This is a genomic window from Enterobacter sp. JBIWA003 (genome assembly GCF_019968825.1).
In the GTDB taxonomy this organism is placed as follows: Bacteria; Pseudomonadota; Gammaproteobacteria; order Enterobacterales; family Enterobacteriaceae; genus Enterobacter; species Enterobacter quasiroggenkampii.
In genome coordinates this window covers 3,142,521-3,373,206 of the sequence record NZ_CP074170.1, presented here as the reverse complement: position 1 = coordinate 3,373,206, position 230,686 = coordinate 3,142,521, and the positions used below count along the sequence as shown (strand labels likewise).

Sequence of the window (230,686 nt, the reverse complement as noted above, 5' to 3'; positions counted from 1 at the left end):
GGAACGTACGCTGTACAAAACCGGAACAATCAATACCTGTTTTCGTGCTGCCGCCAAGACGATAACGCACGCCTTTCCAGTCAGCATACTGGTCCATAATGCGGGACTTCACGTCCAGATTACGTACCATATTTTCAAATTCATCCTGAGAGGCTTGCAGTGAAGAGGAATCTTCCATTCCCACAACACGCGTCTCAGGATGCATATTCTTTGCGGTGTTCGATGTACTACATGCAGATAACAGTACCGCGACTGCTATCGCCGGGATCCCCCGTAAGATATATCTCAGAAACGGTTGAGATTTGACCATTTTGTTTATTATCCCTTGAAGTCCTTAACGACAAATATCGTTATAAAAATGCCAAACGTGACGAGACTAATTATCTGTTCACATTGAGACAATTCTTTCTGGTCACATTTATGGCGTAGCGCACAAAATTATTCACCATCGAAATAATTATCCCTATGGGGCAAAACGAGTTCGAGATTAACCGATTGCCAGGGGTATTGCGAGTAAAAAAAGCCTTTTTTTTATAAGAAAATGTGATACAGAAAGTAAAAATCCGTAATTGCTTAAAATGCGGACAGATCCGAGGCTTTATCGCGCAATTGCTTCATTTTTATCATGAATGTGATGACAGGAATATGACACTGGGAAAAGATCGTGGCGGGAAGGCTATCGGGGATCATGTCGATCCCTGATAGCTCACGTTAATTTAGGTTAGTTTTTTGTTCAATTATTGTTGCGCTTTACCGGGAAGGTAGCGATCGAACAGCGCTATTATCCTGTCGCTCAGTGGGGTCATCAAACACCACGGCAGCGCAATCAGCGCAACGGAAAGCGAACCGACGGCAATATCGGTGAACCAGTGAGCGCCAATCATTACGCGCGGGAAGGCAAAAACCACAAAAATAATCAGGGCTATGGCAAACGCTTTTCTGCCGAAATAGCGAAGCATAATTGCGGAAAAAATAAGCAGCATCATGCCGTGATCGCCAGGGAAACTGTCCTTCGACGCATCTTTTGTTGGAATATGCAGCAGCTCACTGACGCGATAAATATCGGTGAAAAAGAGCGTTGGGCTGGAACGCTTAACCGGAATAATCGCGGTGGCCAGCTGGTTAATGATGACAGCAAACAGCAGCATCACCAGACCGATAATCAGAATACGTCGGCGTCCTGCTTTATCTTCTTTCAGCCAGAAAGAGAGCATCAGGCAGCCCATCGCCAGCAGCGAGAAGCCGTCAAAGGCGCGGTTGTTGGTGATGGCCACCAGCCACAGGAACGCGTTGCTCTTCACCAGCTCCTGGTTGAAGAAGTGGAAGAGGGCAGAATCCAGTGGGAACCAGAAACCATGATTCACCGGGATATACCAGGAGAAGAAAAGCGCCAGACCGGCGACATTAAGCAGTAATATCAGGGGAAATCGAGTTGTCATAACGTTCTGCATAGAGTGAAAACTGGGGCAACGTTAGCCGCCCGAACTTAAACGAATCCTCAACAGGCTGGACTGGAGGGCATTCCAGTCGGCGTTAACCGCACTAATTAACTCTATTCGGCTGTCGGGCGGCGCCACGTTTTGCGTTTCAATAAAGAAATCGTCGCCCTGCCGGTTGATCCGCACCAGTCCGTCCGGCGTGCGCATGATCCCTTTCACGCGATCGACGGGCGCAAGGCGGGCCCACTCCAGGATCCCAATGGTGTCAAAAACGGTTTCAGCATCAAAAATCCATCCGCAGGCCTGATATCCCTGACCGCTGTTCAGATTACGACGCCAGCGCTGGTGCTCCGGCAGACTCAGGGCTGCCAGCCCCTGCTTAACCGGATGACTGTGCGCATGCTCCGCGCTGGCGGGCAGCTCGGTGAGGTTCAGACGAGGCAGGTCAAGCAGGGCGCTATCAATATTCCCCTGGGTGGCCTGCACCCGCGTGCGATTGCCGCCAAAATGCTGCCACCACGCCTCCAGCGCGGCCTGGCTTTCTGGCGTGGCGCGATCTTCCTTGTTGGCGACGATAACGTCCGCCGAGGCGAGCTGATCGCGGAAGTTCTCGTTGGCCACCGCCTTGTCATCCAGAAGCTGGCGCGGATCGAGCAGGCACAGGGTGGCGCGCAGATCGATCCACGGCTCGTAAACCGGTGCTGTCAGCAAATCAAGGATCTGCTTTGGGTGACCCAGCCCGGTGGGTTCAATCAGCAGGCGGTCAGGTTTGCCCTGACGCAGCAGGGTATTGAGCCCGACCTGCATCGGCAGGCCATTGACGCAGCACATGCACCCGCCGGGGATCTCTTTAATCATTGCGCCGCTGGATGACAGCAACGCGCCGTCAATGCCCACCTCGCCAAATTCATTGACCAGCACGGCCCACTTCTCGGCCGGATCTTTATTCGCCAGCAGATGGAGAATTGAGGTGGTTTTACCGCTGCCGAGAAAACCGGTGATGAGGTTGGTTTTGGTCACGTGCGCTCCGGATGAGAATTGTGATGCTATAACACTGTTCTCTATCCTGGCGAAAAACGGGCCCCGTGAGAAGGGGAAGGGCGAACGGAGGCCTCATCCGTTCGCATTAAGCGCAATAATCGTTAAAGATTTAACGTTTCGATAACAGCCTGACGCGCGCCGTGGCGGGTAATGCGCTCATAGGCCTGGCTGACAGCCTCCACAAAAATGCGATTACGCGCAAGATCGTGACCGAAGACCTCACTCAGCCCCAGCAGCGCGTGGACGCGGTTGGCGTCGCTGCTGGCGTTGACGATGGCGCGGATTTTATCGCTGAGGGGATCGCGAACGTCAATCGCGTTTCCACGTTCGTCGGTACCGCTGACGTAGCGTATCCAGCCGGCCACGCCCAGGGCCAGCAGCGACCACGGCGTATTTCGCTCAAGATGAACGCGGATCCCGTCCAGCATTCTCTGGGGCAGCTTCTGGCTACCGTCCATCGCGATTTGCCAGGTCCGATGCTGGAGAGCCGGGTTGGCAAAGCGTTCGATCAGACTATCGGCGTATGCCGTGAGGTCGACATCCTTGATGCGCAACGTGGGGGCCTGCTCGTCCAGCATCAGCCGACGGGCGGCTTCGCGGAACGCCGCGTCCTCCATGCATTCATTTATATGAGCGTAGCCCGCGAGGTACCCCAGATACGCCAGGAAAGAGTGGCTGCCGTTGAGCATGCGTAATTTCATCTGCTCCCAAGGCAGCACATCCTGCACCATCTGGACACCCGCCACTTCCCACTCGGGACGCCCGGCGACAAAATTATCTTCCACGACCCACTGAATGAACGGCTCGCAGCTGATGGCGCACGGATCTTCCACGCCGAGCGCGTCGGTGATTTCCGCCAGCGAGGCCTCCGTCGCGGCGGGCACAATCCTGTCGACCATCGTCCCCGGGAAACTCACGTGGCTATCAATCCATTCAGATAACCCTGCGGAACGTTTTTGCGCCATGCCCAGCACCGCGTTTTTCACCACGTGCCCGTTGTCAGGGATATTGTCGCAGGACAGCACGGTAAACGCAGGCAAGCCGCGCTCGCGGCGGCGGTGGAGGGCTTCGACCAGGATCCCAGGGGCCGAATGTGGCTCGGAGGGGTTTTCAAGGTCGTGGACAATCCGGGGGTTATTCAGATCGAGTTTTCCGGTCGCGGGATCGATGCAATAGCCTTTTTCCGTGATGGTGAGCGAGACAATCGCAACCTGAGGCTCGCAAAATTTCTCAATAATGGCGGGCAGGGAGTCCAGCTTTGCGTTCAGGCATTCATGGACGGCACCGATGATAATGGCCTCATTTCCTTCAGCCCCTTTTTCCAGCACGGTGAACAGATGATCCTGCGCGCGCAGCTGGCTCATCAGCACATCGCCGCTGAAAAGGCTAATCTCACAAATCCCCCAGTCGCCGCCTTTTTCATTCAGCACCCGATTTGTTAACAATGCCTGGTGCGCACGGTGAAACGCGCCAAAGCCAAAGTGGACGATGCGGGAGCGTAATGACTGGCGATCGTAGCGAGGTTGCTGAACCCGGGCAGGAAGGGCGGTGGAGGCAATTGTCTTCATGAGATACACACCTGATTAACCATTAATTAACAATGCCAGTGTAAAGTTATATGACAGCAAATAAAATTGGTGAGCCGTAATTATCCCCGTTATGTGAGTTTGATCAATCAATGTGTGGCGGTGTATTGACCCTTCACGGCAAACATGTATGGTAGTCGTCATTGCAGTAGCACATATTGGTATAACAACTTAAGAGGGTGAGGCAATGGAACAAACCTGGCGTTGGTACGGGCCGAACGATCCGGTTTCTCTTGATGATGTGCGTCAGGCTGGCGCAACGGGTGTCGTCACGGCGCTGCATCATATTCCTAACGGTCAGGTCTGGCCGGTAGAGGAAATACAGACGCGTCAGGCGCTGCTGGCGGAGAAGGGATTAACCTGGTCTGTGGTAGAAAGCATTCCGGTTCATGAAGATATCAAAACCCATTCAGGGGAGTACCAGACCTGGATTGCTAACTACCAGCAGAGCATCCGTAACCTTGCGGCCTGCGGCATTGATACGGTTTGCTACAACTTCATGCCTATCCTGGACTGGACGCGAACTGACCTTGAATATCAGATGCCGGACGGCTCGAAAGCGCTGCGTTTCGATCAGATTGCCTTTGCGGCATTCGAACTGCACATTCTGAAACGCCCTGGCGCCGACGCGGATTACACCGCGGAAGAGCAGCAGCAGGCGCTCGCGTGGTTTAACGCCGCCAGTGACGCAGATATCGAAAAGCTGACCCGTAATATTATTGCGGGCCTGCCGGGGGCTGAAGAAGGGTATACGCTGGATCAGTTCCGCGCCCGCCTGGCAGAATACGGCGATATTGATAAGCAGCAGCTACGTGAAAACATGGCGTATTTCCTGCGCGCTATCGTGCCGGTTGCGGAAGAGGTAGGGGTTCGCCTGGCCGTACATCCGGACGATCCACCGCGCCCAATCCTCGGCCTGCCGCGTATCGTGTCCACGATTGAAGATATGCAGTGGCTGAAAGAGACGGTCGACAGCATCTATAACGGCTTCACCATGTGTACCGGCTCCTATGGTGTGCGGGCGGATAACGACCTGGTGCGGATGATTGAAACCTTCGGCGATCGTATCCACTTCACGCATCTGCGAGCGACCTGCCGCGAAGAGAACCCAAAAACCTTCCACGAGGCGGCGCACCTGGGCGGTGATGTGAATATGGTGGCGGTGGTAGACGCCATTCTGGCGGAAGAGGCGCGTCGCAAGCAGATTGGTGATGTGCGTCCTATTCCGTTCCGTCCTGACCACGGCCACCAGATGCTGGACGATCTGCGTAAGAAAACTAACCCGGGTTATTCGGCGATTGGCCGTCTTAAAGGGATGGCGGAAGTGCGCGGCGTTGAGCTGGCGCTGAAGATGACGAAGTATCCGGAGCTGCTGTAACCGGAATTGCCGGGTGGCGGCTTCGCCTTACCCAGCCTACAAAAACACAAAAACCGGCTTCAGGGCCGGTTTTTTCGTAGGTCGGGTAAGCGTAGCGCCACCCGACAAATGCCACAATCAGTCAGCGCGGCCCATATAGCGTTTTTCTTCGATATGGATGCGGATCTTCTCGCCAGCAGAGAGGTATTCCGGTACCTGCACAACCAGGCCGGTCGTCAGGGTCGCCGGTTTGTTGCGGGCACTTGCGGATGCGCCTTTGATGCCAGGTGCCGTTTCAACGATTTCCAGATCGACCGTCTGAGGCAGTTCCAGCGCCAGCAGCACGCCGTCCCAGGTCAGAACCTGCATGTCTGGCATACCGCCTTCCGGGATGAACAGCAGCTCTTCTTCAATCTGATCTTTGGTGAAGATGTACGGGGTGTAATCTTCTTTGTCCATGAACACATATTCGTTGCCGTCGATATAGGAGAAATCAACATAGCGACGAGTCAGGGTGACGGTATCGACGATATCGTCACCTTTAAAGCGCTCTTCCACCTTCAGGCCGGTACGCACATCGGCGAAACGCATTTTGTACAGCGTAGCTGCACCACGGGCGCTTGGTGCCTGAATATCGATATCTTTCACAATCAGCAGTTTGCCGTTGTAATTCAGTACCATACCTTTCTTAATTTCGTTCGCTCTTGGCATTGCAGTAATCCTGTTTACGGGAGGTAAAAAATATCGCGCCAAATTACTCGCGCGCGGCCTTTCAGGCAAGAGGAATTCGTGGCTTTTGCTATCAATACGCAAAAGGTGTTACTGTGCGCGCGATGCCCGACTGTACGAGCATCCGCCAGCGAAAGAGAGCATTTATGGATTGCCGTCCCGATTGTGGCGCGTGCTGTACTGCACCGTCCATTTCAAGCCCCATTCCAGGAATGCCCGAGGGCAAGCCTAATTGTCAATTATTCATAGTATGCCAACTGGTAAGTATGGGGCAGACTATCTGATTGCGTGGCCTTCTGTTAATGTCATGGGAAGTATAAGGTAGCGTGAGGCATATCTAATGCAGTGTCGTATTGACTGTGGGGCTTGTTGTATTGCACCGTCTATATCAAGCCCAATTCCTGGCATGCCTGAGGGGAAACCCGCGAATGTAAGGTGTGTTCAATTATCTAATGACAACTTATGTAACATTTTCGGTTCGGAACTACGACCAAAAGTGTGCGGTAATCTTCAACCTTCTTTAGATATGTGTTCAACGGATCGTGACGCCGCTATGACTTATCTGCTTCACTTGGAGTCCAGCACAGCACCATAAGTATTTGTAGAGCATCGCTTGCTAACACATAACCTTTGGTGATGTATATTTGGTTTTTTATATCAACAGGAATGGGGGGGATTCCCCCATTCTCTTATAGGATAGCTATCACGCAGCCATTTCATCTTCAAAAATGTCTTCCAGGTCTTGTTGTTGAAATCGATCAGTGGCATCGACATTGAGGTCTAGTTTCAGTTGCTCAATATCAAATTGAACACGATAGCCTGTTTTCTCTGCGATATAGTCACTGAGTTCATCTGTATCTACAGGATTGGGGCATGTGACACCATCATGCTGAAGCAAGACAACATTATCACCAAGAAAGCTAATCATGTGCTGAAGTATCAGCGATTCTGCACCGTGGAGAAGATGAGCTAATAATTTTGATTTCTTAACCGATTCTCCGTTTTCTGTTATGGTCTTAACAATCATCCCAGCGTCGTTTTTGATTTTGTAACAGCCTCTAGTCCGCGCTGTATAATCCTCAATCACATAACGTCTCACATTGGTGACTTCCTCAGCTAGTTTGCTAATCCAGGTATCTTTGATAGCCTCGTCACTGGTATCAATGTCCAGCTTTTTTAGTACCCCACGAGGCCCTAGATTTGTGCCATAAATAAGGGCAATCAAAACTACCTTCGCTTGTTCTTCTGTGCATTGTAACGTAGTGGCTACTTCTTTACGGACCTGTTTTTTGTTACGGACATAATGGCTAATACGCGGCGTTTTTATACCGATCCGAGCGCACATCTGTTCCAGTAAGTTGTAGTGACAATTCTCGATATCCACATCAAACATGCCAGCCAATGAAGCTTTACGAATCTCTCTCTTACAATTTTGAAGATTTACAGAGCCTTCTGCATATAAACGTCCCCCATTACTTTGCACGTATGTTATCGGTAATAAACCACTTTTACTCGCTTTCGCAAGCGTTAACAGGTATTCAATTTGACTAATCATATTTCTATGGTTGTCACTCTGTTGGAGGCTCTTCAGGTATCGCCTGAGAGATAACTCATTAAGAAGAATTTCTTTAGGGACCTTGACTTCTATACTACATTTATTGCTATTTTTTAATTGGGAGCGGATGCCATTCCGAGGTGGGTTGTATGGTTTTCCTTCGTTATAGAGACCGCATTTACTAGGAACTGCCTTGCAACATGCCGAAAAAATGTTATATCCAGCACTAGTTACTCTATAGCCGTTAGGCCAATTATCTGCCCAGTAATTACAACTTTTTTTGATTAAAGGAATATCTTTTATCATGTCATCAAATCTCGAAGCTCTCGGTATATGTTTTCGTCTCTCAGAGGAATAAAGTAAGAAAGCGTACTCATCTTTGGGATGCTTTCTCCTGTTGGTGGCTCCGATCAGAAACTGGTTAAAGTAATAAGATTTCTCTTTTTTTGAATATTTATTCAATATATCAGAGGTGCAAACACCTTTATCAACTAATACATTTTCAATGACTTCATCAAAGTTGCGTGGTTTAAGGTTCATATCATATTCTCGTTTTACAAAACCGTTAAGTGGGCTGGTGGCCTTGCTGTACACGGGTTTGCGGTAATTTGTTAGTAGTATTTATGCAACATAGTATTGATGCCCTTGTCCTCTTGTCCTTCCCCCTTTTCGGGAAAAAAAACGAAAAGACGTAACAAATTCTTCAGATCAGTGATCAGAATAAAATATTGTTGTAAAGATCATTCATTCGATGATTTCAAGACGGAATAAAGGCAAAGGGTTTACCGTTAAGGTCAAGAAAACCGATCTGGAAAGGGATCAATAGAAGGGAGTTGCGGACAAACAGTAGTACATCGTGTACTACAAGAAGCAATAGGTTTGCTCCCTTGGACCAGGTCATCACTTCCTGGCATCACGGTCCAGTCTGGAGAGGTTGCTGCGCCCCGTGAAAATTACGTTGTTGGCATACAGGATATGAGTGATAAGAACCATTGTCAAATAGGAAAGTCAATATTTATTATTAACTTAGATTTGAAATTCTATCGAAAACATGTTAACCACACACATGTTTTTTGCAGAGATCTGAACGTGGCACAGTGGAGTGTGTAAATTTTTGTATGGCTTACAAATTGTCAATCGACAGCTGAAAGTATAACTTATATCCCATTAATAAAGTGATAGGTGTTTTGATATGGATATTAATGAGTTCCCGCCGGGAGTAATCGAACATCTTGGTTGGTATGTATATCGACTGATTGATCCACGAGATGGAAGTACTTTTTATGTGGGTAAGGGGAAAGGTAATCGCGTTTTTGCTCATATGCGCGGTGAAGTGGCTGCCGCTGATGATGATGAACTTCTCAGTAACAAACTCAAGCAACTTCGTGAGATTAGATTAGCTGGTCTGGAGGTCATCCATGTTATCCATCGGCATGGTATTGCCGATGAAAAGACTGCTTATGAGGTGGAGGCTGCTCTAATCGATGCTTACCCAGGTTTGACCAACATCATGAATGGTGCGGGTAGTAACGAGTATGGTGCAGCACATATCAAAGAATTAATCGCAACCTACCAGCCTGAGACAATAGAGTTTAAGCATAAGGCTTTGATGATATCTGTTAACAGAAGTTCAAAGGACGTTGATCTTTATGATGCAGTACGCTTCAGTTGGCGTGTAAGTCTCGAACGTGCAAGTAAAGCTGAAGTTATCCTAGCTACCGTAAAAGGAATTGTCAGGGGGGTATATGTAGCTGATGAGTGGTTAAAATCTACCCGTGATAACTTTCCTGAAATGCGCCAATGGGATGAAGATGATGAGTTTGAAGCTACTCAAAATGCACGCTTTGGCTTCCGTGGACGTGTGGCATCCGCTGAAGTTACACAGCTTTATCTCGGTAAAAAACTCCCTGATGACCTTAGAAAGAAAGGGGCTATGTCTCCTGTGAAGTATTCTCCGAATTTTGATTCCTAAACGGTAATGAGGTTCGTACTTAACAACTGATAAGGCGGAAGGAGGGGAGATTAATTCCACCAACATGGCGCGACTGATATCCTATCCGGCAACAGAGAGAAGTAAGGTTCAGACAGGGAAGGGAACACGAAACTACTCAACATCGAAGCTGGGTTACAAAACGCATCATTCGTAAATATCGCGTAGGAAGCTCGTAGAGCGACTTTGTGTTTTCAGCAGTAGAGTTTGGTTGTGTGATAAAAATCGCTGAGAATCGCTCTCAGGGCTTCTTGTGGTGCATTTGAGATGTGGTTTCTGCTAACCTCTGATACAATTTACTCAGCTAGATTTTAAAGCCCAAGAGATTTTCCTGATCGATACAATGCACGAAGTATGTGCAAAAGAAGCCTCCCGGTTCAGTGAGGATTTATGATATTGATTAGAAAAGAGTAAAATGCATTAGCTCAGATTTCAACATACATAGCTTTGGCACCGAACCGTGAGTTCACCGGGTAGATACAACGCTATTTTTTTATCAATAGAGAGTAGATCCAAATAGCTTCCGCTATCTCTTCCATAAGCAGAAAAAGCGGAAACAGTCATATCGTTGGAGCATTTCAATCTTCGTTACTATGAGTACGAAGTTGACATTGCACTTAATGCCGCTTTTATGCTTTTTTGAATCCAAAAAACGATAACATTACAGGTGAAAAATACAGTATATTATGGGGTGTTCTTTTCAATGGCTCCATATGTAGTTTATGTGAGGCTATTTTTGTAATTTGTACTTTGATTGTTTTGCCAGTTTTTATGGTTCTGCTGGTTTAGTCTTTTCACGTTTAACCCTCACTAGTAGGTGGTAGCTGATGGATAGAGTTGAATGAAGAGTCATGAGTATATTGTTATATGTGGCCTAAATCGTAGTCAGGTTGGCAGGCTGCTTGCTATTGTTTCTTCGATTTTGTCTGCTTTTATGATCTTTGCAATGTTGAAGGCGGCTGAGATGCTTAAGCATTTCAACTTCGACAGCCATATTCCTCCATCCCTACTATCTCTTGGTGGGGCTGGGACAATTTACTTTGTTCTCTATAAATTACTGGACAAATCACTATGGAGAGTACCGCTAATCGGGAAAGCTCTGCGTGTTCCTGATCTATCAGGTAAGTGGCAAGTTCATGGCCTGACGAAGACGGAGGGGGGGCAGGCCTGGGAAGGTGTTCTAACGATCGTACAGTCATGGGATAAGGTCCGAATCGTTCTCAAAACTGCTCATTCGCAATCTGATAGTGTTACTGCATCGATAATTTATGATGAAAGCATTGGTTATCAGTTGCTATATCACTACAAAAACCAACCGAAAATGGGCGAAGAGAATCTTCATGCGCATATAGGATTCGCGGAGTTCTGGTTTAATGAAGATTTATTAACGGCTGAAGGCCATTATTTTAACGCTCAAGGCCGCGCTACCTATGGCACCATGACAATTGAGAGGATTCGATAATGTCTAGTTCAACTTTCAGTGACCGCATTCAGCGGATGAAAAAACGCCGCAAGGGCTCTCCGGAACAAGTTAAGGTTGCAATGGAGTCTTACCGTGGTATGGCAATGGATGGTCTTGAGAGTTATGACGTTTTAAAGAGTGTACTTTCCTCCCAAGAAGAATGGGAACGTCGTGGTAAGGGGGATAATGCGACACGTTACGTCATAGGCGCTATGCAACCTGTTGAATCCCAATATACTGAGGTATCAGTTAAGACAGCGAAACGTATTGAAAACCAGCTTGAAAAAAGACTGAGTGAACACCAGCTTGATTTTCGTCTGCAAGGCTCTGTTGCTTTAGATATCCACATTAAAGGTTTCAGTGATGTTGATTTGCTTGTTATTGATAAGCAAATGCTAATGTATGATCGTGGTGGGGTTAGACAGCATCTATATACACCAACAACGAAGAATGAAGATGATGTGATACTCATATTACGCAATATGGCTCGCGATGAACTCAAAAAGGCATTTCCGGAAGCCGATGTTGATGATGAGAATAATAAATCCTTAAGAATTACTGGTGGGTCATTACAACGGGAAGTAGATGTGGTACCTGCAATCTGGTGGGATAGCAGTGACTATCAGGTGACTCAGGAAGAGAGTGATCGCGGGGTAATGATTCTTCACAGAGAGAAACGTGAACGAATCTATAACTCCCCGTTTGTACATATCAAGCGAATTGAGAGTAAATGTAACCGTTCTAATGGCGGTTTGCGTAAAAGTATACGTTTATTAAAGACAGTAAAGGCTGACTGTAAAGATGAAGGTACAGAAATTGGCCTTAACAGTTATGATATAACATCAATTATGTATCACGCCGATGAAAACAATCTCCGTCATAGTGCATATTATGAACTAGCAGTTTTGGTGGAAACTCATCGATGGTTAAACTATCTTTGTGCGCATCCTGATGAAGCAAAAAAAATGGATGTTCCTAACGGAACTAGAAAAATATTCGAAGATGATGCTTCATTAAATGAGTTGTTCAAACTGACTGACGTGATTAATAATCTGGTTGCTGAAGTGATGAACGAACTCTCTGGCGATTTTGGACGCCGATTGACAGTCAACGAAAGTGAATTGCTTAAAAGCCATCGAGTGCTGTAGCTAGAAGTAAGAAGGAGGCAGTTAGCCTCCTTCCTTCAATTAGAGAAAACCTTAAAATGACAATATTCGTTCATAATGTTAAATGTCAATGTTCGATCTTACAGCAAGGTTATATCGCGTTTTTTGGCATCTTGGTACGATGATATACCTTCACAGTCTCGAGTGATGAGCCTCAAAGTTATCTCTCCATGTGTTGGTGTGTTTGTCCAATATGTACCATTCAAAGATAATTGATCTCCGGCCAACTTTAATTCACCTGCACCGCTTGTTATTGAATGTGCTCCTGAGAAAATTTTCCTTAATTCAAATACATAGCAAAGTCTTGTAACGTCTGTTTTTGAACTTCTTAAAAGAGCTTCAAGACGGGATTCTCCTTCCTGCCGCTCTGTAAAAGATTGAATAGATAGAGTTAGGTATGTCTGCCGTATTACGAAGAAGATAGGAACGACCAATGGGTTTCCATCAACAGCACCGTAATCAGACCTTAACTCTCCCACCCAAACTCCATGGACGAGTGGTCGATTCATCCACTTGGCAAGATGCCGACAGCGCCAGGCCACTTTTGTGAATATACCGAAGAATAAAACACAAAACCCAAGAGATGAGCAGAATGCCTTCCATGCGGCGGAAGGTATTGGTTGTTGGAAGAAATGCCACTGGATCAGAAAAATTAGCAAACCTAATATCCCTAGTAGCCAGCCAAATACTTTTAGTAGGCGTTCAAATTCGGCAGTAGTCAGGCTAAGGTTATTCATTGGAGTTCACCAATTTTGTTTTCAAAACCATTGTTATAAATGTGTATATATCCTTCCGCGGATATCACAGCAGCAGCTTCCACTTGCGGTAAGGTAGATATGAGTTGAGCGGTCATTTGACGGGCGCCTTGCGGCCAAACTGCAAATGGGTTGGCTAGCGCAACATCTAGAGGAGGAGATACAAATTGCGCAACATGAGTGAGATCTCCACTTTTTGCCTCAATGAGGTGAAAACCATCATGCATAATGTTTCCGCGAGTTGCCAATATAGTAAGAGCCTTTAAGACGTGATCTGTACCCGATATGGGTAATTCTGGGTCTGCACTAAGGCGTGCCCCTAAAGGAACTACAGGTAAGCTCTCAATAGTTCGATAAGCAATAATCCCTATTCCTACAAAATCGGCAGACCTTTGTGTTGCCAGCCTAGTCAGAAGTTGTTGAAGCCATAATTTGTTTATAAGTCTACCCTCGCCATTTACGCATGTTCTTCAGATGTTCAAGATCCTACCACCAAACAATTTTTTGATGAAAGGGGTTTACTGGTACGAGGGCTTTGAGGTATCAAGAGTTTCATGCTTGGATTTAACATTTTAGTCACTATACAAAATGAATGGTCAACTCTTCGTTAGACTCACTGCTCAGAACCGATTGTCAGATTAGATTTAATTCTGTCTGCGGAAACTGCCAGTGCGAGTCTGAGCCAATACAGTTATTTGAACTAACTTACCAATTCCTTCTTGATTCGGTAAAACGTGGCGCGACTGATACCCGCCGCTTTCATTATGTGAGCTGGTTTAACGTTCTGCGCCAGCATTTCGCGAACTGTCTCACGGGCTTCCAGGTCTTTTTCTTTCCCCGTGTACAAACCTGCCTGTTTTGCTTTCGCGATCCCCTGCGCCTGACGTTTACGCCGGGTCTCATAATCTTGTCGTGCCATTGTCGCGAGGATATCGATCAGCATTGCATTGACTGCACGCAGAATGCCACTGGTAAGGTCATTCCCGGATATTTCAACCATCTGCCAACTGGTTGGTAAATCCATTGATACAATAACCAGCCCTTTACTATTCAGTGTAGCTTTGAGTTCTGCCCATTCTTCATGTTTAAGACGACTGAGACGGTCAATCGCTTCGATGAGAAGCAGATCACCCGATTGGGCTTCCTCAAGGAGGCGCATTAGTTCTACGCGATCCAGTTTCGCACCGCTTGCATTCTCGATGTACTCTTCGGCAATCAGCCAGTTCTTGCTTTGCGCAAATTCGCGCAGGCTAATCAATGCACGATCGGCATGTTGGCCTTCTGTTGATGCGCGGCAATAGATACGGACATTCATGATTTTTTCTCATTAAAGTATTAAATTCACACCCATATGATACATTACATGAATTTGTAGTCAATAGAGTCAGTTTAAACCCTATTGATACTTTGTTTCATGGTCTATATCAGGTATACCCTATTGATATCTTGTGATCATGAGCAACTTCTGTTTGAATCTTGGCTAAAATAGCCAATGGGATACAACATGAGCAAGATGATTCATAAAGTCTAATCAATATTGGGATGCTGTCTTCTGTGTGTAGTAGCGGGTTTATTCTCACTAAAACCATCAAAGTGATGATCTTTACGTGCTATTGTTATAAACATAATCTAACGAGTTTAAAGTTTGATGCATGAACAGGATGAATGATTATGGATGAGATTGATTATTATACAGATAATGTCAATGAGTGTCTTACAGGGTATGTAACAATAGATGGAGGTAATTATGTTTCAGAATTGTCAATAGATGATGATGGAATAGAAATTCGATTGCTTGATTTTAATAGTAAAATGAATCGTGCATACTCAGAAGTTATGGCATTGAATTCAATTTTGTTTCAGAAAGGCACTCGCTATTATCTTTTGTTTGGTTTGGAATTACATGAAAGCTCTTTTATGAGAATGGGGGTTGATGGAAGATTCAATACTTATACATTCTCCGCTCAGGGTTTCTTATATTCAAAATCAAGGGTGAATACTAACTCTTTATTTACCAGTGTAAGCATTCATGGAGAAAACATAAAAAAATGGTCTGGCAGTACTCGTAAGTTAGATAAAATAATAGAATGTGGGCTTGGGTTTTCAAATAAATTACCTAATGATGATGATTGTGTTGAGTTTGAGAAAAATATAGACGGACTCGGAAAGATTGGATTGTATTATTCATATCGATACGGTGGCTTAAGTGGTTTGCATACAGTAGGAATGGACGTTGAACCTCATGTTACGGTTTCCTTTGAAAAGCCTGTTGGACTTGATAGGTTAATCGAAAACTATATTGATTTATATATGATATTAAGGTTCTTCATTGGTGGTTCGCTAATGATATCAAATATTAAAACTAATAGTGTTTCTAACTATGGGCGAGAAAACATTCAGATTTACATAAAAGAAAAAAAAGAAGATCATAAAACTATCAATACTGGCATGTTTTTAACCTATTCGACTATATATCAGGATGACTCAGAGAAAAATTTCCCTGATTCTGTTTGGGAGGGATATTTTAATCCTGAAAACCACGAGATCAAAGAACTCGTTAAAAAATATGTGACTTACTCCATGGTTCACAGCAATGAAGAAAAGTTTCTTGGTTTTTATAGGATGATTGAATCCATGACGATAAGAAAATCATGTTATGTCGATGAAGCGTTATTATCAAAATTGTTGAATAGATCAAGGTGTTTATTAGCCAAGAAATTTCCAGGCGCACCACTTGGTGATTTCATTCGTGCGATAAAGAGAACAAATAAGAGTAAGCACAATACTGAAAGTTGCATCCATCATTTTATAAAAAGCCTTCCTGAATCGGTTGTTATTAAGTTAGATCTTAAAAAAATAAGTATCAATGAAGTATGTAAGTCGCGAAATCAAATTATACACCAGCCATTATTTTCAGAAACACCAAGCAAAATCTATAAACATATGCAGGCTACGGAGATACTTACAAAACTGGCACTATTGATTAGGCTTGGCGTTCCTATGCAAAAGATAGAAGAAATAATTTGTTATCATCGATAAGTGGCGAATATAGCCAATGAACACATACTCACTAAAATTAAGAGTTTTGATTCTGGGATTTTCTATTTTATACTAAAATTTTACAGGGTTGGCAGAGACTTCTTTTTAGCTGTTTGCAAAACTTATCTAGGGAGGAGTATATGCCACCTTCTATGAAGGTGGATTTCTACTATTTATAATATTAAACGACAAAAATGCTACTTATGACAAATTTCCCGATCATAAATTCCGCCATTTAAAGCCAGCATTTGCCTCTTCTTCTTTGAAACCATTTTTGTCATGATTTGCGAATCATCGAAGAAAATGCCCCCAAATGTTCCTGGTCGTGCATTCCAGCCAGAAATAATCACTGTATCGCCCACGTTTAATGCTGCTACAGTATTGTTATTGTATTCCGTATTTTCGAAAAAGAACTTCAAGCCTTCACTTGAATCAGGGATGTGTAACGTTACTAACGGATTTTTACTGAAGGTGGCTGCGCTAATCTTTTTTATTTTTCCTGTAACCATCAATCGGCACTTTTTGAAGTCATTTGTTGCTCTGAACTCATGTTCCTGAAATCGTGCATAAACTTCTTCGGTTGTATAGAGTCTTGGAAGTATATCGATTATAGATGGCTTTGTTGATTGTTCGTTTTGTTGTAAAGATGCTGAACCTCCGTTCGAGAAATGTATTGATTCAGATGTTCTGGCTTGGCTGGGTGTTATTGCTATTCCGTTCAATATATAAAGTCCGAAGAAGGCAACAATTTTCGTTGACTTTTTAAATTTTGAGATCATTTTGTTTCTCCATAACTTCTATCTTAACAATACGCTCTCCATTACGATATATTTTCAGCTTGTCAGGCGGGGACTTCACTGCATTACGGATTTCGTTCATTGTATCTTTAGATAACATATCGCAGCCTTCCATATACATAACCCTTCGGGTATCGGTATCTGGTATGTTAGTGAAGCTGCTACTGACCCATAAATCGGGTATTTCAATTCCATGTATCAGCTTCATATACACAACGATGAAAGCATCTGTCAGGTGAAACCGTCCAACCGTGTATTTTCCGGTATAGTTATTACCAGAAGACGAAGCTACCCAATCGTTTTTTAAAACCAAAGACAGTGCATTATTTTCCATTTTCAGACTCCAGTTCACGAATGCGATTGTTCGTCATGTCGGTAAGACATTTCTGTTCATTATTGCAGCCGGATTTGTGCTTTATCCATTCTCTTTGAGAAGGAAGCAATCGTTTTCGGGTTTCAGGGCTAAGGCTTTTCCAGACCGAATTAAGTTTCTCATCGCTTGCTTTATAACTGTGTGTATCGACGTTTGAGGTTACTGCATTGTTTTTGGGAGCTTCGCTACCGCTGCTATAGAAAACGGGTGCACGTACTCCCTGAGCGTAGTCTTTAGCTGCTTTTTCCCACAGGCCTTTCCCATTGGCAGTCAACATTTTTCCGAACTCTGTGGTGTCGAAACTGTAATTGCGGATCTCGCCATTGAAATCCAGCTTCACGTTAACGGCTGTTGACTTCGAAATGGCAGTCAAGAAATCACTAGCTTCGGACCCGAAGGAACAAGCGACTTCTTTAGTATCACTGACATTAGGGCGTAACCCGTGCATCGTGAATCTGCCGTTATCAGTTGTAGCAGTGATATCTACCAGCGGAACGATTGATGAGGATTGCTTTGTCATCGCGAAGCATATCCCCTTCAGATTTACATCCCTGTCCATCCCGAGAAACATCAGGGCGTTTTTGTCGCTGCTTGCGACACCTGCTGATTTTGCCTCTGGCAAGAAATAGACGGTACTGGAGGCGGTGGTTATACCTGAAACGAAAACAACACCTGACGCCATGATTTTTAAGGTTTTTATAAGGATAGTCATTCTGGATGCCTTCTATCGTTCTCACTCCATCGTGGACAGAGTATTCATTCCATGAGTCTTGTTTACGAGAAACACCAACTGAAGAATCATGATCTTACATTGATCTATGAAATCTATCAATCTTGCAAAATTGATCTATAAAAACGATCAATTGACATGAGAGGAAGAGAGAGGATTGTTACTAAGTCGATTGTATTTACAGGGTTTTTGTATGGTTCATATGCTTGATGCTAATGTGGGGCGGGGCTGCGCTTAGTATTGAATACTGCGATTGAAAGACATAACCATCTACTTTGTGCGGGGTTTCCGGCAACCATAGAGGTGTTTCGATAAGAAGCGGTGCAACTCGCACAGTTCGTATACATAATGAATACGATGTAATTTGAACCCTTGCTCTAAAACGCTCGGTATCAAGTTTTACGGGGCTTTGGTATGGAATGGTATCTGGGGGACGGTTTGGTTGCTTTCCCCTTGTCAGGTAGGCAAGGGGGAGAGTGATTTAGCGTGTTATTTACTGTGAAAGTTTCTCTAAGTCTTCCAGTGAGTTAATCTCGTGCTTAATGCCGTTGACAGTTGCATATGATTTGCTCGTAATGCCATCTACCCTGATAGCTATTCCACTGTCTTCGTCTCGGGTTACGCCATCCTCGAGCTCGGTTATAAATGTCGGGTTTAGAATGCTGACTTCGTGTTTGTCTTTAATATGCTGCGCAAATTTTTCAGGTGAAATCAGTTCATCAATGAAGGAGTGCAACACAAGTCCCTGCATTTTTAGTAAGTCATGATCGTTTACTGTTTGTGCCTCTACATACGAAATACCAGGTGATCTGTTGCGATTAAACTTAATCACTATTCTCTGCTTTGTTTCGTCGGCGAAGGTCACTTCAAAATGACTGTGCCGACCATCAATGTCATAACAATCAATACGTTTGATAGCTTGCTTTACCTTCAGTCTAATCCGCTTACGCTCAGGATTCTTTGTGTCGTGAACATCGAAATGTCGGAATTGATCCCAGCCAGTAGTTTGAATTTCTGAACGGCTGATTTTGTACTGTTGAAATTCTTTCTCAAGCGTAATTTTTTTTTGTTTATTGGCATTAATCTGATCTGCCAATTCTTCGATGTTGTCTGTCAAAGTTGCTAGTTTTAGCAGCTTCTTAACAGCTTCAGATGCCTTTTCAATCTCAGATTCGTACCATGCTGTTTTATCCTCTTGGTGGTTGTTCCAGACGTGATCAGCGATTAGTTGTAAAACAGTGTGCTCAAGTTGGTATGACGTAAACCCTTTTTTACCGCAAGGTTTACCCTGAACGATTTTTGAACCACATATATATCGGTACTTGTTTTCACTTGAACCAGATTTGAACATGAAAGATCCACATTTACCGCAAAAAAGAATACCGATACCTGAGAGTAGCGGTATTTCAGGTTCAGGATTACCTCCTGGATATGTTGATGAACTACGAGTGACAGCACGATGTCGATCTAACTTCGAAAGTGTCAAGTAGTCTACTTCCGACATAAGTGCTGGATAGTAATCCGGAATAATGAATGTTTCTTTCAACGGTTCATCTGATTCGGAATCGTATATGATGGCACCTGATTCATCGCGTTTATCCAGCGTGAAGATTTTTTGTCCATGAACAGTGGGATTCAAAAAGGTTCTGATCAAATGTTTGCCCCATTGCTCCGTTTTGGGTGTCAGCGCTTGACCTGTCTTGTCTTTATAAACCCTCTTTTTAGGGGCAGTGTAGTGTTCGTTAAGATATCGTTGGATTCCAAGAAGAGTTTCACCGTTTTGTTTCAGTTCTATAATCTTCTGCGCTGCTGAAAAATACATTGGGTGTGGGGTAACGTATCCTGATTTTGTATCTACCCACCACACATTCTGACCCACTGATTCTATTGCTTTTGCTGGCGTTCCCGCTTTTCTTGTCAGGTTGTACCGTATCAGCGAACGGGCTTGGGCTTCAACCCGATTCTTTTTTGTCAACGATTCGTCGTGGGCGCGTGTGAACATCAACAATGAAATGATTAAATCGGTTGGATTATTCTTTACGTCCGCGTACTTATAGACCTTTTCATCCATACCAGTAACAACAACTATCCCCTTGCTAAGTATGCTCTTGAATATATCCAAAGCGGTCCAAGCATCATCACGGCTAATGCGGTCAAGGTTTTCGACTACGAGCCACGAACCAACAGGAACTTTAACCCCAATCTGCTTGATGAACTCCGAAAGCTTCCCTTCATGAGCATTTCTTCCTTTGAACGCGGACATGCCGAGATCATGGAAAGCCGTTGTAGCAAGTTCGAGATTATAACGGGCCGCAATTTTTAGAGCGGTATCTTGCTGACGCTCCAGGGAGTTACCTTCCCGTTGTTTCACAGATGAAAAACGCACGTACGAATACAGCTTTGGTTTCATTAAGTGTGATTCCCTTCGGATGGTCTTGATTGATCAGATGCTAACAGCAGGAATGTGAATTTTAAATAGTGAATAATTATATGTTAGGCAAGCCTGCCAATACCCGCTGCGTTCAGCTTTCGGAAACCAACCTGTGCATGATCTTTGGCTCACCGCTGCGTCCGAAGGTCTGCTCCGGGCTTCAGCCCACGGCCGAAATGTGTGGCAGCACGCGCGAGCAGGCGATGACGTACCTTCTTGAGCTTGAATCGCTCACCGCACCTTAAACGTCTTTAATCTTCGCCAGACAGCCCATCGTCAGCGTACACATCACCAGCGCAATCCAGAACACCGTGTGATAGTTCCAGATTTCGGCCACAACACCGGCCATTGAGCCGGCAATAATCCAGCCCACGCGGGTGGTATTAGTATAAAGGGTGGTGGCAGAGCCTGCCTGGCCCGGCATCAGGTCCTGGAAATAGAGCATGCCTATCCCGGCGAGAATGCCAATATAGATGGCGTTCAGCAGCTGTAACGCCAGCAATAGCCCGGGGGTATGTACCGTCAGCATGCCGAGATAGAACAGCAGACCGGCGACGGCGGCGATGCGCATTAAAAAACGTTTCCCGAAGCGCTTTGCGTAATAGCCTGCGATAAGCATGGTCGGGATCTCAAGCCCGGCCGCGGTGCCCATCATGATGCCCGCCAGCTTCTCCGACAGGTGCAGTTCATTAATAATAAACAGCGGCATATTGATGATGTACAGGCTATTGGTGCCCCACATTAGCGTGCAGATCGCGAACAGGAGCAGGGCATCGCGGCGGTTACGGCGTGGCGCTTCCAGCACGCCCGTTGCCACTTTGGGCTCTTTGCGCATGGACGGCAGGAAGAACCACACCAGCGTGCCGCACGCCACAAACGCGACCGCCGCGCTCAGGTACATCACCGTAAAGCCAAAACCCATCGCCAGCGCGTAAGCCAGCGGCGGGCCAATCACCCACGCCAGCGACACCTGTGCACGCAGGACAGAGCTGAACATCACCGCTTCACGTCCGGTATGGTCGGCGTGTTCGCGGGCAAGCGCGAACAGCTGTGGGTTCGCCGTCGAACCAAAGCTGCTCAGGAATACCCCGACGAAAAGCAGAATGAAGTAGTTGCGGTTCCAGGCAAACAGAACACAGGCCATGACCCCCAGCAGGCAGCAGAAAACGATCAGGATTTTACGATCGCCTTTTCTGTCGGATCGCCCCGCCAGGAACTGACTGACCAGGATGCCGATGATGGCGCTTCCGGTAAAAAAGAAGCCAACCAGCGCCGGACGAACATGAACCTCATTGGTCAAAAATAAGCTCAGCGTCGGCGTCTGTAACGCACCGGCAATGCCCGTGAAGAAGGCAACAATCAGGAAGGCCGCTGAGGTCAAATCAAAGGGCTTCGGCGAGGCAGCCGCAGGGATGTTATGCATGTTTTATAATTAGCGAGTAGCAGAGAGGGGCGGAGTGTACGCCGTCAGCTAAAAAATAAACAGTGGGTGTGGTCAATGATGCCACGAAAAATCAAAATGGCATTTCATCTTGCATCCACATCGGCTGACCTTAGCTGAAACTGACTTGCTGAACTTCAGCAAAATTCAGCTGAACGAAGAAGAAATGTGCTGTATCTCTAAATTCTGCAATCTGAAATACGAGTTTTCTTGCAAGGCATTGCATAAAGCGCAAGACTTTTTGAAACGTTTCAGCGCTATCTTGTTTTAACAAACGGAGCAGGCTAGCGCATTTTTTCTCATTAAAGCTGAAACGATTCAAGTTCAGCAGGAGTGGAGAACCATGTTCCAGTTATCTGTTCAGGATATCCACCCGGGCGCTCAGGCCGGGGATAAAGAAGAGGCTATTCGCCAGGTTGCCGCTGCGCTTGTGCAGGCGGGTAACGTCGCGGACGGCTATGTCAACGGCATGCTGGCGCGCGAGCAGCAGACCTCAACCTTCCTCGGTAATGGGATCGCCATTCCGCACGGCACCACCGACACCCGCGATCAGGTGTTGAAAACCGGCGTTAAGGTTTACCAGTTCCCGCAGGGCGTACTCTGGGGAGACGGTCAGGTAGCCTATGTGGCCATCGGTATCGCGGCCAGCAGCGACGAGCACTTAAGTCTGCTGCGTCAGCTGACGCATGTCCTGAGCGATGACGCGGTGGCTGAACAGCTTAAATCCGCCACCACCGCGGAAGAGCTACGCGCCTTGCTGATGGGCGAAAAACAGAGTGAAGCGCTGAAACTGGATAATGAAACGCTGACGCTGGATGTAGTTGCTTCCGATCTGGTGACGCTGCAGGCGCTGAACGCGGGCCGCCTGAAAGAAGCCGGCGCGGCGGATGCCACCTTTGTGACGCGCGTGATTAACGATAAGCCGTTGAATCTGGGTCAGGGTATCTGGCTGAACGACAGTGCTGAAGGCAACCTGCGCAGTGCGATTGCCGTGAGCCGTGCGGCCAATGCATTTGACGTAGAAGGCGAACGCGCGGCCATGCTGGTGACCGTGGCGATGGCTGATGAACAGCCGGTTTCCGTGCTGAAGCGTCTGGGCGATCTGCTGCTGAACAACAAAGCTGAAAAACTGCTGAACGCTGATGCTTCCACCGTGCTGGCACTGCTGACCAGTGATGATGCGCTGACGGATGACGTGCAAACCGCGGAGTTCGTGGTGCGTAACGAACACGGCCTGCATGCCCGTCCGGGCACCATGCTGGTGAATACCATTAAACAATTCGAGAGTGAGATTACCGTGGCGAATCTTGACGGCACGGGCAAACCGGCCAACGGCCGTAGTCTGATGAAAGTGGTCGCGCTGGGCGTGAAGAAAGGCCATCGTCTGCGTTTCACCGCGCAGGGTGCCGATGCTGAACAGGCGCTGAAAGCGATTGGCGATGCCATCGCGGCAGGTTTGGGGGAGGGCGCATAATGAGCAGACGTGTTGCGACTATTACGCTAAACCCGGCTTATGACCTGGTAGGATTTTGCCCGGAAATTGAGCGCGGCGAAGTCAACCTCGTGCGTACCACCGGCCTGCATGCTGCGGGCAAAGGGATTAACGTCGCGAAAGTGCTCAAGGATCTCGGTATTGATGTCACCGTGGGCGGATTCCTCGGTAAAGACAACCAGGACGGTTTCCAGCAGCTGTTCAGCGAGCTGGGCATTGCCAACCGTTTTCAGGTTGTTCAGGGCCGTACCCGTATCAACGTTAAGCTGACGGAGAAAGACGGTGAAGTAACCGATCTGAACTTCTCAGGCTTCGAAGTGACGCCGTCAGACTGGGAACGCTTTGTCAACGACTCGCTGACCTGGCTGGGGCAGTTTGACATGGTCTGCGTCAGCGGCAGCCTGCCGTCCGGCGTGAGCCCGGAAGCCTTTACCGACTGGATGACGCGCCTGCGCAGCCAGTGCCCATGCATCATTTTTGACAGCAGCCGTGACGCGCTGGTTGCGGGCCTGAAAGCCTCACCATGGCTGGTGAAGCCGAATCGCCGCGAGCTGGAGATCTGGGCGGGTCGTAAGCTGCCAGAATTAAAAGATGTGATTGACGCTGCCCATGCGCTGCGCGAGCAGGGTATCGCTCACGTGGTGATCTCGCTTGGTGCAGAAGGCGCGTTGTGGGTTAACGCGTCTGGCGAATGGATTGCCAAACCGCCGTCAATGGAAGTTGTGAGTACCGTTGGCGCAGGGGATTCCATGGTTGGCGGCCTGATTTATGGTCTGCTGATGCGGGAATCCAGTGAACATACCTTACGTCTTGCCACTGCCGTTGCTGCCCTGGCCGTCAGCCAGAGCAATGTCGGTATTACCGATCGTACCCAGTTAGCCGCGATGATGGCGCGCGTTGACTTAAAACCTTTTAACTAACAGCAGGAGAGGAATAATGAAAACGCTGCTGATCATTGACTCCGGTCTCGGACAGGCTCGCGCCTATATGGCGAAGACCTTGCTGGGCGCGGCGGCACAAAAAGCACATCTGGAGATTATCGATAATCCAGGCGATGCAGAACTGGCCATTGTCCTGGGCGACAAAATCCCGGCTGACAGTGCGCTGAACGGCAAAAAAGTGTGGCTGGGCGATATTAATCGCGCGGTGGCACACCCTGAACTGTTCCTGAGCGAAGCGAAAGGTCATGCGTCTGTCTACAGCGCGCCTGTCGCGACGGCACCGGCTGCGGCCACGGGCCCGAAACGCATTGTGGCGGTGACGGCCTGCCCGACGGGGGTGGCTCACACCTTTATGGCGGCTGAAGCCATTGAAACCGAAGCGAAAAAACGCGGCTGGTGGGTAAAAGTTGAAACACGCGGCTCCGTCGGTGCCGGCAACGCGATCACCCCTGAAGAAGTGGCGGAGGCCGATCTGGTGATTGTGGCGGCGGATATCGAAGTGGACCTGGCGAAATTTGCCGGTAAGCCAATGTACCGTACCTCCACCGGCCTGGCGCTGAAAAAGACCGCGCAGGAGTTTGATAAAGCGCTGGTAGAAGCGAAGCCGTATCAGGCAACCGGCGCGCGTCAGACCGCGACGGAAGGGAAAAAAGAGTCCGCAGGCGCCTATCGTCACCTGCTGACCGGCGTGTCTTACATGCTGCCGATGGTTGTCGCGGGCGGTCTGTGTATCGCGCTCTCGTTCGCGTTTGGTATCACGGCGTTTAAAGAACAAGGCACGCTGGCGGCTGCGCTGATGCAGATCGGCGGCGGCTCAGCCTTCGCCCTGATGGTGCCGGTACTGGCGGGCTTTATTGCCTTCTCCATTGCTGACCGCCCGGGTCTGACCCCGGGGCTTATCGGCGGTATGCTGGCCGTGAGCACCGGTTCCGGCTTTATCGGCGGTATCATCGCGGGCTTCCTCGCCGGCTACGTCGCGAAGCTGATTAGCTCGAAGCTGAAGCTGCCGCAGAGTATGGAAGCGCTGAAGCCGATCCTGATCATCCCGCTGATTTCCAGCCTGGTGGTCGGTCTGGCGATGATTTACCTGATTGGTAAGCCGGTTGCGGGCATCCTGGCGGGTCTGACCCACTGGCTGCAAACCATGGGTACCGCGAATGCGGTTCTGCTGGGTGCAATCCTCGGCGGCATGATGTGTACCGACATGGGTGGTCCGGTGAACAAAGCGGCGTACGCCTTTGGTGTGGGCCTGCTGAGTACCCAGACCTACGCGCCGATGGCGGCGATCATGGCGGCAGGTATGGTGCCTCCGCTGGCGCTCGGTCTGGCGACGATTATTGCCCGTCGTAAGTTCGATAAAGCGCAGCAGGAAGGCGGTAAAGCCGCGCTGGTGCTGGGTCTGTGCTTCATCACCGAAGGGGCGATTCCGTTCGCGGCGCGTGACCCAATGCGTGTGCTGCCGTGCTGTATCGTTGGCGGTGCGGTAACGGGGGCGATCTCTATGGCTGTCGGTGCGAAGCTGATGGCACCACACGGCGGTCTGTTCGTGCTGCTGATCCCTGGCGCCATCACCCCGGTACTGGGCTACCTGCTGGCGATTGTTGCCGGTACGCTGGTGGCGGGTCTCTCTTACGCGGTGCTGAAACGTCCGGAAGCGGAAGTTGTGGCAAAAGCAGCGTAAGCGATAAACAACAAAAAAGCCGGGTTGCATTACGCACCCGGCTTTTTTTATGCCGCCTGTTCAGCGGTTTGCTGTGCCTTCAGCCAGGCAATCTCTTCTGCCCAGATGTCCGGATTAATGGTTTCCAGCACCATCGGAATACCGTCGAAGCGGGCGTCCTGCATAATAAAGCGAAACGCATCGTGGCCAATGTTGCCTTCGCCCAGGCTGTGGTGGCGGTCAACGCGGCTACCAAAGGCGCTTTTCGCATCGTTTAAGTGCATTCCGCGCAGATACTTAAAGCCCACAATGCGCTCGAACTCATCAAACGTGTTTTTCGTTGCCTCGGTGGTGCGCAGGTCATAACCGGCGGCAAACGCGTGGCAGGTATCAATGCACACGCCCACGCGGGATTTATCCTCCACGCCGTCGATAATCGCCGCCAGATGTTCGAACTTAAAGCCGAGGTTGCTGCCCTGACCAGCGGTATTCTCAATCACCGCGGTAACGCCTTTGGTCTTGTCCAGGGTGATGTTGATGGATTCGGCAATGCGCGCCAGGCAGGCATCTTCGTCGATCTGCATCAGATGGCTGCCCGGATGGAAGTTCAGCAGCGTCAGCCCCAGCTGTTCGCAGCGCTGCACTTCATCAAGAAACGCCTCGCGGGATTTTTCCAGCGCCTCTTCAACCGGGTGACCGAGGTTGATCAGGTAGCTGTCGTGGGGGAGGATCTGGCCGGGCCCGTAGCGGTATTTCTCACAGGCGGCTTTGAAATCATCAATCACCTCAGCGGTGAGCGGTGCGGCGCGCCACTGGCGCTGATTTTTGGTGAACAGGGCGAAAGCGGTCGCCTCAATTTCGGCGGCACGAATGGCGGCATTCGCAAGGCCACCTGCAGCGCTGACGTGCGCTCCAACATATTTCATAAAGGGACTCCTGTTAACCCGAAATGCTTATGATAGCGGGTTAACAGGAGAAGGATGTAGTGGTTTATGCCATCAGGCTATGGACCGCGAGGTTAATCGCGCCGCCGCCAACAATCAGCCAGATGAAGAGCACCAGCGCCATCAGCAGCGGTTTCGCACCGGCTTTTTTCAGCGCGCTGACGTGTGTGGTCACCCCCAGTGCCGCCATGGCCATCGCCAGCAGTACGGTATCCAGCGTCACCAGCATATCCACCACCGCTTTCGGCAGCAGGTGGAAGGAGTTAAAAATCGCCACAACAATGAACAGGATCGCAAACCACGGAATGGTGATTTTACTTTTCTCGCTGCCGCCCGCCGGAGCCAGTTGTTTAACCCGTGCGGCCAGGAAAATCAGGAACGGGGCCAGCATCATCACGCGCAGCATTTTGGCAATCACCGCTGCGTTTTCGGCGTCCGGGTTAATGGCATGTCCTGCAGCGACCACCTGGGCCACTTCGTGCATGGTCGAACCGATATAGATGCCGTAGGTTTCCGGGCTGAACCAGTGGGCAACCAGCGGATACATGGCCGGGTAGAGGAAAATCGCCAGCGTACCGAAGATCACCACCGTCGCTACCGCCACCGTTACCTTGCTGGCTTCGGCCTTCACGACGGGTTCCGTGGCCAGCACCGCCGCTGCGCCACAGATACTGCTCCCGGCACCGATCAGCCAGCTGGTTTGCCTGTCCAGGCCAAACACTTTCTGGCCGATAAAACAGGCCAGTAAAAAGGTGCTGGTCAGGGTCAGAACGTCGATGGCGATCCCGCTCGCACCCACATCCGCAATCTGCGAAAAGGTAAGACGGAAGCCGTAAAGAATGATCCCAAGACGCAGCAGATGCTGCTTGGCAAAGATTACGCCGCCGTCGCAGGATTTCCAGATATGCGGGTAAACGGCGTTACCCACGACCATGCCGAGCAAAATGGCGAGCGTCAGCGCGCTGAAACCTGCGCCTGCGATGGCCGGGATGCTGCCGCCCCATAGCGCTACGGCGGTGACTGCAGCGCTGAGCGCAAGACCCGGCACGAAGTGCCACACTGTACGATGATGTTGTAAGGTGATTTCTGACATAACCTTCTCCTTTGTCTGGCTAAAGGTTACGGCGCTCTGGCTTAAAAATAAAATTGATTATATACTTATAATCAATCTATATAAGTGGTAAGCAACCATGCACATTACTCTGCGTCAGCTGGAAGTCTTTGCCGAGGTGCTGAAAAGCGGCTCGACGACCCAGGCGTCACAAATGCTGGCGCTCTCACAGTCTGCGGTCAGCGCGGCGTTAACCGATCTTGAAGGACAGCTGGGCGTTCAGCTTTTTGACAGGGTAGGCAAGCGTCTGGTGGTCAACGAGCACGGTCGTCTTCTTTATCCGCGCGCGCTGGCGCTGCTCGAGCAGGCAATCGAAATCGAGCAGCTGTTCCGCGAAGACAACGGTGCGATCCGCGTTTACGCCAGCAGCACCATCGGGAACTACATTCTGCCGGAAGTGATTGCCCGCTACCGCCGGGATTTCCCGAGCCTGCCGCTGGAGATGAGCGTGGGCAATAGCCAGGACGTCATCAACGCAGTGATCGATTTCCGCGTGGATATCGGCCTCATCGAAGGACCCTGCCATAACGTTGATATCATTGCCGAGCCCTGGCTGGAAGACGAGCTGGTGGTGTTTGCGTCCCCGGCCTCGTCGTTATTGCAGGGAGAGGTGACGCTGGAGAGGCTGGCGCAGGCGCAGTGGATCCTGCGCGAGCAGGGCTCCGGCACGCGTGAAATTGTCGATTATCTGCTGCTTTCCCATCTGCCGCATTTCCAGTTAGGGATGGAGCTTGGGAACTCTGAGGCCATTAAGCACGCCGTGCGCCACGGGCTGGGCATCAGCTGTCTTTCCCGGCGCGTTATTGCCGAACAGCTGGAAACCGGATCGCTGGTTGAAATCCCCATCCCGCTGCCGAAGCTGGTGCGCACGCTGTGGTGCATTCATCATCGTCAGAAACACCTTTCCAGCTCCCTGCAGCGTTTTCTGCGCTATTGCGAAATCTGACAGCATCCCTCACCCCAAAGGGGAGAGGGAAAAATTATGCTTTACTTATAATCCTGGCCGCGTCATGAAGCTCTCTTATAACTGAGTATTTCTGCCGGAAGGAACGCGGATCGTCTGCTACAATCGCGCCTCATTTATTAAATGGACAGCATTTTCATATGGTTTCAGAAATTAAAACCACAGAAGCGCCCACGCTACGTCGTGAACTCAAGGCGCGTCACCTGACGATGATCGCCATTGGCGGCTCAATCGGTACAGGTCTTTTCGTTGCCTCTGGCGCAACGATTTCGGCAGCCGGCCCGGGTGGGGCACTTTTCTCTTATATCCTGATTGGCCTGATGGTGTACTTCCTGATGACCAGTCTCGGCGAACTGGCCGCGTACATGCCGGTATCCGGTTCGTTCTCGACCTACGGTCAAAAATACGTTGAAGAAGGCTTCGGCTTCGCGCTGGGCTGGAACTACTGGTACAACTGGGCGGTCACCATCGCCGTTGACCTTGTCGCCGCACAGCTGGTGATGAACTGGTGGTTCCCGGATACGCCGGGCTGGATCTGGAGCGCCCTGTTCCTGGCCGTCATCTTCCTGCTGAACTACATCTCCGTGCGCGGTTTCGGCGAAGCGGAATACTGGTTCTCTTTGATCAAAGTGGCAACCGTCATCATCTTTATCGTCGTCGGTGTGGCGATGATCGTTGGTATTTTCAAAGGCGCAGAACCTGCGGGCTGGAGTAACTGGACAATAGGCGATGCGCCGTTTGCCGGTGGACTGTCGGCAATGATTGGCGTGGCAATGATTGTCGGCTTCTCCTTCCAGGGAACCGAGCTGATTGGCATTGCTGCCGGTGAGTCAGAAAACCCGGAGAAGAATATTCCGCGCGCGGTTCGTCAGGTCTTCTGGCGTATCCTGCTGTTCTATGTGTTCGCGATCCTGATTATCAGCCTGATTATTCCGTACACCGATCCAAGCCTGCTGCGTAATGACGTTAAAGACATTAGCGTTAGCCCGTTCACGCTGGTCTTCCAGCACGCCGGTCTGCTTTCTGCCGCGGCAGTGATGAACGCCGTTATCCTGACCGCTGTACTGTCAGCCGGTAACTCCGGGATGTACGCGTCCACCCGTATGCTCTACACGCTGGCATGCGACGGTAAAGCACCGCGTATTTTCGCGAAGCTGTCCCGTGGCGGCGTACCGCGTAACGCGCTGTACGCCACTACGGTGATCGCCGGTCTGTGCTTCCTGACCTCTATGTTTGGCAACCAGACGGTGTACCTGTGGCTGCTTAACACCTCCGGGATGACGGGCTTTATTGCCTGGCTGGGGATTGCCATTAGCCACTATCGTTTCCGCCGTGGCTACGTCAAACAGGGTTATGACGTTAACCAGCTGCCGTATCGCTCCGGCTTCTTCCCGCTGGGGCCCATTTTCGCCTTCATTCTGTGCCTGATCATTACGCTGGGACAGAACTATGAAGCGTTCCTGGCGGACACCATTGACTGGGGCGCCGTCACGGCAACCTACATTGGCATTCCGCTGTTCCTCGTCATCTGGTTTGGTTACAAGCTGACGAAAGGGACACACTTCGTTCGCTACAGTGAAATGGAATTCCCGGAACGATTTAAACAATAACCGCACTTCCTCTCTGTTAGCCCGCTCGTTTGAGCGGGCTTTTTTATTCCCGGCCCCTGAAACAAAGATATATTTCTTAACAATTTAATTGATAATAATTATCGTTTGCTTTATCGTTATCAAAAATAAGCGTATCACCGACCCACCGGAGATGTGGGCGGCCAGGAAGACGCTGTGAGCAATGATGATTTGATTGAGTTGTATTTACCTCATGGAGATATGGAATGTTTAGGTTGAATCCCTTCGTCAGGGGAGGACTTTGCGCGTCCGCAATGTCCCTGGCCCTGCCTGTTATCGCAGCGGAATCCGGCGACACAATGGTTGTCACGGCCTCCGCGACCGAGCAAAACCTGAAAGACGCACCGGCAAGCATCAGCGTCATCACCCAGGAAGATTTGCAGCGCAAACCCGTTCAGAACCTGAAAGATGTGTTACGGGATGTGCCGGGCGTGCAGCTCACGAGCGAAGGGGACAACCGTAAAGGGGTAAGTATTCGCGGACTGGACAGCAGCTACACGCTGATCCTGATCGACGGCAAGCGCGTCAATTCCCGTAACGCGGTATTCCGCCATAATGATTTCGACCTCAACTGGGTGCCGGTTGACGCCATCGAACGAATTGAAGTGGTGCGTGGGCCGATGTCTTCTCTTTACGGCTCCGATGCGCTGGGCGGCGTGGTAAACATTATCACCAAAAAAATCGGCCAGAAATGGACGGGTACTCTGAGCGCCGATTCCACAATTCAGGAACATCGCGACCGTGGAGACACCTACAACGGTCAATTCTATACCAGCGGTCCGCTGGTGGACGGTCTGCTGGGGCTGAAAGCCTACGGTAGCCTCGCAAAGCGTGAGAAAGACGGTCAGCAGAAGTCCTCTACCACGGCGAGCGGTGAAACACCGCGCATTGAAGGCTTCACCAGCCGCGATGCGAATGTGGAGTTCGCCTGGACGCCGTCTGAAAATCATGACTTTACGGCGGGCTACGGTTTCGATCGTCAGGATCGTGACTCGGATTCTCTCGACAAAAACCGCCTTGAGCGTCAGAACTACTCTCTCAGCCACAACGGCCGCTGGGGCGTCGGCAACAGCGAGCTGAAGGTGTACGGCGAGAAGGTAGATAACAAAAACCCGGGCAACAGCAATACGATCACCTCCGAGAGCAACGCGGTGGACGGGAAATACGTGCTGCCGCTGGGCGACATCAACCAGCTGATGACCTTCGGCGGCGAATGGCGTCACGATAAGCTGAAGGATCCTGTCAACCTGACGGGCGGTTCCGGCAGTAGTACGTCGACAAGCCAGTATGCCCTGTTCCTGGAGGACGAGTGGCGTATCTTTGAACCTCTGGCGCTGACCACCGGCATCCGTATGGATGACCATGATACCTACGGCGACCACTGGAGCCCGCGCGCCTATCTGGTCTACAACGCGACCGATACCGTAACGGTGAAAGGGGGCTGGGCGACCGCGTTTAAAGCGCCGTCACTGCTGCAGCTGAGCCCGGACTGGGTCACCGGCTCGTGCCGCGGTGCCTGTGAGATTGTCGGTAACCCGGATCTGAAACCGGAGACCAGCGAGAGCTTCGAGTTCGGTCTGTACTACAGCGGGGAAGAGGGCTGGTTAGAGGGCGTGCAGGCCAGCGTGACCACCTTCCAGAATAACGTCGATGACCGCATCAGCATCAGCCGTACGGCCAATGCGAAGCAGGCGCAGAGCTACCCTAACTATGTTGGCCTGAATGCGGACGGTGAACCGATATTCCGCTACTACAACGTCAACAAGGCGCGTATCCGCGGGGTGGAGACCGAGCTGAAATTCCCGCTGGCGGACGACTGGAAAGTGACGCTGAACTACACCTACAACGACGGTCGTGATATCAGCAACGGCGGCAACAAGCCGCTGTCCGATCTGCCGTTCCACACCGCCAACGGGACCGTTGACTGGAAGGCGACGCAGGACTGGTCGTTCTATGTTCAGGGCAACTACACCGGTGAGAAACGCGCGCTGACCAGCAGCGACCCAACGCCGGGTGGCTATGTTATCTGGAATACCGGCGCCGCGTGGCAGGCGACGAAAAGCGTGAAGTTGCGTGCGGGCGTGCAGAACCTGCTGGACAAAGATCTGAGCCGCGACGATTACAGCTACACGGAAGATGGCCGTCGCTACTTTGTCGGTGTGGATTATAAGTTCTGATGTAACCTTTATGCCCGGTGGCGCTTCGCTTACCGGGCCTACAAAACCCACGAATGTAGGCCGGGTAAGGCGAAGCCGCCACCCGGCAATCGGCCGCACTTACCCGAACAAATGCTCCGCATGGAAGCGGAGATGATCCTCAATGAAGGACGCAATGAAGTAATAGCTGTGATCGTAACCCGGCTGAATGCGCAGCGTCAGCGGCCAGTCTTTCTGGCGTGCCGCTTCTGCCAGCACCGCAGGCTGCAGCTGTCCGGCGAGGAACTGGTCCGCATCACCCTGATCGATAAGGGTGGGAATGGCCTCTTCAGCTTTGCTGGCCAGCATCAGCGCGCTGCTGTCCCATGCCTGCCATTTTTCCGTATCCTCACCCAGATAGTGTGTGAAGGCTTTCTGCCCCCACGGCACCTGTGTTGGGTTCACAATCGGTGCAAATGCCGACACGCTGACGTATTTCCCCGGATTTTTCAGCGCCATGATGAGCGCCCCGTGTCCGCCCATTGAGTGGCCGCTGATTGCGCAGCGCTCGCCGACCGCAAACTGCGACTGCACCAGCGCAGGAAGTTCATCGCGAAGGTAATCATACATGCGGTAGTGGCGCGCCCAGGGCTGCTCGGTCGCATTGAGATAAAACCCGGCGCCTTTGCCCAGGTCGTATCCGGCATCGTCGGCCACATCGTCGCCACGCGGGCTGGTGTCAGGCATCACCAGCGCAATGCCCAGCTCGGCGGCAATACGCTGCGCGCCCGCTTTGGCGGTGAAGTTTTCGTCGTTGCAGGTCAGGCCGGAAAGCCAGAACAGAACCGGTGGATTTTCCGTCGGCGGCAGGAAAATGCTGAACGTCATTGCACAGTTCAGGGTGGTGGAGTCGTGCCGCCAGCGCTGCTGTCGACCTTCAAAACAACGGTGCTCTTCGAGCAGTTCCATGCAGGGCTCCTTAATGAGAATGCGTATTCATAAAAACCATAATACAGCCTTTTCATTGACCTGTGAGTAACTTTCACTTTCGCCAGACGTCGAGATGCTGCATCATAAATTTACTTTTCTTTAACAATTGGAGCGGTCATGGCGCTGCGTATTGCGCTCAGTGGGTTTGTCGTGCTGGTGGTGGCGATGGGGATAGGGCGCTTTGCTTTTACGCCCCAGGTGCCGCTGATGATTGCTGCCGGACAGCTTACGCTGACCAGCGCGGGTCTGGTGGCGGCGATGAATTATCTGGGCTATCTGGTGGGCGCGTGGGATGCGATGCGTGCGCACCGCTTCGTTGAAACGCGCCTCTGGCTTGGCATCACCGGCGCGGTGGCGCTGACGCTGCTCTCCGCGGCGGCGGAGAACGCCGTCGTGCACGGCCTGCTGCGTTTTGTCATCGGCTGCATGAGCGGCTGGTCGATGGTTCTCATTGCCGCCTGGACTAACGAACGGCTGGGACAGCTGGGTAAACCGGGTCTGAGCGCTGCCGTATTTGCCGGGCCGGGGGCAGGCATTGCGCTGAGCGGCCTGCTCGCCGTCTATATTCAGGCGAAGTCCCTGTCGGCCGGGGCGGCATGGCAAATCTACGGCGTGCTGGCGCTGGTGCTGATTGCCCTGGTGGCGCGCTACCTGCCGCGATCCGGGCAGCTCCATCGACCCGGCACCGCGCCGGAGCCGCTGGTGCTGACGGCGGATTTGACGCGTCTGGTCTGGAGCTACAGCCTGGCCGGGTTTGGCTATATCCTCCCGGCGACCTTCCTGTCGCAAATGGCGGCCGTGCGTTTTCCCGGCAGCCTGTTTGCCCAGTTTGTCTGGCCGATTTTTGGTCTCGCCGCCGTGGTGGGGATTGCGCTCAGTATTCTGTTACGCCATACCTCAACGGCTAACCGCAGGCTGGCTATCGTACTGTGGTTACAGGGGGCGGGCGTGCTGGCGGCCTGGCTGCTGCCGGGGATTGGCGGGTTACTGACAGGCGGGCTGCTGGTGGGCGGCGGCTTTTTGTGTGCCGTGCAGCTCTCTCTTTTATACGGTCGTGAGCTGGCGCCAAACCACACGCGCTATATGGCGGGCCTGCTCACCACCGGGTATGCGATTGGGCAGTTGATTGGCCCCGTCACTTCGGCGTTATCAACCTGGCTTACCCACCGGCTGGAGCCGGCGCTGGGGCTGGCGGGCGTGGCGCTGTTCGTTGGTGGGGCCCTGGTCTGGAATCGTCACGCTGAAAGGCAACAGCAATTGCAATAATTATCGTCGTGAATACTGGATTATGTGCGCCGCCTCACGCACAATGAACGCATACTTTTGCCACAACGAGGGCAAAAGACGCCACACCTGCAGGAGAACAAAATGTCATCACTCAGTAAAGAAGCTGCCCTGGTCCACGAAGCCCTGGTTGCGCGCGGTCTTGAAACGCCACTGCGTCCGCCCGTACAGGACTTGGACAATGAAACCCGCAAGCGTCTGATTGCCGGTCATATGACCGACATCATGGAGCTGCTGAATCTCGATCTGAGTGACGACAGTCTGATGGAGACGCCGCACCGCATCGCGAAAATGTACGTCGACGAAATTTTCTCCGGCCTGGATTACGCCAACTTCCCGAAAATCACCGTCATTGAAAACAAGATGAAAGTGGACGAGATGGTCACGGTTCGCGATATCACGCTGACCAGCACCTGCGAACACCATTTCGTGACCATCGACGGTAAAGCGACCGTGGCGTATATCCCCAAAGATACGGTGATTGGCCTGTCGAAGATCAACCGCATCGTGCAGTTCTTCGCTCAGCGTCCGCAGGTGCAGGAGCGTCTGACCCAGCAGATCCTGACCGCGCTGCAAACGCTGCTGGGCACCAATAACGTGGCCGTCTCTATCGACGCGGTTCACTACTGCGTGAAAGCGCGCGGCGTGCGCGATGCCACCAGTGCGACCACTACAACCTCGCTGGGCGGTCTGTTTAAATCGAGCCAGAATACCCGCCAGGAGTTCCTGCGCGCCGTACGTCACCACAACTAAGTCTTACAGGGCAGGGATCATGGAGCGAAACGTCACGCTCGATTTTGTTCGCGGCGTCGCCATTCTCGGTATCCTGCTGCTTAATATCACCGCCTTCGGTTTGCCGAAGGCGGCGTATCTCAATCCCGCGTGGTATGGCGACATTACCCGCAGTGATGCCTGGACCTGGGCAATCCTCGATCTCTTTGCGCAGGTCAAATTCCTCACGCTCTTTGCCCTGCTGTTTGGCGCAGGCCTGCAGCTTCTCCTCAAACGCGGCACGCGCTGGATCCAGTCGCGCCTGACGCTGCTGGTTATCCTCGGCTTTATCCATGGCCTGTTCTTCTGGGACGGCGATATTCTTCTTGCCTATGGGTTAGTCGGGCTCATCTGCTGGCGCCTCATTCGCGATGCGCACAGCGTTAAAAGCCTGTTCAACACCGGGGTGATGCTCTATGTCATGGGGCTTGGAGTATTGTTGCTGCTGGGGATGATCTCCGGCGAGACGACAAACCGTGCCTGGATCCCGGATGCCGCTAACCTGCAGTACGAGCAGTTCTGGAAGCTGAAGGGCGGAACGGAAGCGATAAGCAACCGCGCGGATATGCTGGGGGACAACCTCCTTGCGCTGGGCGCGCAATACGGCTGGCAACTGGCGGGTATGATGCTGATGGGCGCGTCACTGATGCGCACCGGCTGGCTGAAAGGGGAATTCAGCCTGCGTCACTATCGCCGTACCGGCGCTGGTCTGGTGCTGCTCGGCGTGCTGATTAATCTCCCGGCGGTGATGGTGCAGTGGCATATCCACTGGGATTACCGCTGGTGCGCGTTCCTGCTCCAGGTGCCGCGTGAACTGAGCGCGCCGTTTCAGACCATCGGCTACGCGGCGCTGATCTACGGCTTCTGGCCCTCGCTTTCTCGTCTGTGGATGGTCAGCGCTATCGCCTGCGTGGGCCGCATGGCGTTGAGCAATTACCTCCTGCAAACGCTGATTTGCACCACGCTTTTCTATCGCTTTGGCCTGTTTATGAAATTCGACCGCCTTACGCTGCTGGCGTTTGTTATTCCGGTCTGGGCAGTAAACCTGGCGTTTTCTGTGCTCTGGCTACGCTATTTCCGCCAGGGACCGCTGGAGTGGGTATGGCGTCAGTTAACCGCACGTGCTTCAGGGATATCATTGAAAAATACATCCAGATAACGATCTGGATCACAATCATTAACAAAACGGATGTAAGCGTTTTCATGACTGTGAGCTTCTTCACGTAGTCCCCTTTCTCTCGCTGCCAAAATAGCCACCTTGCTAAACACAGGGGGTGTCTGTGAGTTGCTGCAATCCTTTGAAGGATGGTGAATATGATCACCATTCGTGACGTCGCCCGTCAGGCGGGCGTTTCTGTGGCTACCGTCTCACGCGTGCTCAACAATAGCGCGCTGGTCAGCCCTGAAACCCGTGAAACCGTAATGAAGGCCGTGACCCAGCTCGGGTACCGGCCAAATGCCAATGCCCAGGCGCTTGCGACACAGGTCAGCGACACCATCGGCGTGGTGGTAATGGATGTCTCAGATGCCTTTTTCGGCGCCCTGGTGAAAGCGGTCGATATGGTCGCCCAGCAGCATCAGAAATATGTCCTGATCGGCAATAGCTATCATGAGGCGGAAAAAGAACGTCATGCCATTGAAGTGCTGATCCGCCAGCGCTGTAACGCCTTGATTGTCCATTCAAAAGCCTTGAGCGATGAAGAGCTAACCGGATTGATGGAGCAGATCCCGGGCATGGTGCTGATCAACCGCATTGTTCCCGGCTATGCCCACCGCTGCGTCGGGCTGGATAACGTCAGCGGCGCCATGATGGCCACGAAAATGCTCATCAACAACGGACATCAGCGGATCGGTTATCTGGCCTCCAGCCATCAGATTGAAGATGACGAACTGCGGCGCGAAGGGTGGCAAAACGCCCTGAAAGAGCACGGCATTACGCCATCCGAAAGCTGGGTGGGGACCGGCACGCCGGACATGCAGGGCGGTGAAGCGGCGATGGTAGAGCTGCTGGGCCGCAATCTGCAGCTGTCTGCGGTGTTTGCCTATAACGACAGCATGGCGGCCGGCGCCCTGACGGCGCTGAAGGATAATGGGATTGCGGTGCCACAGCATTTATCACTCATTGGTTTTGATGATATCCCGATTGCCCGTTACACCGACCCGCAGCTGACAACCGTGCGTTACCCCATAGCCTCTATGGCGAAACTGGCGACTGAGCTGGCGTTACAGGGGGCTGCTGGCATGCTGGATCCGGGGGCAACACACTGTTTCATGCCGACTTTAGTGCGTCGCCACTCCGTCGCGGCCCGGCAAACTGTGGTTCCGATCACTAACTGATTACATGTGGTGATGTAACCGTTTTCAATCTGTGAGTAAATTCACAGTATCTTAACAAGGCGCTGACTATGATGTCAGCGTTTTAGGGGCTGAAACGCTATGTAACAGTGATTATTCACTTTCACTATAGCCAATGTGCCGCAAACAACGAATAAAACGCATTTCTGGAGCGTTACCGAACACGGAAGAGAGAAATTTTATAAGTGAACCTCGGCTGTCAGTAACGTTTTATTAACATCTGCCCGCCGCTCGTTATTCACAAGAACTACCCTGCATAAAAAAAACCGGAGATACCATGAATAAGAAGGTGTTGACCCTGTCTGCTGTAATGGCAAGCATGCTTTTTGGTGCAGCAGCGCACGCTGCGGATACCCGTATTGGTGTGACCATCTATAAATACGACGACAACTTCATGTCTGTTGTGCGTAAAGCGATTGAGAAAGATGCGAAAGCAGCGCCAGACGTTCAGCTGCTGATGAACGACTCCCAGAATGACCAGTCCAAACAGAACGACCAGATCGACGTTCTGCTGGCGAAAGGCGTGAAAGCCCTGGCCATCAACCTGGTTGACCCGGCTGCAGCAGGCACGGTTATTGAAAAAGCGCGCGGCCAGAACGTGCCGATCGTCTTCTTCAACAAAGAACCTTCCCGTAAGGCGCTGGATAGCTACGACAAAGCGTATTACGTCGGTACCGACTCCAAAGAGTCCGGTATTATTCAGGGCGATCTGATCGCGAAACACTGGGCGGCGAACCCGAACTGGGACCTGAACAAAGACGGTCAGATTCAGTTCGTGCTGCTGAAAGGCGAACCTGGCCACCCGGATGCTGAAGCGCGTACCACCTACGTTATCAAAGAGCTGAACGACAAGGGCCTGAAAACCCAGCAGCTGGCGTTAGATACCGCGATGTGGGATACCGCTCAGGCGAAAGATAAGATGGACGCGTGGCTGTCAGGCCCTAACGCCAACAAAATCGAAGTGGTTATCGCCAACAACGATGCGATGGCAATGGGTGCGGTAGAAGCGCTGAAAGCACACAACAAATCCTCTATCCCGGTATTCGGTGTGGATGCGCTGCCAGAAGCGCTGGCGCTGGTTAAATCCGGTGCGATGGCCGGTACCGTGCTGAACGATGCCAACAACCAGGCGAAAGCGACCTTCGATCTGGCGAAAAACCTGGCCGATGGCAAAGGTGCGGCAGATGGCACCAACTGGAAAATTGACAACAAAATCGTTCGCGTACCTTACGTGGGCGTAGACCAGTCCAACCTGGCTGAGTTTATCGGTAAATAAGTAAGCGGTACTGTCTCCACTGGGCGCAATTCGTTGCGCCCTTTTATAACGCGATATGCGAGGCCAACAAGGTATAATTATGGTCAGCACAACAACTCAGTCATCCGGTGAATACCTGTTGGAAATGAGCGGTATCAACAAGTCATTTCCCGGCGTTAAGGCACTCGATAATGTTAATTTAAAAGTGCGTCCTCACTCTATTCATGCCTTAATGGGGGAGAACGGTGCGGGTAAATCAACATTATTAAAATGCCTTTTTGGGATCTATCAAAAAGATTCTGGCAGCATTCTTTTTCAGGGGAAAGAGATCGATTTCCATTCAGCGAAAGAAGCACTGGAAAACGGTATCTCGATGGTTCACCAGGAATTAAACCTGGTGCTGCAGCGTTCAGTCATGGATAACATGTGGTTGGGGCGTTATCCCACCAAAGGTGTCTTTGTCGATCAGGACAAAATGTATCGCGACACCAAGGCGATTTTTGACGAGCTGGATATTGATATCGATCCGCGCGCCCGCGTGGGAACATTATCCGTCTCCCAGATGCAGATGATCGAAATTGCCAAAGCGTTCTCCTATGATGCGAAAATCGTCATCATGGACGAACCGACATCGTCATTAACGGAAAAAGAGGTTAACCACCTTTTTACCATTATTCGTAAGCTGAAAGATCGCGGCTGCGGCATTGTGTACATCTCCCACAAAATGGAAGAGATCTTCCAGCTGTGCGATGAGATCACCATCCTGCGCGACGGCCAGTGGATTGCCACGCAGCCGCTGGAAGGGCTGGACATGGACAAGATCATCGCCATGATGGTCGGCCGTTCCCTGAACCAGCGCTTCCCGGACAAAGAAAACAAGCCGGGTGAAGTGATTCTGGAAGTGCGCAATCTGACCTCATTGCGTCAGCCGTCTATCCGCGATGTCTCCTTCGACCTGCACAAGGGTGAAATCCTGGGGATTGCCGGACTGGTGGGGGCAAAGCGTACCGATATCGTAGAAACCCTGTTTGGCATTCGTGAGAAAGCCGAAGGCACCATTACGCTGCACGGTAAGAAAATCAATAACCACAACGCCAACGAAGCCATTAATAATGGTTTTGCGCTGGTGACGGAAGAGCGTCGTTCGACCGGTATTTATGCTTATCTGGATATTAACTTTAACTCGTTAATTTCTAACATTCGCAATTACAAAAACAAAGTCGGGCTGTTGGATAACTCCCGCATGAAGAGCGATACCCAATGGGTGATTGACTCCATGCGCGTGAAAACGCCAGGCCACCGCACCCAGATTGGTTCGCTGTCAGGCGGTAACCAGCAGAAAGTGATTATTGGCCGTTGGTTATTAACGCAGCCAGAAATTCTGATGCTGGATGAGCCGACCCGCGGTATTGACGTCGGTGCGAAGTTTGAAATTTATCAACTGATTGCCGAGCTGGCGAAAAAGAATAAAGGGATCATTATTATTTCCTCCGAAATGCCGGAATTGTTAGGGATCACGGACCGTATTCTGGTTATGAGCAATGGTCTCGTCGCCGGTATTGTTGACACCAAAACGACAACGCAAAATGAAATTTTGCGTCTTGCGTCTTTGCACCTTTAAGATCAGGGGCTCCTCATGAGTGCGTTAAATAAAAAAAGTTTTCTCACTTACCTGAAAGAAGGCGGTATTTACGTTGTTCTTTTAGTCTTGCTGGCAATCATCATTTTCCAGGACCCTACGTTCTTAAGCCTGCTGAACCTGAGTAACATTCTGACCCAGTCCTCCGTGCGTATTATCATTGCGCTGGGCGTGGCGGGCCTGATCGTGACCCAGGGGACGGACCTTTCTGCAGGTCGCCAGGTAGGTCTGGCGGCGGTTATCGCGGCAACCCTGCTGCAGTCGATGGAAAACGCCAACAAGGTCTTCCCCGAAATGGCCACCATGCCGATTTTCGTGGTGATCCTGATTGTCTGCGCCATCGGTGCGGTGATTGGTCTGATCAACGGTATTATCATCGCCTACCTGAACGTGACGCCATTCATCACCACCCTGGGTACGATGATCATCGTTTACGGTATCAACTCCCTGTACTACGACTTCGTCGGTGCTTCGCCCATCTCGGGCTTTGACAGCGGCTTCTCGACCTTTACGCAAGGGTTTATCGCGCTGGGCAGCTTCCGCCTGTCGTATATCACCTTCTATGCGCTGATTGCGGTCGCCTTCGTCTGGATCCTGTGGAACAAAACGCGCTTTGGCAAAAACATCTTCGCTATCGGCGGTAACCCGGAAGCGGCGAAAGTCTCCGGCGTAAACGTTGCCCTGAATCTGCTCATCATCTATGCCCTGTCCGGCGTGTTCTACGCCTTCGGCGGGATGCTGGAAGCGGGCCGTATCGGCTCTGCAACGAACAACCTTGGCTTCATGTACGAACTGGATGCAATTGCAGCCTGCGTGGTGGGCGGCGTCTCCTTCAGCGGCGGCGTGGGGACGGTGCTCGGCGTGGTGACCGGTGTGATCATCTTCACCGTCATCAACTACGGGTTGACCTATATCGGCGTGAACCCGTACTGGCAGTACATCATCAAGGGCGCCATCATTATCTTCGCGGTTGCGCTGGATTCACTGAAGTACGCCCGTAAGAAGTAATCGTCACTCGCCATACCCGGCCCGCTCACCGAGCGGGCTTTTTTTATGCCCTATGCCAGATGGGACTCCTCCTGCGTCACAATGCGCTCAAACCAGTCGAGTTCAGAAAGCTTGCAGGCGACCCACTGTTCGGAAAAGGCGTCGCCCAGGCTGTCGGTGAGATACTCACAGCGGGCAAAGGCCTCAATCGCCTCCTGCTGGAACAGCGGCAGTTCGGGTTGGTCGTGCTGCGGCTCAGGGAGATCCCCCTCGTCGATATGTTCCAGCCCGTAAAGCATGCCTGTCAGGATAGTGGCCGCCACCAGATACGGATTCGCATCGGCCCCGGCCAGCCGGTACTCAATGCGACGATTGCCGTCATCCGAGCAGGGAATACGCAAGGCGGCGGAGCGGGTGTTATAGCCCCAGGAGTTAAAGACGGGTTCCGTCAGGTTTTTACGCAGGCGACGAAACGCGTTGACCCCCGGCGCAAGAATGGCGACGGAGGCGGGCATCAGCGCCAGCTGGCCCGCGATGTACAAACGCATCATGCTGCTCAGCGCGTTCACCGGCGAGGCAAAAACATTTTCGCCACGGCTGTTGTTCAGGCTGAAATGGATGTGCAAACCGCTGCCGGACAGCTGGCTGAAAGGCTTAGCCATAAAGTTGGCCTGAAGACCGTGCTTTTCAGCGACATAGCGGGTCAGGCGGCGCAGGGCCAGCACGTTATCACAGACCTCAACGATGCGCTGGTTATGCTTCAGGTTTAATTCGTACTGTCCGGACTCGGCTTCCGCTACGACCCCTGACAGCGGGATGCGCTGCAGGTGCGCCAGCTGTTCCAGCTCGTCAAACAGCGCCGCATGCGCCGACGAGGTATCCATGTGAAAACAGCCCTGATTTTGCGGATCGCGTTCGCCTTGTCCCGTCAGATAGAACTCGATTTCCGGGGCAATGACCGGGAAAAGGCCGTGCTGGTGGAAGCGGGCCACGACGTTCTGCAGTATCGCGCGCGGCTCAAGCGGGCAGGGATTACCGTCGCTGTCTTTCATCGTCAGCAGGATCTGCGCGGTGTGCTCTGGATCCTGCGGACAGGGGCGCAAAGAGCCGGCGACCGGGACGCACAGCCGGTCGGGTTCATCATAAAGCGGGGCGGCGATGTTTCCCTTCTGATCCATTGAGTAGACGGAAAGCGGAAAATAACAGCCTTTTTCCAGACTCAGCATGCTCTCCACCGAGAGGCGCTTGCCGCGCATCGTGCCGTTGATATCGTTCAGGTAAACGTCAACATGTTTCGTTTGCGGGTAACGTTCCAGATAATCGGCCACTTCCACGGCAACGTTGTGCTGCAGGGAGTCAATTTTTTCATCCAGCCAGAGACCAGAATTAAGTGCGCCAGGGAGTGATAAGCCGGGAAAGTTAAAGTATGGGCGGAGACTTTTGAGGAAAAACGCATTCATTATCGAGTTCATAGTCATTCTTCAATGAAGCCGTAGCGGCAATGAACTCAGCTTAAAAGAGCCGACGTAAAGGGGAGATAAAAAGCGTCAGGCCCGGCGTAAAGAAAGTATAAAGACGGTCCCGCTATTTCTCTTTTTTCTGCATATCGAGCAGCTGCTCAGGCGTGACGGCCGGGTAACCCTGCGCGTCTTCCGGCACTTCGTGCATCGCCGGAATCGGCACCAGCGGGCCTAAAAAGCGCGGTTCGCGCTTAAAGATATACAGATCGGCCAGGGCACCAAAGCGGGCGCCGAACTCGCGGACGCGCACGCTCAGCATATCTTTTGGCGACGGCACCGCGTAGCACTGGGCCTGAATACCCATATGCAGGGCGATAAACAGCGCGCGCTCGCAGTGGAAGCGCTGGGTGATGATGATGAAGTCGTTGGTGTCGAAGACCTTGCGCGTGCGCACGATGGAGTCCAGGGTGCGGAACCCGGCGTAGTCGAGCACGATATCGGCAGGATCCACGCCCGCGGCAATCAGGTCCTTACGCATCGTCACCGGTTCATTGTAGCTTTGCAGCGCGTTATCGCCGCTCAGCAGCAGGTAGTTCACCTTGCCGCTGTTGTAGGCGTTCAGCGCGCCCTGAATGCGGTAACGGTAATACTGGTTGATGACGCCGGTGCGGTAATACTTGGCGGTGCCGAGCACCACGCCAACCTGACGATAGGGCAGGTCCTGCAGGTCATCAAAGATGTAGGGGGCGGTTTTCCAGCTCATCCAGCGGTCGAGACCGAGCACGATCAACAGCAGTATGCCGACCAGGACAGACAGGCTGTAAAAAACGCGCTTTAACATGCAGATGGCTCGTACCGAAGGTGAAATTTAACTCAGGCTACTTTACCCGCCTGGTTAGCGCAAGAAACAGCGACTCAACTGAGGGGTTTTTCAGCAAACTGGCGGGCATTTCTGCCCGCCCGGAAGGATTACGCCAGCAGTACGCGGTCAATCGTCGTACAGCCCAGCGCTTTAAGCGTTGCGGCAGTGGCATCCCACTGAATCAGCGGCGCATCGGCAATTTCAGCCAGAATGGCGCGCTGAATGTCAGGATAATCATAGCCGTTCAGGCTCAGCAGGTTGAGTGCGCCCTGCAGCGGCGGCAGCGTTGGGTTAAACGCGGCGTTTTCCGCATAGCTGCCGGTGAAGATTCGGCCATCGCGGCATTGCAGCGCCACGCCGCTCGGGGACTTGCTGTACGGCGTGTGGCTCTTGTTGGCGGCGGCAATCGCCGCCTGGCTCAGGTCATCGCCGGACAGGGCGAAACCGTGGTTCTGCTCGTCCATCAGCAGGGTTTTGATCTCCAGATCTTTCGGGCCAAACGCGTCAGGCAGGTAATCCGCCAGCGTGTGCGGCGCGCGGCCTGGCAGATTGATGCGCAGCTGCAGCCCGCTGTTCAGTTCGTTCATAAACTGACGGCAGTGGCCGCACGGAGTGTAGTTAACGGTAATGGCGCTCAGCGCTTTTTCACCGCGCAGCCAGGCGTGACTGATGGCGCTCTGCTCGGCGTGCACGGTTTGCTGCATGGTTGCGCCCAGGAACTCCATGTTGCCGCCGAAGTACCAGGTGCCGCTGACGCCGCGCGCAATGGCCCCGACGTTGAAGTGGGAGAGATCGGCCCGCGCGCAGGCGGCAGCCAGAGGAAGCAGTGCGAAAGCCAGCGCGTCTTCGTCCAGTCCCGTTGCCTGTTTCAGCATCGTGACCTGCTCCGCGGTCAGCAGGGCGGGGAAGTGCGCATCTGCCAGAACGGGAGCAAGGGCTGACTGCAAATTCTCTGCAAGCTGGGCGAAAGCAGCTTGAAAACGTGGGTGCATGGCGTTTGCCTCATAAAGGTTAATGGATCGGTAGTTTACGGAGCCGTTAGGGCTTTATGTGTGATCCACTTCTCATTATGTATGCAACTTATGAAATCAAAATGAAATTTGCGCGACGCATCGCAAATTTTAGCCCATCACCGCCAGAATAAGCGGGAAAATGAACGGGGCCAGCAGAGAGGTAATAATCCCGCAGATCACCAGCGCCAGGGAGCTAAACGCCCCTTCCTGATAATCCAGCTCCGCGCAGCGGGCCGTGCCCAGCGCGTGCGAGGCGGTGCCCATCGAGAGCCCCCGTGCCGCTTTAGTATGAATACGCATCGCGTTCAGCAGGGTGTGGCCAAACACCGCGCCGAGAATACCGACGAAAATGACGCACATCGCGCTGATGGCCGGAATACCGCCGAGGCTGCCCCCAACCGCCATCGCGATAGGCGTGGTCACCGATTTAGGCAGAATAGAGGCGGCAATTTGCGGCGAGGCTCCCATTAACAGCGCCACCGACGTACCGGTGATCATCGCCACCAGGCTACCCACAAAACAGATGGTAATGATGGATTTCCAGCGGGCGCGGATCTGGTGCAACTGCTCGTATAAAGGAAAGGCGAGCGCCACAACGGCGGGCTGCAGCAGGTCGTTTAAGATTTTGCTGCCGGCAAAGTAGCGTTCGTAAGGAATGCCGGTGAGAAGCAGGAACGGAATAATCACCACCATCGCCACCAGCAGGGGGTTCAGCAAGGGCATTTTGAAACGCGCGGCAAGTTTACGCGCGGCGAAGAACACTGCCAGGGTGAGCGGCAGAGACCACCAGAAATTGTCCATCATTTTTTTGTTTTCTCCCCAATCACGTTACGTTCGCCATGCACCAGATGTGAACTCCAGCTCACCACCAGGAAAACCACCAGCGTACTGACCGCGCAGGAGACCACAATCGGGCCGAACTGGGCTTTGAGCAAATCAAAATACTGCATGACGCCCACGCCGATAGGCACGAAAAGCAGCGCCATATAGCGAATGAGGACGAAGCAGCCGGGGTTGACCCACTTTGCGGGCAGGATTTGCAGCGCCAGCAAAACGAAGAGGATCAGCATGCCGATAATGCTGCCGGGGATGGTGATGGGCAGCAGCGACGCGATGAAAATCCCGGCATACAGGCAGGCGTAAATCAGGGCGAATGCGCGCAGATATTGCCAGATAATGTTCAATGATTTGCTCATGGTGATAGTCCTTGCTGAAACGCATTCATCATACAATTAAACCTAAAAATGTGCCATGGATCACATCATGAATTTTGAGCATACCAGACATTCCGGAATGGAACGTCCGGTATCACCTTACCGGTGCAGGCTACAGTTTAGAGGAAAGGGATTGCGCTGGCGAAACGGCGTGCCAGAGAAGGTATCAACGACAGGCGGTCAGTTTATCGAGAAAAGAAAACAGCACCTGGTTCATTTCGCGATAATCATGCGAGCGGAGTTTTTCCGCCGTTTCGACAAAACGGAATTCACCCGCGCGGCGGAGGTCACTCTGCGAATGCTCAATCAGCAACTCTACCACCTCCGGCGTCAGCTCCATATGGCACTGGAAACCGTAAACCCGTTCGCTGTATTGCACGATCTGGCGGGGACAGCCCTCGCTGTAAGCCAGAACTTTAGCCTGCGGCGTCAACCCAGGCATATCGTTATGCCAGTGACCGACGTTCAGCACGCTGCCAAAGTCCTCAAACAGCGGGTTCGCCTTACCTGCATCTGTGAGCCTGACGGGAAATTTGCCGATCTCTTTTTCCGGGCTATGACAAAACGCTGCGCCCAGCGCTTCACCGATAAGCTGCGAGCCCAGACAAACGCCTATCACCATTTTACCTGCCTCTATCGCGCGGCTGATAAGTGCTTTTTCCGCCTGCGCATCAAACCAGGGGCATTCCTCACGCGTGGTAGCGGGGGACTGCGGGCCTCCCATGATGATAAGCAGGTCTGTGTGCCCCAGCGCCTCGGGTAATGGTTCGCCCTGATACACTCTGGTGTAGCTCAGACTGCAGCCGCGACTTTTCCCCCAGATTTCATAGGCGCCTGGTGCCTCGAAATGTTCATGAATAATAAAATGGATGTGCATTGCGTCTCTCTCTGGTTACGTGTACAAGCAGCATCATAAGAGGAAGGGGGGAATGTGAAATGCCAACCGTTATCGATAAAACGCCAATTCACGACGATGCTATCGGATGGTCAAGAGGGGCGATTCGCTATACGCGCGGCGAAGTCGATCCGCCTCACCAGCATTCGCAGGGACAACTTTTGTTTGCCATCAAAGGAGTCATGCTGGTCGAAACCGGCAGCAAACGCTGGGTCATACCGCCGCAGCGCGCGCTGTGGATCCCTCCCTTTCAGGAGCATACCTACAGCGTGTTATCCGCAACGGAGCTGCGCGCGGTCTGGTTTAGCCCGGCGCTGATAGCGCAATGCGAGCCTTTTAAGCGGAAAGACGAGGTTCACGTGATTATGGCAACAGCGTTGTTCAAAGAGCTGATTGCCGGGCTGTTCAGCGCGGAATACCGGCCAGCCAGTCAGCGCAGCATGGCCGTTTTGCTGCTCGATATCCTCAGTGAAGCTCAGCAAATCTCGGCCGAATTACCGATGCCCGTGGATGAGCGCTTACATCGCATTGCCTGTGACATCATTGCCAACAATCTCTGGGATCTTTCTCTGGAAAGGCTGGCGGAACGGGCCGCGATGTCTGAACGCACGTTTTCACGCGCGTTTATCAACGATACCGGCTTTAGCTTCCGGGCCTGGCGACAGCGTGCCAGGATTTGTGCCTCGCTGGATCTGCTCGCAAACGGATACCCGGTTAAGCAGGTGGCCTGGATGCTGGGGTTTTCCGGCCCGGCGGCATTTGCGGCGGCGTTTCGCGCCATTGTTGGGGCAACGCCGGGTGACTTTCTGCCTGAACAGAAGCGCTTCCCAGCGATATAGAGAGCGGCTACTATAGCGCGTCTTTTTTCACAGGTACTGCTATGCGTGTTTTACTGGCCCCAATGGAAGGCGTGCTCGACTCCCTCGTGCGCGAGCTTCTGACCGAGGTGAACGACTACGATCTCTGCGTGACGGAGTTCCTGCGCGTGGTCGATATGCTGTTGCCGGTAAAATCCTTCTTCCGGCTTTGCCCCGAGCTGCACAACCAGAGCCGGACCTCTTCCGGCACGCTGGTGCGTATTCAACTGCTCGGCCAGTATCCGGAATGGCTGGCGGAAAACGCCGCCCGCGCGGTTGAGCTGGGCTCTTACGGGGTAGATCTCAACTGCGGCTGTCCGTCTAAGCTGGTGAACGGCAGCGGCGGCGGAGCGACGTTGCTGAAAGATCCTGAACTGATTTACCGCGGCGCGAAAGCCATGCGCGAGGCGGTACCCGCGCATTTGCCGGTGACGGTTAAGGTTCGCCTCGGGTGGGACAGCGATGCGCGGCAGTTTGAAATCGCCGATGCGGTGCAGCAGGCCGGCGCCACCGAGCTGGTGGTGCATGGCCGTACCAAAGAAGATGGCTACAAAGCCGATCGCATTAACTGGCAGGCGATCGGTGAGATCCGCAAACGCCTCACCATTCCGGTGATCGCCAACGGCGAAATCTGGGACTACGAGAGCGCGCAGGCCTGTCTGAACGCCACCGGCTGCGATGCGGTAATGATCGGCCGCGGCGCGCTGAACGTCCCTAACCTCAGCCGGGTGGTGAAATATAACGAACCGCGGATGCCGTGGGCAGATGTCGTCACGCTGCTGCAAAAATACAGCCGTCTGGAAAAGCAGGGCGACACCGGTTTGTATCACGTCGCGCGAATTAAGCAGTGGCTGAGTTATTTACGCAAAGAGTACGATGAAGCGCTGGGGTTATTTCAGGAGATTCGTACTTTACAGACGTCGGCTGATATTGCCCGGGTGATTCAGTCCAAATAATAAGCGTTAAATTGCTCACACTTTTTTAAAACAGAAAACAGTTCCGGTTTTCAACGTGGCGCGACGGTGTTAAGGTGCCACTGTTTTCAACGCAGGATTGTTACTGGTTAACAGGCAAAACCTAAGCGTTTCACAGCATTTTCGCTGTGGAGCGCTTAGGTTTTTTTTTGCCTGTCGTTTACGCAGGAGAGACATTTGGCTTAGCGCTTTTTAATGATTTTAAAAAATAAATTCTCGACAGGAAATAGAAAAATTTCCTGCGGCCGGTTACGCACTCAATACTCAATCACAGGTTGTAATTATGGCATATAAAAATAAACTCTATGCGCTCGCCTTATTGGCGATATCCCCGCTGTCGATGGCGCAAGGCTGGAACGGAACGGTATTAGGGTTTGAAGCTCCGCCGGATCCTGTTCTCGGCGAAATGCTCGGCATGCGTAAAATCCTTAACGATAACGGTTTTACCTATAATCTCGGATACCTGAATGAAATTGGCTGGAACGGCGGTGGTGGATATAACCACGACTCCCACGTGGCCTATATTGACCAGTTCGCACTGACCTTCAACCAGGATCTGGAGCGCTGGACCGGTATCCCGGACGCGCGTATTGAGGGGAACATCGTCAACCGCAACCACAATGACGATCTCACCACCAAACGCGTGCAGGATCCGCGCGTCAACTTCAACGATCTGACCCAGGAGAGCTGGGGCGGGCAGTCGATTACCCGTCTGGGCTGGCTGACCTTTGCCCGCAGCTTTGACGACCGGCGGCTGACCTGGCGCATCGGGATGATGAACAAGGTACAAACCTTCGATCAAATTATCCCCTGTGATTTCCAGCTGCTGTCCCAGTGCGGTGGGAAGTCAGCCAACTCGTTGACCTGGAACAACTGGAACGTGCACACCTGGGGCACCACGCTTGCGTATAAACTCACGCCGACGCTAACCCTGAAGGGCGGCGTGATGGAGCAGAATCCGCAGGCCGCCAGCCGCAACCATGCGTGGAGCTGGTCGACGAAGGGCAGCAAAGGGATCTTACTGCCGGTTGAAATCGAAGCGCGTCCGCTGATTAACGGCCTGCCGGGCGCGTACAACCTGGGCGTGGTGTTTACCAACGCGCCGCAAACCGATCTCTATCGCGGCAAATCCGGTGGGGCGGGGGCGACGGACCCGGACGGATTCGATACGCACAGCCGGACCTGGTTTATGTACGCCGGACTGAACCAGCAGCTAACGCAGCATCAGGGTGATCCGAATCGCGGGTTGAGTACCTCGTTCAGCATGAGCCTTGCGGATCAGCGCAGTAACTACATGCACCAGGTTTACGCCGCCTCGCTGCGCTACCGCGGGCTGTTTGATGCGCGACCGGAAGACTGGATTGGCTTTGGCTTAACCTGGATTGATATGAGCAGCCAGTACGCCCGCAACCAGCGTTACCTGAACAGCCTGAGCGGCGTAAGCGATTATGACAATCCGGCGTATCACCCGGTGCCGGGCCATTCCCTGAACGGCGAGTTTTACTACCGTTTTCGTCCGGTGTCATGGCTTGAACTGCAGCCGGGCATTCAGTACTGGCACCATCCCGGCGGGGTCAGCCGCACCCAGGATGCCTGGGTCACCGAGCTGAAAACGGTGGTGACCTTCTGATATCACCGTAGCAAGTTCGATCCGCGTCACGTTTCTGACGCGTGACGCATTGAGGCTACGAATGAAACTGTTAGAGTGCCAGAACTGGATTGTTACTGCTTAGGCAGGCAAAACCTGATTTTCTGGCATCTGCCGGAGGTCAGGTTTTTTTGTTTCTGGGGTTCAGATGAAAATCGCCAAGATACTCAATAATAACGTGGTGGTTGTTCAGGATGAGCGCGGGCGCGAACAGGTGGTGATGGGCCGTGGGCTGGCCTTTCAGAAGCGCGTCGGTGAAGCGCTGGATACCGCGTTGGTTGAAAAGGTGTTTGCGTTACAAAGCGATGAACTGGTGCGTCGGCTCGGAGAGCTGCTGAGTCAAATTCCGCTGGAGGTGATGACCACCTGCGACCGCATCATCGGGCTGGCGGCGCAGCGGCTGGGCAAGCTGCAGGAGAGCTTGTATATCACTCTCACCGATCACTGCTACTTTGCGATTGAGCGGCAGAAGAACGGGTTGGCCATCAAAAACGTGCTGCTGTGGGATATTAAACGGCTGTATCCGAAGGAGTTCGAGTTAGGGCAGGAGGCGCGGGCCATTATCGCCAGACGCCTGAACGTCGAACTGGAGGAGGATGAGGCCGGTTTTATCGCCCTGCATCTGGTCACCGCGCAGCTGAACAGCGAAATGCCGGAGGTGATGCACGTGACGCGGGTGATGCAGGAGATCCTGCAGCTGGTGAAGTATCAGCTGCAGCTTGAGTATGACGAAGAGTCGCTCAGCTATCAGCGTTTTGTCACCCACCTGAAGTTTTTTGCCCAGCGGATGCTCACCCGCACCGTGGTGGAAGATGACGATGTCTCGCTGCATACGGCAGTCAAAGACAACTACGCGAAGGCGTGGAAATGCGCCGAGAAAATCGCACAGCACCTGAACAAAAGCTATCAGCGTGAGCTGACAACCGAAGAAATTATGTTCCTCGCCATTCATATCGAGCGGGTGAGAAAAGAGGGGCGTTAAGCCTCAAACAGGATTGTTACTGCACTACGCAGGCAAAACCTGAGCGCGGCCTTCGTCAGAAGGCCGTTCTCGGGTTTTTTTATTTTTTGTACTCAGTCAACAGGTGCCTGCGGGCATCGGATGTAAGGAAATCGAGATGGAATACCAGGCTTTAGCGAAGGATATTCTCGGCCACGTTGGCGGAAAAGAGAACATCGTCAGTCTTGTGCACTGTGCAACCCGGCTTCGCTTCAAACTGAAAGACAATCAACGGGCGGATGCGGAAGGGCTCAAGAAAAATCCGGGCGTGATCATGGTGGTCGAAAGCGGCGGCCAGTTTCAGGTGGTGATTGGCAACCACGTGCATGACGTCTGGCAGGCGGTGCGCAATGAAGCAGGTCTTACCGATGACGCCCCTGTCGTGGAAGAGAAGGGTGAAAAGGGTAACCTGTTCGGCCGTCTGATTGACATCGTCTCCGGGATCTTTACCCCGTTTATCGGCATTCTGGCCGCGTCCGGTATTCTGAAAGGGCTGCTGGCGCTGGCCGTGGTGTGCGGCTGGCTCACGACCGGGAGCGGCACGTATAAAATCTGGTTTGCTGCCAGCGACGCGCTGTTCTTCTTCTTCCCGCTGGTGCTGGGCTATACCGCCGGGAAAAAGTTCGGCGGAAACCCATTCATTACCATGGTGATCGGCGGGGCGCTCACCCATCCGGTAATGATTGCGGCGTTCAACGCCAGTCAGCAGCCGGGCGCGGTGTCGGAAGCCTTTTTGGGCATTCCTGTCACCTGGTTCAACTATAGCTCGTCGGTGATCCCGATTATTCTCGCCGCGTGGGTGAGCTGCTGGCTGGAAAAGCAGAGCACCAGGCTGCTGCCTTCCTCGATGAAAAACTTCTTCGCGCCGCTGATCTGTTTGGCCGTGACCGTGCCGCTGACTTTCCTCGTTATCGGGCCGCTGGCGACCTGGCTGAGCCAGATGCTGGCGAACGGCTATCAGAGTATTTACGTTCTGGCACCGTGGCTGGCGGGCGCGGCGATGGGCGCGCTGTGGCAGGTCTGCGTCATTTTTGGCCTGCACTGGGGGCTGGTGCCGCTGATGATCAACAACCTGGCGGTGCTGGGGCATGACTCCATGCTGCCGATGCTCTTGCCTGCGGTGTTCGGCCAGGTGGGGGCGGCACTGGGTATTTTCCTGCGTACCCGCGATGCGCGTCAGAAAATGCTGGCCGGTTCATCCGTGACGGCAGGGTTTTTCGGTATCACCGAACCCGCAGTGTATGGCGTAAACCTGCCGCTGCGCCGTCCGTTTATTTTTGGCTGCGTGGCAGGCGCTATCGGCGGAGCGATTGTCGGCTTTAGTGACACCCACGTTTACTCTTTCGGCTTCGCCAATATCTTTACTGTCGCCCAGATGATTCCGCCGGGCGGCGTGGACGCCACGCTGTGGGGCGGCATTATCGGTACGGTGGTGGCGCTGGTGCTGAGCTGCGGCCTGACGCTGGTCGCCGGTATGCCAGGAAACACCGCGACAGAAGGGGTGGTCACCGCGGGCGAAAACGATGTGCTATCACCGATGACCGGTACCGTTCTTGCGCTCGACCAGGTGCCGGATACCACCTTTGCCAGCGGCCTGCTGGGCAGCGGCGCCGCGGTTATTCCCTCCGATAACAAAGTGGTTGCCCCGTTTGCTGGCGTGGTGGCCTCGCTGTTCCAGACCAAACACGCCATCGGCCTGCTCAGTAACAGCGGAATAGAAGTGTTGATCCATGTGGGTATCGACACCGTGAAGCTCGACGGCAAGCCGTTTACCGCCCATGTGAAGGTCGGTGACACGGTGCAACCCGGCGATCTGCTGCTGGAGTTTGACCGACAGGCGATTATCGATGCCGGATACGATCTGGCGACCCCGATTATTATCAGTAACAGCGATGAGTATCGCGACGTGGTGACCGTGGCGGCAACGTCCGTCAATGCTGGTGCGCCGTTACTCAGCGTAAGCCATCAATAACAGGAGAACGTGATGAAAACTTTCCCGGACGATTTTTTATGGGGCGGCGCGGTTGCCGCGAATCAGGTAGAGGGCGCGTATCTGGAGGAGGGGAAAGGGCTGTCCACCTCTGACGTTCAGCCGCAGGGGGTCTTCGGCCCGGTGGTTGAGCGCGTGGCGGGCGACAGCGGCATCAAGGATGTTGCCATCGACTTCTATCATCGCTATCCGGAAGACATCAAACTGTTCGCGGAGATGGGCTTTAGCTGCCTGCGCGTCTCCATTGCCTGGACCCGCATTTTTCCGAACGGCGACGAGCAGCAGCCGAACGAGGCGGGGCTGGCGTTTTACGACCGGCTGTTTGACGAGCTGGCCGCGCACAACATTACCCCGCTGGTGACGCTGTCGCATTACGAAATGCCGTGGGGGCTGGTGAAGCAGTACGGCGGATGGGGCAGCCGCCAGACTATTGGGTTCTTCGAGCGCTACGCCCGTACCGTGTTTGCGCGCTACAAAGAAAAGGTCAAGCTCTGGCTGACCTTCAACGAGATCAATATGTCTCTGCACGCGCCGATGACCGGCGTGGGCCTGCCGGAAACCAGCAGCAAAGGCGAAGTGTATCAGGCGATCCACCATCAGCTGGTGGCCAGCGCACTGGCGGTGAAGGCCTGCCATGAGATCGTTCCTGATGGCAGAATTGGCAATATGCTGCTGGGCGGTCTGATGTATCCGCTGACCTGCAAGCCGGAAGATGTTCTGGAAACACTGCAGGAAAACCGCGCCTGGCAATTCTTTGGTGACGTACAGTGTCGCGGTGCCTACCCGGGGTATATGCAGCGCTTCTTCCGCGACAACGGTATTCAGCTTGAGGTCACGGACGCCGACCGCGAGGCGCTGAAATCGACCGTCGATTTTATCTCCTTCAGCTACTACATGACGGGCTGCGTCACCGCGGACGACTCCCTCAACCAGCAGGCGCGCGGCAACATCCTGAGCATGGTGCCAAACCCGCATCTGGCCAGTTCCGAATGGGGCTGGCAGATTGACCCCATCGGCCTGCGTACCCTGCTAAACGTGCTCTGGGATCGCTATCAGAAGCCGCTGTTTATCGTGGAAAATGGTCTGGGAGCAAAGGATAAACCGGACGCGGACGGCACGGTGCAGGATGACTACCGCATCAGCTACCTTAACGACCATCTGGTGCAGGTGCGTGAAGCGATCGAAGACGGCGTTGAGGTGATGGGCTATACCAGCTGGGGGCCAATCGACCTGGTGAGCGCATCAAAAGCTGAACTCTCTAAGCGCTACGGCTTTATTTACGTCGATCGCGATGACAGTGGAAAAGGTACGCTGGCGCGCAGCCGCAAGAAAAGCTTCTACTGGTATAAAGAGGTTATTGCGACAAAAGGCGCTTCGCTGAAAGTTTAATAACGCGATCAACCTGACAGGGGACGTTCACGCTGTCGGGTTGATTATTTTTTATTTGCATAATTAAATTTAAATAATAATTTCGGTGAATACTTTTCCGTATATTTAAATCTATGACAATTTACGCTTTGCCACGCATTACTAAAAAAACAAACAGAATCAAGCGTAATTTGCGCCTTTATTTTTTGAGTATATGGCGTAATGAAACGTTCTTTTATTTTATCTCTGAGTGTTCCCTTTGCATTTATTCTGGCTGCCTGCGCGCCTGAACATGCCACGGTATCTCCCATTAAAACGCAAACCACGGCGGCGTCGGTAAAGACGGTTCTGGCTCATCAGGACTGGCCGAAAAATGAGTGGTGGAAAGCATATAACGATCCCGAACTTAATTCGCTGATTGCGAAAGCATTAAGCGATGCGCCGGATATGCAGATTGCCCGTCAGCGCATTACGCTCGCTGAAGCCCAGGCCAAAGCGGTTATGGCTGCCGACGGTCCGCAGATCGATTTTTCAGCGGATGCTGAACGCCAGAAAATGTCCGCCGAAGGGTTGATGGGGCCCTTTGCCATTACCGACCCGGCGGCAGGGACAACCGGGCCGTGGTACACCAACGGCACCTTTGGCCTGACTGCTGGCTGGGATCTCGATCTCTGGGGAAAAAATCGCGCGCAGGTCGAAGCCCGGATAGGCAAAGTGAATGCGCAAAAAGCGGAGCTGGAGCAGACCCGTCAGCTGCTGGCCAGCAGCGTGGCGCGGCTTTACTGGGAATGGCAAACGCAGGCCGCCGTGGGGGAGGTCCTCGCGCAGATCAAACATGAGCAGGACAATATTATCGGCGCCGACCGCGAGCTGTATCAACACGGCATCACCTCCTCCGTGGAGGGCGTCGAAACGGACATCAACGCCAGCAAAACCGAAGAGCAGCTGGCCGGGGTCAACGGGAAGATGAAAGCCATAGAGGCGCGCCTGGTCGCGCTGACCAACGCCCCCTCCGTGAAGCTGACGCGGCACGCCTTGCCGACGGTGGAAGCCTCGTTACCGTCGACGCTCGGCTATGAACTGCTGGCACGCCGCCCGGATCTTCAGGAGGCGCACTGGTATATCGACGCCTCCATGAGCGAGGTGGAGGCCGCCAGAGCAGCGTTCTATCCTGACGTGAACCTGATGGCGTTCTTACAGCAGGATGCCCTCCACCTGAGCGATCTGTTCCGTTCATCCGCGCAGCAGATGGGCGTGACCGCCGGGTTGACGCTGCCAATTTTTGTCAGTGGCAGGCTGAACGCCAGCCTGGATATCGCCCAGGCGCAGAACAATCTCTCGGTTGCCAACTACAACAAAGCGGTAGTGGAGGCCGTCAATCAGGTGGCACGCACGGCCAGCGAAGTCGAAACGCTAATGGCGAAGAACAGCCATCAGCAGCAGGTTGAAAAAGATGCGGCACGGGTCGTGGCGCTGGCTCAGGCGCGTTTCAGCGCGGGGATTATTGCGGGCTCCCGGGTCAGTGAAGCCAGAATACCGGCCCTCAAAGAGCACCTCGAAGGCGTGCTGTTGAAGGGGCAATATGTCGACGCTACCCTGCAGCTGACCTCGGCACTGGGTGGCGGCTATCATCATGGCTAAAAAAGGCCATTATCTATACTTACCTCTTTGCAGTTTTTCAGGAGGTGAGTATGACCAGAGTAGCGATTGTGACCGCATCGGATTCCGGGATTGGGAAAACCACGGCCCTGATGCTGGCTGAGCGCGGGTTTGATATTGGCGTCACCTGGCACTCGGATGAGAAAGGGGCGCTGGAAACCTGCCGCGAAGTCGAAGCGCAGGGGCAGCGTGCGGAGGCTATCCATCTTGATTTAAGCACGCTGCCGGAAGGCGCTGAGGCCATTGAAACGCTGATTGCGCGTTTTGGTCGGCTGGACGTGCTGGTTAACAATGCAGGAGCGATGACCAAAGCGCCGTTCCTCGAGATGCCGTTTGACGACTGGCGAAACATTTTCACCGTCGACGTGGACGGGGCGTTTCTCTGTTCACAGATAGCCGCAAGGCAGATGGTGAAGCAGGGGGAAGGGGGGCGGATTGTGAACATCACCTCGGTACATGAACACACCCCCCTGCCGGAGGCAAGCGCCTATACGGCGGCGAAACACGCGCTCGGCGGGTTAACCAAATCCATGGCGATGGAGCTGGTTAAGCACAATATTCTGGTGAACGCCGTCGCGCCGGGTGCCATTGCCACGCCGATGAATGACATGGACGACAGTGAAGTGAAGGAAGGCTCCATGCCGGAAATTCCGCTGGCGAGGCCGGGCCACACCAAAGAGATTGCCAGCCTGGTGGCGTGGCTGTGTGACAGTGACGCCAGCTATACAACAGGGCAATCGTTTATCGTCGACGGGGGCTTTATGCTGGCGAACCCGCAGTTTAAGCCGGAGGGATATTAACCTTTCCCCCTCTCCCTTGAGGGAGAGGGCTGGGGTGAGGGGGAACATACGACTGTAGTGGTCATTCCGTTCACTTCATGTTCTTTGCTACTCTGTAACAGCATGACCTGTGAACGTGCCAGGGCGGCTCAATCGCCGCCGCCCTGGCGACCCGGGCTCCCGGCGGTAAATCGCCGCTTCGCGGTACCCTCAGCTTATTCCTTCGGGCTATCGGGTCGGGCATGAGCCTGCATCCCTGCAGGCCACGCCCTCTCGGCGCATCCCTGCGCCTCGCCCCGGCCCTACGGAAACGCCTCGGCGATTTACAGCCGGACCAGGGCGTCGCTGTAAACCATTAATTTTCCTGAAGCAGTGTTCATCGCTTCAGATAAAAAAAATACTGGGGAACCCTCAGCCCTGTGGGTGAAGGCATCAGGCTGAACCAGGCTACTCCTCATCCCGCGTCTTTTCCCAATGCTTCAGCCACAGTCGAACCGCAATCACCGCCACGACCACCAGAATCAACCACGCCCAATGCTTCAGGTGCTGGTCGAGATTATGCAGCCAGGGCGCAATCACTTCGCCCCCTACATAACCGAGCGTCGTAAAGATCAGCGCCCAGGCAATCGCGCCCACAATATTGAGCGGCAGAAAAATTTTGGGCGGCAGGTGGCTGGCGCCAATCAGTATCGGCCCGATAATGCGAAAGCCATACATAAAGCGCGTGCCAATGACGAACAGATAGGGATGACGTTGAATGAGCCGCTGAGCACGGCGGATTTTCTTCTGATGCTTTGCGAAACGCTTTAGCAGCGTTGGTCCAAAGCGCAGCCCCAGAAAGTAGAGCAGCTGATCGCCTATCATCCCGCCCAGCGCGACCGCGGCGACGACCAGCGGGAATTTCAGTAACCCCTGATGCGCGGCGACGCCCCCTAACAGCGTGATGGTTTCACCTTCTGCCACGCTACCGATCACCAGCGCGGCATATCCATATTGCTCAATGAGTGCGTTAATATCCATTACGTAACTGTTATCTCCCTCTGCGTGCCTCGTTTAATCATATACCCCATGAATCAACAGCGGGGAAATCAACGGAAATTTCCCACTGTACATAAAATAATCTAAAGCCTGCATTATACTTAAGGTATCGCTGACGGGCCGACAACAAGGGGGCGCTATGAACCATGTCTGGGGACTTTTCTCCCATCCCGATCGTGAAATGCATGTCATTAAAAGTGAGAACGAAACGGTCTCGCATCATTACACGCACCACGTGCTGCTGATGGCTGCGGTGCCGGTAATATGCGCTTTTATCGGAACGACACAAATCGGCTGGAACTTCGGTGACGGCACCGTGGTTCAGCTTTCCTGGTTTACCGGACTCTATCTGGCCATCGTCTTTTATGGCCTGATGCTGGCGGGTGTGGCGGTCATGGGGCGGGTCATTCACTGGATGGCGCGTAACTATCCGCAACGTCCATCGCTGGCGCACTGTATGGTCTTTGCCGGGTATGTCGCAACCCCGCTGTTCTTAAGCGGTATTGTTGCGCTCTATCCACTGGTCTGGCTGTGCGCGCTGATCGGTACTATTGCCCTCTTTTACACTGGATATCTGCTGTATCTGGGGGTTCCAACCTTCCTGAATATCAATAAAGAAGAGGGCCTGAGCTTCTCCAGTTCAACGCTTGCCATCGGGGTGCTGGTGCTGGAGGCGCTACTGGCGCTGACAGTGATTCTTTGGGGTTATGGATACCGTCTCTTCTAAACGCACTGCATTGCTGGCGTAAATGCCAGCAATGCAGCATCTGTTCACGATTATCCTCTGGCGACAACGCCCGCTGACGGCTATGATGCCGAAGCCAGCCTGAGTTTATCCGTCGACCCAGGCGGTGTACGTTATGACGTGCGTGAATAATTATCAGAAGTCTCACCATGCTGAAATTCCGAGTCTCTTTACTTAGCCTGGCGCTGTTGCTGGGTGCGTCCGCTGCCGTGCCGGCCGTCGCCAAAACGCCCGCGGTGACTGCTACCGCCGCTCAGCCGCAAATTGCTTCCGGCAGCGCGATGATTGTCGATCTCAACACCAATAAGGTGATTTACGCCAGCCATCCGGATCTGGTGCGACCGATCGCCTCAATTACCAAATTAATGACCGCGATGGTGGTGCTTGATGCCCATCTGCCGCTGGACGAAAAACTGAAGGTGGATATTAGCCACACGCCGGAGATGAAGGGGATCTACTCCCGCGTGCGCCTGAACAGTGAGATCAGCCGTAAGAATATGCTGCTGCTGGCGCTGATGTCGTCTGAAAACCGCGCGGCGGCGAGCCTGGCGCACCACTATCCTGGCGGCTACGACGCGTTTATCCGCGCGATGAACGCCAAAGCCAAAGCGCTGGGGATGAACAATACGCACTATGTTGAACCGACGGGGCTGTCGATCAACAACGTCTCCACGGCGCGCGATCTGACGAAACTGCTGATTGCCAGCAAACAGTACCCGCTGATTGGTCAGCTCAGTACCACCCGTGAAGAGATGGCGACCTTTGCGAACCCTGCCTATACGCTGCCGTTCCGCAATACTAACCATCTGGTTTACCGGGATAACTGGAATATTCAGCTAACCAAAACCGGCTTTACCAACGCGGCTGGACACTGTCTGGTGATGCGCACCGTGTTTAACGGTAAGCCGGTGGCGCTGGTGGTGATGGATGCCTTCGGCAAATACACGCACTTCGCGGATGCGAGCCGCCTGCGTACCTGGATTGAAACAGGAAAAGTGCAGCCTGTCCCGGCCGCGGCATTGACGTATAAAAAGCAGAAAGCCGAGCAGATGGCGACGGCGCAGAACGATTAGGTAAAAGCAAAACGGTAACATGCGTTACCGTTTTTTATGTTTTCTCCCTCTCCCACAGGGAGAGGGCCGGGGTGAGGGCACCAGACCGCACTGCGTTTATTCCGGCAGCGTCCAGTCACCGTCGTTGAGCGGGCGCTGCATAATCACCGTATCCCGCCAGTCTCCTTTCTTATAGCCTACGCTGCGCAGCTGACCGACAATCACGAAACCATGTTTTTTATGCAGGCGTAACGAACCGGCGTTGTTATTACCATCTCCCACTACGGCAATCATCTGCCGCCACGGCCCTTGCTCGCAGCGTTCAATCAGCGCATCCATCAGTGCCGTGCCAAAACCGCGCCCGGTGATGCTGGCATCCACGTAAATCGACTCTTCCAGGGTATAGCGGTAGGCGTGTCGCGGTCGGTAAGGGGTGGCATAGCAGTAGCCCACCACAATGCCGCGGTACAGCGCGATAAGCCACGGTAAACCGTTCTCAGTCACGCTTTTCATACGTTGGCGCATTTCGTCAATGGTTGGGGGGACTTCTTCAAATGACGCGCGCCCGTGAAGTACATGCCAGGCATAGATCGCGGCAATGGCATGCACATCATCGGGAAGGGCATCGCGCACTTCCAGCTCGGTCTCGGATAAAACATCAATAGCCGACATGATGTGCCTGCTCCTCGTTATCGAATGCCGGAGAAACGTTTCTCCGGCGATGAGCCGTTACTCTATTACGATTAAGGAGCGCTTAACAATCTCTCAAATTTGGCTGTAGGAATTAATCAGACGCTTGCGTTACGTGCTGCTCCGCGTCTTCGCTCTCTTTCCAGTATTTCTTCCGCGTTGTTTTACCGATGCCGGGATTCATGCTGTTTGTAGGGTCATTCTCGCGATAAAACTGCTTAAGTGCGTCCGGGGCTTTATAAAGATGTCCGACGTTGTGTTCCGCAGGATATTGTGCGCCACGTTCACGCAAAAGGGCGAGCATCTGCTCCTTCAGTTCGTGTGCATCGACCCCTTTTTTGACGATGTAATCCTGATGGAAGACATAGCACATAAAGTGGCCGTAATAGAGCTTATGCACCAGCTTGCTGTCGATTTCCGGCGGCAGGTGTTCAAACCACTCGGTGTCGTTACGCCGCAGGGCGATATCCAGCGCCAGAATGTCTTCCACCTCTTCGGAATGCACCGCCTGATATCGGATGGCGGCACCAGCGGCGGCAAAGCGGTGCAGAAACGCTTTGCTGCCCTCTTCAGGCGTACAGGCAAAGAAATCCCCTTCGGCGGTTTTGAAGAACTCGGTCAGCCAGGCCTGCGCTTCGGCGATCCCGTCTCCGGCCATTTTCAGCAGCAGGTGATGTTCGTACTTGTCGCGCCAGGTTTTCATTCTCTCCGGCAGATGCGCCGGGAAAACGTTGCCCAGCTTCTGCATAAAGCGGTCGGTGAAGTGGGGTTTGAACAGCGACACTTTCTCCAGCATCGCGTCGGTACGGCCCTTCATGGTGAAGAAGAACGGCATTTTGTCGGTGCCGAGCTTGTCGATCATCAGGAACGTGTCTTTGCCGTAGCGCTCGGCGATGTCGTAAATGTCCCGGTGCATGTACTCGCCCGCCACCGGCAGATGGGTGAATTCGCCCAGAATATGACGGCGGATCTCCGTCAGAACCTCAGGCTGGTTGGTGCCGATGTAAAATACCTGCTGCTTTTTCTCTGCCGGGAACGTGTCGAGACGTACCGCAAAAACGGCCAGCTTGCCCGCGCAGCCGGAGGATTCAAACAGGCGATCCGGGTCGGCGTTATAGCGCGCAGGAGTGTCAGCGTTGATATCCCGCACCCGGGTCACGTAGTCATGGTCGTGCGCATGGCGGCCGTCGTGCTGGACGTCTTCGTCCTTCACGCGATCGTCGTCGAGCTTGCTGAGGATCTGCTCCGGCGTCACGCCGAGATCGATTCCCAGATGGTTCACCAGCGTCAGCTTGCCGTTTTCGTCAATACGGGCAAACAGCGACATCTCGGTGTAGGCGGGGCCGCGCTGTACCAGCGAGCCGCCGGAGTTATTGCAGATCCCGCCGACCACCGAGGCGCCAATGCAGGAGGAACCGATCACCGAATGCGGTTCGCGGCCCAGCGGCTTAAGCGCTTTCTCGAGGGAGTAGAGCGTCGTGCCGGGGAACGCGAGCACCTGCTCGCCCTTGTCCAGCAGGTGCAGCTTGTCGAGGCGCAGGGTACTGATAATCACGATGTCACGATCGTAATCATTGCCGTTCGGCGTGGAGCCTTCGGTCAGGCCGGTATTGGCCGCCTGCATTAAAATAATCTTGTCGGCGGCGACGCAGGCGCTCAGCACGCGCCACAGCTCCAGCAGCGTACCGGGGAAAACCACCGCCAGCGCCTCGCCCTGACCGGAGCGGAAGCCCTTGCGGTAGCGGGCGGTTTTAGCCGGGTCGGTAAGCAGGTGAGAGGAGCCAACCAGGCGCGACAGTTCGTTAATAAATGTTTTGTTATCGTCAGTTCGAACAGAAGACATCTTCCACTCCTTGTGGTGGGGCAAATTTCTCGCTGTAAAGCATAGCGCGATTAACTGTTAAGCGGTCGAGTATTCACGAGAAAAATCAGAGAATAACCCTGCAACGATCGGAGGGTTTGTGGCACACTGCGCTTTTCGCACGGTATGGCCGAGATCGTCCGGCGGTTATTGATGAGAGAGTAAAACGACATGAAATGGCTATGTTCTGTAGGTGTCGCCGTCAGCCTGGCGCTGCAACCTGCGCTGGCAGAGGATTTGTTTGGCAATCACCCGCTCACGCCTGAAGCGCGGGATGCGTTTGTCACGGAATTGCTCAAGAAAATGACGGTCGATGAGAAAATCGGCCAGCTGCGTCTGATCAGCGTCGGCCCGGATAACCCGAAAGAGGCCATCCGCGAGATGATCAAAGACGGGCAGGTAGGGGCCATCTTTAATACCGTCACCCGCCAGGATATCCGCAAGATGCAGGACCAGGTGATGGATCTCAGCCGCCTGAAAATTCCGCTGTTCTTTGCCTATGACGTGGTGCACGGCCAGCGTACCGTCTTCCCCATCAGCCTCGGCTTAGCCTCCTCCTTTAACCTCGACGCGGTGAAAACCGTCGGGCGCGTGTCGGCTTATGAAGCGGCGGACGACGGCCTGAACATGACCTGGGCGCCTATGGTGGACGTCTCGCGCGATCCTCGCTGGGGCCGCGGCTCGGAAGGCTTTGGTGAAGATACGTATTTAACCTCCACGATGGGTAAAACCATGGTGGAAGCGATGCAGGGCAAAAGCCCGGCGGACCGCTACTCGGTGATGACCAGCGTCAAGCACTTTGCGGCCTACGGCGCGGTGGAGGGCGGTAAAGAGTACAACACCGTCGACATGAGCCCGCAGCGCCTGTTCAACGACTATATGCCGCCGTACAAGGCCGGTCTGGATGCGGGCAGCGGCGCGGTGATGGTGGCGCTGAACTCGCTGAACGGCACGCCTGCGACCTCTGATTCCTGGCTGCTGAAAGACGTGCTGCGCGACCAGTGGGGCTTTAAGGGCATCACCGTTTCCGACCACGGCGCGATTAAAGAGCTGATCAAACACGGTACCGCCTCCGATCCGGAAGACGCGGTGCGCGTGGCGCTCAAGTCCGGCATCAACATGAGCATGAGCGACGAGTATTACAGCAAATACCTGCCGGGGCTGGTGAAGAGCGGCAAGGTGACGATGGCGGAGCTGGACGATGCCACCCGTCACGTGCTGAACGTGAAATACGACATGGGGCTGTTTAACGATCCGTACAGCCACCTGGGTCCGAAAGAGTCTGACCCGGCAGATACCAATGCTGAAAGCCGCCTGCACCGCAAAGAAGCGCGTGAAGTGGCGCGCGAAAGCCTGGTGCTGCTGAAAAACCGCCTCGACACGCTGCCGCTGAAAAAATCCGGCACCATTGCCGTGGTGGGGCCGCTGGCCGACAGCAAGCGCGACGTGATGGGCAGCTGGTCTGCCGCGGGCGTGGCTGACCAGTCCGTGACCGTGCTGACCGGTATCAAGAGTGCCGTCGGTGAAAACGCCAAAGTGGTTTACGCCAAAGGGGCGAACGTCACCAACGATAAAGACATCGTCACCTTCCTTAACCAGTATGAAGAAGCGGTGAAGGTCGATCCGCGCACGCCGAAGGAGATGATTGACGAGGCGGTGAACGCCGCGAAGCAGTCTGACGTCGTTGTCGCGGTCGTGGGGGAAGCGCAGGGTATGGCGCACGAAGCCTCCAGCCGTACCGATATCACCATTCCACAGAGCCAGCGCGATCTGATCGCCGCCCTGAAAGCCACCGGCAAGCCGCTGGTGCTGGTGCTGATGAACGGTCGTCCGCTGGCGCTGGTGAAAGAAGACCAGCAGGCTGACGCCATTCTGGAAACCTGGTTCGCCGGTACCGAAGGCGGTAACGCCATCGCCGACGTGCTGTTTGGCGATTACAACCCGTCGGGCAAGCTGCCGATGTCCTTCCCGCGCTCCGTCGGGCAGATCCCGGTCTACTACAGCCACCTGAATACCGGTCGCCCGTACAACGCCGACAAGCCGAACAAGTACACCTCTCGTTACTTCGACGAAGCTAACGGCCCGCTGTATCCGTTTGGTTACGGCCTGAGCTACACCACCTTCAAGGTTTCTGACGTCAAAATGTCGTCGCCGAGCCTGAAGCGTGACGGCAACGTCACCGCCAGCGTTGAGGTGACCAACACCGGCAAGCGCGAAGGGGCAACGGTGATTCAGATGTACGTTCAGGATGTCACCGCGTCGATGAGCCGTCCGGTGAAACAGCTGCGCGGTTTTGAGAAGGTCAACCTGAAGCCGGGGGAAACCAAAACCATCAGCTTCCCGATCGACGTGGATGCGCTGAAGTTCTGGAACCAGCAGATGAAATATGATGCGGAACCGGGCAAGTTTAACGTCTTTATCGGCGTGGACTCCGCCCGCGTGAATAAAGGCGAGTTCGAACTGCTGTAACCTTTCCCTCCTTTGCCTCCCCCCGTCCTGCGGGGGAGGCGTCTTACCTTATGCTAAAAAGGCATTTTGACGGTTAATTCCGCCGTTTTAAGCTACGCTTTTCTCTCAAGCCTCTGAAAAAGGCAGCAAAAAAATGAGGATAGCGGAATGACGATTGCAAAGGGGATGTTGGGATCTGCGGTGTTACTGGCGGCGCTGAGCCTGCCGTTACAGGCGGCGGAGCTGGTAAAGGTGGGCTCAAAGATCGATACCGAAGGCGCGCTGCTCGGCAATATTATTTTGCAGGTGCTGGAAAGTCACGGCGTGAAAACGGTCAATAAAGTCCAGCTCGGCACCACGCCCGTTGTGCGCGGCGCAATTACCTCCGGCGAGCTGGATATCTACCCGGAATACACCGGCAACGGCGCATTCTTCTTCAAAGATGAAAACGATCCGGCCTGGAAAAACGCCAAAGCCGGGTATGAGAAAGTCAAAAAACTCGACGCGGAACAGAACAAACTGGTCTGGCTGACCCCGGCGCCGGCCAACAATACCTGGACTATCGCCGTGCGCAAGGACGTGGCGGAGAAAGGGAAGCTGACTACCCTGGCGGATCTCAGCCGCTACCTGAAAGAGAAGGGCGACTTTAAGCTGGCGGCGTCCGCGGAGTTTATCGAGCGTCCTGATGCGCTCCCGGCGTTCGAAAAAGCCTACGACTTCAAGCTCGACCAGGCTCAGCTGCTCTCGCTGGCGGGCGGAGATACCGCGGTGACCATCAAAGCGGCGGCACAGCAAACCTCCGGCGTTAACGCGGCAATGGCCTACGGCACCGACGGCCCGGTGGCGGCGCTTGGCCTGCAAACCCTGACCGATCCAAAAGGCGTACAGCCGATTTACGCGCCGACCCCCGTGGTGCGCGAGGCGGTGCTAAAAGCGTACCCGGACATCGCAGAATGGCTCAAACCGGTTTTCGAAAAGCTGGATGAAAAAACGCTGCAGCAGCTGAATGCCAGCATTGCCGTCGAGGGGCTGGATGCCAAAAAAGTGGCCGCCGACTTCCTGAAGCAACAAGGGCTTGTGAAGTAACGGGAAAAGGCTGTGCCAATAAAATGTCATAACCGCGTCCTGCTGCTGCTGGCCTGTGTGGCCATCGCAGCGGTCGCGTTACCGTTTGTCAACGTTGCCCCAAACCGCCTGATGTCGGGGGAGGGCAAAGCACTCTGGCAGGTCTGGTCGTTTACGCCGGGGTGGCTTGTGGCGTCGCTGGGCGCGTGGGTGATCCTGTCGCTCTGGCAGGGACGCCCGGCGCAGTGGCTGACGCTGTTCCTCTCTGAAGGGCTGTTTATCCTCCTGTTCTGGAGCGCCGGGCTGGCGGCGACGCATATGGCCTCGGCGGAAAGTCCGCTGGCGAGAACCACTATCGGCAGCGGCCTGTGGCTGTGGCTGGCGCTGTGTCTGCTGGCCTGCAGCGATGCCATTCGTCGACTCATCGCCAGCGCCGTCTGGCGCTGGGTGCTCAATGCGCAGATATGGTGTATTCCTTTACTCCTGCTGTTCAGCGGGGAACTGAACAACCTCTCGCTGTTAAAAGAGTACGCCAACCGTCAGGAGGTGTTTGATGATGCCCTCGCGCAGCACCTGACGATCCTCTTCGGTACGCTCGTTCCGGCGCTGCTGGTTGGGATCCCCCTTGGCATGTGGTGCTATCGCCATCCTTCACGCCAGGGCGGGGTTTTTGCCGTGCTCAACGTTATCCAGACCATTCCTTCCGTTGCGCTGTTTGGCCTGCTGATTGCGCCGCTGGCCGGGCTGGTGAAGTCATTCCCGGTGCTCGGAACGCTCGGTGTTGCCGGGACGGGGCTAACGCCCGCCCTTATCGCGCTGGTGCTGTATGCCCTGCTGCCGCTGGTGCGCGGCGTGGTCGCAGGTTTAGGCCAGGTCGCACCTGACGTGCTGGAAAGCGCCCATGCGATGGGAATGAGCGCGCGGCAGTGTTTCTGGAAAATTCAGCTCCCGCTGGCGCTGCCCCTGCTGCTGCGTAGCCTGCGGGTGGTGGCGGTCCAGACCGTCGGCATGGCGGTGATTGCGGCGCTGATTGGCGCGGGTGGCTTTGGCGCACTGGTGTTCCAGGGGCTGCTGAGCAGTGCCCTGGATCTGGTGTTATTGGGCGTAGTGCCCACGATTGCGCTGGCGGTGGTCGTCGACGCACTGTTTGCCTTATGGCTCGCGCTGCTCGGGAGAAGAGCCAATGATTGAATTTCATGATGTCAGTAAAATCTTTGCCGGTCGCCCGGCGGCGAGCCACCTGAACCTGAACTTTGCCGAGGGGGCGTTTTCCGTGCTGATTGGCACCTCGGGGTCGGGCAAGTCCACCACGCTGAAGATGATCAACCGGCTGGTTGAGCATGACAGCGGGCTGATTCGCTTTGCCGGGGAAGAGATCCGCAGCCTGCCGGTGCTGGAGCTGCGTCGTCGGATGGGCTATGCCATACAGTCTATCGGCCTGTTTCCGCACTGGACGGTGGCGCAGAACATCGCCACCGTGCTGCAGCTGGAAAAATGGTCGCGGGCGAAAATCGCCGATCGTGTTGATGAGCTGATGTCTCTGCTGGGGTTAGAGCCCGCGCTGCGCGATCGCTATCCGCACCAGCTTTCCGGCGGGCAGCAGCAGCGCGTGGGCGTGGCGCGCGCGCTGGCGGCCAACCCGCAGGTGTTGCTGATGGACGAACCCTTTGGCGCGCTGGATCCGGTTACGCGCGGGGCGCTGCAGGCGGAGATGACCCGCATTCATCGCATTCTCGGACGCACGATCGTACTCGTGACGCACGATATTGATGAAGCCCTGCGCCTGGCTGACCATCTGGTGCTGATGGATCATGGCGAAGTGGTGCAGCAGGGCTCGCCGCTTGAGCTGTTAACCTGGCCGAAGAACGACTTTGTGCGCGAGTTTTTTGGCCGCAGCGAGCTGGGCGTCAGGCTGCTCTCCCTGCGAACGGTCAGCGACTATATGCGTCGGGAGGCGGTGCCGGTGAGCGGCGAACCGCTGCAGGCGCAGATGAGCCTGCGGGATGCGCTCTCCGCGTTTGTCGCGCGCCAGTGCGAGGTATTGCCCGTTTCGGATGCCCGGGGCGCACCGTGCGGTACCTTGCACTTTCGCGATCTGCTGGCCGGGGAGGTGACGCGTGAAGGCACTGCGTGATCCGCTCCTCTGGCTGGTAGCGCTCTTTGTCGCTTTACTGTTTCTGATGCCCCACAGCGCGGCGCTGTTTAACAGCCTCTTTCCCGGACTGCCGCGGCCGGTGTATCAGCAGGAGAGCTTCATTAATCTCGCCCTGGCGCATCTCTGGCTGGTGGCGCTCTCAAGCGCCATCGCGGTTGTGCTGGGCGTGGGGGCGGGCATCGCGGTCACGCGGCCTGCGGGCCGGGAGTTTCGTCCGCTGGTGGAGACGATTGCGGCCATCGGACAGACGTTTCCGCCCGTGGCGGTGCTGGCGATAGCGGTTCCGGTGATGGGTTTTGGCCAACAGCCTGCCATCATTGCGCTGATTTTATACGGCGTATTGCCGGTTCTGCAGGGCACGCTGGCGGGCATCGCGGCGGTACCTGCGTCCGTGCTGAGCGTGGCGGAAGGGATGGGGATGAGTCGCGGCCAGCGGCTGCGTAAGGTTGAACTGCCGCTTGCGGCACCGGTTATCATTGCCGGGATCCGCACGTCGGTCATCATTAACATCGGGACGGCGACCATTGCGTCGACGGTCGGTGCTAATACGCTGGGAACGCCGATCATTATCGGCTTAAGCGGGTTTAATACGGCTTATATTGTGCAGGGAGCGGTGCTGGTCGCGCTGGCGGCAATCGTCGTCGATCGCGCTTTTGAGCGGCTCGCGCTGTACCTCAGCCGACACCGCCGCGAACAATAAACGAGTACCCTGCCAGCATTACGCCGCCGATGCCGCTTACGGCCATCAGGACAAAAAGGGTAATAATGGCCAGTTTGGTTGCCTTCATCATGTGCTCCTGTTGTTAACGGAACAATTATACGGTGAAGCGCAGCTGTTAATGAACCATTAAATGCCGTTATGGCTCATCCGGGCCAAGGGAATAAACCGGGTAACCATTCTCACGCCATTCCGTCAGCAGCTGTTGCTGCGTGGCGGACGGCACTTCGCCACACCAGACCAGCAGGGTCTGGCCGTCGAAAAACTCAGGTCTGAGCTGCGCCAGCGAGTGCGCCAGGACATCCACGCGCCAGCCCTTCTGGGTGGCTATCCACGCTTCCAGCCACAGGCGGGTGGTATCGTGCACGTTCCAGCCCACCACCAGCGCATCTTTGCCGGCTTTGTTCTTCGCCGAGGCAAGGCAGACGGCAATGTAGTTGATCAGCACCCCGTCGAGCATGCTGAGCAGCGCCTGTAGGGTAGACTGCTGGCACTGCAGGCGTCGACGGAGCGGAATGAAAAGATGGGAGATCAGCGTCTGTGCCGGGTAATCGCGGCCCTGCTCTTTTATCCATGCGCGCAGGCGCTGCAGGTTGCCCGCCTGCAGGAGCCGCAGCAGGGTTTCCTGTTGTTCGCGCCAGAGATGCTGCGTATCCGGGTCGTCGTGGCTCAGAAGGGACTTCACTTTGCCGACCTGCACGCCGTTGTCGATCCAGCTCTTAATCTCGCGGATGCGGTCGATATCGGCCTCATTGAAAAGGCGATGACCACCGTCCGTTCTCTGCGGTTTGAGTAATCCATACCGTCGCTGCCACGCCCGTAGGGTAACGGGATTGATATCACAAAGGAGTGCCACTTCACCTATCGTGTAAAGCGCCATATTCGCCCCCTGGCTTACGCGTCCCCAGCTTAACTGTAGACCCACTTTTCCGAACCAGGAAGGATTGGTTGATTTTTGAACAAACAATGCGAAGCATGCGCGATATTCAGAAAAAGGTGTGATAACGGACACGATTTTGCGCTTTTATGGGATGCTTCAAAGAAAGTTAAGCCGCATCCGTGTATGTTACGCGTTTTTAGCGTGTGCGGTTTTGAGTATGTACGAGTTTAATCTGGTGCTGCTGTTGCTTCAGCAGATGTGCGTGTTTCTGGTCATTGCCTGGCTGATGAGTAAAACGCGCCTGTTTATTCCGCTGATGCAGGTCACCGTACGTCTGCCGCATAAGCTGCTCTGCTACGTCACCTTCTCTATTTTCTGCATCATGGGGACTTATTTTGGTCTCCATATCGAAGACTCTATTGCCAACACGCGCGCGATTGGCGCGGTGATGGGCGGGCTGCTGGGCGGTCCCGTCGTCGGTGGCCTTGTCGGTTTAACCGGGGGGCTGCATCGCTATTCCATGGGCGGGATGACGGCCCTGAGTTGTATGATCTCCACGATTGTGGAAGGTCTGCTTGGCGGCCTGGTTCACAGCTACATGATTAAACGCGGCCGCCCGGATAAAGTCTTCAGCCCGCTCACCGCCGGTGCCATTACCTTTGTGGCCGAAATGGCGCAGATGGCGATCATTCTGCTGATTGCCCGTCCGTTTGAGGATGCGCTGCACCTGGTCAGCAGCATAGCCGCTCCGATGATGGTGACCAACACCGTGGGCGCGGCGCTGTTTATGCGCATTCTGCTCGACAAGCGCGCCATGTTTGAGAAGTACACCTCGGCCTTTTCCGCCACGGCGCTGAAGGTTGCCGCCTCGACCGAAGGGATCCTGCGCCAGGGCTTTAACGAAGAGAACAGCATGAAGGTGGCGCAGGTGCTCTACAAGGAGCTGGATATCGGCGCGGTGGCCATCACCGACCGCGAGCGGTTGCTGGCCTTTACCGGCACCGGTGACGATCACCATCTGCCGGGCAAACCGATCTCCTCAGCCTACACGCTGCGCGCCATTGAAACCGGCGAGGTGGTGTATGCCGACGGTAACGAAGTGCCTTACCGCTGTTCGCTGCATCCGCAGTGCAAGCTGGGCTCCACGCTGGTGATTCCGCTGCGCGGCGAGAATCAGCGGGTGATGGGCACTATCAAGCTGTATGAGGCGAAAAACCGTCTGTTCAGCTCGATCAACCGCACGCTGGGGGAGGGGATCGCCCAGCTGCTGTCCGCGCAAATCCTCGCCGGACAGTATGAGCGGCAGAAAGCCCTGCTGACGCAGTCTGAGATCAAACTGCTGCATGCCCAGGTCAATCCGCATTTCCTGTTCAACGCCCTCAATACGCTTAAAGCGGTGATCCGCCGCGACAGCGATCAGGCCGCCCAACTGGTGCAGTTTCTGTCGACCTTTTTCCGTAAAAATCTGAAACGTCCGTCTGAGATCGTCACCCTCGCCGATGAGATTGAGCACGTGAATGCCTATCTGCAGATTGAACAGGCGCGTTTCCAGTCGCGTCTGCAGGTGTCGCTCTCCGTACCGGATGAGCTGGCGTATCAGCATCTTCCGGCCTTTACCCTGCAGCCGATTGTGGAAAACGCCATCAAACACGGTACGTCACAGCTGCTGGGAACAGGGGAGATAACCATTGCCGCCAGCCGTTTCAACCATCACCTGGTGCTGGATATTGAAGATAATGCCGGGCTTTATCAGCCTTCCGCCTCCGGCGGTTTAGGGATGAGCCTGGTGGATAAACGCCTGCGTGCCCATTTTGGCGATGACTGTGGCATTACCGTCGCCTGCGAGCCCGACCGATTTACCCGTATTACCGTACGACTGCCGCTGGAGGAAAACGCATGTTAAGAGTGCTGATTGTGGATGACGAGCCGCTGGCACGGGAAAACCTGCGCGTTCTGCTGCAGGAGCAGCCGGATATTGAGATTGTGGGAGAGTGCGCGAACGCCATTGAGGCCATCGGCGCGGTGCACAAACTGCGCCCGGACGTGCTGTTCCTCGATATTCAGATGCCCCGCATCAGCGGGCTGGAGATGGTCGGCATGCTCGATCCGGAACATCGTCCCTACATCGTATTTCTGACGGCGTTTGATGAATATGCCGTTAAGGCTTTTGAGGAGCACGCGTTTGACTATCTGCTCAAGCCGATTGAAGAGAAGCGCCTTGAAAAAACGCTCACCCGTTTACGCCAGGAGCGCACGGCCCAGGACGTCACGCTGCTGCCGGAAAACCAGCAGCCGCTGAAGTTTATCCCCTGCACCGGGCACAGCCGGATTTATCTTCTGCAGATGGATGATGTGGCCTTTGTCAGCAGCCGTCTGAGCGGGGTGTTTGTCACCAGCGCGGAAGGGAACGAAGGGTTTACCGAGCTGACCCTGCGCACGCTGGAGAGCCGCACGCCGCTGATTCGCTGTCACCGTCAGTACCTGGTGAATATGGCGCATCTGAAGGAGATCCGCCTGGAAGATAACGGCCAGGCCGAGCTGGTGCTGCGTGCCGGACAAACGGTACCCGTCAGCCGTCGCTACCTGAAGAGTTTGAAAGAGGCGATTGGGCTGTAAAGCTGGTACACTGCGCGCCATTGCATCATCGACATTCGAAGGCTCTATGCTAAGTAACGATATTCTTCGTAGCCTGCGCTACACCCTGAAAGCGAACAATAACGACATGGTGCGCATTCTTGCGCTGTCCGATATGGAATCCACGTCTGCGAGTTTTGAGACGTGGATGACCAAAGAAGACGAAGAGGGCTTTGTCCGCTGCCCTGACATCATTCTGTCGGGTTTCCTGAACGGCCTGATTTACGATAAGCGTGGCAAAGATCCGGCCGCACCAGAGCTGGCGCTGGAGCGTCGCGTGAACAACAACACGGTGCTGAAAAAGCTGCGTATCGCGTTCTCGCTGAAAACGGACGATATCGTGGCGATCATGACCGAGCAAAAATTTCGCGTATCCGTGCCGGAAGTGACCGCCATGATGCGCGCGCCGGATCATAAAAACTACCGCGAGTGCGGCGACCAGTTTCTGCGTAATTTCCTGCGCGGGCTGACCCACCGGGTGCATCACCCGAAGGCGTGATATTTAGCCGGGTGGCGGCTTCACCTTACCCGGCCTACAAAACCCGTAGGCCCGTGCAGGCGTAGCGCCGCCGGGCAAAAAAAAGCCGGAGATAATCTCCGGCTTTTTTGTTATTTCACCTGCTGACCCGGCTTCGCGCCTTCGTCAGGGCTTAACAGGAAGATATCTTTCCCGCCAGGGCCTGCAGCCATCACCATCCCCTCAGAGATGCCGAAGCGCATTTTACGCGGCGCCAGGTTGGCGACCATCACGGTCTGACGGCCGATCAGCACCTGCGGATCCGGGTAAGCAGAGCGGATCCCGGAGAAGACGTTGCGCTTCTCGCCGCCCAGATCCAGCGTCAGGCGCAGCAGCTTGTCAGAGCCTTCCACGAACTCCGCGTTTTCAATCAGCGCCACGCGCAGGTCGACTTTGGCGAAATCATCGAAGGTAATGGTTTCCTGAATCGGGTCGTCTGCCAGCGGGCCGGTGACCGGTGCCGCTGCTGCCTTCACCTCTTCTTTAGAGGCTTCCACCAGGGCTTCAACCTGCTTCATCTCGATGCGGTTGTACAGCGCTTTGAAGGTGTTGACCTTGTGGCCGAGCAGCGGCTGCTGGATAGCATCCCAGGTCAGTTCCGTGTTCAGGAACGCTTCAGCACGGGCTGCCAGCTGCGGCAGAACCGGCTTCAGCCAGGTCATCAGCACGCGGAACATGTTCAGACCCATGGTGCAGATCGCCTGCAGGTCGGCGTCACGGCCTTCCTGTTTCGCGACCACCCACGGGGCCTGCTCGTCCACATAGCGGTTGGCAACATCGGCCAGCGCCATGATTTCGCGAATCGCTTTACCGAATTCACGGCTTTCCCAGGCTTCGCCAACCGCAGCGGCGGCATCGGTGAAGGTTTTATACAGCGCCGGATCGGCCAGTTCGGCAGAAAGCACGCCATCAAAACGCTTGGCGATGAAGCCCGCGTTACGTGACGCCAGGTTCACCACCTTGTTGACGATGTCCGCGTTCACGCGCTGCACGAAATCTTCCAGGTTCAGGTCGATATCGTCGATGCGGGAAGAGAGCTTCGCGGTGTAGTAGTAGCGCAGGCTGTCCGCGTCGAAGTGGTTCAGCCAGGTGCTGGCCTTGATGAACGTCCCGCGGGACTTGGACATCTTGGCGCCGTTCACCGTCACGTAGCCGTGAACAAACAGGTTGGTTGGCTTGCGGAAGTTGCTGCCTTCCAGCATGGCCGGCCAGAACAGGCTGTGGAAGTAAACGATGTCTTTACCGATGAAGTGGTACAGCTCGGTAGTGGAATCTTTCTTCCAGTAATCGTCGAAGCTTACGGTATCGCCACGCTTGTCGCACAGGTTCTTAAAGGAGCCCATGTAGCCGATTGGCGCGTCCAGCCAGACGTAGAAGTATTTACCCGGTGCGTTCGGGATTTCGAAGCCGAAATACGGCGCATCGCGGGAGATATCCCACTGCTGCAGACCGGATTCGAACCACTCCTGCATCTTGTTCGCCACCTGCTCCTGCAGCGCGCCGCTGCGGGTCCACGCCTGCAGCATTTCGCTGAAGGACGGCAGGTCGAAGAAGAAGTGCTCGGAGTCACGCATCACAGGCGTGGCGCCGGAAACCACGGATTTCGGCTCGATAAGCTCGGTCGGGCTGTAGGTTGCGCCGCACACTTCGCAGTTATCGCCGTACTGATCCGGGGATTTACATTTCGGACAGGTGCCTTTGACGAAGCGGTCCGGCAGGAACATGCCTTTTTCCGGATCGTACAGCTGAGAGATGGTGCGGTTTTTAATAAAACCGTTCTCTTTCAGACGGGTGTAGATCAGCTCCGACAGCTCGCGGTTTTCGTCGCTGTGCGTGGAGTGATAGTTGTCATAGCTGATGTCAAAGCCAGCAAAATCGGTCTGATGCTCCTGACTCATTTCGGCAATCATCTGCTCCGGGGAGATCCCCAGCTGCTGCGCTTTCAGCATGATCGGCGTGCCGTGGGCATCGTCCGCACAGATGAAGTTAACCTCGTGGCCGCGCATTCGCTGGTAACGGACCCAGACATCAGCCTGGATATGCTCCAGCATGTGGCCGAGGTGGATTGAGCCGTTGGCGTACGGCAGTGCGCACGTTACCAGAATTTTCTTCGCGACTTGAGTCATAGTAGGCATTACTTCTTTTAACTGTGAAAAGGGTTTTTGATATTACCAAAAGGGGCATTATTAAGTAAGCACAAACCACGGCCTTTCAGGTAAACTTGTTCATCTAAGGTCTTATTCACAAGAACAAAGGAGTCGGGATGAGTTCTCAATCCCAGGCCAAATCACCGGAAGCCTTACGAGCAATGGTCGCCGGGACGCTGGCTAACTTTCAGCATCCAACCCTGAAGCATAATCTCACTACGCTGAAAGCGTTACACCACGTTGCCTGGCTGGATGATACGCTGCACATTGAGCTGCAGATGCCGTTCGTCTGGACCAGCGCCTTTGACGCGCTGAAAGAGCAGACCAGCTCTGAGCTGCTGCGCATGACCGGCGCGAAGGCGATCGACTGGAAGCTGAGCCACAGCATTGCCACGCTGAAACGCGTGAAAAACCAGCCTGGCGTGAACGGCGTGAAAAACATCATTGCCGTGAGCTCGGGCAAAGGCGGGGTGGGAAAATCCTCTACCGCCGTAAACCTGGCGCTGGCGCTGGCAGCGGAAGGGGCAAAGGTCGGTATTCTGGATGCCGACATCTACGGTCCGTCTATTCCAAATATGCTGGGCGCGGAAAACCAGCGTCCAACCTCACCGGACGGCACCCACATGGCGCCAATCATGGCGCACGGTCTGGCGACCAACTCCATCGGTTACCTGGTGACTGACGATAACGCCATGGTCTGGCGCGGCCCGATGGCCAGCAAAGCGCTGCTGCAGATGCTGCAGGAGACGATGTGGCCGGATCTGGATTATCTGGTTCTGGACATGCCGCCGGGCACCGGTGATATTCAGCTCACGCTGGCGCAAAACATTCCGGTGACGGGAGCCGTTGTGGTGACCACGCCGCAGGATATCGCGCTGATCGACGCCAAAAAAGGCATCGTGATGTTCGAGAAGGTGGAAGTGCCGGTGCTCGGTATCGTGGAGAACATGAGCATGCACATCTGCAGCAACTGCGGTCACCACGAACCTATCTTTGGTACGGGTGGCGCAGAAAAACTGGCCGCGAAGTATCACACCCAACTGCTGGGACAGATGCCGCTGCACATTACCCTGCGCGAAGATCTGGATAGCGGCAAGCCGACGGTGGTCAGCCGTCCGGACAGCGAATTTGCAGAGATGTATCGTCAGCTGGCGGGTCGCATTGCGGCGCAGCTTTACTGGCAGGGCGAAGTGATCCCGGGCGAAATCGCGTTCCGCGCGGTGTAACGCCTTCGCGTTGAATTGCCGGGTGGCGCTTCGCTTACCCGGCCTACAAGTGGCACTATCACGTAGGTCGGGTAAGGCGAAGCAGCCACCCGACTTTAACCCAACCGATAGTGCATCAAATAATACTCTCCCTCCGGAGAATCACCCGTCGCCTCAATGTGCCAGCCGTGCCGCTGGTAAAACGCGACAGCCCGCGCATTCTTCACCAGACACTTAAGCGAACCCGTACTGGTAAACGTCTTCTGCACCTGTTCCAGGAGCATTTTCCCGACGCCGTGGCTTTGATACTGCGGGTCAACAAAGAGGTTGTGCAGAAAATTATCGTTCGTCCAGACGGAAGCAAAACCCAGTCGATGGCCGTTCTGCGTGGCAACCCAAATCACTTCGTCACGGGTGGCCGCGTCAAAGTCTTCAAGCTGCCAGTCTGAACTGTCCAGCCATGGCCAGGCTTCACGCCGGGCGTGGAGGAAGAGCGTGCGCAGGAAAGGGCGATCGCTTTCCTGCCAGGGGCGGATCAGGATGGTATTAGCGGTGATAGAAAATATCTCCATTATAGGCTTTGTAGATTTTGCCATCCGCATCGCCAATCAGCACGTAATTCTCGCCCATGTAGGTCCAGTGGGTTCCGGCATCCGGCGCCGGCAGATTACGCAGCTGGTACTGTTTGATGGTGTACTCCGGCGTTTGATACTGCGCCGGCGCCGTGTCGCCAATCTTGAATTTCGTGAAGTCAGCGATGAACTCTTGTTCTTCATAGGCCTTGATGCCGGAGGGTGCAGCGGCCGTTTGCGGGGCAGAGAATGCAGATCCCGCCAGAGACAGTAATACACCCAGAAGCAGCAGTTTACGCTTAGCCATTTTTTCTCCAGTGATATCGTTACAGATACTTTTCGTCTGCGGGTCGTGCAAAGCGAAGCAGACAGTCCATTTTAAGTATCAACGCAGGGTATGTTTGAAAAAAAATGTAACAAAAGTGGACGGTTTTGTGTAGCCCAATTGCGTGATGTTTATCAGTGTCGGGAATATTGCCAGTGTCTTATATTTTTAATATTTATCATTTCATTTATTAATTCTGAAAATAACTTTTCATATCAAAGTTAGAAAGCGATGCGAATGCTTTCCGCCTGAAGAGCATTTAATATCGCCTTCGAGTGCAGCGTGCTTACCGCCATTTTTTTAACAAGACCAGGCAAAGGCTCTGCTTTTTAGAAAGCGGGTGAAGTGCGTTTTATAATGCCAGCAATTTCACTCCGGGAAAGAGTAATCAATTAAATTTCATGATGTTAGCTTAAGTCTTTTTACAGGCTTGACGATAAACGCAACGTTGAAAAGAAATATTTATATTAATGAAAAGTACAACTGCATTTTCGCTCTTATTTCTGAGTATGAGTCAGTTAACGGGGTGTATGTTTTCACCAGGCCTGGACTTAACTGTGTCCGGGAAGAACGTTATTTCGCCGGAAGAGGCAAATTATCAGCTCGAAAAGCGCGTGGAAATATTTCCCCTGACGCCGGAACTGATTGAAAAACTGCGTCCGCCCGTGTCGAAATCTCAGGCAAATCCTAATCTGGATGCGCAGGTCAAACGCTGGGAATACCGTATTGGTACGGGTGACATCCTGACGGTCACCGTCTGGGATCACCCTGAATTAACGACGCCGGCAGGACAATATCGTAGCGCGAGCGATGCCGGCAACTGGGTTAACGCCGACGGCACGCTCTTTTATCCCTATGTCGGTAAACTGCGGGTAGCAGGAAAAACGGTTTCACAGGTACGCGACGAGATTACGGCTCGACTGGATAACGTTATTGAGAGCCCGCAGGTGGACGTCAGCATTGCCGCCTTCCGTTCACAAAAAGCCTACGTCACCGGTGAGGTGGAAAAATCAGGGCAACAACCGATAACCAATATTCCGCTGACGGTAATGGACGCGGTTAACGCTGCGGGTGGACTCTCGGCGGATGCCGACTGGCGGAACGTCGTGCTCACACATAATGGACAGGACGCGCACCTTTCCCTCTATGCCCTGATGCAGCATGGCGATTTGACCCAAAATAAGCTGCTTTATCCTGGCGATATCCTGTTTGTGCCCCGGAACGACGCGCTGAAGGTATTCGTGATGGGGGAAGTGATTAAACAGAGCACGCTTAAGATGGATCGTAGCGGCATGACGCTGGCCGAAGCCCTGGGGAATGCCGGGGGGCTTAACCAAAATATGGCCGATGCAACCGGCATTTTTGTTATTCGGCAGGTATCGAAAAAAGGCGACACCAACAAAATTGCCAATATCTATCAGCTGAATGCGGAAGATGCGTCAGCCATGGTGCTGGGTACGGAATTTCAGCTTGAGCCGTATGACATTGTCTATGTCACCACGGCACCGCTATCACGCTGGAATCGCGTGATCTCCCAACTGGTACCCACCATCAGCGGCGTACATGACCTGACCGAAACCGTTCGTAACATCAGAGCGTGGCCGCAGTAATGTTCCCTTCAATCTTAGTGGTCTGCACCGGCAATATGTGCCGCTCACCGATTGGTGAGCGGCCATTTTCGGGCAATCAGGAAAAGCCCGTCAGGAATGGGCCTGCCGTTTAAGTTAACAAGGAATGAAGCCGTAATGTCGTCTTCTCAATCAGACAAATATCGTGCTGCGACGCCGCAGAATAACGAAATGGATCTTATTCAGCTGCTTGCTGAGATGTTCGATCACCGGGTAACGATCGCGTGTGTGACACTTCTGTTTACGGTGTGTGCGGGGATCTACGCATTCAGCGCCACGCCAGTTTATCAGGCTGATGCCCTGGTGCAGGTCGAAGCGAAGCAGGGCAACGCGCTGCTCAAGAACCTGACGTCGTTCAGGCCCGATCTTTCACCCGATGTCGCCCCAGAACTTTTACTCCTCAAGTCACGGATGGTCCTCGGCGAGACCGTTGATCAATTAGGGTTGACCTACGAGGTTAGCCAGCGCATGTTCCCCGTTATCGGGGCGCTTTGGCAGCACGTGCAGGGCCGCAAACCGGCGGAAATAACGATTGGCTCGCTGAATATTCCTCTTGTGGAAGGTGAGCCCCAAACGCTTTTACTCACCGTTCAGGAGCAGGGGCGATATCGTCTTGAGGGGAAAACACTTGAAGCAGAGGGCGTTGTCGGAAAAGCGCTGGTTAAAGAGGGCGTATCGCTTCTGGTGACATCCATCAGTGCGGTACCGGGAACGCAATTTACCCTCAACACCGTGACCAGGCTTGACGCGATCAACGCCCTTCAGAGCAGACTTACGATTGCCGAGTCGGCGAAACAGAGCGGTATGATCGCCTTAACGCTAACGGGCGACGATCCCGACAAGACCGCCACGATACTTAATTCGATTGCTGAACATTTTCTCAGCCAGAACATTGCGCGCCAGGAGGCTAAAGATTCCCGCAGCCTCGCGTTCTTACAGGATCAGTTACCTAAAATCAGTCTCGAACTGAATGAAGCCGAGGCACGACTGAATGCTTACCGAGAGCAGCGCGATTCGGTCGATTTATCTCTTGAGGCAAAGTCGGTGCTTGATCAGGTGGTTAACGTGGAAAATCAGCTTAACGAGCTTATATTTCGCGAAGCAGAAGTCTCTCAGCTGTTCAAAAAAGATCATCCGACCTACCGTGCTTTACGGGAGAAGAAACAAACCCTTGAACGGGAGCGCGCACGCCTGAATAGCCGCGTGTCATCCATGCCTTCCACGCAGCAGGAAATATTACGTTTGAGTCGTGACGTTGAATCCGGGCGTACCGTGTACATGCAGTTGCTGACGCGTCAGCAAGAGCTGAGCATCTCGCGCTCCAGCGCGATCGGGAACGTGCGGATCATTGACCCGGCCATGACGCAGCCTGCTCCGGTTGAACCGCGCATAGCACTCATTATCGTGTTTGGTATGCTGATGGGGTTGATACTTTCTGCCGGAACGGTTTTAGTGCGTTCAGCCTTTAAGCGGGGCATTACGTCGTCAGAACAACTGGATGAGCTCGGAATGCCGCTGCTGGTGACGCTTCCGCGCTCGGCATGGTTATGGAAAAAAACGCACCTGCGCAGGAGAAACCTGTTTACTTCCCACTGGAAGCACAAGATAGCCAACGTGCCTTTTCTGCCCATCGATCGTCCGGCTGATTCGTTTGTCGAGGCGATACGCGGGCTGCGCACCAGTTTGCATTTTACCATGATGGATGCCACAAACCGGATTGTCGTGGTGTCTGGCCCCACGCAGGACTGCGGAAAGACGCTGGTCAGTTCTTCGCTGGCGTCGATTCTGGCGCAGGCCGGACAGCGGGTGCTGTTTATTGATGCGGATATGCGCAAGGGCTATGTCCACAACGTGTTCAGGCTGAATAATCAGCGGGGATTGTCCAGCGTGCTCGACGGAACGGTCGAGTGGCAGGAGGCGGTTCAACGCTTCGAAAAAGGCGGTTTTGATGTACTGACCTGCGGACCTCAACCTGCCCATCCCGTCGATCTGCTCATGAGTGAATGCCTTCAGGGGATAATGTCGCAGATTGAAAAGCGATATGACATGGTGATTATCGACACTCCGCCTGTGCTTGCCGTCACGGATGCTTTGCTGATAGCCAGAGCCGCCGCCACCACGCTGCTGGTCGCCCGCTTTGGTAAAACCAGCGTTAAAGAGATCGAGACCAGCCTTAAGCGTATGGAACGGATGGGCGTGCAGGTGAGTGGCACGATCCTCAATGACATAGTGAAATCTGCCGCGCTCTATTACAACTCGGGGTACAGCTATTACGATTACGGCTATAGCCCGGAGTAACCCTGGCGCGACACTTCTTTACAGCGTGATGGCGTATTGCCCGCTAAGATGACCTCCGTTAAAACATGAGGTCACAATGGATAACCGCAAAATCAATCGACTGCGCCGCTGGGCGCGGGAAGGGATAATACTCGTTCTGCTGACGCTGGCCGTGGTGTGGGGTGTGGATCAATACCGAAAACCGACACTCCCCGCCAGTTTTAGTGCAACGCCGATGACGAGTATTGACGGCAACATTCACGATATTGCGGCGCTCAGCCAGGATCGCCCGCTGCTGATCTACGTCTGGGCGACCTGGTGCAGCATTTGCCGCTACACGACGCCTGCGGTTAATCAACTGGCAGAAGAGGGCGGGAACGTGGTGAGTATCGCCATGCGTTCCGGTGACAACGCAAAGCTTGAGCGCTGGGTTGATAAGAAACAGCTGAAAATGCCGGTGATTAACGATGCAAACGGTGCTTTGTCGCAGCAGTGGCAGGTGAGCGTCACGCCAACGCTGGTGGTTGTGTCGAAGGGGAACGTGGTCAGTACCACAACGGGCTGGACGAGCTACTGGGGATTAAAATTAAGGATGTGGTGGGCAGGCGTATAAAAATAACCCCTCTCCCGGCGGAAGAGGGGTTTTGTATTACTTGGCCAGAACTTCCTGCGCGGTACGCTCAACCAGAGACAGCAGGATTTTAATATCTTCCAGCGTCACGGTTGGGTTCAGCAGCGTCAGCTTCAGGCAGGTCACGCCGTTATGCTCGGTCACACCGACGTTTGCACGGCCGGATTCCAGCAGTGCGTCACCAATTTTCTGGTTCAGCAGGGCGATACCTGCTTCATCCGTCTGCACCTGTCCGCGGAAGCGGAACAGCACGCTTGCCAGCTGCGGCTGCATAACCAGTTCCAGCGCAGGCTGCGATTTCACGTAGGCCGCAACCTGCTGTGCCAGGGTCACGCCGTGATCGATGATCGCCGCGTATTGCTCCTGACCCAGCGCTTCCAGGCTCATCCACAGCTTCAGCGCGTCGAAACGACGGGTGGTCTGCAGAGATTTGGAGACCAGGTTAGGCACGCCTGCTTCTTCGTCGAACTCAGAGTTCAGGTAAGCCGCCTGGTAGCGCATCAGCTCATAGTGGCGCGCTTCTTTCAGCAGGAACGCGCCGCAGCTGATGGTCTGGAAGAACTGTTTGTGGAAGTCCAGGGTCACGGAATCCACCAGCTCAATGCCGTCCAGGTAGTGACGATACTGCTCAGACATCAGCAGCGCGCCGCCCCAGGCCGCATCAACGTGTACCCAGATGTTCTGCTTCGCCGCCAGCTCTGCAATCGCACGCAGCGGGTCGATAGCACCGGCATCGGTGGTACCTGCCGTCGCGACGATCGCCAGAATCTGCTCGCCGTTCGCATTGCACTGCTCAATTTTCGCCGCCAGATCGGTCAGATCCATGCGGGAGAATTCGTCCGTTTTCACCTGCACTACGGACTGGTAGCCCAGGCCCATCAGCGCCATGTTTTTCTGCACGGAGAAGTGCGCGTTTTCGGAGCACAGTACGCGGATCTTACGCAGATCGCCCACAAGGCCGTCCTGCTGAACGGAGTGACCCTGACGCGCAAAGAACGCATCGCGCGCCAGCATCAGGCCCATCAGGTTGCTCTGGGTTCCGCCGCTGGTGAAGACACCGGCGTCGCCAGCCTGATAACCCACGCGGGTACGCAGCCACTCGATCAGTTTGATCTCAATGATGGTTGCGGACGGGCTTTGATCCCAGGAGTCCATACTCTGGTTAGTGGCGTTGATCAGCACTTCCGCCGCCTGGCTTACGACCAGGCTTGGGCAGTGCAGGTGCGCCACACACTGCGGGTGATGAACGGACAGGCTGTCTTTCAGGAAGAACTCGACGGCGCGTTCAATCGCCGCTTCGTTGCCCAGCCCTTTCGGGTTGAAATCCAGCTTAATACGGTCGCGCAGTTCCGCGACCGTTTTGCCCTGGTACATCTCAGGCTGTTTCAGCCACTGCATCACAGCCTGAGTGCTTTGTTCAATCGCCTGCTGGTAAGCTTCAATGCTCTGCGCAGAGGAGAACAAAATTGGGTTTGAATCAGACATCGTAATCAACAACTCCGGTTACGCCGGGCGAACGCCCGCAGCAAGCAGTGCCTGCTCGAATTTATCCAGGAAGATCTTCAGCTCTTCATCGCTGATCAGCAGAGAAGGCAGCAGACGCAGAACGATACCGTTACGACCACCGCGCTCCAGAATCAGACCGGCTTCGAAGCACTTCTTCTGAATCAGTGCAGACAGGTCGCCGTCGCCCGGGAAGCAGCCCATGTGGTCAGCGGCTTCGTGTGGCTTAACGATCTCAATACCGATCATCATGCCCAGACCGCGCACATGGCCGATGACCGGATAACGTTTCGCCATCTCTTTCAGCTGGCCTTTCAGCCATTCGCCCTGTGCAGCCACTTTGCCTGCGATGTTCTGATCTTTCAGGATTTTCAGCGTCGTCAGACCGGTGGCCATCGCCAGCTGGTTGCCGCGGAAGGTACCGGTGTGGTGACCTGGCGCCCACGCATCGAACTGTTTTTTGATACCGAGCACGGCCAGCGGCAGACCGCCACCCACTGCTTTAGACATCACGATGATGTCTGGCTCAATGCCTGCGTGTTCGAAGGCGAAGAATTTACCGGTACGGGCAAAGCCAGCCTGAACTTCGTCGAGGATCAGCAGAATGCCGTGTTCCTGAGTTACTTTACGGATGCGCTGCAGCCACTCAGCCGGAGCCGGGTTCACGCCGCCTTCGCCCTGAACCGCTTCCAGGATCACCGCAGCAGGCTTACGCACGCCGCTTTCAACGTCGTTGATCAGGTTATCGAAGTAGTAAGTCAGCGCTTTCACGCCCGCTTCACCACCGATACCCAGCGGGCAGCGGTATTCGTGCGGGTAAGGCATGAACTGGACTTCTGGCATCATACCGTCAACCGCTTCTTTCGGAGACAGGTTGCCGGTCACGGACAGTGCGCCGTGGGTCATGCCGTGGTAACCACCAGAGAAGCTGATGATACCGCTACGGCCGGTCACTTTTTTCGCCAGCTTCAGCGCCGCTTCAACGGCGTCAGCACCGGATGGACCGGTGAACTGCAGGCAGTACTCTTTGCCCTGACCAGGCAGCAGAGAGAGCAGGTATTCGGAAAACGCGTCTTTCAGAGGCGTCGTCAGATCCAGAGTATGTAACGGCAAGCCGCTGGTAATGACATTTTGGATGCTTTTCAGCACATCAGGATGGTTATGGCCAAGCGCAAGGGTCCCTGCGCCTGCTAAACAGTCAAGGTATTCTTTATTATCTGCATCGGTGATCCACACGCCTTCTGCTTTAGTGATGGCTAAAGGCAGTTTACGCGGATAACTCCTGACGTTAGATTCAAACTCGGCCTGACGGGCCAGATAGGTTTCGTTGCTTTTGTGGGCATCTACGGTGTCAATACGGACTTTATCCGTCATCATATCACTCCTACAACCGCCGCTTCGTTATGAGCCACGATTGAATAAAAAGTTAAAAAACAGATGGGGGCCTGAAAAAAACGCCGCCAATATAGAGCCTTTTGCCACGGGGCTCAATGGTTAATTTGTTTACTGTTTTGTGACACGGGGCTGTAACGAGGAAATATCCCCATTTTTAAAATGAAAATTGCATTTTATGCCAAATAAAAACAGCGCGTTACAGGCTGTTTACCCGGTGTGTAAAGTCACAGAAAAGAGTGTGACAAATCGTGCCATCGAACGGCATAAAAGGAGGGTGACGCTTCCTGTTTCTGCGTCCTGGGCAAAAAACGGCGGTTACGTTGCATGCGCAACGGAATCACGCGGTAAAAAAGGACTTTCTACGCGCGTGGTTTCCTGATGTTCTTCACCGTTAATAATATGCAGGGCGCTCAGGCGACCAATTTCATAGTGCGGCAGTTGAACCGTCGTGAGAGGCGGCAGGAACAACTCCCCAATGCCCACCATATTGTCATAGCCGATAACGGCGATATCTTCCGGTATGCGAAGCCCTTGCCCCAGTAGCGTCTGATAGACCATAAACGCGATACGATCGTTGCCGCAGATAACCGCGTCGAACCGGGGAATGCCATTCTGCATATGCGCCAGCAATACTGACGGAATGTCACGATAGTGCTCATCACCGAGTGCCATATAGCTGTGCGCCAGGCCGTCCGGATCGAGCCCCGCTTCACGGCATGCACGTTCCAGCCCCTGACGACGTCGGGTTGTGGCCAGATGCCCCTCAGGCAAATGCAGGCAGAGAGGGCGTCGATAACCCTCCGCGAGTAACGCCCGCACGGCGGTATATTGCCCCTGTTCATCATCGGGAATATAGCTGGCGACCTTTTCGCCGTCACTTTCGCAGTTGGCCAGCACGCAGGGAAGAGTGAGTAATTTGGCCGGGAGAGGAACCTGACGTAACCCCATGGTGGTGTAGATAATTCCGTCAGGCCGATGAGAAAGGAGAAGGTCGACAATGGCGTCCGGGTTGTCATCGGTAAACATATTCATCACGAAGCTGTTCCAGCCGTGCATTCTGGCCGTCTCTTCAATCGACAGCGTGATCTCCACCGAGAAAGGCGTCGTCACCGTATCGAGCGCCAGTACGCCTATGGTTTTAGGCGAGGCATGCGCGCCGCGAATTTTCTTGGCGGACAGATCGGGCACGTAGCTGGTTTGCTCGATAGCCCGCTGAACGCGCGCCAGCGTTTCCGGCTTAAGGCGCTCCGGGCTGTTCAGCGCACGGGAGACCGTCATCAGCGATACGTTAGCCAGCTTTGCGACGTCCTTCAGGGAAGCCATTTTCTTACTCCGTTAATGCTCTGTGTGAAAGGGTATACAACTAAGTCGCTGATGTAAAAGGAAGGCTGATGCACAGGCCAGGTCAGGCTTACCTCAGTGATGAATATTTGATCGCGATCTCACTCTCTTAATGTTAACGTTAACTTTCGTGATTAACATCTTAAATTTTTACCAAACAGCATGAGAAAGGATAAATGTTAACGTTACCATTGCGTCATTACTCCAACATGAGAATGTCATGATGAAAACGCATCACTCTCACAGCTACCCTTTATTAAGCGCACTACTCTTTTTCTTTTTTGTCACATGGTCATCTTCCGGCTCGTTGCTCTCTATCTGGCTCCATCAGGAGGTGGGGTTAAAGGCAGGGGATACGGGCGTCATCTATGCCGTGCTGTCCGTCTCCGCGCTGTGCGCGCAAATCTGCTACGGCTTCATTCAGGACAAGCTCGGCCTGCGAAAAAACCTGCTCTGGTTTCTGACCAGCCTGCTCATTCTTTCCGGTCCGGCCTTCCTGCTGTTTGGTTATCTGCTGCAAATTAACGTGTTACTCGGCAGTATTTTCGGCGGGGTTTATATCGGGCTGACGTTTAACGGTGGAATAGGGGTCCTGGAGTCCTATACCGAGCGCGTGGCCCGCCAGAGCCAGTTTGAGTTTGGCAGGGCGAGGATGTGGGGATCGCTGGGCTGGGCGGTGGCAACTTTTTTTGCAGGACTCCTGTTCAACATTAATCCGAAGCTGAACTTCGCGGTAGCGAGCTGCGCCGGGCTGGTGTTTTTTGTGTTGCTGGCACGACTCCGGGTCTCTTCCGCGCCGCACGCCATGCAGGAGGCGGTATCCGGCGGTAAGGTCACGCTGGAGGATGCATTGCGCCTGCTGACGCTGCCGCGCTTCTGGGCGCTGGTATTTTTTGTTATCGGCACCTGTATTTATGGCGTCTATGACCAGCAGTTCCCGGTCTATTTCTCCTCACAGTTCCCGACGCTGCAGGAAGGAAACGCCATGTATGGCTATCTCAACTCCTTCCAGGTCTTCCTGGAGGCGGCGGGCATGTTTTGCGCCCCGTGGCTGGTGAATCGCCTCGGTGCGAAAAACGGCCTGATTTTCGCCGGAATGGTGATGGCGATGCGTATGGTGGCATCGGGTCTGGTTGAGGGGCCGGTATTGATCTCCATTACCAAGCTATTGCACGCGGTTGAGCTGCCCGTTTTGCTGGTCTCCATCTTCAAATACAACAGCCTGCATTTTGATAAGCGACTCTCTTCCACCCTCTATCTGGTGGGCTTTGCCTGTACAAGCTCGGTGATTGCCTCGGTGCTGTCGCCGCTGGCAGGTTACAGCTATGAGAAATACGGCTTTGCCCAGTCCTATCTCATCATGGGGTTACTGGTCTTCAGCACCACGTTTATCTCCATCTTCCTGTTGCGCTCGGGTAAGTCCTCTTCTGACCCGCTCATGCCGCAACCTTCCACCATCTGATCAAAGAGTAGAGAAATGACGTATTCCATTACGAAAGCAGAACAGGAAATTCAGTCCAGACGCGAAGGGCTTAACCTGCGCTGGTATCCCCGTTACCACCTCGCTGCGCGTGCTGGCTGGATGAACGACCCGAATGGCCTGGTCTGGTTTGACGGCTGGTATCACGCCTTTTATCAACATCATCCTTATTCGACCCAGTGGGGTTCGATGCACTGGGGCCATGCGCGCAGCAAAGATTTAGTACACTGGGAGCACCTCCCGGTTGCGCTGGCACCGGAAGGACCAGACGACAAGGACGGCTGTTTTTCTGGCTCAGCCGTGGTGGATGGCGACACGCTGGCGCTGATCTACACCGGCCACAAATTCCACGGCGATCCCGGCGATGAGGCTAATCTCTACCAGGTTCAGTGCCTGGCAACCAGCCGTGACGGCATCCACTTTGTGCGGCACGGGACCGTCATTGACACACCGCCTGGACTGCATCACTTCCGCGATCCGAAAGTATGGCGTGAAGGGGAGTGGTGGTACATGGTCGTTGGCGCGCGCGAGGGTGATACGGGCCAGGTGCGTGCGTACCGGTCTGCGGATCTGCGCGAGTGGCAGGACAGGGGCGTGCTCGCGGTGGCTGAAAAAGAGATGGGCTATATGTGGGAATGCCCGGACTTCTTCACTCTCGGTGGGAAACGCGTGCTGATGTTTTCGCCTCAGGGACTCACCGCAGACGGATTTAAACATCGCAATCTTTTCCAGAGTGGCTATCTGGTAGGTGAATGGCAGCCAGGTCAGCCCTTTGTGCGTGAAGGTGAATTTGTGGAGATGGATTACGGGCATGATTTCTATGCGCCGCAAAGTTTCCTGACACCGGATGGCCGACGCATCGTCATCGGCTGGCTGGACATGTGGGGATCTCCGCTGCCGGAACAGGAGGATGGCTGGGCGGGTATGCTTTCTTTACCGCGCGAGCTGACGCTGAGTGCGGATAACCATCTGCAAATGCGGCCGGCCAGAGAAGTTGAAACCCTGCGCGGGGCGTGGTTTCCCTGGCCGATAAGTACGCTTAATAACCAGCAGATGACGCTGGTGGAACACTGCGATACGATGGAGGTCATTCTGCAATGGGATTGCACGAACAGCAGCGCGGAGCAATACGGCATTCGTCTCGGCGACGGGCTGCGCCTCTATGTTGATGCCCAGATGCAGCGCCTGGTGCTGGAGAGACACTATCCACAGTATGGCCTGTGCGGTTCCCGAAGCGTCGCGCTTAACCTGAACGACGCGCTCAGCCTGCGCCTGTTCTTTGACTGCTCTTCCGTGGAGGTGTTTGTTAACGAGGGGGAAGCGTGCCTCAGCAGCCGTATTTATCCTGATGAAGACGGCCGCGAGCTGGCGTTATTTGCCTGGGCGGGGGGAGCGTCGCTTATTCATGGCGGGGCGTGGCAGTTAGAATAAAAGGGCTTATGGCATTCCTGACTTTTGCATGGAGAAAATCCGGCAAATAAAAAAAGGCGACCGCAGTCGCCTGATTTATTTTATCAAGTCTTCAACCTGATCCGCTACCCACTTAGCCCCATGATATGCGCCATAGCCGATTACACCCACGGCTACAACACCGCCAACCATCCCAAAGCCGAGTCCTAATGCAGCAAGCCCCGACGTGATACCCGCAGCGCTAAGACCTTCTACAGCACCTAAAGAAGCGATAGCAAGTACTGGAGAACCCGCACCCACTATTTTAGCGAACCATTCTTTTACTGCTTCATTTGCATCATCCATCATATAATCCTCAAGAATGATTAAAAAAAACGCCCATCTGTTAAGGGCAGCTTTAGCAATACACTAAAGACTTACAACACGGGTCTCACTTACACTTTGTGTTAACCGTATAACTACATGGCTTGCATTAAGCTATTTCTAATTGGCTGCTATATAGCCCCCTAATGAAAGGGGCTAGTTTTAGATTAATGCACTGTACCAAAAATAGGGCAAACGTAAGGGGTCATCTTAACCTCAATGAGTTAGAACAAAATCAATAACACTCTCACCTTTTAATTTCAGCTTGAGAGTGTAGCCTTGTTTCTTCCATACGCCGTTATTAGGCTTCCAGCCTTTCGAAAGGAGGGTTTCAGCAGCATCAGAGATAGGTTTATCAACCACACTATAAGCATCAGCTTCAAAAGCTATCCGATCTTGTTGGCTCGTAATTGCTTTTTTGTTTTGTGCTTTGGTTTTGTGAATATCGCAACCATGGCCATCAGTTACTTGAGTACATCCAGAGCGCTCTAATTGCTCCCGATAGTGCGCATTAATAGCATGAGCAGGAAGAGATGCAATAACCAGAACTGCTAATAATAGTTTTTTCATAATTCTAAATTCTGCCTTTCGTATATCACTGCAATAATAAGGATATAAGTAGCATTGTAGTAACAATGCATCGCCAAAATAATAGTCCTATCCCAGCCTCCTGTTTAAGAAAAGCATTAGAAGGAACAATCCACCATATACAAACACTCGGTAGGCAGGAACGTGCACAACCCAAATTAATGACTGTTTAGCTGTTATCACAGCTATAAGCTATGTTTAATATGGTACGGTTGTAAGTAATACCTATAAATACGCCAGTAGCTACTAAAGCTAACGAAACTAAAGCAGAGTATATAATTAGTTTAATCATGGCTATCATCACTATTTTACCCTAAGGAACCATTCTGGTAGTTCTTTCTCAGGAAATTAAACCCCTTCACTATAAAAACTATCAATGAATCATGGTGTATATTAGCACTCCTTTATTGTTGGGTTGGCCCTATATTTGATAAACAAACGAGATAAATTTAAAACTGTCAAACACATAGTTAGTTAGGTTAACGGTTTTCAATTCGCCGTAAGATCCTTTAATGCAACAGCTTGTAGAAACACCTTTAAAGGGGGAGGTATATTGAGTACATTCGAAGGACTTTATCGTTTACTTAAAAGCCGATCCCAACGCCAACAGAAGCACCCATGTTATTAGCGGTATCATCTGAGAAACTTACTTTAGCGATGACATTATCATTGAAATTCACGCTTGCGCCTACAGCAAGGGCGCTTTCTCCTTCATACGTGGCTGCGCCAGCGCTAAACATAACTTTCTTATTGACTTGCACTTGAGGCAAGCCAGCCATAGCCATTGCACCACTAATACCAGCGTTAGCCTGTTTTTTGTTGTCGTCAACTTCACTTTTGAGGCTCTTGAATTGGCTGTTAATTTGCTGATTCATTGCATTGATAGCAGAGCGGTTAGCATTGATTGCTGAACGGTTAACCGCTACGTTATTTTTAGTAATCTGATCTACTTCATGCTTAGTGATGATGGTTGTAACACCGTTAGCGCCACTACTCCCATTCAAACCATTTTTACCAGCAGCACCTACAGCCCCGGTAGCACCCATAGCGCCACGTTTACCTGCAATGCTAGACCCGTTCTTACCATCTTTACCATCAACACCATTAATCACTACAACACCCGCAGGAGCGGTTACAGGGGTATTAGTAATCGTTGTAGTAGGGAACGTTTGAACCGCTACCAATGGCGAGTTGACAGGCGTATTTGTCTGTGGGAACTGCTTCAACGGTACATTCATAACCAAATGTTGAGGTGGTATAGCTTGAGGCTGTTTAGTTGGCTGTGGTAACGGCTGAGGAATCAACTGTTGAGGTTGTGGGATCGCCTGTGGTTGTTTTGTTGGTGTAGCCTGTGGTTTAGAGGGTACAGCATACGGCTTAGGCTGAATTGGATTAGGCGCTAAAATTGTATTATTAGTCAGATCCTGAATATCTGCTTTCAGCTTAGGTAAATCGTGCAAATAACGTTGTGTAGCGTCATCTAACGCTTGTGCTTCTGGTGTGCCACTATTGGAACCCTGTGCAGTATAAGCGCGCAGAGCATTGTTATAGTCATTAGCGATGTCAGAAGCCAAAGAACGAGCCAGATTAAGACGGTTGTTATATTGATCAACAGTCAGCGTTGCAGCATGTGCCTTGACCATAATACCAGCGAACAAACAACCAAATACAACTACGGCAGATTTATTGATAGGTTTCATTTGAAAGCTCTCATCATCAATGCAAGAAATAAATTAAAGTAAGGGTGCTATCCTGGCGGAAAGATACAACCTCTTGTTATATCTTGATTAAATTATGGCGTGTTTCGAAATTTAAGTTTGGCAACTTATTTCGTAACGTGCAGCAACTATCTATGAATGTGTAATTATGATTATTGATCTAAATCATAAATCGCATTAATAGCTAATTTAGTTCGTTGTAATAGAAAAGGTATTACCTTTTAAATATCAATGATATAAGTTTTTAGTTGGTTTGATTTTATGATGTGTAAGAAATAAAAACTCATTAATATTTTTTAAGTTTCTTGGCGAGAAAAGATGAAAAATAGGCGAAATAGTTAATGTCAGTTAATGGATCTCTCTCTGTGTTTTATTATTGAATCCTCCTTATGTTTTGAATGAAAGCAATGCTGAGCCTAACAGTAATCCTGCAGTTTTTTGCTAAAAATATTGTTGTTGAAAACTCAAGCGAAATGTATCTGGATATAAATTTATATGACTTAGTAACAGAATTGTTATACAAAATGGAGAGTCTGAAGGAGGGGCAGGATAGCCCCATGTTTAAAGCTTTTTTTGCTATGCTTGTTTCTTTTCGTTCCACGCATCGGAATGCAAGATATTGCCATCTTTATAAAGGTGAGTGATTTTCTCGTAGGCTAAAGAAATATCTTCCATATGGCCTGTACCCGTAGCCGTTCGGGTATCGTGCATCACAGGGCTAAAGCTAACTACTTTCACACGTTCTAATGTAATGGTGTAGTAAATTTCCTCTTGCCCGCTGTAGTTGATACGGTAGAAATTAAACTCAGCGCTTTTAAGAGTCTGCCCCGTTGCAACAGCTTTAAACAGATAGGGTGATGAACTGTCAATCTCTTTAGTGAAATTGAATGAGCAATGTTGTCGGCTTCCTGTCACTTTACCTGTTAAATTATCTGTAGGAATGATCACGCTATGCTGTAAGCTACGTAGTTCTATGCTTCCATCACGTCCATGAACGTCACAAGATCCCATGATCTGAGATCCACCATCATCTTTTAAAATCAAATGTACTGGTACAGCCATTTTTAACGCTCCTTGCTGTTAATCATATAACCAGCGCTTTGCTTTTGCTGATTCAATTAACATCCCTATTGTGAAATGAGGAACAGGGATAGATTCTTTTTTCCTAAAAGGATTAAATGATATCGGTGTATCAGGATAATAAGTTTTAATACAAAATTTTCCACGATCAACATGGAATTGAGCAAAGAATTTTTCTAATAACTCTTCTGCTTCATATTCATCAAAATTTAGATCGGTATCTAAATCCGTTTCAGGTGTTAATTCCTTATGTTTATTTTTTAAAATATAAACACCATCATGTTTACGTACTAAATCATAAATTTTTGATTCAAGATCATCTACCATAATTTATCATCACCTCTAGCAATCGTATTATATTCTCGAATTGTGTTATAACTAATTTGAGATGCATCCGAAGCGAAAATAATCCATCCTAAAACTGGTATGGCTCTTCCTGTAAAAGCGGCAATATTCGCTACGGATCTAATTCTTATCGTTGAAGGAGGATAACCACCAATCACAGAAGGGAGTTTAATTCCAAATGGAAACTTTGCTTTTTTGAATACCTTACGTGCTGCTTTAGAAGCGTAAGAGGTTCCCTTTTCTGCACCTGTAGGTTTTGCCATTGTGGGAAGAGAATTACGCCCAGATACAATAGCTACGACTGCAGTGAAGTCAGCAACACCTAGCCCTAGTTGCTCTACAACCTTTTCACAGAAAATCATGAAAAACAGTTCAGACGCAGTAAGATTAGATTTCCCTGCATAGAAATATGTTCCATTTAATTCTTCTACTGTATCCATCAGTAACCCTTTAGTTTCAGGCAACATGTTTATTAATCGTACTGCGTGCAAGTACAAAGGGGAAGCTGTTTTTATGAAAAAGCACTTAAATCAAAGTGCTGTTGGCTAAATAATTCATTAGCTACTGCTCAATACCATCTCTTACAATGTTAATTATTTTCTTTTCTGTGAAGGACCTTTTAGTTGTTTAACTAAAAAGACAGTGAGTAATAGAATGTCGTTGTTCTTTCTGAGCACTCGAAGTCTTTCGCTCCTGCCTTGCGTGAAGAATCATTATCCGAAAGAGTGGGCTTGCTTGAGCAAGCAACTTCCCCTAATCTGGCAAAAAGTAAGCTAATGCTTACCAAATGACTCGGGGTGCCCTTCTTTGTGAAGGCTGAGAAATACCCGTATTACCTGATCTGGATAATGCCAGCGTAGGGAAGTCAGATGCCTTCCCGGTCATCGCTTCTTCACGCAAGGCAGGAGCGAACCCATGCAGCCTGACCTGCTCGATTTACACGTTTTACATCACTTTCGCACCCGTTCTCCGCTGACCCATTGTATGACCAATGACGTCGTACAGACCTTTACGGCCAACGTTTTGCTGGCGCTTGGCGCATCCCCGGCGATGGTGATCGAGGCCGAAGAGGCCGAGCAGTTTGCCGCGATAGCCGATGCGCTGCTGGTTAACGTTGGCACGCTGACCGCGCCGCGCGCCCAGTCGATGCGTCGGGCAATTGAAAGCGCGATGGCGGCAGGCAAGCCCTGGACGCTGGACCCGGTTGCCGTGGGCGCCCTGGCGTTCCGCACTCGTTTTTGCCATCAAATTCTTGCCCTGAAACCGGCGGCCATTCGCGGCAATGCCTCTGAAATCCTTGCTCTTGCCGGGATGAGCGCCGGCGGGCGCGGCGTCGATACGACCGATACCGCCGCCAGCGCGGTGCCTGCAGCCCAGGCGCTGGCCCGGCAGATCAATACGATTGTGGTAATCACCGGCGAGGTGGACTACATCACGGACGGGCAACGTACCCGAACGGTTACCGGCGGTGACCAGCTGATGACGCGCGTGGTGGGCACCGGATGCGCGCTTTCTGCCGTTGTGGCGGCGAGCTGTTCGCTGCCGGGTGACCGGCTGGATAACATCGCTGCCGCCTGCGGATGGATGAAACGAGCCGGAACGGTCGCCGTTTCGCAGTCGCGTGGCCCGGGCAGTTTTGCCAGCGCGTTCCTGGATGCGCTCTACACGCTGGAGGAGCAGGCATGAAGCGAATTAACGCCCTGACCATTGCCGGCACCGATCCCAGCGGCGGCGCGGGTATCCAGGCTGACCTGAAAACTTTCTCAGCCCTTGGCGCGTACGGCTGCTCGGTCATCACCGCGCTGGTGGCGCAAAACACGCGCGGCGTGCAGTCGGTCTACCGTATCGAGCCGGATTTTGTTGCCGCACAGCTGGATTCGGTTTTCAGCGACGTGCGCATCGATACCACCAAAATCGGCATGCTGGCCGAAACGGATATCGTTGAAGCGGTGGCCGAGCGGCTTAAACGCTATCAGGTGCAAAACGTAGTGCTGGATACGGTGATGCTGGCGAAAAGCGGCGATCCGCTGCTCTCCGCCTCTGCCGTGGAGACGCTACGCAAAAAGCTGCTGCCACAGGTAGCACTCATCACGCCCAACCTGCCGGAAGCCGCCGCGCTGTTGGGCACATCGCACGCGCAAACGGAACGCGAGATGAAAGCGCAGGGGAACGCGCTGCTGGCGATGGGCTGCGGGGCGGTGCTGATGAAGGGTGGGCATCTGGATGACGCGGAAAGCCCGGACTGGCTCTTCACCCGCGACGGCGAAGTGCGTTTTACCGCGCCGCGCGTGCAGACCAAAAATACCCACGGCACGGGCTGTACGCTCTCGGCCGCGCTGGCGGCGCTGCGTCCCCGGCATGAAGGCTGGGTCGACACGGTGCGCGAAGCGAAAGCCTGGCTCTCGGCGGCGCTGGCAAAAGCCGATACTCTGGAAGTCGGTCACGGTATTGGGCCGGTACACCATTTTCATGCATGGTGGTAAGCCAGTATACTGGCAGGAAACACCACGCCTGAGAAAACAGAGATGGAACAAGCGCATACCCGGTTAATCGCTCAACTGAATGAACGGATCGCCGCGCCCGATAACACGCCGCTGTACCTGAAGTTTGCCGAAACGGTAAAAAATGCGGTGCGCAGCGGGGTGCTGGAGCACGGGAATATTTTGCCCGGCGAGCGCGATCTGAGCCAGTTGACCGGGGTGTCGCGCATTACCGTGCGTAAAGCGATGCAGGCGCTGGAGGAAGAGGGCGTGGTGACGCGCGCCCGAGGCTACGGGACGCAAATCAACAATATCTTCGAATATTCGCTGAAAGAGGCGCGCGGCTTCTCACAGCAGGTGGTGCTGCGCGGCCAAACGCCAAATACGCTCTGGGTTAACAAGCGGGTGGTGAAATGCCCGGAAGAGGTGGCGAACCACCTGTCGATCTCCCCGGACAGCGAGGTCTTTTTGCTCAAGCGCATTCGCTATGTGGATGACGATGCGGTGTCCATTGAAGAGTCCTGGGTCCCGGTCGGGTTAATTCCCGACCCGGATGCGATTGGCATTTCGCTCTACGACTACTTCCGCAGCCAGAATATCTTCCCGCAGCGCACCCGCTCAAGGGTGAGCGCCCGCATGCCGGACAGCGAGTTTCAGGCGCACATTAAGATGGATGAAAAAATACCGGTGCTGGTGATCAAGCAGGTCGCGCTTGACCAGCAGCACCGGCCGATTGAGTACAGCATCAGCTACTGTCGCAGCGACCTATACGTCTTTGTGTGCGAGGAGTAATTCCTCGCGAGTCGGTGCGCAATCGCCGCCGCGTTGGCTGACCACCCGGGACGCCACGGCATTCCCTAGCAGAACCGCGTCTGCCAGTGACCATCCTCCCGCCAGTCCGGCAAGCGTGCCGCCCGCGTGGCTGTCGCCTGCGCCAATGGTGTCCACGACCGTCGCCGGGAACGCCGGAACAACGCCCGAGCTCCCGGCGTCATACCAGGCCGCACCGTCTTTATCGTGGCGCACAATCAGGGCGGCCCGGAAACGCTGCTGCCACTCCGTACCCAGGTTTTCAGCCACGACACCCAGCCGCCCGGCTGCGATCTCCGCTTCCTGACGATTAAGGGACACGATTGGCCTGCAGGCCATAATCCGCGTCATCAGCGCGTCGGGGATATCCGCAATACGGGGGCCGAAATCGATGAATGCCGTCACCTCCTGCAACCCCTCCAGCCAGCGTGTCAGCAGTTCACCGCACGGCGAGGCCAACTGATAGCCGGACAAATACACCAGGCTGTTTTGCGCGACGTGAAGCGCATCCAGCCAGCGTTGCTGCCACTGGTTCTCCACGCCGCTAAAGGACATAAAGGTGCGTTCGCCGTCAGGCTCAACCAGCGCCAGGCACCAGCCGTTATCGCCCGTATCGGCCTCCACGGCGCTGTGCAGATCCTGCTTCGCCATGGCGTTGCGGATAATATCCGCCCACACGCCGTGCCCGACGGGCAGAGCGTTTTGCGCCGTAATGCCGAGCCGCTTCAGGGCAATGGCGATATTCAGCGCGCAGCCGCCAATATTCACGCCCTGCTGCTTAAGTTCGATATCGCACCCGCGCCAGGGCAGGGCGTAGGCGTCGGCGATGACGTCAATCACCGCTGCGCCCAGCACCGTCACCGGGCGCGTGGCGTGCAGATTTTCGAGACGTTGGGCAAATGCATTCATACGCCCTCCCTTTGCTCCCTGAAGTGCAGCAGTTTCTCGCAATAATGGCCGAAGTTGAGCTGGTTGACGGCATCGAGTTCGGCTTTGAGCGCCGGGTCAATCGCCTGCACACCGTGGAGCGCACCGCAGATGGCCGTCGCCATGGCGCCAATGGTGTCCGTATCACCGCCCAGATTGGCACATAAAATGGCGCAGCGGTTCGGGTCGGTTCCCGCCAGTTCCACCATCGCAATGGCCGCCGGAACGGACTCGATTGTGCTGGTGCCCGCGCCAATCAGCTGATAAACCTGCTCGCTGGCGGAGTCAATACCGTTGGCTTCCCGCACGGTCTTAACCGCCAGCTCAATACGCGCCGCCAGCGACGCGCTGAAGGTGGTGGTTTTCATCTCCTGCGCATAGCGGGCGATCCCCGGCAGGGCATCAACGATGTTCTGCCAGCTTTCGCCGTCGATGGCGCGGGAAACCGCCCAGGCAATCACCACCGCGCCGGCAATGGCGAGGTCCGATTTATGGGTCGGGCTGGAGGCCAGCGCCACCTGTTCAACAAAGTGTTCCAGCCGCGTCGCCGGGAGCAGGCAGCCCAGCGGGGAGGCGCGCATCGCCGCCCCGTTCGTCACGCCGTTGTTTTCCAGTTCGCTGACCGGTTTCCCGTCACGAATCGCATTAAGCGCGATTTTTGAGGTCGGGCCGAGCACATTCTTGTTGAACGCGTCGAAATCGAGCGCCCAGTTCAGGATATGCTTGCCGATAACATCCGCATTAATCTCCCCGTCGCACTCAATGATCGCATCGGCGAGGCACAGCGCCATCGAGGTATCGTCGGTGAACTCTGCCTGCCTGAAATAGCAGGCCGCGTTATTTTCTGCCGGGCCGGGTAAAAAGCGGTCGATCCAGCCAAAGTGGGCCTTGACGCGCTTTCTCGGCCACAGCTCCGACGGCATGCCCATCGCATCCCCTAACGCCTGCCCGTAAAGGGCACCGAGAACACGTTCTTGTTTCATTTAACTTCCCCTTGTGTCAGCGCGGTATCGCCATCAACCACCTCAATAGCAGTGATCTCTTTGTCCGATTCGCGGAAAAACAGCATAAACAGCACCGCAATCACGGCAATCATGATTGCACCAAATGCCCACATTCCGGCCCAGTTGAAGGTCAGCCCATTCACCGGCTCTTTATATGCGAACATTTTTTCCATCATCACGCCGCCCAGGCGGTAACCCAGCAGGCTACCAAAGCCCTGGCAGCACAGCGTAATCAGGCCTTGCGCGGCGGTACGCATGTGCACCGGCGCTTTTTTATCCACGTAGATGTACGCGGTAACGTAGTAGAAGTCGTAGCTCACGCCGTGCAGCAGAATGCCGAGGAACAGCAGGGCGTAGGTGAAGTACTGTTCCGCACCGCCGTAAACGAAGAACCCGTAGCGGATGGCGGCCGTGATCAGACCCAGCAGTAAGACCTTCTTAATACCAAAGCGTTTGGTAAAGAACGGCAGCGCCAGCATAAAGAAGATTTCAGAGAACTGGCCGAGCGTCATCCAGCCGGTGGCGTTTTTCATTCCCACTTCGGTGAGATAGCCGTTGGCGAAGATGTAATAGAAGGCCAGTGGCATGGCGAACAGAAACGAGCAGAAGAAGAACACGAGGAAGTTTTTGTCGCGCAGCAGGATCAGCGCGTCCAGCCCCAGCATTACTTTGAAGTCCAGCTTGCCGGTACTTTTCGGCGGCGTGTTCGGCAGGAAGAGGGCAAACACGCCGAGCAGGGCGGAGCTGGCTGCCGTCATCAGCAGAGGAATATTGGTATCGGAAATATCGCTATAGCCCAGCATCTGCGGCAGGAAGCCGCACGCCAGCCCGGAGGCGATCCAGCCGATAGTGCCCATTACGCGGATACGCGGGAAATCGGCCTCGACGTCATCCACGTTCGCGAAGGCAATACTGTTGGTCAGCGCGATGGTGGGCATATAGGTCAGGGAGTAAACCAGCAGCAGCGGGAAGAAGGTGCTGAACTGGGTTTGTTGTGCGGCGAAGTACATCAAAATCGCGCCGGCAAACATCAGCACCGCCAGTACTTTCTGCGCGGCGAAGAAGCGGTCCGTCAGCGATCCGACCAGAATTGGGGAGAGGATTGCGGCAATGGCGGTACAGGCATAAGACCAGCCGATTTCCCCGGCGGTAAAACCGCTTTTGCTCAGCCACAGCCACAGCGGCACAAACCACGCGCCCCAGATAAACCATTCAACAAACATCATGAATGACAGTTGGACTTTCGTTTTCATTTTTTAATCCTGCATGTCAGAGAGGGTACGCCTTTAACATACCATTCTATAATACCTTTTAAATACCTTTGTGGTGATTGTTTGATCAATGTAACAGTTTTGTTGTACACGAATCGAGCCAGCAGATTGTGCTGAAAAAAAATGCAAAAGGTGGAAAATCTGTTAAGTCGGTACCAGGCTTAGTCTGCCCATAAATAATGGGACTGGATAAACACACACCGACACGACGTCGGACTTACGGGAGTATCACATGACTGATATTGCGCAGTTGCTTGGCAAAGACGCCGACAGCCTTTTACAGCATCGTTGTATGACCATTCCAGCCGACCAGCTCTATCTGCCGGGTCATGACTACGTCGACCGCGTGATGGTCGATAACAACCGTCCGCCTGCGGTTCTGCGAAACATGCAGACGCTCTACAACACCGGGCGGCTCGGTGGCACCGGATATCTCTCCATTCTGCCGGTAGACCAGGGCGTTGAGCACTCGGCGGGCGCCTCTTTCGCGGCGAATCCGCTCTATTTCGATCCGAAGAACATTGTTGAGCTGGCGATTGAAGCGGGCTGTAACTGCGTGGCCTCCACCTACGGCGTGCTGGCCTCCGTCTCGCGTCGCTATGCCCACCGCATTCCGTTCCTCGTGAAGCTGAACCACAATGAAACCCTGAGCTATCCCACCGAATATGACCAGACGCTCTACGCCAGCGTCGAGCAGGCGTTCAATATGGGGGCGGTTGCCGTTGGGGCGACGATTTACTTTGGCTCTGAACAGTCCCGTCGTCAGATTGAAGAGATCTCTGCGGCGTTTGAGCGCGCGCACGAGCTGGGTATGGTGACCGTGCTGTGGGCGTACCTGCGTAACTCGGCGTTCAAAAAAGACGGCGTGGATTACCACGTGTCGGCTGACCTGACCGGCCAGGCGAACCATCTGGCGGCGACCATTGGCGCAGACATCGTGAAGCAGAAAATGGCCGAGAATAACGGCGGCTATAAGGCGGTGAACTTCGGTTACACCGATGACCGCGTTTACAGCAAGCTGACCAGCGATAACCCGATCGACCTGGTGCGCTACCAGCTGGCGAACTGCTATATGGGCCGTGCAGGGCTGATTAACTCCGGCGGCGCGGCGGGCGGCGATACTGACCTGTCAGACGCGGTACGTACGGCGGTTATTAACAAACGCGCGGGCGGCATGGGGCTGATCCTGGGTCGTAAGGCGTTTAAGAAATCGATGGCCGACGGCGTGAAGCTGATCAATGCGGTGCAGGACGTCTATCTGGACAGCAAAGTCACGATTGCCTGACCTGAGGGCGAAGCGTAGGCCGGGTAAGGCGTAGCCGCCACCCGGCAATACCATCAGCGCAAAAGCACACAGTCCGGCGGCAACCGACACTGCAGCGCGCCGGGCAACACCTCAATGCGGAACTGTGTTCCGCTTAGCGGCTCTCCGTCGAGGTTAAACGTCATCCCGTGCGGGGCATTGACCTCAAACCATGCGGATTTCCCATCAATGATATTCGGACTCTCTTCCGGCTGCGTCAGCGTGGTAAACAGCGCGGGCAGCAGACCGTCGCCCGTGAAAATCCGCAGCTGTAGCTGACCGTCATTGATCAGCGCCTCCGGGCACAGCTGCTGACCGCCGCCAGCCTGTCGACCATTGCCAATGCCAATGACCAGCGCGTCACCCTGCCACTGAAAATCCTCGCCGCGAATTTCGCAGCGGTCAGGCTTGAGGGTATCCATGCGCATCAGACCATGGATCAGATACGACACGCCGCCCAGCGCCGCCTTCAGTTTTTCCGGCGTTTCGCTGGTGATGCGCGTGCCGAACCCGCCGGTGGCCATATTGATAAAGCAGGTTTTGTCATTCACCTGCGCAATATCTACCGCGGTGGCTTTACCGAGGATCGCCAGCTGGAGCGCTTTTTCTAACGCCTCCGGGATCCCTGCGCTGGTGGCAAAGTCATTGGCGGTGCCGAGCGGTAAAATACCCATCACCGGGCGGTTTGCCGGGGGCAGGTCGATCAGCGCTGACGCGATTTCATTGATGGTGCCATCGCCGCCGCCGGAAATGATGGTGTTGACGCCAAGCCCGAGGGCTTCATTGATATAGCGTGCCGCGTCGCCTTTTTCCCAGGTTACCCTGACGTGGATGCGCGCGCCGTCGTCACGCAAATCCTGAATTGCCTGACGCAGGAGATCGTTGCCCGCACTTTTGCCATTGAGAATCAATAAACTGTCTGGATAGGTTGCCATCCGCGCTGCTCCCTTTTTTAGCGTTAGTAAGAGTGTATAGCAGAGAGGAAAAAAGCGGGTAAGAACAGGATGAAAGGAACAAAATAAGCCCGAAAGCGCGTTACACTCCAGCGATGATATTAACGTAATCACAGGAAAGTGATGATGAATAAAATTTTGGTAAGCGCGTGCCTGATGGGCTTCAGGGTTCGTTATAACGGAAGTGAAAAAGCGAGAATGAACGCGCAACTCGCTCGCTGGCAACAGGAACAACGTCTGGTTATCCACTGCCCTGAACTGGCTGCCGGGCTGCCTGTACCGCGTCCTCCGGCAGAGATTATGTCTGCTGATGGCAAAGACGTAATGCGCGGGCAAGCCAGAATTATTGAAAATACCGGGCAGGACGTGACCGCACATTATCAGCTTGCAGCCTGGCTTGCGCTACGCGCTGCTCAGGAATCGGGGTGTAGCGCTGCATTGTTAACCGATGGCAGCCCAACGTGCGGCAGTAAGTTTATTTATGACGGATCGTTTCGCGGCATACATAAAGCGGGGAGGGGGGTTGCGGCATCGTTGCTCGCAGAGCATGGGATCGCCGTGTTCTCAGAGAAGCAAATTGACGAACTCATTGCCTGGATTGAGGAGAGAGAAGGCAAAAAATAAGCCCGCGTAAGGGAGATTACGCAGGCTAAGGAGGTGGTTCCTGGTACAGCTAGCATTTATGGGTTATGTTTTTCAGCGGGGGGATAATACCCGTATTGAACGAAGCGGTATGTGATCCGATTCTAAGAATTATCCCAGCGCGAAAAAATTTCCCTGATTGACTATTTGCCGTGTGGGTTACGGGTGCTTTCACCGTTGAAGTTACGCATCAGCAGCGCGAACTTCAGCTCCACCTCTTCCGGAACCGGCAGCCAGACGGTATGCCCGTCACCCGGCGCGACCTCAATCGCTTCGCCTTTGCCGTTTTCCAGATGCTCCAGCGTGAAGTTCATGTTGCCCTGCGGGGTCATCAGCTCCAGGCTGTCGCCTTTGGTGAACTTGTTTTTCACCGCGACGGCCGCCAGCGCGCCTTTGCGCTCGCCGGTGAAGTCACCGACAAACTGCTGGCGCTCGGATACGGAGTAGCCGTGCTCGTAGTTCTGGTAGTCGTCGTGGGTATGACGGCGCAGGAAGCCTTCGGTATAGCCGCGATGCGCCAGGCCTTCCAGAGTTTCCAGCAGGCTGGTATCGAACGGTTTACCGGCGGCCGCATCGTCGATGGCTTTGCGGTACACCTGCGCGGTACGCGCGCAGTAGTAATAGGATTTGGTGCGACCTTCAATCTTCAGGGAGTGCACGCCCATCTGGGTCAGGCGCTCGACGTGGGCGATGGCACGCAGATCTTTCGAGTTCATGATGTAGGTGCCGTGCTCGTCTTCAAAGGCGGTCATGTACTCGCCCGGACGTTTGGCTTCTTCAATCATAAACACGCTGTCGGTTGGCGCGCCGATGCCCAGCGTTGGCTCAACGTTGGTCACCGGGATCGGCTCATGCTTGTGGACGATGTTGCCGATGTCATCCTCTTTGCCTTCCTGAACGTTATATTCCCAGCGGCAGGCGTTGGTGCAGGTGCCCTGGTTCGGGTCGCGTTTGTTGATGTAGCCAGAAAGCAGGCAGCGACCGGAATAGGCCATGCACAGCGCGCCGTGAACGAAGATTTCGATTTCCATATCCGGCACCTGGGTGCGGATCTCTTCGATCTCTTCCAGCGAAAGCTCGCGAGACAGGATGACGCGGGTCAGCCCCATCTGCTTCCAGAACTTCACCGTTGCCCAGTTGACGGCGTTAGCCTGTACGGAGAGGTGGATATCCATCTCCGGGAAGTTCTCCCGAACCAGCATGATTAAACCCGGGTCCGACATGATCAGCGCGTCCGGCCCCATATCCACCACCGGCTTCAGGTCACGGATGAACGTTTTCAGCTTGGCGTTGTGCGGCGCGATGTTGACTACGACGTAGAATTTTTTACCCAGAGCGTGCGCCTCGTTGATGCCGAGCTGCAGGTTCTCGTGGTTGAATTCGTTGTTACGCACGCGCAGCGAGTAGCGTGGCTGGCCCGCATACACGGCGTCGGCGCCATAGGCGAAAGCGTAACGCATATTTTGCAGCGTTCCCGCCGGGGAAAGGAGTTCCGGTTTAAACATGTTTGTTCTCGTTCTGATGACAGGTCAGATCCGCGTGCACCAGGTGCAGCGGTAAGGGGAGATCCCCCACTTTAAGGGCGGGCATTGTAGCGCTGCGGGGCAGGGAGGTAAAGTTATTGTGCCGGGCGGCGGCTTCGCCTTACCCGGCCTGGATTGACCCTCTGCTGGCTAGGCAATCCTGCATGCATCCGCTTCCCAGCGATACCCCACACCATACACCGCGCGAATAAACGACTGCTCGGCGTCCAGCGCCTCCAGCTTGCGGCGCAGGTTTTTGATATGGCTGTCGATGGTGCGGTCGGTCACCACGCGGTAATCGTCATACAGGTGGTTCAGCAGCTGTTCGCGGGAGAAGACTTTGCCCGGCTCGTGGGAGAGGGTTTTCAGCAGGCGGAACTCCGCAGGCGTCAGGTCCAGCAGCTTGCTGCGCCAGCTCGCCTGGAAGCGGCTTTCGTCGACAATCAGCGGGCTTTCGGCGTCCAGCACCTGAAGCTCGCGCTGCGGCCTGCAGCGGCGCAGAATGGTTTTTACGCGGGCGACCACCTCGCGCGGGCTGTAGGGCTTGCAGATGTAGTCGTCCGCGCCGATTTCGAGCCCCAGCAGGCGGTCAATCTCTTCAATTTTGGCGGTGACCATGACGATCGGCACGTCGGAGAAGCGGCGAATTTCCCGGCACAGGGTCAGACCATCGGTCCCGGGAAGCATCAGATCCAGCAGGATCAGGTCCGGCGGGGTCTGGCGCACATAAGGCAGCACCTGGTCGCCGTGGCTGATCAGTGACGGGGCATAGCTGGCCGCGCGTAAATAGTCGATCAGCAGCTGTCCCAGCTTGGGTTCGTCTTCGACGATCAAAATGCGCGGCGTGTTTTCGTCAATCGGTAACTCGGTCATACTTCTCTCGATAAATCCCGTTCCAGAGGTAACTCTACTGTAATGCTAACCCCGCCAAAAGGCGAATGGGCGGCGCGGATCGTGCCATTATGCGCCTCGACGATGTTAACGCAAATCGCCAGCCCCAGACCGGATCCGCCGCTGGCGCGATTGCGGGAGCCTTCGGTACGGTAAAAACGTTCAAACAGTTTTTCCAGCTGCGCGTCCTGCACGCCGGGTGCGGAATCCGCGAAGGTAAGGGCAAAGCGCCCGTTTTCCTGTCTGCCGGAAATCAGCAGCCCGCCGCCGCTGTCGGTGTAGCGCAGGCTGTTTTCCAGCAGGTTGTTGAACAGCTGCATCAGCCGGTCTTTGTCGCCAAACACCACCGCGCTGTCCGGCAGGGAGAGGTCGATTTTCAGGTTGCGACTGGCAAAGCGTTCGCGGAAGGCGCCGCTCGCTACTTCCAGCACGTTAATGACGTCTACGGGTGCCTTCTGGTAGGCCAGCGCGCCTTCGTCGGACATGGAGAGCTGGTGGAGATCGTCCACCAGCTTGGTGAGCGTGCCCACCTCCGCCTGGAGGGAAGCCACCGATTCGGGCGTAAACTGGCGCACGCCATCCTGAATGGCCTCCAGCTCGCCGCGCAGTACCGCCAGCGGCGTACGCAGCTCGTGTGAAATATCGGCCATAAAGTCGCGGCGCATCTGCTGGTTTTTCTCAAGCGTGCTGGCGAGCTGGTTAAAGTCCTGCGCCAGCTTGCCCAGTTCGTCCTGGCTGCGGGTATCGACGCGGGTGGTGAAATCCCCGGCGGCGAGCTTGTGCGTGCCTTCCACCAGGCGTTTCACCGGGGCGAGCAGACCGCGCGCCAGCGGGAAGGTGGCGAGCGCGGCGAGCAGCGTGGAGAGCGCGACAATCAGCCAGCTTGTGCGACGCTGCTGGCGGTCAAAGTTGATGTCGGTGTTGCGCGTCAGGCGCTCCACCGGGGAGGCGATAACCCAGCCAACGGTGGCGTTATTCACTTTAATCGCCCGCCGGGTACCGTCCGGCGGTATCGGCGCGCGCGGCCCAACCAGGGGGCGCATATCCTGGTCGATTACCCAGAACTGGGTGCGCCAGCCGTGCGGCGGCATGCCCGGGCCCGGACGATCGTCGCCGGTATCGTGCTCCAGCGAGCGCAGGATCTGGAAAATAAAGCGATCATTGTTGCGCAGAAAACGCCAGTTGCCGTGCTGGGCGTACTGTTCACTCAGCGCATCGCTCAGTCCCTGCAAACGCTGCTCATTGCCATGCTTGATGTAATCAATAAAGCCGCGCTCGAAACTGACCCGCACCGCCCAGTGCATGGTGATCAGCAGGACGATACAGGTGGCGAAGATCGCTACAAAGAGCTTGCCGGTAATACCCGGACGCCAGAATTTCATGAGCCACTCCTTTTGCCGCGCCTAATCACGACGTTCTTGCTGGTATCATCCGGCACTCTGGCGAAGATGAAAGCGGGCAGGGCGATGATGATCGCCATGCTGAGGTAGGTATACATAAAGACCTGATGCGCCACCGGCGTGTCGACGCTGAGGTGGTGCTGACCGTACATGCCGAGCAGTAACCCCGCAATAGTCACGCCCACGCTCATGGAGAGCTGCATCACCATCGACAGCAGGCTGTTGCCGCTGCTCGCCAGATCGTCCGGCAGGTCTTTCAGGGTCAGGGTATTCATCGACGAGAAGCGCATGGAGTTGATGATCCCCTGGCAGAACAGCACCAGCGGCAGGACGTAGTACCAGCCCATCAGCGCCACGGCCATAAACAGCAGACTGACCAGCGCCAGCCCCAGCGTGGCGGCCACCAGCACGTGTCGATAGCCAAAGCGGTTCACCACCTGCACCACAATGCGCTTCATTCCCATGCTGCCGAGCACCATCGGGATCATCATCAGGCCCGCGTGGAACGGCGAAAAACCCATGCCAATTTGCAGAAAAACGGGCGTCATAAACGGCAGCATCCCGCTGCCGATGCGTCCGGCGAAGCTGCCAGACAGGCCCAGACGGTAAGTGGGGTTTTTAAACAACGCAAGGCTGAACAGCGCCTTGTCGTTTCCTCTGGCGTGCCACAGATACCACAGTATGGCGGTAACACCGAGCGCGATCAGGAGCCCGAGCGTCAGGGGCGAAATCCCCAATCCTTTTTGCCCGTCGAGCGCCAGGGTAAGCGTTGCCATGCCCGCCGCCAGCAGGATAAAACCGAAGAAATCAAAGCGCCGGGTCTGCATTTTGTAGTTCGGCATCAGCGCCAGGGTGGCCATCGCGCCGATGATGCCTACCGGGAGGTTGATTAAGAAGATCCAGTGCCAGGAGGCGTACTCCACCAGCATGCCGCCCAGCGCCGGGCCCAGCAGCGGCCCCACCTGACCGGGCAGGGTGACAAAGGTCATCGCCGCCATGTACTGCTCGCGCGGCACAATCTTCATCACCGTTAACCGCCCGACGGGCACCATCATCGCCCCGCCGATGCCCTGCAGAACGCGCGCCATGACCAGCTGGTCGAGGGTATTGGCCTGCGCGCAAAACAGCGAGCCGGTGGTAAACAGCACGATGGCGGTAAAGAAGATATTCCGCACGCCGACCTTATCGGCCAGCCAGCCGCTGGCGGGCAGCATCACGGCAACGGTCAGCACGTAGGAGACAATCACCATGTGCATATGCAGCGGGCTCTCCCCCAGGCTTTTCGCCATGGAGGGGAGGGCGGTGTTGACGATGGTCGTATCCAGCGACTGCATAAAGAAGCCGAAGGCGACTATCCATAATTGCCAGCGAACGTTGCTGGGAAGCTCAGTCATTTACCCGTTTACCGTTTCTCTGTTTTTACGCGAAAAGCGCAGCCGCAGGCGGTCGAAGAACAGATAGACCACCGGCGTGGTGTACAGCGTCAGCAGTTGGCTCATCACCAGGCCGCCGACAATGGTGATCCCCAGCGGCTGGCGCAGCTCTGAGCCGTCTCCGCCCGAGATCACCAGCGGCAGCGCGCCAAACATCGCCGCCAGGGTGGTCATCATGATCGGACGAAAGCGCAGCAGGCAGGCCTGGAAGATGGCCTCTTCCGGCGAGAGGTTGCCGTTGCGCTGGGCGTCCAGCGCGAAGTCCACCATCATGATGGCGTTTTTCTTCACGATGCCGATCAATAGCATGATCCCGATAAGCGCGATAAGGCTGAACGGCGCGCCGAACAGCTCCAGCGCCAGCAGCGCCCCCACGCCCGCCGACGGCAGCGTCGAGAGGATGGTCAGCGGGTGCACGTAGCTCTCATACAGCACGCCCAGCACAATATAGACCGTGGCGATGGCGGCCAGAATCAAAATCACCTGCGAGTTCATCGTCTCCTGGAATACCTGCGCGGTCCCGGCGAAGCTGCCGCGGACGGTGGACGGCACGCCAAGCTGGGTCATCGTGCGGTTGATTGCATCGCTGGCCTCAGACAGTGACGAACCGGCGGGCAGGTTAAAGGAGATGGTCGACGCCGCCGACAGCCCCTGATGGTTCACCGACAGCGGCGCGTTGGCTGGCTGCCAGCTGGCAAAGTACGAGAGCGGAATCGCCTTGCCGTCGTTGTTAATGACAAACATTTTGTCCAGGGCGCTGATGTCCTGGGTGTAGCGCGGGTCAACTTCCATCACCACTTTATACTGGTTCATCGGCTGGTAGATGGTGGAGATCTCGCGCTGGCCGAAGGCGTTGTTCAGCAGGCTGTTGGCGGCTTCAACGTTGATGCCCAGCCGTGACATGGTTTCACGGTCGTAGGTCAGGGCCATCTCGGCGCCGTTGTCCTGCTGATCGGAGTTTACGTCCGCCAGTTGGGGAAGGGCGGCCAGCGCCTTGCGGATCTTCGGCTCCCACTCGCGCAGGGCGGCCAAATCGTCCGAGAGTAATGTGTACTGATAGCTGGCGTTCGCCTGTCGCCCGCCGACGCGGATATCCTGAACGGCCATCAAAAACAGGTTTGCCCCCGGCTCTTTGGCGAGCTTCACCCGCAGGCGGTCAATCACCTGCTGGGCGGTTTCGTTGCGCTCGCCGCGCGGTTTCAGGGTAATAAACATCATCCCGCTGTTGACGCGCGACCCGCCGGTAAAGCCGGTCACGTTATCCACGGCTTTGTCTTCACGAATGATCTTCATAAAGTCCTGCAGCTTGCCGCGCATGGCCTGGAACGAAATGCTCTGGTCCGCCTGAATGCCGCCCATTAGCACACCGGTGTCCTGCTCCGGGAAGAAAGTTTTCGGGATGGTGATATACATCCACACGTTGAGCACGATGGTGCCTATCAGCACCAGGCCGACCAGACGCGTATGGTTCAGCACCCACTTCAGCGATTTACCGTAGCCTTCCTGCATTGCCATCAGGAAACGGCCAAAGCCTTTGCGGCGCGGCTGCGAGTGCGGTTTGCTGCGCTTGAGCATCCAGCCGCACATCATTGGCGTCAGCGTTAGGGAGATCGCCAGCGAAATGCCGATCGCGACGGAGAGGGTGACGGCAAACTCGCGCAGCAACCGGCCCGGCAGCCCGCCCATCAGCAGCAGCGGCAGGAACACCGCCACCAGCGACAGGCTCATGGAGAGCACCGTAAACCCCACCTCGCGCGTGCCCTGCAACGCAGCCTGCAGCGGCTTCACGCCCGCTTCCAGATGGCGGGAGATGTTCTCCAGCACCACGATGGCGTCATCCACCACGAAGCCCGTCGCAATCGTCAGGGCCATCAGCGACAGGTTGTTGAGGCTAAACCCGCAAAGATACATGGCGGCAAAGGTACCGATCAGCGAGACCGGCACGGCCACCGCCGGGATCAGCGTCGCGCGGCCAGAGCGCAGGAACAGGAAGACCACCAGGATCACCAGCGCGACGGAGATCACCAGCGTTTGCTCGACCTCTTCCAGCGAGGCGCGAATGGTCGGGGAGCGATCCTGGGCAATTTGCAGATCGATTGCTGCCGGGATGGTCTCCTGCAGGTCCGGAAGACGGGCGCGAATGCTGTTCACCGTCTCAATAATGTTGGCCTCCGGCAGCTTGCGGATCATCAGCAAAATCGCCGGTTTGGCGTTGGTCATCCCGGCGTTGCGCACGTCCTGCACCGAGTCGGTGACGCTGGCCACGTCGCTTAATCGCACCGCCGCGCCGTTGTTATAGTGGATGATGAGCGGTTGATATTCCGCCGCGGTTTTCAGCTCGTCGTTGGTATGGATCTGCCAGCGGTGGCTGTTATCCTCAATCGCCCCCTGCGGTTTACGCACGTTGGCGTTGCTGATGGCGGAGCGCACGTCATCCAGCGACACGCCCTGGTTAAACAGCGCCTGCGGGTTTAACCCCACGCGCACGGCGGGCAGGGAACTCCCACCGACGCTCACGTCGCCGACGCCGTTAATTTGTGAGATTGTCTGCGCCAGCTGGGTAGACGCAAAGTCGTACAGCTGCCCCTGTGAGTACGTATCCGAGGTCAGCGTCAGGATCATGATCGGCGCGTCGGACGGGTTGGCCTTGCGGTAGGTCGGACGGCTCGGCATCCCGCTCGGCAGCAGGCTCTGTGCGGCGTTGATGGCCGCCTGCACGTCGCGCGCCGCGCCGTTGATATCCCGGTCGAAGCTGAACTCCAGAATGATGCGCGTGCTGCCCAGCGAGCTGCTGGAGGTCATCTCGTTGACCCCCGCAATCCGCCCAAGCGAACGCTCCAGCGGCGTGGCAACGGACGAGGCCATGGTTTCCGGCGAGGCGCCCGGCAGCGAGGCGCTGACCATGATCACCGGGAAATCTACCTGCGGCAGGGGCGCCACCGGCAGCAGCCGGAAGCCCAGCACGCCGCAGAGGGTAATGGCGAGCGAGATTAATATCGTCGCCACCGGGCGATAAATGAAGAGGGCGAAAAACTTCACTTATGCCTCCTCTTCACGTTTCGGGAAGCGGCTTTTGGTCCACAGCGCCAGGCGGTCAAACAGCAGGTAGATCACCGGTGTGGTGAACAGCGTCAGCACCTGGCTCACCAGCAGACCGCCGACCATGCCGATACCCAGCGGTCGGCGCAGCTCCGCGCCGACGCCGGTGCTCAGCATCAGCGGCAGCGCGCCCAGCAGGGCGGCCAGCGTGGTCATCAGGATCGGACGAAAACGCAGCAGGCAGGCCTGGAAAATCGCATCGCGCGGCGACATGCCCTGCTCGCGCTCGGCGGCCAGGGCAAAGTCGATCATCATGATGGCGTTTTTCTTCACGATCCCGATAAGCAGGATGATGCCGATGATGGCAATCACGTCCAGCTCGCTGCCCGCCAGCATTAATGCCAGCAGCGCCCCCACGCCCGCCGTCGGCAGGGTAGAAAGGATGGTGATCGGGTGGATAAAGCTTTCGTACAGCACGCCGAGCACGATGTACATCGCCACGACCGCCGCCACGATCAGCCAGATGGTGTTGCCCAGCGCGGCCTGAAACGCCAGGGTGCTGCCCTGGAACTGGGTCTGAATGTCGGACGGGAAGCTGAGATCTTTCTCAGCCGCCTGAATGGCCTCCACGGCTTCGCCGAGTGAATAATTGTCCGGCACGTTAAAGGAGATGGTGGTGGACGGGAACTGATCCAGATGGTTAATCGACAGCGGGGTATAGCGTTCTTCCACCGTGGCGATAGCGTTCAGCGGCACAATGCCGCCGTCTTTGCTGGTCAGGCGCACCGAGTCCAGCCCCGCCAGGCCCGGCGTATTTTCGGTGTTGTGCTCCAGCACCACGCGGTACTGGTTCGCCTGGGTGTAGATGGTGGAGATCAGGCGCTGACCGAAGGCGTTGTACAGGGCGTTATCCACGTCCGCCATGGTAATACCCAGACGGCTGGCGGCGTCGCGGTTGACGTTCACATACGCCGCCAGGCCCTTGTCCTGCCAGTCGCTGCTGACGTCCGAGAGCTGCGGCAGGGTTTTGAGTTTATCCACCAGCTGCGGCACCCAGGTGCTGAGCGCGTCCAGCGAGGTGGCCTGCAGCGTGAACTGGTACTGCGTGCGGCTGACCTGGGTATCGATGGTCAAATCCTGAATCGGCTGCAGGTAAAGCTCAACGCCCGGCACGCGGGCCACGGCGTTTTGCAGCCGCTCAATGACGGCGTTGACGCGATCGTCGCGCTCATCCAGCGGCTTAAGGTTGATCTGCAGACGCGCGCTGTTGAGCGACGGGTTGGTGCCGTCGACGCCCACGTAGGAGGTCAGGCTCTCGACCGCCGGATCTTTCATAACAATCTCAGACACCTGCTGCTGGCGCTGGGCCATATTGGCGAAGGAGACCGACTGCGGAGCCTGAAGCGTGCCCTGAATAATGCCGTTGTCCTGGATCGGGAAGAAACCTTTCGGAATGAAAATCCACAGCATCACGCTGAGCGCCAGCGTGCCGAGCGCCACGCCGAGCGTCGCCCACGGGTGGTTGAGGACTTTCGCAAGCACGCGACCGTAGCCGGCAATAATGCGCTCGAACATGCGCTCGGAGGCGCGCGAGAAGCGGTTTTGTTTGCGCAGCGACTCGTGGCTCAGCATGCGGGCGCACATCATCGGCGTCAGGGTCAGCGATACCACCGCGGAGATCAGAATGGCGACCGCCAGCGTCACGGCAAACTCGCGGAAAAGACGCCCGACGATATCGCCCATAAACAGCAGCGGGATCAGCACCGCAATCAGCGAGAAGGTCAGCGAGATAATGGTAAAGCCGATTTCCCCTGCGCCTTTCAGCGCGGCGGCCAGCGGCTTTTCGCCTTTCTCGATATAGCGCGAGATGTTCTCGATGACGACGATAGCGTCATCCACCACGAACCCGGTGGCGATGGTGAGCGCCATCAGCGTCAGGTTGTTGATCGAAAAATCGAGGAACACCATGACGGCAAACGTGCCGACCAGCGAGAGCGGTACGGCGACGGCGGGGATGATGGTCGCCGGGACGTTACGCAGGAACAGATAGATAATCATCACCACCAGTGCAATCGCCAGCATCAGCTCGAACTGGGTGTCGGTGACCGACGCGCGAATGTTGGTGGTACGGTCGGAAAGCACCTTCACGCTGACCGATTTCGGCAGGCTTTCGATCAACTGCGGCAGCATGGTGCGGATGCTGTCGGCGGTTTCGATGATGTTGGCACCCGGCTGGCGCTGCACGTTCATCACGATCGCCTGCTGCTTGTTGGCCCATGCCCCCAGCCAGCTGTTCTCCGCGCCTTGTTCTACGGTCGCCACGTCGCCCAGACGCACTGGCGCGCCGTTCTGGTAGGCGATAATTAGCTGACGATATTCGTCGGCGGACTGCATCTGGTCGTTGGCGGAGAGCGTCACGGCGCGGGTTGGGCCGTCCAGCGAGCCCTTCGCCGAGTTGACGTTCGCGTTGCTGATGGCGCTGCGGATGGTTTCGCTGGTGAGCCCCAGCGCGGCGATGGCCTGCGCGTTCAGCTTGACGCGCACCGCCGGGCGCTGGCCGCCCGCGAGGGTGACGAGGCCAACGCCGGACACCTGAGAAATTTTCTGCGCCACGCGCGTTTCGACCATGTCTTCGACCTGGGTCATCGGCATCGCGGAGGAGGTGACGGCAAGCGTCATGATCGGCGGATCCGCCGGGTTCACCTTGCTGTAGACCGGTGGGTTAGGCAGGTCTGACGGCAGCAGGTTGGTAGCGGCGTTGATGGCGGCCTGCACCTCCTGCTCGGCGACGTCCAGCGACAGCGTCAGCTGGAACTGCAGCATCACCACGGATGCCCCGCCAGAACTCTGGGAGGACATCTGTTTTAGCCCCGACATCTGGCCGAACTGGCGCTCCAGCGGGGCGGTAATGGCGGACGTCACCACGTCCGGGCTGGCCCCGGGATAGAGAGTGACAACCTGAATGGTTGGGTAATCCACCTCCGGCAGCGCCGAGACGGGCAGGAAGCGATAGCCGATAATCCCGGCGAGCAGGATCGCCACCATCAGCAGCGTGGTGGCGACAGGACGGAGGATAAACAGGCGTGACGGCCCACCTGTAGAGCCCGGCGGCAGCACCTGCATCAGGAGGTCGCTCCCTGTTTCGCCGGTTCAACCACTTCCACTTTGGCCCCTTCGGTCAGACGGTCAATGCCGTCGGTGACCACGCGGTCACCTGCGGAAAGCCCGGCGCTGATGACCACCGTCTGGCTGTCCTGAATTCCGGTTTTAACCAGGTGCTTGCTGACTTTATTGTCGCTGTTAAGCACCCAGACAAAGTTACCTTCATTACCCATCTGCAGTGCAGCGGTGGGGATCACCACCGCGTTCTCTTCGGTCGCGACCAGCATGCGCGCATTGACGAACTGGTTCGGGAAGAGGGCATCGTCCTGGTTATTAAAGCGCGCCTTCAGCTTGATGGTGCCGGTGGTGGTGTCGATCTGGTTATCCAGACTGAGCAGAGACCCTTCACTCAATTTCTGCTTGTTGGTGCGGTCCCAGGCTTCCACTACCAGGCCTTTACCGGCTTTTTGCGCCTGCATGACGGTCGCGATATCGCTTTCCGGCAGGGTAAAGACTAAATCAATCGGGTGGGTCTGGGTGATCACCACGATGCCCGTGGTGTCGCCGCTGGAGATTTGGTTGCCGATATCGACCTGCTTCAGGCCGACGCGTCCGTCAATCGGCGCGGTGATGCGGCTCCAGTCCAGCTGCAACTGGGCGCTGGCCACGGCGGCTTCGTCCGCTTTGATCGTGCCCTGCGTTTCACTGACCAGCGACTGCTGGGTATCCAGCTCCTGACGGGACACCAGATTCGTTTTCACCAGTTGCTGGTAGCGGGCTAAATCGCGCCGGGCGTTGGCGAGGGTCGCGTTGTCTTTCGCGAGCTGTCCCTGCGCCTGGGCGAGGGCGACCTTAAACTGGCTCGGGTCGATTTCCGCCAGCAGGTCACCAGCCTTAACCTGCTGACCTTCCTGGAAGTGGATCGCGATGAGCTGGCCGTCGACGCGGCTGCGCACCGTGGCGGTGTTGGCGGCGGTAATGGTCCCGAGACCGGTGAGATAGCGAGGAACGGCTTTATTCACCGCCGTCGCCGCCTGAACCGGCGCCAGGGCGCCGCCGCGCATTCCATGACGCCCTCCGCCCGTGGGGCGCTGAGCCTGGCTGGTGGCACCGGCAGGTGCGGCGGAGTTCGCGGATTGGCTGTGCCAGTACCAGGCGGCGGCAAGGGCCACCACAATGATGCCAGCGGCGATTGCCCAGCGGGATTTGTTACTGCCTTTCATCGTTATACGTTCTCATCCTGAATACTTCGGGGAATGATACTAGTTTAGTCAGGCAACACAGCGGAAAAATGGAGGAAATATGGAAGACTGTCGGGAATTGTCTGAGTGTTGCCGGGTGACGCTTAGCTTACCCGGCCTACAAGGTAAATGCGAACGGCAACGGAAGTTGCCGTTTTTGGTGTTTTGTGGGAGAGGGCACCAGACCGCACCACAACAACACACGTTTTGAAGGCCGGGTAAGGCGAAGCCGCCACCCGGCACAAACGCACTAGCTAAACATCACCTGCGCCCAGCGTGCCAGACCGGCGGTAACGGAGCCAAAGTCATCACCACCCGCAATCGGAATACCCGGCAGCTGTTCGGCCAGCGCTTTCTTGATTAGCGGCGAACGGGCGCTACCGCCGGTCAGGTAAATCACGTCCGGCTTCTCTTTGCCGTTCTCCAGTGCGAGCTGCACCTGTTCCAGAATTCGCTGTAGCGGCTGGGCAAGCGCCGTCTCCAGCCCGTCCTGCGAAATGGCGGTGGCCAGTTCGTCACTGATAAACGGCAGGGAGACTGCATGTTCAGCGCGGTCGGAAAGGGCGATTTTGCTCTCTTCAGCCGTACGCACCACGCGGTAGCTCAGACGCTGGCGCCACACTTTATAGAGCAGGGCGACTTTTTCGCCATCCTGGGCATCACGCACCAGATCGTTAAGGAAGCGGCCGTTGGCGGTGCTGTAAAAATCACTCTGTGCCGGCACGTCGTTGATGGCAATCGCGTTCCACCACGGCAGGATCGGCAGCGCGATGCCTTTTTCCGTTTGCCCGCCCATGCCGAGCAGCGGCATCAGGCTCTTGAATGCCAGGGCGATGTCAAGATCGTTCCCGCCTACGCGGCAGCCGCTGTGTCCCAGCAGGCTGTTTTCACGATCGCGACGGTTATGCCACTGGGGGCCCATCAGCAGCAGCGAGCAGTCCGTCGTGCCCCCGCCGATGTCCACGACTAATACGCGCTTCTCTTCCGTCAGCGTGGCTTCGAAGTCCAGCCCTGCGGCAACGGGTTCATACTGGAATACCACGTCGCGGAAGCCTGCGCGGTGCGCCGCGCGTTCCAGGATCCCCTGCGCCTGCTGGTTGGCCTCGTCGCCGCCCAGCCCCTGGAAGTTGATCGGACGGCCAATCACCGCCTGGGTAATCGCCTCTGGGACCTGCGTCTGCGCCTGGTTGCGGATGTGCAGCATCATCGCACACACCAGGTCTTCGAACAGCGCGACCTGCTGCGGCTTCAGGCCGCTGGCGCCGAGGAAGGATTTTGGCGACTTAACGAAATAGACCTCTTCGGGGTCTTCAATGTAGTGTCCGAGCGAGGAGAGGCCGAACTGCACGCTGGACGGCGTAACGTCGATATCTTCCTCGCGGTTGAAGCTGACGGCACGGCGTAACAGCGCCTGGGTTTCCGCCGCCGAAGCCGGAACCTGATGGTGGCGGAACAGCCATTCGCTCACCGCTTCACGCGTCGGTGCGCAGAGCATTGACGGCAGCAGCGTGCTCTCTTTTTCCATTTTCAGGAGCCGTGGCTGCCCGTTTTGCATAATCGCAACCGAGCAGTTTGCCGTTCCGTAGTCAAATCCAATAAACACGATGAATCCCCATGCCGGTGAGAAGGGGCGAGACTTTAACGAAATGTCCGCATGGCGACAACAGGAATATGAAAGCAAGGCGAAACAGGACCTTTCCGTTTATGCTGTGAAGAACCCAAAAGGAGAGATGATGTACACCCTGAACTGGCTTCCCCCTTACGACTGGCAGTGGATGTTTGGCTTTCTTGGCGCGCGTGCGGTGACGGGCATTGAAACCGTCACGCACGACTACTACGAGCGCAGTTTTGCCTACGAGGGACATCAGGGGATTTTCCGCGTGACGCCGGATATCGCAACACACACGCTGACCGTGACCCTCAGCCCGGGGTTAATGCCGGTTGCGCAGCCGTGCCTTGAGCGCATCGAACGCCTGTTCGATCTTGCCTGCAATCCGCAGCATATCGCGGAGACGCTGGGCGATCTCGGTGCTGCAAGGCCGGGCTTACGTTTGCCGGGAGCGATGGATGCTTACGAGCAGGGCGTCCGGGCGATTCTCGGGCAGCTGGTGAGCGTGGCGATGGCGGCGAAGCTGGCGTCACGCGTGGTGGCGTTATGCGGTGAACCCGTGGCGGATTGCCCAGGCTATCTCTGCTTCCCCACGCCGCAGGCGCTGGCGGCAGTGGACCCGCTGGCGCTGAAAGCGTTGGGCATGCCGGTAAAGCGCGCGGAGTCGCTGATTCATCTGGCGCAGTCGGTTATCGACGGAACATTTCCGCTTTTCCCGCCCGCGAATATAGAAGAGGGGATGAAGGCGCTACAGCTGCGGCCGGGGATAGGGCGCTGGACGGCAAATTATCTGGCCCTGCGCGGCTGGCAGGCGAAAGATGTGTTTCTGCCGGATGATTACCTGATTAAACAACGCTTCGCCGGAATGACGCCCGCGCAAATTCGTCGTTATGCCGAACGCTGGACGCCGTGGCGCTCCTACGCGCTGTTGCATATCTGGTATACCGACGGCTGGGCACCGTCAGTTGATCGCGAAATAACTGGTGTTGAGCAGAAGATCTAATGGCTGCGGCTCGGCGATGGTGTCACCAAAGATAAAATCGATGCCGATACCGGAGAGCGTATCCATCATGATGGGCTGGTTACAGGGGCCTGCAATGGTTTTCATTCCCAGACGCTGGGCGTGGCCCTGAACAATGGTCACCATCATCTCATCCATTAGATTGCCGTACACGTTGGTTACCACCTCCGCATCCAGCATCAGATAGTCGGCCATGTTCGCGGTCAGGTGGGTAAAGACGTTCATATCGCGTCCCACCTGGCTAAAGATCACGCGGCAGCCCGCCTGGCGGAGCTTTTGCAGACCCCGATGCAGGTTCTTATCCGGATTGCACACCACATCGGCAGAGATAACCAGATGCAGCAGACGGCCCGGCATCGGGCTTTTATCCAGCAGGTCAAGCAATTCATCCACCAGCGTCACGCTGGCTAAACCGGCCTCCGAGAGCGGCAGCGCCACACCCATGCCTTTACTGGCGATCTGGGCGGCTGAGGTGCGGAAAAACTCGCTAAAGATTCGCCTGTCGAGGGCGTGCAGAAGCTCTGGCTCCGCCAGGCCCGAGCGGAAGGCATGCTCTTCCTGAACTTCGCCCTGGCTGGTCCACAGGCGTAACGACAGCAGCCAGAAATTACTGCTCTCAGGGATGCGCGGTGAGGCGACGCTGCGGGCAATCATCATCAGATGATTGTCTTTAATCATGTGCCACTGTTCATCAAGCGACATCATGCTGCGCGTGTGGTGATCCCGCTCCTGCTGGGGTTCATACACTGTCACCATGCCACGTCCGCTGTTTTTTGAGGCGTAACAGGCAATGTCCGCCTGCGACATGATCTCCGACGCCTGATGATTATTTTCATCAATCAGCGTGATGCCGGCGCTGGCGCCGATCCGGTGCAGGCGGCCTTCCCACATAAAGTGATAGTCGTTGATGGCATGAATCAGACGACCGGCGATATAGCGCGCGCTTTCCAGGTTGCAGTCCGGTAACAGTAACCCGAACTCGTCCCCGCCCAGGCGCGCCAGCACGTCGCTGGAGCGGAGCATGGTCAACATCAGGGAAGCCAGTTCCCGCAGCAGGGCATCGCCCGCTGCGTGGCCAGCCGTGTCATTGACGGCTTTGAAGCGATCGAGGTCGATAAACACCAGGGCATGACGCTGGCGCGTTTCACGAACGGTCTGCAGGAGGCGTTTAAGATGATTTTCGAAGCTGACCCGGTTAGCCAGATGGGTCAGGGCATCGTGGGAGGCGCTGTAGCTGAGCTGGCGCAGCATTTTGCGCGACTCGGTCACGTCCTGAATCACGATCACCGAGCCGATATTCTGTCCATCCAGCGTGCTGAGCGGCGTAATGCTGTAGTGGATATCAAAATTGCCGCCGGTACGGCAGTTCAGCACCACGTCCTGATCGATATCGGAACGGGACATATCGCCGCTGTGAATATTCTCCATCAGCGGCCCTTTTTCACCAAAGGTGATGTGCAACACCTTCAGGATCGGCTGACCAATAGCTTCGGTCTGCAGCCAGCCGCTCATTTTCTCGGCGACCGGGTTCATAAAGGTGACGTTCATGTTGATATCGGTGCACAGCACCGCTTCACCGATGGAGTCAAGGGTAATGTGCAGACGCTCTTTTTCCTGGAAAAGCGCCTCGTTAAGCTGCTTAACCTCGGTCATGTCCATGTTGATACCGAGCAGCCGTTCGACTTCCCCCTGCTTATTGAGCACCCGGTTCGCCAGGGAGCGAATATGACGCACGCCTTCCTTCACGCGAATGCGGAATTCCAGCTTAAACGGCAGGCGGGAAATCAGAGAGTCCCGCAGTACCTTCTCTGCGTGGGCGCGATCTTCCGGCAGCATCGTGTCGTGCCAGAGCTGCCAGGTGGGCTTGATGTGCGGCGGAATTTCATACAGCTCAAACATCCGCTTATCCCAGCTGATAACGTCGGGTTCCAGATCCCACTCCCAGATGCCGATGCCCCCTGCTTCGTTTGCCAGGGTGATGCGCTCCATCAGGCGTTTATTGACCCACTCGGTCTGCTTCAGGTCGTTAATGTCTTCAATCTGGGCGATAAAATAGAGCGGCGAGCCGTCGGCATGGCGCACCACGGAGACGGCAAGAAGCGCCCAGACCACTTCCCCGTCGCGCGTGTAATAGCGCTTCTCGAGGGTATAGGTATTGATGTCGCCGTTAATGAGCTGTTCGAGCTGCTCCAGGTCGGTATTCAGATCTTCCGGCCAGGTGAGCTGCTGGAAGGTCAGCGACTGGAGCTCCGTCTGGCTGTAGCCGAGGAAATTGCACAGCGCCTTGTTCGCCTGAAGCCATTTTCCTTCGATGCTGACCAGCGCCATACCGATGGCAGAATATTCCATTGCGTTACGAAAACGCTCTTCGCTTTCGGTGATGTGTTTGCGCTCGGCGCGGAAGGCGTACATCACCATGGTCATGACGTTAGCGGGCAGGAGCAGCATCAGGAACGGCAGCCAGGGGGCGTTTATCATCGGCCCGGCGTGCTGGGTGGTCAGCGCCAGTGGGTTCTGGGCAATCATCAGCGACACAACCATTACGGTGACCAGAAACACCATGAACGCTTCCATCCGCGGCAGGCGCACGGCGCTCCACATCAGCAGAACGATCACGCAGGTGAAGGGCCACGGCAGCCAGGTGATGGCTGCCCAACTGAGGGCTAATGTCACGGCCAGCGTGGTCAGCGTTTCCAGCAGCAACCGCGGATCGCGGTGGCGCAGCAGATAATGCGGCTTAAACAACAGCCCTAGCGGCACCAGAGCCAGCGCGCCAATCGCTTCTGACAATACCCAGACGAAGAAATTACGCAGGGGCTCTGGGCCGGGGGCCAGCAGGGTCACCAGAATACCGCCTACCAGCGGCGGCACCAGCGCGCTGCCGATGGCCACGCGGATCCAGTCGTTCAGATTCTGCAGCGGGTTGTACCATGGGAGCCATTTGCGCAGAAACAGCGCACCGATAGCGGCCTCAATGACGTTGATCGAAGGATAGATGAGGCTGACCGATCCCCAGGAGAACAGCATCCACGAGGCCAGAACATTACCGAACGAGCAGGCCAGGGCAATGCCCGGCCACATTTTTCCGGCATGGCGGTAAAACGCCACCATCATAATGGCGGTGGGGAACCAGAGCGGAGCCAGCAGGGTGCCGAAACGGGTGAGTTCCAGCGAAAATAAGGTAAAGATAAAGGTGACCAGGCCCAGACAGACAAGTCGTGTTAAAGGATGTGGGGTAGTCACCAAAACCCGCTGGTATTGTTTATTCATTACCGCTTTATCCAGAGACGCCATGCCGTCAGGGAAGATGTCCGAACGCGTGAATTTGATAATTTGGTTTATGCTAGTACAAACAATTTACAATTCATATGGTGACCGCTCAGAATTTGACACCACAGACTTATTAAATACTTACTCCGTTAAAAAAAACGGTGAAACGGTGAAAAAATGGTCATTTAAATTTCATTCAGGGAATAAGTTGTCACTTTTCGGCCAGTCTCGCAGAACCTGTGCATTCGACTGGTATCACGCCCGCGAAATCCCTATAATTGCCGCGTTTGACGCTCCGGCGTCGTCCTTCCTTAACATCCAGGTTAATCAGGTCGCTAAATTTATGACTGATAAGTCTCATCAGTGCGTCATTATAGGCATCGCCGGCGCATCGGCTTCAGGTAAAAGTCTAATTGCCAGTACGCTTTATCGCGAACTGCGTGAACAAGTAGGTGATGAGCATATCGGCGTCATTCCCGAAGACAGCTATTACAAAGATCAATCCCATCTGTCGATGGAAGAGCGCGTTAAAACGAACTATGACCACCCAAATGCAATGGATCACAGCCTGCTGTTCCAGCATTTAGAAGCGCTTAAGAGCGGCCAGGCGATTGAACTGCCCGTTTACAGTTATGTCGAACATACCCGCACCCAAGAAACGATCCGCATCGAGCCGAAAAAGGTCATTATCCTTGAAGGCATCCTGCTGCTGACCGATGCCCGCCTGCGTGAATCCATGAACTTCTCGATTTTCGTCGATACCCCGCTGGATATCTGCCTGATGCGCCGCATCAAGCGTGACGTTAATGAACGCGGCCGTTCAATGGACTCCGTGATGGCGCAATACCAGAAAACGGTCCGCCCAATGTTCCTGCAGTTTATTGAACCCTCCAAACAATACGCCGATATTATCGTGCCGCGCGGGGGTAAAAACCGCATTGCGATTGATATCTTAAAAGCGAAAATCAGCCAGTTTTTTGAATAAGCCGCGTGAATTGTGTACCGTTCAGAGATAACCTGGTTTTACCCTGAGCGCTTACCGACTCAGGGTACGTTGCATGAAAGGAGAAAGAGGCGTGCGTCTTTGTGATCGCGATATAGAAGCCTGGCTGGATGAAGGCCGTTTGTCTATTACCCCGCGTCCACCTGTTGAGCGTATCAATGGGGTTACCGTTGATGTCCGGTTGGGGAATAAATTCCGCACCTTTAGCGGCCATACCGCACCGTTCATCGACCTCAGCGGTCCGAAGGACGAAGTCAGCGCCGCGCTCGATCGCGTGATGAGTGATGAAATCGTTATCGACGACGGCGAAGCCTTTTATCTGCATCCGGGAGAACTGGCGCTGGCGGTTACATTTGAATCCGTCACCCTGCCTGCGGACCTCGTCGGCTGGCTTGATGGCCGCTCTTCGCTGGCGCGACTGGGGCTGATGGTACACGTGACCGCGCACCGTATCGATCCAGGCTGGTCAGGACGTATCGTGCTGGAATTCTTCAATGCCGGTAAATTGCCGCTGGCGCTTCGTCCGGGCATGATGATCGGCGCGTTGAGTTTTGAACCGCTGTCAGGCCCGGCAGACAGGCCGTATAACCGCCGCCAGGACGCAAAATATCGCGACCAGCAGGGTGCGGTTGCCAGTCGTATTGATAAAGACTGATCGTTAGTCCATTGAGGATGCCATGAGAAGAGTTCTGACAACGCTGATGATTTTGCTGGTGGTGCTGGTGGCTGGCCTTTCGGCGTTGGTTCTGCTGGTTAACCCCAATGACTTCCGCGCTTACATGGTGCGGCAGGTCGAGGCACGCAGTGGTTATCAACTGAAGCTTGATGGGCCGCTGCGCTGGCACGTCTGGCCGCAGCTCAGTATTCTCTCTGGCCGCATGTCGCTCACGGCGCCGGGGGCATCCCAGCCGCTGGTTTCCGCAGACAACATGCGCCTTGATGTGGCGCTGATTCCGCTCATTTCCCATCAGCTGCAGGTGAATCAGGTGATGCTGAAAGGCGCGGTGATTCAGCTCACCCCGCAAACCGAGGCCGTGCGTGCTGCTAACGCGCCGGTGGCACCGCGCGAAAACACCCTGCCTAATGAGCCGTCTGATACAGGCTGGTCCTTTGATATTGGCAAACTGAAAGTGGCCGATAGCGTACTGGTTTTCCAGCATGAGCACGAAGAGCAGGTCACCGTTCGCAACATTAACCTGCAGATGGAACAGGATGCACACCATATTGCGTCGGTGGAATTCAGCGGGCGCGTGAACCGCGATCAGCGCGATCTGACCCTGTCGCTGAATGCCAGCGTTAACGCGTCAGACTATCCGCACCAGCTCACCGCCGACATTCAGCAGCTTGACTGGCAGCTGACGGGGGCCGATCTTCCTACCCAGGGGATCTCCGGGCAGGGGACGCTGCAGGCCGTGTGGCGCGAGGAACAAAAACAGCTGGAGCTGGATAACCTCAACCTGCAGGCAAATGACAGTAGTCTGAAAGGGCAGGCCAGCGTCACGCTCGAAGAAAAGCCGAAGTGGGTGCTGAATCTGCAGTTTGACAAGCTCAACCTGGAAAATCTGTTGCCGCCTCTGCCAGCCAGCGCCACGGACAGCAATGCGGCGCAGACGGGGCAAAGCCAGGCAGCGGTATCACGCCCGGTTATTTCGTCGAATCTCGATCAGTCTGACTATAACGCCCTGCGCGGACTCACGGCGGATATTCTGCTGAAAGCCACTAGCCTGCGCTGGCGCGGCATGGACTTTACCGACGTGAGCAGCCAGATGTTTAACCATAACGGTTTGCTGGTGATCTCCGAACTGAGTGGCAAGATGGGCGCAGGGCACCTCTCGCTGCCCGGCACGCTGGATGTCCGTAAAGACGTTGCCAGCGCCGAATTCCAGCCGCGTCTCGATAACGTTGAGATAGGAACCATCCTGAACGCGTTTAACTACCCGATATCCCTGACGGGGCAGTTGACGCTGGCGGGGGACTTCTCCGGCACGAAAATTGATGCCGAGGCTTTCCGTCGCGAGTGGCAGGGACAGGCGCATCTTGATCTGAAAAACTCCCGTATGGAAGGGCTCAACTTCCAGCAGCTGGTGCAGCAGGCGGTAGAGCGCAGCAGCGATGTGAAAGCCCAGGAGAACTACGACAGCGCCACGCGACTCGACAGCTTCACCACGGACCTGACGCTGGACAAGGGGCAACTCTCTCTCGACGGAATGCAGGGTACCTCTTCACTCTTATCATTGACGGGCGAAGGTAAGCTGGATCTGGTCAAAGAGACGGCGGACACGCGCTTTAACGTGCGGGTACTTTCCGGCTGGCAGGGAGAAAGTAAGCTCATCGACTTCCTGAAAGAGACGCCGGTCCCATTGAGCGTATACGGCAAATGGCAGGCTCTGAATTATAGCCTCCAGGTGGATCAGATCCTGCGCAAGCATCTGCAGGATGAAGCGAAACGTCGACTGAGCGGCTGGGCGGATCGTAATAAAGATTCGCAGGACGGCAAGGATGTGAAGAAACTGCTGGATAAGCTGTGATGCCTGTTGCGCCGGGTGGCGGCTTCGCCTTACCCGGCCTACAAAAGCCTGACGCCGTTGCGCCACCCGGCTTTTTTACACCTCAAAATCCAGCTCTTCCTCATCCCGCAGCGGTATCAGCTGAACTTTCTGCACGCGATGGTTTTCAATTTGTAGCGTTTTAAGCAGATAGTCGCCTACCTGAACCTCTTCCCCCGGCTGCGGGATACGCTGCAGATACTCCATCAGCAGACCGGCAATGGTGTGATATTCCCGCTTTTCGTCCAGCGGCAGCGGGACATATTGCACCAGATCTTCCAGCGGCATATGGCCGTTTGCCGTCCACGAGCCGTCGGCGTTTTTCTGAATGTCGTGGCGGGCATCAATCTCATCCACCTCGTTTGGCAGATTACCGGCAATGGTTTCCATCACGTCGCTGAGCGTGACCAGTCCTTCCACCGAACCAAACTCATCCACCACAAAGGCAAAGTGGGTCCGCGCGTTACGGAACTGCTCAAGGGCGGAAAGCAACGGCAGCCCCTCCGGGAAGACCAGCGGCTGGCGAACCAGGACGCGGAGATTGAGCGGCTCGCCGTGAAGCTGCTGCTGGAGCAGGTCAATGACGTGCACCACGCCCAGCAATTCCTCTTCCGCTTCCCCGCCGGTCACCACCACGCGTGTGTGCTGGTTTTTATCCAGCAGGGCGCGAATATGCGCTTCCGGGGCCGTCAGGTCAATATGCTCTATATCATGCCGCGACGTCATAATGCTGCTGACCGTACGCTGGTTAAGATTGAGCACCCGCTCAATCATCCGTCGTTCCTGCGGGTCAAAGATCTGCCCGTCACTGTGGTCGGCCAGCATGGCGGAGGATTCGGCGTCCAGCTCTGCATCCTCTTTCTTACCGCTTAACAGGCGCATGACCGTGTCGGCCGTACGCTGACGCAGCGTCTGATTTGCGGAAAGGAAGCGGCGGCGGTTGAATATCGCAAGCTGGTTAAGCGCTTCAATCATGACGGAGAACCCGATGGCGGCATACAGGTAGCCTTTCGGAATATGGAAGCCAAAACCGTCGGCCACCAGGCTAAAGCCAATCATCAGCAGGAAGCTCAGACAGAGGATCACGATGGTGGGGTGACTGTTCACAAAACGGGTCAGTGCCTTGCTGGCCATAACCATCAGCGTGATGGCAATAATGACCGCGGCCATCATCACCACAAGATGGTCCACCATCCCGACGGCGGTGATCACCGAGTCCAGGGAGAAGACCGCATCCAGCACCACGATTTGCGCGACCACCGGCCAGAATTTTGCCCCGCGGCGCTGGGTCGGGTTCTCACTGTCTTTGCCTTCCAGCCGCTCGTTGAGCTCCACGGTGGCTTTGAACAGCAGGAACAGGCCGCCGAAGAGCATGATCAGATCGCGGGCGCTAAAGCTCAGACCGTGGATGGAGAACAGAGGCTGAGTGAGCGTGACCAGCCAGGAAATAGAGGCCAGCAGCAGTAACCGCATGACCATCGCCAGCAGCAACCCCGTTACGCGCGCGCGATCGCGCTGGGAAGGGGGCAGTTTTTCAGCGAGGATGGCGATAAAAACCAGATTATCAATCCCGAGCACCAGCTCGATGACGACCAGCGTAACCAGCCCGGCCCAGATTGAGGGATCGGCAATCCATTCCATAGTAGTAGCAATACCTTCTGTAACATGACGAATGACACAATTCGATCATGGATAAAGCTGGGGGAAATTGCAATGTCAGTATGAGATTTCTCTCAATAATCATTAAATTAATAATACCGGGAATAATAAGTCTAATTCATCAAGAAAGTCTGTATTTATCTGAAATAACAAAATTAAGAAATATCGCATTAAAAGATGTTCAATGATAACGCTGTCAATATAAAGAAATTCTTAAAAATAAACTGCTTTTCTAAACAAATTCTTAAAATTTGGTGTTCGGAAGCCGTTTTCTTGCCTGTTCTGGGATTAGCTGTTACAAGATTAATAGCCTGAAAAAGGATATCTTCTGTTACTGGTTGTTGTTTTTTTTTGAGCGACTAACGAAATAGTGCCTGCGTATTATGAATGCTCCATTTATTTCAAATGCAAAAAATCTGGCGATTTTTTGCCTGCAATTCATCGTGTTATAGCGTATTGGTAGCTGGAAGCCAAGGGCGGTAGCGTGCCTGGATGTGTGTGGATGAGCCATGATTCCGTTGTCAACAGTGACTGGCCAAATAACGTTTTTTTTAGGAATGATGCTAGTTATATTTTTATTTAATTAGCTACATTCTTAATGCATTTTAGATTCACACGTATTTAAATTGCACAGGATAATTACTCTGCCAAAGTGATAAATAATCAATGATGAACTCCAAAATGAAATTGATGCCATTATTGGTGTCTGTGACCTTGATGAGCGGTTGCACTGTCTTTCCCGGCAGCAATATGTCAACAATGGGCAAGGATGTGATCAAGCAACAGGATGCCGATTTTGATCTCGACAAAATGGTGAATGTTTATCCACTTACGCCTCGTCTGGTCGAACAATTACGCCCACGTCCAAACGTTGCCCAGCCGAATATGTCACTGGACCAGGAAATCGCGTCCTACCAGTATCGCGTAGGGCCAGGAGACGTCATTAACGTGACCGTCTGGGACCACCCCGAACTGACCACGCCAGCGGGCCAGTACCGTAGCTCAAGCGACACCGGTAACTGGGTGCAGTCAGATGGCACCATGTTCTATCCCTACATTGGTAAAGTCCATGTGGCAGGGAAAACGCTTGCCGAGATCCGTAGTGATATTACCGGCCGCTTAGCGCAGTACATCGCCGACCCGCAGGTGGACGTTAATATCGCCGCATTCCGCTCGCAAAAAGCCTACATCTCCGGCCAGGTGAACAAATCCGGTCAGCAGGCTATCACCAACGTTCCTCTGACCGTGCTGGATGCCATTAACGCCGCGGGCGGGTTAACCGACGGCGCCGACTGGCGCAACGTGGTTCTGACCCACAACGGGAAGGAGCAGCGCATTTCGCTTCAGGCGCTGATGCAAAACGGCGATCTGACCCAGAACCGCCTGCTTTACCCGGGCGACATCCTCTATGTACCACGCAATGACGATCTCAAAGTCTTCGTGATGGGTGAAGTGAAGAAACAAAGCACCCTCAAGATGGACTTCAGCGGTATGACGCTGACCGAAGCGCTGGGCAATGCTGAGGGTATCGATCTGACGACCTCTAACGCGACCGGCATCTTCGTGATCCGTCCGCTGAAAGGTGAGGGCAGCGCGAAAGGCAAGATTGCCAACATCTACCAGCTGGATATGTCCGATGCGACCTCTCTGGTGATGGCGACGGAGTTCCGTCTCCAGCCATACGATGTGGTGTATGTCACTACCGCACCGGTTGCCCGCTGGAACCGTCTGATCAACCAGTTGCTGCCAACCATCAGTGGCGTTCGCTACATGACGGATACGGCGCGCGACATTCATACCTGGTAATCCGCGATGTTTAACAAAATTCTGGTGGTATGCGTGGGGAACATTTGCCGTTCCCCTACGGCTGAACGGTTGTTGAAACACTACCAGCCCGAACTGACCGTTGATTCGGCAGGGCTGGGTGCACTGGTCGGTAAAGGTGCCGATGAGCGCGCAACGATCGTGGCGCGGGATCATCACCTCTCTCTCGACGGGCATGTTGCCCGCCAGGTCACTGGCCGCATGTGCCGCGAGTATGACCTGATTCTGGCGATGGAAAAACGCCATATTCATGCGCTGTGCGATATCGCTCCGGAGATGCGCGGTAAGGTGATGCTGTTTGGACACTGGGACAATGAACGTGAAATCCCCGATCCCTACCGCAAAAGCCATGAGGCCTTTGAGGCGGTTTACACCTTACTTGACCAGTCTGCCCAACAGTGGGCGCAGGCACTGAAAGCTCAGCAGGGATAACAATGACCGAAAAAACAAGACCTTCTGCCGCCCCGACTTCGGGCAGTGATGAAATTGATATTGGACGCCTGGTCGGCACTGTTGTCGAGGCAAAGTGGTGGGTGCTGGGCATTACTGCCGTGTTTGCCGCGGCGGCCGTCGTCTACACGCTGTTTGCCACCCCCATCTACAGCGCCGATGCGCTGGTGCAGATCGAGCAGAATACCGGCAACTCGCTGGTGCAGGACATTGGCTCTGCGCTGGCGAACAAGCCGCCGGCCTCCGATGCTGAAATTCAGCTCATCCAGTCACGTCTGGTACTGGGTAAAACGGTCCATGACCTTGGGCTTGATATCTCCGTCACCAAAAATACCTTCCCGATCTTTGGTGCGGGCTGGGATCGGTTGATGGGCAGAAACAACGACACGGTAAAGGTCACTGACTTTGTGCTGCCAAAAGGGGCGGCCGATCAGACCTTTACCCTGACGGTACTTGGCCCGAAACAGTACCAGCTGACCAGCGACGCGGGCTTTAGCGCGCGCGGTGAAGTGGGGCAGATGCTCACCAAAGATGGCGTCAGCATGATGGTCAGCGCGATCAATGCCCAGGAGGGCGGTGAATTCACCGTCACGAAATTCTCCACGCTGGGGATGATCAACAATCTGCAAAACAACCTGACCGTCACCGAAAACGGTAAGGATACCGGCGTGCTGAGCATGACCTTTACCGGTGAAGATAAGGATCAGATCCGCGACATCCTGAACAGCATTACCCGCAACTATCTTGAGCAGAACGTCGAGCGTAAGTCTGCTGAAGCGGCGAAAAGCCTGGCCTTCCTCGCGAAACAGCTCCCGGAAGTACGCGGCCGTCTGGATGATGCCGAGAACAAGCTGAACGCCTACCGTCAGGATAAAGACTCCGTTGACCTGCCGCTGGAGGCAAAATCGGTCCTCGATTCGATGGTCAATATTGATGCGCAGCTTAACGAGCTGACCTTCAAAGAGGCGGAGATTTCCAAGCTTTACACCAAACGCCACCCGGCCTACCGCACCCTGCTGGAGAAACGCCGCACGCTGGAAGAGGAGAAGGCGAAGCTCAATGACCGCGTGACCGCGATGCCGAAAACCCAGCAGGAGATCGTGCGTCTGACCCGCGACGTGGAGTCCGGACAGCAGGTTTATATGCAGCTGCTGAACAAGCAGCAGGAGCTGAAAATCACCGAGGCAAGCACCGTGGGTGACGTGCGCATCGTCGACCCGGCCATTACCCAGCCTGGCGTGCTGAAGCCGAAGAAAGCGCTGATCATTCTCGGCAGCATTATTCTCGGCCTGATGCTCTCCATCGTTGGCGTGCTGCTGCGTTCGCTGTTCAACCGCGGTATCGAAAGCCCACAGGTGCTGGAAGAAAACGGTATCAACGTCTATGCCAGCATTCCGCTGTCTGAGTGGCAAAAATCCCGTGATAGCGTCAAAACCATCAAAGGCGTTAAGCGTTACAAACAGAGCCAGCTGCTGGCGGTGGGTAACCCAACCGACCTCGCTATCGAAGCGATCCGCAGCCTGCGCACCAGTCTGCACTTCGCCATGATGCAGGCTAAAAATAACGTCCTGATGTTAACCGGCGTCAGCCCGTCAATCGGTAAAACCTTTGTCTGCGCCAACCTGGCGGCGGTGGTCAGTCAGACCAACAAGCGTGTGCTGCTTATCGACTGCGATATGCGCAAAGGCTACACCCACGAACTGCTGGGTACCAACAACGTTAACGGTCTGTCGGAAATCCTGCTTGGCAAAGGTGATATCAGCCAGAGCGCGAAGCCCACTACGGTGCCGAAATTTGACCTGATCCCTCGTGGGCAGGTGCCGCCTAACCCGTCCGAGCTGCTGATGAGCGAGCGCTTTAGCGAACTGGTGGAGTGGGCGAGCAAAAACTACGACCTGGTGCTGATCGATACGCCGCCGATTCTGGCCGTGACCGACGCGGCCGTTGTTGGCCGCCATGCGGGTACCACGTTGATGGTGGCGCGTTACGCGGTGAACACCCTGAAAGAGGTGGAAACCAGCCTGAGCCGCTTCGAGCAGAACGGGATTGAGGTAAAAGGGGTGATCCTGAACTCCATCTTCCGTCGCGCGACCGGCTATCAGGATTATGGCTATTACGAGTACGAATATAAGTCTGACAGTAAATAACAAAACACCCCCCCTCACTCTAACCCTCTCCCCTGAGGGGAGAGGGAACTGTCCGGTGCCGCCTTTCACCCTCTCCCCTTAGGGGAGAGGGGCGGGGTGAGGGGTAGGAGGAAAAAATGACCACACAACGCCCTTTGATTTCTATCTATATGCCGACATGGAATCGTCAGCAGCTGGCGATCCGCGCAATCAAGTCGGTGTTACGTCAGGATTACGATAACTGGGAGCTGATCATCGTGGATGACTGCTCTTCCTCGTATGAACAGCTGCAAAAATTTGTGACTGACCTCAACGACCCGCGGGTGGTTTATACACATAACGCCATTAACTCCGGCGCCTGTGCTGTGCGTAACCAGGCGATTATGCAGGCCAAAGGGCAGTATCTGACCGGCATCGACGACGACGACGAATGGACGCCGAACCGCCTGTCTGTCTTCCTGTCGCATAAAGAGCAGCTGGTCACGCACGCGTTCCTGTATGCCAACGACTATGTCTGTCAGGGCGAGGTGTACTCGCAGCCTGCCAGCCTGCCGCTCTATCCGAAATCACCGTACTCTCGCCGCCTGTTCTACAAGCGCAACATCATTGGTAACCAGGTCTTCACCTGGGCGTGGCGCTTCAAGGAGTGCCTGTTCGATACCGAACTGAAGGCTGCGCAGGATTACGATATCTTTCTGCGGATGGTGGTGGAATACGGCGAACCGTGGAAGGTCGAAGAGGCCACGCAGATCCTGCACATCAATCACGGGGAGATGCAAATTACCTCCTCGCCGAAAAAATTCTCGGGCTACTTCCATTTTTACCGCAAGCACAAGGACAAGTTTGACCGTGCCAGCCGTAAATATCAGCTCTTTACCCTCTATCAGATCCGCAATAAGCGCATGAACTGGCGCACGCTGCTGACGCTGTTGTCCGTTCGTAACGGCAAGCGCCTGGCTGATGGACTTCGGGGGAAATAATGTTTCTGGAAGATTGCCGCGCTAACAGCTGGAGCCTGCGTCCGTGCTGCATGGTTCTGGCGTACCGCATCGCGCACTTTTGCTCGGTGTGGCGTAAGAAAAATGTCCTGAACAACATCTGGGCGGCACCCGTGCTGGTGCTGTATCGCATCATCACCGAATGCTTTTTTGGCTATGAAATTCAGGCCGCGGCCACCATTGGCCGCCGCTTTACCATCCATCATGGCTATGCGGTGGTGATCAACAAGTTCGTGGTCGCCGGGGATGATTTCACCATCCGCCATGGGGTGACCATTGGCAACCGTGGGCCAGACAGCCTGGCCTGCCCGGTCATTGGCAATAACGTCGAGCTGGGCGCGAACGTGGTGATCATTGGTGACATTACGATTGGTAACAACGTCACGATTGGTGCGGGCAGCGTGGTGCTGGACACCATTCCGGATAACGCGCTGGTGGTGGGAGAAAAAGCCCGCGTGAAGGTGATTAAATGAATATTCTGCAATTTAACGTACGCCTCGCAGAAGGCGGAGCGGCAGGGGTAGCGCTGGATCTTCACCAGCGCGCGCTGCAAAAAGGACTTCAGTCTCGTTTTATTTACGGCTATGGCAAGGGCGGCAAGAAAAGCGTCAGTCACGATAACTTCCCGCAGGTGCATAAGCACACGCCGCGCCTGACCTCAATTGCCAATATCGCGTTATTCCGTCTGTTTAACCGCGATCTGTTTGGCAACCTGAATACGCTTTATCGCACGGTGACCCGCACTACCGGCCCAGTTGTGCTGCATTTTCACGTGCTGCACAGCTACTGGCTGAATCTGGAAGAGGTGGTGGCGTTCTGTCAGAAGGTGCAGGCCCACAAGCCCGACACCCGCTTCGTCTGGACGCTCCACGATCACTGGAGCGTAACCGGCCGTTGCGCGTTTACCGACGGCTGCGAAGGCTGGAAAAACAATTGCCAGAAATGCCCGACGCTGAGCAACTATCCGCCGGTGAAGGTGGATCGCGCGCACACGCTGGTGGCCGGCAAGCGCCAGCTTTTCCGCGACATGCTCTCGCTCGGCTGCACGTTTATCTCCCCGAGCCAGCACGTGGCCGATGCCTTCAACAGCCTGTACGGGGCAGGGCGCTGCCAGATTATTAACAACGGCATCGACGTGGCGACGGAAGCCATTCTCGCCGAGCTGACGCCGGTGGCAGAAACCGCGGGCAAACCGAAAATCGCTATCGTAGCGCATGACCTGCGCTACGACGGGAAAACCAACCAGCAGCTGGTGCGCGACATGATGGCGCTGGGTGACAAAATTGAGCTCCATACCTTCGGCAAATTTTCACCGTTCGAAGGGGCTAACGTGGTGAACCACGGGTTTGAAACCGATAAGCGCAAGCTGATGAGCGCGCTGAATGAAATGGATGCGCTGGTATTCAGCTCCCGCGTGGATAACTACCCGCTGATCCTCTGTGAAGCGCTCTCCATCGGCGTGCCGGTGATTGCCACCCACAGCGATGCGGCACGCGAAGTGCTGGAAAAATCGGGTGGGAAAACTTTTGCCGAGCTGGAGGTCCTGCCGCTGGTGCAGTTGCCAAAGGCGCAGATCGCTCAGGCTGTTTTTGGCACTGACCTGGAATCGTTCCGCAACCGCAGCCGCAAGGCCTACAGTGGACAACAGATGCTGGAGGAGTATGTCTCGTTCTATCAGAATCTGTAGTTATCTGCTGCTGCCGCTGATCTATCTGCTGGTCAACGTCAAAATTGCCCAGCTCGGCGAAAGCTTTCCGATAACCATCGTCACCTTCTTGCCCGTTCTGCTTCTGCTGTATGTCGATAAAATCAACCTGAAGAAGCTGATGATTGCCTTAGGGTTGGGCACGGGCCTGACGCTGTTCAACTACATCTTTGGCCAGTCGCTGGATGCCAGTAAATACGTCACCTCGACCATGCTGTTTGTTTATATCGTTATTATTATCGGAATGGTCTGGAGTATTCGCTTCAAAACGATTTCTCCGCACAATTATCGGAAAATCCTCAGGTTCTTTTATATTGCCGTTGCGTTAATTGTTATGCTTGCTGCCATGGAGATGGCGCAAATTATTCTTACCGGCGGCAGTAGCCTGATGGAGATAATTTCGAAATATCTCATTTACAGCAACAGCTATGTTTTGAACTTCATCAAGTTCGGCGGGAAGCGTACCACGGCCCTCTATTTTGAACCGGCGTTTTTCGCTTTGGCGTTAATCTCAATTTGGCTCAGCATCAAACAGTTTGGTATCAAAACGCCTAAGACCGATGCTATGATTCTTGCAGGAATCGTTCTGTCTGGATCGTTCTCAGGGGTAATGACATTTATCCTGTTTTACCTGCTGGAATGGGCGTTTCAGTACCTGAACAAAGATGCGATTAAGAAAAAACTGCCGCTGGCGATTATCTCCCTGACGGTATTTATGGTGGGCGTGATATTTGCCTTCCCATACATCTCAGAACGACTGGGTGATTTGGGAACGGAAGGCTCATCGTCCTATTATCGCATCATTGGACCGCTGGTGATGGTGGGTTATTCCTTAACCCATATAGATGGTGTAGTAAGATTCGGCTCACTTTACGAATATGTTGCATCATTCGGAATCTTTAACGGTGCGGATGTCGGTAAAACCATAGACAATGGTCTGTATCTGTTAATTATTTATTTTTCGTGGTTCGCCGTACTGTTGACGCTGTGGTATCTGTTTAAAGTTTTCAAAATGATGATTAACGCGTTCGGGGATAACCAGAACTTTCGCGTGCAGCTTTATCTGTTTACGCCGGTGTCGCTGTTTTTTACCGGGTCAATATTTAGTCCGGAATATGCTTTCTTGATTGTCTGTCCGTTTATTCTGCGCAAAGCGCTTAATATTACGAACGTATGACGAAATGAGGTGATTTATGTTTCTTAGCGTCATTACTGTCGCTTTTCGTAATTACGAAGGGGTGGTAAAAACCTGGCGCTCGCTGCGCAACCTGGCGCGCGATCCAAGCCTCACCTTTGAGTGGATTGTGGTCGACGGCGGCTCGAACGATGGCACGGCGGAGTTTCTGGAAAAACTCAACGGTGAGTTCAACTTACGTTACATCAGCGAGAAAGATAAAGGCATTTACGATGCGATGAACAAAGGCATCAATATGGCGCAGGGCCGTTATGCCATCTTTCTGAATTCGGGTGATATTTTCCATGATGACGTGGCGCTGTTTGCCCGTCAACTGGCGCGCCAGAAAGAGGACGCCATGTATATTGGCGATGCGCTGCTCGATTTTGGCGACGGACATAAAGTGTGCCGCAGCGCGAAGCCGGGCTGGTATATCTATCACAGTTTACCCGCCAGCCATCAGGCCATTTTCTTTCCGGTAAAAGGTCTGAAAAAACAGCCTTACGATTTGCAGTATAAAGTGTCTTCCGATTATGCGCTGGCCGCCAGTCTCTATAAGTCAGGTTACCCGTTCCGCCGAATTAAAGGGCTGGTATCTGAATTTTCAATGGGTGGCGTGTCAACCTCGAATAATCTGGAATTGTGCCAGGATGCCAAAAACGTGCAGCGTAAAATATTACGCGTGCCGGGGTTCTGGGCGGAATTATCTTATTTTTTACGCGTGCGCACCACGAGTAAAACGAAAGCCTTATATAACAAAGCCTGAATATAAGGAAACGTAATGCAGGATCTGAAGGGTTTCTCCGTACCGAAAGGTTTTCGGGGGGCGGGCGGTATTAAAGTGCAGTTATGGTGGGCCGTTCAGGCCACCTTATTTGCCTGGTCACCACAAATACTGTACCGCTGGCGAGCATTTTTATTGCGTCTGTTTGGCGCAAAAATAGGAAAAAACGTAGTCATTCGGCCCTCGGTGAAAATTACCTACCCCTGGAAATTAACGCTTGGGGATTACGCCTGGGTAGGGGATGACGCGGTGTTATATACCTTGGGCGAGATTACGATTGGCGCAAATTCGGTGGTTTCACAGAAATGTTATTTGTGCACCGGCAGCCATGACTTTATGAGTCAGCATTTTGATATTACCGCTTCGCCTATTGTGATTGGCGAAAAATGCTGGCTGGCAACGGATGTTTTTGTTGCACCGGGTGTTTCTGTTGGCGATGGCACGGTCGTTGGTGCCCGCAGCAGCGTTTTTAAATCGCTACCGGCAAATAAAGTTTGCCGTGGCAACCCCGCAGTGGTGATACGCGAACGCGTTGAAACTGATTAAATTCATAAGTAGAGGAATATAAACATGTCTAAAGTCGCTCTCATCACCGGCGTTACCGGGCAGGATGGTTCTTACCTGGCAGAGTTACTGCTGGAAAAAGGTTATGAAGTACACGGTATTAAACGTCGTGCGTCTTCTTTCAACACCGAACGTGTCGATCATATTTATCAGGATCCTCACGCGGCGAACCCGAAATTCCACCTGCACTACGGCGACCTGACCGATACCTCCAACCTGACCCGTATCCTGCAGGAAGTGCAGCCGGATGAAGTCTACAACCTGGGCGCGATGAGCCACGTTGCGGTCTCCTTCGAGTCTCCGGAATACACCGCTGACGTGGACGCCATGGGTACGCTGCGTCTGCTGGAAGCGATTCGCTTCCTCGGCCTTGAGAAGAAAACCCGTTTCTACCAGGCATCCACCTCTGAGCTGTACGGTCTGGTGCAGGAAATTCCACAGAAAGAGACCACGCCGTTCTATCCGCGCTCTCCGTACGCGGTAGCTAAACTGTACGCTTACTGGATCACCGTGAACTACCGTGAATCCTACGGCATGTACGCCTGTAACGGCATTCTGTTCAACCACGAATCTCCACGTCGCGGCGAAACCTTCGTGACCCGCAAAATCACCCGCGCTATCGCCAACATTGCGCAGGGTCTGGAATCGTGCCTGCACCTCGGCAACATGGACTCCCTGCGTGACTGGGGCCATGCCAAAGACTACGTGAAAATGCAGTGGATGATGCTGCAGCAGGAACAGCCAGAAGACTTCGTGATCGCCACAGGCGTGCAGTACTCCGTTCGTCAGTTCGTTGAAATGGCTGCTGCGCAGCTGGGCATCAAGCTGCGCTTCGAAGGCACCGGCGTGGAAGAGAAGGGCATCGTGGTTTCCGTGACCGGCCATGACGCACCGGGCGTGAAGCCAGGCGACGTGATTGTACAGGTTGACCCGCGCTACTTCCGTCCTGCTGAAGTGGAAACCCTGCTGGGCGACCCAACCAAAGCGCACGAGAAGCTGGGCTGGAAACCAGAAACCACTCTGCAGGAGATGGTTTCCGAGATGGTAGCCAAAGATCTTGAAGCAGCGAAAAAACACTCCCTGCTTAAGTCTCATGGCTACGAGGTTGCTATCGCGCTGGAGTCCTGAGAATGACAAAACAACGTATTTTTGTCGCCGGTCATCGCGGAATGGTGGGTTCCGCGATTGTTCGCCAGCTCGAACAGCGCGGTGACGTCGAAGTGGTTGTCCGCACGCGCGACGAGCTTAACCTGCTCGACAGCCGTGCGGTACAGGACTTCTTTGCTAACGAACGCATTGACCAGGTGTATCTGGCGGCGGCGAAGGTGGGCGGCATTGTTGCCAACAACACCTACCCGGCGGATTTCATCTACGAAAACATGATGATTGAGAGCAACATCATTCACGCGGCGCATCTGCACAACGTGAACAAGCTGCTGTTCCTCGGCTCATCCTGTATTTACCCGAAAATGGCGAAACAGCCGATCGCCGAAAGCGAGCTGCTGCAGGGTACCCTGGAAGCCACCAACGAGCCGTACGCGATTGCCAAAATTGCCGGGATCAAGCTGTGCGAGTCCTACAACCGTCAGTACAACCGAGACTATCGCTCGGTGATGCCGACCAACCTGTACGGACCGCACGACAACTTCCACCCGAGCAATTCGCACGTGATCCCGGCGCTGCTGCGTCGTTTCCACGAGGCAACCGCCGAGAACGCGCCGGATGTGGTGGTGTGGGGCAGCGGTACGCCGATGCGTGAATTCCTGCACGTGGACGACATGGCTGCGGCCAGCATTCACGTGATGGAGCTGGATCGCGAAGTGTGGCAGGAGAACACCGAGCCGATGCTGTCGCACATCAACGTGGGCACCGGCGTGGACTGCACCATTCGCGAGCTGGCGCAGACCATCGCGCAGGTGGTGGGCTACAAAGGCCGCGTGGTGTTTGATGCCACGAAACCGGACGGCACGCCGCGCAAACTGCTGGACGTGACCCGTCTGCATCAGCTGGGCTGGTATCACGAGGTGTCACTGGAGCAGGGGCTGGCAAGCACCTATCAGTGGTTCCTGGAAAACCAGCACCGCTTCCGGGGGTAATGATGTTTTTAAGTCAGGAAGATTTTGCCACGGTAGTGCGTTCCACTCCGCTCATCTCGATTGATTTGATCGTGGAGAACGAACGCGGCGAGTTCTTGCTGGGGAAACGAACCAACCGTCCTGCGCAGGGCTTCTGGTTCGTGCCCGGTGGGCGCGTGCAAAAGGATGAGACGCTTACCGATGCGTTTGAGCGTCTCACTCTGGCGGAACTGGGTCTGCAGCTGCCGATGGCAGCGGGCCAGTTTTACGGGGTCTGGCAGCACTTCTATGACGATAACTTTTCAGGCACCGGGTTCACCACGCACTACATCGTGCTGGGGTTCCGCCTGAAGGTGAGTGAGGCAGACCTGCGTCTGCCTGATTCTCAGCACGACGACTACCGCTGGCAGACGCCAGAGGCGCTGCTGGCGAGCGACAATGTGCATGACAACAGTCGCGCCTATTTCCTCGCTGAACGTCAGTCCGGGGTGCCGGGCTTATGAAGATCCTCGTATACGGAATCAACTACTCGCCGGAGCTAACCGGTATCGGGAAATACACCGGCGAGATGGTCGAGTGGATGGCGAGCCAGGGACATGACGTGCGGGTCATTACCGCGCCGCCGTACTACCCGGAATGGAAAGTGGGGGAGCGCTACTCAAGCTGGCGCTACCGTCGCGAAGAGGGTGTAGCGACCGTCTGGCGCTGTCCGCTGTATGTGCCTAAGCAGCCCTCAACGCTTAAACGATTGATTCATCTCGGCAGCTTTGCCCTGAGCAGTTTCTTCCCGCTGATGGCGCAGCGTCGCTGGAAGCCGGATCGCATCATCGGCGTGGTGCCGACGCTGTTTTGCACGCCGGGCATGCGTCTGCTGGGCAAACTCTCCGGGGCGCGCACCCTGCTGCACATTCAGGATTATGAAGTTGACGCCATGCTGGGCCTGGGGATGGCAGGCAAAAGCAAAGGCGGCAAGGTGGCGAAGCTCGCCAGCGCGTTTGAGCGCAGTGGCTTACACAACGTGGATTACGTCTCAACGATCTCGCGCTCGATGATGAACAAGGCGCAGGAGAAAGGCGTCCCGGCGGAGAAGGTGATTTTCTTCCCGAACTGGTCCGAAGTGGCGCGTTTTCGCGACGTGACTGAGCAAGACGCTCAGGCGCTGCGCGCGCAGCTCGGTTTGCCTGAAGATCAAAAAATCATTCTTTACTCAGGCAACATCGGCGAAAAGCAGGGGCTGGAGAGCGTGATCGAGGCGGCTCAACTGCTGAACGAACATCCATGGATGTTTGTGATTGTCGGGCAGGGTGGTGGAAAAGCGCGGCTGGAAAAAATGGTCAGCGAACGCGGCCTGACCAACGTGAAATTCTTCCCGCTTCAGTCTTACGAGGCATTGCCTGCGCTGCTGAAGATGGGCGACTGCCATCTGGTGGTGCAAAAACGCGGCGCGGCGGATGCGGTGCTGCCGTCCAAGCTGACCAACATTCTGGCAGTGGGCGGTAACGCGGTGATTACGGCCGAAGCCGAAACTGAATTAGGCCAGCTGTGTGACAGCTATCCGGGGATTGCCGTGTGCGTAGAGCCGGAATCGGTCCCGGCGCTGGTCACCGGCATTGAACAGGCACTTGCCATGCCAAAAATGAACACGGTGGCACGTGAATATGCCGAACGCACGCTCGAGAAAGAGAACGTGCTGAGCCAATTTATTGCAGATATACGGGGATAAATCATGAGTCAAACCACTTTGTATCCGGTTGTGATGGCTGGTGGCTCTGGTAGCCGGTTGTGGCCGCTGTCCCGCGTGCTCTATCCAAAACAGTTCCTCTGCCTGAAAGGGGATCTCACCATGCTGCAGACGACGGTAAACCGTCTCCACGGCGTGGAGTGTGAAAGCCCGGTGGTGATCTGTAACGAACAGCACCGCTTTATCGTTGCCGAGCAGCTGCGCCAGCTGAACAAACTCACAGAAAATATCATCCTGGAGCCTGCCGGACGCAATACCGCACCGGCTATCGCCCTGGCGGCGCTGGCAGCAAAACGCAGCAGCCCGGACTGTGACCCGTTGATGCTGGTGCTGGCGGCAGACCATGTGATCCAGCAGGAAGAGGCCTTCCGCGACGCGGTGCGTGCGGCCATTCCTTACGCTGAGAGCGGCAAGCTGGTGACATTCGGTATCGTGCCGGATCTGCCGGAAACCGGCTACGGCTACATCCGTCGCGGCAACGTGACGCCGGGTGAAGGCGACAGCGTGGCGTTTGACGTGGCGCAGTTCGTTGAAAAACCGAATCTGGAAACCGCGCAGGCGTATGTCGCCAGCGGGGAATATTACTGGAACAGTGGGATGTTCCTGTTCCGCGCCGGACGCTATCTGGAAGAGCTGAGCAAATATCGTCCGGATATTCTGCAAGCCTGCGAGAAAGCGATGGCGGTGGTGGACCCGGATCTCGACTTTATCCGCGTGGATGAAGAAGCCTTCCTCGCCTGTCCGGAAGAGTCCATTGACTATGCGGTGATGGAGCGTACGGCAGATGCCGTTGTGGTGCCGATGGATGCGGGCTGGAGCGATGTCGGCTCCTGGTCCTCCCTGTGGGAGATCAGCGCCCATACCCCGGAGGGTAACGTCCATCACGGTGATGTCATTAGCCACAAAACGGAAAACAGCTACGTCTACGCCGAGTCTGGCCTGGTCACCACGGTCGGGGTGAAAGATCTGGTGGTGGTCCAGACCAAAGACGCCGTGCTGATTGCCGACCGTAACGCCGTGCAGGACGTTAAAAAAGTGGTGGAGAAGATCAAGGCGGATGGCCGTCACGAGCACCACATTCATCGCGAAGTCTACCGTCCGTGGGGGAAATATGACTCCATTGACGCAGGCGACCGTTATCAGGTGAAACGCATCACCGTGAAGCCGGGCGAGGGGCTGTCGGTGCAGATGCACCATCACCGCGCCGAGCACTGGGTGGTGGTCGCGGGTACCGCCAAAGTCACGATCGACGGTGAAGTCAAACTGCTGGGTGAAAACGAGTCCATTTATATTCCGCTGGGGGCGACGCACTGTCTGGAAAACCCGGGGAAAATTCCTCTCGACTTAATTGAGGTGCGCTCCGGTTCGTATCTGGAAGAGGACGATATCGTGCGCTTCCAGGACCGCTACGGACGGGTGTAGCCCTCAGTATCATGCCCGGTGGCGCTGCGCTTACCGGGCCTACGAATGACAAAAAAATCAATTTGGCCATTGAGTGGTCAGGACCGACTGTTGCCTGAAAAAGGGGTCATCATGGAAAAATTAACCTGTTTTAAAGCCTACGATATTCGCGGCAAGCTGGGCGAAGAGCTGAATGAAGACATTGCGTGGCGCATTGGTCGTGCGTACGGCGAATATTTAAAACCGCAGACCATCGTGCTGGGCGGCGACGTGCGTCTGACCAGCGAATCCCTGAAGCTGGCTCTGGCGAAAGGGCTGCAGGATGCGGGCGTGGACGTGCTGGACATCGGTCTTGCCGGAACCGAAGAGATTTACTTTGCCACCTTCCACCTGGGGGTGGACGGCGGTATTGAAGTGACGGCCAGCCACAACCCGATGGACTACAACGGCATGAAGCTGGTACGCAAGGGCGTCCGCCCGATCAGCGGCGACACCGGCCTGCGCGACGTGCAGCGCCTGGCGGAAGCCAACGATTTCCCGCCGGTGAACGAGGCGAAGCGCGGCAGCTACAAAAAAATCAACCTGCAGAAAGAGTACATCGACCACCTGCTGGGCTACATCAACGTGGCGAACCTGAAGCCGCTGAAGCTGGTGATTAACTCCGGTAACGGCGCGGCCGGCCCGGTTGTCGATGCCCTTGAAGCGCGCTTTAAGGCACTGAACGTGCCGGTGACCTTCGTGAAAGTGCATAACACCCCGGACGGCAACTTCCCGAACGGTATTCCTAACCCGCTGTTGCCGGAGTGCCGCGACGACACGCGTAACGCGGTGATTGAGCACGGCGCGGACATGGGTATCGCCTTTGACGGTGATTTCGACCGCTGCTTCCTGTTCGACGAGAAAGGGCAGTTCATCGAGGGCTACTACATTGTCGGCCTGCTGGCAGAAGCGTTCCTCGAGAAAAACCCGGGCGCGAAAATCATTCATGACCCGCGCCTGTCCTGGAACACCGTCGACGTGGTGTCTGCCGCAGGCGGCACGCCGGTGATGTCCAAAACCGGCCACGCCTTCATCAAGGAGCGCATGCGCGAAGAAGACGCCATCTACGGCGGCGAGATGAGCGCCCACCACTACTTCCGGGACTTTGCCTACTGCGACAGCGGAATGATCCCGTGGCTGCTGGTCACCGAGCTGCTGTGCCTGAAGGGGCAGACCCTGGGCGAGCTGGTGCGCGACCGTATGGCGGCGTTCCCGGCGAGCGGGGAGATCAACAGCAAGCTGGCGCAGCCTGCCGAGGCGATTGCCCGCGTGGAGCAGCACTTTGCGATTCACGCGCTGGAAATTGATCGTACCGACGGCATCAGCATGGCGTTCCCGCAGTGGCGCTTTAACCTGCGCTCGTCCAACACCGAGCCGGTGGTGCGCCTGAACGTGGAGTCCCGTGCGGACACCGCGCTGATGGAAGCCCGAACGAAGGACATTCTGGCGCTGTTGAATCAGTAATAACTGCCCCTCCCGGTGGGAGGGGGAACCGAATACAGGAACAACGATGACGAATCTAAAAAAACGCGAACGAGCGAGAACGAATGCATCGTTAATCTCTATGGTGCAGCGTTTTTCTGATATCACCATCATGGTCGGTGGATTGTGGGCGGTGTGTCGGATCAGCGGGCTGCCGTTCTTATATATGCATCTTCTGATGGCCCTGATTGCGCTGGTCGTGTTTCAGATGATCGGCGGAATGACCGATTTCTACCGCTCGTGGCGCGGCGTCAAAATGACCACCGAACTGATGCTGTTGCTGCAGAACTGGACCCTGAGCCTGATCTTCAGCGCAGGCCTGGTGGCGTTCAGCCATGATTTTGATAATCGCCTCGTGACCTATCTCTGCTGGTATCTGTTGAGCAGCGTCGGCATGGTAGTGTGCCGCTCCCTGATCCGCTTTGGCGCAGGCTGGCTGCGCAACCGTGGCTATAATCGTCGCTTTGTGGCGGTAGCAGGCGATCTGCCCGTCGGCAGGGTGCTGCTCGACAGCTTCCGCAAAGAGCCGTGGTTAGGCTTTGAAGTGGTCGGGATTTATCACGACGCGAAGCCTGGCGGCGTGCCTGCCGACTGGGCGGGCAACTACGACCAGCTGATTGACGATGCGAAGGCCGGCAAAATTCACAACGTCTACATCGCCATGCAGATGAAAGACGACTCCCGCATTAAGCAGCTGATGCGCGAGCTGGCGGATACGACCTGTTCAGTGCTCCTGATCCCGGACGTGTTTACCTTTAACATCCTTCATTCGCGTATTGAAGAGGTGAACGGCGTGCCGGTCGTACCGCTGTACGACACGCCGCTGTCCGGTATTAACCGCGTGCTGAAGCGTCTGGAAGATATCGTGCTCTCTTCGCTGATTCTTCTGCTCATCTCTCCGGTGCTGTGCTGCATTGCCCTCGCGGTGAAGCTGAGCTCTCCTGGACCGGTTATCTTCCGTCAGACCCGCTACGGCATGGACGGTAAGCCGATTATGGTGTGGAAATTCCGCTCCATGAAGGTGATGGAGAACGACAAGGTCGTGACCCAGGCCACGCAGAACGATCCGCGCGTCACCCGCGTCGGGAACTTCCTGCGCCGCACCTCGCTGGATGAACTGCCACAGTTTATCAACGTCTTTACCGGCGGGATGTCGATTGTTGGCCCGCGTCCGCACGCGGTGGCGCATAACGAGCAGTACCGCTCGCTGATTGAAGGCTACATGTTGCGCCATAAGGTGAAGCCGGGCATCACCGGTTGGGCGCAAATCAACGGCTGGCGCGGCGAAACCGACACGCTGGAAAAAATGGAAAAACGCATCGAGTTCGATCTGGAGTACATCCGCGAGTGGAGCCTATGGTTCGATATCAAGATTGTTTTTCTGACTATCTTCAAAGGTTTCGTGAACAAAGCGGCGTACTAAGATGAGCTTACGTGAAAAAACCATCAGCGGCGCCAAGTGGTCAGCGATGGCGACCATCGTCATCATTGGCCTCGGCCTGGTGCAGATGACGGTGCTGGCGCGCATTATCGATAATCACCAGTTCGGCCTGCTGACCGTCTCGCTGGTGATCATCGCGCTGGCCGATACGCTGTCTGACTTTGGTATCGCCAACTCGATTATCCAGCGCAAAGAGATCAGCCATCTTGAGCTGACCACGCTCTACTGGCTGAACGTGGGGCTGGGGATTTTCGTGTTTGTGCTGGTGTTCCTGCTGAGCGACACCATCGCCAGCGTGCTGCACAACCCGGATCTCGCCCCGCTGATGCGCACGCTGTCGTTTGCGTTCGTGGTGATCCCGCACGGGCAGCAGTTCCGCGCGCTGATGCAGAAAGAGCTGGAGTTCAATAAGATCGGCATGATCGAGACCAGCGCCGTGCTGGCGGGCTTTACCTTTACCGTCGTGAGCGCCCATTTCTGGCCGCTGGCGATGACCGCCATCCTCGGTTACCTGGTGAACTCTGCCGTGCGTACGCTGCTGTTCGGCTACTTTGGACGTAAAATTTACCGTCCGGGACTGCATTTCTCTCTTGCGTCCGTCTCGTCCAACCTGCGCTTTGGCGCGTGGCTGACGGCGGACAGCATTATCAACTATGTGAATACCAACCTCTCGACGCTGGTGCTGGCACGTATTCTCGGTGCGAGCGTGGCGGGGGGCTACAACCTGGCCTACAACGTCGCGGTGGTGCCGCCGATGAAGCTGAACCCAATAATCACCCGCGTGCTGTTCCCGGCGTTTGCCAAGATTCAGGACGACACCGAAAAGCTGCGCGTTAACTTTTACAAGCTGCTTTCGGTGGTGGGGATTATCAACTTCCCGGTGCTGCTGGGGCTGATGGTGGTGTCCAGCAACTTCGTGCCGCTGGTGTTTGGCGAGAAGTGGAACGGTATTATCCCGATCCTTCAGCTGCTGTGCGTGGTGGGGCTGCTGCGCTCCGTGGGGAACCCGATTGGGTCCCTGCTGATGGCAAAAGCGCGCGTGGACATCAGCTTTAAATTCAACGTGTTCAAAACCTTCCTGTTTATTCCGGCAATTATCGTCGGCGGGCACATGGCGGGCGCCATTGGCGTGACGCTGGGCTTCCTGCTGGTGCAGATCGTCAATACCGTTCTGAGCTACTTCATCATGATTAAACCGGTGCTGGGCTCCAGCTACCGTCAGTACATCCTGAGCCTGTGGCTGCCGTTCTATCTCTCATTGCCGACCCTGGCGGTGAGCTACGGTCTGGGCGCGATCCTCAGCGGCCATCTGCCGCTGGCCGCTCTGCTGGCGGTGCAGGTTGCCGCGGGGGCGCTGGCCTTCGTCGTGATGATCGTACTTTCTCGCAATGCGCTGGTCGTTGAGATGAAGCGCCAGTTTTGCCGTAACGAAAAAATGAAAACGCTGCTTCGCGCAGGCTAGTTCTTTAAGAGGCCATTATGAAATTATTAATTCTTGGCAACCATACCTGCGGCAACCGTGGCGACAGCGCCATCCTGCGCGGTTTACTGGATGCGATTAACACCCTTAAGCCTGAGACCGAAGTGGACGTGATGAGCCGTTATCCGGTCAGCTCATCCTGGTTACTGAACCGCCCGGTGATGGGCGACCCGCTTTACAGCCAGATGAAACAGCACAACAACGCCGCGGGCGTGATGGGCCGCGTGAAAAAAGTGCTGCGTCGTCGCTACCAGCATCAGGTGCTGCTTTCCCGGGTGACCGATACCGGCAAGCTGCGCAACATCGCCATCGCGCAGGGCTTCACTGACTTTGTTCGTCTGCTGTCCGGCTATGACGCCATTATCCAGGTCGGCGGTTCATTCTTCGTCGATCTCTACGGCGTGCCGCAGTTTGAGCATGCGCTCTGCACGTTCATGGCCAAAAAGCCGCTATTTATGATTGGCCACAGCGTGGGGCCTTTCCAGGATCCGCAGTTTAACCAACTCGCAAACTATGTCTTCGGCCACTGCGACGCGCTGATCCTGCGCGAGTCGGTCAGCCTTGAGATGATGAAGCGCAGCGAGATTGACACGTCAAAAGTTGAGCACGGCGTGGATACCGCCTGGCTGGTGGATCACCAGGACGACAGCTTCCAGCCGAGCTACGCGGTGCAGCACTGGCTCGACGTGGCGGCGAAACAGAAAACCGTCGCCATTACCCTGCGCGAGCTGGCGCCCTTCGATAAACGTTTAGGCACGACGCAGGCGGCGTATGAGCAAGCGTTCGCCGACGTGGTGAACCGCGTGCTGGACAGCGGGTACCAGGTGCTGGCGCTGTCCACCTGTACCGGCATCGACAGCTACAACAAAGATGACCGCATGGTGGCGCTGAACCTGCGCAACCTGGTCAATGACCCGTCACGTTATCACGTGGTGATGGATGAACTGAACGACCTGGAGATGGGCAAGCTGCTCTCCGCCTGCGATCTGACGGTGGGCACCCGTCTGCACTCGGCCATTATCTCCATGAACTTTGGCACGCCGGCCATTGCCATTAACTATGAGCACAAGTCCGCCGGGATTATGCAGCAGCTCGGTATGCCGGAAATGGCGGTGGATATTCGTCATCTGCTGGACGGATCGCTCGGTGCCATGGTGGGTGACACGCTTGGCCAACTGCCTGCTATCAATGAACGTCTGGCGGTGGCGGTGAAAGCCGAGCGCGAGAAGGGCATTGGAATGGTGAAATCGGTACTCGATCGCGTACGGGAGGGGAAATGAAGGTTGGTTTCTTCTTACTGAAATTTCCACTGTCGTCCGAAACGTTTGTTCTGAACCAAATCACCGCGTTTATCGATATGGGATATGACGTGGAGATTATCGCCCTGCAAAAGGGCGATACCCAAAATACCCATGCGGCGTATACCCAGTATGGGCTGGAGGCAAAAACCCGCTGGCTGCAGGATGAGCCGTCCGGGAAGCTGAGTAAGTTGCGCTACCGCGCCAGTCAGACCTTACGTGGGATCCATCGCGCGTCGACGTGGCGGGCGCTGAATGTCTCCCGCTATGGATCAGAATCACGCAATCTGATCCTGTCGGCCATCTGCGGGCAAACGGCGCAGCCGTATCGTGCCGACGTGTTTATCGCCCACTTTGGCCCGGCAGGCGTCACCGCCGCGAAGCTGCGCGAACTGGGCGTAATTGACGGTAAAATTGCGACCATTTTCCACGGCATCGACATCTCCAGCCGCGAAGTGCTGAACCACTACACGCCGGAATACCAGCAGCTTTTCCGGCGTGGCGACATGATGCTGCCGATCAGTGAACTGTGGGCCGGACGCCTGAAAAACATGGGCTGCCCGGGAGAGAAAATTGCCGTTTCGCGCATGGGCGTGGATTTAACGCGCTTTACCCGCCGTCCGGTGAAAGTGCCGGGTAAACCGCTGCAGATCATCTCCGTCGCGCGACTGACCGAGAAGAAAGGGCTGCATGTGGCGATTGAAGCCTGCCGCCAGCTGAAAGCGCGCGGAGTGGATTTCCACTACCGCATTCTCGGGATTGGGCCGTGGGAGCGTCGTCTGCGCACGCTGATCGAACAGTATCAACTGGAAGATGTCGTAGAGATGCCGGGCTTCAAGCCGAGCCACGAGGTCAAGGCCATGCTCGATGAGGCAGATGTATTTCTGCTGCCTTCCGTCACGGGGGCCGATGGCGATATGGAAGGCATTCCGGTGGCGCTGATGGAGGCAATGGCCGTGGGTATTCCGGTGGTCTCGACCCTGCACAGCGGGATCCCGGAGCTGATTAAGTCTGACCATTCCGGCTGGCTGGTGCCCGAGAATAACGCCATGGCGCTCGCCGATCGGTTAGCTGCTTTCAGCGGCATCGACCAGCAGGCGCTGGAGCCCGTGCTGCACAATGCCCGACAAAAAGTTGAAGCCGATTTTAACCAGCAGGTGATTAACCGTCAGTTAGCCAGCCTGCTGCAAACGTTGTAATGCCGAGGATGTATGCTGAAAAAGATTACCCGACGCACCTTTGTCTCGTCTCTGTCCGTTCTGGCGGCCACGCCGCTGCTGTCGTCCCGCATTGCGCGGGCGGCGAGCGGAAGAACGGTCTCTGTTAAACAGTACAATAACAACGACTGGATTGCGGCCTTTAAGCAGGCGTTTAATGACGGGGACACCGTCGTTGTCCCTGCCGGGCTGACCTGTGAAAACATCAACACGGGTATTTTCATTCCCGACGGTAAAACGCTGCTGATCCGCGGGGCGTTAACCGGCAATGGCCGCGGCCGCTTTGTTCTGCAGGAAGGCAGCAAAGTTATAGGGGAAGGCGAGGGACGGACAGAGAATATCACTCTCGATGTACGTGGCTCCGACTGCGTAATTAAAGGGCTGGCCATGAGCGGTTTTGGCCCTGTAACGCAGATCTACATCGGCGGTAAGAAACCCAGCGTGATGCGCAATTTGCTGATTGATAACATCAGCGTGAGTCAGGCCAACTACGCCATCCTGCGCCAGGGTTTCCACAACCAGGTGGACGGCGCCCGCATCACCAACAGCAAATTTAGCCATCTGCAGGGCGATGCGATCGAGTGGAACGTCGCTATCAACGATCGCAATATCCTGATTTCCGACCATGTCATCGATAACATCAACTGCACCAACGGCAAGATCAACTGGGGCATCGGCATTGGCCTCGCCGGCAGCACCTACGACAACGACTATCCGGAAAAGCAAACCGTTAAGAACTTCGTGGTGGCCAACATCACCGGCAGTAACTGTCGTCAGCTGGTGCACGTGGAAAACGGGAAACACTTTGTTATCCGCAATATTAAGGCCAAAAATATCACCCCTGACTTTAGTAAAAAGGCAGGAATAGACAACGCCACGGTAGCGATTTATGGCTGTGATAATTTCATTATTGATAATGTCGACATGGTCAATAGTGCGGGAATGTTAATCGGCTATGGGGTGATAAAAGGCGATTATTTGTCCATCCCGCAGAACTTTAAGCTCAATAATATTCACCTCGATAACCGCCAGCTTGCGTATAAATTGCGCGGAATACAGATTTCATCCGGTAACGCGACCTCGTTTGTGGCGATAACCAACGTGGATATGCAGCGTGCTACGCTTGAATTACACAACAAGCCGCAGCATCTTTTTTTACGCAATATCAATGTCATGCAGGAAGCTGCCGTGGGGCCTGCCCTGAAGATTAACTTCGACCTGCGCAAGGATGTGCGAGGAAAATTCATGGCGAAAGACGAGACGCTGCTGTCGCTGGCGAACATAAAAGCCGTTAATGAGAAGGGGCAAAGCTCGGTGGATATTGACCGTGTCGACCAGCAGGTGGTGAATGTGGAAAGGCTGAACTTTGCGCTTCCGCACAGATAATCGACAATAATCTGTTTTGAGACTATTCCTGGCATAAAAGCGCGATCGAATCAGATTACAACTACAGAAATATGTGATGCTAAGGCGTAACATTGCTTAAGGGTTACGGCAAATCATGCTGGCGAAAACAGGTTTAAGAGCTATAATTCGTCAACCATTTTAAGGTGGAAGAAATAATGATTAATTTGAAAGCAGTCATTCCGGTAGCAGGCCTGGGCATGCATATGCTGCCAGCCACAAAAGCCATTCCTAAAGAGATGCTGCCGATCGTCGATAAGCCAATGATTCAGTACATTGTCGACGAGATTGTTGCTGCAGGGATCAAAGAAATCGTCCTGGTTACCCACTCGTCCAAAAATGCGGTAGAAAACCACTTCGACACCTCTTACGAACTCGAAGCGTTGCTTGAGCAGCGCGTTAAGCGTCAGCTGCTGGCGGAAGTGCAGTCTATTTGTCCGCCGGGCGTGACCATCATGAACGTGCGTCAGGCGCAGCCGCTGGGTCTGGGACACTCTATTCTTTGTGCCCGTCCGGTTGTGGGTGACAACCCCTTCATCGTTGTGCTGCCGGATATCATTATTGATAATGCGTCTGCCGATCCGCTGCGATACAACCTGGCGGCAATGGTGGCACGTTTCAACGAAACGGGCCGTAGCCAGGTGCTGGCGAAGCGCATGAAAGGCGATCTCTCCGAGTACTCCGTAATTCAGACGAAAGAAGCGCTGGAGACGGAAGGGCAGGTGAGCCGCATCGTTGAGTTCATCGAAAAACCGGATCAGCCGCAGACGCTGGATTCTGACCTGATGGCGGTGGGCCGTTATGTTCTGAACGCCGATATCTGGGCCGAGCTGGAAAAAACTGAGCCAGGCGCCTGGGACCGTATTCAGCTCACCGACGCGATTGCTGAGCTGGCGAAGAAGCAGTCTGTCGATGCGATGCTGATGACTGGTGAGAGCTATGACTGCGGTAAGAAGATGGGCTATATGCAGGCGTTTGTGAACTATGGACTGCGCAACCTGAAGGAAGGGGCGAAGTTCCGCAAGAGAATTGAGAAATTACTGACAGAATAAGTCGCAATATTGTTTAACATAAATGGGTGGCAATGAGCGTATGTGGGCTGTTTACAGCTTAAGCAATCGCTCTTGCTACCTTTTTTTTTGTAAGAATATCAATAGGTAAAATGAGTCTATCCGGACTGTTGCTTCCTGGTTTAGACAGAGATTTTTCCTTGTTTTCATGACTGTTTAAGGGGAGAATAGCGGATTAGCATTTTGTGCCTACCTCGGTAAAATCAGGCCTCTGTTCTCACCTCGGGAACAGTTAACATTGTTATTGTTTTCAGTACACTGGTAGCTGGAGAGCCAGGGGCGGTAGCGTGTTCAGAATTCAGCATGCCTTTGCTGACTCCTCAGAAGTGAAGTTTGAAATTTAACATTGCGAAGCAATACGGAATAGTCTTGTGAAAATACTCGTCACTGGTGGTGCAGGTTTTATTGGATCTGCTGTTGTACGTCATATTATTAATAACACCAACGATTCAGTGGTTAACGTTGATAAATTAACCTACGCAGGTAATCTGGAATCGCTGGCAGAAATCGAAAAAAATCCCCGTTATGCCTTTGAGCGAGCAGACATCTGTGACGGTAGCGCCATGGCGCGCATTTTCGCGCAACATCAGCCGGATGCGGTAATGCATCTTGCAGCTGAAAGCCATGTTGACCGTTCCATCACGGGGCCTGCGGCCTTTATCGAAACCAACATTATCGGCACCTATGTGCTGCTCGAAGCGGCGCGTCAGTACTGGTCGCAACTGGAAGACGCGCGCAAGTCGGCGTTTCGTTTCCATCATATTTCTACGGATGAAGTGTACGGCGATCTGCCGCATCCCGATGAACTGCCGGCCGGTAGCGATCTGCCGCTCTTCACCGAGACTACGCCATATTCCCCAAGCAGCCCCTATTCCTCTTCTAAAGCATCCAGCGATCATTTAGTGCGTGCGTGGCGCCGTACCTACGGCCTGCCGACGCTTGTGACCAACTGCTCAAATAACTATGGCCCGTATCATTTCCCGGAAAAACTAATCCCGCTCATTATCCTTAACGCTCTGGCAGGTAAACCACTTCCGGTCTATGGCAATGGCGAGCAAATTCGCGACTGGTTGTTCGTGGAAGATCATGCTCGCGCGCTTTACAAAGTGGTGACTGAAGGAACGATTGGCGAAACCTATAATATCGGTGGTCATAACGAGCGTAAAAACATCGACGTCGTGAAAACAATCTGCGCCATTCTGGACGAAATCATTACCGATAAACCGGCAGGCATTACCCATTACGCCGATCTGATTACCTATGTAACCGACCGCCCGGGACACGACCTGCGCTACGCCATTGATGCCAGCAAAATTAAAAACGATCTGGGATGGGTGCCTCAGGAAACCTTTGAGTCAGGTATCCGTAAAACGGTTGAGTGGTATTTGAAAAACGAAAGCTGGTGGAAGCGTGTAATGGATGGCTCCTATGCGGGCGAACGTCTGGGACTGGCAGAATAAAAAGGAAATTATGATGAAAGGTATTGTGCTCGCTGGCGGTTCCGGAACCCGTCTCTATCCGATTACCCAGGGCGTGTCTAAGCAGTTATTGCCTGTTTATGATAAGCCAATGATTTTCTATCCCATTTCTGTGCTGATGCTGGCTGGCATCCGTGAGATTTTGGTGATTACCACTCCCGAGGATATGCCCGCGTTCAAACGTTTGCTGGGGGATGGCTCGCAGTTTGGCATTAGCTTATCTTACGCAGTACAGCCCTCTCCGGATGGTCTGGCACAGGCATTTATCATTGGAGAAGAGTTCATCAACAATGAGCCTTGCGCCCTGGTGCTGGGAGATAACATCTATTTCGGTCAGAGCTTCGGTAAGAAACTGGAAGCGGCATCGCAAATGACAAGCGGAGCGATGGTCTTTGGTTATCAGGTGCAGGATCCTGAACGCTTTGGCGTCGTGGAATTTGATGCGAACTATAAAGCGCTGTCTATCGAAGAGAAACCGTTAAAACCCAAATCAAACTGGGCGGTCACCGGGCTCTATTTCTATGATAAGCATGTCGTAGAGATGGCAAAACAGGTAAAACCCTCAGCACGCGGCGAGCTTGAAATTACCACGCTTAACCAGATGTATCTTGAGCAGGGGAATCTGCAGGTTGAGCTATTAGGCCGCGGATTTGCCTGGCTGGATACCGGTACCCATGACAGCCTGGTGGAAGCGTCACAGTTTATTCATACCATTGAAAAGCGTCAGGGTATGAAGGTGGCCTGCCTGGAAGAGATTGCGTTCCGCAAGGGATGGTTGAATGTAGAGCAGGTAACTGCCCAAGCTAAAATGTTAGCTAAAACCGATTATGGGCGCTATCTGCAAATGCTGATCGGCGAGAAAAAATAAGTTTAAGGCGCTGACGAGATAAAATGAAAATCTTATTAATTGGCAAAAATGGCCAAGTTGGTTGGGAATTGCAACGATCTCTTGTGACATTAGGGGATGTGGTTGCAGTTGATTATTTTGATAACACGCTATGCGGAGACTTATCAAATCCCCAAGGAATTGCACAAACTATTCAAACAGTAAAACCGGATGTAATCGTCAATGCAGCGGCACATACTGCCGTAGATAAAGCAGAGACAGAACAAGAACTATCTCGTTTATTGAATGCAGATAGTGTAGAAGTAATTGCTAAAGAGTCAGCAAAACTAGGGGCGTTACTGATTCACTACTCTACTGATTACGTATTCAATGGCGAAGGTACGCATTATCGTAACGAAGATGAACAGACTGGTCCGTTAAATGTTTATGGCGAAACTAAGCTTGCAGGGGAACTCGCGGTAGCTAAACATAATGCACGCCATTTTATTTTTCGAACTAGCTGGGTTTATGCAACGCGTGGTGCGAATTTCGCTAAGACCATGCTGCGTTTAGCAAAAGAGAAAGAAAAATTATCTATTATTAACGATCAATTTGGTGCTCCGACAGGAGCCGAACTACTTGCTGACGCTACAGCAATTGCAATTCGCACGGCAGTGCACAATCAAAAACTCTTTGGAACTTATCATTTGGTCGCCAGCGGTGAAACGACCTGGTTTGATTATGCGCAATATGTTTTCTCCATAGCTAAAGAGTTGGGAGAGACACTTTCGATAAAAGAAGTAATAGGTGTTGATACATCCGCTTATCCAACGCCAGCAAAAAGACCTCACAATTCGCGTTTGTCAAATAAGAAATTCCAGACTGCATTTGAGGTAAAATTACCAGACTGGAAAGTTGGTGTTAAACGTGTCGTTACTGAAATACTCGGTAAGTAATGTAGAGATGTGACAATGAATGTAATTAATACAGCAATTCCAGATGTGTTTATTTTTGAACCAAAAGTATTTGGTGATGCACGTGGATTTTTCTTTGAAAGTTTTAATCAGAAAATTTTCGAAGAGATAGTAGGTCGAAAAGTTGAATTTGTTCAGGATAACCACTCGCAATCCCAGAGAGGAGTGCTTCGTGGACTACATTACCAGTTGACTCCCCATTCTCAGGGAAAGTTAGTTCGTTGTGTTGAAGGTGCCGTATTTGATGTCGCTGTCGATATCCGTAAAAACTCAGCTACATTTGGCAAGTGGGTTGGAGCAGTTTTAAGTGCTGAGAATAAGCATCAATTATGGATTCCAGAAGGTTTTGCACATGGTTTTCTGACACTTAGTGAGACTGCACAGTTTCTTTATAAAGCGACAAACTTTTATGCCCCACAATCAGAGCGTAGTATTATCTGGAACGATCCAGATATTGCAATTGAGTGGCCAACAGTCGAAGCTATAATTCTCTCTGCAAAAGATGAGCAGGGTTTGCCTTTATCTAAAGCAGAGTTGTATCTCTAACTGTATGATATCCGATAACAATATTGCCGTCTTAATATGTACGTTTAATGGCAGCAAATTCCTTCGTAAGCAACTTGATTCGATTATTTCTCAAACGTATACATCTTGGGAAATTTTTGCTTCAGATGATGGTTCTACTGATGACACTCTCGATATTCTTAAGGAATATCAGGCTCGTCTGGGAAAGAACAAATTGCATATTATTAAAGGGCCAGGCAAGGGATTTGCCTGGAATTTTCTCACGCTACTACAGAAATGTGGTGGGGCGTATGATTATTATGCTTTCAGCGATCAAGATGATGAATGGCTAAGTGATAAGCTGGAACGGAGTTTAGGAAAAATAAGCTCTTTAGAAATAGACAATACAAAGGTCCCAGCATTACATTGCGGTAGGACAATGCTTGTTAATGAAAAAGATGAATGCATCGGATACTCCCCATTATTTTGTAAAAAGCCTTCTTTCCGTAATGCGCTGATACAAAGTATAGCTGGCGGTAATACGATGTTATTTAATCAGGCTGCACGTAATATTATAAACTTAACTCCTCAGGATTTTAAGATTGTTTCGCACGATTGGTGGGTTTATATTTTAATTTCGGGCTGCAATGGTATTATTCTTTATGATGAAGTACCAACAATAAAATATCGTCAACATACTAATAATATAATAGGCTCTAATCTCGGATGGCGTGCACGCTTGCGAAGAATCAATGGATTATTCGATGGCCATTTTCGTGACTGGATACAATGCAATTTAAATGCGTTAAATGCAATGCCGCTGCAATTATCAAAAGAAAGTCGTTGGGTATTAGAAAATTTCATTGAAGCCAGATCATCACATCTCATTACTCGCATAATAAAATTCAGTAAAATTAAACTATATAGACAAACTTCTTTCGGTACAATTGCATTCTTAATAGCGGTTCTTTTCAAGAAGATTTGATTCTTCAGCAAAATTACTATGAGGTATAATAGTGCTGCAACATGAAAATCATAGTTCTTCACTATGGTCATTAATAAGTTGTCTTTACAGAAACAAAAATGTTATTTTTGAAATGAGCAAAAGGGATATTGTTAGTCGTTATAAAGGATCATTTATTGGTATATTCTGGTCTCTGATAAATCCTATATTTATGCTAACAGTCTATACATTTGTATTTTCCGTTGTTTTTAAGGCTGGATGGGGACATGGTGCGGCAGATGAACCTAAGACCCAATTTGCATTAATACTATTTGTTGGAATGATCATTCATGGCTTTCTGGCTGAGAATTTGATGCGTGCGCCTAGTCTAATTTTACAACATGCAAATTACGTTAAAAAAGTAATCTTTCCATTAGAAATATTGCCGGTCGTAACTTTATTGTCTGTACTTTTTCATACTTTCATTAGTTTCGCCGTATTGATTTTGGCCTTTACGATCTTTAACGGTATACCACATTGGACTGTATTACTGGCACCACTTATTTTCCTTCCTATGATTATCTTTACTGTTGCTGCTTCATGGTTCTTATCAGCACTTGGTGTTTATCTTCGCGATATAGGTCAAATTATTGGCATTATCACTACGTTACTGCTATTCCTTGCTCCTGTGTTTTATCCGTTGTCTGCTTTACCACCGGTGTTCCAACATATTGTAATGATTAACCCACTAACTTTTATTATTGAGGAATCACGGAAGGTAATTATTTGGGGAGGGACGCCAGACTTTAAAGGTTTAGCTATTTATACTGTAGCATCAATAGTTTGCCTATGGTTAAGTTATATCTGGTTCCAGAAAACAAGAAAAGGATTCGCAGATGTCATCTGATAATTATGCGATTGAAGTCAAAAATATTAGCAAATGTTATCAGGTATACAATAAACCTGTACAAAGACTAAAACAAATCCTCTTCGGGAAGCAAAAAGAACACACGGAACGTGTCCAACGCGTAAATTATGATGAGTTCTGGGCATTACAGGATATTAACTTTGTTTTACCAAGAGGAGAGACCCTGGGGGTAGTGGGAAAAAATGGCTCTGGCAAATCAACGCTATTACAGATAATTGCGGGGACACTAACACCTACTTCAGGCTCTGTTACTATTAATGGTCGCGTAGCGGCACTACTAGAGCTCGGTGCAGGTTTTAATAATGAATTCACAGGACGAGAAAACGTTTATCTTAATGCCTCTCTATTAGGTTTAAGCAAGGAACAGGTTGATAATAAACTGGATGATATTTTAGCTTTCGCTGATATTGGCCATTTTATTGACTCCGCGGTTCGCTCATACTCCAGTGGGATGTTGGTTCGTCTCGCTTTTGCTATCCAGGCACAGCTAGATCCTGAAATCTTAATTGTGGATGAGGCACTTGCCGTTGGGGATGCAAAATTTCAGGCAAAATGCTTTAATCGACTTAAAAAATTAAAAGAAAACGGAACTTCAATACTTTTTGTTTCACATGCGACAGAGCAGATTGTAACGCATTGCGATAGAGCTATTTTACTTAATGATGGCTTGCTGTTAGCACAGGATCGACCAAAAGTTGTAGTGAATCAGTATCTAGATCTACTATTTGGAAAAAATAGCAAAGCCAAGCAAGCAGAAAAAAATGTTGTAGAAAATAATAGCAATATTTCACTTTCAGATAACTCTCCCAATATTAATTGGGAAGATAACCAAGGATATGAAAAACGCTTAAATTATAATCCTTCTGAATATCGTTGGGGGGATAAATGTGCCGAAATCACAGATTTTATACTGGCGCAAGGTAAAGAAACATATCCAGTAATACTTAATAACAATCAAAATATTAGTTTTAAATTTAGGATAAAATTTTTCCAAGAAATAGTACGTCCTATCTTTGGGTTTGCAGTAAAAACCAAAGATGGTGTAACTATTTATAATACTAACACTGAGTTGCAAAGTATTATTATTGCTGATATTACAAAGTCCGGGCAAGAACTTAATATAAATGTCTTGATGCCCCAACAACTCTATCAAGGTGATTATTTCATTTCTGTTGGAATAGCAAGCTGTGATGCCAATGGTGAGGTTATTCCGCACGATCGGCGCTACGATTCAATACATATTACTGTTGAACCGACAGAAGAATTCATCGGTCTGGTTGACTTAAGGGCTAAGATAAGCTGTGATGAAAAATAATTTAACGACGAAATTAAATGACTCTTCGTTTATCTTTAACGATGACATCAAAGTTTGGACGAAAGAGAAAGTAGCTCCCTTCATGTATAGTGATGGCGATGAAGCGGAAAATTACCTTATTTCTGTACTCGAACAGACCCAAGACCATAGTGTTTTTTCAGACGAACTAAAGCCATGGATTAAAGATTGGCCTTCATTATATCATTTATCTTCACGTCGTTCTAATCTCTTACAACCCTTTAAAAGTTGGTTCAATGGTAAACGAGTCTTGGAAATTGGTTGTGGCTGTGGAGCAATCACTCGTTTCCTTGCCGAAGCTGGTGCGACGGTAATTTCCGTAGAAGGTAGTATTCGTCGTGCACGGATTGCCAGCAAGCGATGCGCTGACTTAGAAAATGTCACTATAATTTGTTGTCCTAGTGACCAGCTACCCGATTTAGGAGAGTTTGACGCTGTCATGCTTATTGGGGTGCTGGAATATGCATCGATGTTTCTCGGAACTGACGGTGATACAACGTTATTACAGAATTGCCGTGAACGACTAAATAACAACGGATGCTTATTTGTCGCTATCGAGAATAAAATTGGCGCAAAATATCTTGCTGGTGCAAATGAAGATCATCTCGCGGTACCAATGGTGGGGGTTAATGACGCATATAAAGATAAATCTGTCAGAACCTATGCGCGACAAGAATTGATTAACAAACTTACTGGTGCAGGATTCCCTCAGACGCAAGAGTTTGTACCTTTGCCTGATTATAAACTCCCTGTCACCGTTGTATCACCAATAGGTACGACAAAATATTCCCCACAACTTTCATCGCTCGCTGTAGAATCTGTTGCTGCAGATATGCAAGGCGTAGCAGATTATCATTTTTCTCTTGAACAATTTAATCATGTTGTTTGGCAAAATTCTTTGGCGCCAGAATTAAGCAACTCTTTTTTAATTGTTGCTGGAAACAATGTTTCAGAAATTTGTAATCAGAGCATTTTAGCTTGGCACTACTCTGATGCCAGGTCGCAAGAAAATAACAAAGAAACCATTTTTAAACTTGATGATAATGAACAAATAAATGTAATTAGCAAATCGCTATCTATTGAAAATGACGAAGTATCTATTAATGAACCTTTTTATCAAGGTGAAAGTTTATGGCGTGAAGTTGTTCGTATTGTTAACCTGCGTGATTGGACAGTGTCTGAGTTGACAGATGTATTTATAAAATGGCTAAAAGTTATTTCTTCACCAAGTGATGATGTAATTCCATCCTTTGAGGATACTATCTCAAACGATTATTTTGATGCACTTCCATTTAATATTATTAACGACGGAAATGGTGGCTACACTATTTTTGATAGGGAATGGGATAACGGTAAAACTAGCAAGTTTGGACTGATAGCCTGGCGTGGAGTATTCCACTCGCTCTTTCGAATTAAATCATACGAATCATCTTCTTCAGTATTTGCCAAAACTTATTTCGATCTGGCTTCCCAGGTATTGCAGCATATTTGGCCTGACATTCCTTCTACCGCTTTTCTTGAATGGGCCGAAGAAGAAGCACGTTTTTCTGTGGAAGTAACGGGGAGAGATAATTATCAATCGCTTCTTGATGTAGCCTTAAACTCAACGATAAGCTATCGAGTTAATGTAACCACGCTGAAGCAGCAGATTACTATACAAGAAAATGAGCTTCTGGCGACAAAGGTTCATGTCGATAATTTAACAACACAACTTGAATCTCAGCATAACGAGTATGCTTCTTACCTGAACAATTATGAGTTGCTCTGTCATCAACTTGATAGGCAAGCCAATGAACTAGATAGATTGCAAAATGAATTATCACTTCAGGCAAAATCTGCAACGGAATTAGCAGAATCTTTGAAAAAAATTGAGGAAGAAAAAGCATTAATGTTTAATTCCTTAAGTTGGAAGTTAACTAAGCCGTTACGTTTTACAAAGCGTGTTGCTTTGGCACTTTCTCGGCGTGGAACACCTAAAAATATGCATTTAAAAAGTAAACTATCACGTCTGAACCAGGTTCTTAACTTGAAAAAGAATCAGCTAGGAGGCTATACACAGTTAGCGCTTTGGTCATATCAACGTTATCGTTCGTATGGTTATACCGGTTTTATAAGCAAGCTCAAACGTGCAATGAATCCAGTTCCTGTATCATCCAATGCGGTACCGATTTACGGATATGAACAATGGATCGAGAAGCATGAAAATATTGACAGCGTAAAGTTGACGGCCTTTTCCTCCCGGCTAGCTTCATTTGAGCATTTGCCAACGATAAGTATTGTTATGCCATGCTATAACGCACCTGTAAAATATTTATGCGAAGCTATAGAATCAGTTCGCAATCAAATTTATAGCCGCTGGGAACTTTGTATTGCCGACGATGCTTCAACTTCGGAAGAAACCGTATTAAAGTTAAAAGAATATGCTGCACTTGATCCTCGAATTAAAATTACTTTCCGCTCGAAAAATGGGCACATATCGAATGCAAGCAATTCTGCTATTGAATTAGTGACAGGTGAATATGTTGCTTTGATGGATCAGGATGATTTACTGCCTCGACACGCGCTTTATAAAGTGGTTGAAGCGATTAATAACCAACCTGATGTGCAGCTAATTTATTCAGATGAAGATAAAATTTCAGCCGATGGAGTACGTTGCGAACCCTATTTTAAGGCAGACTGGAATCGTGATCTTTTTCTGTCGCAGAATATGTTCTCCCACTTAGGGGTATTCAGCAAATCCCTCATTGATAAAGTTGGTGGTTTCCGACCTGGTTTGGAAGGCAGCCAGGATTATGATCTTGTTTTACGTTGCCTCGATCACGTAACGGCAAATAAAATAGTTCATATCCCAGAGATTCTTTACCATTGGCGCATTATTCCTGGTAGTACAGCCTCAGGGGGCGAACAAAAACCATATGCTTTCCTGGCCGGTATTCGTGCAGTTCAAGAATATCTTGAGCGGAATAATATTGCCGCACAGGTAGAAGAGGCTAAACAAGGTATGTTGATGCTGCGGGTAAAATATAAATTACCTAAACAACTGCCTTTGGTTAGTATAATTATTCCAACAAGAAATGCGAAAGCATTAGTTAAACAGTGTATAGACAGCATATTTGAAAAAACAACGTATTCGAACTTTGAGATCATTTTAGTTGATAATGGTAGTGATGACCCTTCTTCGTTAGATTATTTTGCTGAATTAAATGAGCGGGATAATATCCGTGTTGTTCGCGATGATGGTAACTTTAACTTTTCGCGCTTGAATAATGAGGCAGTTAAAGTAGCGAAGGGTGAGTTGTTATGTCTCATGAATAATGATATAGAGGTTATTTCACCTGACTGGCTTGACGAAATGGTTAGTCAAGCAGTACGTCCTGAAATTGGTGCAGTTGGGGCTAAATTACTTTATCCCAATGACACTGTGCAACATGCAGGCGTCATATTAGGATTAGGGGGGATTGCCGGTCATGCGCATCTGGGGATACATCGTAACGACCCAGGCTACTTTGGAAGAGCTAATCTTGTCCAAAATTTTATAGCGGTGACTGCTGCATGTCTTGTAATACGTAAAGAAATTTATGAAAACGTCGGTGGGCTGAATGAAAAAGATTTTGCTGTAGCCTTCAATGATGTTGATTTCTGTATACGTGTTCATCAGGCCGGGTATCATAATCTTTGGACACCATTTGCCGAAATGTATCATCATGAATCAGCGACTCGAGGGAGCGATCTGGCACCAGAGAAAATTGAACGATTCAAGCAAGAAATTAAATCAATGGAATTGTTATATGGTAACATTCTCTTTAATGATCCTGCTTACAACCCTAATCTTTCATTAGATCTAAGTTTTGGTTCATTTGCTCTTAAACGATAATTAGAACGTAAACTGGATAACGGGTAATCTGTTATCCAGAATTTAATATTAAATTTATTGGTGTGCTGATGAAAACTTTAAATATAAATGATTCGCGATTGTATTTGCTGATTTGTTTATTATTTGGCGTTATTTACGTTACTAATGCCTGGTCACCTTCTTCTTATAGCTTGGCTTTAGACGGGATCGGCATTGATGCACACCCAGATTTTGGCAAAGCTAGAGCAATCCGTTCAGATGAATGGGTTGTACAAACACCTCTTACTCAGGCTTTAGTAAATAATGGCTTTGAGCGTTTTAATCATACGTCAATTTATAAAGAAGATTTGCGAATTAATTATGGTTTACCTATTTTTGACTGGGGTCTGATCTTTAAACCGGCGCAATGGGGTTATCTTATTCTGCCGCCTGCATATGCTTTTTCTCTTTATTATTTTACATTGTTTGCTTTTTTTGTGATTGGTTTTCAGAAAATTATTAAAATCATGGGTGCAGATGAACTTTCTGCTTTCCTGCTTAGTGTTGCTTTTTATTTTACCGGAAGCGTACAGTTCTGGTGGACAGTAAATGCTTCAACATTTGCTTTTTTTCCTTGGGTGCTTTATTCCTTATATAATATAAAGTCTTCTTCGATTTACGCCATTCTTTTATTCTGGTTCTTGGCCTGCTGGCAAATTGGTAACCTTTATCCTCCTTTTACGTACGCTTTATTATTAGTCGCTATAGTATGGATTTGGAATGTAGTTGATCTACGTACTGTGAAGTTGCGGGAGCTTATTCTGGCTATTGCCGCTGGTATTGCTGCTGTAGTAGTTGTTTATTTATACTTCCATGACTATATTGAACTCATGAAAAACACCGTTTATCCCGGTGTTAGGAGTGAGAATGGTGGTAGTATTATTTCCTGGGCGATGTTCCAATCGCTTTTCTTTCCATCGCTTTGGTTTGATAAAAACTACGAATTGCTGAAGTGGAAAGACATTAGTAATATTTGTCAAATTTCAACTTGGGCTACACTTTTACCTGTTCTTATCTTGTTTTATACAAATTATAAAAAAGTACGATTAACACTTTCATTTAATCTGCTTGATAAATTCTTAATTCCAGCGCTGTGCGTTATGATTATGTTGTTATGGACGATGTTCCCAGTCCCAGCAGCGTTAGGGAAATACCTTTTCCTTGATAAAGTGCCTGCTGTGCGAATGATGCTAGGTCTTGGATTGGTTGTTAATATACTAGCTGTGATAGCGCTTATTCGTATTCCTTTAAATGTTACTGCGCGTCGCATTGGAATTTTTACAATTATTTATGCCGGATTGTTTATCATTTTTAAAGGTGGAATAAAACCTGCACAAGTAGAACTGATTGCTCTTTTGATAGGCGCGTTGGTTAGTTTAGTCCTCATTCGTTTCAAGAATAATGCCATGCTGGCTCTATCAAGCCTTACTGTAATATATTCATTAGCTGTGTTCTTTGCTTTCAATCCATTGCAGGATTCAAGATTTATTTTCCAGAAAAATTATCAAACACCAGCAACTGAAATATATAAGCAGCAAGTTAGTCAATATGGAGTTGCTTTGGCTGCAATGTCCGGTTCGATTATTAATGGTTTAGGATATCCTTCAGGAAATCATGTGCTCACAACTCCACAGTTAGCATTCTGGTATAAAAAATTTCCAAATCTTAATAAAGAGGAAATGAACAAAATATTCAACCGTTATGCACATATTCATCTTGTCCCTGAAAGCAATGTAATTGAACTCAGTGCAACAGATGTAATTTCCGTTCCTCAGCGTTGTTTTATGTCCGGTATTGATACCCCATGTAAAAATGTTTCTATTAAGAAGTAATTAAATGAATAAGTTAATTTTGTTTTTTATATGTGGCGTAATTCAATTCGGACTTGATACGATAATTTTTACCTGTTTAACAAGTGTAGGTCTCAGTGTCGTTTTAGCAAATGTTTTTTCTCGAGGTTTGGCTGCATGCGTTGGTTATTACATTAACGGCAGATATACTTTTAGAAAAAAAGTGGACAGATATGTATTCCTAAAGTTTGTTGTCTATTGGTCAGGGATGACGCTGCTAAGCACACTGCTGATATATATGATTGAATGTTTTTTATTAAGTACCTCATCAGTAAAACTCATGGCTCTTACAAAAGTAGTCGTTGAGATTTTTTTATTCTTTATTAGTTTCTTAATCGCTAAAATTTGGGTTTATAAAAAATGACGACCATGGCGAATGATTTTAAAATTGCAGTCGTAATTCCCTGCTACAAAGTAAAGGAACATATCTTAAAAGTTATTGCTGATATTGGGGACGAAGTCTCATTTATTTACGCAGTGGATGATAAATGCCCAGAGAAATCTGGAGAATATATCCTTGAGAACTGTAATGATAAACGTGTTCGCGTTTTATTCAATCAGGAAAATCAAGGTGTGGGCGGTGCGGTTATCCATGGTTATAAAGTTGGTCTCACTGAAGGCGCCGATGTTTTTGTTAAAGTAGATGGGGATGGGCAAATGGATCCAACCCTCATTAAGCTATTTGTGCGTCCCATTCAGCATGGTGAAGCAGACTATACGAAAGGTAATCGGTTTCACGAAATTGAAGGGTTGAAGCCGATGCCGAAGATCCGTCTTTTCGGCAATGCTATTTTGTCGTTTATGACTAAATTTTCCTCTGGATATTATAAAACTTTCGACCCGACCAATGGATATACTGCAATCTCAGCTATTGCTTTAAAAAAATTGCCTTTAGACAAAATTAGTAAACGATATTTTTTTGAATCTGATATTCTTTTTAGATTAAACGTCGTAAGCGCTAAAGTTTTAGATATCCCAATGGATGCTGTTTACGGTGATGAGGTATCAAACCTTAACATTAAGAAAATATTATTTCCTTTTTTAAAAGGTAATATTAAGAATCTTTGTAAGCGTATATTTTATAATTATTTCCTTCGTGGGTTTTCGATTGCCTCTATTGAATTAGTATTAGGAACATTACTCTTCATCTTCGGGACCATTTATGGTACCGGTGCCTGGTATCACTCTGTCGCAACGAATACTCCGGCAACAAGTGGTACAGTGATGCTCGCTGCGTTACCTATTATACTTGGCGTACAATTTTTATTGTCGTTTATTCAGGCAGATATAGAGAGTCAACCAACTGTTGCGCTGACACGCTTGTTAGGTCATGAGCGAAGCAATGAGCGTGGGCTATAGCGCATCAGTTGCTATATCTTTAGCTGAGTATTGAGTTAACATAATTATTACTTGCTTTTAAGCCCGCCAGGTCTTTATCTGGCTGGGTATCCACACCTGACAGGAGTATGTAATGTCTAAGCAACAAATCGGCGTTGTCGGTATGGCAGTGATGGGGCGCAACCTGGCGCTCAACATCGAAAGCCGTGGTTATACCGTTTCCGTTTTCAACCGCTCCCGTGATAAGACCGAAGAAGTGATTGCCGAGAACCCAGGCAAGAAACTGGTCCCTTTCTATACGGTTAAAGAATTCGTTGAATCTCTGGAAACCCCTCGTCGTATCCTGTTAATGGTGAAAGCGGGCGCGGGTACCGATGCAGCTATCGACTCCCTGAAGCCTTATCTCGAAAAAGGCGACATCATCATTGATGGCGGTAACACCTTCTTCCAGGACACCATTCGTCGTAATCGTGAACTGTCCGCTGAAGGCTTTAACTTCATCGGTACCGGTGTTTCCGGTGGTGAAGAGGGCGCGCTGAAAGGCCCATCCATCATGCCTGGCGGCCAGAAAGAAGCATACGAGCTGGTGGCGCCTATTCTGACAAAAATCGCAGCTGTTGCAGAAGATGGCGAGCCGTGTGTGACCTATATCGGTCCGGACGGTGCAGGGCACTATGTTAAAATGGTGCACAACGGCATTGAATACGGCGATATGCAGCTGATCGCGGAAGCATATTCCCTGCTGAAAGGCGGCCTGAACCTCTCCAATGAAGAGCTGGCTGAAACCTTCACCGAGTGGAACAAAGGCGAGCTGAACAGCTACCTGATCGACATCACCAAAGATATCTTCACGAAGAAAGATGAAGAGGGTAAATACCTGGTTGATGTGATTCTGGATGAAGCAGCGAACAAAGGCACCGGTAAATGGACCAGCCAGAGTTCTCTGGATCTGGGCGAACCGCTGTCTCTGATCACCGAATCTGTCTTTGCGCGTTACATCTCTTCTCTGAAAGAGCAGCGCGTGGCGGCATCTAAAGTGCTGTCTGGCCCGCAGGCTAAACCAGCAGGTGATAAAGCGGAGTTCGTTGAGAAAGTGCGTCGTGCACTGTACCTGGGGAAAATCGTTTCTTACGCGCAAGGCTTCTCTCAGCTGCGTGCGGCATCAGACGAGAACAACTGGGATCTGAACTACGGTGAGATCGCGAAGATTTTCCGTGCGGGCTGCATCATTCGTGCGCAGTTCCTGCAGAAAATCACCGATGCCTATGCTGAAAACGCCGGTATCGCCAACCTGCTTCTGGCACCGTACTTCAAGAAAATCGCTGACGAATACCAGCAGGCGCTGCGTGACGTGGTAGCCTACGCGGTGCAGAACGGTATCCCGGTTCCGACCTTCTCTGCTGCAGTAGCCTACTACGATAGCTATCGTGCTGCGGTACTGCCGGCTAACCTCATTCAGGCTCAGCGTGATTATTTCGGTGCGCATACCTATAAGCGTACAGATAAAGAAGGTGTGTTCCACACGGAATGGCTGGACTAATCTGATTTAGCCTCAGGTTGTTATATAAACCCGGAGATATTCTCCGGGTTTTTTTTCACCAAAATCACAACCACATATTCGAAGTAGTCTGAATGTTGTACCTGGACGGGCTATTCCTAAGGCTTCGCCTTGACACTCCCACAAGGCAGGAGGTAAAAAGCCCTACAGTTATTGATTATCGTGATGGCCCTGCGGTCATCTCTACAGCTCACTTACAGAAGTTATTCGCGAATGAAAATAACAATTTCCGGTACAGGTTATGTAGGTCTCTCCAACGGTATCTTGATTGCTCAGAACCACGAAGTGGTTGCGCTGGATATCGTGCAGGCTAAAGTGGACATGCTTAACAAGAAGCAGTCCCCGATTGTAGATAAAGAGATTGAAGAGTATCTGGCAACGAAGCCGCTAAACTTCCGCGCAACCACTGACAAGCAGGATGCTTACCGTGGGGCGGACTATGTGATTATCGCCACACCGACCGACTATGATCCTAAAACCAACTACTTCAACACCTCGAGCGTTGAGTCGGTGATCCGCGATGTTACGGAAATCAACCCGAACGCGGTGATGATCATTAAATCCACCATCCCGGTTGGTTTTACCCAGTCCGTTAAAGAAAAGTACGGCATTGATAATGTCATCTTCTCCCCGGAATTTCTCCGTGAAGGGCGTGCGCTGTATGACAACCTGAACCCATCACGCATCGTTATTGGCGAGCGTTCAGAGCGCGCCGAGCGATTCGCTGCGCTGCTGCAGGAAGGGGCGACCAAAAAAGATATTCCAACGCTGTTCACCGATTCGACCGAAGCGGAAGCCATCAAGCTTTTTGCTAACACGTATCTTGCCATGCGTGTGGCATATTTTAATGAGTTGGACAGCTATGCAGAGAGCCTGGGGTTGAATAGCCGTCAAATTATCGAAGGCGTTTGTCTGGATCCACGTATCGGCAATCATTATAACAACCCGTCGTTTGGCTATGGCGGTTACTGCCTGCCGAAAGATACTAAGCAGCTGCTGGCTAACTATCAGTCTGTTCCTAACAACATCATCTCGGCGATTGTTGATGCCAACCGGACCCGCAAAGATTTTGTAGCTGACTCAATACTTTCCCGTCAGCCGAAAGTGGTGGGCGTCTATCGCCTGATTATGAAAAGTGGCTCCGATAATTTCCGTGCATCTTCCATCCAGGGCATCATGAAGCGCATTAAGGCCAAGGGTGTACAGGTCATTATTTATGAACCGGTAATGAAGGAAGATGAGTTCTTCCATTCCCGCGTGGTGCGTGATCTGGATGCATTCAAGAAAGAGGCGGACGTGATCATCTCTAACCGCATGGCGGAAGAGCTGGCGGACGTTGCGGATAAAGTGTATACCCGCGATCTGTTCGGCAGCGACTGATTACTGCCCGTAACGCATAAAAAACCCGGCGTATTCGCCGGGTTTTGTTTTTTATACCTTGTAGAAACTGCGATACCAGTCCACAAAATTCTTCACGCCTTCCTTCACCGACGTTTTCGGCTTAAACTCAATCACGTCATAGAGCGCCGTGGTATCCGCGCTTGTTTCGAGCACGTCACCTGGCTGAACAGGCATCATATTTTTATCCGCTTCTTTGCCTAACGCTTCTTCCAGCGCGGTGATGTAATCCATCAGCTCTACTGGCGCACTGTTGCCAATATTGTAAACACGGTACGGCGCAGAGCTGGTCGCCGGGGACCCTGTTTCAACGGTCCAGTTCGCATCGGCCTGAGGGATAACATCCTGCAGGCGAATAATAGCTTCAACAATATCATCGATATAAGTGAAGTCGCGCTTCATCTTGCCATAGTTGTAAACATCAATACTTTTGCCTTCAATCATGGCCTTAGTAAATTTAAACAGCGCCATGTCCGGACGGCCCCATGGCCCATAAACGGTGAAAAAGCGCAGGCCGGTCGTCGGCAGATTGTAAAGATGAGAGTAGGTGTGCGACATCAGTTCGTTGGATTTTTTCGTCGCGGCATACAAGGAAACCGGGTGATCAACCGAGTCATCGGTGGAGAAAGGCATCTTTCGGTTCAGACCGTAAACAGAGCTGGAAGAAGCATACAGTAAATGCTGCACCTTGTTGTGTCGGCAGCCTTCCAGTACGTTGAGATGGCCGATAAGGTTTGATTGCGCGTAAGCGTGCGGATTTTCCAGAGAGTAACGTACGCCAGCCTGCGCGGCGAGGTGGATCACGCGGTCAAACTTCTCAGCTTCAAACAACGAGGCCATCCCTTCGCGATCGGCCAGATCCAGCTTATGGAAAGTGAAATTGTCGGATGTAAGCAGATCCAGTCGCGCTTGCTTCAGATTGACATCGTAATAGTCATTAAGGTTATCAATTCCTACAACCTGATGTCCTGCCTGCAGCAGGCGCTCGCTGACGTGGAAACCGATAAAGCCGGCAGCGCCGGTGACCAGAAATTTCATCTTCAACCTCAATGTTAAATGAGTAACTCTTAACGCATAAAATCGTGCGTTTACACTATCGGCTGATGATACCCGCTCACGGAAGGAATGATAACTGCTTTATTACAGGAAAAGGGGAGCGAGCGCTCCCCCGGTAGGATGTTTATTTATGTCTTTTACGTAAATTCTCAATCACCGCCGTCAAATCCAGCGCCTGATCCTGCAGGAGCACCAGCAGGTGATAGATCAAATCAGAGGCTTCATTCGTCAGCTCCTCGCGGTCATGCACGGTCGCGGCCAGCGCAGTCTCAACGCCTTCTTCACCCACCTTCTGCGCAATACGCTTGGTTCCGCTGGCGTACAGCTTCGCGGTATAAGAACTCTCAGGATCTGCCGTTTTTCGTTCTGCCAGCAGTTGCTCCAGTTGATACAGGAACAGCCACTGATGACTCGCCTCGCCGAAGCAGCTGCTGGTGCCCTTATGGCAGGTCGGGCCGATTGGGTTTGCCAGCACCAGCAGGGTATCGTTATCGCAGTCAGGTGTTATGCTGACCACGTTCAGGAAATGCCCCGAGGTTTCCCCTTTGGTCCACAGGCGCTGTTTCGTGCGGGAGTAAAACGTCACTTTGCCGCTTTCGATCGTTTTCGCCAGCGCGTCCTGGTTCATATAGCCCAGCATCAGCACCTCGCCTGAGATGGCATGCTGGACAACCACCGGCAGTAATCCATCCGTTTTTTCCCAGTCCAACTGCGCCTGTTGTTGCTCTGTTAACATACCCTGATCTCCACGCCCTGGTCGGCCAGGTACGTTTTTAACTCACCAATATTAATAATCTGTTTGTGGAACACGGAAGCGGCCAGCGCGCCGTCCACGTTAGCATCGCGGAAGGCTTCGAGGAAATGTTCCATGGTGCCCGCGCCGCCGGAGGCAATCAGCGGAACGTGGCAGACTGCACGGACTTTTTTCAGCTGCTCAAGGTCATACCCGTTACGCACGCCATCCTGGTTCATCATGTTGAGGACAATCTCGCCCGCGCCACGCTTCTGCACTTCCTGCACCCAGTCGAGCGTTTCCCACTGCGTTACGCGCGTGCGGCTTTCGTCACCCGTATATTGATTGACGTGGTACTTGCCCGTTGCGGCGTCATACCAGGTGTCGATCCCAACCACAATACACTGCACGCCAAAACGATCGGCGAGGCGAGTAATCAACTCCGGGTCGGCCAGGGCAGGGGAGTTGATGGAAATCTTGTCGGCACCAAACGAGAGAATTTGGGCCGCATCGTCAGCGGATTTAATCCCGCCCGCCACGCAGAACGGAATATCGATCACTTCCGCCACGCGCGCCACCCAGCTTTTGTCCACCACGCGTCCATCGCTGGAGGCGGTAATATCGTAGAACACCAGCTCGTCTGCGCCTTCATCGGCATAGCGTTTTGCCAGCGGGACGATGTCGCCAATGATCTCGTGGTTGCGGAACTGCACGCCTTTCACGACCTGGCCATCACGTACGTCCAGGCAAGGGATTATCCGTTTTGCCAGCATTGAATCGCCTCCGTCACCGTAAATTTACCTTCCAGCAGGGCTCGGCCCACAATCACGCCCTGTACGCCCGTTCCGCGCAGCGCGGCAATATCGTTTAAATCACCAATTCCGCCCGAAGACTGGAACGCCACCTGCGGATAACGCGCGCAGATCTCTTCATACAGCGAGACGTTGGAGCCCGCCAGCGTGCCGTCACGGGAGATATCCGTGCACAGCACGTGCTTCAGGCCAACGGGGAGATACATCTCGACCAGCGCCTCCAGCGTCACGCCGGAGTTTTCCTGCCAGCCGCTGACCGCCACCTGCTTATTACCTTGTTCATCAATGCGCACGTCCAGCGCCAGTACCAGCGCGTCGGCGCCAAAGCGGCGGAACCAGCCTTTTACGATCTCAGGCTCTTTCACCCCGGTTGAACCGACCACCACGCGCGCTACGCCCGCGTCCAGCAGTGCCGCAACGTCATCTTCTGTACGTACGCCGCCGCCCACCTGTACCGGCACATCAACACCGGCAACCAGATTTTTCAGCAGAGAAATCTGGCGTTTTGCCGGGTCTTTCGCACCCGTTAAATCGACCAGATGCAGCACCTGAGCCCCCTGGGCGGCATAATCCTGCAGACGTGGCAGCGGATCGTTTCCGTAGTCTCGCTGCTGCCCGTAATCGCCCTGATGAAGACGGACAACCGTGCCGTCAATTAAATCTAACGCGGGAATAATCATCACATCTCCAGGAAGTTTTTCAGCAGCTGCGCGCCCGCGGCGCCAGAGCGCTCCGGGTGAAACTGTACGCCGAAGAAATTGTCTTTCTGCACGGCTGCGGTAAACGCCTCGCCGTAAGTGCACTGGGCGATCGTATTCGCGTTCACCGGCATGGCGTAGCTGTGTACGAAGTAAAAATACGCGCCGTCTTCAATGCCGCGAAAAAGCCTGTCGCCCGCTTTGGCGTACACGCGGTTCCAGCCCATATGCGGCAGAGGCAGACCGTGGTCGGTCATCTTCGGCACGTCTTCGTCGATAATGCCCAGCAGGTCAACGCCGTTATTCTCCTCGCTGCGGCGGCCAAGAATCTGCATGCCCAGGCAAATCCCCAGCACCGGCTGGGTACAAGCCTTGATCAGATCGACCAGCTCGCGCGCGTGGATCTGATCCATCGCCGCCTGCGCAGTGCCCACGCCCGGCAGGAATAACTTATCGGCACGCAGCACCACGTCCGGGTCACGGCTGACCACCGGCTCGTAGCCGTGGCGCGCAATCGCCGACTTTACGGAGTTCAGGTTGGCGCATCCGGTATCCAGAATCACCACGTTCATTACAGGACTCCTTTTGATGAGGGCAGGGCGTCACCTTCCACGCGGATTGCCTGGCGCAGCGTGCGGCCGAAGGCCTTGAAGAGACTCTCTACGCGGTGGTGGTCGTTCTTGCCTTTGGTCTTCAGGTGCAGCGTCAGGCCCATGGTGTAGGACAATGAACGGAAGAAGTGCTCCACCATTTCGGTGCTCAGATCGCCCACGCGCTGGTAATTGAAGTCTGCTTTATATTCCAGGTGCGGACGTCCGGAGATATCCATCGCACAGCGCGCCAGACACTCGTCCATCGGCAGGACAAAGCCAAAACGGTTGATGCCGCGTTTATCACCGAGCGCCAGCTTGAGGGCTTCACCCAGCGCCAGGCCGGTATCTTCCACGGTGTGGTGATCGTCAATATAAAGATCGCCTTTTACCGTGATCTCCATGCGGAAACCGCCGTGGGTGGCAATCTGGTCCAGCATGTGGTCGAAGAAACCCACGCCGGTGTGGATCTTGCTGCCGCCTTCGCGGTCCAGCCAGACCTTCACATCAATCTGCGTCTCTTTGGTGTTACGTTCAACGTGCGAGTAGCGGTCACGTTTTGTCAGCTGTTCGCCAATCATCGCCCAGTTAAGGTTGTTACGGTCGTAGCGAAGCCCCGCGATGCCCATGTTTTCCGCGAGCGTAATATCAGTGATGCGATCGCCGATGACATAGCTGTTGGCCTTATCCAGCACATCCTCTGCCAGATAGCGCTCGACCAGCTTCACCTTTGGCTTACGGCAGTCACACTCATCGGCTGGCATGTGCGGACAAATCAGCACTTCATCAAACACCACGCCCTGAGAGGTCAGCACCTGCATCATTAAATTATGCGGGCCGTCAAAGTCTGCCTGCGGGAAGCTGTCGGTACCCAGACCGTCCTGGTTGGTGATCATCACCAGCTTGTATCCGGCTTTTTGCAGCTTGAGCAGCACCGGGATCACGTCAGGTTCAAACGCCAGCTTGTCGAATCGATCGACCTGAAAATCAGCTGGTGGCTCCGAAATAAGGGTGCCGTCACGATCGATGAAAAGGATCTTCTGGGTCATACTTTCTCCGCTTTCAGGGCGTCAATGACGCGCTGGCTCTCTGCGCGGGTGCCGACGGTAATGCGCAGGCATCCGCTCAGAGAAGGTTGTTTATTTTGGTCTCGTAAGATAATGCCCTGATCCCACAAAGATTTAAATACGGCGCTGGAGGCGGTAAAGCGCACCAGGATGTAGTTGGTTTCCGAGTCGAATACCTGCTCCACGCACGGGATATCCTTCAGGGCGGTCACCAGGTACTGACGTTCCTCCAGGATTTGCGCCACGCGCTCGCGCATCGCGTTAATCCCCTGAGGCGTCAGCGCCTGTGCCGCAATATCGGCAACCGGCGTCGAGAGGGGGTACGGAGCGATCACCTTCAGCAGCAGGTCGATGACCTCTTTATTTGCCAGGGTGAATCCGCAGCGCAGACCCGCGAGGGCGAAAGCCTTCGACAGCGTACGCAGCACCACCAGGTGCGGATACTCTTCCAGCCAGCCTGCCAGCGTCGCCTGCGGGCAGAACTCGATGTAGGCTTCGTCGGCCACCACCAGGGCTTTTCCGCGCGTCATCTCCAGCAGGGTTCGGATATCCTGTGGGTTAATAATCTGCCCGGTCGGGTTGTTCGGGCTACAGACAAAGACGACTTTTACGCCGTCAAGATTGTCGGCAATGCCCTGCAGATCCAGCTGCCAGTTCTCCAGGGAGAGCACGTTGCGGCACGCCACCCCAAAGGTTTCCGCGCTGACGCTGTACATGCCGTAGGTCGGCTGGCAGTACATGACGGCGTCTTTGCCCGGCTCGCAGAACGCGCGGATCAGCAGCTCAATGCCCTCATCCGCGCCGCGGCTGACCAGCACCTGCTCTGGCTTCACGCCCGCGTACTGGGCGTAGTTTTCGATTACCGCCTTCGGCTGACACTCCGGATAACGGTTCAGCGTTTGCTGCGACAGCTCAAACTGCACCGCCGTTGGATATTCGTTGGCGTTCAGCCAGACATCCCCTTTACCGCCCAGACGACGCGCAGACTGATAGGGCGTCAGGCGACGGACATTTTCGCGGGCTAATTCTTCAATGTTCATGCTTGCTCCTTCAGGGCTGCAACGCGCAGCGTAACGGCATTTTTGTGGGCGGTCAGGCGCTCGGCGGCGGCCAGAGTTTCAATGGTGGACGCCAGTGAGGCAAACCCTTCGCGGGAGAGTTCCTGCACGGTCATGCGTTTCTGGAAATCCGCCAGTCCCAGGCTGGAACAGGTTGAGGTATAGCCATACGTTGGCAGCACGTGGTTGGTGCCGGAGGCGTAATCGCCTGCGGACTCCGGGGACCAGTCGCCGAGGAACACCGAGCCCGCGCTGGTAATGCTGTCGACCAGATCGCGCGCGTTGCGGGTCTGAATAATCAGGTGCTCCGGGCCGTACTGGTTAGAAATAGCAATGCACTGCTCAAGATCGCGCGCCACAATCAGGCGGCTGGCCGCTAACGCCTGGCGTGCCGTGTCGGCGCGGGGCAGGTCGGCAAGCTGACGCTCCACGGCTTCGCCCACGCGTTTCGCCATATCGGCATCCGGCGTCAGCAGGATAACCTGCGAGTCCGGGCCATGTTCCGCCTGGGAAAGCAGGTCGGACGCGACGAAATCTGGCGTGGCGCCGCTGTCGGCAATCACCAGCACTTCAGACGGGCCGGCAGGCATATCGATGGCCGCGCCGTCCAGACGCTGGCTGACCTGACGCTTAGCCTCGGTCACATACGCATTGCCCGGGCCAAAGATTTTGTCGACCTTGGGAATGGATTCCGTGCCGAACGCCAGGGCGGATATCGCCTGCGCGCCGCCCACTTTATAGACCGCCTGCACGCCGCACAGCTTCGCCGCATACAGGATCTCGTCGGCTATCGGTGGCGGCGAGCACAGCACCACTTTCTGACACCCGGCAATGCGCGCGGGTGTCGCCAGCATCAGTACGGTGGAGAAAAGCGGGGCAGAGCCGCCAGGAATATAGAGGCCGACGGAGGCAACCGGGCGGGTCACCTGCTGGCAACGCACGCCGGGCAGGGTTTCCACATCTACGGTCTGCAGCTTTTGCGCGGTGTGGAAAGTATCAATGTTTTTCACCGCAACGGCCATCGCCTGTTTGATGTCATCACCCAGACGATTGCTGGCATCAGTCATTTCCTGCTCGGTAACCTGTAATGCGCCGACTTCCGTCTTATCAAACTTTGCACTGTATTCACGCAGCGCGTCATCGCCGCGGGCTTTGACGTTATCCAGGATCTCCGCCACGGTGCGCGAGATGCTTTCAGAGGCGGAAATCGCCGGGCGCATCAGTAGCTCGCGCTGCTGTGCGTCGCTACAGGTATTCCAGTCGATGATTGTGTTAAAGCTCATGGCCATTACTCCATCATCTTCTCAATCGGCAGCACCAGGATGGAGCTTGCGCCCAGCGCCTTCAGTTTTTCCATGGTTTCCCAGAACAGGGTTTCGCTGCTCACCATGTGCATCGCCACGCGCTGCTGATCGCCCGCCAGCGGCAGGATGGTTGGGCGCTCGGCGCCCGGCAGCAGGGCAATGACTTCATCCAGACGCTCGGTTGGGGCGTGCATCATGATGTATTTGGATTCACGCGCCTGAATGACGCCCTGAATACGGGTCAGCAGTTTGTCGATCAGTTGCTGCTTAGCGTCGGCCATCTCGCCGTCACGCTGAATCAGGCACGCTTTGGAGCGGTAGATCACCTCCACTTCGCGCAGACCGTTCGCTTCCAGCGTCGCGCCGGTAGAGACCAGGTCACAGATGGCGTCCGCGAGACCCGCACGCGGCGCCACTTCAACAGAACCGTTCAGCAGACAGGATTTAAACTGCACGCCTTTCTGATCCAGATAGCGCTTTAACAGGTGAGGGTAGGAGGTGGCGATACGTTTGCCGTTCAGCGCGGCCGGGCCGTCCCACGCTTCATCAACCGGCGTTGCCAGCGACAGGCGGCAGCCGCCGAAGTCCAGACGACGCAGGGTGAAGTAACGCGGGTCTTCGCCCTGCGCGCGGCGGGTCAGCAGCTCTTCTTCCAGTACGTTTTCGCCGATGATGCCGAGGTCAACGACGCCATCCATGACCAGGCCGGGAATATCGTCATCACGCACGCGCAGAATGTCGATGGGCATGTTTTCAGCCAGAGCAATCAGGCGCTGGGTGTGCAGGTTAATTTTAATCCCGCAGCGGGCCAGCAGTTCGCGTGAATCGTCACTTAAACGGCCTGATTTTTGAATAGCTATGCGTAAACGTGAGTTATCTAACATTCTTTATTCCTCGTTAACCTGTTTTAACCTGTCTGAAATCGGTCCAAAAAAAAGCCCCCGGAAGAAGATCTTCCGGGGGCTTTTTCATGCGTTCATGCACCACTGGAAGATCCAAACGTCTTCCAGCACACATCGCCTGAAAGACTAGTCAGGATGATGGTGATGATGGTGGTGTTTAAATTGAACGCGTGTCATATAAATTCTCGATGAATGCTTATTCATTTGATGTCTTTTAACCTAAACCAGTTGTACGACATATTGCAAGGGCTTTTTTTGATCATTAATTCATTTCATATTGATGCTATGAATTGTGTGTTCTGCCGGGCTGGCGTAGCCTTATGAAAGACGAGTAAGAGTCAGGAGAATTCGCATGAAAAAGGTCGCGATTGTCGGTTTAGGATGGCTGGGAATGCCGCTGGCGATGTCATTAGTCGCGAAAGGCTGGCAGGTGACCGGGAGCAAGACCACCCGAGATGGGGTCGAAGCAGCGCGCATGTGCGGTATTGATGGCGTTGAACTGCGTCTGGAGCCGGAACTGGTGTGTGATGCGGACGATCTGGACACCCTGATGAACGTCGATGCGCTGGTAATTACGCTACCCGCGCGGCGCAGCGGCCCGGGCGAATCATTTTACCTGCAGGCGATGCAGGAGATTGTCGACAGCGCGCTGGCACATCATGTTCCGCGCATTATTTTTACCAGCTCGACGTCGGTGTATGGTGAGGTTGAGGGCGTGGTAAAAGAGACTTCCGAGCGCCGTCCCGTTACGGCGAGCGGTCAGGTTCTGAAAGAGCTGGAAGACTGGCTGCATCATCTTCCCGGCACTCAGGTTGATATCGTACGTCTGGCGGGGCTGGTAGGCCCCGGTCGTCATCCGGGACGCTTTTTTGCCGGGAAGTCGGCGCCAGATGGCCAACATGTTGTCAATCTTGTGCATCTTGATGATGTGGTTGGCGCGATTGAGCTACTCTTACAGGCTCCGAAAGGCGGACACATCTATAATATATGTGCACCGTCTCATCCGGCGCGCAGCACGTTTTACCCGCTGATGGCACGTCAGCTGGGCCTGGCTCCGCCGGTCTTTGGTGAGGCAAAGGATGGCAGTAAAGGCAAAATTGTTGATGGCAATCGCATTTGTCATGAGCTGGGGTTTGAGTATCAGTATCCCGATCCGCTGGTGATGCCCATGGAATAAATCCCGCAGCGGAGACCGTCGCACACCGAAAGGGGGCGAGCATGAAACCGCTGCTGGATGTTCTTATTATTCTGGATGCACTGGAAAAAGAGGGGAGCTTTGCCGCTGCGTCGGCAAAGCTCTACAAAACCCCTTCGGCCCTGAGCTATACCGTCCAAAAACTGGAAAGCGACCTCAATATCCAGATCCTCGATCGCTCCGGGCATCGCGCCCGTTTTACCCGCACCGGACAGATGCTGCTGGAAAAAGGCCGTGAAGTCCTCCATACCGTTCGTGAACTCGAAAAACAGGCCGTCAAACTTCACCAGGGATGGGAAAACGAGCTGGTGATTGGCGTGGATGACACTTTCCCGTTTTCTCTCCTGACGCCGCTGATTGAGGCCTTCTATCAACACCACAGCGTGACGCGGCTGATCTTTATCAACGGCGTGCTGGGGGGCTCCTGGGATGCCCTAACCCAGGGCAGGGCGGATATTTTTGTCGGTGCACTTCACGAGCCTCCCCAGTTGAGTGAGTTTGGCTTTGCGCGTCTGGGCGTGCTGGAGCAGGTGTTCGCCGTGGCGCCCCATCATCCGCTGGCTCAGGAAGCTGAGCCGCTTAACCGCCGCGTGATTAAAGGCTACCGCGCCATCGTGGTCGGGGACAGCTCTCGCCCGGAATGTGCGGTTTCCTCGCAGCTGCTCGACGAGCAGGAGGCCATCACCGTTTTCGACTTTAAAACCAAGCTGGAGCTGCAAATCAGCGGTCTGGGCTGCGGCTATTTACCCCGCTATCTGGCACAGCGGTACATTGACAGCGGTGCGCTTGTTGAAAAACAGGTACTTGCTCAAAACAGCCATGAATCGGTATGGGTGGGCTGGAATGAGCAAACCGCCGGGCTCGCCAGCGCCTGGTGGCGGTACGAAATTTTAGCAAATAGTGCTATCGCTGCTGTATATGCTCAGGGCAGTGCCGAGAAATCAGCCAGTTAGAAAAAAGAAAATTACCCGCTGCGTTGCAAAGTATTGCCTTTTGTATCCGATGTGGGGCAAAATGCGGCCGCTGCAACCAAATGAATAATCGACGATATAAAAGGCGTCGGTTATTTTTTTTTGCATGTACGAAACGAAACTAAAAACCAAGAGGCCGGGCTTCGTACCGGATAGATATTTACTAAAATCCGACAGTTGTTGTCGCTGAGGAAGAAAGAAATGGGGCAATTTTTCGCTTACGTGGCGGTTATCACCGTAAAGGAGATTAACTATGTCGCATAACGCAACTCCAAACACCTCTCGCGTGGAATTACGTAAAACGCTTACGTTGATTCCGGTTGTTATGATGGGCCTGGCCTATATGCAACCGATGACGCTGTTCGATACATTCGGTATCGTATCGGGCCTCACCGACGGTCATGTGCCGACGGCTTACGGCTTCGCGCTGATTGCGATCCTCTTTACCGCGCTGAGCTACGGTAAGCTGGTGCGTCGCTATCCGTCTGCGGGTTCCGCCTACACCTATGCCCAGAAATCCATCAGCCCGACGGTTGGCTTTATGGTGGGCTGGTCTTCGCTGCTCGACTATCTGTTCGCGCCGATGATCAACATTCTGCTGGCAAAAATCTATTTTGAAGCGCTGGTGCCATCGATTCCCTCGTGGATGTTCGTCGTGGCGCTGGTGGCCTTTATGACGGCCTTTAACCTGCGCAGCATCAAGTCCGTTGCCAATTTTAACTCTGTTATCGTTGTGCTTCAGGTTGTGCTGATTGCGGTTATTCTTGGCATGGTTATTTACGGCGTATTCCACGGCGAAGGCGCGGGCACCCTGGCGAGCAGCAAACCGTTCTGGTCTGGTGATGCGCATGTGATCCCGATGATTACCGGGGCAACCATTCTGTGCTTCTCCTTTACCGGTTTTGACGGGATCAGCAACCTGTCTGAAGAAACGAAAGATGCAGAGCGCGTGATCCCGCGTGCCATCTTCCTGACGGCGCTGATTGGCGGTCTGATCTTTATTTTCTCAACCTATTTCCTGCAGCTGTATTTCCCGGATATCTCTCGCTTCAAGGATCCGGATGCGTCTCAGCCGGAAATCATGCTGTATGTGGCGGGTAAAGCGTTCCAGGTCGGCGCGCTGATCTTCTCCACCATCACCGTACTGGCGTCCGGTATGGCCGCGCATGCAGGCGTTGCGCGTCTGATGTACGTAATGGGCCGCGATGGCGTATTCCCGAAAAGCTTCTTCGGCTACGTGCATCCAACCTGGCGTACCCCGGCGATGAACATTATCCTGGTCGGTGCGATCGCGCTTCTGGCGATTAACTTTGACCTGGTGATGGCAACGGCGCTGATTAACTTCGGTGCGCTGGTGGCGTTCACCTTTGTTAACCTGTCGGTTATCTCTCAGTTCTGGATCCGTGAAAAGCGTAACAAGACGCTGAAAGATCACTTCCAGTATCTGTTCCTGCCGATGTGTGGTGCCCTGACCGTGGGCGCGCTGTGGGTTAACCTGGAAGAGAGCTCGATGGTGCTTGGCCTTATTTGGGCGGGTATCGGTCTGGTTTATCTGGCCTGCGTCACGAAGAGCTTCCGTAACCCGGTTCCTCAGTACGAAGACGTCGCGTAAGACTGTGTCGGGTGGCGGCTACGCCTTACCCGACCTACAAAACCCAAGCGGGCAAAAAAAGCCGGAGACATCGCCTCCGGCTTTTTTATACCCATCGATCAAACTATCTCTTGCGCGTACTGGTACAGGGATTTCAGCAGCGCCTGTTTCTCAGCATTCCCTTCATACTGGCCATAAAGCATTTCCAGCTCCTGGGCGTAGCTGTGCAGATACTCTGGCGTAAACACGTTACGACGGTGCTGCAGCCAGCGTTCCTGCTCTGCTTCATCCAGGGTTCCCGGGTAATTACGCGCGCGGTAATTAAACATCAGCTTTTCGATACGGCTATCAGCGAAGGTGATATCCAGCGCAGGTAAGTTGCGCGGCTCGGTTTGCAGAACGATATTCATGGCCGCGCGATCGGCATCACTGAAGAAACCGTTATAGAGCTGGGCGTCCACGTTTTCAGACGGCACGAACGGCTCGGCTTCGGCAAAAATGGCCACGACTTTCTCGCGCACCTGCGGATTTTCACGCAGCACTTTGAGATTATCGAGGCAGTGCTGGCGGTTAATGCCGAGTCTGTCCGCATCTTCCGGGCGCAGCGTATTCGCCTGCGCCAGGACCGGACATTTATTGATATGCACCAGTTTGACCGGCACCGCAGGCAGATCGCCGAGTTCATTCTTCGGCGTGTACAGCCGTTCACGCAGGGTATCGCTGTCGAGCTCCAGCAGCGGCGAAATATCGCCCGCCAGGTCCACCATGATGACCGCATTACGGTTGTCCGGATGCCACGCCAGCGGCGCGACCCAGCTGGTATTGCCGCGCCATGCGCCAAACATGCCGGAAATATGCACCAGGGGTTTCATCTGCGGTACGTCGATAAGGGTCATAAGCTTCTGCTTGCTGCGATGGCTGAGCAGATACTCGAACAGTCGTGGCTGCGCGCTTTTCACCAGCTTCGCCATGGCAATGGTGGCATAGACGTCCGCCATCGCGTCGTGGGCATTGCTGTGCTCAATGCCGTTGGCGCGCGTCAGGTGTTCCAGCCGGAAGCTGGTCAGCCCTTCCTCATTTTCCGGCCAGTGAATGCCCTCAGGACGCAGGGCGTAGCAGGCGCGCATGATGTCGAGCAAATCCCAGCGCGAATTGCGGTTCTGCCAGCTCCAGGCATAGGGATCGTAGAAGTTACGATAGAAGATGTTGCGCGTCACTTCGTCATCGAAGCGGATGTTGTTGTAACCGACCACGCAGGTATTGGGGACGGTAAACAAGTCGTGGATGCGTCGGGCGAATTCTGCCTCGTTAACGCCTTTTCCCCGCGCTTCCTGAGGGGTGATCCCGGTGACCATGACCGCGCCGGGCTGCGGCAGATAGTCATCCGCAGGCTTGCAGTAAAAGACCTCGGGCTCGCCAATGATGTTGAATTCGTCGTCGGTACGGATGGCGGCAAACTGCGCCGGTCGGTCCAGCGCCGGGTGCGTGCCAAAGGTTTCGTAATCGTGGAACAAAAAAGTCGGGCGAGCGGCAGAGTCAGACACCAGTAATACCATCCTGTTAAAAAATGACGTCACTATGGTAAACGATCGTGCGGGTCAGACCGAATAAAAAGCACCGCCGCGTCGCAAATTTGCGCGCCAGCTTCAGAGAAAAATCTGCGTTCTGTCACATTTTTTTGCAATTAAGCCAGGTAACGACATCAGAACTCCCGTAAAAAGGTCATCGATTTTTAATGACCTGAGGATATACCGTTGAAACGCCGTCTGTTTATTGCTGTTTCTTTACTCGCTTCGAGTGTCTCATCTGCTTTTGCGGCCGAACCACTGGATTTTTCGCCGCAGCCTCCGGCCATTCAGGCTGGCTCCTGGGTGCTGATGGATTACACGACTGGTCAGATTTTAACGGCGGGCAACGAACATCAACAACGTAATCCGGCGAGCCTGACCAAGCTGATGACGGGCTATGTAGTGGATCGGGCCATTGATAGCCACCGCATTACCCCGGATGACATCGTCACCGTAGGACGTGATGCCTGGGCAAAAGGGAACCCGGTGTTTGACGGTTCATCGCTGATGTTCCTGAAAGAGGGCGATCGCGTCTCCGTGCGCGATCTGAGCCGCGGCCTGATTGTCGATTCCGGCAACGACGCCTGCGTGGCGCTGGCCGATCACGTGGCGGGCGGGCAGCCGCAGTTTGTGAAGATGATGAACGACTACGTGCAGAAGCTGAACCTGCGCGATACGCATTTTGAAACCGTCCATGGGCTGGACGCGCCGGGCCAGCACAGCTCGGCGTATGACCTGGCCGTTCTCTCCCGGGCCATCATCCACGGCGAGCCTGAGTTTTATCATATGTACAGCGAAAAAAGCCTGACCTGGAACGGAATAACCCAGCAAAACCGTAACGGCCTGTTGTGGGATAAGACCATGAACGTGGACGGGTTGAAAACGGGGCATACCTCAGGGGCCGGTTTTAACCTGATTGCGTCTGCCGTAGACGGCCAGCGCCGGTTAATCGCGGTGGTGATGGGGGCGGATAGTCCGAAAGGGCGCGAAGACCAGGCCCGGAAACTGCTGCACTGGGGGCAGCAGAATTTCGATACGGTGCAGATCCTGCATAGCGGTAAAAAAGTGGGGACAGAGCGTATCTGGTACGGCGATAAGGAGCAGGTGAAACTGGGCACCGATCAGGACTTCTGGCTGGCCTTGCCGAAAGCGGAGGTTCCCAACATCAAAGCCAAGTACGTTCTGGATAAAAAAGAGCTGGAAGCGCCGATTGCTGCGCATCAGCGGGTTGGGGAGATTCAGCTCTATGACCGCGACAAGGTGGTAGCCCACTGGCCGCTGGTCACGCTGGAAGCCGTTGATAAAGGCGGCCTGTTCTCTCGTCTGAGCGATTATCTGCATCACACGCTTTAACTGCTGCTGAGCAGACTGGCAGGGTTGCGAGTCTGCTCACATAATAAACACTCCTCGTTTGCTGATAATGATAATCCAGTTTTATAGTGTATAAATATACAGTGATAAACGGAGGCAGCATGGACTACAGCATTACGCAGCAACAGAAACGTAAGATTGCCGGTTTTCATTTGGTCGGCCCGTGGGAACACACGGTAAAACAGGGCTTTGAACAGCTGGTCATGTGGGTCGACGGGCGTCACATTGAGCCGCTGGAGTGGGTGGCGGTCTATTACGATAACCCGGATGAAGTCCCGGCAGAAAAACTGCGCTGTGATACGGCCGTGACGGTACCGGATGATTTTGTCATCCCGGAAAACAGCGAAGGCGTCATGATGACGGAAATCGCGGCCGGGGATTATGCCGTGGCGACGGCGCGCGTGGAAAACTACGACTTCGCCACGCCGTGGTATCAGTTCTTCAATTCCCTGCTGCAGGACAATAAGTACCAGATGGCGCTCAAACCCTGCTTCGAGCGCTATCTCAATGACGGCAATGCGGACGGCTACTGGGATATCGAAATGTATATCGCCGTCGAGCACAAAACGGTTTAAGCCTGCTAAATGAAGGGTTTTTCAGCCGGGAGCGATCCACCCGGCTGAAAACACAGTACAATTGTGCTTTGCCGTGTAGCTGGAGAGCGGGTGTGCGTCCCGACAAATCATTAACCCCTTTTGAAATTCGGTTGTACAAACACTACCGCGTGGTGCACGGGTGTCGCATCGCGCTGGCGTTCGTGTTGACGTTTGTCCTGGTGCGTTTGCTGGAGGTTCCGGAAGGAACGTGGCCGCTGATCACGCTGGTGGTGGTGATGGGGCCCATCTCGTTTTGGGGCAATGTTGTCCCGCGCGCTCTGGAGCGTATTGGCGGGACCGTGTTAGGTTCGGCCTTGGGGCTTATTGCCCTGAAGCTGGAGCTGATCTCGTTCCCGGTCATGCTGGCATGGTGCGGTGCCGCCATGTTCCTGTGCGGCTGGCTGGCGTTGGGTAAAAAGCCTTATCAGGCGCTGCTGATCGGTATTACTCTCGCGGTGGTGGTCGGTGCACCCGCCGGGGATATGACCACGGCGCTTTGGCGAAGCGGGGATGTCATCCTGGGTTCACTGCTGGCGATGCTCTTCACCGGTATCTGGCCGCAGCGCGCTTTTCTGCACTGGCGTATTCAGATGGCCAGCTACGTCACCGCGTTTAACCGCGTCTATCAGGCCGGTTTTTCCCCGAATCTGGTTGAGCGCCCGCGCCTGGAAAAGCACCTGCAAACCATCCTTAACGACGTGGTCAAAATGCGCGGCTTGATCACGCCAGCCAGAAAAGAAACCCATATTCAGAAATCAATTTTCGAAGCTATTCAGACGGTGAGCCGCAATCTGGTCTGCATGCTTGAACTGCAAATCAACGCACACTGGGCCACGCGACCCAGCCATCTGTTGATGCTTAACGCGCAGACTCTCAAAGAGACCCAGCAGATGACGCAGCAAACGCTGTTGACCATCGCCCATGCGCTCTACGAAGGTAACCCGCAGCCGATCCTGGCCAACAGCGAGCGTCTGAATGAGATCGTTGCGGAAATGAAGCAGTTAATCAATGAGCGCCAGAGCGATAACGTGGCGGAAACGCCTATTCATGGCTACGTCTGGCTGAGCATGGAACTGGCGCGGCAGCTTGAGCTGTTATCGCACCTGATTTGCCGGGCGCTGCGCAAATAAAAGGCGTATGTGACGCCTGCTGCTTCGATTCAGCAGCAATTGGGGTTATGATAGCTTTAAACGATATACTCATTGTCATTCGCGGCCGCTGTCAGTAAGGTTATTGTTACAACGGTTGCTTTAACGAATCCGAATCTCACATTATCAGGGGTGTAAAAATGGAAACTACCAAGCCTTCGTTCCAGGATGTTCTGGAATTCGTCCGCCTGTTCCGCCGCAAAAACAAACTGCAGCGTGAAATCCAGGACGTTGAGAAGAAGATCCGTGACAACCAGAAACGTGTTCTGCTGCTCGACAACCTGAGCGACTACATCAAGCCAGGCATGAGCGTTGAAGCTATTCAGGGCATCATCGCCAGCATGAAGAGCGACTATGAAGACCGTGTTGATGACTACATCATTAAAAATGCTGAGCTGTCCAAAGAGCGTCGTGACATCTCTAAAAAGCTGAAAGTGATGGGCGAAATCAAAAACGGCGAAGCAAAAAGCGAGTAATCGCAGCGAATAGTGAAAAAGGCTCTCTGGTGACAGAGAGCCTTTTTTTATGGTTCAGAACGCGGCTGTAGCTGGTAAATCCAGGCTTGAACCTGCTCGCCTTCAGAGGTGGTCACCGTAACCTCAACCCGATCGTAGCCGTCTTCAAACTCATCCAGCATTGACCAGTGTGTGGCAAGGCGATCAGAGATAAACAGATAGCCTTCGACGCGGGGGCCATCGGGGTGGAGCACGATCCCCGGGAAGTCCGCCGCAGCGCCCCAGCCGCGTTCGTAAAACGTACCGGAGACGAAACCGGCCAGCCATTCACCGCCAATGTTTTCAAGAATATGCGCATTTGAGTGGCCCGGGCGCAGCGTGCCGTAGACAAACAGAGCGTTCATTTTCCCTCATCCGCAAAGCAAAAAGCCTGCTTTAAAAGCAGGCTTTTTAAATTTGGCTCCTCTGACTGGACTCGAACTTCATCTACATCTCCTGTTATTACTGCCTTTGTTAAATATAGCCATATTTTTACCAACATATTTACCATCATTATTGTTTTCTTGTGGTAAAAATGTCAATTAAAAACAATTGGTTGTTGTCATAACCATCTGACTATACGTATCTAAATTTGCTTTCATTATCAATATGATGTTGTCGTTATTTTTGTTAAAATAAATGATGAAAAACAATTGGTTATTTTTTATTAAATAAATCATGTTTAGTCAAGGTGAAAGCACTGACCTCCAAGGTCACTTACTGTGCTCACACCATTTTGAAAACCCGCTCCTCTTTTCCACTTTCTCTATCATGTTGAATGGGCTAACGTTTAGGAAACACAAAAGCAATCGGTAGAACAATGACTACACAAAAGGAAATGGAAGAAATCAGGGCAGCGTTATCTTGGTTTGATGTACGCCGATATGATGGCCTGAAAGACCTCACCTTAGAACAAATCTATGCAGAGCTTGAAAGACGGATGTTGGCTTACAAAACAAGACAACAATGGGAAACAGCAGGCAAAGATAATCAAATGCAAGCGATATACCATGATGCCACAATCCGATGTGGTGATGTGATACTTAAATCAGACTGGATTTCAGACAATCACAGACTGTCGCATAGCTATGCTGTAAGACCAATGACCAGAGTTCAATTGTTCAACTATGGGCGGGCTATGTATCGGCTGGAGACTTCAGAGCAAACAGACCCTGTTGCAGTGAGTTCCGACTACATCTCTGAGTATCTGACACAAGGAGGCATGAACCCTGCTAACAAGATGCTGATTGAAATTGACTTGGAAGAAGCCAGCAGTGACGATCTCGCAGAACATCTGAAAGTACTGATTGCTCTATGGCAAAAGCACCTGAAAACGCCTAAACCCCCGAAACGAAAATTTAGGTTTGGTCATAAGACCTTTGAAAGAATACTTGATTACAAAGTCATCCCTTTGATGGATTTGATCTCATGGGAACAGCTCTACAACGAAGGTAAGAACATACCTTTCACCATTTTAGCTGACATCCTGCATGGTAATAATGGGGTCAGAAGTAGTGAGAACATCAAAGATACTGATTATGATTACGCGAAAAATTATCTTGATAACGATGAGTACTTCAAGGTTTTAAATGATTTTTACATTAAAAATAATATGTTGAAGGATTGGGGTATCGTTGATGTGATAACACTTAACGATAAATCCTCGGATAAAAACAAAAAGTAAACACAAGGGATGTTCACAATCTGCGAACATCCCTAAAAAGCGTATCCCTCCAAAAATTTCCGCGAAACTCACGGTTGGTGAACATCCCTAGTTTAGAACTAGCCAAAATCCTAGAATTATCTCCATCGAACAACATACTAAAAAACGAAATATCCAAGATATTACGTAAAAAAAACAGGAGATAATATGGTTCAAAACAAAACAGATAAACATCCGAAACTGATTCGTTTACCAGAAGTAAAAAGAAGAACAGGGTTTGGTAAAACGTGGATATATACCTTAATAAGAGCGGGTAAATTTCCTAAGCAAGTAAAAACCGGATTGCGCTCTATAGCATTTATTGAAAGTGAGATTGATGAATGGATTTACAAAATCATTTCTGATTCTCGCAATCATATCTAAAAAAGTTTATTAAATAATGAGAGGTTAAGATGAAAAGTAAAAACGTACTGCCTTGTGTGGTGACTGTTACGAATGATGAGACAGAAGTATTTATGGAAATGGCAATAAATAACTTTAGAAAACATCTTCAGGTCATGATTGATTGTATGGGAAATGATTATGAGCGTCATTTTAAAGACCGGCTTTATATTGAAGAAGTGATTGGAAAAGTGATCGAACGAACAAAACAAGAGTTTGCTGAATCAATGAAAGATAATAAAGGGAAAGAATATCATCTGTTCTTGGATGAGGTGAGAAGGAATCTGAGAGTTATTTACTCTGCGTATCGTACTAACTATTAATGAGAGAGGGCAATATGAACGAAAAATGTTTAGGCTGGAATGAAATACCCGTTAAAATATCCGCAAGTAATGCTGAGACAGCAAACTTTGCTACTGATGTTGTAAACACCTATAACGAGTTAATACATTACTTATACTTTAATCTAAAGGATGATGCATTTCTGAAAAAAATGAAGGATGGATTTTACAGGGAGATATTCATAATGGATATTATTAATCTCACGCTACAGGAATGGTTTGAAAGTGCTGAAGAGATAAAGATTAAATACATATCAGTTCCAGAGGTTAAAACTATACTAAGTAGTTATCATGAGTTTTTGATTAAATGCTTTAATGGTGATGATTATGTTCTTTATTACAAAAGAATAGAAATCAGCGCAAATAAACAGTCTGTAATATAAATCAAAAGGTAGAGACATGAGTGAAAAACTGATAAAAGAATCTCAAAAAGTATTTATGCATATGGCAGGTTTGTTTTATGAAATGAAAATAAATACGCTTAAGGAAGTCCGACCCGATGAAGCAGAGATGTTAATGGAGGATGATGCATTCATGGATAGTATTTATAAGGATTGTATCAAAAATGCAAGCGCATCTTTTAAAAAGGTAGTCAGATGGGAGTACTTTGAACAAGGGCATTCAGTAAAAATGGTTGATAAGGAGGTGGTGTTGATAACATTACGTGTTAATCACAAACGAAGATAAAAAGGTTATTTAATAAATCATTTTTAGCCTCATTCATGAGGCAAAAAAATAAAAAAGCAAACAAATATCATTTAATAGTGAGGCGTAACCATGAGTAAAATTTTTGAAATTAAAAGTGTATCTACAGAAACGTTTTATAATATTGCAGAGCGTTCGTTTGAGGCTAGTTGGAAGGTTATGCAGGATATGGCCTCTGATAATGTCTCATACTTGGTATATGATGCGGATTTTATGTGTGTTTTCATCGGCAATGTTATTGAGCATATCAGTAAAAATTTTTACATCATTATCCAATGTGAATGTCTGGAAGGAAAGCTTGAAGAAGTAAACTTTGAAGAGGTAGCGGAACGTCTGGTCCGGCATTCATGGGAGTTTTGTAAATAATATCAAAATAAAAATAGATTAAGAAATCATGGGCAGAGTTGTTATCTACTCACTGATTTAGATTATGTGGCCCCGTAATGGGGCTGTACATCGATTACAAGAGGAATATGATATGAATGATGTGGTATTATACGAAAAAAATGAATCAATGTCTTTTGCCATTTGCACGGTCTTATCATTATATTGCGATTTCATATACGAAATAGCATATGGATTTCATAATGAAGCGGTAATGATCATTGAAAATGAAAAGTGTGTGGGACAGGCACTTAAAATACAAATAAACAATCTATTCGATGATTTCAATTACTACAAAAAAGTGAATGGAACAGGAAAAGAAAAACGGGAAGATATAGATGAAAAAGAACTCTATAACAAAGTAATGGCAGCACATAACCAAGGAGTAAAAGCGCTAATCATGAAGAATCTTGAGGCCAATCTCCGAGAGAAAGAGGAAGGTTCTGAATATTGGAAGTTAAAAATATTTAATAGGTTTAATGGGATATAGAAGTCAATGTAGGCTTCTATATATTCAGGTAAAGGAAGTAGTCATGATCTTTATCTCATCGGAGAAAGTGTTTTTCATGGCTGGATATTTAAAAAATTATTTTATTTTGTTTTTCATTATTTTTTCGATTTCTTTTTTTTGTGATATAGATAAATTCCTTTTAATCTCTTTCATTTTGTTTTTAAAATTAAGATTATCTTTTTCATCATGCAAGAACTTCATTTTATTATATGCTTCGTCACTGAAAGGATGTAAGTTATCATCTATTTTTTCATCTAAGTAAGAAGAAAGGAAGCATCTATCAAAATAATTTTTTCTAAGCGCATCGTAAATTTTAGCACTATCAATAATTGTTTCATCTTCCGGTTCTTTTTTTATATGGTCTGTCATGTTGACTCCTCTTATTTTTAGTGGATTGTGTATATATTTTATTTTAAGGGATTGGTTCAAAGTGTCAAATTTAAATGTTCTTTCAAAATAACGTTCAATGGTATTTTGAAGCTTTCAATGCTGGATTATATAAGAATGATTTACATGTTTATTTGAAAAATAGCTATCAACTTAAGTACCGGGATTCGGGACTTTAACTCCCGGAAGTCGGTACTTGTTTTTTAGCTATAACTGGCCTGAGAGCATTTTTTTCTTCATTATTCAGTTAGTGAAGATGAGAACAACTAATCATAGATGCTTTAGGAGGCAGTTTTACTTTTTATTGCATTAGTTTCCTCTCTTGCATTTATATCTAAGCTTAGTAATTGTTTGGAATAATCACTAAGCGCTGCTGCTGAAAATATAGTTTTATTATACGTTTAAGATCAAATATCATAGGTTGTAAATAACATGCTATATTTCAAGATGTGATCATTATCAATTATCATAAGGAAATGATCTATAACGAAACTAGATAATTTAAATTTACCATTTAAGTTATACGCTAAAACGAAATAATTGATTCAGTATTAGGGCATAGCCGTGTGTAAGTAGTAGATGGAATTTTCAGGAAGAATGTTTTAAAAATACATGCTCATATTATTTTAGCAGTATAAATGAATGTGATTATTGTAACCATGATGAAATAAAAAATAATAACCCTATTATAAAAAGAGGTTGACTGTCTACAAATCGAATATTATCATAATAACTATTTATGTTATTATGATATTAGTTAAAAATGGAAAGAATATGAATAAAAGACTTAATATGCTATATGTCAACAACATTAACGCATTAAATAATTACCGTGAAAAACATTCAGATAATAACTTACATGGCCCCCTCCTTTTAAAGCTAAAAAATTATTTTCATCAGCATAATAAATTGATGGTTATAGGACAGGAAACCTATGGATGGTGCAACTCTCCCGATATTAATGAACAGCTTGAAACATATGAGGAGTTCGATTTTGGCGTATCATATTATAGCAGTCCATTCTGGAATATCATAAGGAAAGTAGAGCGAGCGCTTGGTATTGAACCATATGCAATTGCATGGTCAAATCTGAATCGGTTTGATGTTGATTGCGGATCACCAGATTATACCGAGCTAGCTAGAGATATATCATCGTTTGATTATATATTAAAGGAGGAAATTAATATTCTTACTCCTGATATATGTGTTTTCTTCACAAATCATAAATATGATTATCGACTAACGTCTTTATATGAAGATTTAATGTTTGAAAACATAAATGGATTGCCAGAAAAACATTTCGTAAGATTATACCATCCAGACCTCCCAGAACATACGATTAGAGCGCCTCACCCTAAAACAATCAGAATAAAAGGATGGGAAAATGATTTCATAAAATATATAGAGGCTATTAAATGATTATGCAGATGCGATCTTATTAATATGAATAAACAAAATTGTGTTACTAATTGCATAACAGCAATATAAGTTATTCTATAGTTTATCTAGGCCACGGCGTGTAGGTGGCCTTAAACGAGGAGTATGATTTTTATCATTTATTGTTGAAACAGTCGGTATAAAATCCATGTTATTATCTGCATTGACTCGTTCGTGCTTAGGACGGCTTGGGAAACGTCGAATCTCATCAGGTGTTGGTTTGTAAGTATCACTGTTAAACTTAGCTTGTTTCTCATATTCAGCACGAGAAACATGATGACCTAATACTTCATCAAAGACAAAGTTTTCAGTAATACGTTTATCATGTTCTGTACTGACAGGATCATGCTTAACTCTGCTTGATCTAGCCCATACAAATTTTTCTTTGAAGAAATCTATGACAAGAGTTGTGAAACGTTTGAAAATATTATCCTGACGTGGAGTAGTCTTATCCTTTCTTTCATGGTCAGGGGCGCGGTTTTAATTTAATTATCTATTTTCCTTGTCATATCTCTATAATTTAGCCTTGCTGAATAACCTCGTTCAATAAACTGTGTTTTATCGTAGCTATAAAGATAATCTGCATCGATTCTTCCACAAGACTTACAAAAAGAGTATTCCCATCTCAAGTTGCATTTCTTAGAAACAGAAAACCTCTCTGTCATTTCTCTACCACATGAACATTGCATATCATACCTCTCTTATTTGTTTTTATAGCTTTCAAAAATTAGTGTTCCAGAAAGATCATAAAGTTCAACCTTGCCGACTTTACCTTCATCATTTTTGATGGACATTCTTATTAATCGGGAATCATGATATTTTTCTAATAAATCAGGTTTATTGGCTAGGTATTTTGCTATTACAGCGCCGCTTTTTATATAGTCGAAGCTGGAACATATTGTTCTTTTGAACTCTACATCAGTTAGACCGCTTTCCATGATCTTTCTTGCGATGAGTGATTTTAATGGACGCTCAAATTCCTCACGCTCTTTACGCCTTTGTTCCTCTTCTTGTTTACGTCTCAGTTGGTTGAGGAAGTAAAGTTTATCTCTTTCTAATTGTAGTTGGCTTTCTTTATCTTGAATGATGTTGCTGACTACTGATGATGGAATGACTTGAATATTGTTAGACCAATATCGATACGGATTATGTTTCTGAATACTTCCAACTGTTAAACGTATTCTATCTACATCGATATTTTTATCAAAAGAGACGATTCTTTTATTACCATCTTTTGAAATTATTTTTGCTGTGTTCTCAAGTTTCTCATTACCTTGTAAGTTAAATGAATTTACAACAGTATTATGTTCTTCATGATAAAAGGACTGTTTTTTACTATCAATATAACATTCAAGAAAAGAATAGAGTTTGAACTCTTCAATGCCAAATGTTTCCTCAAGCATAGTCATTTGTTCCGCTAAGATATCAAGAATATCGGTTTTTGATAATCTATCATGCAGTTTTATTTCGAGTGAGCCGGGTAAGTATTTCATTTCTTCACCTTATTATTACTGGGTTTATTAGAGTTACTGCTGGAAAGATAATATGTTTTCATAAATGTTAAACGGTCGCCATTAAACATATAGTCTGGATTAATGAAGTAATAGTTCTGTATCATGGTCTCTGCAATAAACTTCTTGTCAGCAAGTTCTTTCATGCCTTTGAAATATGTTGTTCTGGATATTTTAACGACATCTTGATCAACAATATCGTATGACATCAAAATAGTATCAGTATCCTTATTATCTCTGATAGCAAGATAAAGGATCTTGAAAACTTTTTTACCCGATGAAGACAGTCCTTCAATAGCAGATACTCCGTCAACATAAAGTTTCACGAACTGTGTCTTATCAACCTCCATAGCCTGATAGAAACCGCCATTACCAACTTGCTCTCCAGTATTTTCATTAATTAATGCTAATCGATCTTTTCCTGTAGTAATACGTCTGACTCCAGTTTTTGTATGTAGACTTGTATCATTAAGAAATGGGTTTTTAGTATGACGTGGGAGACCTCTTCTTGATTTCTTTACTTCAGTTTGTATCTTATTTTCTATCATGGTATTTACTCCTTTATTTTTTTAGTTATACATTTAAGTAAATACTATATTTTGCGTGCAAGTCAATACTTAAAGTTTATATTTTTTAAAATAACTAACACTTGATGTTTTTACTTATGAAACTTGTAGTGCTACATAATATATATAAATAACACTTTATCATTTTTATTTGAGAATACTTATCAACTTAAGTACCGGGATTCGGGACTTTAACTCCCGGATGTCGGTACTTGGTTTTGAGCTATAGCTGCCCTGAGAGCATTTTCCTTCTTCATTATTCAATTAGTGAAGTTGAGAACAACTATGCAGAGGTATTTCAAGGGTATAGTTTAACTATTTATTGCATTGGTTTCCTCTCTTCAATTTATATCTCAGCGAAGTGATTGTTTCAAACAATCACTAAGCGCTGCTGATATCTTATTAAAGTTGAAATTGTTTCCCATTTACCTCATAGCGACTATCGCCGCAATTATTCATGGATAAATCCATCATCAACAGGGATGAACCCTGTTCCAGCAATGTGATTGTTTTGAACAATCACGAAGTGCTGCTATTGAGGATATAGTTTTACTATGCGTTTAAGAGCAAATGCTATAACCTTGATTGATTCCTCGTTAATATATAGATAAGGGGCGGAGCCATGAGCGAAAGATCATAAGAAAAGATCTGTTTTCAATATGAGGTTTTAATTAATTTCAAGGTAAAGCTAGCGTATATAAAATCTTAAGAACTAAATCGAATATGAATTGATAAGATTAATTATACTATTATTAGGTCAGCGGCTACTGCCGCAGTTCTTTATGGATAAATCCATCATTAACAGGGGCCAGCCCTGTTCCAGCAATGTGATTGTTTTGGACAATCACTCAGTGCTGCTATTGAGGATATAGTTTTCCTTTGCGTTTAACAGCAAATGCTATAGCCTTGATGCACTTCTAGTTAATATGATGAGTAAGGGCGAAGCCTATGAGCTTTAGCTCATAAGATGAGAAAGTTTTCAAAAATAATTTATTAAATCAAAAGTAAAGGCAAAATTAAAAAGAACAAAAAAAGCCAGAAGTCAAGGTTGGCTTTAGTAATGCAATCAATATAAAGAAAGAAATTATCAATAGAAATGATTACAATAAATATATTACTATCTTAGAAGTTCAAACTTGTTAAACTAACAGATTATAAAATTAAAAGGAAAGAAGCCAGATAAACTGGCCTCTTCAGAGTATTGTAATAAATTTTTGGAGTAGTCATTTATTTACTTTTAAACAATAATCAAAAACAAAGTCATTGTCAAATTAAATTATCATTATCTTGATTAATTCTATTTTATTTAATATATATTAATAAGGCATTGTATTTTTGTTTAATCCCAAGAAGAAAATATGGTGAATAAAATGTAATAAATCAAAGGAGTATCAAATGAATAAACTTAAGAAAAATAAATGGCGAACAAATGTCTGTAACTGCATTTTCAAAATAATCCTTCCCGCAACAATATTAATTTCAGCAACTACAGCTAACGCAGCAGTCTGTAGCCCGGATGTCAGCTCATCATTAAAACAAGCGCAATACAACGCCATGAAGCAGGATGCGGCTCAGTTAGAGCCGGTAGCGAAGAATTTCATGGATAACATCAATCAGTCGCTTGAGACTATTGGCTGCACGGACGCATGGCCCGCCGGAAACCTCGGCATTAATCTTCCCTCTGTGGATTCAATAATTAAAAAAACTAAGGAAGCGGCAATAAGTAAAGCCTGTTCGATTGCGAGAGAAAAAGTCAGTCAACTGACCGGAAATATATCCGAAAGCATTTCCATTGATATGCCCGTCCTTGGGAATGTCGCAAGTGGAAGTGTGTCTACAGGAACAGGCTCTTCATCAGGATCGGGAGCAACTGTCAACGGAACCGATGTCTGGAACAGCATCAGTAACTCAATGAAGTAAACAACAAAGGAATGTGATAATGATAAATATAAAGAAAAAAGAAGTGTTGATATTATTAGCAATATTAGTTTGTTTGTTCTTAACTCAGTCAGCTCATGCTGCAGATTTGTTTACTGTCCCCGATACTGATAAGTCAAAGTTGTGGTTTCTGGATATCTTATTCCCTGACAATTTAGCCCAGAGTCCTTTAGCGAGCACAATGACAATCCTCAACAGCGCTGTTTTACTGGTTGGTGGTATTTTAGCTGCCTACACGCTGATTGCCGGAACCATGTCAACGGCACATGACGGAGAAATGCTGGGTAAGAAATGGTCTTCCATGTGGTTGCCCGTAAGAACTGCATTAGGCACGGCAATGATACTCCCGGCAGCAGGTGGTTTCTGTGCCGCTCAGGTTATGGTGCTGTGGATGATTAATCAGGGAGTCGGTCTGGCAGATACCGTCTGGAATACCTATGCATCCAACCCCTCAGATGGAGCAGTTATCACAACATCAGCGTCTTATCAGGAACTTGACCGTATAGCGAAAACTGCGTTTATCAATAACGTCTGTATGTTGAAGGCAAGTGAGTTATGGAAGAAATCAGCGGCAGCCGATCCCTTCCCGCACGTCACGCCTGCGTTTGAAATGACGCCAGAGAAAGGTGCCTATTTATACACATACAGTTATGGAGCCAGCAATGCCGGTAATGATATGAATAAAAATTTACTGGTATCCAAGGCTGCATGTGGAAGCATCACGCTTACAGACCCCAAGGCCAAAGCTTCTTATGACGAACAGGCTAAAGCTCAGGCAACCATCGCTGCTGGGGGCATGTATATGGCTTATATGCCACAGGACATAAAGACAAATATTTCAGATGTTATTGAGGCACACAATGCCGCATTCATCGCCCTCAATAACAGTATGAAAACGCTGGCTGAACAGTATGTGGCTGATAATAACATTGATATTCAGACCGGGATAAACAGCGCAACAGCCTCATATGTATCCATTATTGATACTGCAGTACGAACAGTTTTCTCCACTGGCGACCAGTGGGATGATTTCAAAGAGAATGTCCAGAAAGACGGATGGTTTATGGCTGGTGCATGGAGTATGAAACTGATCCGTGTGCAGGATGCGATTAATGGAGCAGCTCATAATCTTCCTGTAGCTGGACAAGCAACAATGGAATACGGCGATATATTTGATAACAGCCTGAACGCGATTATGGCAAAAGTCGCTCATGATATGGCGAGATCGACCACAGCTTCACGCTATGCCAATGGTATTGATGCGCAAAACCGAACAGAATCCAATACCAGTGGTAAAAGTGGCGCAGGTCCTAAAACGGATGATGCCGGGAAAATTGTTTCCTCTCTTCAGAGTGAAGCCAATAAGAGCATTTCTGGTGCAATGGCGGGTTTTCTCAGCTCCAGCGTTATCAATGGCAGAAAACAAGGGAAAATTGTTTCGTTTTCAACCGACACAACTGCTGCCAATTTACAGGCGATAAACCCGTTATTAGCCGTTAAAGGGCTTGGGGATACGATCAGTGCCGTTGGCTGGACGTTATTAGGAAGTTCTGCGGTTGTTGGCGCAGGTCTTGGTGCATGGACTTCATGGACTTCAAGCTGGGTATCGGGTGCATTTGGCGCTATGGGGATTGTTATGCCACTGGTTATCCCTTTATGGATAGCTGGTGATACCTTAGCCGTCGTTATTCCTATGTTGCCTTACGTGATGTGGTTTGGTGTTTGCGTCGGCTGGATGATCCTGTGCCTTGAAGCAATGGTCGCAGCACCATTATGGGTAATAACACATTTACATCCAGACGGTGATGGCGTAGTGGGTCGTGGTGGCGCTGGTTATGGTCTGGTTTTATCGTTAACCATGCGACCAGTGCTAATGATAACAGGATTAATAGCAGCCTATACGATGCTCCCTATCCTTGGTGGGATCGTCAATGAAACATTCTCCGGCGCGTTTGGCATGATGTCAGCCAATGCCGGGATAGGTATCATCGAGTCACTGGCTCTCATTGCTGTTTATATTGCGATGATGTTCACGGTAGTGAAGAAATCACTTTCACTGATTCACATCATCCCTGATGAAATTATGAAGTGGCTTGGTGTTCATGGTGGTCAGAGCATGTCGGGTTACGCACAGTCGGCATCAAAAGGTGTTGAAGGTGCTATGTTTACCAAAACCGTGTTGGATCAGGTTTCTCACACCTCAAATGCGATGGGTAATCAGCTCAGGAATGCGCAAATCAACAAAGACCGTGAACAGCAACGTGAGCTTCAACAACAGCAACAGGCTAAACAGGGGAAAGCACAGGCAGCTAATAAAGCCAATGATACGGGATCTGCATTCAGAACTCATATGAGTAATGCTGGCCCACTGGATCAGCAGGATGAATATCAGTCTCTTGAAAGTGCTAACTCGGCTTATAATGCGGCTGAGGCAGCAGATGCTGTTGGTGATACAGCAGGCGCTGCAGGTTATATGAATGTAGCCCAAAAGGCTGCTAACAGAGCGGTATCGTTTGGTGAACATAACAGACCGTTGCTGCCTATAAACCTTCAAGCCCAAGCTTCACCAATTGAAAGCTTTACGGCTCCAGATAAAGGGAATGGTGGTGGATCTTCCGGTGGTAGTTCATCACCCACTGAAAGTAATGACAGATAATGTGATATAAAAAGAGGGCTTTCGTCCTCTTTGGTATTTTTTATTAAATCAGCATATTTTACAAAATATTATTTTACACTACTGCGAATTTTTGACAAATGATTGTGTCTCTGCGTGAACCATGAAAATGTTTCAACTATTTCTTTTTTTCTGTTCATAAGTTATACTAAAAGATAAGTGGTCTATGGAGGGTATTATGAAAACTTTACCTAATGAAAATGTAGCAGAAATCAAGCGCATGATACAAGAATCGCGCACGGCTGGCTTTACGCGCTTGAGTGGTTCTAGTAAAGCGGAACGCAAAGCAAATTTTATGCTCAGTTTGGGGCTTGATGAGCAAGGGAACCCGATCAAGGAAGAACGAATTGTTAACCGTAAAGCACATATCGTACGTTAGTAAATCAAATCTTTTCAACGTTAATAGTCAGTTTTTTGGCTACACCCCCGCGAAAGTTGCCCCTTTCTCAGATGAATTGTTCAAATTATTAGATATGTGGGAAACGCAGGGGTTTGTTGAGATTTATGATAATGATGCTGATCGTAAATGGGGAAGGTTAAAATCATCCGCATACGATGGGCAAGGGCATCCAATCCCTGCATATGCCTATCTTTATCATGGAAGAGTGCAAGATGACTCTACAGCCACGACAGCAGAAGAACGAAAGTTGAAACAGGATCCTCTCATTGTCGTATCTTTTCAGCCGGAACCAACAGATCCTCTAGCTCCTCCCGTATTAGTTGCTGAGTTTGTTTTAAAACATGACCAATATATTGGTCGTATAGGTCTCGGTAAAGCTAAAAAAAATGTAGATGGTATTCGCAGTGGTGTTAGGAAACGTACTGATTTATCCTCTGGGAAGTTTACAAAAATATGAAGTTTATATTCATATCAAAATAATGATAGTTCGAAAACAAACATATACTCAACTCTTCTAAAAATAAAACACGTATTTTATGTTAGATGGAAATATTTATACAATATACTCAATAAGTATATTTATTGCATTTCTATCATAACAAAATACATTGCAACTATTTTTGTTTACGTTAATCAAAGGGTCTGTCTTATATTTCATAATTTAATTGACAGTTTATTGTTAATTTAATAATTAAAAGGAGTTGAACTAATTTATAAGGAGTAATGAATGAAACCAAGTATTCATGGAATTAATAAAGGGTATGTGCCTTTTAAAATCAGAAGCATAGTAGCTACATCCATCTGCTGCTTTTCGATCTTATATGCAAATAGTTCCTTTGCTGTCTGGCCCGTCACAGAAGAGGTTTTGACACCTTATCTTATGGGGGCTTCACCCCAATCTATGGGCAATGGAATAATTGAAACATTAGTTTCAATGAACGACAAGCTGGCACAAGCAACCATAACAGCAAATGAGAATCAGAAGAATGCTGTTGTCAGTAATGCCAGTCAGGCAATCCAAGAACAGCGTATGAAATATATCTTAAACAGAATACCTGATGCCAACGCCTGTGAAGAAGTCACGAGCGCAGGTGGTCGTGGTTCAGCAGGATCCAATACAAGCTCAGCGAAAGAGGCTTTATCTGAAAACAGCGTTAAGATGTTTACACAAGCAAATACCGGAATAAATGAGGCCAAGAAAAACATCATGGGCAGAGTATCAATAAATGTTTGCTCTGAAGATGATGTGAAATATAACAGAGGTGGATGCAATACTATAGGGCAGTATCCTGATAAAGATAAGTCGGCATCAAGCCTAATTACACCACCATTATCTAAATCCGATGCATTGTCTAATAAGGTTTCGAATCAGTCCTATTCTGTTGAGCAGATTGAGGTTGCTGAAGCGGCAAAAAGAAATCTTATCGGGAACTTGCCCGTTGAACCATTGAAGAACAAAGGATTAGAAGACACAAATGAAGGTCGAGAATATTTATCTGCCTTTTCGAGCTTTGTCTCCAGAAGCACTGCTGGAACAAACGCCATTGATTCCGTACTGGCAATGAAAAAAGCAAGTAATGTATCAGTGAACTCCAGAGGAGTCAAAATAGGATCCACATTAGGCTCTACGCAGGGAGCAAACCTTGCTTGGTCAGATGCTTCCGTAAAAAACAAGTATGCGACCTTATTTCCCGGCACAACATTCCCGGATAATCCTTCAGAGTGGGAAATGTTAAGATATGAGATCTATTCACGCTATGCAGATACAACAGGCGCTGACGCTTGGCAGGTAAAAATCAGTAGTGCTGATGAAAAAGAAACTGCGCATGAGCAGGCAAGAATGCAGGCACTTGATTTAAGATTACAAATGCTTCAAATCGAAAGAATAGAAGACACAAATATTTTGCTTGCGGCTCTGTTAGGACAACAACTGCAACCGGTTGATAAGCAAATGCTGAATAATTTAAAAACAAATGCGACAAGAGCGACTCAGGCAACAAAATAATTGAAGTCATTAAAAAAACCGCCAGCGCTGGGCCAGCGGATTTGGTAGACTTGGTATGAAGATTATTTGATCTCGAAATCTTCCAGCGCCTTACCGGCTTCGAGCGCAGCAGCGATAGCACGAGGAGTTCGGCCCTGACCTGTCCATGTCTTTTCAGAACCATCGGTATCGATGTATTTATACTTAGCTGGACGTGGGGCGCGTTTCGCTCCGGTCTTGGAAGAAGATGAGTTAACAGTTGAAAGCAACTCTGCCGGGTCTATGCCATCTTCCAGTAACTTCTGACGGAATGCTTCCAGCTTGGCCTGTTTCTCTTCCTGCTGCTTTAGAAATGAGGCCTCTTCTTCACGACGTTCTTCTACAACGATAGTGAGTTTTTCTAACATCTCTTCCAAGGTTTCGAGTGTCAGTTCACGAGCCTGAGCACGGAGAGTACGAATATTGTTGATGATCTTTAAAGCATCAGACATGCGATTTCCCTAATGTTTGTGGTAAAGAATACAAGCAATAACATCATAGTTTTAATCGTTCCTGTGCACAAAATCAATACATTATATGGTATAGACGTTAGTTCCATCCTGAGTTCAAATTTTTTATTTGGGTTTGTGATTATCTTTAGCCGAGCGTGTTTCTTCAGATGATATATTATCAATGCGATTTTTAAATTTTCTTGAAAATCTGTTTTTCTCAATGCATTTTTTCTCAGCCTCTTCCTGATTATTAATGTAGTATTCGATTGTATTGCCATTATCCAAGTCATAAATGACAGAAATCAAGATATTAATATTTTCATCTCTACTGTCATGTGTAATGTCAAACTTAGATATTAGCTTTGATACAACAACATAATTTGGATGCAAAATAGTTGTCATGGTGAGTATTCCATAAAATGGATGATTACTATTTAGACGTGTCTATAGGAGACACAACGAATAGTATCTTATAGGAAAAAATTATAAATCATGAAGAAGCCAAAGCTCTTTTTATGGTTTCTTTTTTAGCTCGCGTTGCGGATAAGGAAACGCCAAAACACTTTCACCTATATTGTTTTTAGATACGGCATTCCACCATTTTTCGCGATATTCTGGATGATTACAGTAGTCTCGCTGCCGTTGAATTTCATCAAGAATATGGTCTTTTTGGTCAGGCCATTCTTCTTGCAATCTGTTTATCGTTCTGTAGAAAATATTCGACTGCATCATTATTTTGAAGAAGTTAAGCCTAAACCCTTCCAGACGTTGCTCGTAATCAGCGACAACCTTCTTATGGCTATTGATTGTGTTATTCAACTGCATCTGTATTCTACTAACCCTGTCATTAGCCATAGACGCTTCAAACTGCGACTGTTGAGAATCCAGCCTTGCCTCATTTGCCTGTTGGTAAGAGTCTACAATTTCTCTATTACGTTGCGCCGCATTATAATCATAATTCCAAAACGGATTTTTTCCAGACATAAATATACCTCGATATCAATTATTCTATGTGTATATAATTAAACATTAATTTACTAAAAAGCAAATAATTCTATTAATTAATATCATTAGTCAGATATTTATTTTCCTTTTGTTTAATACTTTGTTTATGGGTCAAAGAAAATACGGTTATTAAATACTTCCATCCATTTCTCGCAAATATAATGTGCGTGAGATGGAACCCTGAACGTCCAGACTGGATTTAATACATCATCAGTCATAATACAGATCTCGGCATCATCGGATCTGCAATCAGGCAGCGAGTAGTTGATTTCCCTGATGTTGCTATATGAATATATAAATGTGCTGTTCATATTTTTACGCAATGTCGAAGACATTACGTTTTTCTTTATATTATGGTTAAAGAGAAGAACAGAGCGTTTCAGTAAGTTTATGGTGAAGCCCGTCTGTTCGTATTCGTAAGACAAAGCAGCATCGCTGAACAAGTCAACAAAAGCGATTTTTTGATCTTTTTCGAAGATTTCCATAGAGCTTCGCTCGTTGTTGTTTTCCATGCTCATCCCTCGCTGTTTTACTGCTTTATCTCAGCCCAGCATAGCCGCCAGTAGCTACATACTCAAGGAAAATGATCTGTAAAATCGATCGATAAATCCATATTGATAGTTATTGGCGATTGAAAAAGATTTATCGATCGGTTTTTTAATTGATTTAATCGATCGATATATTGTTTGTGATAGTTTATAGCTATCATTTGTTTTGTATCGATCGATTTAAACGATGTGACGAACACTAAAAATAATTCAATTCTATCAATTGATTAGACGATAACTCCTGATCTATAGGTCAGTGCGCCGGGATTGGGGTATACGAATCTGACTAAATCCTTGAGGAATAAAATGAAAGGACATAACTTCTTACCACTGGCGGTCTCTCTGGTGTTTCTTTCTGGCTGCCAGCAGCTCAACGATGGTGTGAATACAGTTAATGGAGCAATCAGTTCTTCGTTGTCTTCAGTAGGTAAAGCGCTGGGAGGCACCGCCACCACTCAAAGCCTTGGCCCGGTATCGTCTGTATCTGGCCTTGGTGCTGTCTGCAAAGACTATGAAGAAAACGCAATGGCGGCAGAGAAACAGTGGACTGGCAAAAGGATCTCTATCACCAATGCCACTGTTCTGGAAGTTACGAAGGGCAGAAGTGCCAGCGATATGATGACGGGAATGCCCAAAACAGCCCCTAACTATTACCTGCTCTTTAAAACAGCCGATACAAGCTACTGCGGTGGCATGGTATGGCTGGATTACTACTCTGGTATTGATGATGCAGTTCTTACCTATAAGAAAGGCCAGAAAATCAGCGTCACCGGAACGGTAAACAATTTCGAAGTCCGTGGATTCGCTACCGTCAACAATGCCGATATGCCAGTTCGTCTCGTTGTTCTGAGAAACGGCACAATCAACCATTAACTCTGGGATAACACTATGCGTAAATTTTTACTCGTGGCGGGTCTTGCTGCTCTTGTATCGGGATGCGGTGAAAAAGGCGACTTTGAGAAAGCGATCAACGCAAAAATATCACAATCAAAGCTGTGCTACTCCCTGCAGGACAACGATATTGTATTCAACAAAGGTTTTCCGATTAAGGTTAACCGTGGCTACCGTTCTGCCGGATACAGTGCCAGTGATGAAATCCTGAAAGGACTTGCTGAACAAGGGCTGCTCACTGTTTCACAACAGGCAAATGGGTTTAGCAGTGTCGATGTTCTGGAAGTAACAGACAAAGGCCAAGCGGTTGAGTTTTGGGATCGTAAAAATGGTGCCTGTATTGGTCATCGTGCGGTTGCTGAGATAAAGGAATGGACTGAACCGGGAAACGGTAATCAGAAAATTGTTCGCGTGTCTTATACATGGAAGTTGGCGGATGTTCCTGCATGGGTGGACAAAAAAGCGTTCTCCAGCGTCAAGGGTATGAATGAACCTGAAGACGGCATGATTAATCTTGTTAAAACCAGCAATGGCTGGAAAGCGATCTAAGGGGCTATCATGGAAAACAATACCATCAAGTGTCCATTTTGCCTGAAAGAAAGCCAAAGGGGTGTCCATGTCTGCACCGGCTGCATGGCGACGGTTCTGTATGGAACCTACCCCGGCTGGTATGCTTTCGTGGTTATATTATTGACCTTCGGCCTGTCTATACTGATCGGAATGTCTGCAGGAATGGCTGGGGCGACTATTAGCCTGCCAATAATTGCGGCTGTTGGGTTTATAGCTGGTAAGGCGATATTCTCTGATAATGTTGTGTTCAGAAGAAGGATGTAATTTAACTTATGTTATTCTTAAAGCCGCATCGTTTTATGACGATGTGGCTTCATGTACTACCAAAAATGGGGAGCCTGATGATTGTGTTGTACTATTGTAACACTTAATATAACATTATATTGCTTACAAATTTCATGAAGTTAAGGTAGACTAATGAATGATAATAATGTAGATAAAAATAGTGTTTCTTTATCATGTCGGGATGAAAAAAAGAAAATTGGTGATGTGAACCTGAAAGGCATTATTGACGGAGTTGAAATTAACTGTACTGTTGATTTGTCATTTCATAAAGCTAAGGAAAGTGAAAATGGTGAAACAAAAAAAGAAGTCCAAATATTAACGAAAGCGCAGTGGGTGATCTATTTTATTCTACCTCTCCTTGTTGTTATAGTTGGCTTTTTTATTGATTCGTTTATAGATGCAAGTCATCACCTGACTCTTTTTATATCACCACTGGCATTTGGTATTATAATACATAAGATGGTGATGAATAGTTCGAATGTGAATATCCATTATTTCAAAAAGCTTGTTGATACAACGGGATTGGTTTCTTCAACGTTAAGTGCAAGTATTCTAATATTCAAAACGATTAATGTTGAAAATCCATACATTAGTATGCTGGATTCGTTGAAAGACGCTGGAGTGTTCAGTTCAATTATATTTTATATTATAATGGCACTCGTGTATATTGTTGTCTGGATATTTGCGACATCGATAACTATTAAGTTAATGATCACATATGATGAACTAATAGCAATGAAGAATAAAGCCTAAGATAAGAGAGGCGGTGTTTTATACCGCCTATTTTTTCATAAATAATTTGTAGTTTTTGAATAGGGGGAGAAAAATAATCGTAGTAGCTAACCATAAAGCCAACGTTATGCCACATAACATCGATAGTATGGGGATGTTTTTATTTCCATTTATGAAATATATTAAAGAAGTACCTATGGTAGTTATAAGCGTCAGGCAGGATAATAAAATGTATATTGCCATTGGATAATTTATCTTTTTCATGTTTCACCTTTGGTATTGGATTTTTTTAATTTAATAACATATAAAAACAATCCGTCAAGGGAATTGCTCATAATAAACAGTACTCATTTTAAATTCCTTACAAAAATTGGGTTTAAAAATAATACCACCAGAGTAACCAAAGTTAAAGTAATTAGATTGGTTCTATTTCCAGTAGCCCGGAGGCTTTGATTTTGACACATTACTTCTTCTGGCTTGTAGGGATGGCATAGAAGGAGTTAGATCCTTGCTGTGATCGTTTTCTGGCAGTTCGTGCTTAGGACGACTTGGGAAACGGGTGATCTCGTCAGTCGTTGGCTTGTAGTCATCTTGGTTAAACTTAGCTCGTTTCTCATATTCAGCGCGAGAAATATAACGGCCTAATACTTCGTCAAAGACATAATTTTCAGTAATACGTTTATCATGTTCCTCACTGATAAGATCATTTTGGGATTTGTTTGCTTTAGCCCATACAAACTTCTGCTTGAAAAAATCTATGACAAGAGTCGTGAAACGTTTAAAAATATTATCCTGACGTGGAGTAGTCTTATGCTTTCTTGCACGGTCAGGGGCGCTTCTGGATGCCCTGTTTGGGTTTTGAGAGGTGGATGTTTTCAGAATAGTATTTGTACCAGAATCAGAAATACTGACTGATGGTTTCTTACCTGCAACGACCTTACTGACTTTTGTTTTATCACGGTAAGATTTAACGCCACGCATACGAGTATGAGGAGCTGGTGCAACCAAAACAGGTCTTTGATTCTCATCAGTAGAAGAGCCGGAGTGTGTTTCAGGTAATACGATTTGTTCTGGTTCAGCAAGATGTGTAATCGTGAAGCTTCTGACATCAACGACGATTTCAAGATCAAGTTCACTGAATGTTTTGTAGACTTCAACAGCTTCTTGTTTAGCAGCGTCACGAACAGCCTGTTCTGCGGCTCTTTGCTCCTGAGCAGCCTTACTACGCCATTTGGCACTGTGGATACGTTTCATTGCAGGGCGATTTGTTTCAGCGGCCTTGGCAAGCCATAACGCTTTTTCTTCATTATCTAAAGCTACCGCCGCTTTTTCTAATGCCTCTTCATGCTGGGCCTGAAGAGAACGATGGTCAATACGTTCTGACGAACCAGCGGCAGCAAGGTAGCTGTTAGCCATAGCTGACCATGATTCACGCCATAAAACAGACATTTTTCTGTCGTTCCAGCTTCTTTCTTTTTTACCAAAACCTTCCGGGCCTATGGTTTTTAAGGTCAACATAACGTGAGCATGAGGATTATCACTATCAAGATCATGGAAAGCGATGTCAGCAATCATACCTTTATCAACGAAATTTTTCTGACAATACTCAAGGACAAGTTTTTTCTTTTCATCATTATTTAACTCGGCAGGAATGGAAACATCGAAATAACGGGCTGTTTGACCATTGTTCTGGCGCTCAACTTTTTCCACTTCATTCCACAATGCTGTAGAATCTTTTACGATGTGTTCTGGTGCGTTAGCTGGAGCTAATATGAAGTGCCCATATAAATCAGTACGGCGACTGTAATCATACGTATCACCTGTTCTTTCATCTGTTATACGTGTACGAGCATGATAGGCAGCCTTCGCAACGGAAGACCTGCCTTCTGAACGTTTCACAATTTTAAAATCAAGATGAAAAATAGCCATACAATAAAAACAACCTCAATATAAATTTAAAAATCAAACCAAAATATAACTCTCCAATGCGACTATGCTGGTTTTAGTTTTTCGCAAGAAAAACTCTGGTGTTGACGTTGACCTTGTTTCCGAAGGAAACGGTGTTAGCCTGCGGCAGGCAACCGTCGGTAGACCCCACACACTGCGTAGCAGTGTATAGGTGGGCATTGCTTTATTTTTATATCTCCTAACGGAGCTAAAAATAACGACAATGTTTAAAGTTTTTCTATACTTAAATAATAACTCTAGTTTTACAGGCTGTGAAATTTACAGGGCTAGAATCGGATGAACGGCTGAGGTATTACACGAATCTTAATGATTGTGGTTTTAGAGAGCGCCCGTAAGGGCAAAAGTAGTTAAATTAGTCTCCCGCCGTAGGCGGGAAAGATAAAATTTATAAAAATATGATAAAAGATAACTTAGATTAGATTAATGTGTGAAATTCTTGTCAGAAATTAAGAAGTGATTTTAAAATCATGAATTAGAGAAAATAAGTAACGCGATGAGGATTAGACGTTTAAGGTTAGTGTTTGAATATATATGTGTTGTGTATTTACGTGCAGGTGGTGTTGCATTTTTGTGCAGATTCTTGTAAACACCATTTTTGGATAAATCCAATCTATAACAGGATATACCTGTTATCAGCCAGTGATTATCGTAAATAATCACAAAGTGCTGCCTTTTCAATTTCTGCTGAGGCTAATTAGTTAATTTAAATCAGACTTACCTACTTACTTTTATCTGGAGTCATACCCTGTAAGGATAGGACTCCATCTTTTTTACGTATTCATTAATCTTTCCCTAATGGAATTCAACTCTTTTTGTTTTGATTCTTCATTACCAAGCCACTGTTGTTTTTCGTAGAATAAGTGTTCTAACTCTAGGTCTCTAAAGATTTCTAGATCTTGAAGTTTTTTTATATGTGATGTTTCCCAAAAAGCATATCTCATGCCTATTATTGTTCCGCATTTGGCGCAAGTATTAGTGAGATAGCCTTTTGGAACTTTAGGTGTCTTGATAAATTTTAATGTATGTGGGGCATCATATTCGGTTCCATTATTATGAAAGAATACTGGCGTGATAGCTTTACAACGATAACATGTAATTACGTCAGCAATGTAATTATAGTCTTTATCATTAGGTATGTTTAATGGTGTATAGAGTTTTCTGTCTATTTTGTACTTATCACATACAGAAATGATTTTTTTGAAGTGTTTTATGCAATCACTACAAAAACTTAATTTAAATTTAAAGTCATCACAAATCCACAAAAAAGGATCTTCAATTACTGTTTCTGATTTTAACTCAATCCACGGTATTGATAGGTTTTTCTTTTTTTCCTCATCTATTTCATGAGTATGGAAAACCTCAATTGCTACTTTATTACCATTGTTCAGGTAAGCGACAACATCACAACGATATTTATCGATAGGAACCTCTTCTTTAGCATTTGAGAAAATACAAGGCGTTATTATTTTTTTATGTTCTTTATCACAACCATGACATTTGCTGACCATTTTTATTTGTTTATTACCTTTTGCGTTTTCAGATATAGCATAACAAATAAGAAACTTAGCCAGTTTATGATAGACAGATTCTGGATCGCATTTAGAATCATTCCTGTGTGAAAAGTGTTTTCTTTTTATATTTCCTGTTCTCAATGTTAACTTTTCGTCACAGCACGGGCAATAATAATTTTTATCTCTTATAGCATCATTCACATTGATAACTTTCCCATCTGAGGTTTTACCCCATGATATTTTTATGATCTTCTCTTTCATTCACAACCTCTTTAATTTCTAGATTTAATTTATTGCTTATTAAATGATAAAAATCAAATAAAAAATACAGTGATTTATTTTCAATGTTAATTTTGACGGGGTGTGTTTAATGTTGTATTAACTCCTTGAAAACAGATAAGGATGGTGTCAAATGATAGATGTAAAGATAATAGAAGATGAAATAGAGGATATTGAAATAGAGTTGTACTCAATGATGCAATATGATGTATGTTTCAATTTTGGAGAAGGTTTAAATGATCTTGATGATTATAAAACTACGCTTGAAGATAGATTGGTGTTCCTGAATGGAGTTTTATCGGGGATTCAGTCAGGTTATTACATGTGAAAAGGATACTTATGAATAAAAATAATAAAACACATGAAATACAGGTCCATTTCATGGAGGGGTTAATAATGTCTGAAAGACTTTTAAAAAACATGTCAAAAGATTTTAAGTTTGAAGTTTTAGCAAGATACTTCTATTATATGTCAACGTTAAATGGTTTTTCATTTGATGATATTGGTAAAGAACACAGAAGTTTCTACTATTTAATATCGTTTATATACCTTGAGGAAGGTAGGGCTGATAATTTTTTAACGTCTCTAATTTGCAGAGACGATGTTGTTTATAATAAATCGGTGGATGAGTATATTTCAAGCGTAGATCATTTATGGGAAGCACATGAATAAAAATGATATAAATACTAAAGCTATAAAAATATCCTCTTAAAATCGCATACAGAACGTTTTAAAGTAGTATGGTGAAATATAACAGAGAGAAAAAGACTATATGTTTATCTGGTCTTTTTTATTTTTTAATAAAGTTAGGTTGTTTTATTTGACAAGTAAAATATTGTGTTGTAAATAAAATAAAGATACAAAAAAAGCCAACTTATCAAAGTTGACTTTTTAAGGACTAAAAAAGTTTTGCCGACTTTTGAAGCCTTGTAATCAGTTCATCGACAACGTGATTACAAATATAATAAAGTATTAAATAATCTTTTCATATTTGTCAAATCTAAATCGCAACTTTTTTACAAGCCTTTCAAATACCATTTCCAAAAACATTTTAGTTCTCGAAAGCAATAACGTTAAAACCTGCTGTATCAGGTCTAAGAATCTTTGGACATCATGTGTTAAAAACTGTTTTGTTCTTAGGTTATTGTAGGTGGCATATAAACGGGGGGAAGTCGGTAGCCACCAACTTGAAGCGTTCATCTAAAATCTATAAAGCGGTAGTATAATTTTCTTTAGTAAAACGAGAAAATGCTTTAAATGATCATGATGTATCCGTAGGAGTCCGATGGGGTGTCCCAGTAATGGAAACGTGCTGGAACTCAATAGCTACGGTGAGAATCGCCAACCTGCGAACCTAAAAAAAATATTACAATAGTATTTTTTTACGGGGGGTTAGGGGGGTGAAGCTTGCAGAAAAACTAAGTTTTCCTGACGGAAAACTACTACGACTGAAAGTCGCTATCTAAAACCCCAGAACCTAATCTAATAAAATTCTAGTACTACTAGTACAAAAAAATAATTTTAAAAATATTAGTAGGTAGGTGCCATTTCATCAAGGCACTAACGAAAGATAAGTAGGCTTATAAATTAAATATGGTGCATGGATTAATTTGAGTTTTTTGTTTTTTAATTGTATTAATTAAAAAATATAAATAAAAAGGTAATGATATGGAAAGTAAAACAAAAAAACTAAGAATGGGATGGATACAAAATCTTACTGAGAATGAAAAAAAGATAATAGATGATTTTCTGGAAGAAGCCGCTAAGTTAAAAGGTAAAGCACTAAATAAAAAAGAAAAACAAACTGTCAAATTTATTGCTCGTGATCAAGTCCGCTCGATTAGAAAAGAGCAAAAATCAAAAAAACAAAAGAAGAGTAGAGTTGATATGGAAGAAAAAGAAGATGAAACAATTAATACCATTTCAAATAATGCGGATGAGCAAGGAAGATTAAAGATACTATCAGCTAAAGAAAGAGATTTTATCAATAATGCCATATATGAAGAAATGAAAATTAAAGGTAGAAAGCTTGTAAAATGTGAAATGAAAGAAGTTTTAAAAATTGCTCGAAAAAAGATCCTCAACAATCGTATATCTTGTCAGATCAAAAAAGAAAGAAATAAAGAAAGGTTTGAGGCAGAGTTTGAATGGAGAAAACCAGTGCCATTTCGTCGTTAAAGCATTCATTAATGATGATATTATAATTTTTTATAAGAGGTAATACATGAAAAAATTGAAAACAAAAAACTTGAAGGAAAGTGAGTTTATAAGACATATTGAAAACAATTCTGTTGTCTCAAAGGCCCTGTGTGAGAAATATGGAATCTCTACTGAAACTATTGCCTATGCTTTATATGTTCATAGCAATAGTTTCTTTCTTAAAAACGACTACGTTCAGGATGACATTCACTATGATATAGTTAAAAACAATTTAATAATAATGAAACCCACGCTTAGACAATATTACCGAAGAACAAGGCAAGTGAATTATAACGGATGTACTTTCTTATCAGGCATTAAAGAATATCAAGACTATTGTATTTTGTTGACGCTTTGCTGCTATCATTGGATAGCTGATGTATTTACTGTCTATGATCATAGTGAAAAAAGTCAATTTATCGTTGATATTGCCAATGATCTCCTGAAAAGGAGTGTAGAGCATTTTTCAGTAGAATATGAAAATGTTATCAACTGTTTTAACATTTTAAAAGAAAAGCTCCCATCGTATAAAAAGAAATAATAATCCAATTTTTCAAATATCCTCATTGACTAACATATATATAAGAAATATATATGTATCATGGAACTATAAGAGGATAGAAAATGAGTGATATTTCAGATAAAGAGCAAACCAGAAAGAAACCACGAATAAAAAAGACACTGGAGCAGCAATTAGCATCTGCTCAGATGCGTTTAAATCGTTTGCAATATAAGTCTAAGAAAGAAGCTAAACAGATAGAAACACGCCAGAAAATAATTTTAGGTGCGGAAGTTGCCAAGGCTCTTGATTGTGATGTTTTTACGGTGGATAAGGATCTTGTTTTAGGTATGCTACTAGAGATACCCCACCTACATCCAGATGATAAAGAAAGATTTAAAAGAAACGGAATGTTATTTCTGGCTAGTATGAAAGGCCGAAAAACTTAATGGAATATAGAATTCACTGCATAAATAAAGAATTTTCTGTAAAGTTTAACTTCTATTTAATTAAATTTGGCATTGCCGCATGTTATCTTGCTTTTATCATCACAGATGAATAACTCCATATTAAAATCTTGTAAGCTGTGGTGGTATTTAATAAAGTCATGGGGGTATCCTCCCGATAAAGCGACCGTAAGTGAACACGGTCTTTTTATTTTCTGTTAAGTAATCCGCTTATCGGCTACTTTGTATATAATATTTTTTAAGTGGTTGCGTTTATTTTTAAATTTATTATTTTCTTTATATCATTTTATTAAATAATGGAGATATAAAGGAAATGAAAAAAACAGTATTAATTAAAAACATAAAAAGTAAAAAAGGTTTCTCACTTTTAGAACTATTACTTGTTCTTGGTATTATCGCAGCGTTAGTGGTAGCAGCATTTATCGTATATCCTAAAGTGCAAGCATCACAACGTTCACAAGCTGAGAGTAATAACATCGCAACAATCCAAGCTGGTGTTAAAGCCCTTTATACTTCCGCTTCAAGCTTTACTGGTTTGAATAACTCAGTAGCAGTTCAAGCGAAGATCTTCCCTGACAACATGTTAAGCGGTTCAGGTAACTCTGCAACACCAATCAACGCATTCAAAGGTGCTGTAACATTAGGTGTAGCTAACACTGGTCCATCATCAGCAGCAGGTTCTTCTTTCACAATTACTTATGCTAACGTACCAGCAGCAGAATGTACTAAGATCATGACGGCAACAGCAGGTAACTTCTACATTGCTCAAGTAGGCTCTACAACTGTTAAACCAGCAGGTGGAACGCTTGACGTAGCGGCAACAGCAGGTGCTTGTTCTGACGCTAACAGTAATACATTGATCTTCACTTCTATTTAACAACAATGTTTTAATAAATTATTTTTTTTGGCTCCTTATTTAAAGGGGCCTTTTTTATCATTTATTGGTTTTTATTCTTCTATATATAGTTCTTCTTTCATCTTGATTTTTGTTTGTTATTTGATAATTAATTAATACGTGAAAATAAAAAGGACGATGAAAATGAAAAAAGGATTCTCTTTACTAGAATTAACTCTTGTTTTAGGTGTTGGGACGATGGTGGCTTTTATGAAGTTTCAGGATATGAAAAATGAACAGGAGAGTATAATGGCTTCTACTGTCGGTCAACAAATGAAACAGATCGGTGAAGCAGTTAATGGCTATATAAATATCCGTTATGATAAATTATCAACCTTATCCAATGCTGCCGGAACAGGAACCGATCCGGGTCCAAGAACCTGTTCAGGTTCAGTATGTGAAATTACTTACCAGACATTGATTAATGAAGGTTTACTACCTTCAACCTATACAGGCACTAATGCTAATAAATCCTCGTATAAAATCATATTAAAACGTGATGGAACTACACCTAACTTTGTTATTAATGGTCTTATAACGACATCGACGGCATGGATTGAAGGCGGTAAAACACGTTATGATTTATTAGGGAATGCCATGCAAACCGCTGGTATAGATAGCGGTATGACAAGAACAACATCAAATGCTTTCGGTTATGGTGGTCAATGGTCAGAAACGTCTGCTAATTTTAATAATATTACATCCGCTGGACAGTTAGCATTTAGAGTTGGTTTTAATAGTGCGTTATATTCTGTATATTTAAGGCGGGATGGAACCTTGCCAATGACAGGGGACTTAAATATGGGTGGAGGAAGTATATCTAATGCTGATAAAATATCAGCAACAGGTAATTTGACAATAGGTGGAAAAACGACATTAAATGATACCTTGCAAGTTAATAGTGATATTAATAGCACTGGAAGTATATCTTCTGGAAACTGGTTATTAGCAAGGAATGGAAATGGTAAAATTATAAGGATGGGTGGAGATAGTAATGGAGATTATGATTTTTCATTTGAGCCTACAACTTCTCCTGTTGTTGGATTTTTCCCTTCTGATAGTGCTACTAAGTTCTTATTTAATTTTAGAGGAGATTTAGGTGTAAGCACTCCAAATGGAGCAACCAGAACAGTTACCATAGATTCATCAACAGGAAATATAACATCTAATGGAAATATATCTGCTGGGAATTGGTTAGTAGCTCATAATGGTGGTGGTAATACAATGTTAATAGGTGGTGATGGTGGAGCACCTGCTGCTGACGGAACTGCTGGTAATGATTACGAAATAAAAATGGATACAGCAAAACCATTAACCATATGGAATACAGCGTTATCAAATGACAGAGCAAAAACATTATTAGATGTGTGGGGATCTCAAAGAATATTAGGAAATTTAAACGTAAGTGCTTCTAACACTGCAACCGGAGACATCGCTGCTTCTGGAAATATAACAGCGACAGGAACAATGAAGGCAGATAATTTCCAACCAACATCAACTGCTGTAGTAGGAGAAGCCTGTAATTATAATGGAGCGATATCAAGAGATGCTGCTGGTTTTACATTATCTTGTCAATCAAGTAAATGGCAAAGACAGTTTAACCCAACAGTAACGTTACGAGATGATGGGGTATGGGCAAACTCTGATTTTCAAGCTTGTAATAGTGATGAAGTAGTTGTAGGTGGTGGAGGTCAGTGCGAAGATCCAGCGCACCATTATATTCACTATTCGGCCCCATCAAACAATGGATGGCGTATAGATTGTTTTTGTACATCTCCAGAATATAAGGATTTAGGTTCTAGAACATATGCATTATGTATGAAAAAATAAGGGAAATAAATGAAAAATAAGGGATTTTCTTTACTGGAATTAATCTTGGTTCTTGGTGTGGGCACAATGGTAGCATTCATGAAGTTTCAGGATATGAGGAATGATCAAGAACAAATATTAGCTTCTGCGGTCGGACAGCAGATGAAACAGATAGGAGAAGCAGTAAACGGTTATATTAATATTCGTTATGATAAGCTTTCCACTTTGGCTAATGCTGCTGGCACAGGTACCGATCCGGGGCCAAGAACCTGCTCTGGTGCTACATGTGAAATAACCTATCAAACATTAGTTAATGAAGGATTACTACCCTCATCGTTTAATGGATACAATATTATAAAATCACCGTACAAGATTTTATTAAAACGTGATGGAACCTCCCCTAACTATGTTATTAATGGTCTTATAACGACATCGACGGCATGGATTGAAGGCGGTAAAACACGTTATGATTTATTAGGGAAAGCCATGCAAACAGCGGGTATTGACAGTGGTATGACGCAATCAGCAACGTTAGCATCAGGTTTGCAGGGTGCATGGAAAGAAACATCAACAGTTTACAGTAATATCACCAGTGCAGGTCTTATGGCCTATCGTGTTGGATATGATTCTGCGATGTATTCTGTTTACCTGCGTCGTGATGGAACATTGCCTATGACTGGCGATCTAAATCTTGACGGACACAATATCAACAATGTCGCCGCACTTAATGCCACTGGCAACATTACGACGACAGGTGACGTACAGGCAAGAAACATTAAGGCTACTGGAAAAATTGATGCGGACGGTAATATTTCAGCCGGTAATTGGATGTGGGCTAAGAATGGATATGGGGACGCTATAGGTTTTGGTGGAGATGGATATTCTGGAGGTTTAGGTCGAGATTATGAAATAAAAATGCTATCTAACCATCCACTAACGATACATTCACCAACGTCTAGTCGCGGAAATGATGTTATATTAGATATTGATGGAAATATGAGGGTTCAGACTGATATTAGCTCTCTTAGAAACATTACAGCCTCTGGAAACATAGAGGCCGCCAAAAATGTCAAAGGTGCTACATTAGAATCCACTGGACGCGCTACGGTGGGAGAATTTGTTCAATTGAACGGACAGGCTACGGTTGGGGCTACGTGTTCACCAAATGGTTTACAAGGGAGAGATGATGAAGGTTCTGCATTAAGTTGTGTTAATGGGTTATGGGCAAAATTTAAATTTAATGAAAAGATATACAGTGTTGTATTTGAATCTTCCACAACTGGAGGTGGTGATGTTAATAAAACATTAAATCTTGGAAAACACCTCCTTTGTGTTTTTTCAGGAGATCAATCTACTGACATGGCAACTAAACACTCTATTGTTTATCGTTCAGGCGACATATGGATGTTAGAAATGAGGGTTACAAGTTGGAAAGCAGGTGTTGTTACATGGGCAAGATCGTCTTGTTTTGATTGAAATATAAGGTTATAATATCATATCGAATTTTCATAAGAAATTTTCTGAGTATAGGGTTACTATAGCTGTAGCTAGCAACGGAAGACAAAATAAAACTGAATGTGTATTTTTTATGTTTTAATTTTGTAAATTATAAACTGGCCTCCTAAAAGGCCAGTTATATAATTTAAAGGCTGCTCATTATTTCTGTAATGGCTGTGGCTCGAACATATTTTGCTGCATTGATTTTTTCTGCTTTTAAAGCACTAAAATGCGCAGTTCCACAGGCTATCTTCGCATCTTCTTCATGACCAAGACCAATGTGTTTACTTTTAGTCTCGACAACAAAATAGATATGTTCTTCACCATTGTCTTCAATAACCAAAGCCCAGTCAGGATTGTAAGTTCCTAGTGGTGTGGGGATTTTAAACCATCCCGGCAGCTTCACATAAAGCTTAACTTCATCCTGTTCTTCGAGTTCCTGAGCGAAACGGCTTTCGACTTCAGAATCTTTAGGAACATATTCGTAAACTGACTTAGACGAGGTTTCGAAAAGATTGCGGGCATATCCTGTTAGCTCCTTATCCATAAAGAGACTTTGCGCATACACCTCGCCTTTTAGTGGATAATATTTAATACCATCAACAATTGACAGGCGTTTGCAGTAGTTGATTCGGCCTATAGCTTCACTGATAAACTGCTGTGGATTTTTAGCAAAATCAGCGAGTCTTCCACTCTCTTTCAGGATGGTGCTTAAACTGCGTTTTGTCAGTCCGGTTTTTTCCTGTAGAACACCAAGAATATCTGGCAATGGCTGCTCTGCAACATCAATTACAGTGCTTGTTGTCCCATTAGACAGAGCTTTAACATCAAGGCCAGATTGACTTTGTTTGATTGTTGCTTTGCTGAAACTGACCATTGCTTTTGCTACAGGCTGCATTTCAGAAAGTGATTTCGTACAGGATTTAATCAATTCTTCTTCATCAAATGCCAGTCGGTACAGCGTTTTTTGACAAATGCGCTGCCACAACGCTTCGAATTCCGGGCTGTTTAAGACTTCTTTCCGGTATTTGATTGTTTTACGCTCATCAGCATTGTTTATATTGAGTCGCCCTGCTGATTTACGCAGGATAGTTTCAATTTGTTCCTGTAGTGAGGCATACTTCTCACTAACAACAAAAGTGTCTTCGAATAACACGTTTTTCAGGGCTTTTGTGATTTTCCCCGATTTTTCCAGATATCCTTCGGTCTGTAGTTCAGCCCAAATCTCATGTGAACCTGCGATACCCACAACTTGTGAGGAATCAGAGAAGATCAGATGGGCAAACGCATCTTTTTCGATGATACCAAAACGGATGCCTGTTTCGTTCTCAATTTCGCTCTGTAGTCGTTCGGCATAGGCTTCATAATTTTCACTGGCAACGACAGTCAGAATGTTAATGCTGTCATCACGAACACGTTCACCCTCTTGGTTAACGCACAGGCGAAGACCACGGCCTAAAGTCTGGCGGCGTTCTCGTTCACTTCCCATCTCTCGAAGGCTACAGATCTGGAACACATTGGGATTATCCCAGCCTTCTTTCAAAGCAGAGTGTGAAAAAATAAACCTCACCGGATTCGAGAAACTTAAAAGCTTCTCTTTATTTTTCATGATGAGATTATAACCACGTTCCGCATTTTCGCGGCCTGCATTATTGCTTTCGCTTGTTTCAGCCCATGCACCTTTTTTATCAATGGAGAAATAACCATCATGAACGTCTTTAGCATGTTCTGGATGAGAAGGGTGTAAATCTTTATAGGCAGGACTTTTGATGGCTTTAAGGTATTCTTCCTCAAAGATACGGGCATATTCACCCGGCTCACGTTGTCCTTCTTCAGTGAACTGACGGTAGAAATCAACCTTATCGATGAAAAACAGGGTAAGAACCTTGATTTGCTGAGTATTCAGGCGAAGTTCTTTATCCAGATGTTCACGGATTGTACGTCTGATCATATGACGCTGGATGAGCATAGGGTCAATATCCCCCACGACATCACCGACTTTCATATAGTAGGTATCAGAAGGTGTTTCCAGTGTAAGATAACCCTCTTTGCCAGCTCGGATCTCGCTTATCCGGTAACCCTGATAAATATCACGTCCTGTTTCGTCATCGAGTGTCATACCGTCATATACGGTAATCTCTGAACGATTTACGTTCCCTTTTTTATCGGCTATATCAACAAGAACAGTACCGCTGATAACATTTTTCTTACTATTAATACTGACCAGTTTCACATAAGGACTGTTGCTTGCATTCTGGACTTCAAGCCCGGCAACCTCGATCTGTTTGACCAGTTTCTGATTGTAAGCATCAATGGCATCAAGGCGGTACACCATATGATGTTTATGAATATGTGTTGCTGAATAGCGTAAGGTGAACATAGGGTGCATAGCATCAAGTGCGGTTTTACCCGCACCGTTCAAGCCACCGTCAACACTTTGCGGTTCATCGACAATAATAATTGGACGTGTAGCACGGATTAAATCAATGGGCTTATCCAGATCGTCCACAGTTGTTTTTTCACTGGACTGATAGAGCTTGTTAACATCTTTTTTGTTAATCGCACCCACAGTCATTACCATGATCTGCATAACAGAACTGGTTGCAAAATTTCGAACATCCGCAGGTTTTGCCGAATCATACAGATAGTATTCGTATGGAACTCCCGCATACAGGCTTTTGAAATGTTCTTCAGTGATTTGTAGTGTTTTATAAACGCCTTCCTTGATAGCAACTGAAGGAACCACAATAATAAATTTACTCATGCCATAGCGTTTATTTAGCTCCAGCATGGTGCGAAGATAAACATACGTTTTACCTGTCCCTGTTTCCATTTCGACAGTAAAATCATGACTGTCAAGGACAGGTGAAGGTAGAAGCTGGTTTTTTAACTGAACATTGTTCAGATTTTTAAGCAGTACATCATCTTCGGGTATTTGTGGGTTAACAGGCATTGAACCCGTTGCGCCTTCAAATGAGAGTGCACCCTGAGCTGGGGCCAGCACAGTCATTTCGCTTTCCCATTTCTCTTGCCCTTCAAACAAATCACAGACCGAAGTTATGGCGTTTTGCTGATAGGTAAGGTCAGATTCAAAATGTAGTTTCATCTCATTCCCTTACAGGCTGTGCAGGTTAGTCAGGCCATGTTGTTCCAGAATGGCGCAAAGATTTGTTTTAGCAACGTTATTTTCAAATGCGTCATCAAGGAAATAGCAGACCGTATCTTTGCCAGCTTTTAAACTCTTATGCCAGTCAATGATCCCTTTGGTTAGTGCCTCAACAGAAGAGGCAGGGATTTGACGGGTAAAGCAGGTAAACAATTTTCCACCGTCAACACAAGAAACGGTTAATCCATCAAACTGACGGGTTTCAATGTTAACACTCAAGTCAATGCCACGCTTTAGCATTAACTCTGTGAGCAAATCTTCTTCACTACGGCCTTCAAGGATTGGGCTTACATAGGCATCAATCTGTTCTGAAAGGGTTTCTGCTGTGGCTTCCCACGGACGGATATTAGATGTATCGAGTTTAAACACACGAAAACCGGTATCTCCATTCCAGTCTGGATTAATTGCTTTAACCTTATTACCTGCACGGCGGAGGCGTTCTTTCGTTAATTCAGATAGATACAATGGCTTATCAAGCTCTTCGCAGAAGTAGATTGCAGAAAGATCTTCCTTATTGCTTTTAGATAGTGTTTCAGGGAGTTGAACCAGAATGAACTTTCTATCTTGTTTATCCGTCTCGTTCAATTCGTACACTGCTTGCCCTGTAGTACCACTTCCCGCAAAAAAATCCATGATAATATCATTTTCTTTGGTCGCTATTTGTACAATCCGCTGTAGCAACCTCACGGGTTTTGGATTAGGAAATGGTGAACGTGTGCTATCAAATAGTTCTGCTAACTGTTTTGTACCTTCATCTGTGTGCCCAACATGCTCAAATCCCCAAAGAGTTTGTGGAGGAATAGTGTCTCTCACCTCTGAGCGAAATCTTTTTAGTCGCGGCTTGTTATTACCATCTTCGCCAAACCATATTCTGTTATCAGAAATTAACTCTTCAATTTTATCCTTGTTAAATCTCCAACTACTACCAGCGGGAGGATAATGTTCCATCCCCGAGGGGGATGTGATACCAAAAACTGCATAATCTCTGACTTCAGTTCTGAGAAGATTATCTGAAGCCCATACACCCCTAGGGTCATTATCTAAATTCTTGTATGTTGATTCTTGTTGCTTACTTCTTGGTAAGCCGAGTATTTTTGATTGGTCTGATTTTTTGTAGCAAAGAATATAGTCATGTGACTCTGAAAAGTTTTTTGAATCTGCTTTTGTGCTATATTTTTTTTGCCAAATAACATTGGCAACAAAATTTTCTTGCCCAAAAATATCATCGCACATTAATTTCAAGTTATTGACTTCATTGTCATCAATGCTTAAAAATATAAACCCATCCTCTTTGAGAAGATTTCTTGCAAGTTTAATACGTGGATACATCATATTCAACCAGTCTGTGTGATAACGCCCACTGGTTTCTGAATTAGAACTTACACGCACGCCATCTTCTGTTTGCCCAGTAATCTCCAGATAATTTTTCATATTATCTTGGAAGTTATCAGGATAGACAAAATCTTTACCGGTATTGTAAGGAGGATCGATATAAATAAGCTTAACTTTTCCGGCATAACTTTTTTGAAGAAGTTTTAACACTTCAAGGTTATCACCCTCGATCATGAGGTTCTTGGTGTTATCCCAATCAACGCTTTCATCTTTACATGGGCGTAAGGTGCCACGGGAAGGGGTAAGAGCAAGCTGACGAGCCTGACGCTTACCATGCCAGTTCAGGCCATAGCGTTCTTCTTTGTCGTCTACATTTTCACCCAAAAGCTGCTTTAAAACCTCAAAATCAACACTGTCTTCATTAAAAGCTTCAGGAAACAATGATTTAAGTTTGGTGATGTTATCGGCAGTGATATTCATTGATTGCAGTTCGGGCATTTCAGGCGAAAGTTTGTTCATTGACCATTCCACGTATCTGTATCAGGTTACTGTGTGATGGGGGATATTTTACGGTAAATAGTGCATTTCATCAATGAACAGTGTGCTGCAGATTTCTTTTTAAATCATTATGTTAATGCATTTATTGAATGTCCTGTCCTTGTATTAGTACAATTAGCTTTTATGCGTCTACCAAACATTATCAGGATGTGATGATGGCTAAACTGAACAAGAAACAACTTGCTTTACTCAAGGAAATGCCTGCCGATCAACTCATGCAAATAATTTGTGATATTGCAGAGAGTAATGGTCAGGCAAAATCCTTTATTATTAATAAATATCTGTTAACTCCAGAAGAATCACTGAAAAAGGCTGAGGCTGAATACAAAAGGGTAATTAAAACAAAACGCTTTTATGATTATTATGAAGCAGCGGTTTTTTTTGAGGGGCTATACAGGAATGTCATATTTCCACTTGAAAAGACGGTATCAACGCTGCCTGAAAAAACCGAGGCGTTTTGCCATGATTTACTGCTCTCATTTGATAAAGTCAGCGAAATTGCTGATACATCAGATGGATCATGGATGAACTATTATAATGGTGCTGTCGAAATATGGTTAAAATCCCTGTTCCTACAAAAAGACAAAAGCATTGATGTTATAGCGGATAGAATACTTTCCGTACTTAAAGGTGATGTATATTTTAACTTTGATATTTTTGATAAGTATAAAAAAGAGCTGGGATACAATGTTATTCGTGCTTTAAGGGAAAGTCTTCTTAAGACAGGTGATGTTAATGATGCTGTTGAGTTAAGTCTGTATATCAGGGATGTTGATTTTATCAGGCAATGCTTTGAGAAAAGAAAACTGAACCAGCCAGAATACATCATTAAGTTTGCTGAGTTGCTGGTTGATGAACTGTGCACTGAGGAAGCCATTCAGGTTCTCAATAAAATCAAAGAAGATAAATCAGTTGATCAGGCAGGGCTTCGTGATAAATGGACTGAGGTGTTGGCTCTGGCGTTGATTGAAGAAGGCGAGATTCAGCAGGCAAAAACAATTTGTATAGACGGATTTAAGAACAGGTGTGATATTATTTTTTATAATATCTATAATCGGGTAGAGAAAAATAATGACTCACTGGATTTGTTCTCTGGCATAGCAAAGAACAAAGGCTTTCCGTTTGTTATTCTTTTCTTGTCCGGGACGGATAGTTATGGAAAACTTGATTCTGAAGTCATGAATGCGAGTGAAAATGAAATCGCAGAGATGATGTCTTTATTACGCGGTTCTTTTGTTCGTACTTTATCGAGTGAACTTTACAGGCATGGTTATGCATGTTCTGCAACTCTGCTCCGTAGAGTTCTGGCAGAGGACAGTATCAGTCGTTCTCAGAGTAAATACTACACCTATGCAGCATCTGATATGAAAAAAAGCATTGATTACAGTAAAGATATTACATGGACTGAAAAAATCCCTTCTACAGAAGAGTATTTAAAATCCCTGTTTATTGAGCACAAAAGAAAATACGCACTCTGGGAAATAATGCTGGAAAAAATCGCTGGTTTAGTGATAGAGAAAGATTCAGTATCATATTCAGCATAGAGTGTAATTAAGCATGAAGTTGAAAGGCCGCGAACGGCCTTTCCCTTTATTTATTTGAAGCAAACTCAAACGGCCTTACCATACCGTTTCTGCTTGCATCAAGGTAGTCAGCCCACCATTGGAGCATCAGACGGCGTTGATCAAGGTGTTTAGCCTTGTGGGTATAAGCTGCCCGGACACTGTTGCTTTCCTTATGGCTCATCTGAAGCTCTACAGCGTCTTCTGACCATAGCCCGGACTCAATTAAGGCACTACAGGCCAGTGTTCGGAAACCGTGTCCACAGATGTCCTGCTTCGTGTCATAGCCCATATTGCGGAGGGCTTTGTTGATGGTGTTTTCACTCATGGGTTTAAACGAGTCATAACAGCCAGTAAAGATTAACCCATCATCTTGACCTTCTTCATAAGTCAGTTGTCGGATCTCTTTCAATATCTTCATGGCCTGCTTACAAAGGGGAACGAAGTGCTTACGCTTCATTTTAGCCCCACGAGTTGAATGTTTGACGTTTTCAATCGCTTCACGCTGTTCGGGTATCACCCATAACTTACTTTTGAAATCAATTTCTGACCAGCGAGCGAAACGCAACTCACTGGAACGAATGAAAATCATCAGATTGAGCTGTATTGCCAGTATGGTTAACCTGCGGCCTTTGTATTCGGCAATTTTGTTCAGTAGCTGGGGTATTTCTTCCAGCTCAAGTGCAGGGCGGTGTTCAGTCTGTGGTTTCTGAACTGCACCTTCCATATCATAGGCTGGGTTATGGCGTATCAGCTTTTGCTGGACGGCATGACGCAGGATTGCCGTAATGTATTGTTGAATGCGCATGGCAACTTCAAGATAACCAAGAGCCTCAACTTTTTTCACCGGAACCAGCAGATCACCCGTATCCAGTTCGGCAACATCTTTGTCACCGATTACCGGGAAGACATAAGTTTCAAGGCGCTTCCATACGGCATCACCATAATCATCAGACCATTTTGTTTTCGTGGAGAACCACGCTTTGGCTACTGTTCTGAAGGAGCGTGTATTATCACGTTTGGCTTTAAGCTCTTTAACCTCTGCCTGTTTCTTTGCATTAGGGTCAATACCCTGAGCCAGAAGCCTTCTGGCCTCGTCACGGCGTTGTCTTGCGTCAGAAAGAGAAACTGCAGGGTAAACACCAATAGAGAAGAGTTTTTGTTTCCCTTCGAAGCGGTAAGCCATTTGCCAGTATTTCGAACCTTTAGGGGTAACACGAAGGAACATACCAAAGCCATCAGTAAGCTTGTATTCCTTCTCAAGGGGTTTTGCATTTTTTGCTTTAATATCAGTCAGTGACATGAAAACACCCCCTCATTTGTTGGTAAAAGGGAAATCGAACCAGCATTACCAGCATTTTTACCATCAAAATGATATGGCTTCGAGTGGTTTTTAATGAACGAGGGTGAACGACTGAGAGGGGATAACCAATTGATAGAAATGCAGAAAGCAGACGTTAGCGAACGTCTGCTTTCTTGAAAATGGCTCCTCTGACTGGACTCGAACCAGTGACATACGGATTAACAGTCCGCCGTTCTACCGACTGAACTACAGAGGAATCGTTGTGGAGGCTTATCTTAGCGGCGAAAAAAGTTTTGTCAAACCTGATCTTAGGGAAAAGCGACTGATTGCTGATTCTGTCGTCAGTTTGTTGTAAATCCACACATCTTTTTCCGGAAAATACTTTGCAGGATGAGCATTTCTCCCCCATTATTTGAAATGGAGTTTCAACTTTTCTCGCTAAGGTCCATTTTGAACGTCACTGCCTCCTTACGCCAGGCGATCGCGCGCACGCCATGGTATGCAAAACGTAAAAGCTATCGGGTTCTCTTCTGGCGTGAAATCACCCCTCTTGCCGTGCCTATCTTCCTGGAAAATACCTGCGTTCTGCTGATGGGCGTGCTGAGCACCTTCCTGGTGAGCTGGCTGGGAAAAGAGGCGATGGCGGGGGTTGGTCTGGCGGACAGCTTTAACATGGTGGTGATCTCGTTCTTTGCCGCGATTGACCTCGGGACGACGGTGGTGGTGGCCTTTAGCCTCGGCAAGCTGGATCCCAAACGTGCGCGCGAGGCGGCACGCCAGTCGCTGATGATCATGACTGTCTTTTCGGCCGTTCTGGCGGCGGTGATCCACTATTTCGGCAAAGAGATCATCGATTTTGTCGCCGGGGAGGCCACGAACGAGGTTAAAGACCTGGCGCTGACCTATCTGGAGATGACCGTCATCAGCTATCCTGCGGCGGCCATCGCCCTGATTGGCAGCGGCGCGCTGCGCGGGGCAGGGAACACTAAAATTCCGCTGCTGATCAACGGCGGAATGAATATCCTGAATATTATCATCAGCAGCGTGCTGATCTACGGCGTATTCTCGTGGGACGGGCTGGGCTTCGTCGGTGCAGGACTGGGGCTAACCATTTCACGCTATATCGGTGCAGCGGCGATTATCGGCGTGCTGATGGCGGGGATCACCCCCTCGCTGCGCCTCACGCTGAAGAGCTATTTCCGCCCCTTTAATTTCGCCATTATCTGGGAAGTGATGGGGATCGGCATTCCCGCAAGCATTGAGTCGGTGTTGTTTAACGGCGGGAAATTGCTGACGCAGATGTTTGTCGCCGGGATGGGCACTGACGTGATCGCCGGTAACTTCATCGCCTTCTCCATTGCCTCGCTGATTAACCTGCCGGGTAACGCGCTGGGCTCTGCATCGACCATTATCACCGGGAAACGGCTCGGGAAAGGGCAGATCGGCCAGGCGGAGCGACAGCTGCGCCACGTTTTCTGGCTGTCGACCATCGGACTGACCGTGATTGCCTGGGGAACCGCGCCGTTTGCCGGGCTGATGGCCTCGTTCTATACCCATGAAGACGACGTTAAAGAGGTTGTAAAAGTCCTCATCTGGCTCAATGCGGCCTTTATGCCTATCTGGGCGGCCTCATGGGTACTGCCTGCCGGGCTGAAGGGGGCGCGCGACGCCCGCTTTGCGATGGGGGTGTCGATGCTTGGCATGTGGGGATGTCGCGTCGTGGCGGGGTATACGCTTGGGGTAATGCTCGGATGGGGTGTGATCGGCGTCTGGCTGGGGATGTTCCTGGACTGGGCCGTGCGGGGCGGGCTGTTCTACTGGCGTATGGTCAGCGGGCGCTGGCTGTGGAAATATCCGCGACAAAATGCCTGACAATTGCGCGAAGTGGAGAATAAATCGTCAAACGATCGGAAATATGCATTCTGCCTTTGACATCCCGGGAGCGCATCGATAATATGCGCCCCGTTCACACGATTCCTCTGTAGTTCAGTCGGTAGAACGGCGGACTGTTAATCCGTATGTCACTGGTTCGAGTCCAGTCAGAGGAGCCAAATTTGAAAAGCCTGCTTTTAAAGCAGGCTTTTTGCTTTTCTGCGTCGGGTTGAATTGTCGGGTGGCGGCTTCGCCTTACCCGACCTACGGGACTGTAGGCCCGGTAAGCGCAGCGCCACCGGGCAACAAACCGCACTACTGTTTGACGCGAACCGGCGCCGTCGCCTCTACCAGCCACGGACGCGCATCGCTGTTCACCAGCGGTGACAGCGCCTCGCGTACCTGCTGGTGATACGCATCCAGCCACTGCTTTTCCTGCTCGCTCAGCAAATGCAGCTCAACCTGGCTTAAGTCAATCGGGATCAGCGTCAGCGAGGCAAACCTGCAGAACCCCGGACGGCTCTCCACAATCTCCACCTGGTTTTCAATACGAATACCGTGGCTATCGCCCAGATAGTATCCCGGTTCAATCGTCATGATATTGCCCGCCACCAGCGGCCACGGGTTGACCTTTTTGGCAATGCGATGCGGATTCTCATGGATAAGAAGCTGATGACCCACGCCATGCCCCGTGCCGTGATCGTAATCCAGTCCCATCTCCCACAGCGGACGACGCGCAAAGGCATCCAGCTGATGTCCCTGAGTCCCGGAAGGGAACTGCAGGGTAATCAGCGAGAGGAAGCCTCTCAGCACGGCGGTGTAGTGCAGGCGCTGCTGCGGGTCGACCTTACCCCATGCCAGCGTGCGCGTGGCGTCGGTGGTGCCATTCACGTACTGACCGCCGGAATCGTTAAGGTAAAAATGGTCATGACCGATGGGCTTGTTGCTGGCCTCGCTCGAATGATAGTGGCACATCGCCGCATTGCTCGAAGAGGCGGAGATGGTCGCAAAACTCTGCTCGATGAACCCGGGCTGCTGTTGACGGAACGCCAACTGCTGCGCCTGAACTTCCAGTTCTGTTAGCGGATTCCCTGCCGCCTCGCGCAGCGGCACTTCACGGCTCAGCCAGGCCAGGAAGTTGACCCAGGCGGCGCCGTCCTGGTGATGACACGCGCGATAACCGGCCAGCTCAACCGGGTTTTTGGTGGCTTTCATCAGGGTGATGGGGTCGGTCCGCCAGACAATCTCTCCCCGGGGTTCGATGGCAAAGCGCAGGGCGACCGGCGCGGAATCGGCATCAACCATCACCCGTTTTCCTGCAGCAATCTGCTGGCAGCGTTCGACAAAGGCGTCCTGCGGCGCAATGCTAAACGCATTGCGCACGTCTTCCGGCAGGGCGCCGAGCTTGCTGTCGTTAACAAACCACTCAACGTGGCCGTCACGGCGCAGAAGAGCAAAAGAGAGCGGTACCGGGCTGTAAGGGATATCCGCGCCACGGACGTTTAACAGCCAGGCGATATTATCCGGCAGGGTAACGGCGAGATAATCGGCATTGCTTGCAGCCAGCACAGCGGCGACGCGCTGACGTTTATCAGCGCTGCTTTCACCGCTGTATTCAACCGGCATTTCCCGGATAAGCCCCGCCGGTGCGGCAGGGCGGTCAGTCCATAGGGTGTCAAACGGCGAGGCTTTCAGCGGGACCAGCTCGCAAGGCGTGGCAGACAGTTGCTCAAACTCTGAATGGGTCATCAGCAGTGGGTCAAAACCGATGCGCGTCCCGGCCTCAGCGTTTTCCGCCAGCCATTCAGCCAGCGGCTCGTTGTGCAGGTGGTGGATCTCTACCTCATCCGTATTGACCTGAACGCGGGCCTGAACCTGATAGCGCCCGTCAACGAACAGCAGCGCTTTGTTTTTCAGCACCAGCGCCACACCGGCCGAACCGTCAAAGCCCGTTAGCCAGGCCAGCTTTTCGTCGTAGGGCGCGCAGTATTCGCTCTGCCACGCATCCGCACGCGGGACGATCATCCCGTCGAAATGGCTGGCCTCAAGCCAGTGGCGCAGGGCAGAGAGCGGAGATGTGCTGGACATGATTATTCCTTATCGTTATTAGCGGAACGGCGGCTCGTTGAAGGTGCGCAGCTTGCGGGAATGGAGCCGGTCACCTTCTGCCCGCAGCAGGTCAATGGCGCGAATGCCAATTTGCAGATGTTCGGATATCGCCCCTTCATAGAAACGGTTGGCCTGCCCGGGCAGCTTAATTTCGCCGTGCAGCGGCTTATCGGAGACGCACAGCAGCGTGCCGTACGGGACGCGGAAGCGATACCCCTGCGCGGCGATGGTGGCGCTCTCCATATCAATGGCCACCGCGCGGCTCAGGTTGAACCGCAGCGCGGAGGCGGAGTAACGCAGCTCCCAGTTCCGGTCATCCGTCGTGACGACCGTACCGGTGCGCAGGCGCTGCTTAACCTCTTCACCCGGCATGCCGCTGACCTCTTTGGTGGCGTCATACAGCGCACGCTGCACTTCGGCGATGCTCGGGATTGGGATATCCGGCGGCAGCACCGCATCCAGCACGTGGTCATCACGCAGATAGGCGTGGGCGAGCACGTAGTCGCCAATCAGCTGGCTTTCACGCAGGCCGCCGCAGTGGCCGATCATCAGCCACACGTCCGGACGCAGCACCGCCAGATGGTCGCAGATGGTCTTGGCATTTGACGGGCCCACGCCGATGTTAATCAGCGTAATGCCCTGACCGTCGGCGGTGATCAGGTGCCAGGCGGGCATCTGATGTTTTTTCCACGCCAGGTCGGAAATGGCCTGCTCGGGCGCTTCGGTCTCCGCAGTGATCCAGATCCCTCCCGCACAGGAGAGGGCGATATACGGGCTTTCCGGGTCGAGGATCTGGCTGCAGCCCCAGCGGACAAACTCGTCAACGTAGCGGGTGTAGTTGGTAAAGAGGACGAACGGCTGGAAATGTTCGACGGGCGTGCCGGTGTAGTGGCGCAGACGCGCCAGGGAGAAATCGACCCGGCGGGCATCAAAGTGCGACAGGGGAGAAAATTCTGCCGGGTGATAGATCCCATCGGCCGTCTCATCGCCAATCTGCGACAGTTCCGTCGTCGGGAAGTGGCGGGTTAGCCCCGCGCTCATCGAACGGTCGAGGGTTAACGCCGAACCGTCAATCACGTAGGGGTATGGAATTTCATGCTGCGAGGGCTCAACGTGAATGTGCGCGCCGTAATCCTGATACAGCAGCGTAAGTTGTTCTTCGAGGTACGGGCGGAACAGGGCCGGGCGGGTGACGGTGGTGCTGTAGCAGCCGGAGTGGGTAAAACGGGCGTAGGCACGGGTTTTCGGTGTTGTGCTGGCGCTGCCGTCCCAGGTCACAGAGAGCGATGGATAAACAAAAAGGCCCTCGGTTCTGGCCTTTTCGTCGGGAAGTTTCCCTGTTTCGATATATTCGCTGATGGCGCTGCGCAGCGCGTTGACGGACTGTTCATACAGCGCGTCGAGTTTTTCCAGCGCCTGAGCCGGGGTCAGGCTGGAGCCCTTATTATTCATCTCTGTCTCCTTGTTCCACAGGTGTGCGACTCTACCCGATAGTATGTCACACGCCTGTGAAACAAAAGTGAGATCAGCGGTGGCTCGTCTCTTTCATCAATAGCGCCGTTGCCGCCGACAGCAGGCAACCAGCCAGCAGATAAACCGCCACGCTGTGCCAGTTACCGCCGGAGAAGGTCACCAGCGCGGCGGCAATAAACGGCGTAAACCCGCCGCCGACCACGCTAGCGACCTGGTAGCCCACGCCCGCGCCGCTGTAGCGGTAGCTGGCGCCGAACAGTTCGGTAAACATCGGCTGCTGCACGCAGACCACCATATCGTGAGCGATGTTCGCGAGCATGATGGCAAAGAAGACAATCCAGAAGATCGACTGCGCCTCCAGCGCCATAAAGAATGGCCAGGCGCTGAGGCTCCCAATCAGCGCGCCGGTGATGTAGACGCGACGGCGGCCAAACCGGTCCGCCAGCCAGGCGAAGCAGGGTATTGTCAGACAGCTGATCCCGCCGACCAGCAGGCCGATATTCAGGAACAATTCACGGGGCAGGCCGAGATTCTGCGTCGAGTAGTTCAGCGCAAAGGCGGTGACGATATACATCGTCAGCAGCTCGCACAGGCGCAGGGCGATAATTTTCAGAAAAGCGCCAGGGTGCCGAATCAGGGCTTCCATCACCGGCAGCCGCTTTTTGACGGTCGGTTTTTCCTGCTGCTGCTGTTCGAATTCAGCGGACTCCTCCATGCCGTTACGGATCCACAGTGCGGCAATCACCAGCACGATGCTGAAGATGAACGGAATGCGCCAGCCCCAGCTCAGGAACTGGTCGTCGGTGGTGAGCTGGCTGATTAACGACACCAGCCCTGTAGAAAGCAACAGCCCTACGCCGTACCCGACCTGCACGCCGCTGCTGTAAAACGCTTTCTTATTTTTTGGTGCGCTCTCAACGGATAACAGCGCCGCGCCGCCCCATTCGCCGCCCACGGCGAAGCCCTGAATGGCGCGTAACGTCACCAGCAATACCGGGGCCCACCAGCCAATAGCGGAAAACGACGGGAGAATGCCAATCAGCGCGGTGGCGATCCCCATCATCCAGACGGTGAGCATCAGCATGCGTTTGCGGCCGAGGCGGTCGCCGAAGTGGCCGAAGATCACCCCGCCCAGCGGGCGAAACAGAAAGCCGACGCCGAAGGTGGCAAACGCGGCGAGCGTACCCATCGCAGGGCTGATCTGGGGGAAGAATTCACGGTTAAACACCAGCGCGGCGGTAATGCCGTAAAGCAGAAAATCATACCAGTCGACGACGGCACCCGCGAAGCTGCCGAGTGCGGCGCGGCGGGCGCGATTAAGCGAAGGTGTCTCCTCGTTGGGACGATCGGAGATGAGGGTGGAGTCCATAGTTGTCCTGTCCGTACTGATTTTTTAATTATTGGTATAAGAAAAGGTCACTCACATTGCGCCCGTCATATAAACGGAACCTATGAGACTACCGCGACAAAACGCCTGAGAAAACGTTTTTATCTTTCCGGAAGGTGCTGAATAAATAAATTTCATCCACACCTGCGGCGAGATAATTGCCTCTTCTGGCTTCGTTAAGTG

201 protein-coding genes, 2 tRNA genes, 4 pseudogenes, 1 riboswitch and 1 other annotated feature (1 of these 209 running past the window's edge) are annotated in these 230,686 nt (G+C 51.0%); of the genes and pseudogenes, 123 read left to right on the top strand and 84 right to left on the bottom strand.

The genetic code is table 11. The annotated features are described in order from the left end of the window. From mepS to KGP25_RS16175, 4 genes are all read right to left on the bottom strand, one after another. Nucleotides 1-310: the 5' portion of a bifunctional murein DD-endopeptidase/murein LD-carboxypeptidase gene (mepS, locus tag KGP25_RS16190; protein WP_008500946.1), read on the bottom strand. It extends 260 nt beyond the left edge of the window; only the first 310 of its 570 coding nucleotides appear in the window; the start codon lies at nucleotides 308-310; the stop codon falls past the left edge of the window. A gap of 427 nt (nucleotides 311-737) precedes the next feature. Further along, a complete protein-coding gene (locus tag KGP25_RS16185) occupies nucleotides 738-1,439 on the bottom strand; it encodes a phosphatase PAP2 family protein (protein ID WP_164712107.1) in 702 nt (233 codons plus the stop codon). 33 nt (nucleotides 1,440-1,472) lie between these two features. Continuing rightward, nucleotides 1,473-2,459: a GTP-binding protein gene (locus tag KGP25_RS16180; protein ID WP_111967548.1), complete on the bottom strand. Its 987-nt coding sequence runs from the start codon at nucleotides 2,457-2,459 to the stop codon at nucleotides 1,473-1,475. A gap of 122 nt (nucleotides 2,460-2,581) precedes the next feature. After that, nucleotides 2,582-4,048, bottom strand: coding sequence for a fructuronate reductase (locus KGP25_RS16175; protein ID WP_223539287.1), 1,467 nt, complete (start codon nucleotides 4,046-4,048; stop codon nucleotides 2,582-2,584). 205 nt (nucleotides 4,049-4,253) lie between these two features. Here KGP25_RS16175 and uxuA point away from each other — a divergent pair, with 205 nt between their 5' ends. Then, nucleotides 4,254-5,444, top strand: coding sequence for a mannonate dehydratase (uxuA, locus tag KGP25_RS16170; protein WP_045414639.1), 1,191 nt, complete (start codon nucleotides 4,254-4,256; stop codon nucleotides 5,442-5,444). A gap of 117 nt (nucleotides 5,445-5,561) precedes the next feature. Here the strand turns inward: uxuA and yeiP are convergent, their stop codons facing one another. Beyond that, nucleotides 5,562-6,134 (bottom strand): elongation factor P-like protein YeiP, encoded by a 573-nt coding sequence (gene yeiP / locus KGP25_RS16165; RefSeq protein WP_008500940.1) that lies wholly within the window; start codon nucleotides 6,132-6,134, stop codon nucleotides 5,562-5,564. Nucleotides 6,135-6,298: 164 nt separating this feature from the next. Between yeiP and KGP25_RS16160 the strand changes: the two are divergent. Together KGP25_RS16160 and KGP25_RS16155 are read left to right on the top strand one after the other, a co-directional pair. Then, nucleotides 6,299-6,382 (top strand): annotated as a pseudogene (locus KGP25_RS16160) (YkgJ family cysteine cluster protein); the annotation flags it as partial. A 110-nt stretch (nucleotides 6,383-6,492) separates the two neighbouring features. Then, nucleotides 6,493-6,669 (top strand): annotated as a pseudogene (locus KGP25_RS16155) (YkgJ family cysteine cluster protein); the annotation flags it as partial. A 186-nt stretch (nucleotides 6,670-6,855) separates the two neighbouring features. On the opposite strand, the gene KGP25_RS16150 reads toward KGP25_RS16155, so the two are convergent. Next, nucleotides 6,856-8,247: a hypothetical protein gene (locus KGP25_RS16150; RefSeq protein WP_181245095.1), complete on the bottom strand. Its 1,392-nt coding sequence runs from the start codon at nucleotides 8,245-8,247 to the stop codon at nucleotides 6,856-6,858. Between the two features lie 652 nt (nucleotides 8,248-8,899). Here KGP25_RS16150 and KGP25_RS16145 point away from each other — a divergent pair. From KGP25_RS16145 to KGP25_RS16135, 3 genes are all read left to right on the top strand, one after another. Then, entirely contained in the window at nucleotides 8,900-9,679 is a 780-nt protein-coding gene (locus KGP25_RS16145) for a hypothetical protein (RefSeq protein ID WP_149278286.1), read from the top strand. A gap of 859 nt (nucleotides 9,680-10,538) precedes the next feature. Beyond that, nucleotides 10,539-11,159, top strand: a complete 621-nt coding sequence (locus KGP25_RS16140) for a hypothetical protein (protein WP_149278377.1) — start codon at nucleotides 10,539-10,541, stop codon at nucleotides 11,157-11,159. Beyond that, nucleotides 11,159-12,307 (top strand): hypothetical protein, encoded by a 1,149-nt coding sequence (locus KGP25_RS16135; RefSeq protein ID WP_213192148.1) that lies wholly within the window; start codon nucleotides 11,159-11,161, stop codon nucleotides 12,305-12,307. The genes KGP25_RS16140 and KGP25_RS16135 overlap by 1 nt, the downstream gene beginning before the upstream one ends. A gap of 98 nt (nucleotides 12,308-12,405) precedes the next feature. Here KGP25_RS16135 and KGP25_RS16130 read toward each other — a convergent pair whose 3' ends face one another. From KGP25_RS16130 to KGP25_RS16120, 3 genes are all read right to left on the bottom strand, one after another. After that, nucleotides 12,406-13,062 carry a hypothetical protein gene (locus tag KGP25_RS16130; protein WP_157919247.1) on the bottom strand — a complete coding sequence of 219 codons (657 nt, stop codon included), beginning with the start codon at nucleotides 13,060-13,062 and terminating at the stop codon, nucleotides 12,406-12,408. Beyond that, a complete protein-coding gene (locus KGP25_RS16125) occupies nucleotides 13,059-13,307 on the bottom strand; it encodes a hypothetical protein (RefSeq protein ID WP_097423263.1) in 249 nt (82 codons plus the stop codon). The genes KGP25_RS16130 and KGP25_RS16125 overlap by 4 nt, the downstream gene beginning before the upstream one ends. A 473-nt stretch (nucleotides 13,308-13,780) precedes the next feature. Then, entirely contained in the window at nucleotides 13,781-14,395 is a 615-nt protein-coding gene (locus tag KGP25_RS16120; RefSeq protein WP_149278444.1) for a recombinase family protein, read from the bottom strand. Nucleotides 14,396-14,751: 356 nt separating this feature from the next. Between KGP25_RS16120 and KGP25_RS16115 the strand changes: the two genes are divergently transcribed. Then, entirely contained in the window at nucleotides 14,752-16,119 is a 1,368-nt protein-coding gene (locus tag KGP25_RS16115) for a HEPN domain-containing protein (RefSeq protein WP_223539286.1), read from the top strand. A gap of 197 nt (nucleotides 16,120-16,316) precedes the next feature. Here the strand turns inward: KGP25_RS16115 and KGP25_RS16110 are convergent, their stop codons facing one another. The 4 genes from KGP25_RS16110 to KGP25_RS16095 form a co-directional block, all read right to left on the bottom strand. Continuing rightward, nucleotides 16,317-16,898, bottom strand: a complete 582-nt coding sequence (locus tag KGP25_RS16110) for a hypothetical protein (RefSeq protein ID WP_086813121.1) — start codon at nucleotides 16,896-16,898, stop codon at nucleotides 16,317-16,319. After that, on the bottom strand, nucleotides 16,882-17,250 hold the full coding sequence (locus tag KGP25_RS16105; RefSeq protein ID WP_149278442.1) for a hypothetical protein: 369 nt from the start codon (nucleotides 17,248-17,250) through the stop codon (nucleotides 16,882-16,884). Before KGP25_RS16105 ends, KGP25_RS16110 begins: the two co-directional genes overlap by 17 nt. Beyond that, complete coding sequence (locus KGP25_RS16100) at nucleotides 17,240-18,001, bottom strand: lysozyme inhibitor LprI family protein (protein ID WP_188016623.1); 762 nt, start codon at nucleotides 17,999-18,001, stop codon at nucleotides 17,240-17,242. Before KGP25_RS16100 ends, KGP25_RS16105 begins: the two co-directional genes overlap by 11 nt. Nucleotides 18,002-18,512: 511 nt before the next feature. After that, entirely contained in the window at nucleotides 18,513-20,429 is a 1,917-nt protein-coding gene (locus KGP25_RS16095) for a recombinase family protein (RefSeq protein ID WP_149278440.1), read from the bottom strand. 80 nt (nucleotides 20,430-20,509) lie between these two features. On the opposite strand from KGP25_RS16095, the gene KGP25_RS16090 reads away from it, so the two are divergent. Beyond that, nucleotides 20,510-20,695: a Fe-S-cluster oxidoreductase gene (locus KGP25_RS16090; RefSeq protein ID WP_084832304.1), complete on the top strand. Its 186-nt coding sequence runs from the start codon at nucleotides 20,510-20,512 to the stop codon at nucleotides 20,693-20,695. Here KGP25_RS16090 and setB read toward each other — a convergent pair. Next, nucleotides 20,692-21,873 carry a sugar efflux transporter SetB gene (setB, locus tag KGP25_RS16085; protein WP_223539285.1) on the bottom strand — a complete coding sequence of 394 codons (1,182 nt, stop codon included), beginning with the start codon at nucleotides 21,871-21,873 and terminating at the stop codon, nucleotides 20,692-20,694. The two genes, KGP25_RS16090 and setB, sit on opposite strands and share 4 nt — an antisense overlap. Before the next feature lie 361 nt (nucleotides 21,874-22,234). Here setB and fruB point away from each other — a divergent pair, with 361 nt between their 5' ends. Genes fruB through fruA form a run of 3 tightly spaced genes read left to right on the top strand, consistent with a single transcriptional unit; the run spans nucleotide 22,235 to nucleotide 26,005 of the window. Further along, nucleotides 22,235-23,365 carry a fused PTS fructose transporter subunit IIA/HPr protein gene (gene fruB / locus KGP25_RS16080; RefSeq protein ID WP_223539284.1) on the top strand — a complete coding sequence of 377 codons (1,131 nt, stop codon included), beginning with the start codon at nucleotides 22,235-22,237 and terminating at the stop codon, nucleotides 23,363-23,365. Beyond that, entirely contained in the window at nucleotides 23,365-24,303 is a 939-nt protein-coding gene (gene fruK / locus KGP25_RS16075; protein ID WP_008500936.1) for a 1-phosphofructokinase, read from the top strand. The genes fruB and fruK overlap by 1 nt, the downstream gene beginning before the upstream one ends. A 16-nt stretch (nucleotides 24,304-24,319) precedes the next feature. Further along, complete coding sequence (gene fruA / locus KGP25_RS16070) at nucleotides 24,320-26,005, top strand: PTS fructose transporter subunit IIBC (protein WP_069720465.1); 1,686 nt, start codon at nucleotides 24,320-24,322, stop codon at nucleotides 26,003-26,005. Nucleotides 26,006-26,052: 47 nt separating this feature from the next. Here the strand turns inward: fruA and nfo are convergent, their stop codons facing one another. Beyond that, a complete protein-coding gene (gene nfo / locus KGP25_RS16065) occupies nucleotides 26,053-26,910 on the bottom strand; it encodes a deoxyribonuclease IV (RefSeq protein ID WP_023294038.1) in 858 nt (285 codons plus the stop codon). 64 nt (nucleotides 26,911-26,974) lie between these two features. Then, nucleotides 26,975-28,021 carry a YeiH family protein gene (locus tag KGP25_RS16060; RefSeq protein ID WP_223539283.1) on the bottom strand — a complete coding sequence of 349 codons (1,047 nt, stop codon included), beginning with the start codon at nucleotides 28,019-28,021 and terminating at the stop codon, nucleotides 26,975-26,977. Between the two features lie 97 nt (nucleotides 28,022-28,118). Between KGP25_RS16060 and yieE the strand changes: the two genes are divergently transcribed. The 3 genes from yieE to cirA all read left to right on the top strand — a co-directional run bounded on the left by yieE (nucleotide 28,119) and on the right by cirA (nucleotide 32,808). After that, nucleotides 28,119-28,985, top strand: a complete 867-nt coding sequence (yieE, locus tag KGP25_RS16055; RefSeq protein ID WP_045908684.1) for a DNA-binding transcriptional regulator YeiE — start codon at nucleotides 28,119-28,121, stop codon at nucleotides 28,983-28,985. 158 nt (nucleotides 28,986-29,143) lie between these two features. Next, nucleotides 29,144-30,613: an amino acid permease gene (locus tag KGP25_RS16050; RefSeq protein WP_008500931.1), complete on the top strand. Its 1,470-nt coding sequence runs from the start codon at nucleotides 29,144-29,146 to the stop codon at nucleotides 30,611-30,613. Nucleotides 30,614-30,837: 224 nt separating this feature from the next. Continuing rightward, the gene (cirA, locus tag KGP25_RS16045; protein ID WP_048224122.1) at nucleotides 30,838-32,808 is read left to right on the top strand and encodes a catecholate siderophore receptor CirA; all 1,971 of its coding nucleotides are present in this window, start codon (nucleotides 30,838-30,840) and stop codon (nucleotides 32,806-32,808) included. A gap of 99 nt (nucleotides 32,809-32,907) precedes the next feature. Here cirA and fghA read toward each other — a convergent pair whose 3' ends face one another. Continuing rightward, on the bottom strand, nucleotides 32,908-33,735 hold the full coding sequence (gene fghA / locus KGP25_RS16040) for an S-formylglutathione hydrolase (protein WP_223539282.1): 828 nt from the start codon (nucleotides 33,733-33,735) through the stop codon (nucleotides 32,908-32,910). A gap of 138 nt (nucleotides 33,736-33,873) precedes the next feature. Here fghA and KGP25_RS16035 point away from each other — a divergent pair, with 138 nt between their 5' ends. From KGP25_RS16035 to mglC, 7 genes are all read left to right on the top strand, one after another. Beyond that, complete coding sequence (locus tag KGP25_RS16035) at nucleotides 33,874-35,022, top strand: YbfB/YjiJ family MFS transporter (protein ID WP_045908681.1); 1,149 nt, start codon at nucleotides 33,874-33,876, stop codon at nucleotides 35,020-35,022. Nucleotides 35,023-35,124: 102 nt separating this feature from the next. After that, nucleotides 35,125-35,793, top strand: a complete 669-nt coding sequence (gene folE / locus KGP25_RS16030; protein ID WP_008500927.1) for a GTP cyclohydrolase I FolE — start codon at nucleotides 35,125-35,127, stop codon at nucleotides 35,791-35,793. A 19-nt stretch (nucleotides 35,794-35,812) separates the two neighbouring features. After that, the gene (gene yeiB / locus KGP25_RS16025; RefSeq protein WP_032675203.1) at nucleotides 35,813-36,970 is read left to right on the top strand and encodes a DUF418 domain-containing protein YeiB; all 1,158 of its coding nucleotides are present in this window, start codon (nucleotides 35,813-35,815) and stop codon (nucleotides 36,968-36,970) included. Nucleotides 36,971-37,125: 155 nt separating this feature from the next. Beyond that, complete coding sequence (gene galS / locus KGP25_RS16020; RefSeq protein ID WP_032675202.1) at nucleotides 37,126-38,148, top strand: HTH-type transcriptional regulator GalS; 1,023 nt, start codon at nucleotides 37,126-37,128, stop codon at nucleotides 38,146-38,148. Nucleotides 38,149-38,443: 295 nt separating this feature from the next. Further along, complete coding sequence (gene mglB, locus KGP25_RS16015) at nucleotides 38,444-39,442, top strand: galactose/glucose ABC transporter substrate-binding protein MglB (protein WP_008500923.1); 999 nt, start codon at nucleotides 38,444-38,446, stop codon at nucleotides 39,440-39,442. Between the two features lie 79 nt (nucleotides 39,443-39,521). Next, nucleotides 39,522-41,042: a galactose/methyl galactoside ABC transporter ATP-binding protein MglA gene (mglA, locus tag KGP25_RS16010; RefSeq protein WP_008500922.1), complete on the top strand. Its 1,521-nt coding sequence runs from the start codon at nucleotides 39,522-39,524 to the stop codon at nucleotides 41,040-41,042. Between the two features lie 15 nt (nucleotides 41,043-41,057). Continuing rightward, nucleotides 41,058-42,068 (top strand): galactose/methyl galactoside ABC transporter permease MglC, encoded by a 1,011-nt coding sequence (gene mglC, locus KGP25_RS16005; protein ID WP_008500921.1) that lies wholly within the window; start codon nucleotides 41,058-41,060, stop codon nucleotides 42,066-42,068. A gap of 50 nt (nucleotides 42,069-42,118) precedes the next feature. Here mglC and KGP25_RS16000 read toward each other — a convergent pair whose 3' ends face one another. The 6 genes from KGP25_RS16000 to KGP25_RS15975 all read right to left on the bottom strand — a co-directional run bounded on the left by KGP25_RS16000 (nucleotide 42,119) and on the right by KGP25_RS15975 (nucleotide 47,473). Then, nucleotides 42,119-43,507 carry a glutamine synthetase family protein gene (locus KGP25_RS16000; RefSeq protein WP_223539281.1) on the bottom strand — a complete coding sequence of 463 codons (1,389 nt, stop codon included), beginning with the start codon at nucleotides 43,505-43,507 and terminating at the stop codon, nucleotides 42,119-42,121. Nucleotides 43,508-43,631: 124 nt separating this feature from the next. Then, nucleotides 43,632-44,348: an outer membrane permeability protein SanA gene (sanA, locus tag KGP25_RS15995; protein WP_008500918.1), complete on the bottom strand. Its 717-nt coding sequence runs from the start codon at nucleotides 44,346-44,348 to the stop codon at nucleotides 43,632-43,634. Nucleotides 44,349-44,476: 128 nt separating this feature from the next. Beyond that, a complete protein-coding gene (gene cdd / locus KGP25_RS15990; protein ID WP_046091540.1) occupies nucleotides 44,477-45,361 on the bottom strand; it encodes a cytidine deaminase in 885 nt (294 codons plus the stop codon). Nucleotides 45,362-45,490: 129 nt separating this feature from the next. Beyond that, the gene (locus KGP25_RS15985) at nucleotides 45,491-46,186 is read right to left on the bottom strand and encodes a CidB/LrgB family autolysis modulator (RefSeq protein ID WP_223539280.1); all 696 of its coding nucleotides are present in this window, start codon (nucleotides 46,184-46,186) and stop codon (nucleotides 45,491-45,493) included. Next, nucleotides 46,183-46,578, bottom strand: coding sequence for a CidA/LrgA family protein (locus tag KGP25_RS15980; protein WP_045908676.1), 396 nt, complete (start codon nucleotides 46,576-46,578; stop codon nucleotides 46,183-46,185). The genes KGP25_RS15985 and KGP25_RS15980 overlap by 4 nt, the downstream gene beginning before the upstream one ends. A gap of 184 nt (nucleotides 46,579-46,762) precedes the next feature. After that, nucleotides 46,763-47,473, bottom strand: a complete 711-nt coding sequence (locus KGP25_RS15975) for a type 1 glutamine amidotransferase (RefSeq protein WP_223539279.1) — start codon at nucleotides 47,471-47,473, stop codon at nucleotides 46,763-46,765. Between the two features lie 59 nt (nucleotides 47,474-47,532). Here KGP25_RS15975 and KGP25_RS15970 point away from each other — a divergent pair, with 59 nt between their 5' ends. The 8 genes and pseudogenes from KGP25_RS15970 to KGP25_RS15935 all read left to right on the top strand — a co-directional run bounded on the left by KGP25_RS15970 (nucleotide 47,533) and on the right by KGP25_RS15935 (nucleotide 57,787). After that, nucleotides 47,533-48,330 (top strand): helix-turn-helix transcriptional regulator, encoded by a 798-nt coding sequence (locus tag KGP25_RS15970; protein ID WP_094943257.1) that lies wholly within the window; start codon nucleotides 47,533-47,535, stop codon nucleotides 48,328-48,330. A 41-nt stretch (nucleotides 48,331-48,371) separates the two neighbouring features. Beyond that, nucleotides 48,372-49,304: a tRNA dihydrouridine(16) synthase DusC gene (gene dusC / locus KGP25_RS15965; protein ID WP_045908673.1), complete on the top strand. Its 933-nt coding sequence runs from the start codon at nucleotides 48,372-48,374 to the stop codon at nucleotides 49,302-49,304. 358 nt (nucleotides 49,305-49,662) lie between these two features. Further along, nucleotides 49,663-50,952 carry a carbohydrate porin gene (locus KGP25_RS15960; RefSeq protein WP_223540574.1) on the top strand — a complete coding sequence of 430 codons (1,290 nt, stop codon included), beginning with the start codon at nucleotides 49,663-49,665 and terminating at the stop codon, nucleotides 50,950-50,952. 166 nt (nucleotides 50,953-51,118) lie between these two features. Further along, nucleotides 51,119-51,952, top strand: coding sequence for a transcriptional antiterminator BglG (gene bglG, locus KGP25_RS15955; protein ID WP_023616723.1), 834 nt, complete (start codon nucleotides 51,119-51,121; stop codon nucleotides 51,950-51,952). A gap of 29 nt (nucleotides 51,953-51,981) precedes the next feature. Continuing rightward, a pseudogene (gene bglF / locus KGP25_RS15950) lies at nucleotides 51,982-53,942 on the top strand (PTS beta-glucoside transporter subunit IIABC); the annotation flags it as partial. A 12-nt stretch (nucleotides 53,943-53,954) separates the two neighbouring features. Next, nucleotides 53,955-55,349, top strand: coding sequence for a 6-phospho-beta-glucosidase (gene ascB / locus KGP25_RS15945; protein WP_223539278.1), 1,395 nt, complete (start codon nucleotides 53,955-53,957; stop codon nucleotides 55,347-55,349). Between the two features lie 201 nt (nucleotides 55,350-55,550). Then, nucleotides 55,551-56,969, top strand: coding sequence for a multidrug resistance outer membrane protein MdtQ (gene mdtQ, locus KGP25_RS15940; protein WP_223539277.1), 1,419 nt, complete (start codon nucleotides 55,551-55,553; stop codon nucleotides 56,967-56,969). 50 nt (nucleotides 56,970-57,019) lie between these two features. Continuing rightward, the gene (locus KGP25_RS15935; RefSeq protein ID WP_223539276.1) at nucleotides 57,020-57,787 is read left to right on the top strand and encodes an SDR family oxidoreductase; all 768 of its coding nucleotides are present in this window, start codon (nucleotides 57,020-57,022) and stop codon (nucleotides 57,785-57,787) included. A gap of 426 nt (nucleotides 57,788-58,213) precedes the next feature. On the opposite strand, the gene KGP25_RS15930 is transcribed toward KGP25_RS15935, so the two are convergent. Further along, complete coding sequence (locus tag KGP25_RS15930; protein ID WP_223539275.1) at nucleotides 58,214-58,786, bottom strand: DedA family protein; 573 nt, start codon at nucleotides 58,784-58,786, stop codon at nucleotides 58,214-58,216. A gap of 157 nt (nucleotides 58,787-58,943) precedes the next feature. On the opposite strand from KGP25_RS15930, the gene KGP25_RS15925 reads away from it, so the two are divergent. Together KGP25_RS15925 and pbpG are read left to right on the top strand one after the other, a co-directional pair. Beyond that, nucleotides 58,944-59,531, top strand: a complete 588-nt coding sequence (locus KGP25_RS15925) for a Yip1 family protein (protein ID WP_023312454.1) — start codon at nucleotides 58,944-58,946, stop codon at nucleotides 59,529-59,531. Nucleotides 59,532-59,698: 167 nt separating this feature from the next. Next, on the top strand, nucleotides 59,699-60,622 hold the full coding sequence (pbpG, locus tag KGP25_RS15920; RefSeq protein ID WP_045908667.1) for a D-alanyl-D-alanine endopeptidase: 924 nt from the start codon (nucleotides 59,699-59,701) through the stop codon (nucleotides 60,620-60,622). A 96-nt stretch (nucleotides 60,623-60,718) separates the two neighbouring features. Here pbpG and KGP25_RS15915 read toward each other — a convergent pair whose 3' ends face one another. Together KGP25_RS15915 and dld are read right to left on the bottom strand one after the other, a co-directional pair. Further along, nucleotides 60,719-61,273 carry a GNAT family N-acetyltransferase gene (locus KGP25_RS15915; RefSeq protein WP_045908666.1) on the bottom strand — a complete coding sequence of 185 codons (555 nt, stop codon included), beginning with the start codon at nucleotides 61,271-61,273 and terminating at the stop codon, nucleotides 60,719-60,721. A 112-nt stretch (nucleotides 61,274-61,385) separates the two neighbouring features. Further along, nucleotides 61,386-63,134 (bottom strand): D-lactate dehydrogenase, encoded by a 1,749-nt coding sequence (gene dld / locus KGP25_RS15910; protein ID WP_223539274.1) that lies wholly within the window; start codon nucleotides 63,132-63,134, stop codon nucleotides 61,386-61,388. A 189-nt stretch (nucleotides 63,135-63,323) separates the two neighbouring features. Between dld and bglX the strand changes: the two genes are divergently transcribed. The 5 genes from bglX (at nucleotide 63,324) to KGP25_RS15885 (ending at nucleotide 69,520) form a co-directional block, all read left to right on the top strand. Continuing rightward, a complete protein-coding gene (gene bglX / locus KGP25_RS15905) occupies nucleotides 63,324-65,621 on the top strand; it encodes a beta-glucosidase BglX (RefSeq protein ID WP_223539273.1) in 2,298 nt (765 codons plus the stop codon). 147 nt (nucleotides 65,622-65,768) lie between these two features. Next, nucleotides 65,769-66,686, top strand: coding sequence for an ABC transporter substrate-binding protein (locus KGP25_RS15900; protein ID WP_223539272.1), 918 nt, complete (start codon nucleotides 65,769-65,771; stop codon nucleotides 66,684-66,686). 12 nt (nucleotides 66,687-66,698) lie between these two features. After that, on the top strand, nucleotides 66,699-67,856 hold the full coding sequence (locus tag KGP25_RS15895) for an ABC transporter permease (RefSeq protein WP_048028246.1): 1,158 nt from the start codon (nucleotides 66,699-66,701) through the stop codon (nucleotides 67,854-67,856). Beyond that, complete coding sequence (locus tag KGP25_RS15890; RefSeq protein ID WP_223539271.1) at nucleotides 67,849-68,799, top strand: ABC transporter ATP-binding protein; 951 nt, start codon at nucleotides 67,849-67,851, stop codon at nucleotides 68,797-68,799. Before KGP25_RS15895 ends, KGP25_RS15890 begins: the two co-directional genes overlap by 8 nt. Beyond that, the gene (locus KGP25_RS15885; protein WP_045908661.1) at nucleotides 68,783-69,520 is read left to right on the top strand and encodes an ABC transporter permease; all 738 of its coding nucleotides are present in this window, start codon (nucleotides 68,783-68,785) and stop codon (nucleotides 69,518-69,520) included. Before KGP25_RS15890 ends, KGP25_RS15885 begins: the two co-directional genes overlap by 17 nt. Here KGP25_RS15885 and KGP25_RS15880 read toward each other — a convergent pair. Next, entirely contained in the window at nucleotides 69,495-69,608 is a 114-nt protein-coding gene (locus KGP25_RS15880; RefSeq protein ID WP_008500895.1) for a protein YohO, read from the bottom strand. The two genes, KGP25_RS15885 and KGP25_RS15880, sit on opposite strands and share 26 nt — an antisense overlap. Nucleotides 69,609-69,677: 69 nt before the next feature. Then, nucleotides 69,678-70,418, bottom strand: coding sequence for an HTH-type transcriptional regulator MlrA (gene mlrA / locus KGP25_RS15875; protein WP_048224086.1), 741 nt, complete (start codon nucleotides 70,416-70,418; stop codon nucleotides 69,678-69,680). A gap of 217 nt (nucleotides 70,419-70,635) precedes the next feature. Here mlrA and KGP25_RS15870 point away from each other — a divergent pair, with 217 nt between their 5' ends. From KGP25_RS15870 to KGP25_RS15860, 3 genes are read left to right on the top strand one after another with little or no spacing between them, the layout of a single operon-like run. Further along, nucleotides 70,636-72,321, top strand: a complete 1,686-nt coding sequence (locus KGP25_RS15870; RefSeq protein WP_024908145.1) for a sensor histidine kinase — start codon at nucleotides 70,636-70,638, stop codon at nucleotides 72,319-72,321. Continuing rightward, nucleotides 72,315-73,034 (top strand): two-component system response regulator BtsR, encoded by a 720-nt coding sequence (gene btsR, locus KGP25_RS15865; RefSeq protein ID WP_045908659.1) that lies wholly within the window; start codon nucleotides 72,315-72,317, stop codon nucleotides 73,032-73,034. The genes KGP25_RS15870 and btsR overlap by 7 nt, the downstream gene beginning before the upstream one ends. A gap of 46 nt (nucleotides 73,035-73,080) precedes the next feature. After that, entirely contained in the window at nucleotides 73,081-73,551 is a 471-nt protein-coding gene (locus KGP25_RS15860; protein WP_111967531.1) for a DUF1456 family protein, read from the top strand. A 110-nt stretch (nucleotides 73,552-73,661) separates the two neighbouring features. Here the strand turns inward: KGP25_RS15860 and metG are convergent, their stop codons facing one another. Beyond that, the gene (gene metG / locus KGP25_RS15855; RefSeq protein WP_223539270.1) at nucleotides 73,662-75,695 is read right to left on the bottom strand and encodes a methionine--tRNA ligase; all 2,034 of its coding nucleotides are present in this window, start codon (nucleotides 75,693-75,695) and stop codon (nucleotides 73,662-73,664) included. 137 nt (nucleotides 75,696-75,832) lie between these two features. Here metG and apbC point away from each other — a divergent pair, with 137 nt between their 5' ends. Further along, complete coding sequence (apbC, locus tag KGP25_RS15850) at nucleotides 75,833-76,942, top strand: iron-sulfur cluster carrier protein ApbC (protein ID WP_223539269.1); 1,110 nt, start codon at nucleotides 75,833-75,835, stop codon at nucleotides 76,940-76,942. A gap of 95 nt (nucleotides 76,943-77,037) precedes the next feature. Here apbC and KGP25_RS15845 read toward each other — a convergent pair whose 3' ends face one another. Next, nucleotides 77,038-77,517 (bottom strand): GNAT family N-acetyltransferase, encoded by a 480-nt coding sequence (locus KGP25_RS15845; RefSeq protein WP_045908655.1) that lies wholly within the window; start codon nucleotides 77,515-77,517, stop codon nucleotides 77,038-77,040. Beyond that, nucleotides 77,468-77,800: an RcnB family protein gene (locus KGP25_RS15840; RefSeq protein ID WP_008500887.1), complete on the bottom strand. Its 333-nt coding sequence runs from the start codon at nucleotides 77,798-77,800 to the stop codon at nucleotides 77,468-77,470. Before KGP25_RS15840 ends, KGP25_RS15845 begins: the two co-directional genes overlap by 50 nt. Before the next feature lie 488 nt (nucleotides 77,801-78,288). On the opposite strand from KGP25_RS15840, the gene KGP25_RS15835 reads away from it, so the two are divergent. The 3 genes from KGP25_RS15835 (at nucleotide 78,289) to KGP25_RS15820 (ending at nucleotide 82,336) form a co-directional block, all read left to right on the top strand. After that, nucleotides 78,289-79,428: a polysaccharide export protein gene (locus KGP25_RS15835; RefSeq protein ID WP_223539268.1), complete on the top strand. Its 1,140-nt coding sequence runs from the start codon at nucleotides 78,289-78,291 to the stop codon at nucleotides 79,426-79,428. 135 nt (nucleotides 79,429-79,563) lie between these two features. Beyond that, nucleotides 79,564-81,744, top strand: a complete 2,181-nt coding sequence (locus KGP25_RS15825) for a polysaccharide biosynthesis tyrosine autokinase (RefSeq protein WP_223539267.1) — start codon at nucleotides 79,564-79,566, stop codon at nucleotides 81,742-81,744. A gap of 76 nt (nucleotides 81,745-81,820) precedes the next feature. After that, nucleotides 81,821-82,336: a protein disulfide oxidoreductase gene (locus KGP25_RS15820; RefSeq protein ID WP_223539266.1), complete on the top strand. Its 516-nt coding sequence runs from the start codon at nucleotides 81,821-81,823 to the stop codon at nucleotides 82,334-82,336. Between the two features lie 36 nt (nucleotides 82,337-82,372). Here KGP25_RS15820 and KGP25_RS15815 read toward each other — a convergent pair whose 3' ends face one another. From KGP25_RS15815 to KGP25_RS15805, 3 genes are all read right to left on the bottom strand, one after another. Beyond that, a complete protein-coding gene (locus KGP25_RS15815; protein WP_045908652.1) occupies nucleotides 82,373-83,839 on the bottom strand; it encodes an aspartate aminotransferase family protein in 1,467 nt (488 codons plus the stop codon). Nucleotides 83,840-83,857: 18 nt separating this feature from the next. Beyond that, a complete protein-coding gene (locus KGP25_RS15810) occupies nucleotides 83,858-85,234 on the bottom strand; it encodes a diaminobutyrate--2-oxoglutarate transaminase (protein ID WP_223539265.1) in 1,377 nt (458 codons plus the stop codon). A gap of 333 nt (nucleotides 85,235-85,567) precedes the next feature. Further along, nucleotides 85,568-86,575: a LacI family DNA-binding transcriptional regulator gene (locus tag KGP25_RS15805; RefSeq protein WP_223539264.1), complete on the bottom strand. Its 1,008-nt coding sequence runs from the start codon at nucleotides 86,573-86,575 to the stop codon at nucleotides 85,568-85,570. Nucleotides 86,576-86,813: 238 nt separating this feature from the next. Between KGP25_RS15805 and KGP25_RS15800 the strand changes: the two genes are divergently transcribed. Both KGP25_RS15800 and KGP25_RS15795 read left to right on the top strand, forming a co-directional pair. Then, the gene (locus KGP25_RS15800) at nucleotides 86,814-88,055 is read left to right on the top strand and encodes an MFS transporter (protein ID WP_045908650.1); all 1,242 of its coding nucleotides are present in this window, start codon (nucleotides 86,814-86,816) and stop codon (nucleotides 88,053-88,055) included. Nucleotides 88,056-88,070: 15 nt separating this feature from the next. Then, nucleotides 88,071-89,504, top strand: a complete 1,434-nt coding sequence (locus KGP25_RS15795) for a glycoside hydrolase family 32 protein (RefSeq protein ID WP_223539263.1) — start codon at nucleotides 88,071-88,073, stop codon at nucleotides 89,502-89,504. Between the two features lie 75 nt (nucleotides 89,505-89,579). Here KGP25_RS15795 and KGP25_RS15790 read toward each other — a convergent pair whose 3' ends face one another. The 6 genes from KGP25_RS15790 to KGP25_RS15765 form a co-directional block, all read right to left on the bottom strand. After that, entirely contained in the window at nucleotides 89,580-89,831 is a 252-nt protein-coding gene (locus KGP25_RS15790; protein ID WP_223539262.1) for a hypothetical protein, read from the bottom strand. Nucleotides 89,832-90,062: 231 nt separating this feature from the next. Next, nucleotides 90,063-90,416, bottom strand: coding sequence for a hypothetical protein (locus tag KGP25_RS15785; RefSeq protein ID WP_223539261.1), 354 nt, complete (start codon nucleotides 90,414-90,416; stop codon nucleotides 90,063-90,065). A 602-nt stretch (nucleotides 90,417-91,018) separates the two neighbouring features. Continuing rightward, the gene (locus KGP25_RS15780; RefSeq protein ID WP_223539260.1) at nucleotides 91,019-92,134 is read right to left on the bottom strand and encodes a YadA C-terminal domain-containing protein; all 1,116 of its coding nucleotides are present in this window, start codon (nucleotides 92,132-92,134) and stop codon (nucleotides 91,019-91,021) included. Nucleotides 92,135-92,728: 594 nt separating this feature from the next. Continuing rightward, on the bottom strand, nucleotides 92,729-93,214 hold the full coding sequence (gene tssD, locus KGP25_RS15775) for a type VI secretion system tube protein TssD (protein WP_045908646.1): 486 nt from the start codon (nucleotides 93,212-93,214) through the stop codon (nucleotides 92,729-92,731). A gap of 18 nt (nucleotides 93,215-93,232) precedes the next feature. After that, nucleotides 93,233-93,559: a DUF1493 family protein gene (locus KGP25_RS15770; RefSeq protein ID WP_223539259.1), complete on the bottom strand. Its 327-nt coding sequence runs from the start codon at nucleotides 93,557-93,559 to the stop codon at nucleotides 93,233-93,235. Beyond that, entirely contained in the window at nucleotides 93,553-94,017 is a 465-nt protein-coding gene (locus KGP25_RS15765) for an STM2901 family protein (protein WP_223539258.1), read from the bottom strand. The genes KGP25_RS15770 and KGP25_RS15765 overlap by 7 nt, the downstream gene beginning before the upstream one ends. A 343-nt stretch (nucleotides 94,018-94,360) precedes the next feature. Next, nucleotides 94,361-94,457: riboswitch (TPP riboswitch) on the top strand. A 35-nt stretch (nucleotides 94,458-94,492) separates the two neighbouring features. On the opposite strand from KGP25_RS15765, the gene thiM reads away from it, so the two are divergent. From thiM to KGP25_RS15750, 3 genes are read left to right on the top strand one after another with little or no spacing between them, the layout of a single operon-like run. Beyond that, entirely contained in the window at nucleotides 94,493-95,263 is a 771-nt protein-coding gene (gene thiM, locus KGP25_RS15760; protein ID WP_223539257.1) for a hydroxyethylthiazole kinase, read from the top strand. Further along, entirely contained in the window at nucleotides 95,260-96,060 is an 801-nt protein-coding gene (gene thiD, locus KGP25_RS15755; protein WP_069720625.1) for a bifunctional hydroxymethylpyrimidine kinase/phosphomethylpyrimidine kinase, read from the top strand. Before thiM ends, thiD begins: the two co-directional genes overlap by 4 nt. Nucleotides 96,061-96,102: 42 nt before the next feature. Then, entirely contained in the window at nucleotides 96,103-96,849 is a 747-nt protein-coding gene (locus KGP25_RS15750) for a GntR family transcriptional regulator (RefSeq protein WP_045908643.1), read from the top strand. Here KGP25_RS15750 and KGP25_RS15745 read toward each other — a convergent pair. From KGP25_RS15745 to KGP25_RS15735, 3 genes are read right to left on the bottom strand one after another with little or no spacing between them, the layout of a single operon-like run. After that, nucleotides 96,823-97,776, bottom strand: coding sequence for a PfkB family carbohydrate kinase (locus KGP25_RS15745; RefSeq protein ID WP_223539256.1), 954 nt, complete (start codon nucleotides 97,774-97,776; stop codon nucleotides 96,823-96,825). The genes KGP25_RS15750 and KGP25_RS15745 overlap by 27 nt on opposite strands. Next, nucleotides 97,773-98,777, bottom strand: coding sequence for an ADP-ribosylglycohydrolase family protein (locus tag KGP25_RS15740; RefSeq protein ID WP_223539255.1), 1,005 nt, complete (start codon nucleotides 98,775-98,777; stop codon nucleotides 97,773-97,775). The genes KGP25_RS15745 and KGP25_RS15740 overlap by 4 nt, the downstream gene beginning before the upstream one ends. Beyond that, the gene (locus KGP25_RS15735) at nucleotides 98,774-100,051 is read right to left on the bottom strand and encodes a nucleoside permease (RefSeq protein ID WP_045908640.1); all 1,278 of its coding nucleotides are present in this window, start codon (nucleotides 100,049-100,051) and stop codon (nucleotides 98,774-98,776) included. The genes KGP25_RS15740 and KGP25_RS15735 overlap by 4 nt, the downstream gene beginning before the upstream one ends. A 250-nt stretch (nucleotides 100,052-100,301) precedes the next feature. Between KGP25_RS15735 and fbaB the strand changes: the two genes are divergently transcribed. Continuing rightward, nucleotides 100,302-101,354, top strand: coding sequence for a class I fructose-bisphosphate aldolase (fbaB, locus tag KGP25_RS15730; protein WP_008500869.1), 1,053 nt, complete (start codon nucleotides 100,302-100,304; stop codon nucleotides 101,352-101,354). A gap of 53 nt (nucleotides 101,355-101,407) precedes the next feature. On the opposite strand, the gene yegS is transcribed toward fbaB, so the two are convergent. After that, on the bottom strand, nucleotides 101,408-102,307 hold the full coding sequence (gene yegS / locus KGP25_RS15725; protein ID WP_045908639.1) for a lipid kinase YegS: 900 nt from the start codon (nucleotides 102,305-102,307) through the stop codon (nucleotides 101,408-101,410). Between the two features lie 141 nt (nucleotides 102,308-102,448). On the opposite strand from yegS, the gene KGP25_RS15720 reads away from it, so the two are divergent. Then, nucleotides 102,449-102,949, top strand: coding sequence for a DUF523 domain-containing protein (locus KGP25_RS15720; RefSeq protein WP_223539254.1), 501 nt, complete (start codon nucleotides 102,449-102,451; stop codon nucleotides 102,947-102,949). Between the two features lie 161 nt (nucleotides 102,950-103,110). Here KGP25_RS15720 and yegQ read toward each other — a convergent pair whose 3' ends face one another. From yegQ to yegD, 8 genes are all read right to left on the bottom strand, one after another. Next, nucleotides 103,111-104,472, bottom strand: a complete 1,362-nt coding sequence (yegQ, locus tag KGP25_RS15715; RefSeq protein WP_008500866.1) for a tRNA 5-hydroxyuridine modification protein YegQ — start codon at nucleotides 104,470-104,472, stop codon at nucleotides 103,111-103,113. A gap of 168 nt (nucleotides 104,473-104,640) precedes the next feature. After that, nucleotides 104,641-105,363, bottom strand: coding sequence for a two-component system response regulator BaeR (gene baeR, locus KGP25_RS15710; protein WP_024908120.1), 723 nt, complete (start codon nucleotides 105,361-105,363; stop codon nucleotides 104,641-104,643). Further along, on the bottom strand, nucleotides 105,360-106,763 hold the full coding sequence (gene baeS / locus KGP25_RS15705; RefSeq protein ID WP_039025016.1) for a two-component system sensor histidine kinase BaeS: 1,404 nt from the start codon (nucleotides 106,761-106,763) through the stop codon (nucleotides 105,360-105,362). Before baeS ends, baeR begins: the two co-directional genes overlap by 4 nt. Continuing rightward, nucleotides 106,760-108,175 (bottom strand): MFS transporter, encoded by a 1,416-nt coding sequence (locus KGP25_RS15700; RefSeq protein WP_039025015.1) that lies wholly within the window; start codon nucleotides 108,173-108,175, stop codon nucleotides 106,760-106,762. The genes baeS and KGP25_RS15700 overlap by 4 nt, the downstream gene beginning before the upstream one ends. Beyond that, on the bottom strand, nucleotides 108,176-111,253 hold the full coding sequence (gene mdtC, locus KGP25_RS15695; protein ID WP_223539253.1) for a multidrug efflux RND transporter permease subunit MdtC: 3,078 nt from the start codon (nucleotides 111,251-111,253) through the stop codon (nucleotides 108,176-108,178). Then, on the bottom strand, nucleotides 111,254-114,376 hold the full coding sequence (locus KGP25_RS15690; RefSeq protein WP_223539252.1) for an MdtB/MuxB family multidrug efflux RND transporter permease subunit: 3,123 nt from the start codon (nucleotides 114,374-114,376) through the stop codon (nucleotides 111,254-111,256). After that, on the bottom strand, nucleotides 114,376-115,578 hold the full coding sequence (locus tag KGP25_RS15685) for an MdtA/MuxA family multidrug efflux RND transporter periplasmic adaptor subunit (RefSeq protein ID WP_048028298.1): 1,203 nt from the start codon (nucleotides 115,576-115,578) through the stop codon (nucleotides 114,376-114,378). Before KGP25_RS15685 ends, KGP25_RS15690 begins: the two co-directional genes overlap by 1 nt. Before the next feature lie 268 nt (nucleotides 115,579-115,846). Next, a complete protein-coding gene (gene yegD, locus KGP25_RS15680) occupies nucleotides 115,847-117,199 on the bottom strand; it encodes a molecular chaperone (protein WP_111968067.1) in 1,353 nt (450 codons plus the stop codon). 130 nt (nucleotides 117,200-117,329) lie between these two features. Here yegD and alkA point away from each other — a divergent pair, with 130 nt between their 5' ends. Continuing rightward, nucleotides 117,330-118,208, top strand: coding sequence for a DNA-3-methyladenine glycosylase 2 (alkA, locus tag KGP25_RS15675; RefSeq protein WP_223540573.1), 879 nt, complete (start codon nucleotides 117,330-117,332; stop codon nucleotides 118,206-118,208). Here alkA and KGP25_RS15670 read toward each other — a convergent pair. After that, nucleotides 118,167-121,496, bottom strand: a complete 3,330-nt coding sequence (locus KGP25_RS15670) for a diguanylate cyclase (protein WP_223539251.1) — start codon at nucleotides 121,494-121,496, stop codon at nucleotides 118,167-118,169. The two genes, alkA and KGP25_RS15670, sit on opposite strands and share 42 nt — an antisense overlap. Before the next feature lie 343 nt (nucleotides 121,497-121,839). Between KGP25_RS15670 and udk the strand changes: the two genes are divergently transcribed. The 3 genes from udk to asmA all read left to right on the top strand — a co-directional run bounded on the left by udk (nucleotide 121,840) and on the right by asmA (nucleotide 125,027). Beyond that, nucleotides 121,840-122,481, top strand: a complete 642-nt coding sequence (gene udk / locus KGP25_RS15665) for a uridine kinase (RefSeq protein WP_008500855.1) — start codon at nucleotides 121,840-121,842, stop codon at nucleotides 122,479-122,481. A gap of 91 nt (nucleotides 122,482-122,572) precedes the next feature. Beyond that, nucleotides 122,573-123,154, top strand: coding sequence for a dCTP deaminase (dcd, locus tag KGP25_RS15660; protein WP_024908111.1), 582 nt, complete (start codon nucleotides 122,573-122,575; stop codon nucleotides 123,152-123,154). A gap of 22 nt (nucleotides 123,155-123,176) precedes the next feature. Then, nucleotides 123,177-125,027, top strand: coding sequence for an outer membrane assembly protein AsmA (gene asmA, locus KGP25_RS15655; RefSeq protein WP_223539250.1), 1,851 nt, complete (start codon nucleotides 123,177-123,179; stop codon nucleotides 125,025-125,027). A 75-nt stretch (nucleotides 125,028-125,102) separates the two neighbouring features. Here the strand turns inward: asmA and KGP25_RS15650 are convergent, their stop codons facing one another. Beyond that, nucleotides 125,103-126,686: a TerC family protein gene (locus KGP25_RS15650; RefSeq protein WP_223539249.1), complete on the bottom strand. Its 1,584-nt coding sequence runs from the start codon at nucleotides 126,684-126,686 to the stop codon at nucleotides 125,103-125,105. Between the two features lie 684 nt (nucleotides 126,687-127,370). On the opposite strand from KGP25_RS15650, the gene KGP25_RS15645 reads away from it, so the two are divergent. The 34 genes from KGP25_RS15645 (at nucleotide 127,371) to ugd (ending at nucleotide 167,981) form a co-directional block, all read left to right on the top strand. Beyond that, nucleotides 127,371-128,510, top strand: coding sequence for a polysaccharide export protein (locus KGP25_RS15645; RefSeq protein ID WP_008499413.1), 1,140 nt, complete (start codon nucleotides 127,371-127,373; stop codon nucleotides 128,508-128,510). Nucleotides 128,511-128,516: 6 nt separating this feature from the next. Further along, entirely contained in the window at nucleotides 128,517-128,960 is a 444-nt protein-coding gene (gene wzb, locus KGP25_RS15640; RefSeq protein WP_045908628.1) for a low molecular weight protein-tyrosine-phosphatase Wzb, read from the top strand. Nucleotides 128,961-128,962: 2 nt separating this feature from the next. Further along, a complete protein-coding gene (gene wzc, locus KGP25_RS15635) occupies nucleotides 128,963-131,125 on the top strand; it encodes a tyrosine-protein kinase Wzc (protein WP_048028312.1) in 2,163 nt (720 codons plus the stop codon). Between the two features lie 116 nt (nucleotides 131,126-131,241). Next, complete coding sequence (gene wcaA / locus KGP25_RS15630; protein WP_045908626.1) at nucleotides 131,242-132,084, top strand: colanic acid biosynthesis glycosyltransferase WcaA; 843 nt, start codon at nucleotides 131,242-131,244, stop codon at nucleotides 132,082-132,084. Further along, nucleotides 132,084-132,575, top strand: coding sequence for a colanic acid biosynthesis acetyltransferase WcaB (wcaB, locus tag KGP25_RS15625; protein WP_039025009.1), 492 nt, complete (start codon nucleotides 132,084-132,086; stop codon nucleotides 132,573-132,575). The genes wcaA and wcaB overlap by 1 nt, the downstream gene beginning before the upstream one ends. Continuing rightward, nucleotides 132,572-133,789 carry a colanic acid biosynthesis glycosyltransferase WcaC gene (wcaC, locus tag KGP25_RS15620; protein ID WP_223539248.1) on the top strand — a complete coding sequence of 406 codons (1,218 nt, stop codon included), beginning with the start codon at nucleotides 132,572-132,574 and terminating at the stop codon, nucleotides 133,787-133,789. Before wcaB ends, wcaC begins: the two co-directional genes overlap by 4 nt. Further along, nucleotides 133,764-134,984 (top strand): colanic acid polymerase WcaD, encoded by a 1,221-nt coding sequence (wcaD, locus tag KGP25_RS15615; RefSeq protein WP_045908624.1) that lies wholly within the window; start codon nucleotides 133,764-133,766, stop codon nucleotides 134,982-134,984. Before wcaC ends, wcaD begins: the two co-directional genes overlap by 26 nt. A 16-nt stretch (nucleotides 134,985-135,000) precedes the next feature. Further along, entirely contained in the window at nucleotides 135,001-135,747 is a 747-nt protein-coding gene (gene wcaE / locus KGP25_RS15610) for a colanic acid biosynthesis glycosyltransferase WcaE (RefSeq protein ID WP_008499420.1), read from the top strand. Nucleotides 135,748-135,762: 15 nt separating this feature from the next. Next, on the top strand, nucleotides 135,763-136,311 hold the full coding sequence (gene wcaF / locus KGP25_RS15605) for a colanic acid biosynthesis acetyltransferase WcaF (RefSeq protein WP_048224018.1): 549 nt from the start codon (nucleotides 135,763-135,765) through the stop codon (nucleotides 136,309-136,311). A 24-nt stretch (nucleotides 136,312-136,335) separates the two neighbouring features. Continuing rightward, entirely contained in the window at nucleotides 136,336-137,457 is a 1,122-nt protein-coding gene (gene gmd, locus KGP25_RS15600; RefSeq protein ID WP_003863514.1) for a GDP-mannose 4,6-dehydratase, read from the top strand. Between the two features lie 2 nt (nucleotides 137,458-137,459). Continuing rightward, a complete protein-coding gene (locus KGP25_RS15595; protein WP_013097874.1) occupies nucleotides 137,460-138,425 on the top strand; it encodes a GDP-L-fucose synthase in 966 nt (321 codons plus the stop codon). Nucleotides 138,426-138,427: 2 nt separating this feature from the next. Next, nucleotides 138,428-138,907 (top strand): GDP-mannose mannosyl hydrolase, encoded by a 480-nt coding sequence (locus tag KGP25_RS15590; protein ID WP_045418617.1) that lies wholly within the window; start codon nucleotides 138,428-138,430, stop codon nucleotides 138,905-138,907. Continuing rightward, complete coding sequence (wcaI, locus tag KGP25_RS15585; RefSeq protein ID WP_223539247.1) at nucleotides 138,904-140,127, top strand: colanic acid biosynthesis fucosyltransferase WcaI; 1,224 nt, start codon at nucleotides 138,904-138,906, stop codon at nucleotides 140,125-140,127. The genes KGP25_RS15590 and wcaI overlap by 4 nt, the downstream gene beginning before the upstream one ends. Before the next feature lie 3 nt (nucleotides 140,128-140,130). Next, the gene (cpsB, locus tag KGP25_RS15580) at nucleotides 140,131-141,567 is read left to right on the top strand and encodes a mannose-1-phosphate guanyltransferase (RefSeq protein WP_045908620.1); all 1,437 of its coding nucleotides are present in this window, start codon (nucleotides 140,131-140,133) and stop codon (nucleotides 141,565-141,567) included. A 111-nt stretch (nucleotides 141,568-141,678) separates the two neighbouring features. Further along, complete coding sequence (gene cpsG, locus KGP25_RS15575; RefSeq protein ID WP_223539246.1) at nucleotides 141,679-143,049, top strand: colanic acid biosynthesis phosphomannomutase CpsG; 1,371 nt, start codon at nucleotides 141,679-141,681, stop codon at nucleotides 143,047-143,049. Nucleotides 143,050-143,095: 46 nt separating this feature from the next. After that, entirely contained in the window at nucleotides 143,096-144,490 is a 1,395-nt protein-coding gene (gene wcaJ / locus KGP25_RS15570) for an undecaprenyl-phosphate glucose phosphotransferase (RefSeq protein ID WP_045908619.1), read from the top strand. A 1-nt stretch (nucleotide 144,491) separates the two neighbouring features. After that, a complete protein-coding gene (wzxC, locus tag KGP25_RS15565) occupies nucleotides 144,492-145,970 on the top strand; it encodes a colanic acid undecaprenyl disphosphate flippase WzxC (RefSeq protein ID WP_032646471.1) in 1,479 nt (492 codons plus the stop codon). Between the two features lie 17 nt (nucleotides 145,971-145,987). Then, nucleotides 145,988-147,268, top strand: coding sequence for a colanic acid biosynthesis pyruvyl transferase WcaK (gene wcaK, locus KGP25_RS15560; protein ID WP_045908618.1), 1,281 nt, complete (start codon nucleotides 145,988-145,990; stop codon nucleotides 147,266-147,268). After that, nucleotides 147,265-148,485, top strand: coding sequence for a colanic acid biosynthesis glycosyltransferase WcaL (wcaL, locus tag KGP25_RS15555; RefSeq protein WP_223539245.1), 1,221 nt, complete (start codon nucleotides 147,265-147,267; stop codon nucleotides 148,483-148,485). Before wcaK ends, wcaL begins: the two co-directional genes overlap by 4 nt. Before the next feature lie 12 nt (nucleotides 148,486-148,497). Then, nucleotides 148,498-149,889: a colanic acid biosynthesis protein WcaM gene (wcaM, locus tag KGP25_RS15550; protein WP_126535007.1), complete on the top strand. Its 1,392-nt coding sequence runs from the start codon at nucleotides 148,498-148,500 to the stop codon at nucleotides 149,887-149,889. A gap of 176 nt (nucleotides 149,890-150,065) precedes the next feature. Then, entirely contained in the window at nucleotides 150,066-150,959 is an 894-nt protein-coding gene (galF, locus tag KGP25_RS15545; protein ID WP_048223999.1) for a GalU regulator GalF, read from the top strand. A gap of 389 nt (nucleotides 150,960-151,348) precedes the next feature. After that, nucleotides 151,349-152,437 carry a dTDP-glucose 4,6-dehydratase gene (rfbB, locus tag KGP25_RS15540; protein WP_223539244.1) on the top strand — a complete coding sequence of 363 codons (1,089 nt, stop codon included), beginning with the start codon at nucleotides 151,349-151,351 and terminating at the stop codon, nucleotides 152,435-152,437. Nucleotides 152,438-152,450: 13 nt separating this feature from the next. Then, nucleotides 152,451-153,323, top strand: coding sequence for a glucose-1-phosphate thymidylyltransferase RfbA (rfbA, locus tag KGP25_RS15535; RefSeq protein WP_048224508.1), 873 nt, complete (start codon nucleotides 152,451-152,453; stop codon nucleotides 153,321-153,323). A 23-nt stretch (nucleotides 153,324-153,346) separates the two neighbouring features. Then, on the top strand, nucleotides 153,347-154,237 hold the full coding sequence (rfbD, locus tag KGP25_RS15530; RefSeq protein ID WP_048223995.1) for a dTDP-4-dehydrorhamnose reductase: 891 nt from the start codon (nucleotides 153,347-153,349) through the stop codon (nucleotides 154,235-154,237). 15 nt (nucleotides 154,238-154,252) lie between these two features. Continuing rightward, nucleotides 154,253-154,801: a dTDP-4-dehydrorhamnose 3,5-epimerase gene (gene rfbC, locus KGP25_RS15525; protein ID WP_048223992.1), complete on the top strand. Its 549-nt coding sequence runs from the start codon at nucleotides 154,253-154,255 to the stop codon at nucleotides 154,799-154,801. A gap of 4 nt (nucleotides 154,802-154,805) precedes the next feature. Beyond that, a complete protein-coding gene (locus KGP25_RS15520) occupies nucleotides 154,806-155,744 on the top strand; it encodes a glycosyltransferase family 2 protein (RefSeq protein ID WP_223539243.1) in 939 nt (312 codons plus the stop codon). Between the two features lie 31 nt (nucleotides 155,745-155,775). Continuing rightward, nucleotides 155,776-156,609 carry an ABC transporter permease gene (locus KGP25_RS15515; RefSeq protein ID WP_223539242.1) on the top strand — a complete coding sequence of 278 codons (834 nt, stop codon included), beginning with the start codon at nucleotides 155,776-155,778 and terminating at the stop codon, nucleotides 156,607-156,609. After that, nucleotides 156,599-157,945, top strand: coding sequence for an ABC transporter ATP-binding protein (locus KGP25_RS15510; RefSeq protein WP_048223982.1), 1,347 nt, complete (start codon nucleotides 156,599-156,601; stop codon nucleotides 157,943-157,945). Before KGP25_RS15515 ends, KGP25_RS15510 begins: the two co-directional genes overlap by 11 nt. Then, complete coding sequence (locus tag KGP25_RS15505; protein ID WP_223539241.1) at nucleotides 157,935-161,837, top strand: glycosyltransferase; 3,903 nt, start codon at nucleotides 157,935-157,937, stop codon at nucleotides 161,835-161,837. The genes KGP25_RS15510 and KGP25_RS15505 overlap by 11 nt, the downstream gene beginning before the upstream one ends. Before the next feature lie 68 nt (nucleotides 161,838-161,905). Next, entirely contained in the window at nucleotides 161,906-163,687 is a 1,782-nt protein-coding gene (locus tag KGP25_RS15500) for a hypothetical protein (protein WP_223539240.1), read from the top strand. A 4-nt stretch (nucleotides 163,688-163,691) separates the two neighbouring features. Next, on the top strand, nucleotides 163,692-164,069 hold the full coding sequence (locus KGP25_RS15495; RefSeq protein WP_048223976.1) for a GtrA family protein: 378 nt from the start codon (nucleotides 163,692-163,694) through the stop codon (nucleotides 164,067-164,069). Then, the gene (locus tag KGP25_RS15490; protein ID WP_223539239.1) at nucleotides 164,066-165,064 is read left to right on the top strand and encodes a glycosyltransferase family 2 protein; all 999 of its coding nucleotides are present in this window, start codon (nucleotides 164,066-164,068) and stop codon (nucleotides 165,062-165,064) included. Before KGP25_RS15495 ends, KGP25_RS15490 begins: the two co-directional genes overlap by 4 nt. 112 nt (nucleotides 165,065-165,176) lie before the next feature. Then, nucleotides 165,177-166,583 (top strand): NADP-dependent phosphogluconate dehydrogenase, encoded by a 1,407-nt coding sequence (gene gndA / locus KGP25_RS15485; RefSeq protein ID WP_023325612.1) that lies wholly within the window; start codon nucleotides 165,177-165,179, stop codon nucleotides 166,581-166,583. Between the two features lie 231 nt (nucleotides 166,584-166,814). Beyond that, nucleotides 166,815-167,981 carry a UDP-glucose 6-dehydrogenase gene (gene ugd, locus KGP25_RS15480; RefSeq protein WP_021241437.1) on the top strand — a complete coding sequence of 389 codons (1,167 nt, stop codon included), beginning with the start codon at nucleotides 166,815-166,817 and terminating at the stop codon, nucleotides 167,979-167,981. A gap of 51 nt (nucleotides 167,982-168,032) precedes the next feature. On the opposite strand, the gene KGP25_RS15475 is transcribed toward ugd, so the two are convergent. The 10 genes from KGP25_RS15475 to hisL all read right to left on the bottom strand — a co-directional run bounded on the left by KGP25_RS15475 (nucleotide 168,033) and on the right by hisL (nucleotide 176,396). Further along, the gene (locus KGP25_RS15475; RefSeq protein WP_223539238.1) at nucleotides 168,033-169,037 is read right to left on the bottom strand and encodes an NAD-dependent epimerase; all 1,005 of its coding nucleotides are present in this window, start codon (nucleotides 169,035-169,037) and stop codon (nucleotides 168,033-168,035) included. A gap of 142 nt (nucleotides 169,038-169,179) precedes the next feature. After that, nucleotides 169,180-169,791 (bottom strand): bifunctional phosphoribosyl-AMP cyclohydrolase/phosphoribosyl-ATP diphosphatase HisIE, encoded by a 612-nt coding sequence (gene hisIE, locus KGP25_RS15470; RefSeq protein WP_223539237.1) that lies wholly within the window; start codon nucleotides 169,789-169,791, stop codon nucleotides 169,180-169,182. Continuing rightward, on the bottom strand, nucleotides 169,785-170,561 hold the full coding sequence (gene hisF / locus KGP25_RS15465) for an imidazole glycerol phosphate synthase subunit HisF (protein ID WP_048029350.1): 777 nt from the start codon (nucleotides 170,559-170,561) through the stop codon (nucleotides 169,785-169,787). Before hisF ends, hisIE begins: the two co-directional genes overlap by 7 nt. Then, entirely contained in the window at nucleotides 170,543-171,280 is a 738-nt protein-coding gene (gene hisA / locus KGP25_RS15460) for a 1-(5-phosphoribosyl)-5-[(5-phosphoribosylamino)methylideneamino]imidazole-4-carboxamide isomerase (protein ID WP_223539236.1), read from the bottom strand. Before hisA ends, hisF begins: the two co-directional genes overlap by 19 nt. Next, the gene (gene hisH / locus KGP25_RS15455) at nucleotides 171,280-171,870 is read right to left on the bottom strand and encodes an imidazole glycerol phosphate synthase subunit HisH (RefSeq protein WP_045908601.1); all 591 of its coding nucleotides are present in this window, start codon (nucleotides 171,868-171,870) and stop codon (nucleotides 171,280-171,282) included. The genes hisA and hisH overlap by 1 nt, the downstream gene beginning before the upstream one ends. Next, nucleotides 171,870-172,937 carry a bifunctional histidinol-phosphatase/imidazoleglycerol-phosphate dehydratase HisB gene (hisB, locus tag KGP25_RS15450; protein ID WP_111968055.1) on the bottom strand — a complete coding sequence of 356 codons (1,068 nt, stop codon included), beginning with the start codon at nucleotides 172,935-172,937 and terminating at the stop codon, nucleotides 171,870-171,872. The genes hisH and hisB overlap by 1 nt, the downstream gene beginning before the upstream one ends. Beyond that, the gene (gene hisC / locus KGP25_RS15445; RefSeq protein ID WP_021241431.1) at nucleotides 172,934-173,995 is read right to left on the bottom strand and encodes a histidinol-phosphate transaminase; all 1,062 of its coding nucleotides are present in this window, start codon (nucleotides 173,993-173,995) and stop codon (nucleotides 172,934-172,936) included. The genes hisB and hisC overlap by 4 nt, the downstream gene beginning before the upstream one ends. Then, nucleotides 173,992-175,296 (bottom strand): histidinol dehydrogenase, encoded by a 1,305-nt coding sequence (gene hisD, locus KGP25_RS15440; protein ID WP_045908762.1) that lies wholly within the window; start codon nucleotides 175,294-175,296, stop codon nucleotides 173,992-173,994. Before hisD ends, hisC begins: the two co-directional genes overlap by 4 nt. Before the next feature lie 5 nt (nucleotides 175,297-175,301). Continuing rightward, the gene (hisG, locus tag KGP25_RS15435) at nucleotides 175,302-176,201 is read right to left on the bottom strand and encodes an ATP phosphoribosyltransferase (RefSeq protein WP_000886595.1); all 900 of its coding nucleotides are present in this window, start codon (nucleotides 176,199-176,201) and stop codon (nucleotides 175,302-175,304) included. Between the two features lie 45 nt (nucleotides 176,202-176,246). Next, nucleotides 176,247-176,370 (bottom strand) — a sequence feature (His leader region). After that, nucleotides 176,346-176,396: a his operon leader peptide gene (gene hisL, locus KGP25_RS15430; RefSeq protein WP_001364200.1), complete on the bottom strand. Its 51-nt coding sequence runs from the start codon at nucleotides 176,394-176,396 to the stop codon at nucleotides 176,346-176,348. Its footprint overlaps the feature before it by 25 nt. A gap of 175 nt (nucleotides 176,397-176,571) precedes the next feature. Between hisL and KGP25_RS15425 the strand changes: the two genes are divergently transcribed. From KGP25_RS15425 to plaP, 3 genes are all read left to right on the top strand, one after another. Then, nucleotides 176,572-177,396 carry an SDR family oxidoreductase gene (locus tag KGP25_RS15425; RefSeq protein ID WP_223539235.1) on the top strand — a complete coding sequence of 275 codons (825 nt, stop codon included), beginning with the start codon at nucleotides 176,572-176,574 and terminating at the stop codon, nucleotides 177,394-177,396. Nucleotides 177,397-177,437: 41 nt separating this feature from the next. After that, nucleotides 177,438-178,367 carry a LysR substrate-binding domain-containing protein gene (locus KGP25_RS15420; RefSeq protein WP_223539234.1) on the top strand — a complete coding sequence of 310 codons (930 nt, stop codon included), beginning with the start codon at nucleotides 177,438-177,440 and terminating at the stop codon, nucleotides 178,365-178,367. A gap of 271 nt (nucleotides 178,368-178,638) precedes the next feature. Continuing rightward, the gene (gene plaP, locus KGP25_RS15410; RefSeq protein ID WP_008499462.1) at nucleotides 178,639-179,997 is read left to right on the top strand and encodes a putrescine/proton symporter PlaP; all 1,359 of its coding nucleotides are present in this window, start codon (nucleotides 178,639-178,641) and stop codon (nucleotides 179,995-179,997) included. Between the two features lie 98 nt (nucleotides 179,998-180,095). Here the strand turns inward: plaP and sbcB are convergent, their stop codons facing one another. Beyond that, nucleotides 180,096-181,523, bottom strand: coding sequence for an exodeoxyribonuclease I (gene sbcB, locus KGP25_RS15405; protein ID WP_223540572.1), 1,428 nt, complete (start codon nucleotides 181,521-181,523; stop codon nucleotides 180,096-180,098). Nucleotides 181,524-181,730: 207 nt separating this feature from the next. On the opposite strand from sbcB, the gene dacD reads away from it, so the two are divergent. The 4 genes from dacD to KGP25_RS15385 all read left to right on the top strand — a co-directional run bounded on the left by dacD (nucleotide 181,731) and on the right by KGP25_RS15385 (nucleotide 185,135). After that, on the top strand, nucleotides 181,731-182,897 hold the full coding sequence (gene dacD / locus KGP25_RS15400; RefSeq protein WP_032646438.1) for a serine-type D-Ala-D-Ala carboxypeptidase DacD: 1,167 nt from the start codon (nucleotides 181,731-181,733) through the stop codon (nucleotides 182,895-182,897). A gap of 119 nt (nucleotides 182,898-183,016) precedes the next feature. Further along, nucleotides 183,017-183,490: a DNA gyrase inhibitor SbmC gene (gene sbmC / locus KGP25_RS15395; RefSeq protein ID WP_045908596.1), complete on the top strand. Its 474-nt coding sequence runs from the start codon at nucleotides 183,017-183,019 to the stop codon at nucleotides 183,488-183,490. A 92-nt stretch (nucleotides 183,491-183,582) separates the two neighbouring features. Next, entirely contained in the window at nucleotides 183,583-184,641 is a 1,059-nt protein-coding gene (locus KGP25_RS15390) for an FUSC family protein (RefSeq protein ID WP_223539233.1), read from the top strand. A gap of 158 nt (nucleotides 184,642-184,799) precedes the next feature. Then, a complete protein-coding gene (locus KGP25_RS15385; RefSeq protein ID WP_008499467.1) occupies nucleotides 184,800-185,135 on the top strand; it encodes a DUF496 family protein in 336 nt (111 codons plus the stop codon). A 47-nt stretch (nucleotides 185,136-185,182) separates the two neighbouring features. On the opposite strand, the gene KGP25_RS15380 is transcribed toward KGP25_RS15385, so the two are convergent. Both KGP25_RS15380 and KGP25_RS15375 read right to left on the bottom strand, forming a co-directional pair. Continuing rightward, nucleotides 185,183-185,518 carry a gamma-glutamylcyclotransferase family protein gene (locus KGP25_RS15380; protein ID WP_048029357.1) on the bottom strand — a complete coding sequence of 112 codons (336 nt, stop codon included), beginning with the start codon at nucleotides 185,516-185,518 and terminating at the stop codon, nucleotides 185,183-185,185. Next, nucleotides 185,515-185,667 (bottom strand): hypothetical protein, encoded by a 153-nt coding sequence (locus KGP25_RS15375; RefSeq protein ID WP_164881495.1) that lies wholly within the window; start codon nucleotides 185,665-185,667, stop codon nucleotides 185,515-185,517. Before KGP25_RS15375 ends, KGP25_RS15380 begins: the two co-directional genes overlap by 4 nt. Before the next feature lie 306 nt (nucleotides 185,668-185,973). Here KGP25_RS15375 and KGP25_RS15370 point away from each other — a divergent pair, with 306 nt between their 5' ends. The 7 genes from KGP25_RS15370 (at nucleotide 185,974) to KGP25_RS15340 (ending at nucleotide 189,177) form a co-directional block, all read left to right on the top strand. After that, nucleotides 185,974-186,837, top strand: a complete 864-nt coding sequence (locus tag KGP25_RS15370) for a DUF6387 family protein (protein WP_061300977.1) — start codon at nucleotides 185,974-185,976, stop codon at nucleotides 186,835-186,837. 186 nt (nucleotides 186,838-187,023) lie between these two features. Beyond that, nucleotides 187,024-187,239 carry an AlpA family transcriptional regulator gene (locus KGP25_RS15365; RefSeq protein ID WP_000250489.1) on the top strand — a complete coding sequence of 72 codons (216 nt, stop codon included), beginning with the start codon at nucleotides 187,024-187,026 and terminating at the stop codon, nucleotides 187,237-187,239. Between the two features lie 29 nt (nucleotides 187,240-187,268). Continuing rightward, on the top strand, nucleotides 187,269-187,580 hold the full coding sequence (locus tag KGP25_RS15360; RefSeq protein WP_059443597.1) for a hypothetical protein: 312 nt from the start codon (nucleotides 187,269-187,271) through the stop codon (nucleotides 187,578-187,580). Between the two features lie 14 nt (nucleotides 187,581-187,594). Continuing rightward, nucleotides 187,595-187,981, top strand: coding sequence for a hypothetical protein (locus tag KGP25_RS15355; RefSeq protein ID WP_059443598.1), 387 nt, complete (start codon nucleotides 187,595-187,597; stop codon nucleotides 187,979-187,981). Nucleotides 187,982-187,997: 16 nt separating this feature from the next. Further along, on the top strand, nucleotides 187,998-188,285 hold the full coding sequence (locus KGP25_RS15350; protein ID WP_045910841.1) for a hypothetical protein: 288 nt from the start codon (nucleotides 187,998-188,000) through the stop codon (nucleotides 188,283-188,285). A 90-nt stretch (nucleotides 188,286-188,375) separates the two neighbouring features. Next, nucleotides 188,376-188,669, top strand: a complete 294-nt coding sequence (locus KGP25_RS15345) for a hypothetical protein (RefSeq protein WP_000034418.1) — start codon at nucleotides 188,376-188,378, stop codon at nucleotides 188,667-188,669. 112 nt (nucleotides 188,670-188,781) lie between these two features. After that, entirely contained in the window at nucleotides 188,782-189,177 is a 396-nt protein-coding gene (locus KGP25_RS15340) for a hypothetical protein (protein ID WP_001515484.1), read from the top strand. A 96-nt stretch (nucleotides 189,178-189,273) separates the two neighbouring features. Here the strand turns inward: KGP25_RS15340 and KGP25_RS15335 are convergent, their stop codons facing one another. Beyond that, nucleotides 189,274-189,567: a hypothetical protein gene (locus tag KGP25_RS15335; protein WP_001515485.1), complete on the bottom strand. Its 294-nt coding sequence runs from the start codon at nucleotides 189,565-189,567 to the stop codon at nucleotides 189,274-189,276. A gap of 792 nt (nucleotides 189,568-190,359) precedes the next feature. On the opposite strand from KGP25_RS15335, the gene KGP25_RS15330 reads away from it, so the two are divergent. Beyond that, the gene (locus KGP25_RS15330) at nucleotides 190,360-191,004 is read left to right on the top strand and encodes a hypothetical protein (RefSeq protein ID WP_001548723.1); all 645 of its coding nucleotides are present in this window, start codon (nucleotides 190,360-190,362) and stop codon (nucleotides 191,002-191,004) included. 75 nt (nucleotides 191,005-191,079) lie between these two features. Here KGP25_RS15330 and KGP25_RS15325 read toward each other — a convergent pair. The 3 genes and pseudogenes from KGP25_RS15325 to KGP25_RS15315 all read right to left on the bottom strand — a co-directional run. Then, a pseudogene (locus tag KGP25_RS15325) lies at nucleotides 191,080-191,496 on the bottom strand (molybdopterin-guanine dinucleotide biosynthesis protein MobA); the annotation flags it as partial. Between the two features lie 227 nt (nucleotides 191,497-191,723). Further along, the gene (locus tag KGP25_RS15320) at nucleotides 191,724-192,515 is read right to left on the bottom strand and encodes a hypothetical protein (RefSeq protein WP_223539232.1); all 792 of its coding nucleotides are present in this window, start codon (nucleotides 192,513-192,515) and stop codon (nucleotides 191,724-191,726) included. Beyond that, nucleotides 192,512-193,081, bottom strand: coding sequence for a replication/maintenance protein RepL (locus KGP25_RS15315; protein ID WP_001548721.1), 570 nt, complete (start codon nucleotides 193,079-193,081; stop codon nucleotides 192,512-192,514). Before KGP25_RS15315 ends, KGP25_RS15320 begins: the two co-directional genes overlap by 4 nt. A gap of 1,413 nt (nucleotides 193,082-194,494) precedes the next feature. Here KGP25_RS15315 and KGP25_RS15310 point away from each other — a divergent pair. The 5 genes from KGP25_RS15310 (at nucleotide 194,495) to KGP25_RS15290 (ending at nucleotide 200,116) form a co-directional block, all read left to right on the top strand. Beyond that, entirely contained in the window at nucleotides 194,495-195,019 is a 525-nt protein-coding gene (locus tag KGP25_RS15310) for a hypothetical protein (protein ID WP_049121194.1), read from the top strand. A 19-nt stretch (nucleotides 195,020-195,038) separates the two neighbouring features. After that, nucleotides 195,039-197,693, top strand: coding sequence for a DotA/TraY family protein (locus tag KGP25_RS15305; RefSeq protein WP_223539231.1), 2,655 nt, complete (start codon nucleotides 195,039-195,041; stop codon nucleotides 197,691-197,693). 196 nt (nucleotides 197,694-197,889) lie between these two features. Continuing rightward, complete coding sequence (locus tag KGP25_RS15300; RefSeq protein ID WP_038435608.1) at nucleotides 197,890-198,090, top strand: hypothetical protein; 201 nt, start codon at nucleotides 197,890-197,892, stop codon at nucleotides 198,088-198,090. Then, nucleotides 198,059-198,568 (top strand): hypothetical protein, encoded by a 510-nt coding sequence (locus KGP25_RS15295; RefSeq protein ID WP_095439806.1) that lies wholly within the window; start codon nucleotides 198,059-198,061, stop codon nucleotides 198,566-198,568. The genes KGP25_RS15300 and KGP25_RS15295 overlap by 32 nt, the downstream gene beginning before the upstream one ends. Nucleotides 198,569-198,838: 270 nt before the next feature. Beyond that, entirely contained in the window at nucleotides 198,839-200,116 is a 1,278-nt protein-coding gene (locus tag KGP25_RS15290; RefSeq protein WP_052191554.1) for a hypothetical protein, read from the top strand. Nucleotides 200,117-200,178: 62 nt separating this feature from the next. Here the strand turns inward: KGP25_RS15290 and KGP25_RS15285 are convergent, their stop codons facing one another. From KGP25_RS15285 to KGP25_RS15270, 4 genes are all read right to left on the bottom strand, one after another. Continuing rightward, nucleotides 200,179-200,586 carry an H-NS family nucleoid-associated regulatory protein gene (locus KGP25_RS15285; RefSeq protein ID WP_001278197.1) on the bottom strand — a complete coding sequence of 136 codons (408 nt, stop codon included), beginning with the start codon at nucleotides 200,584-200,586 and terminating at the stop codon, nucleotides 200,179-200,181. Between the two features lie 123 nt (nucleotides 200,587-200,709). Then, the gene (locus KGP25_RS15280; protein WP_000207639.1) at nucleotides 200,710-200,988 is read right to left on the bottom strand and encodes a hypothetical protein; all 279 of its coding nucleotides are present in this window, start codon (nucleotides 200,986-200,988) and stop codon (nucleotides 200,710-200,712) included. 111 nt (nucleotides 200,989-201,099) lie between these two features. After that, nucleotides 201,100-201,570 (bottom strand): hypothetical protein, encoded by a 471-nt coding sequence (locus tag KGP25_RS15275; RefSeq protein ID WP_000014601.1) that lies wholly within the window; start codon nucleotides 201,568-201,570, stop codon nucleotides 201,100-201,102. 125 nt (nucleotides 201,571-201,695) lie between these two features. Continuing rightward, on the bottom strand, nucleotides 201,696-202,103 hold the full coding sequence (locus tag KGP25_RS15270; protein ID WP_087775161.1) for a hypothetical protein: 408 nt from the start codon (nucleotides 202,101-202,103) through the stop codon (nucleotides 201,696-201,698). 342 nt (nucleotides 202,104-202,445) lie between these two features. Between KGP25_RS15270 and KGP25_RS15265 the strand changes: the two genes are divergently transcribed. From KGP25_RS15265 to KGP25_RS15250, 4 genes are all read left to right on the top strand, one after another. Next, nucleotides 202,446-203,012: a hypothetical protein gene (locus KGP25_RS15265; RefSeq protein WP_128350492.1), complete on the top strand. Its 567-nt coding sequence runs from the start codon at nucleotides 202,446-202,448 to the stop codon at nucleotides 203,010-203,012. 15 nt (nucleotides 203,013-203,027) lie between these two features. Then, nucleotides 203,028-203,579, top strand: coding sequence for a lipoprotein (locus KGP25_RS15260; protein WP_032730749.1), 552 nt, complete (start codon nucleotides 203,028-203,030; stop codon nucleotides 203,577-203,579). A gap of 9 nt (nucleotides 203,580-203,588) precedes the next feature. Next, nucleotides 203,589-203,864 (top strand): hypothetical protein, encoded by a 276-nt coding sequence (locus tag KGP25_RS15255; protein ID WP_047716164.1) that lies wholly within the window; start codon nucleotides 203,589-203,591, stop codon nucleotides 203,862-203,864. Between the two features lie 153 nt (nucleotides 203,865-204,017). After that, nucleotides 204,018-204,638 (top strand): hypothetical protein, encoded by a 621-nt coding sequence (locus KGP25_RS15250; protein ID WP_032260063.1) that lies wholly within the window; start codon nucleotides 204,018-204,020, stop codon nucleotides 204,636-204,638. 405 nt (nucleotides 204,639-205,043) lie between these two features. Here the strand turns inward: KGP25_RS15250 and mobQ are convergent, their stop codons facing one another. Together mobQ and KGP25_RS15240 are read right to left on the bottom strand one after the other, a co-directional pair. Further along, on the bottom strand, nucleotides 205,044-206,546 hold the full coding sequence (gene mobQ, locus KGP25_RS15245) for a MobQ family relaxase (RefSeq protein WP_223539230.1): 1,503 nt from the start codon (nucleotides 206,544-206,546) through the stop codon (nucleotides 205,044-205,046). 809 nt (nucleotides 206,547-207,355) lie between these two features. Next, complete coding sequence (locus tag KGP25_RS15240; RefSeq protein WP_063623204.1) at nucleotides 207,356-208,357, bottom strand: competence protein CoiA family protein; 1,002 nt, start codon at nucleotides 208,355-208,357, stop codon at nucleotides 207,356-207,358. A gap of 151 nt (nucleotides 208,358-208,508) precedes the next feature. Between KGP25_RS15240 and KGP25_RS15235 the strand changes: the two genes are divergently transcribed. The 8 genes from KGP25_RS15235 to pilV all read left to right on the top strand — a co-directional run bounded on the left by KGP25_RS15235 (nucleotide 208,509) and on the right by pilV (nucleotide 215,720). Further along, a complete protein-coding gene (locus KGP25_RS15235) occupies nucleotides 208,509-208,703 on the top strand; it encodes a hypothetical protein (RefSeq protein WP_063623203.1) in 195 nt (64 codons plus the stop codon). An 11-nt stretch (nucleotides 208,704-208,714) separates the two neighbouring features. Further along, nucleotides 208,715-209,047: a hypothetical protein gene (locus tag KGP25_RS15230; protein ID WP_001039060.1), complete on the top strand. Its 333-nt coding sequence runs from the start codon at nucleotides 208,715-208,717 to the stop codon at nucleotides 209,045-209,047. 996 nt (nucleotides 209,048-210,043) lie between these two features. After that, complete coding sequence (locus tag KGP25_RS15225) at nucleotides 210,044-210,553, top strand: hypothetical protein (protein WP_223539229.1); 510 nt, start codon at nucleotides 210,044-210,046, stop codon at nucleotides 210,551-210,553. Between the two features lie 46 nt (nucleotides 210,554-210,599). Further along, complete coding sequence (locus KGP25_RS15220) at nucleotides 210,600-211,115, top strand: hypothetical protein (RefSeq protein ID WP_223539228.1); 516 nt, start codon at nucleotides 210,600-210,602, stop codon at nucleotides 211,113-211,115. A gap of 83 nt (nucleotides 211,116-211,198) precedes the next feature. Next, nucleotides 211,199-211,522, top strand: coding sequence for a conjugal transfer protein TraD (locus KGP25_RS15215; protein ID WP_001548707.1), 324 nt, complete (start codon nucleotides 211,199-211,201; stop codon nucleotides 211,520-211,522). A 331-nt stretch (nucleotides 211,523-211,853) separates the two neighbouring features. Continuing rightward, nucleotides 211,854-212,417, top strand: a complete 564-nt coding sequence (locus tag KGP25_RS15210) for a type 4 pilus major pilin (RefSeq protein WP_223539227.1) — start codon at nucleotides 211,854-211,856, stop codon at nucleotides 212,415-212,417. A gap of 156 nt (nucleotides 212,418-212,573) precedes the next feature. After that, complete coding sequence (locus KGP25_RS15205; RefSeq protein WP_223539226.1) at nucleotides 212,574-214,265, top strand: prepilin cleavage protein; 1,692 nt, start codon at nucleotides 212,574-212,576, stop codon at nucleotides 214,263-214,265. A gap of 9 nt (nucleotides 214,266-214,274) precedes the next feature. Next, on the top strand, nucleotides 214,275-215,720 hold the full coding sequence (gene pilV / locus KGP25_RS15200; RefSeq protein ID WP_223539225.1) for a shufflon system plasmid conjugative transfer pilus tip adhesin PilV: 1,446 nt from the start codon (nucleotides 214,275-214,277) through the stop codon (nucleotides 215,718-215,720). A 166-nt stretch (nucleotides 215,721-215,886) separates the two neighbouring features. Here pilV and KGP25_RS15195 read toward each other — a convergent pair whose 3' ends face one another. Next, on the bottom strand, nucleotides 215,887-218,847 hold the full coding sequence (locus KGP25_RS15195) for a DEAD/DEAH box helicase family protein (protein WP_223539224.1): 2,961 nt from the start codon (nucleotides 218,845-218,847) through the stop codon (nucleotides 215,887-215,889). A gap of 9 nt (nucleotides 218,848-218,856) precedes the next feature. Next, entirely contained in the window at nucleotides 218,857-220,758 is a 1,902-nt protein-coding gene (locus KGP25_RS15190) for a site-specific DNA-methyltransferase (RefSeq protein WP_047730336.1), read from the bottom strand. A gap of 194 nt (nucleotides 220,759-220,952) precedes the next feature. Between KGP25_RS15190 and KGP25_RS15185 the strand changes: the two genes are divergently transcribed. Next, on the top strand, nucleotides 220,953-222,341 hold the full coding sequence (locus KGP25_RS15185) for a SpnT protein (protein ID WP_223539223.1): 1,389 nt from the start codon (nucleotides 220,953-220,955) through the stop codon (nucleotides 222,339-222,341). A 46-nt stretch (nucleotides 222,342-222,387) separates the two neighbouring features. On the opposite strand, the gene KGP25_RS15180 is transcribed toward KGP25_RS15185, so the two are convergent. Next, nucleotides 222,388-223,662, bottom strand: coding sequence for an integrase arm-type DNA-binding domain-containing protein (locus KGP25_RS15180; RefSeq protein ID WP_106731487.1), 1,275 nt, complete (start codon nucleotides 223,660-223,662; stop codon nucleotides 222,388-222,390). A 180-nt stretch (nucleotides 223,663-223,842) separates the two neighbouring features. Further along, nucleotides 223,843-223,918 (bottom strand) — tRNA-Asn (locus tag KGP25_RS15175). 161 nt (nucleotides 223,919-224,079) lie between these two features. Here KGP25_RS15175 and emmdR point away from each other — a divergent pair. Both emmdR and KGP25_RS15165 read left to right on the top strand, forming a co-directional pair. Next, the gene (emmdR, locus tag KGP25_RS15170; RefSeq protein ID WP_282441153.1) at nucleotides 224,080-225,534 is read left to right on the top strand and encodes a multidrug efflux MATE transporter EmmdR; all 1,455 of its coding nucleotides are present in this window, start codon (nucleotides 224,080-224,082) and stop codon (nucleotides 225,532-225,534) included. A 103-nt stretch (nucleotides 225,535-225,637) separates the two neighbouring features. Further along, nucleotides 225,638-225,713, top strand: a tRNA-Asn gene (locus tag KGP25_RS15165). A 136-nt stretch (nucleotides 225,714-225,849) separates the two neighbouring features. Here KGP25_RS15165 and KGP25_RS15160 read toward each other — a convergent pair. The 3 genes from KGP25_RS15160 to shiA all read right to left on the bottom strand — a co-directional run bounded on the left by KGP25_RS15160 (nucleotide 225,850) and on the right by shiA (nucleotide 230,485). Continuing rightward, nucleotides 225,850-227,622: an aminopeptidase P family protein gene (locus KGP25_RS15160; RefSeq protein WP_223539222.1), complete on the bottom strand. Its 1,773-nt coding sequence runs from the start codon at nucleotides 227,620-227,622 to the stop codon at nucleotides 225,850-225,852. An 18-nt stretch (nucleotides 227,623-227,640) separates the two neighbouring features. Continuing rightward, nucleotides 227,641-229,095 carry an AMP nucleosidase gene (locus tag KGP25_RS15155; RefSeq protein ID WP_045908120.1) on the bottom strand — a complete coding sequence of 485 codons (1,455 nt, stop codon included), beginning with the start codon at nucleotides 229,093-229,095 and terminating at the stop codon, nucleotides 227,641-227,643. 73 nt (nucleotides 229,096-229,168) lie between these two features. Then, entirely contained in the window at nucleotides 229,169-230,485 is a 1,317-nt protein-coding gene (shiA, locus tag KGP25_RS15150; protein WP_223539221.1) for a shikimate transporter, read from the bottom strand. Nucleotides 230,486-230,686 lie beyond the last annotated feature (201 nt).

Bases quoted from the DNA above. Each gene is read 5' to 3' on its own strand.
- KGP25_RS15315 (WP_001548721.1), bottom strand. From the start codon at position 193,081: ATGATAGAAAATAAGATACAAACTGAAGTAAAGAAATCAAGAAGAGGT.
- KGP25_RS15845 (WP_045908655.1), bottom strand. From the start codon at position 77,517: ATGGCAAAATCTACAAAGCCTATAATGGAGATATTTTCTATCACCGCT.
- rfbD (WP_048223995.1), top strand. From the start codon at position 153,347: ATGAAAATCTTATTAATTGGCAAAAATGGCCAAGTTGGTTGGGAATTG.
- hisA (WP_223539236.1), bottom strand. From the start codon at position 171,280: ATGATTATTCCCGCGTTAGATTTAATTGACGGCACGGTTGTCCGTCTT.
- KGP25_RS16095 (WP_149278440.1), bottom strand. From the start codon at position 20,429: ATGAAACCAAAGCTGTATTCGTACGTGCGTTTTTCATCTGTGAAACAA.
- KGP25_RS15880 (WP_008500895.1), bottom strand. From the start codon at position 69,608: ATGAAGGCAACCAAACTGGCCATTATTACCCTTTTTGTCCTGATGGCC.
- KGP25_RS15240 (WP_063623204.1), bottom strand. From the start codon at position 208,357: ATGAAAGAGAAGATCATAAAAATATCATGGGGTAAAACCTCAGATGGG.
- KGP25_RS15970 (WP_094943257.1), top strand. From the start codon at position 47,533: ATGCCAACCGTTATCGATAAAACGCCAATTCACGACGATGCTATCGGA.
- gmd (WP_003863514.1), top strand. From the start codon at position 136,336: ATGTCTAAAGTCGCTCTCATCACCGGCGTTACCGGGCAGGATGGTTCT.
- mglB (WP_008500923.1), top strand. From the start codon at position 38,444: ATGAATAAGAAGGTGTTGACCCTGTCTGCTGTAATGGCAAGCATGCTT.
- KGP25_RS15220 (WP_223539228.1), top strand. From the start codon at position 210,600: ATGAAAAAATTGAAAACAAAAAACTTGAAGGAAAGTGAGTTTATAAGA.
- KGP25_RS16110 (WP_086813121.1), bottom strand. From the start codon at position 16,898: ATGATCTCAAAATTTAAAAAGTCAACGAAAATTGTTGCCTTCTTCGGA.
- galS (WP_032675202.1), top strand. From the start codon at position 37,126: ATGATCACCATTCGTGACGTCGCCCGTCAGGCGGGCGTTTCTGTGGCT.
- KGP25_RS15255 (WP_047716164.1), top strand. From the start codon at position 203,589: ATGGAAAACAATACCATCAAGTGTCCATTTTGCCTGAAAGAAAGCCAA.
- KGP25_RS15890 (WP_223539271.1), top strand. From the start codon at position 67,849: ATGATTGAATTTCATGATGTCAGTAAAATCTTTGCCGGTCGCCCGGCG.
- mglC (WP_008500921.1), top strand. From the start codon at position 41,058: ATGAGTGCGTTAAATAAAAAAAGTTTTCTCACTTACCTGAAAGAAGGC.
- baeR (WP_024908120.1), bottom strand. From the start codon at position 105,363: ATGACCGAGTTACCGATTGACGAAAACACGCCGCGCATTTTGATCGTC.
- KGP25_RS15180 (WP_106731487.1), bottom strand. From the start codon at position 223,662: ATGTCACTGACTGATATTAAAGCAAAAAATGCAAAACCCCTTGAGAAG.
- wcaD (WP_045908624.1), top strand. From the start codon at position 133,764: ATGTCTCGTTCTATCAGAATCTGTAGTTATCTGCTGCTGCCGCTGATC.
- KGP25_RS15490 (WP_223539239.1), top strand. From the start codon at position 164,066: ATGACGACCATGGCGAATGATTTTAAAATTGCAGTCGTAATTCCCTGC.
- apbC (WP_223539269.1), top strand. From the start codon at position 75,833: ATGAGTTCTCAATCCCAGGCCAAATCACCGGAAGCCTTACGAGCAATG.
- yegS (WP_045908639.1), bottom strand. From the start codon at position 102,307: ATGGCAACCTATCCAGACAGTTTATTGATTCTCAATGGCAAAAGTGCG.
- thiD (WP_069720625.1), top strand. From the start codon at position 95,260: ATGAAGCGAATTAACGCCCTGACCATTGCCGGCACCGATCCCAGCGGC.
- KGP25_RS16100 (WP_188016623.1), bottom strand. From the start codon at position 18,001: ATGACTATCCTTATAAAAACCTTAAAAATCATGGCGTCAGGTGTTGTT.
- hisC (WP_021241431.1), bottom strand. From the start codon at position 173,995: ATGAACATTGAAGAATTAGCCCGCGAAAATGTCCGTCGCCTGACGCCC.
- KGP25_RS15810 (WP_223539265.1), bottom strand. From the start codon at position 85,234: ATGATGACGGATAAAGTCCGTATTGACACCGTAGATGCCCACAAAAGC.
- KGP25_RS15265 (WP_128350492.1), top strand. From the start codon at position 202,446: ATGAAAGGACATAACTTCTTACCACTGGCGGTCTCTCTGGTGTTTCTT.
- KGP25_RS15310 (WP_049121194.1), top strand. From the start codon at position 194,495: ATGAATAAACTTAAGAAAAATAAATGGCGAACAAATGTCTGTAACTGC.
- wzxC (WP_032646471.1), top strand. From the start codon at position 144,492: ATGAGCTTACGTGAAAAAACCATCAGCGGCGCCAAGTGGTCAGCGATG.
- KGP25_RS15935 (WP_223539276.1), top strand. From the start codon at position 57,020: ATGACCAGAGTAGCGATTGTGACCGCATCGGATTCCGGGATTGGGAAA.
- wcaM (WP_126535007.1), top strand. From the start codon at position 148,498: ATGCTGAAAAAGATTACCCGACGCACCTTTGTCTCGTCTCTGTCCGTT.
- KGP25_RS15870 (WP_024908145.1), top strand. From the start codon at position 70,636: ATGTACGAGTTTAATCTGGTGCTGCTGTTGCTTCAGCAGATGTGCGTG.
- KGP25_RS15740 (WP_223539255.1), bottom strand. From the start codon at position 98,777: ATGAAACAAGAACGTGTTCTCGGTGCCCTTTACGGGCAGGCGTTAGGG.
- KGP25_RS15190 (WP_047730336.1), bottom strand. From the start codon at position 220,758: ATGAACAAACTTTCGCCTGAAATGCCCGAACTGCAATCAATGAATATC.
- KGP25_RS15205 (WP_223539226.1), top strand. From the start codon at position 212,574: ATGAAAATGAAAAAAGGATTCTCTTTACTAGAATTAACTCTTGTTTTA.
- asmA (WP_223539250.1), top strand. From the start codon at position 123,177: ATGAGAAGAGTTCTGACAACGCTGATGATTTTGCTGGTGGTGCTGGTG.
- rfbA (WP_048224508.1), top strand. From the start codon at position 152,451: ATGAAAGGTATTGTGCTCGCTGGCGGTTCCGGAACCCGTCTCTATCCG.
- KGP25_RS16175 (WP_223539287.1), bottom strand. From the start codon at position 4,048: ATGAAGACAATTGCCTCCACCGCCCTTCCTGCCCGGGTTCAGCAACCT.
- wcaL (WP_223539245.1), top strand. From the start codon at position 147,265: ATGAAGGTTGGTTTCTTCTTACTGAAATTTCCACTGTCGTCCGAAACG.
- KGP25_RS16105 (WP_149278442.1), bottom strand. From the start codon at position 17,250: ATGGAAAATAATGCACTGTCTTTGGTTTTAAAAAACGATTGGGTAGCT.
- KGP25_RS15210 (WP_223539227.1), top strand. From the start codon at position 211,854: ATGAAAAAAACAGTATTAATTAAAAACATAAAAAGTAAAAAAGGTTTC.
- KGP25_RS15335 (WP_001515485.1), bottom strand. From the start codon at position 189,567: ATGACAGACCATATAAAAAAAGAACCGGAAGATGAAACAATTATTGAT.
- KGP25_RS15275 (WP_000014601.1), bottom strand. From the start codon at position 201,570: ATGTCTGGAAAAAATCCGTTTTGGAATTATGATTATAATGCGGCGCAA.
- KGP25_RS15340 (WP_001515484.1), top strand. From the start codon at position 188,782: ATGAATGATGTGGTATTATACGAAAAAAATGAATCAATGTCTTTTGCC.
- KGP25_RS15825 (WP_223539267.1), top strand. From the start codon at position 79,564: ATGTCGTCTTCTCAATCAGACAAATATCGTGCTGCGACGCCGCAGAAT.
- cdd (WP_046091540.1), bottom strand. From the start codon at position 45,361: ATGCACCCACGTTTTCAAGCTGCTTTCGCCCAGCTTGCAGAGAATTTG.
- shiA (WP_223539221.1), bottom strand. From the start codon at position 230,485: ATGGACTCCACCCTCATCTCCGATCGTCCCAACGAGGAGACACCTTCG.
- tssD (WP_045908646.1), bottom strand. From the start codon at position 93,214: ATGGCTGTACCAGTACATTTGATTTTAAAAGATGATGGTGGATCTCAG.
- KGP25_RS15280 (WP_000207639.1), bottom strand. From the start codon at position 200,988: ATGACAACTATTTTGCATCCAAATTATGTTGTTGTATCAAAGCTAATA.
- hisB (WP_111968055.1), bottom strand. From the start codon at position 172,937: ATGACCCAGAAGATCCTTTTCATCGATCGTGACGGCACCCTTATTTCG.
- KGP25_RS15260 (WP_032730749.1), top strand. From the start codon at position 203,028: ATGCGTAAATTTTTACTCGTGGCGGGTCTTGCTGCTCTTGTATCGGGA.
- dld (WP_223539274.1), bottom strand. From the start codon at position 63,134: ATGTCTTCTGTTCGAACTGACGATAACAAAACATTTATTAACGAACTG.
- KGP25_RS15425 (WP_223539235.1), top strand. From the start codon at position 176,572: ATGAAAAAGGTCGCGATTGTCGGTTTAGGATGGCTGGGAATGCCGCTG.
- hisIE (WP_223539237.1), bottom strand. From the start codon at position 169,791: ATGTTAACAGAGCAACAACAGGCGCAGTTGGACTGGGAAAAAACGGAT.
- wzb (WP_045908628.1), top strand. From the start codon at position 128,517: ATGTTTAACAAAATTCTGGTGGTATGCGTGGGGAACATTTGCCGTTCC.
- KGP25_RS15980 (WP_045908676.1), bottom strand. From the start codon at position 46,578: ATGAGCAAATCATTGAACATTATCTGGCAATATCTGCGCGCATTCGCC.
- hisG (WP_000886595.1), bottom strand. From the start codon at position 176,201: ATGTTAGATAACTCACGTTTACGCATAGCTATTCAAAAATCAGGCCGT.
- rfbC (WP_048223992.1), top strand. From the start codon at position 154,253: ATGAATGTAATTAATACAGCAATTCCAGATGTGTTTATTTTTGAACCA.
- hisH (WP_045908601.1), bottom strand. From the start codon at position 171,870: ATGAACGTGGTGATTCTGGATACCGGATGCGCCAACCTGAACTCCGTA.
- btsR (WP_045908659.1), top strand. From the start codon at position 72,315: ATGTTAAGAGTGCTGATTGTGGATGACGAGCCGCTGGCACGGGAAAAC.
- KGP25_RS15320 (WP_223539232.1), bottom strand. From the start codon at position 192,515: ATGAAATACTTACCCGGCTCACTCGAAATAAAACTGCATGATAGATTA.
- pbpG (WP_045908667.1), top strand. From the start codon at position 59,699: ATGCTGAAATTCCGAGTCTCTTTACTTAGCCTGGCGCTGTTGCTGGGT.
- KGP25_RS15375 (WP_164881495.1), bottom strand. From the start codon at position 185,667: ATGATGGTAAATATGTTGGTAAAAATATGGCTATATTTAACAAAGGCA.
- KGP25_RS15355 (WP_059443598.1), top strand. From the start codon at position 187,595: ATGAACGAAAAATGTTTAGGCTGGAATGAAATACCCGTTAAAATATCC.
- fruB (WP_223539284.1), top strand. From the start codon at position 22,235: ATGTTCCAGTTATCTGTTCAGGATATCCACCCGGGCGCTCAGGCCGGG.
- KGP25_RS15900 (WP_223539272.1), top strand. From the start codon at position 65,769: ATGACGATTGCAAAGGGGATGTTGGGATCTGCGGTGTTACTGGCGGCG.
- KGP25_RS15505 (WP_223539241.1), top strand. From the start codon at position 157,935: ATGAAAAATAATTTAACGACGAAATTAAATGACTCTTCGTTTATCTTT.
- KGP25_RS16140 (WP_149278377.1), top strand. From the start codon at position 10,539: ATGAAGAGTCATGAGTATATTGTTATATGTGGCCTAAATCGTAGTCAG.
- cirA (WP_048224122.1), top strand. From the start codon at position 30,838: ATGTTTAGGTTGAATCCCTTCGTCAGGGGAGGACTTTGCGCGTCCGCA.
- alkA (WP_223540573.1), top strand. From the start codon at position 117,330: ATGTACACCCTGAACTGGCTTCCCCCTTACGACTGGCAGTGGATGTTT.
- emmdR (WP_282441153.1), top strand. From the start codon at position 224,080: ATGGAGTTTCAACTTTTCTCGCTAAGGTCCATTTTGAACGTCACTGCC.
- KGP25_RS15770 (WP_223539259.1), bottom strand. From the start codon at position 93,559: ATGGTAGATGATCTTGAATCAAAAATTTATGATTTAGTACGTAAACAT.
- KGP25_RS15195 (WP_223539224.1), bottom strand. From the start codon at position 218,847: ATGAAACTACATTTTGAATCTGACCTTACCTATCAGCAAAACGCCATA.
- KGP25_RS15795 (WP_223539263.1), top strand. From the start codon at position 88,071: ATGACGTATTCCATTACGAAAGCAGAACAGGAAATTCAGTCCAGACGC.
- pilV (WP_223539225.1), top strand. From the start codon at position 214,275: ATGAAAAATAAGGGATTTTCTTTACTGGAATTAATCTTGGTTCTTGGT.
- thiM (WP_223539257.1), top strand. From the start codon at position 94,493: ATGCAGCCTGACCTGCTCGATTTACACGTTTTACATCACTTTCGCACC.
- fruA (WP_069720465.1), top strand. From the start codon at position 24,320: ATGAAAACGCTGCTGATCATTGACTCCGGTCTCGGACAGGCTCGCGCC.
- KGP25_RS15235 (WP_063623203.1), top strand. From the start codon at position 208,509: ATGATAGATGTAAAGATAATAGAAGATGAAATAGAGGATATTGAAATA.
- udk (WP_008500855.1), top strand. From the start codon at position 121,840: ATGACTGATAAGTCTCATCAGTGCGTCATTATAGGCATCGCCGGCGCA.
- sbmC (WP_045908596.1), top strand. From the start codon at position 183,017: ATGGACTACAGCATTACGCAGCAACAGAAACGTAAGATTGCCGGTTTT.
- KGP25_RS15780 (WP_223539260.1), bottom strand. From the start codon at position 92,134: ATGAAACCTATCAATAAATCTGCCGTAGTTGTATTTGGTTGTTTGTTC.
- KGP25_RS16115 (WP_223539286.1), top strand. From the start codon at position 14,752: ATGGATGAGATTGATTATTATACAGATAATGTCAATGAGTGTCTTACA.
- ascB (WP_223539278.1), top strand. From the start codon at position 53,955: ATGAAAACTTTCCCGGACGATTTTTTATGGGGCGGCGCGGTTGCCGCG.
- KGP25_RS15820 (WP_223539266.1), top strand. From the start codon at position 81,821: ATGGATAACCGCAAAATCAATCGACTGCGCCGCTGGGCGCGGGAAGGG.
- KGP25_RS15930 (WP_223539275.1), bottom strand. From the start codon at position 58,786: ATGGATATTAACGCACTCATTGAGCAATATGGATATGCCGCGCTGGTG.
- KGP25_RS15805 (WP_223539264.1), bottom strand. From the start codon at position 86,575: ATGGCTTCCCTGAAGGACGTCGCAAAGCTGGCTAACGTATCGCTGATG.
- sanA (WP_008500918.1), bottom strand. From the start codon at position 44,348: ATGTTAAAGCGCGTTTTTTACAGCCTGTCTGTCCTGGTCGGCATACTG.
- KGP25_RS15330 (WP_001548723.1), top strand. From the start codon at position 190,360: ATGAATAAAAGACTTAATATGCTATATGTCAACAACATTAACGCATTA.
- mobQ (WP_223539230.1), bottom strand. From the start codon at position 206,546: ATGGCTATTTTTCATCTTGATTTTAAAATTGTGAAACGTTCAGAAGGC.
- KGP25_RS15345 (WP_000034418.1), top strand. From the start codon at position 188,376: ATGAGTAAAATTTTTGAAATTAAAAGTGTATCTACAGAAACGTTTTAT.
- wcaF (WP_048224018.1), top strand. From the start codon at position 135,763: ATGCAGGATCTGAAGGGTTTCTCCGTACCGAAAGGTTTTCGGGGGGCG.
- KGP25_RS15790 (WP_223539262.1), bottom strand. From the start codon at position 89,831: ATGATGGATGATGCAAATGAAGCAGTAAAAGAATGGTTCGCTAAAATA.
- KGP25_RS15290 (WP_052191554.1), top strand. From the start codon at position 198,839: ATGAAACCAAGTATTCATGGAATTAATAAAGGGTATGTGCCTTTTAAA.
- KGP25_RS15960 (WP_223540574.1), top strand. From the start codon at position 49,663: ATGGCGCAAGGCTGGAACGGAACGGTATTAGGGTTTGAAGCTCCGCCG.
- KGP25_RS15785 (WP_223539261.1), bottom strand. From the start codon at position 90,416: ATGAAAAAACTATTATTAGCAGTTCTGGTTATTGCATCTCTTCCTGCT.
- wcaA (WP_045908626.1), top strand. From the start codon at position 131,242: ATGACCACACAACGCCCTTTGATTTCTATCTATATGCCGACATGGAAT.
- KGP25_RS15645 (WP_008499413.1), top strand. From the start codon at position 127,371: ATGATGAACTCCAAAATGAAATTGATGCCATTATTGGTGTCTGTGACC.
- KGP25_RS15185 (WP_223539223.1), top strand. From the start codon at position 220,953: ATGGCTAAACTGAACAAGAAACAACTTGCTTTACTCAAGGAAATGCCT.
- KGP25_RS16135 (WP_213192148.1), top strand. From the start codon at position 11,159: ATGTCTAGTTCAACTTTCAGTGACCGCATTCAGCGGATGAAAAAACGC.
- KGP25_RS15300 (WP_038435608.1), top strand. From the start codon at position 197,890: ATGAAAACTTTACCTAATGAAAATGTAGCAGAAATCAAGCGCATGATA.
- KGP25_RS16125 (WP_097423263.1), bottom strand. From the start codon at position 13,307: ATGCATGATGGTTTTCACCTCATTGAGGCAAAAAGTGGAGATCTCACT.
- KGP25_RS16150 (WP_181245095.1), bottom strand. From the start codon at position 8,247: ATGAACCTTAAACCACGCAACTTTGATGAAGTCATTGAAAATGTATTA.
- KGP25_RS15765 (WP_223539258.1), bottom strand. From the start codon at position 94,017: ATGGATACAGTAGAAGAATTAAATGGAACATATTTCTATGCAGGGAAA.
- KGP25_RS15225 (WP_223539229.1), top strand. From the start codon at position 210,044: ATGGAAAGTAAAACAAAAAAACTAAGAATGGGATGGATACAAAATCTT.
- metG (WP_223539270.1), bottom strand. From the start codon at position 75,695: ATGACTCAAGTCGCGAAGAAAATTCTGGTAACGTGCGCACTGCCGTAC.
- KGP25_RS15925 (WP_023312454.1), top strand. From the start codon at position 58,944: ATGAACCATGTCTGGGGACTTTTCTCCCATCCCGATCGTGAAATGCAT.
- baeS (WP_039025016.1), bottom strand. From the start codon at position 106,763: ATGAAATTCTGGCGTCCGGGTATTACCGGCAAGCTCTTTGTAGCGATC.
- KGP25_RS16185 (WP_164712107.1), bottom strand. From the start codon at position 1,439: ATGACAACTCGATTTCCCCTGATATTACTGCTTAATGTCGCCGGTCTG.
- yeiP (WP_008500940.1), bottom strand. From the start codon at position 6,134: ATGCCAAGAGCGAACGAAATTAAGAAAGGTATGGTACTGAATTACAAC.
- wzc (WP_048028312.1), top strand. From the start codon at position 128,963: ATGACCGAAAAAACAAGACCTTCTGCCGCCCCGACTTCGGGCAGTGAT.
- yieE (WP_045908684.1), top strand. From the start codon at position 28,119: ATGCACATTACTCTGCGTCAGCTGGAAGTCTTTGCCGAGGTGCTGAAA.
- KGP25_RS16000 (WP_223539281.1), bottom strand. From the start codon at position 43,507: ATGAATGCGTTTTTCCTCAAAAGTCTCCGCCCATACTTTAACTTTCCC.
- KGP25_RS15835 (WP_223539268.1), top strand. From the start codon at position 78,289: ATGAAAAGTACAACTGCATTTTCGCTCTTATTTCTGAGTATGAGTCAG.
- KGP25_RS15800 (WP_045908650.1), top strand. From the start codon at position 86,814: ATGATGAAAACGCATCACTCTCACAGCTACCCTTTATTAAGCGCACTA.
- KGP25_RS15985 (WP_223539280.1), bottom strand. From the start codon at position 46,186: ATGATGGACAATTTCTGGTGGTCTCTGCCGCTCACCCTGGCAGTGTTC.
- KGP25_RS15270 (WP_087775161.1), bottom strand. From the start codon at position 202,103: ATGGAAAACAACAACGAGCGAAGCTCTATGGAAATCTTCGAAAAAGAT.
- mglA (WP_008500922.1), top strand. From the start codon at position 39,522: ATGGTCAGCACAACAACTCAGTCATCCGGTGAATACCTGTTGGAAATG.
- KGP25_RS15590 (WP_045418617.1), top strand. From the start codon at position 138,428: ATGTTTTTAAGTCAGGAAGATTTTGCCACGGTAGTGCGTTCCACTCCG.
- yeiB (WP_032675203.1), top strand. From the start codon at position 35,813: ATGGAGCGAAACGTCACGCTCGATTTTGTTCGCGGCGTCGCCATTCTC.
- KGP25_RS15520 (WP_223539243.1), top strand. From the start codon at position 154,806: ATGATATCCGATAACAATATTGCCGTCTTAATATGTACGTTTAATGGC.
- KGP25_RS15215 (WP_001548707.1), top strand. From the start codon at position 211,199: ATGAGTGATATTTCAGATAAAGAGCAAACCAGAAAGAAACCACGAATA.
- bglX (WP_223539273.1), top strand. From the start codon at position 63,324: ATGAAATGGCTATGTTCTGTAGGTGTCGCCGTCAGCCTGGCGCTGCAA.
- KGP25_RS15360 (WP_059443597.1), top strand. From the start codon at position 187,269: ATGAAAAGTAAAAACGTACTGCCTTGTGTGGTGACTGTTACGAATGAT.
- gndA (WP_023325612.1), top strand. From the start codon at position 165,177: ATGTCTAAGCAACAAATCGGCGTTGTCGGTATGGCAGTGATGGGGCGC.
- KGP25_RS15595 (WP_013097874.1), top strand. From the start codon at position 137,460: ATGACAAAACAACGTATTTTTGTCGCCGGTCATCGCGGAATGGTGGGT.
- wcaI (WP_223539247.1), top strand. From the start codon at position 138,904: ATGAAGATCCTCGTATACGGAATCAACTACTCGCCGGAGCTAACCGGT.
- hisD (WP_045908762.1), bottom strand. From the start codon at position 175,296: ATGAGCTTTAACACAATCATCGACTGGAATACCTGTAGCGACGCACAG.
- KGP25_RS16035 (WP_045908681.1), top strand. From the start codon at position 33,874: ATGGCGCTGCGTATTGCGCTCAGTGGGTTTGTCGTGCTGGTGGTGGCG.
- ugd (WP_021241437.1), top strand. From the start codon at position 166,815: ATGAAAATAACAATTTCCGGTACAGGTTATGTAGGTCTCTCCAACGGT.
- mdtQ (WP_223539277.1), top strand. From the start codon at position 55,551: ATGAAACGTTCTTTTATTTTATCTCTGAGTGTTCCCTTTGCATTTATT.
- KGP25_RS16050 (WP_008500931.1), top strand. From the start codon at position 29,144: ATGGTTTCAGAAATTAAAACCACAGAAGCGCCCACGCTACGTCGTGAA.
- fbaB (WP_008500869.1), top strand. From the start codon at position 100,302: ATGACTGATATTGCGCAGTTGCTTGGCAAAGACGCCGACAGCCTTTTA.
- bglG (WP_023616723.1), top strand. From the start codon at position 51,119: ATGAAAATCGCCAAGATACTCAATAATAACGTGGTGGTTGTTCAGGAT.
- KGP25_RS15475 (WP_223539238.1), bottom strand. From the start codon at position 169,037: ATGAAATTTCTGGTCACCGGCGCTGCCGGCTTTATCGGTTTCCACGTC.
- wcaB (WP_039025009.1), top strand. From the start codon at position 132,084: ATGTTTCTGGAAGATTGCCGCGCTAACAGCTGGAGCCTGCGTCCGTGC.
- yegQ (WP_008500866.1), bottom strand. From the start codon at position 104,472: ATGTTTAAACCGGAACTCCTTTCCCCGGCGGGAACGCTGCAAAATATG.
- KGP25_RS15500 (WP_223539240.1), top strand. From the start codon at position 161,906: ATGAAAACTTTAAATATAAATGATTCGCGATTGTATTTGCTGATTTGT.
- KGP25_RS15685 (WP_048028298.1), bottom strand. From the start codon at position 115,578: ATGAAAGGCAGTAACAAATCCCGCTGGGCAATCGCCGCTGGCATCATT.
- KGP25_RS15370 (WP_061300977.1), top strand. From the start codon at position 185,974: ATGACTACACAAAAGGAAATGGAAGAAATCAGGGCAGCGTTATCTTGG.
- KGP25_RS16145 (WP_149278286.1), top strand. From the start codon at position 8,900: ATGGATATTAATGAGTTCCCGCCGGGAGTAATCGAACATCTTGGTTGG.
- KGP25_RS15510 (WP_048223982.1), top strand. From the start codon at position 156,599: ATGTCATCTGATAATTATGCGATTGAAGTCAAAAATATTAGCAAATGT.
- nfo (WP_023294038.1), bottom strand. From the start codon at position 26,910: ATGAAATATGTTGGAGCGCACGTCAGCGCTGCAGGTGGCCTTGCGAAT.
- KGP25_RS15815 (WP_045908652.1), bottom strand. From the start codon at position 83,839: ATGTCTGATTCAAACCCAATTTTGTTCTCCTCTGCGCAGAGCATTGAA.
- KGP25_RS15155 (WP_045908120.1), bottom strand. From the start codon at position 229,095: ATGAATAATAAGGGCTCCAGCCTGACCCCGGCTCAGGCGCTGGAAAAA.
- KGP25_RS15750 (WP_045908643.1), top strand. From the start codon at position 96,103: ATGGAACAAGCGCATACCCGGTTAATCGCTCAACTGAATGAACGGATC.
- KGP25_RS15380 (WP_048029357.1), bottom strand. From the start codon at position 185,518: ATGAACGCTCTGTTTGTCTACGGCACGCTGCGCCCGGGCCACTCAAAT.
- fghA (WP_223539282.1), bottom strand. From the start codon at position 33,735: ATGGAACTGCTCGAAGAGCACCGTTGTTTTGAAGGTCGACAGCAGCGC.
- KGP25_RS15160 (WP_223539222.1), bottom strand. From the start codon at position 227,622: ATGTCCAGCACATCTCCGCTCTCTGCCCTGCGCCACTGGCTTGAGGCC.
- uxuA (WP_045414639.1), top strand. From the start codon at position 4,254: ATGGAACAAACCTGGCGTTGGTACGGGCCGAACGATCCGGTTTCTCTT.
- KGP25_RS15700 (WP_039025015.1), bottom strand. From the start codon at position 108,175: ATGACTGAGCTTCCCAGCAACGTTCGCTGGCAATTATGGATAGTCGCC.
- wcaJ (WP_045908619.1), top strand. From the start codon at position 143,096: ATGACGAATCTAAAAAAACGCGAACGAGCGAGAACGAATGCATCGTTA.
- KGP25_RS15285 (WP_001278197.1), bottom strand. From the start codon at position 200,586: ATGTCTGATGCTTTAAAGATCATCAACAATATTCGTACTCTCCGTGCT.
- cpsG (WP_223539246.1), top strand. From the start codon at position 141,679: ATGGAAAAATTAACCTGTTTTAAAGCCTACGATATTCGCGGCAAGCTG.
- KGP25_RS15915 (WP_045908666.1), bottom strand. From the start codon at position 61,273: ATGTCGGCTATTGATGTTTTATCCGAGACCGAGCTGGAAGTGCGCGAT.
- plaP (WP_008499462.1), top strand. From the start codon at position 178,639: ATGTCGCATAACGCAACTCCAAACACCTCTCGCGTGGAATTACGTAAA.
- KGP25_RS15975 (WP_223539279.1), bottom strand. From the start codon at position 47,473: ATGCACATCCATTTTATTATTCATGAACATTTCGAGGCACCAGGCGCC.
- KGP25_RS15385 (WP_008499467.1), top strand. From the start codon at position 184,800: ATGGAAACTACCAAGCCTTCGTTCCAGGATGTTCTGGAATTCGTCCGC.
- KGP25_RS16090 (WP_084832304.1), top strand. From the start codon at position 20,510: ATGTTAGGCAAGCCTGCCAATACCCGCTGCGTTCAGCTTTCGGAAACC.
- KGP25_RS15670 (WP_223539251.1), bottom strand. From the start codon at position 121,496: ATGAATAAACAATACCAGCGGGTTTTGGTGACTACCCCACATCCTTTA.
- KGP25_RS16130 (WP_157919247.1), bottom strand. From the start codon at position 13,062: ATGAATAACCTTAGCCTGACTACTGCCGAATTTGAACGCCTACTAAAA.
- KGP25_RS15860 (WP_111967531.1), top strand. From the start codon at position 73,081: ATGCTAAGTAACGATATTCTTCGTAGCCTGCGCTACACCCTGAAAGCG.
- KGP25_RS15495 (WP_048223976.1), top strand. From the start codon at position 163,692: ATGAATAAGTTAATTTTGTTTTTTATATGTGGCGTAATTCAATTCGGA.
- KGP25_RS15305 (WP_223539231.1), top strand. From the start codon at position 195,039: ATGATAAATATAAAGAAAAAAGAAGTGTTGATATTATTAGCAATATTA.
- wcaK (WP_045908618.1), top strand. From the start codon at position 145,988: ATGAAATTATTAATTCTTGGCAACCATACCTGCGGCAACCGTGGCGAC.
- mlrA (WP_048224086.1), bottom strand. From the start codon at position 70,418: ATGGCGCTTTACACGATAGGTGAAGTGGCACTCCTTTGTGATATCAAT.
- galF (WP_048223999.1), top strand. From the start codon at position 150,066: ATGATTAATTTGAAAGCAGTCATTCCGGTAGCAGGCCTGGGCATGCAT.
- KGP25_RS15840 (WP_008500887.1), bottom strand. From the start codon at position 77,800: ATGGCTAAGCGTAAACTGCTGCTTCTGGGTGTATTACTGTCTCTGGCG.
- KGP25_RS15250 (WP_032260063.1), top strand. From the start codon at position 204,018: ATGAATGATAATAATGTAGATAAAAATAGTGTTTCTTTATCATGTCGG.
- KGP25_RS15735 (WP_045908640.1), bottom strand. From the start codon at position 100,051: ATGAAAACGAAAGTCCAACTGTCATTCATGATGTTTGTTGAATGGTTT.
- setB (WP_223539285.1), bottom strand. From the start codon at position 21,873: ATGCATAACATCCCTGCGGCTGCCTCGCCGAAGCCCTTTGATTTGACC.
- KGP25_RS15650 (WP_223539249.1), bottom strand. From the start codon at position 126,686: ATGGAATGGATTGCCGATCCCTCAATCTGGGCCGGGCTGGTTACGCTG.
- KGP25_RS15350 (WP_045910841.1), top strand. From the start codon at position 187,998: ATGAGTGAAAAACTGATAAAAGAATCTCAAAAAGTATTTATGCATATG.
- wcaC (WP_223539248.1), top strand. From the start codon at position 132,572: ATGAATATTCTGCAATTTAACGTACGCCTCGCAGAAGGCGGAGCGGCA.
- KGP25_RS16060 (WP_223539283.1), bottom strand. From the start codon at position 28,021: ATGTCAGAAATCACCTTACAACATCATCGTACAGTGTGGCACTTCGTG.
- KGP25_RS15365 (WP_000250489.1), top strand. From the start codon at position 187,024: ATGGTTCAAAACAAAACAGATAAACATCCGAAACTGATTCGTTTACCA.
- folE (WP_008500927.1), top strand. From the start codon at position 35,125: ATGTCATCACTCAGTAAAGAAGCTGCCCTGGTCCACGAAGCCCTGGTT.
- KGP25_RS15690 (WP_223539252.1), bottom strand. From the start codon at position 114,376: ATGCAGGTGCTGCCGCCGGGCTCTACAGGTGGGCCGTCACGCCTGTTT.
- KGP25_RS16120 (WP_149278444.1), bottom strand. From the start codon at position 14,395: ATGAATGTCCGTATCTATTGCCGCGCATCAACAGAAGGCCAACATGCC.
- KGP25_RS15745 (WP_223539256.1), bottom strand. From the start codon at position 97,776: ATGAATGCATTTGCCCAACGTCTCGAAAATCTGCACGCCACGCGCCCG.
- hisF (WP_048029350.1), bottom strand. From the start codon at position 170,561: ATGCTGGCAAAACGGATAATCCCTTGCCTGGACGTACGTGATGGCCAG.
- KGP25_RS15420 (WP_223539234.1), top strand. From the start codon at position 177,438: ATGAAACCGCTGCTGGATGTTCTTATTATTCTGGATGCACTGGAAAAA.
- fruK (WP_008500936.1), top strand. From the start codon at position 23,365: ATGAGCAGACGTGTTGCGACTATTACGCTAAACCCGGCTTATGACCTG.
- KGP25_RS15720 (WP_223539254.1), top strand. From the start codon at position 102,449: ATGATGAATAAAATTTTGGTAAGCGCGTGCCTGATGGGCTTCAGGGTT.
- cpsB (WP_045908620.1), top strand. From the start codon at position 140,131: ATGAGTCAAACCACTTTGTATCCGGTTGTGATGGCTGGTGGCTCTGGT.
- KGP25_RS15230 (WP_001039060.1), top strand. From the start codon at position 208,715: ATGAATAAAAATAATAAAACACATGAAATACAGGTCCATTTCATGGAG.
- dusC (WP_045908673.1), top strand. From the start codon at position 48,372: ATGCGTGTTTTACTGGCCCCAATGGAAGGCGTGCTCGACTCCCTCGTG.
- wcaE (WP_008499420.1), top strand. From the start codon at position 135,001: ATGTTTCTTAGCGTCATTACTGTCGCTTTTCGTAATTACGAAGGGGTG.